The sequence below is a fragment of the Streptomyces spororaveus genome (assembly GCF_016755875.1).
Taxonomy (GTDB): Bacteria; Actinomycetota; Actinomycetes; order Streptomycetales; family Streptomycetaceae; genus Streptomyces; species Streptomyces spororaveus.
Window position 1 is genome coordinate 3610820 of record NZ_BNED01000005.1, and the last position, 225111, is coordinate 3835930.

The 225111-nt window shown below is 70.1% G+C and carries 226 protein-coding genes, 4 tRNA genes and 2 pseudogenes (2 of these 232 only partly in view); 75 read left to right on the forward strand and 157 right to left on the reverse strand.

Annotation, left to right across the window (positions count from 1 at the left end; all coding sequences use genetic code 11):
• On the reverse strand, positions 1-505 hold the beginning of the coding sequence (groL, locus tag Sspor_RS18380) for a chaperonin GroEL (RefSeq protein WP_202200126.1). Its footprint begins 1127 nt before the window's first position; 505 of the gene's 1632 nt are visible here — the first part of the coding sequence; its start codon is at positions 503-505; its stop codon lies beyond the left edge, outside the window.
• A 112-nt stretch (positions 506-617) separates the two neighbouring features.
• Complete coding sequence (gene groES, locus Sspor_RS18385; RefSeq protein ID WP_030011064.1) at positions 618-926, reverse strand: co-chaperone GroES; 309 nt, start codon at positions 924-926, stop codon at positions 618-620.
• A 483-nt stretch (positions 927-1409) separates the two neighbouring features.
• On the opposite strand from groES, the gene Sspor_RS18390 reads away from it, so the two are divergent.
• Complete coding sequence (locus tag Sspor_RS18390; protein ID WP_202200127.1) at positions 1410-1916, forward strand: hypothetical protein; 507 nt, start codon at positions 1410-1412, stop codon at positions 1914-1916.
• 261 nt (positions 1917-2177) lie between these two features.
• Positions 2178-3572: an FtsW/RodA/SpoVE family cell cycle protein gene (locus Sspor_RS18395; RefSeq protein WP_202200128.1), complete on the forward strand. Its 1395-nt coding sequence runs from the start codon at positions 2178-2180 to the stop codon at positions 3570-3572.
• Between the two features lie 92 nt (positions 3573-3664).
• On the opposite strand, the gene Sspor_RS18400 is transcribed toward Sspor_RS18395, so the two are convergent.
• The 3 genes from Sspor_RS18400 to Sspor_RS18410 form a co-directional block, all read right to left on the reverse strand.
• On the reverse strand, positions 3665-3949 hold the full coding sequence (locus Sspor_RS18400) for a hypothetical protein (protein WP_202200129.1): 285 nt from the start codon (positions 3947-3949) through the stop codon (positions 3665-3667).
• Positions 3950-4084: 135 nt separating this feature from the next.
• Entirely contained in the window at positions 4085-4954 is an 870-nt protein-coding gene (locus Sspor_RS18405) for a polysaccharide deacetylase family protein (RefSeq protein ID WP_237403919.1), read from the reverse strand.
• A complete protein-coding gene (locus Sspor_RS18410; RefSeq protein WP_237403920.1) occupies positions 4951-5811 on the reverse strand; it encodes a polysaccharide deacetylase family protein in 861 nt (286 codons plus the stop codon). The genes Sspor_RS18405 and Sspor_RS18410 overlap by 4 nt, the downstream gene beginning before the upstream one ends.
• A gap of 224 nt (positions 5812-6035) precedes the next feature.
• Between Sspor_RS18410 and Sspor_RS18415 the strand changes: the two genes are divergently transcribed.
• The gene (locus Sspor_RS18415) at positions 6036-7226 is read left to right on the forward strand and encodes a class I SAM-dependent methyltransferase (RefSeq protein ID WP_202200131.1); all 1191 of its coding nucleotides are present in this window, start codon (positions 6036-6038) and stop codon (positions 7224-7226) included.
• A 6-nt stretch (positions 7227-7232) separates the two neighbouring features.
• On the opposite strand, the gene Sspor_RS18420 is transcribed toward Sspor_RS18415, so the two are convergent.
• Genes Sspor_RS18420 through tsaB form a run of 4 tightly spaced genes read right to left on the reverse strand, consistent with a single transcriptional unit; the run spans position 7233 to position 9775 of the window.
• The gene (locus Sspor_RS18420) at positions 7233-7505 is read right to left on the reverse strand and encodes a hypothetical protein (RefSeq protein ID WP_202200132.1); all 273 of its coding nucleotides are present in this window, start codon (positions 7503-7505) and stop codon (positions 7233-7235) included.
• A complete protein-coding gene (gene tsaD / locus Sspor_RS18425; protein ID WP_202200133.1) occupies positions 7502-8611 on the reverse strand; it encodes a tRNA (adenosine(37)-N6)-threonylcarbamoyltransferase complex transferase subunit TsaD in 1110 nt (369 codons plus the stop codon). Before tsaD ends, Sspor_RS18420 begins: the two co-directional genes overlap by 4 nt.
• Positions 8604-9083, reverse strand: a complete 480-nt coding sequence (gene rimI / locus Sspor_RS18430; RefSeq protein ID WP_202203724.1) for a ribosomal protein S18-alanine N-acetyltransferase — start codon at positions 9081-9083, stop codon at positions 8604-8606. Before rimI ends, tsaD begins: the two co-directional genes overlap by 8 nt.
• 29 nt (positions 9084-9112) lie before the next feature.
• Positions 9113-9775, reverse strand: coding sequence for a tRNA (adenosine(37)-N6)-threonylcarbamoyltransferase complex dimerization subunit type 1 TsaB (gene tsaB, locus Sspor_RS18435; protein ID WP_202200134.1), 663 nt, complete (start codon positions 9773-9775; stop codon positions 9113-9115).
• A 119-nt stretch (positions 9776-9894) separates the two neighbouring features.
• On the opposite strand from tsaB, the gene Sspor_RS18440 reads away from it, so the two are divergent.
• A complete protein-coding gene (locus tag Sspor_RS18440) occupies positions 9895-10449 on the forward strand; it encodes a hypothetical protein (RefSeq protein ID WP_202200135.1) in 555 nt (184 codons plus the stop codon).
• A gap of 64 nt (positions 10450-10513) precedes the next feature.
• Here Sspor_RS18440 and Sspor_RS18445 read toward each other — a convergent pair whose 3' ends face one another.
• The 8 genes from Sspor_RS18445 to Sspor_RS18480 form a co-directional block, all read right to left on the reverse strand.
• On the reverse strand, positions 10514-10699 hold the full coding sequence (locus Sspor_RS18445) for a hypothetical protein (RefSeq protein WP_202200136.1): 186 nt from the start codon (positions 10697-10699) through the stop codon (positions 10514-10516).
• Positions 10700-10814: 115 nt separating this feature from the next.
• A complete protein-coding gene (gene tsaE, locus Sspor_RS18450) occupies positions 10815-11381 on the reverse strand; it encodes a tRNA (adenosine(37)-N6)-threonylcarbamoyltransferase complex ATPase subunit type 1 TsaE (RefSeq protein ID WP_266817151.1) in 567 nt (188 codons plus the stop codon).
• Complete coding sequence (locus tag Sspor_RS18455) at positions 11332-12591, reverse strand: alpha/beta fold hydrolase (protein WP_202200137.1); 1260 nt, start codon at positions 12589-12591, stop codon at positions 11332-11334. Before Sspor_RS18455 ends, tsaE begins: the two co-directional genes overlap by 50 nt.
• A complete protein-coding gene (alr, locus tag Sspor_RS18460; protein WP_202200138.1) occupies positions 12536-13672 on the reverse strand; it encodes an alanine racemase in 1137 nt (378 codons plus the stop codon). The genes Sspor_RS18455 and alr overlap by 56 nt, the downstream gene beginning before the upstream one ends.
• 97 nt (positions 13673-13769) lie before the next feature.
• Positions 13770-15170 (reverse strand): NAD(P)H-hydrate dehydratase, encoded by a 1401-nt coding sequence (locus tag Sspor_RS18465; RefSeq protein ID WP_202200139.1) that lies wholly within the window; start codon positions 15168-15170, stop codon positions 13770-13772.
• Between the two features lie 10 nt (positions 15171-15180).
• Positions 15181-15549 carry a holo-ACP synthase gene (locus Sspor_RS18470; protein ID WP_202200140.1) on the reverse strand — a complete coding sequence of 123 codons (369 nt, stop codon included), beginning with the start codon at positions 15547-15549 and terminating at the stop codon, positions 15181-15183.
• A gap of 24 nt (positions 15550-15573) precedes the next feature.
• Positions 15574-17421 (reverse strand): glutamine--fructose-6-phosphate transaminase (isomerizing), encoded by a 1848-nt coding sequence (glmS, locus tag Sspor_RS18475; RefSeq protein ID WP_202200141.1) that lies wholly within the window; start codon positions 17419-17421, stop codon positions 15574-15576.
• A 107-nt stretch (positions 17422-17528) separates the two neighbouring features.
• Entirely contained in the window at positions 17529-18302 is a 774-nt protein-coding gene (locus Sspor_RS18480) for a hypothetical protein (RefSeq protein ID WP_202200142.1), read from the reverse strand.
• A gap of 316 nt (positions 18303-18618) precedes the next feature.
• On the opposite strand from Sspor_RS18480, the gene coaA reads away from it, so the two are divergent.
• Positions 18619-19668: a type I pantothenate kinase gene (gene coaA / locus Sspor_RS18485; RefSeq protein WP_202200143.1), complete on the forward strand. Its 1050-nt coding sequence runs from the start codon at positions 18619-18621 to the stop codon at positions 19666-19668.
• Positions 19669-19691: 23 nt separating this feature from the next.
• The gene (locus Sspor_RS18490; RefSeq protein ID WP_202200144.1) at positions 19692-20684 is read left to right on the forward strand and encodes a DUF389 domain-containing protein; all 993 of its coding nucleotides are present in this window, start codon (positions 19692-19694) and stop codon (positions 20682-20684) included.
• On the opposite strand, the gene glmM is transcribed toward Sspor_RS18490, so the two are convergent.
• From glmM to Sspor_RS18675, 37 genes are all read right to left on the reverse strand, one after another.
• Complete coding sequence (gene glmM / locus Sspor_RS18495) at positions 20681-22039, reverse strand: phosphoglucosamine mutase (RefSeq protein ID WP_202200145.1); 1359 nt, start codon at positions 22037-22039, stop codon at positions 20681-20683. The genes Sspor_RS18490 and glmM overlap by 4 nt on opposite strands.
• 135 nt (positions 22040-22174) lie before the next feature.
• Entirely contained in the window at positions 22175-22696 is a 522-nt protein-coding gene (gene rpsI, locus Sspor_RS18500; protein WP_150258789.1) for a 30S ribosomal protein S9, read from the reverse strand.
• A gap of 42 nt (positions 22697-22738) precedes the next feature.
• Positions 22739-23182, reverse strand: a complete 444-nt coding sequence (gene rplM / locus Sspor_RS18505; protein WP_008739660.1) for a 50S ribosomal protein L13 — start codon at positions 23180-23182, stop codon at positions 22739-22741.
• 232 nt (positions 23183-23414) lie between these two features.
• Complete coding sequence (locus Sspor_RS18510; protein WP_202200146.1) at positions 23415-24725, reverse strand: glycosyltransferase family 87 protein; 1311 nt, start codon at positions 24723-24725, stop codon at positions 23415-23417.
• A 69-nt stretch (positions 24726-24794) separates the two neighbouring features.
• Entirely contained in the window at positions 24795-26423 is a 1629-nt protein-coding gene (locus tag Sspor_RS18515) for an ABC-F family ATP-binding cassette domain-containing protein (protein ID WP_202200147.1), read from the reverse strand.
• A gap of 67 nt (positions 26424-26490) precedes the next feature.
• Positions 26491-27342, reverse strand: a complete 852-nt coding sequence (truA, locus tag Sspor_RS18520) for a tRNA pseudouridine(38-40) synthase TruA (protein ID WP_202200148.1) — start codon at positions 27340-27342, stop codon at positions 26491-26493.
• A gap of 99 nt (positions 27343-27441) precedes the next feature.
• A complete protein-coding gene (rplQ, locus tag Sspor_RS18525; protein ID WP_030154710.1) occupies positions 27442-27903 on the reverse strand; it encodes a 50S ribosomal protein L17 in 462 nt (153 codons plus the stop codon).
• Positions 27904-28044: 141 nt separating this feature from the next.
• Entirely contained in the window at positions 28045-29067 is a 1023-nt protein-coding gene (locus Sspor_RS18530) for a DNA-directed RNA polymerase subunit alpha (protein ID WP_007265920.1), read from the reverse strand.
• A 151-nt stretch (positions 29068-29218) separates the two neighbouring features.
• Positions 29219-29623: a 30S ribosomal protein S11 gene (rpsK, locus tag Sspor_RS18535; RefSeq protein ID WP_003956432.1), complete on the reverse strand. Its 405-nt coding sequence runs from the start codon at positions 29621-29623 to the stop codon at positions 29219-29221.
• A 54-nt stretch (positions 29624-29677) separates the two neighbouring features.
• Positions 29678-30058, reverse strand: a complete 381-nt coding sequence (gene rpsM, locus Sspor_RS18540; RefSeq protein ID WP_007265919.1) for a 30S ribosomal protein S13 — start codon at positions 30056-30058, stop codon at positions 29678-29680.
• A 200-nt stretch (positions 30059-30258) separates the two neighbouring features.
• Positions 30259-30372 (reverse strand): 50S ribosomal protein L36, encoded by a 114-nt coding sequence (gene rpmJ / locus Sspor_RS18545; RefSeq protein WP_003956441.1) that lies wholly within the window; start codon positions 30370-30372, stop codon positions 30259-30261.
• A gap of 73 nt (positions 30373-30445) precedes the next feature.
• Positions 30446-30667, reverse strand: coding sequence for a translation initiation factor IF-1 (gene infA / locus Sspor_RS18550; RefSeq protein ID WP_003956442.1), 222 nt, complete (start codon positions 30665-30667; stop codon positions 30446-30448).
• 138 nt (positions 30668-30805) lie between these two features.
• On the reverse strand, positions 30806-31657 hold the full coding sequence (gene map / locus Sspor_RS18555; RefSeq protein WP_202200149.1) for a type I methionyl aminopeptidase: 852 nt from the start codon (positions 31655-31657) through the stop codon (positions 30806-30808).
• Between the two features lie 121 nt (positions 31658-31778).
• On the reverse strand, positions 31779-32426 hold the full coding sequence (locus Sspor_RS18560; RefSeq protein WP_202200150.1) for an adenylate kinase: 648 nt from the start codon (positions 32424-32426) through the stop codon (positions 31779-31781).
• Positions 32426-33739 carry a preprotein translocase subunit SecY gene (gene secY / locus Sspor_RS18565; RefSeq protein ID WP_202200151.1) on the reverse strand — a complete coding sequence of 438 codons (1314 nt, stop codon included), beginning with the start codon at positions 33737-33739 and terminating at the stop codon, positions 32426-32428. The genes Sspor_RS18560 and secY overlap by 1 nt, the downstream gene beginning before the upstream one ends.
• A 187-nt stretch (positions 33740-33926) precedes the next feature.
• Complete coding sequence (rplO, locus tag Sspor_RS18570; RefSeq protein ID WP_030008473.1) at positions 33927-34382, reverse strand: 50S ribosomal protein L15; 456 nt, start codon at positions 34380-34382, stop codon at positions 33927-33929.
• 2 nt (positions 34383-34384) lie between these two features.
• Positions 34385-34567: a 50S ribosomal protein L30 gene (gene rpmD / locus Sspor_RS18575; RefSeq protein ID WP_005313525.1), complete on the reverse strand. Its 183-nt coding sequence runs from the start codon at positions 34565-34567 to the stop codon at positions 34385-34387.
• Positions 34567-35169, reverse strand: coding sequence for a 30S ribosomal protein S5 (rpsE, locus tag Sspor_RS18580; protein ID WP_030388857.1), 603 nt, complete (start codon positions 35167-35169; stop codon positions 34567-34569). The genes rpmD and rpsE overlap by 1 nt, the downstream gene beginning before the upstream one ends.
• A 45-nt stretch (positions 35170-35214) precedes the next feature.
• Complete coding sequence (rplR, locus tag Sspor_RS18585) at positions 35215-35598, reverse strand: 50S ribosomal protein L18 (RefSeq protein WP_030008471.1); 384 nt, start codon at positions 35596-35598, stop codon at positions 35215-35217.
• A gap of 2 nt (positions 35599-35600) precedes the next feature.
• Positions 35601-36140, reverse strand: coding sequence for a 50S ribosomal protein L6 (rplF, locus tag Sspor_RS18590; RefSeq protein WP_202200152.1), 540 nt, complete (start codon positions 36138-36140; stop codon positions 35601-35603).
• 20 nt (positions 36141-36160) lie between these two features.
• On the reverse strand, positions 36161-36559 hold the full coding sequence (gene rpsH, locus Sspor_RS18595; protein WP_007265911.1) for a 30S ribosomal protein S8: 399 nt from the start codon (positions 36557-36559) through the stop codon (positions 36161-36163).
• 222 nt (positions 36560-36781) lie between these two features.
• Positions 36782-36967: a type Z 30S ribosomal protein S14 gene (locus Sspor_RS18600; RefSeq protein ID WP_003956452.1), complete on the reverse strand. Its 186-nt coding sequence runs from the start codon at positions 36965-36967 to the stop codon at positions 36782-36784.
• A 5-nt stretch (positions 36968-36972) separates the two neighbouring features.
• Positions 36973-37524, reverse strand: a complete 552-nt coding sequence (gene rplE / locus Sspor_RS18605) for a 50S ribosomal protein L5 (RefSeq protein ID WP_030154702.1) — start codon at positions 37522-37524, stop codon at positions 36973-36975.
• Positions 37524-37835, reverse strand: coding sequence for a 50S ribosomal protein L24 (rplX, locus tag Sspor_RS18610; RefSeq protein WP_030008468.1), 312 nt, complete (start codon positions 37833-37835; stop codon positions 37524-37526). The genes rplE and rplX overlap by 1 nt, the downstream gene beginning before the upstream one ends.
• A gap of 2 nt (positions 37836-37837) precedes the next feature.
• The gene (gene rplN / locus Sspor_RS18615) at positions 37838-38206 is read right to left on the reverse strand and encodes a 50S ribosomal protein L14 (RefSeq protein ID WP_008739701.1); all 369 of its coding nucleotides are present in this window, start codon (positions 38204-38206) and stop codon (positions 37838-37840) included.
• A 106-nt stretch (positions 38207-38312) separates the two neighbouring features.
• Positions 38313-38594 carry a 30S ribosomal protein S17 gene (rpsQ, locus tag Sspor_RS18620; protein ID WP_030008467.1) on the reverse strand — a complete coding sequence of 94 codons (282 nt, stop codon included), beginning with the start codon at positions 38592-38594 and terminating at the stop codon, positions 38313-38315.
• Positions 38594-38818 (reverse strand): 50S ribosomal protein L29, encoded by a 225-nt coding sequence (gene rpmC / locus Sspor_RS18625; protein WP_008739703.1) that lies wholly within the window; start codon positions 38816-38818, stop codon positions 38594-38596. Before rpmC ends, rpsQ begins: the two co-directional genes overlap by 1 nt.
• A complete protein-coding gene (gene rplP / locus Sspor_RS18630) occupies positions 38818-39237 on the reverse strand; it encodes a 50S ribosomal protein L16 (protein ID WP_008739704.1) in 420 nt (139 codons plus the stop codon). The genes rpmC and rplP overlap by 1 nt, the downstream gene beginning before the upstream one ends.
• Positions 39238-39242: 5 nt before the next feature.
• The gene (gene rpsC, locus Sspor_RS18635; RefSeq protein WP_030230639.1) at positions 39243-40085 is read right to left on the reverse strand and encodes a 30S ribosomal protein S3; all 843 of its coding nucleotides are present in this window, start codon (positions 40083-40085) and stop codon (positions 39243-39245) included.
• Entirely contained in the window at positions 40085-40432 is a 348-nt protein-coding gene (gene rplV / locus Sspor_RS18640) for a 50S ribosomal protein L22 (RefSeq protein WP_007265904.1), read from the reverse strand. The genes rpsC and rplV overlap by 1 nt, the downstream gene beginning before the upstream one ends.
• A gap of 43 nt (positions 40433-40475) precedes the next feature.
• On the reverse strand, positions 40476-40757 hold the full coding sequence (gene rpsS / locus Sspor_RS18645; protein ID WP_008739713.1) for a 30S ribosomal protein S19: 282 nt from the start codon (positions 40755-40757) through the stop codon (positions 40476-40478).
• 12 nt (positions 40758-40769) lie between these two features.
• Complete coding sequence (gene rplB / locus Sspor_RS18650; RefSeq protein WP_008739715.1) at positions 40770-41606, reverse strand: 50S ribosomal protein L2; 837 nt, start codon at positions 41604-41606, stop codon at positions 40770-40772.
• A 39-nt stretch (positions 41607-41645) separates the two neighbouring features.
• On the reverse strand, positions 41646-41969 hold the full coding sequence (rplW, locus tag Sspor_RS18655; protein ID WP_030154694.1) for a 50S ribosomal protein L23: 324 nt from the start codon (positions 41967-41969) through the stop codon (positions 41646-41648).
• A complete protein-coding gene (gene rplD / locus Sspor_RS18660; RefSeq protein WP_031146574.1) occupies positions 41969-42619 on the reverse strand; it encodes a 50S ribosomal protein L4 in 651 nt (216 codons plus the stop codon). The genes rplW and rplD overlap by 1 nt, the downstream gene beginning before the upstream one ends.
• A 4-nt stretch (positions 42620-42623) precedes the next feature.
• Entirely contained in the window at positions 42624-43268 is a 645-nt protein-coding gene (gene rplC / locus Sspor_RS18665; RefSeq protein WP_007265899.1) for a 50S ribosomal protein L3, read from the reverse strand.
• Between the two features lie 14 nt (positions 43269-43282).
• Positions 43283-43591 (reverse strand): 30S ribosomal protein S10, encoded by a 309-nt coding sequence (rpsJ, locus tag Sspor_RS18670; protein WP_003948644.1) that lies wholly within the window; start codon positions 43589-43591, stop codon positions 43283-43285.
• Between the two features lie 491 nt (positions 43592-44082).
• Positions 44083-45903 (reverse strand): hypothetical protein, encoded by a 1821-nt coding sequence (locus tag Sspor_RS18675; RefSeq protein ID WP_202200153.1) that lies wholly within the window; start codon positions 45901-45903, stop codon positions 44083-44085.
• Positions 45904-46093: 190 nt separating this feature from the next.
• On the opposite strand from Sspor_RS18675, the gene Sspor_RS18680 reads away from it, so the two are divergent.
• On the forward strand, positions 46094-47767 hold the full coding sequence (locus Sspor_RS18680; protein ID WP_202200154.1) for a hypothetical protein: 1674 nt from the start codon (positions 46094-46096) through the stop codon (positions 47765-47767).
• 99 nt (positions 47768-47866) lie between these two features.
• Here Sspor_RS18680 and Sspor_RS18685 read toward each other — a convergent pair whose 3' ends face one another.
• The 6 genes from Sspor_RS18685 to rfbB all read right to left on the reverse strand — a co-directional run bounded on the left by Sspor_RS18685 (position 47867) and on the right by rfbB (position 53148).
• Positions 47867-48766, reverse strand: a complete 900-nt coding sequence (locus Sspor_RS18685) for a glycosyltransferase family 2 protein (RefSeq protein ID WP_202200155.1) — start codon at positions 48764-48766, stop codon at positions 47867-47869.
• Between the two features lie 6 nt (positions 48767-48772).
• Positions 48773-49165 carry a DUF2304 domain-containing protein gene (locus Sspor_RS18690; protein ID WP_202200156.1) on the reverse strand — a complete coding sequence of 131 codons (393 nt, stop codon included), beginning with the start codon at positions 49163-49165 and terminating at the stop codon, positions 48773-48775.
• Positions 49162-49851: a glycosyltransferase family 2 protein gene (locus tag Sspor_RS18695; protein WP_202200157.1), complete on the reverse strand. Its 690-nt coding sequence runs from the start codon at positions 49849-49851 to the stop codon at positions 49162-49164. Before Sspor_RS18695 ends, Sspor_RS18690 begins: the two co-directional genes overlap by 4 nt.
• 68 nt (positions 49852-49919) lie before the next feature.
• The gene (locus Sspor_RS18700; protein WP_202200158.1) at positions 49920-51254 is read right to left on the reverse strand and encodes a lipopolysaccharide biosynthesis protein; all 1335 of its coding nucleotides are present in this window, start codon (positions 51252-51254) and stop codon (positions 49920-49922) included.
• On the reverse strand, positions 51251-52123 hold the full coding sequence (gene rfbD / locus Sspor_RS18705) for a dTDP-4-dehydrorhamnose reductase (RefSeq protein WP_202203726.1): 873 nt from the start codon (positions 52121-52123) through the stop codon (positions 51251-51253). The genes Sspor_RS18700 and rfbD overlap by 4 nt, the downstream gene beginning before the upstream one ends.
• A 47-nt stretch (positions 52124-52170) precedes the next feature.
• A complete protein-coding gene (gene rfbB, locus Sspor_RS18710) occupies positions 52171-53148 on the reverse strand; it encodes a dTDP-glucose 4,6-dehydratase (protein ID WP_202200159.1) in 978 nt (325 codons plus the stop codon).
• Between the two features lie 81 nt (positions 53149-53229).
• Between rfbB and rfbA the strand changes: the two genes are divergently transcribed.
• Both rfbA and rfbC read left to right on the forward strand, forming a co-directional pair.
• Positions 53230-54105, forward strand: a complete 876-nt coding sequence (gene rfbA, locus Sspor_RS18715; protein ID WP_202200160.1) for a glucose-1-phosphate thymidylyltransferase RfbA — start codon at positions 53230-53232, stop codon at positions 54103-54105.
• Positions 54102-54701, forward strand: coding sequence for a dTDP-4-dehydrorhamnose 3,5-epimerase (gene rfbC / locus Sspor_RS18720; protein ID WP_202200161.1), 600 nt, complete (start codon positions 54102-54104; stop codon positions 54699-54701). Before rfbA ends, rfbC begins: the two co-directional genes overlap by 4 nt.
• A gap of 203 nt (positions 54702-54904) precedes the next feature.
• Here the strand turns inward: rfbC and tuf are convergent, their stop codons facing one another.
• From tuf to rpsL, 4 genes are all read right to left on the reverse strand, one after another.
• Complete coding sequence (gene tuf, locus Sspor_RS18725) at positions 54905-56098, reverse strand: elongation factor Tu (RefSeq protein ID WP_030008455.1); 1194 nt, start codon at positions 56096-56098, stop codon at positions 54905-54907.
• 147 nt (positions 56099-56245) lie between these two features.
• Positions 56246-58378, reverse strand: a complete 2133-nt coding sequence (fusA, locus tag Sspor_RS18730; RefSeq protein WP_202200162.1) for an elongation factor G — start codon at positions 58376-58378, stop codon at positions 56246-56248.
• Between the two features lie 39 nt (positions 58379-58417).
• Complete coding sequence (gene rpsG, locus Sspor_RS18735; protein ID WP_007265894.1) at positions 58418-58888, reverse strand: 30S ribosomal protein S7; 471 nt, start codon at positions 58886-58888, stop codon at positions 58418-58420.
• A 2-nt stretch (positions 58889-58890) separates the two neighbouring features.
• On the reverse strand, positions 58891-59262 hold the full coding sequence (rpsL, locus tag Sspor_RS18740) for a 30S ribosomal protein S12 (protein ID WP_007265893.1): 372 nt from the start codon (positions 59260-59262) through the stop codon (positions 58891-58893).
• A gap of 368 nt (positions 59263-59630) precedes the next feature.
• Between rpsL and Sspor_RS18745 the strand changes: the two genes are divergently transcribed.
• Positions 59631-62102 (forward strand): YfhO family protein, encoded by a 2472-nt coding sequence (locus tag Sspor_RS18745; protein ID WP_237403922.1) that lies wholly within the window; start codon positions 59631-59633, stop codon positions 62100-62102.
• A gap of 112 nt (positions 62103-62214) precedes the next feature.
• Here the strand turns inward: Sspor_RS18745 and Sspor_RS18750 are convergent, their stop codons facing one another.
• The 11 genes from Sspor_RS18750 to Sspor_RS18800 all read right to left on the reverse strand — a co-directional run bounded on the left by Sspor_RS18750 (position 62215) and on the right by Sspor_RS18800 (position 76507).
• Complete coding sequence (locus Sspor_RS18750; RefSeq protein WP_030725970.1) at positions 62215-66114, reverse strand: DNA-directed RNA polymerase subunit beta'; 3900 nt, start codon at positions 66112-66114, stop codon at positions 62215-62217.
• 97 nt (positions 66115-66211) lie between these two features.
• Positions 66212-69694 (reverse strand): DNA-directed RNA polymerase subunit beta, encoded by a 3483-nt coding sequence (rpoB, locus tag Sspor_RS18755; RefSeq protein WP_030008451.1) that lies wholly within the window; start codon positions 69692-69694, stop codon positions 66212-66214.
• 575 nt (positions 69695-70269) lie between these two features.
• Positions 70270-70653 carry a 50S ribosomal protein L7/L12 gene (gene rplL / locus Sspor_RS18760; protein ID WP_202200164.1) on the reverse strand — a complete coding sequence of 128 codons (384 nt, stop codon included), beginning with the start codon at positions 70651-70653 and terminating at the stop codon, positions 70270-70272.
• Positions 70654-70763: 110 nt separating this feature from the next.
• Positions 70764-71294, reverse strand: a complete 531-nt coding sequence (gene rplJ, locus Sspor_RS18765) for a 50S ribosomal protein L10 (RefSeq protein WP_030008449.1) — start codon at positions 71292-71294, stop codon at positions 70764-70766.
• A 246-nt stretch (positions 71295-71540) separates the two neighbouring features.
• Entirely contained in the window at positions 71541-72443 is a 903-nt protein-coding gene (locus Sspor_RS18770; RefSeq protein WP_202200165.1) for an SCO4651 family lipoprotein, read from the reverse strand.
• Between the two features lie 68 nt (positions 72444-72511).
• Complete coding sequence (locus Sspor_RS18775) at positions 72512-73465, reverse strand: SCO4651 family lipoprotein (RefSeq protein WP_202200166.1); 954 nt, start codon at positions 73463-73465, stop codon at positions 72512-72514.
• A gap of 174 nt (positions 73466-73639) precedes the next feature.
• Positions 73640-74368, reverse strand: a complete 729-nt coding sequence (gene rplA / locus Sspor_RS18780; RefSeq protein WP_030388881.1) for a 50S ribosomal protein L1 — start codon at positions 74366-74368, stop codon at positions 73640-73642.
• 89 nt (positions 74369-74457) lie between these two features.
• On the reverse strand, positions 74458-74892 hold the full coding sequence (rplK, locus tag Sspor_RS18785) for a 50S ribosomal protein L11 (RefSeq protein WP_030008445.1): 435 nt from the start codon (positions 74890-74892) through the stop codon (positions 74458-74460).
• Between the two features lie 165 nt (positions 74893-75057).
• Complete coding sequence (nusG, locus tag Sspor_RS18790; RefSeq protein WP_202200167.1) at positions 75058-75963, reverse strand: transcription termination/antitermination protein NusG; 906 nt, start codon at positions 75961-75963, stop codon at positions 75058-75060.
• An 83-nt stretch (positions 75964-76046) separates the two neighbouring features.
• Positions 76047-76328 (reverse strand): preprotein translocase subunit SecE, encoded by a 282-nt coding sequence (gene secE, locus Sspor_RS18795; RefSeq protein WP_030008443.1) that lies wholly within the window; start codon positions 76326-76328, stop codon positions 76047-76049.
• Between the two features lie 106 nt (positions 76329-76434).
• Positions 76435-76507 (reverse strand) — tRNA-Trp (locus Sspor_RS18800).
• 193 nt (positions 76508-76700) lie between these two features.
• Here Sspor_RS18800 and Sspor_RS18805 point away from each other — a divergent pair.
• A complete protein-coding gene (locus tag Sspor_RS18805; RefSeq protein WP_202200168.1) occupies positions 76701-77927 on the forward strand; it encodes a pyridoxal phosphate-dependent aminotransferase in 1227 nt (408 codons plus the stop codon).
• A 217-nt stretch (positions 77928-78144) separates the two neighbouring features.
• Positions 78145-79164, forward strand: a complete 1020-nt coding sequence (locus Sspor_RS18810; RefSeq protein WP_202200169.1) for an adenosine deaminase — start codon at positions 78145-78147, stop codon at positions 79162-79164.
• Here Sspor_RS18810 and Sspor_RS18815 read toward each other — a convergent pair.
• The 10 genes from Sspor_RS18815 to Sspor_RS18860 all read right to left on the reverse strand — a co-directional run bounded on the left by Sspor_RS18815 (position 79154) and on the right by Sspor_RS18860 (position 85549).
• Positions 79154-79570, reverse strand: a complete 417-nt coding sequence (locus tag Sspor_RS18815) for a hypothetical protein (protein ID WP_202200170.1) — start codon at positions 79568-79570, stop codon at positions 79154-79156. The two genes, Sspor_RS18810 and Sspor_RS18815, sit on opposite strands and share 11 nt — an antisense overlap.
• A 16-nt stretch (positions 79571-79586) precedes the next feature.
• Positions 79587-80726 carry a UDP-N-acetylmuramate dehydrogenase gene (locus Sspor_RS18820; protein ID WP_266818834.1) on the reverse strand — a complete coding sequence of 380 codons (1140 nt, stop codon included), beginning with the start codon at positions 80724-80726 and terminating at the stop codon, positions 79587-79589.
• Positions 80723-81121: a DUF3291 domain-containing protein gene (locus Sspor_RS18825; protein ID WP_202200172.1), complete on the reverse strand. Its 399-nt coding sequence runs from the start codon at positions 81119-81121 to the stop codon at positions 80723-80725. Before Sspor_RS18825 ends, Sspor_RS18820 begins: the two co-directional genes overlap by 4 nt.
• Positions 81122-81185: 64 nt before the next feature.
• Entirely contained in the window at positions 81186-82637 is a 1452-nt protein-coding gene (locus Sspor_RS18830) for an MFS transporter (protein ID WP_202200173.1), read from the reverse strand.
• 80 nt (positions 82638-82717) lie between these two features.
• On the reverse strand, positions 82718-83287 hold the full coding sequence (locus tag Sspor_RS18835; protein ID WP_202200174.1) for a TetR/AcrR family transcriptional regulator: 570 nt from the start codon (positions 83285-83287) through the stop codon (positions 82718-82720).
• Between the two features lie 745 nt (positions 83288-84032).
• Positions 84033-84461 (reverse strand): MaoC family dehydratase, encoded by a 429-nt coding sequence (locus tag Sspor_RS18840; RefSeq protein WP_202200175.1) that lies wholly within the window; start codon positions 84459-84461, stop codon positions 84033-84035.
• A 1-nt stretch (position 84462) separates the two neighbouring features.
• The gene (locus tag Sspor_RS18845; protein ID WP_202200176.1) at positions 84463-84915 is read right to left on the reverse strand and encodes a MaoC family dehydratase N-terminal domain-containing protein; all 453 of its coding nucleotides are present in this window, start codon (positions 84913-84915) and stop codon (positions 84463-84465) included.
• A gap of 187 nt (positions 84916-85102) precedes the next feature.
• Positions 85103-85267, reverse strand: coding sequence for a 50S ribosomal protein L33 (gene rpmG, locus Sspor_RS18850; protein WP_003956487.1), 165 nt, complete (start codon positions 85265-85267; stop codon positions 85103-85105).
• Positions 85268-85355: 88 nt separating this feature from the next.
• Positions 85356-85428 (reverse strand) — tRNA-Met (locus Sspor_RS18855).
• A 48-nt stretch (positions 85429-85476) separates the two neighbouring features.
• Positions 85477-85549: transfer RNA gene (locus tag Sspor_RS18860), tRNA-Thr, on the reverse strand.
• Between the two features lie 344 nt (positions 85550-85893).
• On the opposite strand from Sspor_RS18860, the gene Sspor_RS18865 reads away from it, so the two are divergent.
• Positions 85894-87174, forward strand: a complete 1281-nt coding sequence (locus Sspor_RS18865; RefSeq protein ID WP_202200177.1) for an amidohydrolase family protein — start codon at positions 85894-85896, stop codon at positions 87172-87174.
• A 53-nt stretch (positions 87175-87227) separates the two neighbouring features.
• The gene (locus Sspor_RS18870) at positions 87228-87884 is read left to right on the forward strand and encodes an SDR family oxidoreductase (RefSeq protein WP_202200178.1); all 657 of its coding nucleotides are present in this window, start codon (positions 87228-87230) and stop codon (positions 87882-87884) included.
• A gap of 135 nt (positions 87885-88019) precedes the next feature.
• Here the strand turns inward: Sspor_RS18870 and Sspor_RS18875 are convergent, their stop codons facing one another.
• Together Sspor_RS18875 and Sspor_RS18880 are read right to left on the reverse strand one after the other, a co-directional pair.
• On the reverse strand, positions 88020-88460 hold the full coding sequence (locus Sspor_RS18875; protein WP_237403923.1) for a DUF3574 domain-containing protein: 441 nt from the start codon (positions 88458-88460) through the stop codon (positions 88020-88022).
• Between the two features lie 134 nt (positions 88461-88594).
• Positions 88595-89548 carry a hypothetical protein gene (locus tag Sspor_RS18880; protein WP_202200179.1) on the reverse strand — a complete coding sequence of 318 codons (954 nt, stop codon included), beginning with the start codon at positions 89546-89548 and terminating at the stop codon, positions 88595-88597.
• 1064 nt (positions 89549-90612) lie between these two features.
• On the opposite strand from Sspor_RS18880, the gene Sspor_RS18885 reads away from it, so the two are divergent.
• A complete protein-coding gene (locus tag Sspor_RS18885; protein WP_202200180.1) occupies positions 90613-90858 on the forward strand; it encodes a hypothetical protein in 246 nt (81 codons plus the stop codon).
• Positions 90859-90959: 101 nt separating this feature from the next.
• Here Sspor_RS18885 and Sspor_RS18890 read toward each other — a convergent pair whose 3' ends face one another.
• Positions 90960-91607, reverse strand: coding sequence for a hypothetical protein (locus tag Sspor_RS18890; protein ID WP_202200181.1), 648 nt, complete (start codon positions 91605-91607; stop codon positions 90960-90962).
• Positions 91608-92093: 486 nt separating this feature from the next.
• Between Sspor_RS18890 and Sspor_RS18895 the strand changes: the two genes are divergently transcribed.
• The 3 genes from Sspor_RS18895 to Sspor_RS18905 all read left to right on the forward strand — a co-directional run bounded on the left by Sspor_RS18895 (position 92094) and on the right by Sspor_RS18905 (position 94750).
• Positions 92094-92633, forward strand: a complete 540-nt coding sequence (locus Sspor_RS18895; RefSeq protein ID WP_373318793.1) for a DUF6932 family protein — start codon at positions 92094-92096, stop codon at positions 92631-92633.
• Positions 92630-93625, forward strand: a complete 996-nt coding sequence (locus Sspor_RS18900; RefSeq protein WP_202200183.1) for a hypothetical protein — start codon at positions 92630-92632, stop codon at positions 93623-93625. The genes Sspor_RS18895 and Sspor_RS18900 overlap by 4 nt, the downstream gene beginning before the upstream one ends.
• Before the next feature lie 348 nt (positions 93626-93973).
• Positions 93974-94750 (forward strand): NUDIX domain-containing protein, encoded by a 777-nt coding sequence (locus tag Sspor_RS18905; protein ID WP_202203728.1) that lies wholly within the window; start codon positions 93974-93976, stop codon positions 94748-94750.
• Here Sspor_RS18905 and Sspor_RS18910 read toward each other — a convergent pair.
• Positions 94734-95864, reverse strand: coding sequence for an NsdA family TPR-like regulatory protein (locus tag Sspor_RS18910; protein WP_202200184.1), 1131 nt, complete (start codon positions 95862-95864; stop codon positions 94734-94736). The two genes, Sspor_RS18905 and Sspor_RS18910, sit on opposite strands and share 17 nt — an antisense overlap.
• An 886-nt stretch (positions 95865-96750) precedes the next feature.
• On the opposite strand from Sspor_RS18910, the gene Sspor_RS18915 reads away from it, so the two are divergent.
• From Sspor_RS18915 to Sspor_RS18950, 8 genes are all read left to right on the forward strand, one after another.
• Positions 96751-97023: a DUF6284 family protein gene (locus Sspor_RS18915; protein WP_202200185.1), complete on the forward strand. Its 273-nt coding sequence runs from the start codon at positions 96751-96753 to the stop codon at positions 97021-97023.
• A gap of 8 nt (positions 97024-97031) precedes the next feature.
• Complete coding sequence (locus Sspor_RS18920) at positions 97032-97361, forward strand: hypothetical protein (protein ID WP_202200186.1); 330 nt, start codon at positions 97032-97034, stop codon at positions 97359-97361.
• Entirely contained in the window at positions 97358-98359 is a 1002-nt protein-coding gene (locus Sspor_RS18925) for a DUF2637 domain-containing protein (protein WP_202200187.1), read from the forward strand. Before Sspor_RS18920 ends, Sspor_RS18925 begins: the two co-directional genes overlap by 4 nt.
• Positions 98356-98712, forward strand: a complete 357-nt coding sequence (locus tag Sspor_RS18930) for an RRQRL motif-containing zinc-binding protein (protein WP_202200188.1) — start codon at positions 98356-98358, stop codon at positions 98710-98712. Before Sspor_RS18925 ends, Sspor_RS18930 begins: the two co-directional genes overlap by 4 nt.
• 12 nt (positions 98713-98724) lie before the next feature.
• Positions 98725-99252, forward strand: a complete 528-nt coding sequence (locus Sspor_RS18935; RefSeq protein ID WP_202200189.1) for a hypothetical protein — start codon at positions 98725-98727, stop codon at positions 99250-99252.
• On the forward strand, positions 99252-99863 hold the full coding sequence (gene traA, locus Sspor_RS18940; RefSeq protein ID WP_202200190.1) for a plasmid transfer protein TraA: 612 nt from the start codon (positions 99252-99254) through the stop codon (positions 99861-99863). Before Sspor_RS18935 ends, traA begins: the two co-directional genes overlap by 1 nt.
• Positions 99864-99891: 28 nt before the next feature.
• The gene (gene traB / locus Sspor_RS18945; protein ID WP_237404456.1) at positions 99892-101958 is read left to right on the forward strand and encodes a plasmid transfer protein TraB; all 2067 of its coding nucleotides are present in this window, start codon (positions 99892-99894) and stop codon (positions 101956-101958) included.
• 189 nt (positions 101959-102147) lie between these two features.
• Positions 102148-102612, forward strand: a complete 465-nt coding sequence (locus Sspor_RS18950; protein WP_373318794.1) for a hypothetical protein — start codon at positions 102148-102150, stop codon at positions 102610-102612.
• 30 nt (positions 102613-102642) lie between these two features.
• Here Sspor_RS18950 and Sspor_RS18955 read toward each other — a convergent pair whose 3' ends face one another.
• The gene (locus tag Sspor_RS18955) at positions 102643-103686 is read right to left on the reverse strand and encodes an HNH endonuclease (RefSeq protein WP_202200191.1); all 1044 of its coding nucleotides are present in this window, start codon (positions 103684-103686) and stop codon (positions 102643-102645) included.
• Here Sspor_RS18955 and Sspor_RS18960 point away from each other — a divergent pair.
• The 7 genes and pseudogenes from Sspor_RS18960 to Sspor_RS18990 all read left to right on the forward strand — a co-directional run bounded on the left by Sspor_RS18960 (position 103685) and on the right by Sspor_RS18990 (position 109384).
• Entirely contained in the window at positions 103685-104377 is a 693-nt protein-coding gene (locus Sspor_RS18960; RefSeq protein WP_202200192.1) for a class I SAM-dependent methyltransferase, read from the forward strand. The two genes, Sspor_RS18955 and Sspor_RS18960, sit on opposite strands and share 2 nt — an antisense overlap.
• Positions 104378-104456: 79 nt before the next feature.
• Positions 104457-105140 carry a DNA cytosine methyltransferase gene (locus Sspor_RS18965; RefSeq protein ID WP_202200193.1) on the forward strand — a complete coding sequence of 228 codons (684 nt, stop codon included), beginning with the start codon at positions 104457-104459 and terminating at the stop codon, positions 105138-105140.
• On the forward strand, positions 105137-106024 hold the full coding sequence (locus tag Sspor_RS18970) for a bifunctional DNA primase/polymerase (RefSeq protein ID WP_202200194.1): 888 nt from the start codon (positions 105137-105139) through the stop codon (positions 106022-106024). Before Sspor_RS18965 ends, Sspor_RS18970 begins: the two co-directional genes overlap by 4 nt.
• Positions 106021-106374: a hypothetical protein gene (locus Sspor_RS18975; protein WP_202200195.1), complete on the forward strand. Its 354-nt coding sequence runs from the start codon at positions 106021-106023 to the stop codon at positions 106372-106374. Before Sspor_RS18970 ends, Sspor_RS18975 begins: the two co-directional genes overlap by 4 nt.
• Positions 106371-107528 (forward strand): annotated as a pseudogene (locus tag Sspor_RS18980) (DUF3631 domain-containing protein); the annotation flags it as partial. The gene Sspor_RS18975 and the pseudogene Sspor_RS18980, both read left to right, overlap by 4 nt.
• Before the next feature lie 321 nt (positions 107529-107849).
• Positions 107850-108026: a helix-turn-helix transcriptional regulator gene (locus tag Sspor_RS18985; RefSeq protein WP_373318795.1), complete on the forward strand. Its 177-nt coding sequence runs from the start codon at positions 107850-107852 to the stop codon at positions 108024-108026.
• Positions 108023-109384, forward strand: coding sequence for a tyrosine-type recombinase/integrase (locus Sspor_RS18990; RefSeq protein ID WP_417837725.1), 1362 nt, complete (start codon positions 108023-108025; stop codon positions 109382-109384). Before Sspor_RS18985 ends, Sspor_RS18990 begins: the two co-directional genes overlap by 4 nt.
• Before the next feature lie 204 nt (positions 109385-109588).
• Here the strand turns inward: Sspor_RS18990 and Sspor_RS18995 are convergent, their stop codons facing one another.
• The 3 genes from Sspor_RS18995 to Sspor_RS19005 form a co-directional block, all read right to left on the reverse strand.
• Positions 109589-112567, reverse strand: coding sequence for a Z1 domain-containing protein (locus Sspor_RS18995; RefSeq protein WP_202200198.1), 2979 nt, complete (start codon positions 112565-112567; stop codon positions 109589-109591).
• A 32-nt stretch (positions 112568-112599) separates the two neighbouring features.
• Positions 112600-114144, reverse strand: coding sequence for an ATP-binding protein (locus Sspor_RS19000; protein ID WP_202200199.1), 1545 nt, complete (start codon positions 114142-114144; stop codon positions 112600-112602).
• A 460-nt stretch (positions 114145-114604) separates the two neighbouring features.
• Positions 114605-114686 (reverse strand) — tRNA-Tyr (locus Sspor_RS19005).
• A gap of 200 nt (positions 114687-114886) precedes the next feature.
• On the opposite strand from Sspor_RS19005, the gene Sspor_RS19010 reads away from it, so the two are divergent.
• The 3 genes and pseudogenes from Sspor_RS19010 to Sspor_RS19020 all read left to right on the forward strand — a co-directional run bounded on the left by Sspor_RS19010 (position 114887) and on the right by Sspor_RS19020 (position 118250).
• Entirely contained in the window at positions 114887-115375 is a 489-nt protein-coding gene (locus tag Sspor_RS19010; RefSeq protein ID WP_030009008.1) for a YajQ family cyclic di-GMP-binding protein, read from the forward strand.
• Positions 115376-115569: 194 nt separating this feature from the next.
• Complete coding sequence (locus tag Sspor_RS19015; protein WP_202200200.1) at positions 115570-116997, forward strand: SulP family inorganic anion transporter; 1428 nt, start codon at positions 115570-115572, stop codon at positions 116995-116997.
• 81 nt (positions 116998-117078) lie between these two features.
• Positions 117079-118250 (forward strand): annotated as a pseudogene (locus Sspor_RS19020) (APC family permease).
• Here the strand turns inward: Sspor_RS19020 and Sspor_RS19025 are convergent.
• The 13 genes from Sspor_RS19025 to Sspor_RS19085 form a co-directional block, all read right to left on the reverse strand.
• The gene (locus Sspor_RS19025; RefSeq protein ID WP_202200201.1) at positions 118234-118758 is read right to left on the reverse strand and encodes an SMI1/KNR4 family protein; all 525 of its coding nucleotides are present in this window, start codon (positions 118756-118758) and stop codon (positions 118234-118236) included. The pseudogene Sspor_RS19020 and the gene Sspor_RS19025 sit on opposite strands and share 17 nt — an antisense overlap.
• A 121-nt stretch (positions 118759-118879) precedes the next feature.
• Entirely contained in the window at positions 118880-119272 is a 393-nt protein-coding gene (locus Sspor_RS19030; RefSeq protein ID WP_202200202.1) for a YccF domain-containing protein, read from the reverse strand.
• Positions 119269-120132 carry a zinc metalloprotease HtpX gene (gene htpX / locus Sspor_RS19035; protein WP_202203732.1) on the reverse strand — a complete coding sequence of 288 codons (864 nt, stop codon included), beginning with the start codon at positions 120130-120132 and terminating at the stop codon, positions 119269-119271. The genes Sspor_RS19030 and htpX overlap by 4 nt, the downstream gene beginning before the upstream one ends.
• A gap of 201 nt (positions 120133-120333) precedes the next feature.
• Positions 120334-121866 (reverse strand): NADH-quinone oxidoreductase subunit N, encoded by a 1533-nt coding sequence (locus Sspor_RS19040; protein ID WP_202200203.1) that lies wholly within the window; start codon positions 121864-121866, stop codon positions 120334-120336.
• Positions 121863-123416: a complex I subunit 4 family protein gene (locus tag Sspor_RS19045; protein WP_202200204.1), complete on the reverse strand. Its 1554-nt coding sequence runs from the start codon at positions 123414-123416 to the stop codon at positions 121863-121865. Before Sspor_RS19045 ends, Sspor_RS19040 begins: the two co-directional genes overlap by 4 nt.
• A gap of 38 nt (positions 123417-123454) precedes the next feature.
• The gene (locus Sspor_RS19050) at positions 123455-125488 is read right to left on the reverse strand and encodes an NADH-quinone oxidoreductase subunit 5 family protein (RefSeq protein WP_202200205.1); all 2034 of its coding nucleotides are present in this window, start codon (positions 125486-125488) and stop codon (positions 123455-123457) included.
• A complete protein-coding gene (gene nuoK, locus Sspor_RS19055) occupies positions 125485-125832 on the reverse strand; it encodes an NADH-quinone oxidoreductase subunit NuoK (protein WP_030726044.1) in 348 nt (115 codons plus the stop codon). Before nuoK (Sspor_RS19055) ends, Sspor_RS19050 begins: the two co-directional genes overlap by 4 nt.
• Positions 125832-126458, reverse strand: coding sequence for an NADH-quinone oxidoreductase subunit J family protein (locus Sspor_RS19060; RefSeq protein WP_202200206.1), 627 nt, complete (start codon positions 126456-126458; stop codon positions 125832-125834). The genes nuoK (Sspor_RS19055) and Sspor_RS19060 overlap by 1 nt, the downstream gene beginning before the upstream one ends.
• Positions 126455-127096 carry a NuoI/complex I 23 kDa subunit family protein gene (locus Sspor_RS19065; protein ID WP_237403924.1) on the reverse strand — a complete coding sequence of 214 codons (642 nt, stop codon included), beginning with the start codon at positions 127094-127096 and terminating at the stop codon, positions 126455-126457. Before Sspor_RS19065 ends, Sspor_RS19060 begins: the two co-directional genes overlap by 4 nt.
• Entirely contained in the window at positions 127096-128061 is a 966-nt protein-coding gene (locus Sspor_RS19070) for a complex I subunit 1/NuoH family protein (RefSeq protein ID WP_202200207.1), read from the reverse strand. The genes Sspor_RS19065 and Sspor_RS19070 overlap by 1 nt, the downstream gene beginning before the upstream one ends.
• Complete coding sequence (locus Sspor_RS19075) at positions 128058-129242, reverse strand: NADH-quinone oxidoreductase subunit C (RefSeq protein WP_202200208.1); 1185 nt, start codon at positions 129240-129242, stop codon at positions 128058-128060. Before Sspor_RS19075 ends, Sspor_RS19070 begins: the two co-directional genes overlap by 4 nt.
• Positions 129239-129847 (reverse strand): NADH-quinone oxidoreductase subunit B, encoded by a 609-nt coding sequence (locus Sspor_RS19080; protein ID WP_202200209.1) that lies wholly within the window; start codon positions 129845-129847, stop codon positions 129239-129241. The genes Sspor_RS19075 and Sspor_RS19080 overlap by 4 nt, the downstream gene beginning before the upstream one ends.
• Positions 129838-130245, reverse strand: a complete 408-nt coding sequence (locus Sspor_RS19085; protein ID WP_030012240.1) for an NADH-quinone oxidoreductase subunit A — start codon at positions 130243-130245, stop codon at positions 129838-129840. Before Sspor_RS19085 ends, Sspor_RS19080 begins: the two co-directional genes overlap by 10 nt.
• 147 nt (positions 130246-130392) lie before the next feature.
• Here Sspor_RS19085 and Sspor_RS19090 point away from each other — a divergent pair, with 147 nt between their 5' ends.
• The 7 genes from Sspor_RS19090 (at position 130393) to Sspor_RS19120 (ending at position 140194) form a co-directional block, all read left to right on the forward strand.
• Entirely contained in the window at positions 130393-131607 is a 1215-nt protein-coding gene (locus Sspor_RS19090) for a sensor histidine kinase (RefSeq protein ID WP_202200210.1), read from the forward strand.
• A gap of 474 nt (positions 131608-132081) precedes the next feature.
• Positions 132082-133383 (forward strand): sensor histidine kinase, encoded by a 1302-nt coding sequence (locus Sspor_RS19095; RefSeq protein WP_202200211.1) that lies wholly within the window; start codon positions 132082-132084, stop codon positions 133381-133383.
• A gap of 235 nt (positions 133384-133618) precedes the next feature.
• Positions 133619-134278 (forward strand): response regulator transcription factor, encoded by a 660-nt coding sequence (locus tag Sspor_RS19100; RefSeq protein WP_030653505.1) that lies wholly within the window; start codon positions 133619-133621, stop codon positions 134276-134278.
• A 151-nt stretch (positions 134279-134429) separates the two neighbouring features.
• Positions 134430-136373 carry a 2-oxoacid:acceptor oxidoreductase subunit alpha gene (locus tag Sspor_RS19105; RefSeq protein ID WP_202200212.1) on the forward strand — a complete coding sequence of 648 codons (1944 nt, stop codon included), beginning with the start codon at positions 134430-134432 and terminating at the stop codon, positions 136371-136373.
• Positions 136366-137451 (forward strand): 2-oxoacid:ferredoxin oxidoreductase subunit beta, encoded by a 1086-nt coding sequence (locus tag Sspor_RS19110; protein WP_202200213.1) that lies wholly within the window; start codon positions 136366-136368, stop codon positions 137449-137451. Before Sspor_RS19105 ends, Sspor_RS19110 begins: the two co-directional genes overlap by 8 nt.
• A gap of 197 nt (positions 137452-137648) precedes the next feature.
• The gene (rarD, locus tag Sspor_RS19115) at positions 137649-138593 is read left to right on the forward strand and encodes an EamA family transporter RarD (RefSeq protein ID WP_202200214.1); all 945 of its coding nucleotides are present in this window, start codon (positions 137649-137651) and stop codon (positions 138591-138593) included.
• Between the two features lie 284 nt (positions 138594-138877).
• On the forward strand, positions 138878-140194 hold the full coding sequence (locus Sspor_RS19120) for a M28 family metallopeptidase (RefSeq protein ID WP_202200215.1): 1317 nt from the start codon (positions 138878-138880) through the stop codon (positions 140192-140194).
• Positions 140195-140281: 87 nt separating this feature from the next.
• On the opposite strand, the gene Sspor_RS19125 is transcribed toward Sspor_RS19120, so the two are convergent.
• From Sspor_RS19125 to Sspor_RS19140, 4 genes are all read right to left on the reverse strand, one after another.
• A complete protein-coding gene (locus tag Sspor_RS19125; protein WP_237403925.1) occupies positions 140282-140698 on the reverse strand; it encodes a hypothetical protein in 417 nt (138 codons plus the stop codon).
• Complete coding sequence (locus tag Sspor_RS19130) at positions 140695-140898, reverse strand: YlcI/YnfO family protein (protein WP_237403926.1); 204 nt, start codon at positions 140896-140898, stop codon at positions 140695-140697. Before Sspor_RS19130 ends, Sspor_RS19125 begins: the two co-directional genes overlap by 4 nt.
• A gap of 107 nt (positions 140899-141005) precedes the next feature.
• The gene (locus tag Sspor_RS19135; RefSeq protein WP_202200217.1) at positions 141006-142226 is read right to left on the reverse strand and encodes a LolA family protein; all 1221 of its coding nucleotides are present in this window, start codon (positions 142224-142226) and stop codon (positions 141006-141008) included.
• Between the two features lie 233 nt (positions 142227-142459).
• Positions 142460-143470, reverse strand: coding sequence for a polyprenyl synthetase family protein (locus Sspor_RS19140; protein ID WP_202200218.1), 1011 nt, complete (start codon positions 143468-143470; stop codon positions 142460-142462).
• A gap of 393 nt (positions 143471-143863) precedes the next feature.
• Between Sspor_RS19140 and Sspor_RS19145 the strand changes: the two genes are divergently transcribed.
• Positions 143864-145867 (forward strand): CocE/NonD family hydrolase, encoded by a 2004-nt coding sequence (locus tag Sspor_RS19145; RefSeq protein ID WP_202203734.1) that lies wholly within the window; start codon positions 143864-143866, stop codon positions 145865-145867.
• Between the two features lie 127 nt (positions 145868-145994).
• Here Sspor_RS19145 and Sspor_RS19150 read toward each other — a convergent pair whose 3' ends face one another.
• Positions 145995-146813 carry an HAD family hydrolase gene (locus tag Sspor_RS19150; RefSeq protein ID WP_202200219.1) on the reverse strand — a complete coding sequence of 273 codons (819 nt, stop codon included), beginning with the start codon at positions 146811-146813 and terminating at the stop codon, positions 145995-145997.
• A 339-nt stretch (positions 146814-147152) separates the two neighbouring features.
• Here Sspor_RS19150 and fahA point away from each other — a divergent pair, with 339 nt between their 5' ends.
• The 9 genes from fahA to Sspor_RS19195 all read left to right on the forward strand — a co-directional run bounded on the left by fahA (position 147153) and on the right by Sspor_RS19195 (position 157060).
• Positions 147153-148376 carry a fumarylacetoacetase gene (fahA, locus tag Sspor_RS19155; protein ID WP_202200220.1) on the forward strand — a complete coding sequence of 408 codons (1224 nt, stop codon included), beginning with the start codon at positions 147153-147155 and terminating at the stop codon, positions 148374-148376.
• Positions 148377-148515: 139 nt separating this feature from the next.
• On the forward strand, positions 148516-149286 hold the full coding sequence (locus Sspor_RS19160) for a GntR family transcriptional regulator (RefSeq protein WP_202200221.1): 771 nt from the start codon (positions 148516-148518) through the stop codon (positions 149284-149286).
• Positions 149287-149351: 65 nt separating this feature from the next.
• Positions 149352-149579: a 4Fe-4S dicluster domain-containing protein gene (locus Sspor_RS19165; protein WP_030011381.1), complete on the forward strand. Its 228-nt coding sequence runs from the start codon at positions 149352-149354 to the stop codon at positions 149577-149579.
• Between the two features lie 14 nt (positions 149580-149593).
• On the forward strand, positions 149594-150940 hold the full coding sequence (locus tag Sspor_RS19170) for an ABC transporter substrate-binding protein (protein ID WP_202200222.1): 1347 nt from the start codon (positions 149594-149596) through the stop codon (positions 150938-150940).
• Entirely contained in the window at positions 150937-151866 is a 930-nt protein-coding gene (locus Sspor_RS19175) for an ABC transporter permease (protein WP_202200223.1), read from the forward strand. The genes Sspor_RS19170 and Sspor_RS19175 overlap by 4 nt, the downstream gene beginning before the upstream one ends.
• The gene (locus Sspor_RS19180; RefSeq protein ID WP_202200224.1) at positions 151863-152810 is read left to right on the forward strand and encodes an ABC transporter ATP-binding protein; all 948 of its coding nucleotides are present in this window, start codon (positions 151863-151865) and stop codon (positions 152808-152810) included. The genes Sspor_RS19175 and Sspor_RS19180 overlap by 4 nt, the downstream gene beginning before the upstream one ends.
• A gap of 41 nt (positions 152811-152851) precedes the next feature.
• Positions 152852-155596 carry a fumarate reductase/succinate dehydrogenase flavoprotein subunit gene (locus tag Sspor_RS19185; protein ID WP_202203735.1) on the forward strand — a complete coding sequence of 915 codons (2745 nt, stop codon included), beginning with the start codon at positions 152852-152854 and terminating at the stop codon, positions 155594-155596.
• A gap of 113 nt (positions 155597-155709) precedes the next feature.
• Entirely contained in the window at positions 155710-156321 is a 612-nt protein-coding gene (locus Sspor_RS19190) for a hypothetical protein (protein ID WP_202200225.1), read from the forward strand.
• A 124-nt stretch (positions 156322-156445) separates the two neighbouring features.
• Complete coding sequence (locus Sspor_RS19195; protein WP_202200226.1) at positions 156446-157060, forward strand: Uma2 family endonuclease; 615 nt, start codon at positions 156446-156448, stop codon at positions 157058-157060.
• A 66-nt stretch (positions 157061-157126) separates the two neighbouring features.
• On the opposite strand, the gene nuoN is transcribed toward Sspor_RS19195, so the two are convergent.
• The 14 genes from nuoN to Sspor_RS19265 are packed head-to-tail and all read right to left on the reverse strand — an operon-like array spanning position 157127 to position 173027.
• Positions 157127-158782 (reverse strand): NADH-quinone oxidoreductase subunit NuoN, encoded by a 1656-nt coding sequence (gene nuoN / locus Sspor_RS19200; RefSeq protein ID WP_202200227.1) that lies wholly within the window; start codon positions 158780-158782, stop codon positions 157127-157129.
• Positions 158779-160371, reverse strand: a complete 1593-nt coding sequence (locus tag Sspor_RS19205) for an NADH-quinone oxidoreductase subunit M (protein ID WP_202200228.1) — start codon at positions 160369-160371, stop codon at positions 158779-158781. The genes nuoN and Sspor_RS19205 overlap by 4 nt, the downstream gene beginning before the upstream one ends.
• Position 160372: 1 nt before the next feature.
• A complete protein-coding gene (gene nuoL, locus Sspor_RS19210; RefSeq protein WP_202200229.1) occupies positions 160373-162268 on the reverse strand; it encodes an NADH-quinone oxidoreductase subunit L in 1896 nt (631 codons plus the stop codon).
• Positions 162269-162277: 9 nt separating this feature from the next.
• Positions 162278-162577, reverse strand: a complete 300-nt coding sequence (gene nuoK, locus Sspor_RS19215) for an NADH-quinone oxidoreductase subunit NuoK (protein ID WP_030653455.1) — start codon at positions 162575-162577, stop codon at positions 162278-162280.
• Complete coding sequence (locus Sspor_RS19220; RefSeq protein ID WP_202203736.1) at positions 162574-163389, reverse strand: NADH-quinone oxidoreductase subunit J; 816 nt, start codon at positions 163387-163389, stop codon at positions 162574-162576. The genes nuoK (Sspor_RS19215) and Sspor_RS19220 overlap by 4 nt, the downstream gene beginning before the upstream one ends.
• 8 nt (positions 163390-163397) lie before the next feature.
• Positions 163398-163994 carry an NADH-quinone oxidoreductase subunit NuoI gene (gene nuoI / locus Sspor_RS19225; protein WP_202200230.1) on the reverse strand — a complete coding sequence of 199 codons (597 nt, stop codon included), beginning with the start codon at positions 163992-163994 and terminating at the stop codon, positions 163398-163400.
• A 3-nt stretch (positions 163995-163997) separates the two neighbouring features.
• Entirely contained in the window at positions 163998-165365 is a 1368-nt protein-coding gene (gene nuoH / locus Sspor_RS19230; protein ID WP_237403927.1) for an NADH-quinone oxidoreductase subunit NuoH, read from the reverse strand.
• A complete protein-coding gene (locus Sspor_RS19235) occupies positions 165362-167866 on the reverse strand; it encodes an NADH-quinone oxidoreductase subunit G (RefSeq protein ID WP_202200231.1) in 2505 nt (834 codons plus the stop codon). The genes nuoH and Sspor_RS19235 overlap by 4 nt, the downstream gene beginning before the upstream one ends.
• On the reverse strand, positions 167863-169248 hold the full coding sequence (gene nuoF, locus Sspor_RS19240) for an NADH-quinone oxidoreductase subunit NuoF (protein WP_202200232.1): 1386 nt from the start codon (positions 169246-169248) through the stop codon (positions 167863-167865). Before nuoF ends, Sspor_RS19235 begins: the two co-directional genes overlap by 4 nt.
• The gene (nuoE, locus tag Sspor_RS19245; protein ID WP_202200233.1) at positions 169248-170003 is read right to left on the reverse strand and encodes an NADH-quinone oxidoreductase subunit NuoE; all 756 of its coding nucleotides are present in this window, start codon (positions 170001-170003) and stop codon (positions 169248-169250) included. The genes nuoF and nuoE overlap by 1 nt, the downstream gene beginning before the upstream one ends.
• On the reverse strand, positions 170000-171355 hold the full coding sequence (locus Sspor_RS19250; protein ID WP_202200234.1) for an NADH-quinone oxidoreductase subunit D: 1356 nt from the start codon (positions 171353-171355) through the stop codon (positions 170000-170002). Before Sspor_RS19250 ends, nuoE begins: the two co-directional genes overlap by 4 nt.
• Positions 171355-172101 carry an NADH-quinone oxidoreductase subunit C gene (locus Sspor_RS19255; RefSeq protein ID WP_202200235.1) on the reverse strand — a complete coding sequence of 249 codons (747 nt, stop codon included), beginning with the start codon at positions 172099-172101 and terminating at the stop codon, positions 171355-171357. Before Sspor_RS19255 ends, Sspor_RS19250 begins: the two co-directional genes overlap by 1 nt.
• On the reverse strand, positions 172098-172652 hold the full coding sequence (locus Sspor_RS19260; protein WP_007265818.1) for a NuoB/complex I 20 kDa subunit family protein: 555 nt from the start codon (positions 172650-172652) through the stop codon (positions 172098-172100). The genes Sspor_RS19255 and Sspor_RS19260 overlap by 4 nt, the downstream gene beginning before the upstream one ends.
• A 15-nt stretch (positions 172653-172667) precedes the next feature.
• Entirely contained in the window at positions 172668-173027 is a 360-nt protein-coding gene (locus Sspor_RS19265; RefSeq protein ID WP_030010013.1) for an NADH-quinone oxidoreductase subunit A, read from the reverse strand.
• Between the two features lie 838 nt (positions 173028-173865).
• Between Sspor_RS19265 and Sspor_RS19270 the strand changes: the two genes are divergently transcribed.
• Complete coding sequence (locus tag Sspor_RS19270) at positions 173866-174711, forward strand: C40 family peptidase (RefSeq protein ID WP_202200236.1); 846 nt, start codon at positions 173866-173868, stop codon at positions 174709-174711.
• A gap of 114 nt (positions 174712-174825) precedes the next feature.
• On the opposite strand, the gene Sspor_RS19275 is transcribed toward Sspor_RS19270, so the two are convergent.
• Positions 174826-175791, reverse strand: coding sequence for a hypothetical protein (locus Sspor_RS19275; RefSeq protein WP_202200237.1), 966 nt, complete (start codon positions 175789-175791; stop codon positions 174826-174828).
• A gap of 29 nt (positions 175792-175820) precedes the next feature.
• Positions 175821-176231, reverse strand: coding sequence for a hypothetical protein (locus tag Sspor_RS19280; protein WP_202200238.1), 411 nt, complete (start codon positions 176229-176231; stop codon positions 175821-175823).
• Positions 176232-176566: 335 nt separating this feature from the next.
• Here Sspor_RS19280 and Sspor_RS19285 point away from each other — a divergent pair, with 335 nt between their 5' ends.
• From Sspor_RS19285 to Sspor_RS19305, 5 genes are all read left to right on the forward strand, one after another.
• A complete protein-coding gene (locus tag Sspor_RS19285; RefSeq protein ID WP_202200239.1) occupies positions 176567-176941 on the forward strand; it encodes a hypothetical protein in 375 nt (124 codons plus the stop codon).
• The gene (locus Sspor_RS19290; RefSeq protein WP_202200240.1) at positions 176938-178581 is read left to right on the forward strand and encodes a peptidoglycan-binding domain-containing protein; all 1644 of its coding nucleotides are present in this window, start codon (positions 176938-176940) and stop codon (positions 178579-178581) included. Before Sspor_RS19285 ends, Sspor_RS19290 begins: the two co-directional genes overlap by 4 nt.
• Positions 178582-178709: 128 nt before the next feature.
• Positions 178710-179369: an ABC transporter ATP-binding protein gene (locus Sspor_RS19295; protein ID WP_202203738.1), complete on the forward strand. Its 660-nt coding sequence runs from the start codon at positions 178710-178712 to the stop codon at positions 179367-179369.
• Positions 179366-180586 carry an ABC transporter permease gene (locus Sspor_RS19300; protein WP_237403928.1) on the forward strand — a complete coding sequence of 407 codons (1221 nt, stop codon included), beginning with the start codon at positions 179366-179368 and terminating at the stop codon, positions 180584-180586. Before Sspor_RS19295 ends, Sspor_RS19300 begins: the two co-directional genes overlap by 4 nt.
• A 59-nt stretch (positions 180587-180645) precedes the next feature.
• Entirely contained in the window at positions 180646-180927 is a 282-nt protein-coding gene (locus Sspor_RS19305; protein WP_202200241.1) for a hypothetical protein, read from the forward strand.
• 13 nt (positions 180928-180940) lie between these two features.
• Here the strand turns inward: Sspor_RS19305 and Sspor_RS19310 are convergent, their stop codons facing one another.
• On the reverse strand, positions 180941-182224 hold the full coding sequence (locus tag Sspor_RS19310; RefSeq protein ID WP_030722345.1) for a geranylgeranyl reductase family protein: 1284 nt from the start codon (positions 182222-182224) through the stop codon (positions 180941-180943).
• Positions 182225-182321: 97 nt separating this feature from the next.
• Here Sspor_RS19310 and Sspor_RS19315 point away from each other — a divergent pair, with 97 nt between their 5' ends.
• Positions 182322-182840 (forward strand): GNAT family N-acetyltransferase, encoded by a 519-nt coding sequence (locus Sspor_RS19315; protein ID WP_202200242.1) that lies wholly within the window; start codon positions 182322-182324, stop codon positions 182838-182840.
• Positions 182841-182917: 77 nt separating this feature from the next.
• On the opposite strand, the gene Sspor_RS19320 is transcribed toward Sspor_RS19315, so the two are convergent.
• Together Sspor_RS19320 and Sspor_RS19325 are read right to left on the reverse strand one after the other, a co-directional pair.
• Positions 182918-183814 (reverse strand): glutaminase, encoded by an 897-nt coding sequence (locus Sspor_RS19320; RefSeq protein ID WP_254723409.1) that lies wholly within the window; start codon positions 183812-183814, stop codon positions 182918-182920.
• A gap of 38 nt (positions 183815-183852) precedes the next feature.
• Complete coding sequence (locus Sspor_RS19325) at positions 183853-184545, reverse strand: demethylmenaquinone methyltransferase (protein WP_202200244.1); 693 nt, start codon at positions 184543-184545, stop codon at positions 183853-183855.
• Positions 184546-184811: 266 nt separating this feature from the next.
• Between Sspor_RS19325 and Sspor_RS19330 the strand changes: the two genes are divergently transcribed.
• On the forward strand, positions 184812-185714 hold the full coding sequence (locus tag Sspor_RS19330; RefSeq protein WP_202200245.1) for a DUF3152 domain-containing protein: 903 nt from the start codon (positions 184812-184814) through the stop codon (positions 185712-185714).
• A 48-nt stretch (positions 185715-185762) separates the two neighbouring features.
• On the forward strand, positions 185763-186206 hold the full coding sequence (locus Sspor_RS19335) for a response regulator transcription factor (protein ID WP_202200246.1): 444 nt from the start codon (positions 185763-185765) through the stop codon (positions 186204-186206).
• Here the strand turns inward: Sspor_RS19335 and Sspor_RS19340 are convergent.
• The 4 genes from Sspor_RS19340 to Sspor_RS19355 all read right to left on the reverse strand — a co-directional run bounded on the left by Sspor_RS19340 (position 186172) and on the right by Sspor_RS19355 (position 191043).
• Positions 186172-186816, reverse strand: a complete 645-nt coding sequence (locus tag Sspor_RS19340; protein WP_202200247.1) for an imidazolonepropionase-like domain-containing protein — start codon at positions 186814-186816, stop codon at positions 186172-186174. The genes Sspor_RS19335 and Sspor_RS19340 overlap by 35 nt on opposite strands.
• A gap of 16 nt (positions 186817-186832) precedes the next feature.
• A complete protein-coding gene (gene mqnC, locus Sspor_RS19345; protein ID WP_033224154.1) occupies positions 186833-188032 on the reverse strand; it encodes a cyclic dehypoxanthinyl futalosine synthase in 1200 nt (399 codons plus the stop codon).
• 78 nt (positions 188033-188110) lie between these two features.
• Positions 188111-189973, reverse strand: a complete 1863-nt coding sequence (locus Sspor_RS19350) for a serine/threonine-protein kinase (protein WP_202200248.1) — start codon at positions 189971-189973, stop codon at positions 188111-188113.
• Positions 189974-190179: 206 nt separating this feature from the next.
• A complete protein-coding gene (locus Sspor_RS19355; protein WP_202200249.1) occupies positions 190180-191043 on the reverse strand; it encodes a menaquinone biosynthetic enzyme MqnA/MqnD family protein in 864 nt (287 codons plus the stop codon).
• A 237-nt stretch (positions 191044-191280) separates the two neighbouring features.
• Between Sspor_RS19355 and Sspor_RS19360 the strand changes: the two genes are divergently transcribed.
• Positions 191281-191484, forward strand: coding sequence for a cold-shock protein (locus tag Sspor_RS19360; protein WP_007265804.1), 204 nt, complete (start codon positions 191281-191283; stop codon positions 191482-191484).
• A 268-nt stretch (positions 191485-191752) separates the two neighbouring features.
• Here Sspor_RS19360 and Sspor_RS19365 read toward each other — a convergent pair whose 3' ends face one another.
• Positions 191753-193483, reverse strand: a complete 1731-nt coding sequence (locus Sspor_RS19365) for a lytic transglycosylase domain-containing protein (RefSeq protein WP_202200250.1) — start codon at positions 193481-193483, stop codon at positions 191753-191755.
• Between the two features lie 356 nt (positions 193484-193839).
• On the opposite strand from Sspor_RS19365, the gene Sspor_RS19370 reads away from it, so the two are divergent.
• Entirely contained in the window at positions 193840-194430 is a 591-nt protein-coding gene (locus Sspor_RS19370; RefSeq protein WP_202200251.1) for a dihydrofolate reductase family protein, read from the forward strand.
• A 6-nt stretch (positions 194431-194436) separates the two neighbouring features.
• Here the strand turns inward: Sspor_RS19370 and Sspor_RS19375 are convergent, their stop codons facing one another.
• From Sspor_RS19375 to Sspor_RS19390, 4 genes are all read right to left on the reverse strand, one after another.
• Positions 194437-194934, reverse strand: coding sequence for a hypothetical protein (locus Sspor_RS19375; protein ID WP_202200252.1), 498 nt, complete (start codon positions 194932-194934; stop codon positions 194437-194439).
• 1660 nt (positions 194935-196594) lie between these two features.
• Positions 196595-198241, reverse strand: a complete 1647-nt coding sequence (locus tag Sspor_RS19380; protein ID WP_237403929.1) for an alpha/beta hydrolase — start codon at positions 198239-198241, stop codon at positions 196595-196597.
• 97 nt (positions 198242-198338) lie between these two features.
• Entirely contained in the window at positions 198339-200210 is a 1872-nt protein-coding gene (locus Sspor_RS19385) for an AMP-dependent synthetase/ligase (RefSeq protein ID WP_237404343.1), read from the reverse strand.
• A 99-nt stretch (positions 200211-200309) separates the two neighbouring features.
• Positions 200310-201197 (reverse strand): NmrA family NAD(P)-binding protein, encoded by an 888-nt coding sequence (locus tag Sspor_RS19390; RefSeq protein ID WP_202200254.1) that lies wholly within the window; start codon positions 201195-201197, stop codon positions 200310-200312.
• A gap of 369 nt (positions 201198-201566) precedes the next feature.
• On the opposite strand from Sspor_RS19390, the gene Sspor_RS19395 reads away from it, so the two are divergent.
• From Sspor_RS19395 to Sspor_RS19415, 5 genes are all read left to right on the forward strand, one after another.
• Positions 201567-202355: a DUF4190 domain-containing protein gene (locus tag Sspor_RS19395; RefSeq protein WP_202200255.1), complete on the forward strand. Its 789-nt coding sequence runs from the start codon at positions 201567-201569 to the stop codon at positions 202353-202355.
• A gap of 295 nt (positions 202356-202650) precedes the next feature.
• Positions 202651-203094, forward strand: a complete 444-nt coding sequence (locus Sspor_RS19400; RefSeq protein ID WP_237403930.1) for a hypothetical protein — start codon at positions 202651-202653, stop codon at positions 203092-203094.
• Positions 203091-204488 (forward strand): hypothetical protein, encoded by a 1398-nt coding sequence (locus Sspor_RS19405; protein ID WP_202200256.1) that lies wholly within the window; start codon positions 203091-203093, stop codon positions 204486-204488. Before Sspor_RS19400 ends, Sspor_RS19405 begins: the two co-directional genes overlap by 4 nt.
• Positions 204485-204805 (forward strand): hypothetical protein, encoded by a 321-nt coding sequence (locus Sspor_RS19410; protein WP_202200257.1) that lies wholly within the window; start codon positions 204485-204487, stop codon positions 204803-204805. Before Sspor_RS19405 ends, Sspor_RS19410 begins: the two co-directional genes overlap by 4 nt.
• Before the next feature lie 18 nt (positions 204806-204823).
• Positions 204824-205138, forward strand: a complete 315-nt coding sequence (locus Sspor_RS19415; RefSeq protein ID WP_202200258.1) for a hypothetical protein — start codon at positions 204824-204826, stop codon at positions 205136-205138.
• Between the two features lie 94 nt (positions 205139-205232).
• On the opposite strand, the gene Sspor_RS19420 is transcribed toward Sspor_RS19415, so the two are convergent.
• The 5 genes from Sspor_RS19420 to Sspor_RS19440 all read right to left on the reverse strand — a co-directional run bounded on the left by Sspor_RS19420 (position 205233) and on the right by Sspor_RS19440 (position 209653).
• Positions 205233-206552: a dicarboxylate/amino acid:cation symporter gene (locus Sspor_RS19420; RefSeq protein WP_202200259.1), complete on the reverse strand. Its 1320-nt coding sequence runs from the start codon at positions 206550-206552 to the stop codon at positions 205233-205235.
• A 371-nt stretch (positions 206553-206923) separates the two neighbouring features.
• Positions 206924-207196, reverse strand: coding sequence for a DUF4229 domain-containing protein (locus Sspor_RS19425; protein ID WP_202203742.1), 273 nt, complete (start codon positions 207194-207196; stop codon positions 206924-206926).
• A 149-nt stretch (positions 207197-207345) separates the two neighbouring features.
• Positions 207346-207870, reverse strand: coding sequence for a GNAT family N-acetyltransferase (locus Sspor_RS19430; RefSeq protein ID WP_202200260.1), 525 nt, complete (start codon positions 207868-207870; stop codon positions 207346-207348).
• Positions 207871-207969: 99 nt separating this feature from the next.
• Positions 207970-209133 (reverse strand): aminofutalosine synthase MqnE, encoded by a 1164-nt coding sequence (mqnE, locus tag Sspor_RS19435; RefSeq protein WP_150258694.1) that lies wholly within the window; start codon positions 209131-209133, stop codon positions 207970-207972.
• A gap of 64 nt (positions 209134-209197) precedes the next feature.
• Positions 209198-209653: an Lrp/AsnC family transcriptional regulator gene (locus Sspor_RS19440; RefSeq protein WP_030710106.1), complete on the reverse strand. Its 456-nt coding sequence runs from the start codon at positions 209651-209653 to the stop codon at positions 209198-209200.
• A gap of 123 nt (positions 209654-209776) precedes the next feature.
• On the opposite strand from Sspor_RS19440, the gene Sspor_RS19445 reads away from it, so the two are divergent.
• Positions 209777-209914, forward strand: a complete 138-nt coding sequence (locus Sspor_RS19445; RefSeq protein WP_189733807.1) for a hypothetical protein — start codon at positions 209777-209779, stop codon at positions 209912-209914.
• On the opposite strand, the gene Sspor_RS19450 is transcribed toward Sspor_RS19445, so the two are convergent.
• A complete protein-coding gene (locus Sspor_RS19450; RefSeq protein ID WP_202200261.1) occupies positions 209911-210600 on the reverse strand; it encodes a UbiX family flavin prenyltransferase in 690 nt (229 codons plus the stop codon). The two genes, Sspor_RS19445 and Sspor_RS19450, sit on opposite strands and share 4 nt — an antisense overlap.
• A gap of 86 nt (positions 210601-210686) precedes the next feature.
• On the opposite strand from Sspor_RS19450, the gene Sspor_RS19455 reads away from it, so the two are divergent.
• Positions 210687-211295 carry a rhomboid family intramembrane serine protease gene (locus tag Sspor_RS19455; protein WP_202200262.1) on the forward strand — a complete coding sequence of 203 codons (609 nt, stop codon included), beginning with the start codon at positions 210687-210689 and terminating at the stop codon, positions 211293-211295.
• A gap of 170 nt (positions 211296-211465) precedes the next feature.
• Here the strand turns inward: Sspor_RS19455 and mqnP are convergent, their stop codons facing one another.
• From mqnP to Sspor_RS19470, 3 genes are read right to left on the reverse strand one after another with little or no spacing between them, the layout of a single operon-like run.
• Positions 211466-212389: a menaquinone biosynthesis prenyltransferase MqnP gene (gene mqnP, locus Sspor_RS19460; RefSeq protein WP_202200263.1), complete on the reverse strand. Its 924-nt coding sequence runs from the start codon at positions 212387-212389 to the stop codon at positions 211466-211468.
• Positions 212386-212868, reverse strand: coding sequence for a hypothetical protein (locus Sspor_RS19465; protein WP_237404344.1), 483 nt, complete (start codon positions 212866-212868; stop codon positions 212386-212388). The genes mqnP and Sspor_RS19465 overlap by 4 nt, the downstream gene beginning before the upstream one ends.
• Before the next feature lie 5 nt (positions 212869-212873).
• Positions 212874-214331: a menaquinone biosynthesis decarboxylase gene (locus Sspor_RS19470; protein WP_202200264.1), complete on the reverse strand. Its 1458-nt coding sequence runs from the start codon at positions 214329-214331 to the stop codon at positions 212874-212876.
• A 91-nt stretch (positions 214332-214422) separates the two neighbouring features.
• Between Sspor_RS19470 and Sspor_RS19475 the strand changes: the two genes are divergently transcribed.
• Complete coding sequence (locus Sspor_RS19475; RefSeq protein WP_202200265.1) at positions 214423-214737, forward strand: PLD nuclease N-terminal domain-containing protein; 315 nt, start codon at positions 214423-214425, stop codon at positions 214735-214737.
• A 34-nt stretch (positions 214738-214771) separates the two neighbouring features.
• Here Sspor_RS19475 and Sspor_RS19480 read toward each other — a convergent pair whose 3' ends face one another.
• Complete coding sequence (locus tag Sspor_RS19480; RefSeq protein WP_237403932.1) at positions 214772-215137, reverse strand: cupin domain-containing protein; 366 nt, start codon at positions 215135-215137, stop codon at positions 214772-214774.
• A gap of 97 nt (positions 215138-215234) precedes the next feature.
• On the opposite strand from Sspor_RS19480, the gene Sspor_RS19485 reads away from it, so the two are divergent.
• Positions 215235-215699: a MarR family winged helix-turn-helix transcriptional regulator gene (locus Sspor_RS19485; protein ID WP_202200267.1), complete on the forward strand. Its 465-nt coding sequence runs from the start codon at positions 215235-215237 to the stop codon at positions 215697-215699.
• Between the two features lie 13 nt (positions 215700-215712).
• Here Sspor_RS19485 and Sspor_RS19490 read toward each other — a convergent pair whose 3' ends face one another.
• The 8 genes from Sspor_RS19490 to hemL form a co-directional block, all read right to left on the reverse strand.
• On the reverse strand, positions 215713-216216 hold the full coding sequence (locus Sspor_RS19490; RefSeq protein ID WP_202200268.1) for an SRPBCC domain-containing protein: 504 nt from the start codon (positions 216214-216216) through the stop codon (positions 215713-215715).
• A gap of 25 nt (positions 216217-216241) precedes the next feature.
• Entirely contained in the window at positions 216242-217345 is a 1104-nt protein-coding gene (gene ccsB / locus Sspor_RS19495; protein WP_202200269.1) for a c-type cytochrome biogenesis protein CcsB, read from the reverse strand.
• Positions 217342-219075 carry a cytochrome c biogenesis protein ResB gene (gene resB, locus Sspor_RS19500; RefSeq protein WP_202200270.1) on the reverse strand — a complete coding sequence of 578 codons (1734 nt, stop codon included), beginning with the start codon at positions 219073-219075 and terminating at the stop codon, positions 217342-217344. Before resB ends, ccsB begins: the two co-directional genes overlap by 4 nt.
• 13 nt (positions 219076-219088) lie before the next feature.
• Complete coding sequence (locus tag Sspor_RS19505; RefSeq protein ID WP_202203744.1) at positions 219089-219796, reverse strand: cytochrome c biogenesis CcdA family protein; 708 nt, start codon at positions 219794-219796, stop codon at positions 219089-219091.
• Between the two features lie 70 nt (positions 219797-219866).
• Positions 219867-220508, reverse strand: a complete 642-nt coding sequence (locus Sspor_RS19510) for a TlpA family protein disulfide reductase (protein WP_202200271.1) — start codon at positions 220506-220508, stop codon at positions 219867-219869.
• An 89-nt stretch (positions 220509-220597) separates the two neighbouring features.
• Positions 220598-221824, reverse strand: a complete 1227-nt coding sequence (locus Sspor_RS19515) for a polysaccharide deacetylase family protein (RefSeq protein WP_202203745.1) — start codon at positions 221822-221824, stop codon at positions 220598-220600.
• Positions 221825-221990: 166 nt separating this feature from the next.
• Positions 221991-222695: a histidine phosphatase family protein gene (locus Sspor_RS19520; protein WP_202200272.1), complete on the reverse strand. Its 705-nt coding sequence runs from the start codon at positions 222693-222695 to the stop codon at positions 221991-221993.
• The gene (hemL, locus tag Sspor_RS19525) at positions 222692-224014 is read right to left on the reverse strand and encodes a glutamate-1-semialdehyde 2,1-aminomutase (RefSeq protein ID WP_202200273.1); all 1323 of its coding nucleotides are present in this window, start codon (positions 224012-224014) and stop codon (positions 222692-222694) included. The genes Sspor_RS19520 and hemL overlap by 4 nt, the downstream gene beginning before the upstream one ends.
• 133 nt (positions 224015-224147) lie before the next feature.
• Between hemL and Sspor_RS19530 the strand changes: the two genes are divergently transcribed.
• Complete coding sequence (locus tag Sspor_RS19530) at positions 224148-224744, forward strand: hypothetical protein (protein WP_202200274.1); 597 nt, start codon at positions 224148-224150, stop codon at positions 224742-224744.
• 118 nt (positions 224745-224862) lie between these two features.
• Positions 224863-225111 carry the beginning of an eCIS core domain-containing protein gene (locus Sspor_RS19535; RefSeq protein ID WP_202200275.1) on the forward strand. 1872 nt of this gene lie beyond the right edge of the window, so 249 of the gene's 2121 nt are visible here — the first part of the coding sequence; it begins with the start codon at positions 224863-224865; its stop codon lies beyond the right edge, outside the window.

Sequence of the window (225111 nt, forward strand, 5' to 3'; positions counted from 1 at the left end):
TGCCGACCTTGTCCATCGCCTCGGCGATGAGCTCGCCGACCTGCTGGTCCTGCGCGGAGAGCGCGGCCACGGCGGCGATGTCGGACTTGTCCTCGATCGGACGGGCGGTCGCGAGGAGCTCCTCGGACACGGCCTTGACCGCGGCGTCGATGCCCTTCTTCAGGGCGGCCGGGGAGGCACCCGCGGCGACGTTGCGCAGACCCTCGCGGACCAGCGCCTGGGCCAGCACGGTGGCGGTGGTGGTGCCGTCACCCGCGATGTCGTTGGTCTTGGTCGCCACCTCCTTCACGAGCTGCGCGCCCAGGTTCTCGTACGGGTCGTCCAGCTCGACCTCGCGGGCGATGGTGACACCGTCGTTGGTGATGGTGGGGGCGCCGAACTTCTTGTCGATGACGACGTTGCGGCCCTTGGGGCCGATCGTCACCTTGACCGTGTCGGCAAGCTTGTTGACGCCGCGCTCGAGGGCGCGACGGGCGTCCTCGTCGAACTTCAGGATCTTCGCCATGGGAGCGGTTCAGCCCTCTCGAAAACTCGGGTTTAACGAGCTGCGCCCCTCGCCGCCCGGCAATCAGCGGGGTGACCAGGGGCGCAACTCAAAGCAGTACTGATGAAGAGAATTACTTCTCGACGATCGCGAGCACGTCGCGAGCCGAGAGGACGAGGTACTCCTCGCCGCTGTACTTCACTTCGGTGCCGCCGTACTTGCTGTAGAGCACGATGTCGCCGACGGTGACGTCCAGCGGGAGACGCTGGCCGTCCTCGAAGCGACCCGGGCCCACCGCGAGGACGACGCCCTCCTGGGGCTTCTCCTTCGCGGTGTCCGGGATGACCAGGCCGGAGGCCGTGGTCTGCTCGGCGTCGAGCGGCTGGACCACAATGCGGTCCTCAAGCGGCTTGATGGCAACCTTGGAGCTGGCGGTCGTCACGATCCGACCTCCCCCTTCGGAGATCCGGGGTTAACTGTCTGAGGTGGCGACCAGGTCGATCCGTCGTCGCGGGTGCCGGATCTGCCTGTCGCTGTGTTGGCACTCACCAGGGGTGAGTGCCAGGTGCGAGACTATTCCGGCGATTAGCACTCGGTCAAGCGGAGTGCCAATTCCCGCCGATCGCGCGTTGCGCGGACCGATACCGGAACGCCGCCCTCCGGGGGCTCGCGGACGCGCCGGCCCGCCGCTCTCCACCGCATGGCGCCGCACGGCACCGCATGACCAGGCGAAACGCGGAGCCGGCGGCCCCGTCGGCCGACGGGGCCCCTTTGACCCCTCGGGCCGTCGGACCCGATTGGCCGTTGAGCCATTGGGGCGTTGAGCCCGTTGACCGCCCATGCCGTCGGCCGTCCCGGCCGTACGACCGGGCCGCCTGCCGGAAAACCGCACACACGTCCGTTCGGGATCACTACTGTCCGCGCTATGACCAGGACGAACTCCGGCGTGCGGTGGATCCACACCATCCCGATCGCCATCGGCATCATCTGCGGGATCCTCATGTGGCACATGGCGGTGCCGCGGCTGATCACCCAACTGACGGGAGTGGACGGCACCTTCCTCGCGGAGCGCTGCACCTGGGGCGACCTCGACTCCGACGGGGAGCGGACCATGACGTGCGCGGGGGACTTCACCGCCACCGACGGATCGCTCGCCCTCCCCGGGATCGAGATCGACGGAGTGTTCGACGAATGGCCGGAGGAGCCGGTGAGCGCCCGCGTCAGCGGGCCGTCGGCCGACCACGCCGTGCAGATGGAGTTCGGCGCCTCGCTCGCGGCCATAGGCATGGGGCTGACCGCCTTCGCGTTCCCGGCCTGGGCGCTGACCGCGGCCACCCGCGACGCCCTCGACCGCCGCAGGCGGCGCCGGAACAGCCCGCCGCAGAGCATCGGCCACGACGCCGATTCGTGGGGCCCCCTCCCGTCCGCGTGACCCACCGGGGCGCCCGTCCTGCGGGAAGCGCACTCACCGCACCACACGCACGGCACTTCCCGTCGAACGCTCCGGAAGGAACCATGGGGAGGGCATCAACGTCGTAGATGATATGAAGATAAAGCGCCTCATTGCCGAACAGATCGGACCGAAAGCTTCCGTCGACCCCGGCGCACGGGGCGCCACGTCCTCGCCCTCACCCTGGCCCTCACCTTCACCCGCGCCCTCCCTGTCCGCCCCCAAGGAGGGTGGCGGCATCCCGTGCGTGGACTGAAACCCCTGACGTCGGCGGTCGCCCGCCGCCGCACCGAGGCGCTGCTCCTGGTCTTCGTCATCGCCATCGCCGTTTTCGGCCACGCCGCCGCGGGCCTCGCCATGAACGGCGAGCTGCCGCCCAAATTCGTCGACTTCACCGTCAGCATGACCTTGCTGTCCCTGGTGGGACACCTGGGCGTGCGCCGCTTCGCGGCCTACGCGGACCCGCTGGTCTTCCCGCTCGCCATGCTGCTGACCGGCCTCGGGCTGGTCCTGCTGCACCGCCTCGACCAGGGCTACATCGAGCGCTGGAACTCGGACGCGAACGCCCCCGGCCAGCTGATGTGGACGGTGGTCGGGGTCGCCGCCTGCCTGCTGGTGCTGGCGCTGCTGCGCGACCACCGGCTGCTCCAGCGGTTCATCTACATCACCATGGCCGTCGCGCTGGTGCTGCTGATCGCGCCCGCCTTCTTCGGCGCGGACACCTACGGCGCGAAGCGCTGGATCAAACTCTTCGGCCTCTCGCTCCAGCCGGGTGAGTTCGTGAAGATCATGATCGCGATCTTCTTCGCCGGGTACCTGGTCATCCACCGGGACTCGCTGGCCCTGACGGGCCGCAGGTTCCTGGGCATGCGACTGCCTCCGATGCGCCAGCTCGGCCCGATCGTGACGGTGTGGATCGTCTCGATGCTGGTCCTGGTCTTCGAACGCGACCTCGGCACCTCGCTGATCTTCTTCGGGGTGTTCGTGGTGATGCTGTACGTCGCCACCGAACGCACCAGCTGGATCGTCTGCGGCCTGCTCATGGCCTCGGCGGGCGCCTTCGTGGTCGGCTCGACGGAGCCGCACGTCAAGGCGCGCGTGGCCGCGTGGCTCAACCCGCTGTCGTACTACTGGGAGAACCCGCCGGCCGGAGTCACCTCGGACCAGTCGGCGCAGGCGCTGTTCAGCTTCGGCACAGGCGGCGTCTCCGGGACGGGCCTCGGCGTGGGCCACCCCGAGCTGATCGCGTTCGCCGGGCGCAGCGACTTCATCCTGACCACGGTGGGCGAGGAGCTGGGCCTGGCCGGGGTCATGGCCGTACTGATCCTCTACGCGCTCCTCGTGCAGCGGGGACTGCGGATGGCACTCGGCGCCCGAGACCCCTTCGGCAAACTGCTCGCGGTGGGGCTGGCGGCGGCGCTGGCCCTCCAGGTCTTCGTGGTCGCGGGCGGCGTGACGGGCCTCATCCCCCTGACGGGCAAGGCCCTGCCCTTCCTGGCCAAGGGCGGCTCGTCCCTCCTGGCCAACTGGATCATGATCGCGCTGCTCCTGCGCATCAGCGACAGCGCGGAACGCCAACGCGAGGCGGACACCCACGGCCCGGTGGAAACGATCATCACGCCGGTGGTGCGGGTGTAGGGCCGGGGCACGGGCGGGCAAGCGCGCGGCGCCGCCACGCGCTCCCCGCCTCTCCTCGGCGTCTGCACCCCGTCCCGTCCGTCGGACACCCCCTAGGCGGAGGCGACGACCTCGCCGGAGGTGACCTGCGGCGGGTTGGGCAGGAACCGGGCCAGGTGGTCGCGTACGAAGTGCGCCGCCCTCTCGATCGACTCGTCGGCGCCCGCCCGGTCCCGGAAGACGCTGGTGGACACCATCACCCCGGCTCCCGCATCGACCCAGAAGTACGCCACGAACCCGGGGACCTGACGCATGATCGGCACGAACCCCTCGTCGACGATGCGCCCGGCCTCGGCCGGGTCGGTCACTCCTTCGTACCGCCGGACTGCTGCGTACATGGTTGATCTCCTCAACGGTGCTCGGCGTCGTCGCGAGGAGGACGTACCCGGCCCGGCACCCACGCGTCCGCGCGGCGCCCGGCAATCACCGGAAGGGACGACCTCGGGCGCGTGGTACGGCCCACGGGGCGTCCGCTAGAGGTAGTCCTCCAGGCGGCCGATCCGGTAGCCCTGCTCCTGGATCCGCTGGAGCATGCGGGTCGCCATCTGGGTCTCCGTCGTGCCCTTGAGCTCACCGGGGCCGCGGAAGTGGGCGAGGATGATGTCGCCCGGCTTGAGGGCGGAGCCCTCGGCGTACTGGAAGTTGTTGATCTGCATCGAGGCCCGCCAGAGCACCAGGGACGAGACTCCGCACTCCGAGGCGGCCCGGAGGGTGTCGTCGTTGTAGTTGCCGAAGGGCGGGCGGAAAAGCGGCGGACGCTTGCCGAAGCGCTTCTCCAGGCGTTCCTGCTGGCCGCATATCTCCTTCTTCTGTCCCTCGAAGGACAGGGTCCGCAGATTCGGGTGCGTCAGCGTGTGGTTGTTTATCGTGCTCGCCGAGCCGTTGTCACGGATCTTCTCGAAGTACCCGTAGTCCGACGAGGCCACGCTGTCCGTGAGGAACATGCTGATCGGCAGCTTGAGGTCGGCCGCCATCTTCAGGAACTCGGGGTCCTTCTCCGCGCCGTCGTCGAAGGTCAGGAAGACGACCTTGTCGTCCGCCGGGACGGGTATTCGGTCTATCACCGGGACCTTGCCCGGCCCCGGCTTCGGGATCTGCGGTTTCTGGGCCGGCCTGGGCGCGTACTGGAGGGGGGCCGTCAGGCCCCACTTCTTGTACGCCTCGTCGGAGGCGCCCGCCGACGGCGACGCCGTCGGCGTGGCGCTGCCCGTCGCCGGTGTCGGCTGCGCCGTCTTGGCGGCCAGTCGTTCGGTGGGGGCCGCGCTGTCCCCGCATCCCGTCAGGGACAGCGCCAGCGCGCCGGCCGCCAGCGTTCCGACTACCAACCGGCGCGCGTGCTTCACAGATAGTCCTCCAGGCGAGCCACGGCGTACCCCTTGTCCGTGACGGTCTTCATGACATGACGGATCATGTCAGGCATCGTGCCCTTCCAGTCTTCCTTGCCCCGGAAGTGGGTGAGGATGATGTCGCCGGGGTGGAGATCGCGGTCCCATTCACGGTAGTCCATCCGGTTCGTGAACGCCTCCGCGTTCCACAGCGGGACCGCCTTGATGCCGCAGGACTTCGCCGCGCGCAGCGTGTCCTGGTTGTAGTTGCCGTACGGCGGCCGGAAGAGGGTCGGCCGCTTGCCGAACTGCTTCTGGATGGTGTCCTGCTGGCCGCAGATCTCCTCGCGCTGCTGCTCGTAGGACAGACCGGGCATGTAGCGGTGGTTGAGCGTGTGGTTGTTCAGGGTGACGCCCGCGTCCTGCATCTTCTTGAAGTACGGGTAGTTGTCCCGTACGACGTAGTCGCTGAGGAAGGCCGTGTACGGGATCTTCAGCTCCTGCATCATCTTCAGGAACTCGGGGTCCTTCTCGGAGCCGTCGTCGATGGTCAGGAAGACGACCTTGTCCTCGGTGGGGACGGTGGTGAAGACGTTGGGGTACTCCTCCTGGTCCTCCACCTCGAAGCCGTCGCGCGTGTGGATCTCGGGCTTCTCCTTCGGCGCCGGCGGGGCGGTGAGCGGGGTCTTGCGCAGCCCCCACTTCTTCGCCGCGACGATGCGTGCCTGCTGGGCCGCCTTGGCCTTCTCGGCGGCGCTGAGCGCGCCCGCGGCGCCCGCCTCCGCGGCCTTCTCCTTCGCGGGCCTGTCCGGCCCGGACTGCCCGGATCCGCAGGCCGTTCCGAGGGCGGCGACGAGCAGGGCTGCGACGGCCACCCCGAACCGGCCGCGCGGACCTGCCGCGTACCGGTGACCCTGTTGCGACTTATTTCCCTTTTGTCGTACTAGCTGCATAGCTGCGCATCCTGGCACCCGACACACGGGCTCTCCGGAAGACACCGCGAACGCGGTCCGACCTTCCTTCGACTGGCCCACACCGGGCCGCCCGGGGGCACCCTCCCGCGCCGCCCCGGGGCCGGCCCGTCGCCGACAATGGACCCGTGACCCCCGAAGACTTCGCCGCCCTCCTCGCCCCCGAGGGCCGCGCCCTCCTCGACTCGCTCCGCGACTACGACCCCTCCCAGGAGCTGGCCGTCGCCACGCGGCTGCGCCGCGAGCACCCCGCCGCCCTGGTCTCCGCCGCGCTCGGGCAGGCCCGGCTGCGGCAGCGCGCGGTGGCGAAGTTCGGGGCCGAGGACGCCTTCCGGATGTACTTCACGTCCGGCGGCGGCGAGATGGCCACCCGCGCGTCCGTGGCCTCGTACCGGGCCGAGCGGCTCGCGGCCCTCGGCGTACGCAGCCTCGCGGACCTGTGCTGCGGCATCGGCGGGGACGCCCTCGCGCTGGCCCGGCTCGGGATCCGGGTGCTCGCGGTGGACCACGACCCGCTCACGGTCGCCGTCGCGCGGGCCAACGCCGAGGCGCTGGGTCTGGCGGACCTGATCGAGGTCCGGGAGGCGGACGTGACGGAGGTGGACACCTCCGGCTACGACGCGGTCTTCATCGACCCGGCCCGGCGCGGTGGGCGCGGCCGGATCTTCGACCCGGAGTCGTACTCGCCCCCGCTGTCATGGGCGGTGGAGACGGCCCGCGCGGCGAAGTACGCCGCCATCAAGATCGCCCCCGGAATCCCGCACGAGGCCGTGCCCGCGGAGGCCGAGGCGGAGTGGATCTCCGACCAGGGGGACGTCAAAGAGGCCGTGCTCTGGTTCGGGACCGCGCCCGGGACCGTGCGCGCCACCCTGCTCCCCGGGCCGCGCGCGCTGCACACCGCCGATCCGCTGCCGGATCCGGAGGCCGGGCCGGTGGGCCGCTGGCTCTACGAGCCCGACGGCGCCGTCATCCGCGCCCATCTGGTCGCCGAGGTCGCCGGGCAGCTGGACGGACGGCTGATCGACCCGACGATCGCCTACATCACGGCGGACGAGCTGCGCGCGACGCCGTACGCGACGGCGTACGAGATCACCGACGTGCTGCCGTTCGGGCTGAAGAAGCTGAAGGCGTTGCTGCGCGAGCGCGGGGTGGGGATCCTGACCGTGAAGAAGCGCGGCTCGGCGATCGAGCCCGAGGAACTGCGCAAGAAGGTCAGGCCGCAGGGGCCGAACTCCGCGACCGTCTTCCTGACCCGGGTGGCGGGGGCCCCCTCGATGCTGATCGGCGCCCCGGCCCCGGCCCGCACCGACACCCCCTAGAGGGCCTCAGCCCCCGTCGACGTCCACCGACTCGAACCGCCAGCGGTGCACCGCCCGCGTGATCAGGTCGGCCGCGGGTTCGGGCAGCTCGGGGAGGTCGGCCGCCACGCCCTCGGCGGCCTCCCACCAGGTGATCACGAGGACCCGGTCCTGCGGGGCCCGGAACACCTCGCGGCGCACCGGCTCCCGGGCGAGGACCTGGGCCCGGGCCCACTCCAGCAGTTCCCTGCCCCGGCCGTCGGCGGCCCGGGCCTCCCACATCAGCGCGACGGTGCTCACGAGTACAGGTTGTCCTTGCTCAGTTCGTGCACGTGGTCGTGATCGTGGCCGTGCGTGTGCGCCGTGCCCGGCACGTGCGGGTCCGTCACCGGCAGCGAGGAGTCGGCCGACAGGTCCCAGTCCGATGCGGGCCGGTTCCGCTTGACCATCTCCGCGCCGAGCGCCGCGACCATCGCGCCGTTGTCCGTGCACAGCTTCGGCCGCGGCACGCGCAGGATGATCCCCGCGGCGTCGCACCGCTCCTGCGCCAGCGAGCGCAGGCGGGAATTGGCCGCCACACCGCCGCCGATCATCAGGTGGTCGACGCCCTCGTCCTTGCACGCGCGGATCGCCTTGCGGGTCAGCACGTCCACCACGGCCTCCTGGAAGGACGCCGCCACATCGCGCACCGGGACCTCCTCACCCGCGTTCCGCTTCGCCTCGATCCAGCGGGCGACGGCCGTCTTGAGGCCGGAGAAGGAGAAGTCGTACGCGGCGTCGCGCGGCCCCGTCAGCCCGCGCGGGAAGTTGATCGCCTTCGGGTCGCCCTCGCGTGCGAGCCGGTCGATGACCGGGCCGCCGGGGAAGCCCAGCTGCAGCACCCGCGCGATCTTGTCGAAGGCCTCGCCCGCCGCGTCGTCGATGGTCGCGCCGAGCGGCCGTACGTCGGAGGTGATGTCCGGGGCCAGAAGCAGCGAGGAGTGCCCGCCGGACACCAGCAGCGCCATCGTCGGCTCCGGCAGCGGCCCGTGCTCCAGCTGGTCCACGCAGATGTGGGAGGCCAGGTGGTTCACCCCGTACAGCGGCTTGCCGAGCGCGTACGCGTAGGCCTTGGCCGCCGAGACGCCCACGAGCAGCGCCCCGGCGAGGCCGGGACCCGCGGTGACGGCGATGCCGTCGAGGTCGCGGGCGCTGACGCCGGCCTCCTTCAGGGCCCGTTCGATGGTGGGGACCATCGCTTCCAGGTGGGCCCGCGAGGCCACCTCGGGCACGACGCCGCCGAAGCGCGCGTGCTCGTCGACGCTCGACGCGATCGCGTCCGCGAGCAGGGTCGTGCCGCGGACGACGCCGACGCCGGTCTCGTCGCAGGACGTCTCGATGCCGAGGACGAGCGGTTCGTCAGCCATTGCTCTCACTGCTCTCAGTTCGTGCTTGTGCGGGGTCGGTCAGTCGCATGACGAGCGCGTCGACGTTGCCGGGCTGGTAGTAGCCGCGCCGGAAGCCGATGGGCTCGAAACCGAAGCGCTCGTAGAGCTTCTGGGCGCGGGTGTTGTCCACCCGTACCTCCAGCAGCACCTCGGCGCACTCGAACGCGGTGGCGGCGCGCAGCAGGTCGGTCAGGAGCCGGGCGCCGAGCCCGGTCCCCCACTGGTCGCGGGCGGCCGCGATGGTCTGTACGTCGGCCAGGTCGCCGGCGGCGGCCAGCCCGGCGTAGCCCACCAGCCGGCCCGCCGCGTCCTCGGCGACGACGTAGCGGCGCGTGGCCTGGGGGCCGCGGGCGTGGGCGAGTTCGGACCAGAACATCCCGGCGGACCAGGCGTCCTCGGGGAACAGCTCGTGCTCCAGTTCCAGTACGGGGCCGATGTCCCACCAGCGCATCTCGCGCAGGGTGTGGGGGGTCGCCGGGGTCACTGCGGGGTGACCACCTTGTAGTTCTTCGGCACCTGGGCGTCGGGGCGGCGCAGGTAGAGCGGCGTCGGAGGCAGGAACTCCAGGCCGGCCGCCAGCCGTTCCGCGGCCAGCGAGGCCAGCGCGGCGGCCGACTGGTGCTCGGGGTTCCGGGCGTCCGTGAACACCTCGGGGTACAGGAATGCGCCCTGGCCGACCGCGGGCAGGCCCGCGACCTGCTCGGCGATGTCGGCCGGGCGGTCCACGGCGGGCTCGCCGACGCGCGTGCGCGGGTCCTCGTACCGGGCCCAGTAGACCTCCTTGCGCCGCGCGTCGGTGGCGACGGTGAAGGGGCCCTCGACGCCGGCGGCCCCGGCGGCGTACGCCAGGCCGTCGAGCGTGCACAGGCCGTGCACGGGCACGCCCAGCACGGCGGCGAACGTGGAGGCGGTGACGAGGCCGACGCGCAGCCCGGTGTACGGGCCGGGGCCGACGCCGACGACGACACCGGTGACGGCTTCGAGCGTGACCCCGGCCTCGGCGAGGACCTTGTCCACGGAGGGCAGCAGGAGCTCCCCGTGGCGGCGGGCGTCGACCTGGTTCGACTCGGCGACGACGGACTCACCGTCGTGCAGGGCGACGGTGACGGCGGGCGTGGCGGTATCTACGGCGAGCAAGAGCACGCGAACAGCCTACGACTCCGGCGACGGCACCCCTCGCGGCCGGTCTCGGAGCAGGGTGACTGCTACCTTTCGACGGGGTACCGGACGTGGTATCGGTCGGCGCGGAGAGGTGGAGCAAGGTGGCACGCAGCAGCTCGGGAATCGTGGCCGGGCTCACCGCCGCGGCAGTGGCGGTCGTCGGCTTCCTCGGCTACCAGGCTTCCGCCACGGCGCCCGCGCGTCCCCCGAAGGCGGCGGTGCAGGAACCGGCCCCCGCCGCGAGTCCGGCCGCCAGGCAGGACCCCGCGAAGCCGGCGCCCGTGCCCGAGGGTTCCGGCACCGGGGTGCGCGTCGTGTACTCGGTGGGCCAGAAGCGGGTGTGGCTGGTGGGTGACCCCGCGCAGCCGCCGAAGACGTTCCCGGTGATGCCGAGCACGGTCCACCCGAAGCCGGGCAGCTACATGGTCGGTTCGCGCTCCGGTTCGGTCACGGGCTCGGACGGCGTGCCGATCGAGCACGTCGTGCGGTTCGCCACCGCGGAGGGTGTGGCGGTCGGTTTCAGCGCCCGCACGGACGGCGCGCTGCCGGAGCCGGACCCGAACAAGAAGACCGGCGGCATCCGCATGGCCCGCGCCGACGGCGACGCGATGTGGGCGTTCGCGACGATCGCCGCGAAGGTCGTCGTCGTTCCCTGACGGATCGCCCCCGCTTCACCCGACCGGGTGATGCCGCGGCAGGACGCCGCCCGGCCTGGGCCGTCTAGGCCGCTTCGGATTCCGGAGCGGCCTCTTCGCGTGCGGGGTCCGCGGGCCCGCCCGTGCCCGTGGCGTACTCCCGTGCGGGGGGCGTCGAGACGGCGGTGGCGGCCACGCCGGCGGCGAGGAGCGTCCACATGGAGACGGCGGACGGGCGGGTTTCGCGATGTGCTCCTGCTGGTGCCGACATGGCTGCCTCCTGGACCCGGGACACCGTACTTAGGCATACCTAAGAAACTCTCGGTACCATGTCACCACGAGGGCTGCCGACAGCGCAATATCTTGCCGACGAGTTGTCGGTACGTTTACTCCGAGAGGGCGCCCGCCAGGGCGTCCAGCCCGGCCCCTGCGCTCCAGCGCGCCCCGACACCGCGCACGAGGACCTCCCGAACGTCGTCCAGGACCTCCTCGTGCCCGACCGCGCGCGCGATCACCACGTGCAGCCGGTCGTCGGAGAGCTCCTCCACCTTGCCGTCGCCCCACTCCACGACGACCACGGACTCGGGCAGCGAGACGTCGAGGTCCAGGTCCTCCATCTCGTCCAGCCCGCCGCCCAGGCGGTACGCGTCCACGTGCACCAGCGCGGGTCCCCCGGTCAGCGAGGGGTGCACACGGGCGATCACGAAGGTCGGCGAGGTCACGGCCCCGCGCACGCCCAGCCCCTCGCCGAGGCCCCGGGTGAGCGTGGTCTTGCCCGCGCCCAGCTCGCCGGTCAGCAGGACGAGGTCGCCGGGGCGCAGCAGGGCGGCGATCCTGCGGCCCAATTCCTGCATCGCGTCCGGGGAGTCGATGGTGATCCGGGTCTCCGAGCCGGCCGCGGCCTCAGGTGCCGGCGCCTGGCTGCGCTGTGCTTCCAGCGGTACTTCTTCCATGCCCGCCAACGTTAGTCGCTGCGGGGGCGGCCACCGCCCCGGTGCGCGCCAGCAGCTCGGTGAGCAGCCGCGTCACGGTCTCCGGGCGTTCCAGCATCATCAGGTGCCCGGTGGACTCCAGGACCACGAGGTCGGCGCCGGGGAGCGCCTCCTTGATGGCGACGCTGTGCGCGGGCGGGGTGATCATGTCCCGGTCCCCGGCTATGACCGTGACCGGCAGGTCCGCGAACAGCTGGAGCGCGGAGGTCTTGTCGTGGGTCTGGAAGGCCGGGTAGAACTCGGCGACCACGTCGATGGGAGTGGCCTCGATCAGGCGCTCCGCGAACCGCGCGACGCCCGGATCCACGTCCCGGGAGCCGAACGAGTACATCTTGATCATTCCGGCGAAGAGGTCCGCGGTGGCCCGGCGGCCCTTCTCCACCAGCTCCACCTGGGAGCCGAGCGCCTTGAGCACGCCCGGCAGGAGTCGGCGTACGGCTCCCATGCCGGCGGCCGGCAGCCCGTACGTCACCTCGTCGAGGCGACCGCTGGAGGTTCCGACCAGGGCGACGCCGACGACGCGGTCGCGGACGATCTCGGGGTACTGCTCGGCGAATCCCATGATGGTCATTCCGCCCATCGAGTGACCCACCAGGATCAGCGGCCCCTCGGGGGCGGCCGCGTCGATGACGGCCTTCAGGTCCCGGCCCAGCTGGTCGATGCTCACCGGCTCGCCGTCCGCGTGGCCCAGGCCGCGGGCGCTGCGCCCGTGGCTGCGCTGGTCCCAGTAGACCGCGCGGACCACGCCGCGCAGGGCGGCCCGCTGGAAGTGCCAGGAGTCCTGGCCGAGGCAGTAGCCGTGGCAGAAGACGACGGTGGCCGGGGGCTCGGCCTTGCGCCGCAGGCGCCGGCGCTTGCCGTCCTCGGGGAGCTCGTCGACCTCGTAGTAGAGCTCGGTGGCGTCCTCGGCCCGGCAGATTCCCTCCGCGCCGCGCAGGGACCCGTAGTCCCCGGCCGCGTCGAGGGCGAGGCGCGCCTTCATCCGCATGCCGCGCCCGACGGTGATCCGTTCGACCGCGACACCGGCCGCCGCACCCGCGGCTATCACGCCGATGGCGGCGCCGGCCCAGCCGGCCTTGCGCCAGTTCTCGCTCACGCCGCCGCCCTCACTCCGCTCAGCCGCCCAGGTAGACCCGGGGCACACGTGCACCGATACGGGTGACGATCTCATACGCGATCGTGTGTGCCGCTCGTGCCCAGTCCTCGGCGGTAGGTTCACCGCGCTCCGCGTCCCCGAAGATGACGGCTTCGTCGCCTGCGCGGGCGTGGTCTCCCTCCAAGTCGACCACGAACTGGTCCATCGCGACGCGTCCGGCGACGTGGCGGATCTTGCCGCCGACGAGCACGGGGCCGAGGCCCGAGGCCTGCCGCGGGATGCCGTCGGCGTAGCCCGCCGGGACCAGCGCGAGGTTCGTCTCGGTGTCGGTGACGTAGTGGTGGCCGTAGCTCACCCCGTGCCCGGCGGGGACCGTCTTGACCAGGGCGAGGGAGGCCTTCAGGGTCATCGCGGGCCGCAGGCCCAGCTCGGCCGGGGTGCCGAGCTCGGGCGCGGGCGAGACGCCGTAGACGGCCAGCCCGCAGCGCACCAGGTCGAAGTGGGACTCGGGCAGGGTGAGGGTGGCCGGCGAGTTGGCGATGTGCCGGACCTCGGGCTCGACGCCCTCCTTCTCGGCGTACGCGAGCATGTCGCGGAAGGCGGCCAGCTGGAGCTGGATCGAGGGGTGACCGGGCTCGTCGGCGCAGGCGAAGTGCGACCAGAGGCCCGTGACCTGGACGGTCCCCTCGGCCTGGGCGGCGACGGCCGCGCCGACCAGCTCCTCCCAGTCGGCGGGCTGGCAGCCGTTGCGGCCGAGGCCGGTGTCGGCCTTGAGCTGGATGCGCGCGGTGCGGCCCGCCGCGCGGGCGGCCTCCCGCACCTCGTCGAGGGCCCACATTCCGCTGACGGAGACGTCGATGTCGGCCTCGACGGCCTCTCGCCAGGGCCCGCCCGGGGTCCACAGCCAGCACATGAGGCGCCCCCGGATCCCCGCGGCGCGGAGCGCGAGGGCCTCGTCGGGGGTGGCCGTGCCGAGCCAGGCGGCACCGGCCTGCTGGGCGGCCTCGGCGCACTCCAGGGCCCCGTGCCCGTAGGCATTCGCCTTGACCACGGCCATCAGCTCGGCCCGGGGCGCTCGCTCGCGCAGTGCGCGCACGTTCTCCCGTACGGCGTCAAGATCGATCTCGGCGTACACGCGCGTCGCTGTCTCGTTCATCGCCCCCAGTCTCTCAGAACCCCCGCCCGGCCTTGCGGGGGCTGGGCGAACCGGGGGCGCATGTCGTCCGGCGGCCGGCGCGCCGGGGTCGCCGGCGTCAGGGGTGGCGAGTGTCCCGCCAGGCGTCCGGGAGGGCCTCGGCCACCTGCTGGGCCAGGAGGGGGCCGCCGACGCGGCGGGCCGCCAGGCCGTGGAGGTACGCGCCGACCGCCCCCGCGTCCGCCCCGGACAGCCCGCCCGCCAGCAGGGAGCCCACCAGCCCGGACAGCACGTCCCCGCTGCCCGCGGTGGCCAGCCACGGGGTGCCCGTCGGGTTCACCCGGACGGCTCCGCCGCCGGAGGCGACCAGCGTCGTCGAGCCCTTCAGCAGCACCGCCGCCCCGTACCGCTGCGCCAGCCGCCGTACGGCGTCCAGCCGGCCCGCCTCCACCGACTCCCGCGACACCCCCAGCAGCGCCGCCGCCTCCCCCGCGTGCGGGGTCAGCAGGGTCGGGGCCGTCCGGGCCCGCAGCGCCGCCGCGTCCAGCCCCCGCAGCCCGTCCGCGTCGACCAGCACCGCCGTGTCCTGCGCCAGCAGCTCCGCGACCTCACCGGCGCGCCCCTCGCCCAGGCCCGGGCCGACCACCCATGCCTGCACCCGGCCGGGGCCGATCAGCGTCTCGGGGTAGCGGGCGAGCACCGCCTGCGCCGCCGGCCCGACGTACCGCACCGCGCCCGCGCCGCCCCGCAGCGCTCCCGCCACGGCCAGCACCGCCGCGCCCGGGTACTGCGCCGACCCGGCGACGATCCCGACCACACCCCGCCGGTACTTGTCGCTCGACGCCGTCGGCTCCGGCAGCAGCCCCGCCACATCGGCGTGCTGCAGGGCCTCCACCTCCGGCGACGGCAGTTCCAGCCCGATGTCGACGAGGTGCACCGCGCCCGTCCGTGAGGCCCCGGGGTCGATCAGCAGGCCGGGCTTGTACGCCCCGAAGGTCACCGTCACATCGGCCGTCACGGCCGGACCCGCCACCTCGCCGGTGTCCGCGTCCACCCCGCTCGGCAGGTCCACCGCGACCACGGGGACCCCCGGCGGGATCCGTTCCACCAGGGCCGCGGCCGCCGGGCGCAGTCCGCCCCGCCCGCCGATGCCGAGGAGCCCGTCCAGTACGAGGTCCGCGCGCGGGGGGACCGATCCGGCGAGCCGTCCCCCGGCGGCCCGCAGCGCGGCCAGCCCGCCCGGGTGCATCCGCCCGGGGTCCATCGGCACGGCCGTCACCCCGGCCCCGCGCCGGGCCAGCCGGGCGCCCGCGTACAGCGCGTCGCCGCCGTTGTCCCCGGGGCCGACGAGCAGCACCACCCGGGCCCCGTACACGCCGCCGCGGGCCCGGCGCAGCAGCCCGGCGCACGCGGCGGCCAGTCCGGCCGCCGCCCGCTGCATCAGGGCGCCCTCGGGCAGCCGGGCCATCAGCGCCCGCTCGGCGGCCCGTACGGTCTCCACGCTGTAAGCAGTACGCACGGACTGCCCCCTAACCTTCTGCGATCACCACGGCGGAGGCGACGCCCGCGTCGTGGCTGAGCGAGATGTGCCAGGACTTCACACCCAGCGCCCGAGCCCGCGCCTCGACCGTCCCGGACACCCGCAGCCGCGGCTGCCCGGTGGGCTCGACGTACACCTCGGCGTCGGTCCAGAGCATGCCGGCGGGCGCGCCCAGCGCCTTGGCGAGGGCCTCCTTGGCGGCGAACCGCGCGGCGAGCGAGGCGATCCCGCGCCGCTCGCCGCTCGGCAGTGTCAACTCGGCGTCGACGAACAGCCGTCCGGCCAGGTTCGGCGTGCGCTCCAGCGCCGCTCCGAACCGCTCGATCTCCGCTACGTCGATCCCGACGCCGATAATCACAACGACAACTCCACTGGCCGACTGCTACTCCACGGTCACCGACTTGGCGAGGTTACGCGGCTGGTCCACCTCGTTGCCGCGCGCCGTGGCCAGCTCGCACGCGAACACCTGCAGCGGCACCGTCGCCACCAGCGGCTGGAGGAGCGTCGGCGTCACCGGGATGCGGATCAGGTGGTCGGCGTACGGGACGACCGCCTCGTCGCCCTCCTCCGCGATCACGATGGTCCGCGCACCGCGCGCCCGGATCTCCTGGATGTTCGACACGATCTTGTCGTGGAGCACCGACCGGCCGCGCGGCGACGGGACGACCACCACCACCGGCAGGTCCTTCTCGATCAGCGCGATCGGCCCGTGCTTGAGCTCGCCCGCCGCGAAGCCCTCGGCGTGCATGTACGCCAGCTCCTTCAGCTTGAGCGCGCCCTCCAGCGCCACCGGGTAGCCGACGTGCCGTCCCAGGAACAGCACGGTGTCCTTGTCGGCGAGCGAGCGCGCGAGCTCCCGTACCGGCTCCATGGTCTCCAGTACGGTGTCCACCGCGGCGGCGATGTCCGACAGCTCCCGGATCACCGCCTCGATCTCGTCGCCCCACTTCGTCCCGCGGACCTGGCCGAGGTAGAGCGCGACCAGGTAGCAGGCCACCAGCTGCGTCAGGAAGGCCTTGGTCGAGGCGACCGCCACCTCGGGACCGGCGTGCGTGTAGAGGACCGCGTCCGATTCCCGCGGGATCGTCGACCCGTTGGTGTTGCAGATGGCCAGCACCCTGGCACCCTGCTCGCGCGCGTGCCGCAGCGCCATGAGGGTGTCCATGGTCTCGCCGGACTGCGAGATCGCGACCACCAGCGTCCGCTGGTCCAGGATCGGGTCCCGGTAGCGGAACTCGCTCGCCAGCTCGGTCTCGCAGGGGATGCGGGTCCAGTGCTCGATGGCCAGCTTCGCGATCATGCCCGCGTGGTACGCCGTACCGCACGCCACGATCACGACCTTGTCGACCTCCCTGAGCACGGAGACGGGGATGCGCACCTCGTCCAGGGTCAGCGAGCCGCTCGCGTCGATCCTGCCCAGGAGGGTGTCGGCGACGGCCTTCGGCTGCTCGGCGATCTCCTTGAGCATGAAGTAGTCGTACCCCCCCTTCTCGGCCGCCGAGGCGTCCCAGTCGACGTGGTACGCCCGCACGGTCGCGGGCGAACCGTCGAAGTCGGTCACCGTGACACCCGCGCGGCGGAGCTCGACGACCTGGTCCTGGCCCAGCTCGATCGCGGACCGCGTGTGGGCGATGAACGCGGCCACGTCCGAGGCGAGGAAGTTCTCGCCCTCTCCGACGCCCACCACCAGGGGCGAGTTCCGGCGCGCGCCGACCACCACGTCCGGTTCGTCGGCGTGCACGGCGACCAGGGTGAAGGCGCCTTCCAGCCGCCGGCACACCTGCCGCATGGCCTCCGCGAGATCGCCGGTCGCCGAGAACCGCTCCGCCAGCAGGTGTGCCACGACCTCGGTGTCCGTCTCGGACTCCAGCCGGTGTCCGCGCTCGGCCAGCTCGGCGCGGAGCGCGGCGAAGTTCTCGATGATGCCGTTGTGCACGACGGCCACGCGCCCCGAGTTGTCGAGGTGCGGGTGGGCGTTGGCGTCGGTGGGCCCGCCGTGGGTCGCCCACCGGGTGTGCCCGAGCCCCGTGGAACCGGCCGGCAGCGGATGCCCGACCAGCTCCTTCTCCAGATTGACGAGCTTCCCGGCCTTCTTGACGGCCGCCAGGCCGCCGTCCGCGAGCACGGCGACCCCGGCCGAGTCGTAGCCGCGGTACTCCAGCCGCTTGAGTCCGGCGATGACCACATCGAGCGCCGACTGCGCTCCCACGTAACCCACAATTCCGCACATAGGCCGCAGCGTACGCCGTAGTTGGCCGTCTGCCCCGTAGCCGAACAAGACGAAAAACCCGCCCCGGCGCATCGGCCGGAGCGGGTTGACGTGGTGTCGGGCAGGCGTCAGCCGAGCTTCTTCACCTGGGCGTCGACGAGGGCCTTCGGCTGCTCGGCGATGCCGGCCAGGCTCAGCGACGAGAAGGTCGCGACGGTGTTGCCCTTGCGCACGAGGACCAGCTGGGTCGTCAGCTTCTCGCCGTCGGCGTCGAGCTCGATGGTCAGGGGCAGGGCCTCGTCACCACCGGTGACGGCGGCACCGGGCGCAGCCTTGGTGATCTTGGTGGTCTCGCCGTCCTGGGTGGCCGAGTAGCCGCCGGAGCACTTCTCGCTCGCGGTCTTCACTGCGGCGAACGCCTCCTCGGCGCCCTTGCCCTCGTACGAGGCGAGGGTCACGGTCGTGGCCGTGGAGCCGAGGGCGCCCGTGATCGCCTTCGCCATGTCGTCCGGCGAGGTGCCCGCGGCGGGCTTCGGGGTGGCGATCGCCTTGGTGCGGGCCGTCCCGGAGGGGGTGCCGGCCGGGACGAACGCCTGCGCCTGGACCAGGACCTTGCACTCGGGCTTGTCGCTGGTGGCGGTGGCGCCGGCGGCGGCCTCGGCGGGCGTGGCCTCCTTGAAGGTGTGGTCCGCGAGGTCGGCCTGGGCCACGAGGAGCTTGGCCAGTTCCGCATCCGTCTTGCCCTTGGCGGCCGGGGCAGCCGAGGTCGCGGGGGCCGAGGCCTTGGTGTCCGTCTTGCCGTCGGCCTTGTCGGCCTTCTCGCCGCCGCAGGCGGTGGCCAGCAGGGCCAGGGACACCGCGGACGCGGTCAGGACGGTACGACGGACAAGAGCGGTACGCACGAGAAATCTCCCCCATGGAGTAAGGCGGCTGCAGCGCAGCCCGAACCGCGCCCCTCGAAGCGGGACGTGGGCACGACTGCGGTGATCAACAATGTACGGGGCAATCGATCACCCCGTGACTCCTTATGGGTTCCGCGGCCGATCGTGACCCGGACGAGACCCCAAGAATTTCCAATCGAAACCACCCTGCGTACAACCACACCCGTACCGGCCAGGCCCTGTCCGGCACCGGCCGCCCCCGCCGGGCAGCCGCCCCCGCCGGGCACGTGACCGACCACACCACCCACAACCGCCCCGGAGCCCCGACAATGGCGGTGTGATCACTTCGCCGCCACGAAGCAACACGCCGGACAACGCAACGGAGCGCACCGGCCGGGAGGGGCACCCCACACGCCCCGGACACCGCCGGGGCCCCGAGGCCTCGCCCTACGTCGACCTCACCCGCGCCGAGTGGAGCGCCCTGCGGGAGCGGACCCCGCTGCCGCTGACCGCCGACGAGGTGGAGCGGCTGCGCGGTCTCGGTGACGTCATCGACCTCGACGAGGTCCGCGACGTCTACCTGCCGCTGTCCCGGCTCCTCAACCTCTACGTGGGCGCCACCAGCAACCTCCGCGGCACCCTCAACACCTTCCTCGGCGACGCGGGCAACGGGCACGGCGCCCAGCAGGGCACCCCCTTCGTCATAGGCGTGGCCGGTTCGGTCGCCGTCGGCAAGTCCACCGTGGCCCGCCTGCTCCAGGCCCTGCTGGCCCGCTGGCCCGAGCACCCGCGCGTGGAGCTGGTGACCACCGACGGCTTCCTGTACCCGATGAAGGAGCTCCAGCGGCGTGGGCTGACCTCCCGCAAGGGGTTCCCGGAGTCCTACGACCGCCGCGCGCTCACCCGCTTCGTCGCCGACATCAAGGCCGGCAAGGACGAGGTGCGGGCCCCGGTCTACTCGCACCTGATCTACGACATCGTCCCTGGTGAGGAGCTCGTCGTCCGCCGCCCGGACATCCTCATCGTCGAGGGCCTCAACGTGCTCCAGCCGGCCCTCCCGGGCACGGACGGCCGTACCCGCGTCGCCCTCGCCGACTACTTCGACTTCAGCGTGTACGTGGACGCGCGTCCCGAGGACATCGAGCGCTGGTACCTCAACCGGTTCCGGAAGCTGCGCGCGACCGCGTTCCAGAACCCCTTCTCCTACTTCCGCAAGTACACCCAGGTCTCCGAGGAGGAGGCCATGGAGTACGCGCAGACGATGTGGCGGACGATCAACCGGCCCAACCTGCTGGAGAACGTGGCGCCCACCCGCGGCCGGGCCACGCTCGTCGTCCGCAAGGGACCCGACCACAAGGTGCAGAAGCTGAGCCTCCGCAAGCTCTAGCCGGCAGTCGCTAGGGTGCGGGCATGCTGCATCTGCGGATGATCACCCCGCACCACCTCACCGAGCAGCTGGTGGGGCTGATCGACGAGACGGTCGGCACCACCCATCTGGTCGTGCTGACCGGCGCCGCGCGCGACCCCGAGGGCGATGTCGTCCTGTGCGACGTCGCCCGCGAGGCGGCCGACGAACTCCTCCAGGCGATGCGCCGGCTCGGGGTCGACGAGAGCGGTTCGATCGCCGTGGAGAACATCGACCTGTCGATCTCCAGGCGCGCCGAGGAGGCCGAGGAGGAGGCGCCGGGCGAGGCCGCCGACGCGGTGGTCTGGGAGCAGCTCGCCGAGTCGACGCACGAGGAGTCCACCCTCACGATCACCTACGCCGCCTTCATGATCGTGGCGACGATGATCGCGGCGTGCGGGGTGGTCCTGGACAACGCGATCCTGATCGTGGGCGCCATGGCGGTCGGCCCGGAATTCGGCCCGCTCGCCGGTATCTGCACCGGCCTGGTGCAGCGCCGCCCCAGGCTCGCCGGCCGCTCGCTCTTCGCTCTGTTCGTCGGCTTCACGGCCGCGATCGTGGCGACGACCGTCTTCAGCCTGGGCATGACCGCGCTCGGCCTGTTCCACGAGGCGATGCTGGAGAACCCCCGGCCGAACACCAGCTTCATCTGGCAGCCCGACCCGTTCTCCTTCGTCGTCGCACTGCTCGCCGGTGTCGCCGGCATGCTGTCGCTGACCTCGGCGAAGGCCGGTGCGCTGGTCGGGGTGGCGATCTCCGTCACCACCGTGCCGGCGGGCGCGAACGCGGCGGTGGCCCTCAGCTACGGCGATTTCTCGCAGATGTGGGGCTCGGCGGTGCAGCTGGCGGTGAACCTGGGCGGCATCATCCTGTCCGGGACGCTGACGCTCGTCTGCTGGAAACTGCTGTGGCGCACCCAGGAGAGCCGGATGATCCGGAAACCGGGTGCGCCACGCGGGCCTGGCGGTGGTGCCTGGAAGGGCCCGGGCCGTTTCTAGCCGAGCGCGGACTTCACGACGTCCGCGAGGCGCCCGGCGACCGAGCGGGCCTGCTCGATGTCGGCGGCCTCCACCATCACCCGTACCAGCGGCTCCGTACCGGAGGAGCGCAGCAGCACCCGACCGGTGGTGCCCAGCTCGCGCTCGGCGTCGGCGACGGCCGCGGCCAGCTCGGCGGAGGTGGTGACGCGGGACTTGTCCACGTCGGGAACGTTGATCAGCACCTGCGGCAGCCGCTGCATGACGCCCGCCAGCTCGGCGAGGGACTTGCCGGTGGCCGCGACGCGCGCCGCGAGCAGCAGGCCGGTGAGCGTGCCGTCGCCGGTCGTCGCGTGGTCGAGGATGATCACGTGGCCGGACTGCTCGCCGCCGAGCGCGTAGCCGTGCTCCTTCATCGACTCCAGCACGTAGCGGTCGCCGACCCCGGTCTGCACGACCTGGATGCCCTCGGCCTCCATGGCCAGCTTGAAGCCCAGGTTGGACATCACGGTGCCGACCACGGTGTTCTCGCGCAGCTGGCCGGCCTCGCGCATGGCCAGGGCCAGCACGGCGAGGATCTGGTCGCCGTCGATCTCCTCGCCGGAGCCGTCCACGGCCAGGCAGCGGTCGGCGTCGCCGTCGTGCGCGATGCCGAAGTCGGCGCCGTGCTCGACCACGGCCGCCTTGAGCAGGCCGAGGTGGGTGGAGCCGCAGCCGTCGTTGATGTTGAGGCCGTTGGGCTCGGCGCCGATCGTGACGATCTCCGCGCCGGCCCGGGTGAAGGCCTCGGGCGAGACGTACGCGGCCGCGCCGTGGGCCTCGTCCAGGACGACCTTCAGGCCGTCGAGGCGGTTCGGGAGGACCCCGATGAGGTGGGCGACGTACCGGTCGAAGCCCTCGGTGTAGTCGGAGACGCGGCCGACGCCGGAGCCGGTGGGCCGGTCCCAGGGGGCGCCGGTGCGGTGCTGCTCGTAGGTCGACTCGATGCGGTCCTCCAGCTCGTCGGCGAGCTTGTGGCCGCCGCGCGCGAAGAACTTGATGCCGTTGTCGGGCATGGCGTTGTGGCTGGCGGAGAGCATCACGCCGAGGTCGGCGCCCAGCGCACCGGTGAGATACGCCACCGCCGGGGTGGGCAGCACACCGACGCGCAGGACGTCCACGCCCGCGCTCGCGAGGCCCGCCACGACAGCGGCCTCCAGGAATTCACCCGAGGCGCGGGGGTCCCGGCCGACCACCGCGGTCGCCCGATGGCCTTCGAAGGTGCCTGCCTCGGCCAGTACGTGGGCAGCTGCCACGGAGAGGCCGAGCGCGAGCTCCGCCGTCAGATCCGCGTTGGCAACGCCGCGTACACCGTCCGTCCCGAAGAGTCGTCCCACTGTTGTCCTCCCGAGTTTCCGCTTCGCGTATGACCGCTTGTGACAGATATTTGCCGCTTGTGGCGGTAAACGAACCGCCCCGACAGCACGGAGAGTGCTGCCGGGGCGGTTTCGTTGCAGAACAGCAGGCGCAGATTAACGCTTGCTGTACTGCGGAGCCTTACGGGCCTTCTTGAGACCGGCCTTCTTGCGCTCGACCGCACGGTCGTCGCGGGAAAGGAAGCCGGCCTTCTTCAGCGCCGGGCGGTTGTTGTCCACGTCCGCCTCGTTCAGCGCACGGGCCACGCCGAGGCGCAGGGCGCCGGCCTGGCCGGACACGCCGCCACCCGAGATGCGGGCGATGACGTCGTAGCGGCCGTCAAGCTCCAGGAGCTTGAAGGGCTCGTTGACTTCCTGCTGGTGCACCTTGTTGGGGAAGTAGTCCTCAAGGGTGCGACCGTTGATCTTCCACTTGCCGGTGCCCGGAACGATCCGGACGCGGGCGATGGCGTTCTTGCGACGGCCCAGGCCGGCGGCCGGCTGGGGGTCGCCGAAGCGGCCGGCAAGGGACTCGGAGGTGTAGTCGCCCTCGACGACGACCTCAGACTCGCTGGTGTACTCCTCGACGTTGCCCTCGAACTCGTCGACGGGGGTCGTCTCGGCGGTGGTCTCGGCCACGATGCTCCTCAGAATTTTCTACGTCTTAGGGGGTGGCCGGAACTACTGCGCGACCTGGGTGATCTCGAACGGCACCGGCTGCTGGGCAGCGTGGGGGTGCTGGTCGCCCGAGTAGACCTTCAGCTTCGAGAGCATCTGACGGCCCAGGGTGTTCTTGGGGAGCATGCCCTTGATGGCCTTCTCGACGGCCTTCTCCGGGTTGTTCGCCAGGAGGTCGTCGTAGCGCACGGAGCGGAGACCGCCCGGGTAGCCGGAGTGGCGGTACGCCATCTTCTGCGACGCCTTGTTGCCGGACAGGTGAACCTTGTCGGCGTTGACGATGATGACGAAGTCGCCCATGTCCATGTGGGGGGCGTAAGTCGGCTTGTGCTTGCCGCGCAGGAGGGCTGCGGCCTGGGTCGCCAGACGGCCGAGGACAACGTCCTGGGCGTCGATGACGAGCCACTGGCGCGAGATGTCGCCGGGCTTGGGGCTGAACGTACGCACGCGTATGCCTTCGCTTCTTCGGTGGTGGTATCCCAAGGGCGCAAGCCCCAACGGGAAGGTCCTGACAGGGTCACCACGGACGATCACGACAGCCCTCATTCACAGCGGGGACGCAACCCGTGTGAACTGCTGGTCATCGGTCCGGTGGACCGGCGCAAGGCCCTTTCACGTGAGAATGAGAAAGCCAATACGCATAACAAACCAGCAGGATACCCAAGCAGACCCGTACGGGTCAAAACGCGGTCCGCGATGCCGATTCTGCTGGCGTCGCGGCGCACTCCGGTTCGGTCCTGGATGGGGACCCCGCAGTTGTTACGGGCTCCAGAGTAACCCGACCGGAGCGCAGACAGCGACGCGCCAGCAGACCGGCGAGCACGCACAGGGTGAAACAGTCCTTGAACGCGCGCCGCTTCGCCTCCAGCTCGGACGGCCACGGAACACCCGCCAGCTGAGGCCCCAACGCCGCCCAGAACCAGGGCGAACGGGCCGCCGAGTCCGGCCGCACGAGCGAGGCCAGCAGCAGCGGCAGCACCACCAGCAGGTAGTGGTCGAAGGACGGCCGGGACACCAGGAATGCGGCGAGCATCACCATGCAGGCCGTCTCCACCAGGCGCAGCTCACCCCCGTCGGCGTCCTCCCGCCGCCACCGCACCCAGGCCGCCCACAGGCCCGCCCCGGCCCCCGCGAAGGCCACCAGCACCGCCAGCGGCGCCGGCACGCCCAGCCGCGGCAGCACGGCGATCGGCGAGGCGTCCCACGGGAGCGCGTACGCGTCCTGCCCCTGGAGCAGGAAGGGCAGGGTCTTGGTGAAGAACAGCGACGGGTTCGGCATCACCAGCGCACCGGCCAGCGAGAACCCCAGCGGCACCAGCACGGCCGCGGCCAGCCCCCTCCACCGCCGGGCGACCAGGAAGAGCAGCCCGAGGGGCACCAGCATCGGCTTGCACGCAATCGCGAGCCCCACCACCAGCCCGGCCGACCCCCACCTGTGCCGCTGCGCGAGCAGCAGCGCCACCGGCAGCGCGGCCGCCGAGATGGCGGTCCAGTTGCCGATCAGCACGAGGTTCACGTACGGCTTGAAGGCCAGGGCGAACACCGCGAAACCGCCGACCGCGAAGCGCGAGCGCAGCGGCACCGCGAACATCCGCAGCGAGGCCAGCCAGCCGACACCCAGCAGCCCCGACATCCCGAGCGGCAGCAGCCACCGCAGCACCTCGCGCGGCAGCAGCGCCTCCGGAACCGCCATGATCACGGCACTGGGCAGGTAGAGGAAGCGCTTGTCCTCGTACGGGGAGCCGCCCGCCAGCAGTGTCTCGGCGGCCTTGACCACGAACGCGTTGTCGGAGCCCCAGTTCGCCCGCAGGCTCGTCGAGACGGCGATCCCGAGGAGTACCGCGAGGGAGAGGACCTGCCAGGACCGGGCGGCGGGCTGCAGCAGCCAGTCGATGAGCCTGTTGCCGGAGGTCCCGCCCCCGGCTCCCCCGTGCCCGGAGCCCCCGTCCCCGGCCCCCCGGATCCCGACGCTCTGGTTCTCCCACTTCATCAGCCAGATGCTAGGCCGCAGCCCCACGACGCCTGCCCCTCACTCCACCGAGGGGGTGACGGTCGCCCCCTAGCGCTTGCGTTCGACTCTACGTTCGTCCCAGACGGGCTCCTGAGTCTCCCGCACAACACCGTCCGAACCGAAGACCAGGTAACGGTCAAATGTGCGCGCGAACCACCGGTCGTGCGTGACGCACAGCACAGTGCCGTCGTACGCCTCCAGCCCGTCCTGCAGGGCCTCCGCCGATTCCAGGTCCAGGTTGTCCGTCGGCTCGTCCAGCAGCAGCGCCGTGGTGCCCGCCAGCTCCAGGAGCAGGATCTGGAAACGCGCCTGCTGCCCGCCCGAGAGCTTCTCGAACGGCTGCTCGCCCTGGCGCTCCAGCTCGTACCGCCGCAGGGCCCCCATCGCCTGGCCCAGGGGCTTGGCCGCCTCCGTCCACAGGATGTCGACGAGGGTCCGCCCGAAGAGCTCCGGGTGGGCGTGGGTCTGCGCGAAGTGGCCGGGAACCACCCGTGCGCCCAGCTTCCACGTACCCGTGTGCTTGACGTCCTCGCCCGCCATCAGGCGCAGGAAGTGCGACTTGCCCGAGCCGTTCGAGCCGAGGACCGCGACCCGCTCCCCGTAGAAGACCTCCAGGGAGAAGGGCTTCATCAGGCCGGTCAGCTCCAGGTTCTCGACGGTCAGGGCGCGCACGCCGGTCCGCCCGCCCTTGAGCCGCATCTTGATGTCCTGCTCGCGCGGCGGCTCCGGCGGCGGGCCGGCCTCCTCGAACTTCTGGAAGCGGGTCTGCATCGCCCGGTACCGCGAGGCCATGTCCGGGCTGCTCGCGGCCTGGTTGCGCAGCCGCAGCACCAGCGCCTTCAGCCGCGCGTGCTCCTCGTCCCAGCGCCGCTTGAGCTCCTCGAAGCGCGCGAAGCGCTCCTTGCGGGCGTCGTGGTACGTGGCGAAGCCCGCGCCGTGCACCCAGACGTCGGAGCCCGTCGGGCTCGCCTCCAGGCTGATGATCTTCTCGGCGGCCTGGGTCAGCAGCTCCCGGTCGTGCGAGACGAAGAGCACCGTCTTGCGGGTGGCCTTCAGCTGCTCCTCCAGCCAGCGCTTGCCCGGGACGTCCAGGTAGTTGTCCGGCTCGTCGAGCAGCAGCACCTCGTCCGGCCCGCGCAGCAGCGCCTCCAGCACGAGCCGCTTCTGCTCACCGCCCGAGAGCGTGCGCACCTCGCGGAACTGCGCCGAGTCGTACGGGATCGCCAGCGCGGCCATGGTGCAGACGTCCCAGAGCGTCTCCGCCTCGTACCCCTGGACGTCCGCCCAGTCGCTCAGCGCCTGCGCGTAGGCCATCTGGGCGGCCTCGTCGTCCACCGTCAGGATCAGCTGCTCGGCGCGGTCCACCGCCTTCGCGGCCTCCCGGATGCGCGGCTGGGCCACCGAGACCAGGAGGTCCCGTACGGTCGTCTCGTCCCGCACCGAGCCCACGAACTGCGACATCACGCCGAGGCCGCCGGAGACGGTGATCCCGCCGCCGTGCGGCTGGAGCTCGCCGGAGATCATCTTCAGCAGGGTGGTCTTGCCGGCCCCGTTCGCCCCGACGAGCGCGACGACCGACCCCTCCCCCACGCGGAAGGAGACGTCAGGGAGCAGGACCCGCCCGTCGGGAAGGTAGTACTCCAGGTGGCTGGCTTCGAGATGTCCCATGCCGGGCATTGTCCAGGTCCGGCGCCGATCCGCCCAAACGGATTAGCCGGACGCCCGTGGACGCACCGCGGGGGCGTCAGCAGCAGCCGGCGCCCGGCAGGGTCCGCACGTTGCGCGCTTCCCTGCTGCGGGCGGCCAGCAGCTCGTCCGCCGGGTAGCCGACCTCCTCCAGGGTCAGGCCGTGCGGCTTGACCACGTGCACCGAGGAGTCCCGTACGGCGGCCGCCAGCACCTTGCCGGGCCAGTCGGTCGGCCGGTGGCCGTCGCCCACGTGCAGCAGCGCTCCCACCAGCGAGCGGACCATGTTGTGGCAGAAGGCGTCGGCCCGGACGGTCGCGGTGACGATCCCGTCCTCGGCACGCTCCCAGCTCAGCTGCTGGAGCGTGCGGATGGTCGTGGCGCCCTCGCGCTTCTTGCAGTACGCCGCGAAATCGTGCTCGCCGAGCAGCGGGGCCGCGGCCTCGTTCATGGCGTCCACGTCGAGCGGCCACTGGTGCCACAGCACGTGCCCGCGGCGCAGCGGGTCGACACCGCCCTGGTGGTCGCCGACGCGGTAGGCGTAGCGGCGCCAGATGGCCGAGAAACGCGCGTTGAAGCCCTGGGGGGCCTCGGCGGCCTTCCACACCCGTACGTCGTGCGGCAGCCGGCCCGCGAGGCGGCGCAGCAGCTTGTCGTGGTGCTCGGCCCACACCTCCTCGGCGAGGTCGAACTGGGCGACCTGACCGCGGGCGTGCACCCCCGCGTCGGTCCGCCCGGCCACGGTCAGCTCGACCGGGTCCGGCAGCCGCATCACGGTCTGCAGGGCCGACTCCAGCTCACCCTGGACCGTCCGCAGCACGCGCTGCTTCGCCCAGCCGGAGAAGTCCTTGCCGTCGTAGCTCAGGTCCAGCCGCACCCGGACGTGCCCGGGCTCCACCTCGTCACTCACGTGACCGATCCTCTCAGAATCACCCATATGCAGAACGGGCCCGCCCCGGAAGGGGGCGGGCCCGTTCAGAGCCGTTCAAGCAAGCGTGATCCCGGGGGATCAGGCCTCCTTGGTCTCCTCGGCGGGGGTCTCGACAGCCTCCGCCTCCTTGACCGCGCGCTTGGTGGCGGCCTCGGCCTCACCGGTGGCCTGCTGGGCGACCGTAAGGGCCTCGACCAGCTCGATCACGGCCATCGGGGCGTTGTCGCCACGACGGTTGCCGATCTTGGTGATGCGCGTGTAACCACCGGGGCGGTTCTCGTAGCGCGGGGCGATCTCGGTGAACAGCGTGTGCACGATGCTCTTGTCCGTGATCGTCTGCAGCACCAGGCGACGGTTGTGGATGTCGCCCTTCTTGGCCTTGGTGACCAGACGCTCGGCGTAGGGACGCAGGCGGCGGGCCTTGGCCTCGGTGGTGGTGATGCGGCCGTGCTCGAAGAGCGCCTTCGCGAGGTTCGCGAGGAGGTGCTTCTCGTGCGCGGCGCTGCCGCCCAGACGGGCACCCTTTGCGGGACGCGGCATGGTGTTACTCCTTCATATCTGCACCGGCCGTGTCAGGTACCGGTGTCAGTTCCCCCGAGGCGGATGCCGCGGGAAAGTCTTGGTTCCAGGCCCGGCCGGCGACCACGGTCCGAGGACCTCGGCCGCCGGCGGCGGGATGGATCAGTACTGCTCGGTCTCGACGAAACCGGCGTCCGCGTCGTCGTCGGCGCCGAAGGCGTCGGCGGCGGCGGTCGGGTCGAATCCGGGCGGGCTGTCCTTGAGGGCCAGGCCCATGCCGGCCAGCTTCGCCTTGACCTCGTCGATCGACTTCGCACCGAAGTTGCGGATGTCGAGCAGGTCGGCCTCGGAGCGGGCGACGAGCTCACCCACGGAGTGGATGCCCTCGCGCTTGAGGCAGTTGTACGAGCGGACCGTGAGCTCGAGCTCCTCGATCGGCAGCGCCAGGTCGGCGGCCAGGGCGGCGTCCGTCGGGGACGGGCCCATGTCGATGCCCTCGGCGTCGATGTTGAGCTCGCGCGCCAGACCGAACAGCTCGACCAGGGTCTTGCCGGCGGACGCCATGGCGTCACGCGGGCGCATGGCCTGCTTGGTCTCGACGTCGACGATCAGCTTGTCGAAGTCGGTGCGCTGCTCGACTCGGGTCGCCTCGACCTTGTAGGTGACCTTGAGGACCGGGCTGTAGATGGAGTCGACCGGGATACGGCCGATCTCCTGGCCCAGCTGCTTGTTCTGGACGGCGGAGACGTAGCCGCGACCGCGCTCGACGGTCAGCTCCATCTCCAGCTTGCCCTTGCCGTTGAGCGTGGCGAGGACCAGGTCCGGGTTGTGCACCTCGACACCGGCCGGGGGCGCGATGTCAGCAGCGGTGACCAGGCCGGGACCCTGCTTGCGCAGGTACATCACGACCGGCTCGTCGTGCTCCGAGGAGACGACCAGCTGCTTGATGTTGAGGATGATGTCGGTGACGTCTTCCTTGACGCCCGGCACGGTGGTGAACTCGTGCAGGACGCCGTCCACGCGGATGCTGGTGACAGCGGCACCCGGGATGGAGGACAGGAGGGTACGGCGCAGGGAGTTGCCGAGGGTGTAGCCGAAGCCCGGCTCCAGCGGCTCGATCACGAACCGCGAGCGGTACTCGTCGACGACCTCTTCGGTCAGCGAAGGACGCTGAGCGATAAGCATGTCTGTGTTCCTTCATTCGTGGACGCCCACTATTTGACGCCCGACGGGATGCCGTACCGGGGGTACGGCTACTGCAAGGGTACGGGCGGTACGTCCCCCGAAGGGGTCGTACCGCCCGGACACTCAAGAACGCACAGGTGCGTCCGCTGCGTCAGACGCGGCGGCGCTTCGGCGGGCGGCAGCCGTTGTGCGGGGTGGGGGTGACGTCCTGGATCGAGCCGACCTCGAGGCCGGTGGCCTGGAGGGAGCGGATCGCGGTCTCGCGGCCGGAGCCCGGACCCTTCACGAAGACGTCAACCTTGCGCATGCCGTGCTCCTGCGCGCGACGGGCGGCCGACTCGGCGGCCATCTGCGCGGCGAAGGGGGTGGACTTGCGCGAGCCCTTGAAGCCGACGTGGCCGGCGGAGGCCCAGGAGATCACGTTGCCCGAGGGGTCGGTGATCGAAACGATGGTGTTGTTGAACGTGCTCTTGATGTGGGCGTGCCCGTGAGCGACGTTCTTCTTTTCCTTGCGGCGCACCTTCTTGGCAGCGCCCTGACGACCCTTGGGGGGCATCTAAATCTCCTACGGGAGGTGGTCGGTCCTACAGCGCAAGACCGCTGAACAGGACTACTTCTTGCCCGGCTTCTTCTTACCGGCGATCGCGCGACGCGGGCCCTTGCGGGTACGCGCGTTGGTGCTGGTGCGCTGACCGTGCACCGGGAGGCCGCGACGGTGGCGGATACCCTGGTAGCACTGGATCTCGATCTTGCGGCGGATGTCGCCCTGGATCTCGCGGCGGAGGTCACCCTCGGTACGGAGGTTGGCGTCCACGTACTCGCGGATCTTGACGAGGTCCTCTTCGGCCAGGTCACGAACGCGGGTGTTCGGGTTCACGCCGGTGGAGGCGAGGATCTCCTTGGACCGGGTGCGCCCGATACCGAAGACGTAGGTGAGTGCGATCTCCACGCGCTTTTCGCGCGGGATGTCAACACCGGAAACGCGTGCCATTCAATGGCTCCTGTGTGTTCGGGGGTCTTCAGCAGAACCGACCCCGACCGCCGACCACCCCGAAGTGGGTGATGGTACGCCCGGGTCCCCGGCCCCCGCCGGAGGTACCGCCGGCCCCGTACAGGGCTGGGCGGGTTCTGCGTATGTACGTTTTCTTACGTCGCGCGAAGAACTGCGGAAGGCAGGTCGGTCGGCGTGCGTCAGCCCTGGCGCTGCTTGTGGCGCAGGTTGTCGCAGATGACCATGACCCGGCCGTGACGGCGGATCACCTTGCACTTGTCGCAGATCTTCTTGACGCTCGGCTTGACCTTCATGTTGGTGAGGTTCTCCGGGTCAGTGCCACCACCCGCACCGGGACGGATGCCCAGGCAGGAGTGAGAGCAAGATCTACTTGTATCGGTAGACGATCCGGCCACGCGTCAGGTCGTACGGAGACAGCTCCACAACGACCCGGTCATCCGGGAGGATGCGGATGTAGTGCATACGCATCTTGCCGCTGATGTGCGCGAGGACCTTGTGACCGTTCTGGAGTTCCACCTTGAACATCGCGTTCGGGAGGGACTCGATCACGGTGCCCTCGATTTCGATGGCACCTTGCTTCTTGGCCACGCTTCGCCTTTCGAATCGGCTACCTTGATCGGCTCAGTGCGCCATGCAGGCATGGAAGTGCACGAGAGCCGACGAGTCAGTCTACGTCAGGGCACCCAGAAAGACGAATCCGGAAAGTTTGCCCCAGAGTCTAGATCATTAACCGAGGGGGTCCGGAGCCGTGGTGACTCCGTACTCCGCCAGCTTCGCCTTACCGCAGTCCGGGCTGGTCAGGACGATCGGACCGGCCTCCGTCAGCGCGATGGAGTGCTCCCAGTGCGAGGACCAGGTGCCGTCGGTGGTGATGACCGTCCAGTCGTCCGAAAGGACCTCCGTCTGGGCGGTGCCCAGGGAGACCATCGGCTCGATCGCCAGGCAGACGCCCGGGACCAGCTTGATCCCCTTGCCCCGCTTGCGCGAGACGTAGTTCAGCAGGTGGGGGTCCATGTGCATCTCGGTCCCGATGCCGTGGCCGCCGTAGTCCTCGATGATCCCGAACTTGCCGAGGCTGTGCTCACCGGTGGAGGGGCGGGGCTGGCGCTTGATGTACGTCTCGATCGCCTTGGAGATGTCCACGAGGCGGTTGCCGAGCTTCATGGCGGCGATGCCGGCCCACATGGACTCCTCGGTCACCCGGGACAGCTCCACGAGCTCAGGAGCGTGCCCTGTGCCCACGAAGGCGGTGTACGCGGCGTCGCCGTGCCAGCCGTCCACGATCGCGCCCGCGTCGATCGAGATGATGTCGCCGTCCTTGAGGACCGTCTTGTCGTCCGGGATGCCGTGGACGACGACCTCGTTCACCGAGGTGCAGATGGTCGCGGGGAAGCCGCCGTAGCCCAGGAAGTTCGACTTGGCCCCGGCGTCGGCGATGACCTTGCGGGCCACCATGTCCAGATCCCGCGTCGTGGCACCCGGTACGGCCGCCTCACGGGTCGCAGCGTGGATCGCCGCGACGACCAGCCCTGCCTCGCGCATCTTCGCGATCTGCTCGGGGGTCTTGATCTGGACCATGGGAAATGCCTTCCACCTTCGGATCTGCGTGATCTGCGTGATCTGCGTTGTTCAGGTCTTCTCAACAGTACGGCCGCGATGTCCTGGGGACACCGCGGCCGTACCTGCGCACAGAGGGTTACTACTTCTTGAGGGCGTCCATCGCGCGCTTCGTGACGTCCGCGACCTCACCGAGGGCCGGGATGGTCACCAGCAGGCCCTGGGCCTTGTAGTAGTCGATGATCGGCTCGGTCTGCGTGTGGTAGACCTCCAGCCGGTTGCGGACCGTGGCCTCGGAGTCGTCGCCCCGCTGGTACAGCTCGCCACCGCAGGTGTCGCAGACACCCTCGGCCTTCGGCGGGGCGTACGTGACGTGGAAGACGTGCGAGGAGTCGTTGCGGCAGATCCGCCGACCGGCGATCCGCTTCACGACCTCGTCCTCCTCGACCTCCAGGTCGAGGACGGCGTCGAGCTTCATGCCCTCCGCCTGGAGCATCACGTCGAGCGCCTCGGCCTGCGAGACGTTGCGGGGGAAGCCGTCGAGCAGGAAGCCGTTCACGGCGTCCGGCTGCTCCATACGGTCCTTGGCCATGCCGATGGTCACCTCGTCGGGCACCAGGTCGCCGGCGTCCATGTACGCCTTCGCCTGCTTGCCGAGCTCGGTGCCCTGGCTGATGTTGGCCCGGAACAGATCACCCGTGGAGATGTGCGGAATCGACAGGTTCTTGGCAAGGAACGCAGCCTGCGTTCCCTTGCCCGCACCGGGCGGTCCAACGAGGACGATTCGCATCAGCGGAGGAACCCTTCGTAATTACGCTGCTGGAGCTGGCTCTCGATCTGCTTCACGGTTTCCAGACCCACACCCACGATGATCAGGATGCTCGTCCCGCCGAACGGGAAGTTCTGGTTCGCTCCGAAGCCGGCCAACGCCATCGTCGGCACAAGAGCGATGAGACCCAGGTACAGCGACCCCGGCCAGGTGATCCGGTTGAGTACGTAGCTGAGGTACTCGGCGGTGGGCCGACCGGCGCGGATGCCCGGGATGAACCCACCATACTTCTTCATGTTGTCTGCAACTTCCTCGGGGTTGAACGAGATCGCCACGTAGAAGAACGCGAAGAAGACGATCAGGAGGAAGTACGCGGCGATGTAGTACGGGTGGTCGCCCTTGACGAAGTGCTTCTGGATCCAGGTGGCCCAGCCGGCCTGGGATCCGCTGAACTGCACGACCAGCGCCGGGATGTAGAGCAGCGACGAGGCGAAGATGACGGGGATGATGCCCGCCTGGTTCACCTTGAGCGGGATGTAGGTCGACGTACCGCCGTACGCACGGCGGCCGATCATGCGCTTCGCGTACTGGACCGGGATCCGGCGCTGCGCCTGCTCGACGAAGACCACCAGGCCCACCATCGCGAGGCCCACGAGCATCACGACACCGAACTCGACCCAGCCGTCCGCGATCTTGCCCTGGAGCTTGATCTGCCAGAGGGCTCCGATGAAGCCGGCGGCGATCGAGATGAACATGAGGATCGACATGCCGTTGCCGATGCCGCGGTCGGTGATCAGCTCACCGAGCCACATGACGACGCAGGTACCGGCGGTCATGGTGATCACCATGACGACCGTGGTGAAGATCGAACGGTCGGGGACGATATCGCGGGCGGCCGAGCAGCCCTGGAACAGGGCGCCCGTGCGGGCCGTGGCGACGAGGCCCGTGCCCTGCAGGATCGCCAGCGCGACCGTCAGATAGCGCGTGTACTGAGTGATCTTCGCCGTACCGGACTGGCCCTCTTTCTTGAGGGTCTCCAGCTTCGGGATGACCACGGTCAGCAGCTGCAGAATGATGCTCGCCGTGATGTAGGGCATGATGCCGAGCGCGAAGATCGTGATCTGCAGCAGCGCACCGCCGCTGAACATGTTGACCAGGCCGAACAGCCCATTGCTGCTGCCTGCCTGCTCCACACAGATCTGAACGTTCTTGTAGCTCACGCCGGGTACCGGAATGTGGGACCCGAGCCGGAACAGCACGATGATGCCGAGCGTGAAGAGCAGCTTCTTGCGCAGGTCGGGCGTCTTGAACGCCCGGGCGAACGCGGTGAGCACGGTGCCTCCTGCGACCCCCGCGCTACTGCGTCAGAGGTGACGGTCTGAGGGATCGACGAATACGACAAAGCAAAGGTGCACGCCACCTTACCGGCGAGTGTGCCTTCCGTGGAACGACCGACCGGGGATGCCCCATATGTGAGGCATCCCCGGTCGGGTTTCGAGCTATTCAGCCACTGAAATCGTCTTAGACGAGCTCGGTGACGGTGCCGCCGGCAGCGGCAATCTTCTCCTTGGCGGAGGCGGAGACGGCGTCAACCGAAACCTGCAGCGCCACGGAGATCTCGCCCTGGCCCAGGACCTTGACGAGGCTGTTCTTGCGAACCGCGCCCTTGGCGACCAGGTCGGCCACCGTGACTTCTCCACCCTCGGGGTAGAGAGCGCCGAGCTTGTCCAGGTTCACGACCTGGAACTCGGTGCGGAACGGGTTCTTGAAGCCCTTGAGCTTCGGCAGGCGCATGTGGAGGGGCATCTGCCCACCCTCGAAGCGCTGCGGGATCTGGTAACGGGCCTTCTGGCCCTTCGTACCACGACCGGCCGTCTTACCCTTCGACGCCTCACCACGACCGACACGGGTCTTCGCGGTCTTGGCGCCGGGGGCGGGACGGAGGTTGTGGGCCTTCAGCGGGCTGTTCTCAGCCATGATTAGTCAACCTCCTCAACCGTCACGAGGTGGCGGACGGTGTGAACCATTCCGCGGAACTCGGGGCGGTCCTCCTTGACGACGACGTCGTTCAGGCGCTTGAGCCCGAGCGAACGCAGCGTGTCGCGGTGGTTCTGCTTGCTGCCGATGTACGACTTCGTCTGCGTGATCTTGAGGCGAGCCATTACGCACCCGCCCCAGCACGTGCACGAAGCAGAGCCGCGGGGGCGACGTCCTCGAGGGGCAGACCACGGCGAGCCGCGATCTCCTCGGGACGCTGCAGGCCCTGGAGGGCCGCCACGGTCGCGTGCACGATGTTGATCGCGTTGTCGGAGCCCAGGGACTTCGACAGGATGTCGTGAACGCCGGCGCACTCCAGAACGGCGCGCACCGGGCCACCGGCGATAACACCGGTACCGGGGGAAGCAGGCTTCAGCAGAACGACGCCCGCAGCCTTCTCGCCCTGGATCGGGTGAGGGATGGTGCCCTGGATGCGCGGAACCTTGAAGAAGTTCTTCTTGGCTTCCTCGACACCCTTGGCGATGGCCGCGGGAACTTCCTTGGCCTTGCCGTAACCGACACCTACAGTGCCGTCACCGTCGCCCACCACGACCAGCGCGGTGAAGCTGAAGCGGCGACCACCCTTGACAACCTTGGCGACGCGGTTGATCGCGACAACGCGCTCAACGTAAGCGGTCTTCTCGGCGGCAGGGCCACCGTCGCGACCCTTCCGGTCCCGCCGCTCGCCGCCACCGGCACCGCTTCCGCGGCGCTGGGGTCCAGCCATTGGATTACCTCTCTCTGTTACGTCCGTGAGTCCCGGAACCGGGGCTTAGAACTTCAGCCCGGCTTCGCGGGCGGCGTCAGCCAGAGCGGCAATGCGCCCGGCGTATCGGTTGCCACCGCGGTCGAACACGACGGTCTCGACACCCGCAGCCTTGGCACGCTCGGCGACGAGCGCGCCGACAGCCTGGGCCTGCGAGCTCTTGTCGCCTTCGCCACCGCGGATCGAAGCGTCCAGGGTCGACGCCGACGCCAGGGTGTGGCCCTGGAGGTCGTCGATGACCTGAGCAACGATGTTGCGGTTCGAACGCGTCACGACGAGGCGCGGACGCTCCGCCGTACCCGAGACGTTCTTGCGGATGCGGATGTGGCGGCGAGCCTTGGCAGCGCGCTTGTACGCGTCGCCCTTGGCGATCTTCACACCGTATGCCATGGCTACTTACCAGCCTTTCCGACCTTGCGGCGGATGACCTCGCCGGCGTACTTGACACCCTTGGCCTTGTACGGGTCGGGCTTCCGCAGCTTGCGGATGTTGGCGGCGACCTCGCCGACCTTCTGCTTGTCGATGCCCTCGACCGTGAACTTGGTCGGCGACTCGACCTTGAAGGAGATGCCCTCGGGCGCCTCCACCAGGATCGGGTGGCTGTAGCCCAGCTGGAACTCCAGGTTGGAGCCCTTCGCCAGGACACGGTAACCGACACCGCTGATCTCGAGAGCCTTGACGTATCCCGTGGTCACACCGGTGATCATGTTCGCCACCAGCGTGCGGGACAGGCCGTGCAGGGCCTTGTTCTGACGCTCGTCGTTCGGACGGGTGACGTTCAGAACGCCGTCCTCGCCCTTAACGACGGTGATGGGAGCCTTGACGGTGTGGGAGAGGGAACCCTTGGGGCCCTTCACCGCGACCGTGCTGCCATCGATGGTGACGTCCACACCGGCGGGAACCTGGATGGGGAGCTTGCCGATTCGCGACATTGCTTTTCCTCCGTTCCCGACTACCAGACGTAGGCGAGGACTTCCCCACCTACGCCCTTCTTGCCTGCCTGCTGGCCGGTGAGCAGACCGTGCGACGTGGAGATGATCGCCACGCCCAGGCCGCCGAGCACCTTCGGCAGGTTGGTGGACTTCGCGTACACGCGCAGACCGGGCTTCGAGATCCGCTTGATGCCCGCGATGGAGCGCTCACGGTTCGGCCCGAACTTCAGCTCGAGGACGAGGTTCTTGCCGACCTCGGCGTCCTCGACCTTCCAGCCGGTGATGAAACCCTCCTGCTTGAGGATCTCTGCGATGTGCGACTTGATCTTGCTGTGCGGCATCACGACGGTGTCGTGGTACGCCGAGTTAGCGTTACGCAGACGGGTCAGCATGTCTGCGATCGGGTCAGTCATGGTCATGAAGTGGCCTTCGGCCTCTCTCGCCGGGGTTTCCTGTATGCGCCATCCCTCTCCCCACTCAGTGGCGGGACGGGTGCGGTGCGGGGACCTACGGCGTAGTAAGTCGATAGGGCGGCGGACGCCCAACCCCACAAGCCTACGGCATGCGGAGCTGGGCACCCACCGACCAGATGCTTACCGAGAGTCTCTGGAACTTCCCAAGTCCTTACGGACGGAAGGGAATTACCAGGAGCTCTTGGTCACGCCCGGCAGCTCGCCACGGTGAGCCATCTCACGAAGGCAGACGCGGCACAGGCCGAACTTGCGGTACACGGAGTGGGGACGACCGCAGCGCTGGCAGCGGGTGTACGCACGCACACCGAACTTGGGCTTGCGGGCAGCCTTCGCGATGAGAGCCTTCTTCGCCATCTCGCTTACGCCTCCTTGAAGGGGAAGCCGAGGTGACGAAGGAGCGCGCGGCCCTCAGCGTCGTTGGTCGCCGTGGTGACCACGGTGATGTCCATACCCCGGGTACGGTCGATCTTGTCCTGGTCGATCTCGTGGAACATGACCTGCTCCGTGAGACCGAAGGTGTAGTTGCCACGGCCGTCGAACTGCTTCGGCGACAGACCACGGAAGTCACGGATACGCGGCAGCGCGAGCGACAGCGTACGGTCCAGGAACTCCCACATGCGGTCACCACGGAGGGTGACGTGGCAGCCGATCGGCTGACCCTCGCGCAGCTTGAACTGCGCGATGGACTTGCGGGCCTTCGTGACGGCCGGCTTCTGACCGGTGATCGTCGTCAGGTCGCGGATGGCGCCGTCGATCAGCTTGGAGTCGCGGGCGGCGTCGCCCACACCCATGTTGACCACGATCTTCACGAGGCCGGGGATCTGCATGACGTTCTCGTAGGAGAACTCCTCACGCAGCTTGCCCGCGATGTCCTCGCGGTACTTCGTCTTGAGACGCGGAGTGGTAGCCATCAGATGTCCTCACCCGTCCGCTTGGCAACGCGGATCTTGTTGCCCTCGTCGTCGAAGCGGTAGCCGACGCGGGTGACGACCTTCTTGCCGTCCTTCTCCACAACCAGCTGAACGTTGCTGACGTGGACCGGGGCCTCGGTGATCACAATGCCACCGGCCTGGTTCTGCGCAGCCTTGGTGTGCTTCTTGACCCGGTTGACACCCTCGACGAGGACGCGGTTGTCGGCGGGGAAGGCGACGATGACCTTGCCCTGCTTGCCCTTGTCCTTACCGGTGATGACCTGAACCAGGTCGCCCTTCTTGATCTTCATGCTTACAGCACCTCCGGCGCGAGCGAGATGATCTTCATGAACTTCTTCTCGCGCAGCTCACGGCCCACCGGGCCGAAGATACGGGTGCCGCGAGGGTCGCCGTCGTTCTTCAGAATGACGGCGGCGTTCTCGTCAAAGCGGATGTACGAGCCGTCCTGGCGGCGACGCTCCTTGACGGTGCGAACGATGACCGCCTTGACGACGTCACCCTTCTTCACGTTGCCACCGGGGATCGCGTCCTTGACGGTGGCGACGATGACGTCACCGATGCCCGCGTAGCGGCGACCGGAACCACCGAGAACACGGATGCAAAGGATTTCCTTGGCACCAGTGTTGTCGGCGATACGCAGTCGCGACTCCTGCTGGATCACGTGTATCTCCTGTTTGTCTGCCGGTTCCCGGCGGGGGCTTCACTCCGGAGAGCGTCGCCCCCACCGAGCCTGGCGGAACGAATCCGGGGGAAACCCCCCGGACGAATTACTTGGCCTTCTCGAGGATCTCGACGATGCGCCAGCGCTTGCTCGCCGACAGCGGACGCGTCTCCATGATGAGGACGCGGTCGCCGACGCCGGCAGCGTTCTGCTCGTCGTGAGCCTTGAGCTTGTTCGTACGGCGGATGACCTTGCCGTACAGGGCGTGCTTCACGCGGTCCTCGACGGCGACGACGACGGTCTTGTCCATCTTGTCGCTGACGACCAGACCCTCACGGGTCTTGCGGAAACCGCGCTCGGTCTTTTCAGTCACGTTGTTCTCGCTCATCAGGCGCTCTCCACCGTCTCGATACCGAGCTCACGCTCGTGCATCAGGGTGTAGATGCGAGCGATGTCCTTACGGACGGACTTGAGCCGGCCGTTGTTCTCCAGCTGACCCGTGGCCGCCTGGAAGCGGAGCTTGAACAGCTCCTCCTTGGCCTCGCGCAGCTTGCCAACGAGCTCCTCGTTGCCGAGCTCACGCAGCTCGGACGCCTTGGTTCCCGTCGCCATCACGACTCACCTGCCTCGCGCCGAACAATCCGGCACTTCATCGGAAGCTTGTGAGCAGCGCGGGTGAGCGCCTCACGAGCAATCTTCTCGTTCGGGTAGGACAGCTCGAACATGACCCGGCCCGGGTGCACGTTGGCGATCCACCACTCAGGAGAACCCTTACCGGAACCCATGCGGGTCTCGGCAGGCTTCTTCGTCAGCGGGCGGTCCGGGTAGATGTTGATCCAGACCTTGCCGCCACGCTTGATGTGGCGGGTCATCGCAATACGAGCCGCCTCGATCTGGCGGTTCGTCACGTACGCCGGGGTCAGCGCCTGGATGCCGTACTCGCCGAACGTGACCTCAGTACCGCCCTTGGCCATACCGCTGCGCTTCGGGTGGTGCTGCTTGCGGTGCTTGACCCTACGAGGGATCAGCATGTCGGTCAGGCCTCCGTTCCGGTGCTCTCGGCCGGAGCGGCGGCGGGAGCGTCGGCCTTGGGGGCCTCCACACCAGCAGCCTGCTGCGGCTTGCGGCCACCACGGCCGCCGCGCTCGCCACCACGGCCACCACGGCCGGCGGGACGGTCGCCAGCGCCCTGCGCGCCACGGGCCGGGCGGTTACCCGCACGGGCCGCAGCGTTCTCGGCGCGAACCTCGGCGATGTTCTTGACGTCGCCCTTGTAGATCCAGACCTTCACACCGATACGGCCGAAGGTGGTCTTGGCCTCGAAGAAGCCGTAGTCCACGTTCGCGCGCAGCGTGTGCAGCGGCACACGACCCTCGCGGTAGAACTCGGAGCGGGACATCTCGGCGCCGCCGAGACGACCGCCACACTGGATCTTGATGCCCTTGGCGCCGGCCTTCATCGTGCCCTGCATGCTCTTACGCATGGCGCGACGGAAGGAGACGCGGGAGGAGAGCTGCTCGGCAACGGCCTGGGCAACCAGCTGAGCGTCGAGCTCGGGGTTCTTGACCTCGAGGATGTTCAGCTGAACCTGCTTGCCCGTGAGCTTCTCGAGGTCACCGCGGATGCGGTCGGCCTCGGCGCCACGGCGGCCGATGACGATGCCCGGACGAGCGGTGTGGATGTCCACACGCACGCGGTCACGGGTGCGCTCAATCTCAACCTTCGAGATGCCGGCGCGCTCCATGCCGGACGTCATCATCCGACGGATGGCGACGTCTTCCTTGACGTAGTCCTTGTACAGCTTGTCGGCGTACCAACGCGACTTGAAGTCGGTGGTGATGCCGAGCCGGAACCCGTGCGGGTTTACCTTCTGGCCCATTACCGGGAACCTTCCTTGCTGCTGACGACCACGGTGATGTGGCTGGTCCGCTTGCGGATCCGGTAGGCACGGCCCTGGGCACGCGGACGGAACCGCTTCAGGGTCGGGCCCTCGTCCACGTACGCCTCGCTGATGACCAGCGTGGAGGCGTCGGGGTGGTTGTAGTTGTGTGCGGCGTTGGCAATGGCGCTGTCCAGCACCTTGCCGACCGGCACGCTCGCGGCCTGCGGGGCGAAACGCAGGACCGCCTGAGCCTCCGTGGCATCCATGCCACGGATAAGGTCCACCACTCGGCGGGCCTTCATGGGCGTGACGCGGATGTACCGCGCCTGGGCCCTGGCTTCCATGGTTGTCCCTTCGGTGTAAGTCATAGTCGTAACCACCCCGCCTTTAGCGGCGCTTCGACTTCCGGTCGTCCTTGACGTGGCCGCGGAAGGTGCGAGTCGGCGAGAACTCGCCGAGCTTGTGGCCGACCATCGACTCGGTGACGAACACCGGGACGTGGGTCTTGCCGTTGTGCACCGCGATGGTGTGACCCAGCATGCTGGGGATGATCATCGAGCGACGGGACCAGGTCTTGATGACGTTCTTGGTGCCGGCTTCGTTCTGGACGTCCACCTTCTTTACGAGGTGGTCGTCGACGAAGGGCCCCTTCTTGAGACTGCGCGGCATCTAAACCCGCTCCTAGCGCTTCTTGTTCGTCTTGCGGCGGCGGACGATGTACTTGCTCGAAGCCTTCTTCGGCGAGCGAGTACGACCCTCCTTCTGACCCCACGGGGAGACCGGGTGGCGACCACCACTGGTCTTGCCCTCACCACCACCGTGCGGGTGGTCAACCGGGTTCATCGCGACACCGCGGACGGACGGGCGAACGCCCTTCCAGCGCATACGGCCGGCCTTGCCCCAGTTGATGTTCGACTGCTCGGCGTTGCCGACCTCGCCGACCGTGGCGCGGCAGCGGGCGTCGACGAGACGGATCTCGCCCGACGGCATACGAAGGTGGGCCATCGTGCCCTCCTTCGCCAGCAGCTGCACGGAGGCACCCGCGGAGCGGGCGAACTTGGCGCCACCACCGGGACGGAGCTCGATCGCGTGGATCGTGGTACCGACCGGGATGTTGCGGAGCGCGAGGTTGTTACCGGGCTTGATGTCGGCCGTGGGGCCGTTCTCAATCCGGTCGCCCTGCTTCAGAGCCTTCGGCGCGATGATGTAGCGCTTCTCGCCGTCCGCGTAGTGCAGGAGCGCGATGCGCGCGGTGCGGTTGGGGTCGTACTCGATGTGCGCGACCTTGGCCGGCACGCCGTCCTTGTCGTGACGACGGAAGTCGATCACGCGGTAGGCGCGCTTGTGTCCACCACCCTGGTGGCGAACGGTGATCCGACCGGTGTTGTTACGGCCGCCCTTGCTGTGCAGGGGGCGAACCAGCGACTTCTCCGGCGTGGACCGCGTGATCTCGACAAAGTCGGCGACGCTGGAGCCACGACGGCCCGGGGTCGTCGGCTTGTACTTGCGGATACCCATTTCTCAGTCCTCGTCCGATTCCGGACGACTAGACCTCCGTTAGGAGGCCTGGCCGCCGAAGATGTCGATTCGGTCGCCCTCAGCGAGGGTCACGATGGCGCGCTTGGTGTCAGCGCGCTTGCCGAAACCGGTCTTGGTGCGCTTGCGCTTACCCTGACGGTTGATCGTGTTGACCCCGGTGACCTTGACCCCGAAGACCGCTTCCACGGCCTGCTTGATCTGGGTCTTGTTGGAGCCAGGCGCGACGATGAACGTGTACTTGTTCTCGTCCAGCAGCGCGTAGCTCTTCTCCGAGACGACCGGCTTGATCAGCAGGTCGCGCGGGTCAGTGAAGGTCTTGCTGGTAACGGTCGCCTCAGACATCAGGCGTCGCTCCCTTCGGTCTCATCGGCCTTGGGGCCAGACACGAAGGACTCGAAAGCGGCCTGAGTGAAGACCACGTCGTCAGAGACGATCACGTCGTACGTGTTCAGCTGGCCCGGCTCCAGGATGTGAACCTGGGGCAGGTTGCGGGCGGACAGCCACGCGGCCTCGTCGGCGCGGTCGACGACCAGGAGCAGGTTCTTGCGCTCCGAGATCTTGCCGAACAGCGTCTTGGCGGCCTTCGTGGAGGCGGCACCCTCGACCACGCCGGTGACGACGTGGATGCGGGAGTGACGCGCACGGTCCGAGAGGGCACCGCGGAGGGCGGCGGCCTTCATCTTCTTCGGGGTCCGCTGGGAGTAGTCACGCGGCTGCGGGCCGTGGACAACGCCACCGCCGACGAACTGCGGCGCACGGGTCGAACCCTGGCGCGCACGGCCGGTGCCCTTCTGGCGGTACGGCTTGCGGCCACCACCACGGACTTCGCCGCGACGCTTGGTCTTGTGCGTGCCCTGACGGGCAGCAGCCAGCTGAGCGACAACGACCTGGTGGATCAGCGGAACGCTGGTCTTCGCGTCGAAGATCTCCGCGGGGAGCTCGACGGTACCGGCCTTGTCGCCTGCCGGCGAAAGGATGTCAATGGTGCTCATTACCTCAAGCCCCCTTGGCCGCGGTACGGACCAGGACGAGGCCGCCGTTCGGACCGGGGACTGCGCCCTTGATGAGGAGCAGACCCTTCTCCGCGTCAACCGCGTGGATGGTCAGGTTCTGGGTGGTGACGCGCTCGTTACCCATACGACCGGCCATGCGCATGCCCTTGAAGACACGCCCAGGGGTGGCGCAGCCACCGATCGAACCGGGGGAGCGGTGCTTGCGCTGCACACCGTGACCGGCGCCGAGGCCCCGGAAGTTGTGCCGCTTCATGACACCGGCGAAGCCCTTGCCCTTGCTGTTGCCCGTGACGTCAACCTTGACGCCGGACTCGAACACCTCAGCAGTGATCTCCTGGCCGAGCGTGTACTCGCTGGCGTCGGAGGTGCGGAGCTCCACCAGGTGGCGGCGGGGGGTCACGTCGGCCTTGGCGAAGTGGCCCTTGAGGGGCTTGTTCACCTTGCGCGGGTCGATCTCGCCGAAGGCGATCTGGACCGACTCGTAGCCGTCGATGTCGTTCGTACGGACCTGGGTAACGACGCAGGGTCCGGCCTTGACCACGGTCACCGGGACGACACGGTTGTTCTCGTCCCAGACCTGGGTCATGCCGAGCTTCTCGCCCAGGACGCCCTTGATCTGCTTTGCCATCTTCTCGACGCCTCTCAGAGCTTGATCTCGATGTCAACGCCGGCCGGAAGGTCCAGGCGCATCAGCGAGTCAACGGTCTTGGGGGTCGGGTCGAGGATGTCGATCAGGCGCTTGTGCGTGCGCATCTCGAAGTGCTCGCGCGAGTCCTTGTACTTGTGCGGCGACTTGATGACGCAGTACACGTTCTTCTCAGTGGGCAGCGGCACCGGGCCCGCGACCGACGCACCAGTGCGCGTCACCGTCTCGACGATCTTCTTCGCCGAGGAATCGATGACCTCGTGGTCGTAGGCCTTGAGCCGGATGCGGATCTTCTGTCCCGCCATGGCTACTCCGTAGTCCTGTCTCTATGTGGAAACGCTCTGGCTCCCGGTCGGCTGCGGGACGGATCCCGCGGCCTCTCCTCCGACCCACGCGGTCGGGCGTGTCGCACTCCCTCTACAGAAAATTCCCATACGGAAATTCCCTCGTCCAAGGGGGTGCGGTCCCTGAGACCGCGATTCGGGGGAGAAACACCCACCGAGTGCCTGGTGGGCACCGTGCTGACACTTCCCAGAAGATTCCCGTACGTCCGTCCCCATTGCTGCCCCGAGAGGCAGATTAAGGACGACGAGTACTGTGGGACTCGCTTCCGGTCCTCCCGGCGGGAGGCGCGCAGCATCGGCACTCAGCCGAGCAACTTGAGTAGTCTGCCATACGAGGCACGTACCTGGCCAATCGGGCCGAAGAGAATACCCCGCCACGCTGCGTGGTCAAACCGCACCACGCCCGTCGCGGCGGGGCCCTCCAGGGGATGCCCGCGCTCCGGATCCGGCCGTCAGTCCTTCGGGGCCCGGCGCCCGCAGACGGCCGGCCACTCCTCGGGATCGAGGCCGCCGCACCACAGGTAGCCGCGGTCGGCGGTCGGCTTCCAGTTCTGGATCTTCACGTCCGCGCAGTCCTTGACCGGGGCGAAACGCGGGCAGGTGCCGTTCGGCTTCTTCAGGGTGTGGGCGCGCCAGGCGTCGACCCCCATGGACTTCTCGTCCTTGTCGGGCATGTACCGGTTGACCGACCAGGAGGCGCCCATCGTCGCGAACAGCGCCAGGACGCACACCATGCCGGCGGAGAGCTGCTGCACCGCGCGGCGGGGCAGCACCGGGCCCCGGGGCGCCCCGTCACCGTCTCCGTCCGCGGAACGCGGCCGCACGGTGCGCTCCAGCCAGCCGGAGCCCCGGTCGACGGCGACCATCAGGCCGAGCACGGCCAGGATCATCAGGCAGTACATGATGATCCACGTGGTACGGGGGTAGAGCTGGACCGCCTTGGCCTGGACCATGTGGGAGGCGAACCAGAACCGTGCCAGCCAGGCGCCCGCCAGGACGGCGGCGGCCGTGCGCACCATGATGTTGCGCAGGCCCAGGCCGATGCCCAGTCCCGCCCCGAAGAGCAGCAGCAGGGTGAAGCCGGTCTGGCCCGCCATCTCGCCGGAGACCGGCCAGGTCCGGTAGGTCAGCCCCCCGGAGCGGTCGGAGACCCAGCCGAGGACGTACGCCGGGTCCGCGTAGACGGAGAGGAAGGCGTACCGGTCCGGGTTGTCGGCGCCCAGGCGGACCATCTGGTAGAGCAGCGGGGCGCCGACGACCGCGGCGGTGGCCACCGTGGCCCCTATGTAGACGAGGGTGGCCTTCACCTTCCGCGCTCCCCCGCGCCACGGGAAGAGGAAGAGGGCGAGCAGGCCCACACCGGGCGCGGCCCACACGTACCAGCCGGAGTACCAGAGGAACAGGGCGCCGAAGACGAGGCCGAGCAGGATGCCGCTGACCAGGTTGCGGCGCGTCGTACGGTGCTCCGCGCGGCGCATCTCGCGCAGCCAGTAGCCCAGCAGCGGCAGCAGGACGATCATCGTGCCGTGGCTGTACGGGCGGATCGGGTCGATGAAGAGCACGGCCGAGGGGACCGCGATGAGCAGCGCCCAGAACGGCCGCAGCAGCAGCCGCCAGGCGGCGTACGCCATGGGGCCGGCGATGGCGGTGAAGAAGATCTGGAGGTCCTGCAGGGCCATGCCGCTGCCCAGGGTGCCGCCGTGGCGGAGCTTGGCCCAGACGGCGATCAGCGCGGGGAAGGCCGGCGGGTAGATGCCGGACATGCCCTCGCCGCGCAGGAAGGAGGTGCCCATGTCGATCAGGACGCTCGGGTCGCCCTCCTGGCCGCCGAGGGCCCAGGGGGTGCCGTTCAGGGCGACGACGACACCGCCCGCGACGACGCCGGTGGACAGGCCGGCCAGGGCGGCGCAGACCAGCCGCTTGACCAGCTGATGGCGCATCAGGGAGCCCCGGTGGGCGGTGTACAGGAGCAGCGCCAGGATCGGGATGCCGAGGAGGGCCGCGTACTGCTGCATCTTGGCGAGGCCGCTGACCTGGGCGACGCGGATCATCGGGTTCACGTCGATGCGTCCGCAGAGGAGCGTGTAGCCGAGGGCCGCCGCGAGGCTCACCAGGATCTCGGCGCAGAAGAGCACTCGGCGCCGGGTGGCCCACTCGGGTATGCCCCCGCGTCCTGTGCGCGCCGTCCGCCCCTCGCGTTCCTCGCGCCCGGCGGCCGTCCGCCCGGTCCCCGTACCCGACTCTTCGACCACGTCGGGGGCCACCTTCGTCATGTCGTCCATTTCCATCGCGTGCGCGTGTCACCGCGGTGGGGGCCTTGCTCCGGGAACAGCCGTCCCCGTCCGCCGCGTCCCCCTCAGCGGCAACCGTACCAACTGACGTGATTGGGGAGTCGGGGCGCGGGGTAGGGTACTTGACCCTCGGCGGCCGACGTGGGATGCGGGGCCGGTAGAGTGAACAGATATGACTGTCACCGCTCCCACACCCGTCCCGGTAGCTGATGGCCGGGCCCAGCGTGGCCACAGTGGCCGCCTCCGGAGCGCCTTCCTGTTCACCCTGGCCGAGGCCGGGGTCTCGGTCTTCGCGGCGCTCCTCCTGACATGGATGAGCAGGCGCCTCCACGTCAACCCGATGAACCGGATCGGGCAGGTCAGCGGCCTGGCCGGCGTCCAGCTGCGGCTGTTGGTGCTGTTGACGGCGACCGTGGCCCTGTACCTGGTGCTGTCCCGGCTGCTGCCGCGGGCTGCGGTGCGGATCGGCGCGGCGGCGGTGGCCGGCCTGGCCACGGGTGTGACCGCGAGCGGCAGCGTCATCTCCCTGCGCGGCACGATCTGGCCGATCAACGGGTTCGGCGGTGACATCGGCAACCTGCAGACCTGGGCGTACAACGTCATCGACGGCGTGCCGCTGCCCGAGGAGTACCCGCCGGGCTTCCCCCACGTGCTGGCCTGGATCGCGCAGTTGGTCTTCGACGGTGACCCGACGAAGGCCGTCAAGTGGGTCATGGCCGGCTTCCTCGCGATCACGGGCCCCGTGGCCTACCTGGCCTGGCGGATGCTGCTGCCGCCGCTGTGGGCGCTCGGCGTCGGGGTGACCGCGACGCTGCCGCTGGTCGACCCGTACAAGCCGTACTCGGCGCTCGTCCTCGTCGTGGTGATCCCGGTCTTCGCCAAGCTGGTGCAGGTGGTGCAGGACGCGTACAAGCTGGGGCGCGGCCGGGCCTCACTGATCGGCGCGGGTCTCGGTCTGCTGCTCGCGGGGCTGTTCCTGCTGTACGCGGGCTGGTTCGTGTGGTCCGCGGTCGGTGTGGTGGTGCTGTTCCTGTTCGTCCTCGGCTCGATCGCCCGCAAGCGCGGGCTGCGGGCGCTGGGCGAGGCGGTGTTGCCGCTGGCGGCCTCGGTGGCGGTGTTCCTGGCGCTCGCGGGTCCGTACATGGTGCGGCTGCTGGGTGCGAGCGGCTCCACCAAGGACACGTACTTCTACTTCGACACCTGGATCGACCCGGCGTACTGGGCGATGTGGTCCGCCTCCATGCCCACCAAGCTCCAGGAGAGCGGCTGGCCGCTGCCCGGTGAGCTCGGCGGTGTGGGCATCGTCCCGATCCTGCTGATCACCGGCATGGCGGTGGCGTTCGGGCTGGCGCTGCGCAAGCCGGTGGTGCTCACGCTCGCGGCGTGCACGGGCAGCGCGTTCCTGCTGCGCTACTGGTACGCCTCGCACATGTACCAGGACCAGGTCGTCCAGCTCTACCCGCGCACCAGCATGCAGATCATGTACTGCATGATCGCGCTGACCGGGCTGGCCCTGTACTACTCGGTGGACCGCATCAGGTCCTGGGTCCGCACCACCGAGGTCCTCAGCGGCATCACGGGCCGGATCGACGCTCCCGCCGGCCGCCGGACCGTCGTCATCGGCGCGCTGTGCGGGCTGGCCCTGCTGTTCGGCTCGGCCGGCTCGGCCACCTCCGACGCCTTCATGCCGAAGAACCCCGAGAAGCACCGCGGGCTCGGGGAGCTGACCTGGTACTCGCACACCGTCCAGCAGCCCGACGGGAGTTGCCCCAAGTACGCCCCGGGCGGCGTCTGCACCCCGTTCGAGATGCCGAAGCGGCCCATGCCGCAGCGCCCGGGCGGCTGACGGCCCCGGGGCCACGGCTCCACGTAGAGCAGAACGGCCCTGCCGCCGGTCCGAGGACCGGCGGCAGGGCCGTTCTGCTGTGCCGTGACGGCCGGGGCGTCAGCGCTGCCCGGCGGTGAAGGCGTGCCTGGCGAGCGTACGGGCGCCCTCGCGCTGCCCGCGGCGCAGCGCGCCCGGGAGCATCGTGAGCGCGTGCAGGCGGGACGCGCTGTGGAAGCGGGCCGCCCGGGCCGCCTTCGGCCAGCCGCGGGCGTCCATGCGCGCGGCCACCGCGGCGAAGTACCGCTCGGCCTCGGTGAACCGGGTACCGGAGAAGGCCTGCACCGACGACTCGCTGACGGCGTGCCGGCGGTACTGGAACACCGTGGTGGAGTTGTCGATGACCATCTGCTCGCCGCCTTCGAGCTGGTCGACGACGAGCGCGAGGTCCTGGATGACCGAGTAGTCGTCCCGGAAGTTCACCGCGCGCAGAGCCTCGCCGCGCCAGGCGATCGACGGGAAGTAGAGCCAGTTGCCGCGCAGCACGCTGGCCGCCAGCTCCTCACCGGCCATCAGACGGCGGCCCTTCACCTGCGGCGAGTACAGCCGCTTCTTGGTGTTGTCCGCCAGGCCCTGCGTCACCCGGCCGTCGCCGTCGATGACCTCGACACCGGGCTGGACCATGCCGATGCCCGGGTGGTCCGCGACGATCGCGCGCACGGTCTCCAGGTAGTGCGGGTGCAGGAGGTCGTCGCAGCCCATGATGACCACGTAGTCGGCCTCGGAGAGCCGCACGCACTTCTGGAAGTTCTTGGTGATGCCGAGGTTCTGCTCGTTGCGCGTGTAGTGCACCCGCTCGTCACCGAGCTGCTCGAACCAGCCGGGCACCTCCGGCTCCTTGCCGTCGTCGATGACGACGAGCCGGAAGTCACCGTCGGTCTGGGCCAGCACGCTGCGGACGGCGTCCTGCATCAGCCGCACGTCCCCGTAGTAGGGGAGCATGAAGTCGAAAGTCACCATGGAGCGTCAGGCCTTCACGGAGTCGGTGCCGGTGTCCGTGGTCGTGCTGAGGCGCTCGTCGTTGTGGCGCACGCCCTCGTTGATCGCCACCGTCCTGGCCAGGTCGGTGATCTTCTTCTCCAGCGAGCGGAAACGCAGGAAGGTGTTGAGGGTCAGGAAGCCCATGGCGAGCACCATGACGTACAGCACCAGGTCGGTGCCGCGGCCGACGCCGAGCTGGTGGGCCACCCAGGTCACGTCGGTCGGGCGGAGCACCGCGTAGACGTTGACGATGACGAAGAGCGAGAAGGCTATGCGCTTCCAAGCCCGGTTCTTCGCCTGGCTCCACGTCCGGATGAACATCAGTGCCATGGACACCGAGCCGACGATCAGCAGCAGCTGAATCCAGAAGTACTTCATCGACGCCCACGCTCCCGAAGCGAAATGTCAAAAAGGATGTTGACGCCGTTGATCAGGGACTGGCCCTTGGCGCGCGAGTAGTCGGTGTAGAGGATGTCCACCGGTACCTCGGTGACACGCAGCGTGGAGCCGGCGAGGAAGCCGACGAGCTCGGATGCGTGGGCCATGCCGTTCATGGTGATGTTCAGCTGCTCGGCGGCCTCCCGGCCCAGCACGCGCAGACCGTTGTGCGCGTCCGTGAGCTTGAGCTTGCGCGCGGTCGGGCTGACGGCGGCGGCCGTGCGCAGCACGACCTGCTTGATCCACGGCACCTGGCCGTTCTGCTCGATGAAGCGGGAGCCGAGCACGACGTCGGCCTCGTCGCGGCGGAGCACCGCGACCATCGTCTCGACGTCCTTGGTCTGGTGCTGGCCGTCGGCGTCGAAGGTGGCGAAGTAGCGGGCGCCGGGCTGGGCCAGCGCGTAGGTCAGGCCGGTCTGCAGGGCCGCGCCCTGACCGAGGTTGACCGGGTGGCGCACCAGGTGGGCACCGGTCGTCGCTATGTGCTTGGCCGAGTCGTCGGTGCTGCCGTCGTCGACGACGACGATGTTGGGGAACGTCTTGCGGGCCCCCTCGACCACCTCGGCGATCACCTGGCCCTCGTTATAGGCCGGTATGACCAGCCAGACATCGTCGTATTGGGACACGGTAGCTCCAGCGGAATGTGGCACAAACGAGTGCTCGGTGATCGGTGTGACGTCGTGGGGAGGCTTGGTCATTTCCCGACCGCTCCCACTCCCGGGATGCCTGCGTCGGCCGGCTGCGCGGTCCCCTCACCGGCTGCGGCGGCGGCTCCGGGGAAGCTCAGCCTGAGGGCTGTCAGCATAGCGAGGACGGTGGCGGTCGAACCGAGGGCGTAGGCGACGATCACGCGCACGGCAACGTCGCCCGGTATCAGGGTGATGCCCACCAGGACCGCCGTGCCCAGGGCCCAGGAGAGCAGCTGCAGGTTGTGCCGCTTGAATACCATCAGCGCCTGTCCGAGGACCATCGCGAACATGTACGCCGCGGTGCCCGCGGACAGCAGGAAGAAGTCGAAGCTGCCCAGCACCGGGTCCTCGGTACCGAAGAGCACCTCGATGAGCCAGGGGCCGAGGACCGTGGCCGGTACGCCGCCGAGCAGTCCGAGCGCCGCGACGACCATCGCGATCCGGCGCAGCATCGCCCAGAAGGCCACCCGGTCGCCGGCCGTGAAGGCGGCGGTGAGCCCGCTGAGCAGCGAGGCCTGCAGGGAACCGAAGACGAAGAGCGGTACCCGCGCGAGGACGGTCGCGCTCATCAGCGCCGAGATCAGCGCACTGTCGGAGGGCGCCAGCAGTTTGGTGCTCATGACGGCCGCGTTGACGACGACCTGGGACAGCAGGGTCGCGCAGACGAGCAGTCCGAGGCCGTTGCACAGCTCGCGCCAGGCGATCGGCTCGCCGGGCCCGACCGCGCGCAGCAGCGTGGGCAGGGTGACCAGCGTCGCGATCACCGGCGCGAAGGCCAGGATGAGGCTGAAGGCCAGCGCCGAGTGCAGCCCGAACAGCAGGCAGCCGAAGGCGAGCACGATGCGCAGGCCGCCGTCGACGGCGAGCTGGGTGCCGTACGCGCCGAACCGGCCGAGGCCCGCCAGGACACCGCGGGTGAGGTAGCACAGGGCCATACCGGCGAAGGCGCTGCCGAGCGCCGCCACCAGGGCGCGGTCCCCGTGGAACAGCAGGTCGGCGAGGGGGCCGGCGCCGAGGGCGAGGACGAGCAGGGTCGCGCCGAGGATCCCGGCGGTGAGCAGCCCGGCCCGGCGCAGCACCGGGGCCGCGCCCTGGCCGAGGACCACGCGCGCGGAGACGATCCGGGTGAGCTCCTGCTCCATCGGGAAGAAGATGCCGATGCCGATGGACATCACGATCGTCCAGAGCACGGAGACGTTCGCATAGCCCGCGTCGGACAGGCTGTGGCCGGCCACGCCCAGGTGTGCGTAGGAGGCCGCGCCGAGCACGACGGTGCCGCCGGCCACCGCGACGGTGCCCGGCGGCAGCGCCGCGCTCAACTTGTTCAGCAGGGTTTTCATCCCGCGCGGCCGTCCCGGGCCGCCTTCGCGAGTGCGGTGAAGCCGGGGGTGGCGAGCGCCTCGGCGAGCTGTTCGCGCCAGTCGGCGAGCGGGGCCAGTCCGGCCTCCTCCTCCCAGGCGTCGTGCGCGAGCACGCTGAAGGCGGGGCGCACGGCGGGGCGGACGAACGCCTCGGAGGTGGTCGGCCTGATCCGCTCGGGGTCCAGACCGCTCAGCCGGTAGGTCTCGCGGGCCAGTCCCATCCAGGTGGTCCGGCCGCTCGCGGTGCCGTGGTAGATCCCGCCCATGGCATGGCCCCGGAGGGCGGCCAGGCCGAGCTCGACCAGGTGGCGGGCGAGCGCCTTGGACCAGGTGGGCTGGCCGTGCTGGTCGTCGACCACGTCGAGGGTGTCCCGCTGGGCGGCCAGCTTCAGCATGGTGGCGACGAAGTTCGCCCCGTGCTCCCCGTACAGCCAGGCGGTCCGCACGATGTAGCCGTCCTGCGGGAGCAGTTCGGCGACGGCCTGCTCGCCGGCCAGCTTGGAACGGCCGTAGGCGTTGACCGGGCCGGTCTCGGCGTCCTCGCGGTACGGCTCCACGGCATCGCCGGGGAGCACGTAGTCGGTGGAGACGTGGATCAGGCGCACGTGGGCGTCCGCGCACGCCTCGGCGAGGAGGCGCACGGCGGTGCCGTTGACGGCGGTCGCCGCTTCCTCGGCGGTCTCGGCACCGTCGACGTCCGTCCAGGCAGCGCAGTTCACGACCACGGTGACGTCCTCGACCGCGGCGCGGACCGCGTCCCGGTCGGTGATGTCGAGGTCGGCACGGCGCAGGCCCACGGCCTCGATCCCGGCGCGCTTCAGGACGGACAGCACGTCCTGGCCGAGCATCCCGGCGGCGCCGGTGACCAGCCAGCGGCCGGCGAACGAGTCGGTGCTCACTTCTGCAGGGCCGCCTTCGCCTTCAGCGGCTCCCACCAGGCACGGTTCTCGCGGTACCAGTCGATGGTGGCCTTGATGCCGTCCTCGAAGGTGACCTGCGGGGCGTAGCCCAGCTCGGCGCCGATCTTGCTGATGTCGATGGAGTAGCGGAGGTCGTGGCCCTTGCGGTCCTCGACCTGCTCGACCATGTCCCAGCCGAGGCCGGCGGCCTCCAGCAGGACACCGGTGAGCTCCTTGTTGGTGAGCTCGGTGCCGCCGCCGATGTTGTAGACCTCGCCGGCCCGGCCCTTGCGCATGGCCAGGTCGATGCCGCGGCAGTGGTCGGAGACGTGCAGCCAGTCGCGGACGTTGCCGCCGTTGCCGTACAGCGGGACCTTCTTGCCGTCCATCAGGTTCGAGACGAACAGCGGGATGACCTTCTCCGGGAACTGGTAGTGCCCGTAGTTGTTGGAGCAGCGGGTGACCACCACGTCCATGCCGTGGGTGCGGTGGTAGGCCAGCGCCAGCAGGTCGGACGACGCCTTCGAGGCGGAGTACGGGGAGTTGGGCACCAGCGGCCACTCCTCCGTCCAGGAGCCCTCGCTGATCGAGCCGTAGACCTCGTCGGTGGAGATGTGGACGAAGCGGCCGACGCCGTGCTTGCGGGCGGAGTCGAGCAGCACCTGGGTGCCCACGACGTTGGTCATCACGAACGGGCCCGCGCCGGCGATCGATCGGTCCACGTGGGACTCGGCCGCGAAGTGCACGACGACATCGTGACCGGGCATGACCTGGTCGACGGCATCCGCGTCGCAGATGTCGCCCTTGACGAAGGTGTAGCCGGGGTGGTCCGCGACCGGGGCGAGGTTGGCCTCGACGCCCGAGTAGGTCAGCTTGTCGAAGACAGTGATCTGCGCCGTTGCATCTGCGGTGAGCTGCTGGCGGACGAATTCTGAACCGATGAAGCCGGCGCCGCCGGTCACGAGGATGCGCATAATACGAAGAGTCTAGCGGCCTGCCGAACGTCACATTCCCTTGGCTCGGCTCCCCTGCGCGCTCTCGCATAGGGTTCACCCATGCGTGGAATCCTTTTGGCCGGTGGCACCGGATCGCGACTCTGGCCGCTGACCCGGGCAGTCTCGAAGCAGCTGCTGCCCGTCTTCGACAAGCCGATGATCTATTACCCCCTCTCCACCCTGGTGATGGCGGGGATCAGTGAAATTCTGATCATCACCACCCCGGACGACCGCGACCAGTTCGAGCGACTGCTCGGCGACGGCTCGCAGTTCGGCCTCCGGCTGGAGTACGCCGTTCAGGAGCGCCCGGAGGGCATCGCCCAGGCCTTCGTCCTCGGCGCCGACTTCATCGGCGACGAGTCCGTCGCGCTGATCCTCGGCGACAACATCTTCCACGGCAGTGGCCTCGGCACCCGCCTCGCCCAGCACACGGACGCCAAGGGCGGCCGCGTGTTCGCGTACCCGGTGGCCGACCCCACCGCCTACGGCGTGGTCGAGTTCGACGAGAACGGCCAGGCCATCTCCATCGAGGAGAAGCCGGAGAAGCCCAAGTCCCGCTACGCGGTGCCGGGTCTGTACTTCTACGACAACCAGGTCGTCGAGATAGCCCGCGGCCTGAAGCCCAGCGCCCGCGGCGAGCTGGAGATCACCGCCGTCAACGACGCGTACCTCCAGGCCGGCGAGCTCAACGTCACCATCCTCGACCGCGGTACCGCATGGCTGGACACCGGCACCTTCGTCTCGATGGTGCAGGCCTCCGAGTTCGTCCGCGTGATAGAGGAGCGCCAGGGCTTCAAGATCGGCTGCATCGAGGAGGCGGCCTGGCGGGCCGGCCTGATCGACTCCGCGCAGCTGCGCGCGCTCGCCGAACCGCTGACCAAGAGCGGCTACGGCGACTACCTGCTGATGCTGCTCGACGAGGAGAACGCCCGATGAAGTTCCGCGAACTCTCCATCGAGGGCGCCTTCGAGATCACCCCTCAGGTGCACGGCGACCCGCGCGGCATGTTCACCGAGTGGTACCGCTTCGACCGGCTGGCCGAGGTCGTCGGCCACCCGCTGAACCTGGCGCAGGCGAACCTCTCGGTCTCCTCCGCCGGCGTGGTCCGCGGCATCCACTTCGCCGACGTCCCGCGCGGCCAGGCCAAGTACGTGACCTGCGTACGCGGCGCCGTGCTCGACGTCATGGTCGACCTGCGGGTCGGCTCCCCCACCTTCGGCCGGTGGGAGGGTGTCCGCCTCGACGACGTGGACCGCCGCGCGGTCTACATCCCCGAGGGCCTCGGCCACGGCTTCTGCGCGCTGAGCGACGACGCGACGCTGTCGTACCTGTGCTCGGAGACGTACAACCCGACCGCCGAGCACGCGGTGCACCCGCTCGACCCCGACCTGGGCATCGAGTGGCCGGCCGACATCCCGCTGCTGTCCGCCCGCGACGAGGCCGCTCCCTCGCTGGCCGACGCCATCGCGACCGGCCTGCTGCCCGACTACGCCACCTGCGTGGAGTTCACCGAGTCCCTGCGCGTGAACTGACCCGCCGCCGTACGCGGCTGAGGGCCGCACCCCGTCCGGGGTGCGGCCCTCACTCGTACCCGCCCCGGCCCGCCCGCCCCGTCCCGCGCGTCCCGCGGGCCCGGACATGCCGAAGGGCCCCGCCCCACCGCCGAGGCGATGGGCCGGGGCCCTTCAGTGCAACTTGGTGCCCGGTGAACGGGCTACCAGGTCAGAGCACGAAATTACTTCGTGATCTTGGTGACCTGGCCGGCGCCCACGGTACGACCACCCTCACGGATGGCGAACTTCAGGCCCTCCTCCATGGCGACCGGCTGGATCAGCGCGACCGTCATCTCGGTGTTGTCGCCCGGCATGACCATCTCCGTGCCGGCCGGCAGGGTGACGACACCCGTGACGTCCGTGGTACGGAAGTAGAACTGCGGACGGTAGTTGTTGAAGAACGGGGTGTGACGGCCACCCTCGTCCTTCGACAGGATGTAGGCCTGGGCCTCGAACTCGGTGTGCGGGGTGACCGAACCGGGCTTGATGATGACCTGGCCGCGCTCGACGTCCTCGCGCTTGATGCCACGGAGGAGCAGACCGACGTTCTCGCCCGCCTGGCCCTCGTCGAGGAGCTTGCGGAACATCTCGATACCGGTGACCGTGGTGGTGGTCTTGGTCTCCTTGATACCGATGATGTCGACGGTCTCGTTGACCTTCAGGACACCACGCTCGATACGGCCGGTGACGACGGTACCGCGACCGGTGATCGTGAAGACGTCCTCGACGGGCATGAGGAACGGCTTCTCGGTGTCACGCGGCGGGGTCGGGATGGCCTCGTCGACGGCGGACATGAGGCCGAGGAGCTTCTCGCCCCACTCCTTGTCGCCCTCGAGCGCCTTCAGCGCGGAGACGCGGACGACCGGCAGGTCGTCGCCCGGGAACTCGTACTCGGAGAGGAGCTCGCGGACCTCGAGCTCGACGAGCTCCAGGATCTCCTCGTCGTCCACCATGTCGGCCTTGTTCAGGGCGACGACGATGTAGGGGACGCCGACCTGGCGGGCCAGGAGCACGTGCTCCTTGGTCTGCGGCATCGGGCCGTCGGTGGCGGCGACCACGAGGATCGCGCCGTCCATCTGCGCGGCACCGGTGATCATGTTCTTGATGTAGTCGGCGTGACCCGGGCAGTCGACGTGGGCGTAGTGACGCGCCTCGGTCTGGTACTCGACGTGCGCGATCGAGATGGTGATACCGCGCTGGCGCTCCTCAGGAGCCTTGTCGATCTGGTCGAAGGCCGAGGCCTCGTTCAGGTCCGGGTACGCGTCGTGCAGCACCTTGGTAATGGCGGCCGTGAGGGTCGTCTTACCGTGGTCAATGTGACCGATGGTGCCGATGTTGACGTGCGGCTTAGTCCGCTCGAACTTCGCCTTCGCCACGGGGTCCTCCTGGAGAGTGGTTCTGTACGCCTTACAGATCGGCGCCAGGTGATCTTTGCTGGAAAGCCGGCCCCCCGGGGCAACGGATGATTACTCCTGTTGCCCCAGAGGCTCCGGTGACAAGCCTAAAGCGTGTACTCGGAAGAGTTACTCGCCCTTGGCCTTCGCGATGATCTCCTCGGCGACGTTCCGGGGAACCTCGGCGTAGGAGTCGAACTGCATCGAGTAGCTGGCGCGACCCGAGGTCTTGCTGCGGAGGTCTCCGACGTAGCCGAACATCTCCGAAAGGGGCACGAGGCCCTTCACGACGCGAGCACCGTGACGCTCCTCCATGGCCTGGATCTGGCCACGGCGGGAGTTGATGTCACCGATGACGTCACCCATGTAGTCCTCGGGCGTGGTGACCTCTACGGCCATCATCGGCTCAAGGAGCACGGGAGAAGCCTTGCGCGCGGCCTCCTTGAAGGCCTGCGAACCGGCGATCTTGAAGGCGAGCTCGGAGGAGTCGACCTCGTGGTAGCCACCGTCGAGAAGCGTGACGCGAACGCCAGTCATCTCGTATCCGGCCAGGATGCCGAACTGCATGGCTTCCTGCGCACCGGCGTCGACCGAAGGGATGTACTCCTTCGGGACGCGTCCACCGGTGACCTTGTTCACGAACTCGTACGCCGGACCGTCGGTCTCGGTGATGGGCTCGATCGCGATCTGCACCTTGGCGAACTGACCGGTACCACCGGTCTGCTTCTTGTGCGTGTAGTCGTGACGCTCGACGGCCTTGCGGATCGTCTCGCGGTACGCGACCTGCGGCTTGCCGACGTTGGCCTCGACCTTGAACTCGCGCTTCATACGGTCGACCAGCACCTCAAGGTGCAGCTCGCCCATACCGCCGAGGATGGTCTGGCCCGTCTCCTCGTCCGAGTGAACGTGGAAGGAGGGGTCCTCCTCCGCGAGACGCTGGATGGCGACACCCAGCTTCTCCTGGTCACCCTTGGACTTGGGCTCGATGGCGACCTGGATGACCGGCGCCGGGAAGTCCATGGACTCCAGGATCACCTGGTTCTTGTCGTCACACAGCGTCTCACCGGTGGTGGTCTGCTTCAGGCCCATCACGGCGACGATGTCGCCGGCGCCCACCGAGTCGATCTCCTCACGCTTGTTCGCGTGCATGCGGTAGATCTTGCCGATGCGCTCCTTCTTGCCCTTGACGGAGTTCAGCACCGCAGTGCCGGCCTCCAGGCGGCCCGAGTAAACCCGGACGAAGGTGAGCTTGCCGAGGTGCGGGTCGCTCATGATCTTGAACGCGAGCGCGGCGAGGGGCTCCTCGTCGGACGGCTTGCGCTTCACGACGACCTCGGGGTCGCGGACGTCGTGGCCCTCGATGGCCTCGATGTCCAGCGGCGACGGCAGGTAGCGGACGACGGCGTCGAGCAGGGGCTGAACGCCCTTGTTCTTGAACGCCGTGCCACAGAACACCGCGGTGATCGTGGGCTCGCCCTTGCCCTTGCCGGAGTTCAGGATGATCCGACGGACGGCGGCGTGCAGCTGCTCGACGGAGGGCTCGTTGCCCTCCAGGAACAGCTCCATGATCTCGTCGTCGTTCTCGGCGACGGTCTCGACCAGCTTGCCGCGCCACTCTTCAGCAGCCTCGGTGTGCGTGGCCGGGATGTCGACGATGTCGTACATCTCGCCCTTGGTCGCCTCGGCGGACCAGACGAACGCCTTCATCGTGACGAGGTCGACGACACCCTGGAAGTCGGCCTCGGCACCGATGGGGAGCTGCATGACGATCGGAACCGCACCGAGGCGGTCCTTGATCATGTCGACACAGCGGTGGAACTCGGCGCCGGTGCGGTCGAGCTTGTTGACGAAGCAGATGCGCGGGACGCCGTAGCGGTCCGCCTGACGCCAAACGGTCTCGGACTGCGGCTCGACGCCGGCCACACCGTCGAAGACGGTGACGGCGCCGTCGAGGACGCGGAGCGAACGCTCCACCTCGACGGTGAAGTCGACGTGACCCGGGGTGTCGATGATGTTGATCGTGTGGTCAACGTCTTCGAGGGGCCAGTGGCAGGTCGTCGCGGCAGACGTGATGGTGATACCACGCTCCTGCTCCTGCTCCATCCAGTCCATCGTGGCGGCGCCGTCGTGGACCTCACCGATCTTGTACGACACACCGGTGTAGAACAGGATGCGCTCGGTGGTGGTCGTCTTGCCCGCGTCGATGTGGGCCATGATCCCGATGTTGCGGACCTTGGCCAGGTCAAGCGAAGTGGTAGCCATAAGGCTTCGGTCTTCTCTCGGTCTCGATGTGGGGTGGGACTACCAGCGGTAGTGCGCGAAGGCCTTGTTGGACTCGGCCATCTTGTGCGTGTCCTCGCGCTTCTTGACGGCAGCGCCAAGACCGTTGGAGGCGTCGAGCAGCTCGTTCATGAGGCGCTCGGTCATGGTCTTCTCACGACGGGCGCGGGAGTAACCCACGAGCCAGCGGAGGGCCAGGGTCGACTGGCGACCCGGCTTGACCTCGACGGGGACCTGGTAGGTCGCGCCACCGACACGGCGGGACTTGACCTCAAGCGACGGCTTGACGTTCTCCAGCGCGCGCTTCAGCGTGATGACCGGGTCGTTGCCGGTCTTCTCGCGGAGGCCTTCCATGGCGCCGTAGACGATGCGCTCGGCGGTGGAGCGCTTGCCGTTCAGGAGGATCTTGTTGATGAGCGACGTCACCAGAGGAGATGCGTAGACCGGGTCGATGATGACCGGGCGCTTCGGGGCGGGGCCCTTACGAGGCATTCTTACTTCTCCTTCTTGGCGCCGTAGCGGCTGCGGGCCTGCTTGCGGTTCTTGACAGCCTGGGTGTCAAGCGCACCGCGGATGATCTTGTAACGAACACCCGGCAGGTCCTTCACACGGCCACCACGCACGAGCACGATCGAGTGCTCCTGCAGGTTGTGTCCCTCACCCGGAATGTAAGCGGTGACCTCGATGCCGGAGGTCAGACGCACACGCGCGACCTTACGGAGCGCCGAGTTCGGCTTCTTCGGGGTGGTCGTGAACACACGCGTGCAGACGCCGCGACGCTGGGGCGAAGCCTCAAGCGCGGGGGTCTTTGTCTTCTCGACCTTGTCCTGCCGGCCCTTACGGACCAGCTGCTGGATCGTAGGCACTACTTCTCCGGTTTCTGTGTGCCGTGTAGTGAAACTAACCTGGAACTTCCCCGACCCACGCGGTCGGGTGTGTCGAATACTGCACGCTCTCACCGAAGTGAGGCAGGCGCAGATTGCGGTGTGGTCTTCTCGGCTCACCGCGGGGTCTTAAGCACACGCGGGAGCCCAGGGCACACCCCAGGCACAAGGTCAGAGCGTACCTACCTCAAAGAGGTAGGTCAAAACAAATGCCCAGCACGAAAACCCGCCGCGCGCAAGCGGGGAGCGGTCCGATCCGCCATATGCCCCGCCCCGCACCCTAAACTGGCGGCTTGACCGGGCGCGGGACGCCCGCGAGTCGATCAGCAGGGAGCAGGACATTGGGGACCGTGGCACCCGAGCCGACCACTGTCGACGCCCGTCCCTCCGCCCCGCGCGGACCCGCCCCCCGCAGACCCGCCGTCCGCCGGATCACCCGTTCCCGCGGCCCCCTGCTTGCCTTATGGATCACCATGGGGGCCTTCTGCGCCGCCTGGGCGGCACGCGGCACCTTCCCCTTCGGCAACACCGGCCGGGCCCTGAACGACCAGGCCAACCAGTACGTGCCCTTCCACCGGGCGCTGTGGGACCTGGTCCACGGGCAGGCCGCCGGGGACGTGCTCTTCACCTGGCGCGGCGGCTTCGGACAACAGTTCCTGTCCGACTACCACACCTATCTCGGCAACCCCTTCTCCTGGCTGGCCGTGCTCGTCCCCCGCGCCCACGTCGACCTCGCCGTCTTCGCGGTCACCCCGGTCACCATGGGCGCCGCCGCGGCCGTGATGACGGTGTACCTCGGCAAGCTGCACCCCGGCCCGTGGTGGCAGCGGGGCGTGCTCGGAGCGACGTACGGCCTGTGCGGCTGGGCGCTCAGCGACGCCTCGTACATCCCGATGTGGCTCTGGGGCCTGGTCGCGCTCCCGCTGCTCGGCATCGCCGTCGAGTGGTGCCTGGAGGAGCGCCGCTGGCCGGGCGTGGCCCTGCTGGTCGCGCTCGCCTGGTTCGGGAACTTCTACACCGCGATGATGGCCACGATGGCCGCCTGCGTCCTGCTGGCCATCCGCATGGCCACCCGCGACATGACGGGCCGGCAGCGGCTGCGCGCGCTGTGGCGGGCCGCCACGGCCACCGGGACCGGAATCCTGCTGACCCTTCCGCTGCTCCTGCCGTCGTTCCTGTCCAGCGGGGCGGCGCAGCCCACCAAGGCCGCCGCCTTCGACCCCGTACGGATCGAGGTCTTCCTCGCGGGCATGCTCCCGGCCACGCACCTGTGGGGCGGCCGCCCCCGGCTCTACGTGGCCTCGCTCGGGCTGATCCTGGCCGGCGCCTTCGTCCTCAACAGCGCCGTCGCCCGGCGGACCCGGCTGGTGTGGGCGGCGGCACTGCTGCTCGTGGCCGCCTCCTTCCAGTTCCCGCCCACGCAGTACGTGTGGCACGGGCTGGCGGTGCCGAACGGCAACCCGTACCGCGAGACCTTCGTCTTCAGCGGGATGGTCGTGATCGTGGCCTGGCTGGCCCTGGCCAACCGGCCGCGCCCGCTGCACCTGTCCCTGGCCGCGGCCCTCCTGGTGGCCGCCACTTACGTACTGCGGCGCACCGACGACTTCGGAGGCTGGACCTGGCCGGCCGTGCTCGGCGGCGGCGCGGTCTCCCTGCTGGCCCTGGTCCTGCTGCGGCTCGGCGAGAAGCGCCGGTTCCTGATCCCGGTGGCCGCCGCCCTGATGATCGGCGTCGTGTTCGCCGAGTCCACCGTGGCCGCCGCCAACGCGGACGCCCGCCGCGCCCGCGAGCGCTGGGCCAAGCCGGTCGCCACCTCGAACCGGTCGATCGGCAACCACTTCGACGCCGTGCGCGGTGTGGCGGGCTGGCCCGCGTACCGGACCGACTCGGGCGCGCCCCAGAGCGCGTACAACGACGCCCTGGCGCTGCGGGCGGAGGGCCCCCAGTACTACAGCAGCTACCTCCCCGAGGCCACGTACCAGGCCCTGGAGCCCCTGGGGTACGGCTTCAAGAACGACGGCCGGACCTTCTTCGGCGCCGACAACCCGGTACTCGACGCGATCTTCTCGATCGGCGCGCGGGTCCGCCCGGGGGCGGCACCGGACACCTGGACGGCCTCGAAGTTCCCCGCGCCGCCGCTGGTCACCGTCCGCACCGCGCCGTACACCTCCCCCAACCCGGCGGACAGCGTCTACGCCCGCCAGGAGAACGTCCTGGGCGCCACCGTCTACCAGGTCCCGCCGGTCACCCGCGGCGGCCCCGCCACCGAGCAGACCTACGCCGCCCGGTGCACCCCCGGCTCCGAGGCCTACTGGTACTCCCCCGCCCTGTACGGCACGGTCCGCGCGGACGGCGGCCCCCGGCGGCTCCTGGAGGACCGGATGGCCGGCGTGACCCCGCTGGGCACCGTCCCCGCCTCGGGCCGGGTCGACGTCACTGTGGAGACCCGTACGAAGGACGCGGACGCGGGCACGCACCCGCTCGGGTGCCTGGACCGCGAGGCCCTCGGCACGGCCGTCCGGCACCTCACCGCCACCGGCGCCACCGCGGTCCGCCCGGGCGGCCACACCATCGAGGCCACCCTCCCCGCATCCGCGGGCGGCACGGCGGTCATCGCCACGACCGCCGTCCCGGGCTGGCAGTGCTCGGCCCCCCTGAAGCCCTTCCACGGCCTCCTGGCCGTGGACCTCCCCCCGGGCACCACCCGGCTCTCCTGCACCTTCACCCCGAAGGGCCTGCACCCGGGCCTGGCCGGCGCGGCCCTGGCGCTCCTGACCCTGGCCGCCGTCCAGACCTCGACCCGCCTGCGCCGCCGCCGCTGACGCTTGGTGCGCCCCCGGCTGCCGCGAGCACACCCGACGGCCACCCCCGTGGGAACGAAAAAGCCCCCCGCCGCTCCTCTCGGAGTGGCGGGGGGCTTCTTCTTACGAGCTCTTAGCCGTTGTACGGGCCGTAGTCGTAGTCCTCCAGCGGGACGGCCTGGCCGGAGCCGGAGCCGAAGGGCGAGTAGTCGATGTCGTCGTAACCGACGGCCGAGTACATCGCTGCCTTGGCCTCTTCGGTCGGCTCCACCCGGATGTTGCGGTAGCGGGCGAGGCCCGTACCGGCCGGGATGAGCTTACCGATGATGACGTTCTCCTTGAGGCCGATGAGGCTGTCGGACTTGGCGTTGATCGCCGCATCCGTCAGGACTCGGGTCGTCTCCTGGAAGGAGGCGGCCGACAGCCAGGATTCCGTCGCCAGCGAGGCCTTGGTGATACCCATCAGCTGCGGACGGCCGGAGGCGGGGTGACCGCCCTCGGTGACCACACGACGGTTCTCGGTCTCGAACTTCGACCGCTCGACCAGCTCGCCCGGCAGGAGCTCCGCGTCGCCGGACTCGATGATCGTCACACGGCGCAGCATCTGCCGGATGATGATCTCGATGTGCTTGTCGTGGATCGACACGCCCTGCGAGTTGTAGACCTTCTGGACTTCGCCGACCAGGTGGACCTGGACGGCACGCTGGCCGAGGATGCGCAGCACGTCGTGCGGGTTGGTGGCACCCATGGTGAGCTTCTGGCCCACCTCGACGTGGTCGCCCTCGTGCACGATGACCTTGGCGCGCTTCGAGATCGGGAAGGCCGTCTCGTCGCTGCCGTCGTCGGGCGTGATGACGATCTTCTTCGTCTTCTCGGTCTCCTCGATCCGCACGCGGCCGGCGGCCTCGGAGATCGGGGCGACACCCTTCGGGGTACGGGCCTCGAAGAGCTCGACGACACGCGGCAGACCCTGCGTGATGTCGTCACCGGCCACACCACCGGTGTGGAAGGTACGCATCGTCAGCTGGGTACCGGGCTCACCGATGGACTGGGCGGCGATGATGCCGACCGCCTCACCGATGTCGACCAGCTTGCCGGTGGCGAGCGAGCGTCCGTAGCAGAAGGCACAGGTGCCGACCGCGGACTCACAGGTCAGGACCGAGCGGGTCTTGACCTCCTCGACGCCGTTGGCGACCAGGGCGTCGATGAGCACGTCACCGAGGTCGACGTTGGCCGGCGCGATGACCTTGCCGTCGATGACGACGTCCTCGGCCAGCATGCGGGCGTAGATCGAGGTCTCGACGTCGTCGGCCTTGCGCAGCACGCCGTCCTCGCCGCGAACGGCGATCTTCAGCTTCAGACCGCGCTCGGTGCCGCAGTCCTCCTCGCGGATGATGACGTCCTGCGAGACGTCCACCAGACGACGGGTCAGGTAACCCGAGTCGGCGGTACGCAGGGCGGTGTCCGCCAGACCCTTACGGGCACCGTGCGTGGAGATGAAGTACTCCAGAACGGTGAGGCCCTCACGGAAGGACGCCTTGATCGGACGCGGGATGGTCTCGTTCTTCGCGTTCGACACCAGACCACGCATACCGGCGATCTGTCGCATCTGCATCATGTTTCCTCGGGCACCCGAGTCAACCATCATGAAGATGGGGTTCGTCTTGGGGAAGTTCGCGTTCATCGCCTCGGCAACCTCGTTGGTCGCCTTGGTCCAGATCGCGATGAGCTCCTGCGTGCGCTCGTCCTTGGTGATCAGACCGCGCTCGTACTGCTTCTGGACCTTCTCGTCCATCGCCTCGTAGCCCGCGACGATGGCCTTCTTGGCCTCGGGCACGACGACGTCGGAGATGGCCACGGTGACGCCCGAACGGGTCGCCCAGTGGAAGCCGGCCGCCTTCAGGTTGTCGAGCGTCGCCGCCACGATGACCTTGGGGTAGCGCTCCGCCAGGTCGTTGACGATCTCGGAGAGCTGCTTCTTGCCCACCGAGTAGTCGACGAACGGGTAGTCCTCGGGCAGCAGCTCGTTGAAGAGCGCGCGACCCAGGGTCGTCTTCAGACGGAAGCTGTCGCCCGGCTGGAACTCCTGCTCGCCCTCTTCGGCGACCGGCGCCACCCAGCCGCGCGGCGGGATGGTGCCCACCGGGAAGCGGATGTCGACGGACGACTGCAGCGCGAGCTCGCCGTTGTCGAACGCCATGGTCGCCTCGGCCGTGGAGCCGAACGCGCGGCCCTCGCCCTTGGTGTCACGGAGCTCACCGTCGGTGGTCAGGAAGAACAGACCGAGGACCATGTCCTGGGTCGGCATCGTGACCGGACGGCCGTCGGCCGGCTTGAGGATGTTGTTCGAGGACAGCATCAGGATGCGGGCCTCGGCCTGCGCCTCCGCGGAGAGCGGCAGGTGCACGGCCATCTGGTCACCGTCGAAGTCCGCGTTGAACGCGGTGCAGACGAGCGGGTGGATCTGGATGGCCTTGCCTTCGACCAGCTGGGGCTCGAAGGCCTGGATGCCGAGGCGGTGCAGCGTGGGCGCACGGTTCAGGAGAACCGGGTGCTCGGCGATGACCTCTTCGAGCACGTCGTAGACGACCGTGCGGCCGCGCTCGACCATCCGCTTGGCGCTCTTGATGTTCTGCGCGTGGTTCAGGTCGACCAGGCGCTTCATCACGAACGGCTTGAAGAGCTCCAGCGCCATGGCCTTGGGCAGACCGCACTGGTGCAGCTTCAGCTGCGGACCGACGACGATCACGGAACGCGCGGAGTAGTCCACACGCTTACCGAGAAGGTTCTGACGGAATCGACCCTGCTTGCCCTTCAGCATGTCGCTGAGGGACTTCAGGGGACGGTTGCCGGGACCGGTCACCGGACGACCACGACGACCGTTGTCGAAGAGGGCGTCCACGGCCTCCTGAAGCATGCGCTTCTCGTTGTTCACGATGATCTCGGGGGCACCGAGGTCGAGGAGACGCTTCAGACGGTTGTTGCGGTTGATCACGCGGCGGTACAGGTCGTTCAGGTCGGAGGTCGCGAAGCGGCCACCGTCCAGCTGCACCATCGGACGCAGGTCCGGCGGGATCACCGGCACGCAGTCCAGAACCATGCCCTTGGGCTTGTTGCTGGTCTGCAGGAACGCGGAGACGACCTTGAGGCGCTTGAGCGCACGGGTCTTCTTCTGGCCCTTGCCGGTACGGATGATCTCGCGGAGGCGCTCGGCCTCCTCCTCGAGGTCGAAGGACTCCAGGCGCTTCTGCAGCGCGGCGGCGCCCATGCAGCCGTCGAAGTACGTGCCGAAGCGGTCACGCAGCTCGCGGTACAGGAGCTCGTCGCCCTCCAGGTCCTGGACCTTGAGGTTCTTGAAGCGGGCCCACACCTCGTCGAGGCGGTCGATCTCGCGCTGGGCGCGGTCACGGAGCTGCTTCATCTCGCGCTCGGCGCCTTCGCGCACCTTGCGGCGCACGTCGGCCTTCGCGCCCTCGGCCTCCAGCTCGCCCAGGTCGGTCTCAAGCTTCTTGGCCCGGCCTTCGAGGTCCGCGTCACGGCGGTTCTCGATCTGCTGGCGCTCGACGGAGACGTGAGCCTCCAGCGACGGGAGGTCGCGGGTGCGACGCTCGTCGTCGACGAACGTGATCATGTACGCGGCGAAGTAGATGACCTTCTCGAGGTCCTTCGGCGCGAGGTCCAGCAGGTATCCGAGGCGCGACGGGACGCCCTTGAAGTACCAGATGTGGGTGACGGGAGCGGCAAGCTCGATGTGGCCCATCCGCTCACGGCGCACCTTGGCGCGCGTGACCTCGACGCCACAACGCTCACAGATGATGCCCTTGAAGCGGACACGCTTGTACTTGCCGCAGTAGCACTCCCAGTCCCGGGTAGGACCGAAGATCTTCTCGCAGAAGAGTCCGTCCTTCTCGGGCTTGAGGGTGCGGTAGTTGATGGTCTCCGGCTTCTTGACCTCGCCGTGCGACCAGGTTCGGATGTCGTCCGCGGTGGCAAGGCCGATCCGCAGCTCGTCGAAGAAGTTGACGTCGAGCACTGTGCGTCAATCCCTCTTTCGGGGTCGAGTCTCAATCATGGTCTGAACGGTCCCGGGGATGACGGGGGGCTCTTGAGCGAGCCCCCCGTCAGGCCCGTCAGACCTCTTCGACGCTGCTCGGCTCGCGCCGGGACAGGTCGATACCGAGCTCCTCCGCCGCGCGGAAGACGTCCTCGTCGGTGTCGCGCATCTCGATGGACATGCCGTCCGAGGACAGCACCTCCACGTTGAGGCAGAGCGACTGCATTTCCTTGATGAGCACCTTGAAGGACTCGGGAATGCCCGGCTCGGGGATGTTCTCGCCCTTGACGATGGCCTCGTAGACCTTCACGCGGCCGGTGACGTCGTCGGACTTGATGGTCAGCAGCTCCTGGAGGGCGTAAGCGGCGCCATAAGCCTCAAGCGCCCACACCTCCATCTCACCGAAGCGCTGGCCACCGAACTGCGCCTTACCACCCAGCGGCTGCTGCGTGATCATCGAGTACGGACCGGTCGACCGAGCGTGGAGCTTGTCGTCGACCAGGTGGTGGAGCTTGAGGATGTACATGTACCCGATCGAGATCGGGTCCGGGAACGGCTCGCCGGAGCGGCCGTCGAACAGGCGCGCCTTGCCGGACGGGAGGACCAGGCGGTCACCGTCGCGGTTCGGGATGGTGTGCTCGAAGAGGCCGGCGAGCTCATCCTCGCGGGCACCGTCGAACACGGGGGTGGCGACGTTGGTACCGGGCTCGACACGGTCGGCCCCGATGACCTTCAGACGCTCGGCCCATTCCTCGCCGAGCCCGGAGACGTCCCAGCCGCGGCTGGCGAGCCAGCCGAGGTGGATCTCCAGGACCTGTCCCGGGTTCATTCGGGACGGGACACCCAGCGGGTTCAGGATGATGTCGACCGGCGTGCCGTCCTCAAGGAAGGGCATGTCCTCGATCGGAAGGATCTTGGAGATGACACCCTTGTTGCCGTGGCGGCCGGCGAGCTTGTCACCGTCGGTGATCTTGCGCTTCTGGGCGACGTAGACGCGGACCAGCTGGTTCACGCCCGGAGGAAGCTCGTCGCCCTCCTCGCGGTCGAAGACGCGGACACCGATGACCTTGCCGATCTCACCGTGAGGAACCTTGAGCGAGGTGTCACGCACCTCGCGGGCCTTCTCACCGAAGATCGCGCGGAGCAGACGCTCCTCCGGGGTCAGCTCGGTCTCACCCTTGGGCGTGACCTTGCCGACCAGGATGTCGCCGGCGACGACGTCCGCACCGATGCGGATGATGCCGCGCTCGTCGAGGTCGGCGAGGACCTCCTCGGAGACGTTCGGGATGTCCCGGGTGATCTCCTCGGGGCCCAGCTTGGTGTCACGGGCGTCGACCTCGTGCTCCTCGATGTGGATCGAGGAGAGGACGTCGTCCTGCACGAGGCGCTGCGACAGGATGATCGCGTCCTCGTAGTTGTGACCTTCCCAGGGCATGAACGCGACGAGCAGGTTCTTACCGAGGGCCATTTCGCCCTCTTCGGTCGCGGGACCGTCGGCGAGGACCTGGGACTCGATGATCCGGTCACCCTCGTTGACGATGACCTTCTGGTTGACCGAGGTGCCCTGGTTCGAGCGGGAGAACTTGGCGACGCGGTACGTGGTGTACGTGCCGTCGTCGTTGGCGACGGTGATGTAGTCGGCCGAGACCTCCTGGACGACACCGTCCTTCTCCGCACGGATCGAGTCACCGGCGTCGACCGCACAGCGGTACTCCATGCCGGTGCCGACGAGCGGGGCCTCCGCCTTGATGAGCGGAACGGCCTGGCGCATCATGTTCGCGCCCATGAGGGCACGGTTGGCGTCGTCGTGCTCCAGGAAGGGGATCATCGCGGTCGCGACGGACACCATCTGGCGCGGGGAGACGTCCATGTAGTCGACGTCGTCGCCGGCGATGTAGTCGATCTCGCCGCCACGACGGCGCACCAGCACGCGGTTCTCGGTGAAGCGCATGTCCTCGGACAGGCCGGCGTTGGCCTGGGCGATGACGAAGCGGTCTTCCTCGTCGGCCGTGAGGTAGTCGACCTCGTCGGTGACGACACCGTCGATGACCTTGCGGTACGGGGTCTCGACGAAACCGAACGCGTTGACGCGACCGTAGGACGCGAGCGAGCCGATCAGACCGATGTTCGGGCCTTCAGGGGTCTCGATCGGGCACATGCGGCCGTAGTGCGACGGGTGGACGTCACGGACCTCGAAGCCGGCCCGCTCACGGGACAGACCGCCGGGGCCCAGCGCCGACAGGCGGCGCTTGTGGGTCAGGCCCGAGAGCGGGTTGTTCTGGTCCATGAACTGCGACAGCTGGCTGGTGCCGAAGAACTCCTTGATGGAGGCGACGACCGGCCGGATGTTGATCAGGGTCTGCGGCGTGATCGCCTCGACGTCCTGCGTGGTCATGCGCTCGCGGACGACGCGCTCCATACGAGCCAGACCCGTGCGGACCTGGTTCTGGATGAGCTCGCCGACGTTGCGCAGACGACGGTTGCCGAAGTGGTCGATGTCATCGGTCTCGACCACGATCGAACGGCCGGACTCGCCGGTCGTCTCGGTCTCGCCGGCGTGCAGCTTGACCAGGTACTTGATCGTCGCGATGACGTCGTCGGTGGTGAGCACACCGGCGTCGAGCGGCTCGTCGGCGCCGAGCTTCTTGTTCACCTTGTAGCGGCCGACCTTCGCGAGGTCGTAGCGCTTCGGGTTGAAGTAGAGGTTCTCGAGCAGCGTCTGAGCGGCCTCACGGGTCGGCGGTTCGCCCGGACGCAGCTTGCGGTAGATGTCGAGCAGCGCGTCGTCCTGGCCCTGGGTGTGGTCCTTCTCCAGGGTGGCGCGCATGGACTCGTACTCGCCGAACTCCTCCAGGATCTGCTCGGTGGTCCAGCCGAGAGCCTTGAGGAGGACGGTGACGGACTGCTTGCGCTTGCGGTCGATGCGGACACCGACCATGTCGCGCTTGTCGATCTCCATCTCCAGCCAGGCACCCCGGGACGGGATGATCTTGGCGGAGAAGATGTCCTTGTCGGACGTCTTGTCGATGGAGGAGTCGAAGTAGACACCGGGGGAGCGGACAAGCTGCGACACGACGACACGCTCGGTGCCGTTGATGACGAAGGTGCCCTTGTTGGTCATGAGCGGGAAGTCGCCCATGAAGACCGTCTGAGACTTGATCTCTCCGGTCTCGTTGTTCGTGAACTCGGCCGTGACGAACAGCGGAGCCGCGTACGTGAAGTCGCGCTCCTTGCACTCGTCGACAGAGTTCTTCGCCGGCTCGAAACGGTGGTCGCGGAAGGTCAGCGACATCGACCCGGAGAAGTCCTCGATCGGCGAGATCTCCTCGAAGATCTCTTCCAGACCGGACTTGGTGGGGACGTCCTGTCCACTCTCAAGCGCCGACTCGACGCGAGACTTCCAGGCGGCGTTGCCGAGAAGCCAGTCAAAGCTCTCGGTCTGCAGCGCCAGGAGGTTCGGAACCTCGAGGGGCTCCTTGATCTTTGCAAAGGAGATGCGCAGCGGGGCGGTGCTGGCACCGTTGTTCGTATTGGTCGAGGCGTTGCGCGAGGCGGCCAAGAGGGGGTCCTTCCGAGGGCTCGGACTCACTACGCGCGTACCGGTCCCAGCAGACACAGAAGACAAGCCCCCCAAATCCAACCGAAAGGCCAGGTCAGGGTGGATCAATCAAGTGTGCTCAAGCGTGGGCATGTCCCTGGCGACGGGCAGGGGACAGCTAACAGGCAGCGCAAAGGGTCAGTGTAGCCACTCGGCTCACTGATGTCCAGACCAGGTTTCCGGAAACCGGCAACAGGCCTTCCCCATGTCGTTCAACCAACACTGTGTCCAACGCTGCGGCGCCCGTACTCGTACACAGAGCGCGTATCAGTACTGCCCTCTTCGTAGTCGATCCATGCCTCGGATCTCGGATCCAGGCGGTCGACCTCTCGACGGGACTGAGAATTGCGCGCCGCGTCCCGTTCGTCAAGGCCCCCTGCTCCGAGCGGATCATCTTCGGACCCTGCTCCGGAGCAACGATGATCACCCTACTCCCCAACGAGACCAGGGCAAGTCAGGCACTGCGGGTACGCCGAAGGGCGACCACCCTTACGGGTGATCGCCCTTGGATGAGGCCCTGGAGGGCCTCAGAGGTGTTACTTGACCTCGACAGCCGCGCCGGCAGCCTTGAGGGACTCGGCGGCCTTGTCAGCGGCCTCCTTGGCGACCTTCTCGAGGACCGGCTTCGGAGCGCCGTCCACGAGGTCCTTGGCCTCCTTCAGACCCAGGGAGGTCAGCTCACGCACGACCTTGATGACCTGGATCTTCTTGTCGCCGGCACCGGTGAGGATGACGTCGAACTCGTCCTGCTCCTCAACGGCGTCGGCAACGGCGCCCGGGCCGGCCGGACCGGCAACGGCGACGGCCGCGGCGGCGGTGACGTCGAACTTCTCCTCGAAGGCCTTCACGAACTCGGAGAGCTCGATGAGGGTCATCTCCTCGAACTGGGCGAGGAGGTCGTCCTGAGAGAGCTTCGCCATGATGGGCGATCCTTCCACTAATTCGGCAGGTGCCGGATGTATATAGAGGCGGGCGTAACGGCCCGCTACGACCCACGCACTAGGCGGCGTGGATCAGTGCGCGAGCCGAATTACTCGGCACCGCCCTGCTCGGCGAGCTTGACGCGAAGCGCTTCCGCGGTGCGGACGAACTTCGACGGCAGCGCCTGGAAGAGCGAGGCAGCCTGAGACTGCTTGCCCTTGAACGCGCCGGCCAGCTTGCTGAGCAGAACCTCGCGGGACTCGAGGTCCGCAAGCTTCTTGATCTCATCGGCGGTGAGCGCCTTACCATCAAGGACACCCGCCTTGATGATGAGGTTCGGGTTGTCCTTGGCGAAGTCACGCAGGCTCTTCGCCGACTCCACCGGGTCACCGGTGATGAAGGCGACCGCGGTCGGACCAGCGAAGTGCTCGTCCAGCGCGGTGATCCCGGCCTGGTTGGCCGCAATCTTGGTCAGCGTGTTCTTCACCACGGCGTACTGGGCGTTCTCACCAAGGGAGCGACGCAGCGTCTTGAGCTGCGCGACGGTGAGACCCCGGTACTCGGTCAGCACGGCGGCGTTCGAGCTCTGGAACGCGTCCTTGAGCTCGGCTACCGATGCAGCCTTGTTGGGCGTCGGCATGGTGCGTTCGCCTCCTTCCGGGTGATGAGGACCGCTCAGAAGGGGCTGAACAAGAAACGCCCCGGCGCAGGCGCCAGGGCGTGGCTCGACCGGAACGAATTCCGGGAACCTTCCACAGTCACCTACGCGGGTCGTCCGCATTCAACGGATCCTTCGGCCACCGAACCCTTGCGGGCACGGCAACGACCAGCGGTCTTTGGCTTCCGGGGAAGACTACGTGAAGGGGTGCAGCCGAGGCAAATCGCCTCAGGAGCCGAGGTCCAGACCGCCCAGTCCGGCGTCCCGGAGGGTCTTGTCGGCCTCCTTCAGCTTGCGGTCGGTCTCCTTGTTCATGTCGTCGAGGGAGACGACCTGCCCGGCCGGCGGGGCCTGGACCGGGGCGGCCGCGGCGAAGTCGGAGAACTTCGCCGTGGTCTTCGTCATGCCCTCGGCGTCCGTGCTCACGGTGTCCGCGCGGACCGGGTAGCCGTCCTTGCCGATCCACAGGTCCACCTCGAAGGTGGTGATGTGCTTCACGGCCTCGTGGAGGTACCGGCGGTTCGCCTCCTCCATGACCTTGGTGGACTCGTCCGCCCTGAGCAGGTCGGCGGTGGCGAGGCTGCCCCTGTAGTGCTCGGCGTCGACGCCGTCGGCCGTCTTCTCCGCACCGACGTGCGTGAGCTTCTCCTGGCCCAGCAGCATGGCGAGGTACTCGGCCGGGTCGTCGTTGAGCCGCACCCCCGGCTTGCCGTCCTTGGCCAGGTCCATGCTCATCCAGGACTTGCCGTCCCGGGGCTGGGCCAGACCGGTGTAGGTCATGTCGCCGATCATGATCGAGCGGGTGGCGGGCTTCTCGCTCTTGAGGATCACGTCGTGGCTGGACGGGTACCAGCCCTTGGTGCCGGACTGGCCGGTGGTCTTGCCGTCGGCCCCGACGATCGACAGCTCGGCCTTGGCGAACTTGGCGGCCGCCGTCTTCACGTAGGCCGCCTTCACCGCCTCCACGGGCGAGTGCGCCGTCTCGGCGGCCGCCTTGCCCCCGTCGGCCTTGCCGGTGCCCCCGTCGGTGCCCGCGTCGGCCTTGTCGCCTCCGCAGGCCGTGAGACCGCCTACGAGCAGTGCGGTGCCCGCCACCGCGATACCGGCCCGGATCCGGACAGCCTTGTTCATCTGGTGGTGCTCCCCCGTGAATGGATCTTTGTTCCGAAGATGCGTACGGCGCTCGGCGCGCGGGAGGGTCAGGCCCCCGAGCCGAGGTCGCCCATTTCCTTGAGCATCGCGAAGAGGTCGAGGGTCTCGTTCTCCGGCGGGGTCTGGACGGTGGCCGCGGAGCCGTAGTCCGAGTAGTGGGCGTCCATGTTCAAGGCGCCCTGCGGCGTCGCGATGGAAGCCTTCATGCGGACCGGGTAGCCGTCCTTGTTCACCCAGACGTCCATGTCGTAGCCCTTGATGCCCGACTTCTTCGTGGCCTCGACGAGCTGCGCGCGCTCGGCGTCGGACAGCACCGTGGCGGACCCGTTCGCCGCCAGCATCTCCTCGAAGGTCAGGGTGCCCTGGTAGTGCTCGGCGTCCACGCCCGAGCCGTCGACCTTCTCGGCTCCGATGTGCTTCACGTTCGGCGAGGTGAGCAGCAGGGCGAGCTGCTTGGCCGGGTCCTGGCTCTGGTCCATGCTGTTCATGCCGCTGAGCTTCTTGAGCGCCTCGGTGTCGCCGGTGGCCTCCGCGGCGGCCTTGACGTCCAGCTTCATCCAGCTCTTGCCCTCCAGCCCCGCGGACATCGGGGAGCCCTTCGGGAGCTGCATGTACATGATGTCGTTGGTCATGATCATGCGCATGGAGCCGGAGCCCGCACCCGAGGCGGGCCCGCCCGTCACGGTGAAGTCCATGACCTGCGGATCCCAGCCCTGGACACCGGACATGTCCACGGTGCCGCCGGCGCCCAGCGACGCGGGCATCGACATGGTCATGCGGACCTTGGCGGACTTGGCCGCGGAGGTCTTCTTGTACGCGGCCGTGAGCGCCTCGGTGGCGGAACCGCCCGCCGCGGGCTTGCCCGGCTGTGCGGACGACCCCGTGGGGGCCTTGCCGGCATCGTCCTTCTTGCCGCTCTCGCACGCCGTGGCACCGCCGACGAGCAGTACGGCGGCCAGTGCGGCGCCGATGGTCTTCTTCCGGTACGCGGACACGCGCATCCCCACCCCTTGGTCAATCGCTTGTTCGAGCCGACCCTACGTCTTCCCCCGGCCGGATCGCGCCCTCATTACGCCCCCGTCGGGGGATATGTGTCCCGGAACACGGAAGCGGGCCCCCCGCCACCCTGTGAAGGGGGCGAGGGGCCCGCTGTGCCACTCGGTGAGCCGTCAGGCTCAGACAGCAGCCGGGTCTTCCTCGACGAGGAGGTTCCGGGTGCGGTTCGGGTCCAGCTGGATGCCGGGGCCCATGGTGGTGCTGAGGGCGGCCTTCTTGATGTAGCGGCCCTTCGCGGCGGACGGCTTCAGACGAAGGATCTCGTCCAGGGCCGCGCCGTAGTTCTCGACCAGCTTGTCATCGGAGAAGGAGACCTTGCCGATGATGAAGTGCAGGTTCGAGTGCTTGTCGACGCGGAACTCGATCTTGCCACCCTTGATCTCGGTGACAGCCTTCGCGACGTCCATCGTGACGGTGCCGGTCTTCGGGTTCGGCATCAGGCCACGGGGACCGAGCACGCGGCCGAGGCGGCCGACCTTGCCCATGAGGTCCGGGGTGGCCACAACGGCGTCGAACTCGTTCAGGCGGTTGCCCTTGGCGATCTCGTTGATCAGCTCGTCGTCGCCGACAATGTCGGCGCCGGCGGCTTCCGCGGCCGCAGCACGGTCACCGGTCGCGAAGACCAGGACCCGGGCGGTCTTGCCGGTGCCGTGCGGGAGGTTCACGGTGCCACGGACCATCTGGTCGGCCTTGCGCGGGTCGACACCCAGGCGGAAGGCGACCTCGACGGTGCCGTCGAACTTGGTCGTGGAGGTCTCCTTGGCGAGACGGACGGCCTCGAGCGGGGCGTACAGCTTCTCCCGGTCGACCTTGGCGTCCGCAGCGCGGAGAGTCTTGCTGCGCTTCACTTCTGCTCCTGTATTTCGGCTTCAGGCATGGAGTCGTGGTGCGGACCAGCGCTTGGTCCTACCACTGATGGTGCTGGGGGGTGGCTGGATCAGCCTTCGACGGTGACGCCCATCGAACGCGCGGTGCCGGCAATGATCTTGACGGCGGCGTCGATGTCGTTGGCGTTCAGGTCGGGCATCTTCAGCTCGGCGATCTCCTTGACCTGGGCAGCCGTGAGCTTGGCGACCTTGGTCTTGTGGGGCTCGCCGGAGCCCTTCTCGATGCCCGCGTGCTTCAGGATGAGGCGCGCGGCCGGCGGAGTCTTGGTGATGAAGGTGAAGGAACGGTCGTCGTAGACCGTGATCTCCACCGGCACGACCATGCCACGCTGCGACTCGGTCGCGGCGTTGTAGGCCTTGCAGAACTCCATGATGTTGACGCCGTGCTGACCGAGCGCGGGGCCGACCGGCGGAGCCGGGTTGGCCGCACCGGCCTTGATCTGGAGCTTGATAAGCCCCGTGACCTTCTTCTTCTTGGGAGGCATTGCTCTCTCCGGGTCCTAGTGAGAGTTTTCAGCCGCCCATCCGGTCATCCGGATGGAGGCATACCGCACCACGATAACGGGTATCGGTGCGGGGCTAAAAACCGAGCAGGTCAGACCGCCCTCAACGGGGCGATCTGACCTGTCCGGAAGCTGTCGCTCAGAAGATCAGTTCTTCTGGATCTGGTCGAAGCTGAGCTCGACCGGGGTCTCGCGGCCGAAGATCTCGACGAGGCCCTTGACCTTCTTCGAGTCGGGGTTGATCTCGTTGATCGTCGCCTGCAGCGTCGCGAACGGGCCGTCGGTGACGGTGACCGAGTCGCCGACCTCGAAGTCCAGGACCTCGATGGTGCGCTTGACGGCGGGCGCGGGCAGACCGGCCTCTTCCGCGGCGGCCTTGGCGGCCTTCTCCTGCGCCTCCGGGGCGAGCATCTTGACGATCTCGTCCAGGGTCAGCGGGTACGGGTCGTACGCGTTGCCGACGAAGCCGGTGACGCCAGGCGTGTTGCGGACGACACCCCAGGACTCGTTCGTCAGATCCATGCGGACGAGAACGTAGCCGGGCAGCTTGTTCTGCCGGACGTTCTTGCGCTCGCCGTTCTTGATCTGGACGATCTCTTCCTCGGGCACCTCGGCCTGGTAGATGAACTCCTCGACGTTCAGCGAGACGGCGCGCTGCTCCAGGTTGGCCTTCACGCGCTTCTCGTAGCCGGCGTAGGTGTGGATCACGTACCACTCGCCGGGGAGCAGGCGGAGCTCCTCGCGGAGGGCCTGGATGGGGTCGACGGGCTCGGCGGGCTCGACCGGAGCGGCCTCTTCGGCCTCTTCCTCGTCGGCCTCGGCGTCGTCAGCAGCCTCGTCGACCTCGGCGTCGGCCTCGGCGTCAACCTCGGTGTCAGCCTCGTCCTCGTCGGACTCGACGTGCAGCGCGGCCTCTTCGGCGGCGACACCCGCCTCGACGTCGGCGAGCTCGGCCTCGTCGGGGTCCACAGCGTCTGCCGCCTCGACGATGTCGAGCTCGTCCTCGACGGACTCGACGGAGTCGTGGCTCGCGTTCAGGTTCGGGTCAGACACGGTGGCTGCTTCTTCCTGGATACAAAAGGTGGTGGAACATGCGAAAACGGGCGACACCATCAAGGCGCCGCCCCCCGCGGGGATCAGCCGAAGACGAACTTGATGGCTTTTTCAAACCCGAAGTCAATCACGGTCACCAGACCGATCATGATGACCACGAAGACAATCACTACGGTGGTGTACGTCGTGAGCTGGTTGCGAGTCGGCCAAACAACCTTGCGCAGTTCCGCGATGATCTGGCGGTAGAAAAGCGCGAGACGGCCCAGGGGGCCCTTCTTGCCGCGCTTGCCGCCCTTGCGGGCCTTCTTCTCGCGCGTCTCGTCCTCGGCGTCAGGCATGTCGATGGAGCCCAGGGCGTCCGTCACGTCTCTCACCTGAATCCGGGTCATGGCCGTACCGCGCCCGGTTGCGCCGCACGGCGTTGCATCTAAGTACGTACCTGCGCACACACGTCCGAGATGGAGTGTGGAGCAGGGCCGGAGGGACTCGAACCCCCAACCGCTGGTTTTGGAGACCAGTGCTCTACCAATTGAGCTACGACCCTTTGCGTCCCCCAACCTACCGCATCCGAGCGAGTGCACGGAGTGCTCACGCTCTGCAGCGGCTGGCGAGGTCCAACGACAGGTGAGTGTACGTGAACCGGGCCGTGACGTCGAACAGCACCCGAGCTGACATGCGTCGGTCCGTTGACTGAAACGGTGTGCGGCGCTTCTTTGCCGTCTGGGACGATTGCTCGTATGACCTCTGCAACGCCTTCCTCCGAGCGCCGGGTGTCCGCCCGTATCGGCGCCATTTCCGAGTCCGCCACCCTCGCCGTGGACGCCAAGGCCAAGGCCCTCAAGGCCGCCGGACGCCCGGTGATCGGCTTCGGCGCCGGCGAGCCCGACTTCCCGACCCCGGACTACATCGTCGAGGCGGCGGTCGAGGCCTGCCGCAACCCGAAGTACCACCGCTACACGCCGGCCGGCGGCCTGCCCGAGCTGAAGGCCGCGATCGCCGCCAAGACGCTGCGCGACTCCGGCTACGAGGTCGAGGCCTCGCAGGTCCTGGTGACCAACGGCGGCAAGCAGGCGATCTACGAGGCCTTCGCGGCCGTCCTGGACCCGGGTGACGAGGTCATCGTCCCGGCTCCGTACTGGACCACCTACCCGGAGTCCATCCGTCTCGCCGGCGGTGTCCCGGTCGAGGTCGTCGCCGACGAGACCACGAACTACCGCGTCTCCGTCGAGCAGCTGGAGGCCGCGCGCACCGAGCGCACCAAGGTCGTCCTGTTCGTCTCCCCGTCCAACCCGACGGGCGCCGTCTACAGCGAGGCCGACGCGAAGGCGATCGGCGAGTGGGCCGCCGAGCACGGCCTGTGGGTCCTGACGGACGAGATCTACGAGCACCTGGTCTACGGCGAGGCGAAGTTCACCTCGCTGCCGGTCCTGGTCCCGGCCCTGCGCGACAAGTGCATCATCGTCAACGGCGTCGCCAAGACGTACGCGATGACCGGCTGGCGCGTGGGCTGGGTCATCGCCCCGCAGGACGTCATCAAGGCGGCGACCAACCTGCAGTCGCACGCCACCTCCAACGTGTCCAACGTGGCCCAGGTCGCCGCGCTGGCCGCCGTCTCGGGCAACCTGGACGCGGTCGCGGAGATGCGCAAGGCCTTCGACCGCCGCCGCCAGACGATGGTGAAGATGCTGAACGAGATCGACGGCGTCTTCTGCCCGACCCCCGAGGGCGCGTTCTACGCGTACCCGTCGGTCAAGGACCTGATCGGCAAGGAGATCCGCGGCAAGCGCCCGCAGAGCTCCGTCGAGCTCGCCGCGCTGATCCTGGACGAGGTCGAGGTCGCGGTCGTCCCGGGCGAGGCCTTCGGCACCCCCGGCTACCTGCGCCTGTCCTACGCCCTGGGCGACGAGGACCTGGTGGAGGGCGTGTCCCGCATCCAGAAGCTCCTGGCCGAGGCCAAGGCCTAGGCCTGACGCGGCCCGCAGCCCGAACCTGAGCGGCGTCTCCCCTGTACGGGGCGGCGCCGCTCAGGCATATCCCCCCGCCGGCGATTGAGGCGCGGGGTCCGGGGCGGCGCCCGGAAGGCCCCCGCGCAGCGGATCCGCCCCCGCTCACGCGTTCGCGCAAGCCCCCGATCGGTAAAACCCCCTCCCGCCGAGCGCAGCGGTACGGCAGGATCACCAGATGGAGCACGCACGCGATCTCACGCTTCTGCCCAAGGCCCACCTCCACCTGCACTTCACCGGGTCGATGCGACCATCGACCCTCCTGGAGCTCGCCGACAAGTACGGCGTCCGGCTCCCGGACGCCCTCACCGCCGGCGAACCCCCCAAGCTCCGCGCCACCGACGAGCGCGGCTGGTTCCGCTTCCAGCGGCTCTACGACGCCGCCCGCTCCTGCCTGCGCGAGCCCGACGACATCCGGCGCCTGGTCCGCGAGGCCGCCGAGGAGGACGTCAAGGACGGCAGCGGCTGGCTGGAGATCCAGGTGGATCCCACCTCCTACGCCCCGCTGCTCGGCGGGATGATCCCGGCCGTCGAGATCATCCTCGACGCCGTCGACGCGGCCTCCCGCGAGACCGGCCTCGGCATGCGGGTCCTCATCGCCGCCAACCGCATGAAGCACCCCCTCGACGCCCGCACCCTCGCCCGCCTCGCCGTCCGCTACGCCGACCGCGGCATCGTCGGCTTCGGGCTCTCCAACGACGAGCGCCGCGGCATGGCCCGTGACTTCGACCGGGCCTTCGCCATCGCCCGCGAGGGCGGCCTCCTCGCCGCCCCGCACGGCGGCGAGCTCACCGGCCCGGCCTCCGTCCGCGACTGCCTCGACGACCTGCACGCCTCCCGCATCGGGCACGGGGTGCGGGCGGCCGAGGATCCCAGGCTGCTCAAGCGGCTCGCGGACCGGCAGATCACCTGCGAGGTCTGCCCGGCCTCCAACGTCGCCCTCGGGGTCTACGAGCGGCCCGAGGACGTCCCGCTGCGCACCCTCTTCGAGGCGGGGGTCCCCATGGCGCTGGGCGCCGACGACCCGCTGCTCTTCGGGTCCCGGCTCGCGGCCCAGTACGAGATCGCCCGCCGCCACCACGCCTTCACGGACGCAGAGCTCGCCGAGCTGGCCCGTCAGTCGGTACGCGGCAGCGCGGCGCCGGACGAGGTGCAGGCCAAGCTGCTCGCGGGGATCGACCACTGGCTCACCGGGTGAGCCGCAGGTCCCCCTCGTAGCAGTCGGCGCGGACCCGTCCGCCGTCCAGGAAGCCGATCTCCAGGTGGGTACGGCCCTGTTCGGGCAGGGCGAACTCGGCGACCGAGGCGACGGTCTCGCCGAGGTGCCGCAGGAAGGGGTGGTCGCCGAGGTCCTCCCCGACCTCGATGCGGCCCCACTCCCCCATGTCGTACGCCTCGTGCGGGGTGGCGGACTCGACGATGAGGCACTGGTCCGATCCTGTGGTGATCCGGATGGTGTCGCCGATGCTGTCGATCAGCCAGACGTCGAGGGGCGCCTCGGAACGTTCGCCGTCACTGATGTGCCAGGACGCGACGACTCGGCTGAGCGTGCGCCCCACGAGACGGGTGGGGTCCGTACCGGCCCCGTGCAGGGGACAGAGCATGGGCGGCCGGGGCTCCTCAGATGCTGACGCCGACCGTCACCGGCTCGTTGACCAGGGTGACGCCGAAGGCCGCGTGGACGCCCGCGACGACCTCGCGGGCCAGGACGAGGAGGTCCTCGGTGGTGGCCTCGCCGCGGTTGGTGAGGGCGAGGGTGTGCTTGGTGGAGATGCGCGCGGGGCCGGTGCCGTAGCCCTTGGTGAAACCGGCCTTGTCGATCAGCCAGGCCGCGCTGGTCTTCGTACGGCCTTCGCCGGCGGGGTACGCGGGCGGGGCGGTGTCGGGGCCGAGCCGGTCCTGGGCACGGGCGAGGAAGGCGGCGTAGGCCTCGTCGGTCAGGATCGGGTTGTGGAAGAAGGAGCCGGCCGACCAGGTGTCGTGGTCGGCGGGGTCGAGGACCATGCCCTTGCCGGCGCGCAGGCGCAGCACGGTCTCGCGGGCGGTGGCGGCGGGGACCCGGTCACCGGCCCCGACGCCGAGGGCGCGGGCGGTCTCGGGGTACTTGATCGGCGCGGACAGGCCGCCGGCGTCCTCCAGGGCGAAGCGCACGCGCAGCACGACGTAGCGGTCGGGCTGGTCCTTGAAGGTGCTGTTGCGGTACCGGAAGGCGCACTCGGCGGCGCTCAGGGTGACCGTTTCGCCAGTGGTGCGGTCGTAGGCGACGACCTCGGTGATGGTGTCGCAGACCTCCTGGCCGTACGCCCCGACGTTCTGGATCGGGGTGGCGCCGGCCGAGCCGGGGATCCCGGCGAGGCACTCGATGCCGGCGAGACCGGCCTCGACGGTACGGGCGACGGCGTCGCTCCAGTTCTCGCCCGCGGCGAGCTCCAGCGTGGTGCCGTCGAGGGTGAAGCCGGTGGTCGCGATACGCAGGGCGGTGCCGTCGAAGCCCCGGTCGCCGATGACCAGGTTGCTGCCGCCACCGATGATCAGGAGCGGGGTTCCGCTCTCGTCCGCGGCGCGCACGGTGGCGACGACCTCGGCGTCGGTGGTCGCGGTGACCAGACGGGCGGCGGGGCCACCGAGACGGAAGGTGGTCAGCGGGGCGAGGGGGGCATCGTGGAGTTCCTGCACGTGGACAAGAGTACGGTCCGCGCCCCTCGCATCCCTGCGGGGCCACGGACCGTACTCACTCGTCCCCCGTACCGGCCGGGTCAGCGGGGCGTCTCCTGCTCGGCGAGGCGGCGTTCGGCCTCGGCCCAGGTGAGCGGGAGCTCGCTGGCCGGACCGGTCCAGTAGGTGAAGGCCGACTCCTTCATGTACGTGCTCGCGGCACGGGAACTGGAACGGTGGGGCTCGCTGCGGGCGAAGCGGTAGAGCGCGTCCCGGTCCTCCCATGCGGAGAGGGTGAGGAAGGTGCGGCGCGGGACGCGGGCCCGCAGGGCGACGCCGTGGGCACCGGGTGCCTTGCGGATCTGGCGGATGATGCCGGGCGCCTTGAGGAAGAACCTGACGGCGCCGGTGAGGGTGGCGGTCTCGAAACGGGAGGCCATGACGTAGACCTCTGCGTCGGGGGCGGCCGGGGTGGGCGTGGACCAGGGAATGTCGGGCACGGCGGGCGCTCCTTGGCTGCGGGGCGGGGCGTACGGGGTGTGTACCGGGCTGTGTGCGGGCGGGTCAGCTCGCGGCCGGGACCTTCTCCGGGACGGGGGTGATCCGGCTGTCGGCGGCGGCTCGGGCGGCCTTGCCCCTGCCGGGCACCAGCAGGGCCAGGGCGGCGGCGAGGGCGACCGCGCCGGCGCCGATCCACAGGGCGGGGACGGTGCCGTCGGTGAAGGCGGTCGGCGATTCGTAGCCGCCCTGTGCGGAGAAGACGGAGGCCAGGACCGCGACGCCGAGCGCTCCGCCGAGCTCGCGCAGAGCGTTGTTGGCGCCGGAGGCCCTGCCCTGGTCGGCGGGCCGCACGGTGGACATCAGGACGTTGGCGGCGGGGGCGAAGTAGAGGGCCATGCCGATCCCGCTGAGGATCAGCGGCGGGAGCTGGGCAGCGTACGAGACGTCCGCGCTCAGGATGGCGGCGAACCAGCCGAGGCCGAGGGCCTGGAAGGCGAGCCCGGCGGCGACGACGGGGCGGCCGCCGATGCGGTCGGAGAGGATGCCGGCCAGCGGGGCGACGATCATCGGCATTCCGGTCCAGGGGAGCATGCGCAGGCCCGCTTCGGTGGGCGAGTAGCCGGCGACGCCCTGGAGGAACTGGCTGAGCAGGAAGATCGAGCCGAACATGCCGAGGAACATCAGCAGGCTGGCCAGGTTGATGCCGAGGAAGCCCCGGTCCCGGAAGAGCCGCATGGGGAGCATGGGGTTGGCGCTGTTGAGGCCGTGGTGGACGAAGCCGCCGACGAGCGCGCCGCCGACGATCAGGCCGGTCAGGACGGGGGCGCTGGTCCAGCCCTCGGAGTTGGCGTTGACCAGGGCGTAGACGATGCCGAAGAGGCCGCCGCTGATGAGCAGGGTGCCCGGGATGTCGAGGCGCGCGCCGGGGGCGGTGGACTCGGTGAGGCGCAGGCGGGCGAGCGGGATCAGGGCGAGGCCTGTCGGCACGTTGAGCCAGAAGATCCACTGCCAGGAGATGTGCTCGGTGAGGCTGCCGCCGATCAGGGGGCCGCTGGCGACGGCGAGGCCGGTGACGGCGCCGTAGATCCCGAGGGCCATACCGCGGCGGGCGGCCGGAACGGCGGCGGTGAGCAGGGTGAGCGTGAGCGGCATCATGATCGCCGCGCCGACGCCCTGCACGGCGCGGGCGGCGATGAGCGCGTCGATGCCGGGCGAGAGGGCGGCCGCGGCGGAGGCGCCGGTGAAGACCGAGAGGCCCACGACGAACAGTCGGCGGCGGCCGAAGCGGTCCCCGAGGGCGGCGCCGAACATGAGGAGGACGGCGAAGGTGAGCGTGTAGGCGTTCACCGTCCATTCCAGATCCTCCAGCTTGCCGCCGAGGTCCTCACGGATGGCGGGGAGGGCGGTGGTGACGACCAGGTTGTCGAGTGCGGCCATGAAGCTGGCCACCCCGGTGAGGATCAGGGCCCAGACGGCGGGCCCGCGGAGCTTGGTGTCCGGCTGTTGCGTGTGCACGGTTCCCCCTGCGGTTTGTTAGTTATTGCTGACTAACTTTCATGGCCAGGAAAATGCGCGCGGACAGACCGCGCGCGCTCTCACTTCTCCAGGTGGCCCGTGGTGCCTGCCGACGGGTAGAGCCCTCCCCAGACCCGGTGCCCGGGCGGGAACCCCATGGCGGCGAGGGTGTTGATGAGCATTCCGTACGCCATGAAGGTCGTGGTCTCGCCGGCGTCCCCACCGAAGGGCACGTTGACGGTGTCCCAGAGTTTCATCCAGCCCTCGCGCACGACCTCGCCGAGCTCGTGGTCCCCGGCCGCCTCGGCGGCGGCGACGGTGACGTACATCTGGAGCTGCATCTGGAGCTTGTCGGGATCCTCGGAGATCAGCCGGGTGTAGGCGTTCGCCATGGCCTGGGTGGCCTCCTCACCGTGCAGCCCTTCGGCCGCCTCGGCGAAGACCTCCCGCGTATCCCTCATGCAGCGCTCGGCCGCGGCGAGGAAGATGGCGGGCTTGTTCGGGAAGAGCCGGAAGAGATACGGCTGCGAAACCCCCACCCGCTTGGCGATCGCCTCGGTGGAGGTCCCGTAGTAACCCCCACGCGCGAACTCGTGCATCGCCGCCCGAATGACGCTCTCACGCCGCTCGTCTGCGCTCATCCTGACCATGAGGCAAAGTTAGTACGCAATCACTAACCAGTCAAGGGGACGCCGGACGGCCGAAGGCGGAAAGGCGCGGCGGAACCCACGAAGGCAGGGCGCGAGGGGAGGGACAGCAGCCGACGACCGGCGCGCCCAGGCGCACCGAGGGCCCTCTTTGCCTGCGCCTGACCGTCGCCCCGGGGTGAAAACACGCGAGACTCCGGCTATTTCGTCGTGGATACGCACGTCGAGCGTGGGACCGGGAGCGTGGGCGGCCTATGTCCAGCCCAGGACGGCCGTCGGACGCCGAGAGATGGGGAGCGCGTAGCGATGTGGTGCGCTTCCCCCGACCCGGGCCCGGGTCCGGATGGGCCCCGCCTCGGGAGCGCGCCCACCCGGGACCGGGCAGGGGGTCTCTGGCCGCCCCGTCCCTGTCTTGAGTGCCCGGCTCGTTCTTTTGGGGGCTTCCCGTCAGTCTTCGGATTTCCGGGGCGGGACGGTCGGTCAAGGGTGGCCGAAGGCCATCGCGAAGCGACGCGAGGAACGAGCGCCCTTGAGGGACCGGCCCGACACGGAGAAACGATGAGACTGACGGGAAACCCCCATACACATCACTGACCACCGCCCGAGCAGCTCCCGCCCAGCACACCGCACGCGGAAGGCGAAAGGCGGGCGCAAGGCGGGGCGCCATTCCGCGCCCCGCCTCACCCCCGCCCTGCCCTGCCCTGCTTCGCCCCACCCCTGCCCCGCCCCGCCTGGTTCGCCTGTCGGCTCAGGCCAGTTCGACCACCGCGCGGGACATGCCCAGTACCTTCTGGCCCGCGCTCGTGGCCGTCAGGTCGACGCGGACGCGGTTGTCGTCCAGCTTCGCGGCGACCTTCGCGGTGACCTCGATCAGGCCGCCCTGGTCGTCGTTGGGGACCACGACCGGCCTGGTGAAGCGCACGCCGTACTCGACCACCGCGCCCGGGTCGCCGACCCAGTCGGTGACCACGCGGATCGCCTCGGCCATGGTGAACATGCCGTGCGCGATCACGTCCGGCAGTCCGACCTCCTTGGCGAACTTCTCATTCCAGTGGATCGGGTTGAAGTCACCCGAGGCGCCCGCGTACTGGACGAGCGTGGCGCGCGTCACGGGGAAGGACGCCGCCGGCAGCTCGGTGCCGACCTCGACGTCGGCGTACTGGATCTGCGCTGCCATGTCAGGCCTCCTCGGGGGCGCGGGAGACGAGCTTCGTCCACGCCGTCACCACGTGCTCGCCGGTCTCGTCGTGGACCTCGCCGCGGATGTCGATGACGTCGTTGCCCGCGAGCGACTTCACGGACTCGATGGTGGAGACCACTGACAGACGGTCACCGGCACGCACCGGGCGGGAGTACGCGAACTTCTGGTCGCCGTGCACGACGCGGCTGTAGTCCAGACCCAGCTGGGGGTCCTCGACGACATGGCCGGCGGCCTTGAAAGTGATCGCGAACACAAAAGTCGGAGGAGCGATCACATCGGGGTAGCCGTGCGACTTCGCGGCTTCGGGATCGCTGTAGACGGGATTGGTGTCACCCACCGCAGCCGCGAATTCGCGGATCTTCTCCCGGCCGACCTCGTACGGATCGGTGGGCGGGTAGCTCCGCCCCACGAAGGACTGGTCGAGAGCCATGACTCACTACCTCCTGATGAAGGGACACGAATGCCGCAAGAACAAAGACGGGAAGACGACAAGACAGGAAGACGGGAAGACGGGAAGACAGGAACACGAAGACGGGCGGTACGGAAACGACACGAGGCCGCCCCCAATGAAGGGGACGACCTCATGACGGTGCCTGTTATTCGAGACTTCGCTGGGGTCAGCGGGTCTCGCGGTGCGCGGTGTGCGAGTTGCAGCGCGGGCAGTGCTTCTTCATCTCAAGACGGTCCGGGTTGTTACGCCGGTTCTTCTTGGTGATGTAGTTCCGCTCCTTGCACTCCACGCAGGCCAGCGTGATCTTCGGGCGGACGTCGGTGGCAGCCACGTGAGTGCTCCTTGACGGAAATTGGGACGGATGAACGCATACAAGAGTAGCCGACCGGGAGACCGACCCCGCAATCGGCTACTGTGTGTAGCGGCGACCGGACTTGAACCGGTGACACAGCGATTATGAGCCGCTTGCTCTACCGACTGAGCTACGCCGCTTTGATGTGATCAGCTCCCCACCCGAGGGTGGGGAACCTCTCTCACCAGAGCCCCAATGCGGAATCGAACCGCAGACCTTCTCCTTACCATGGAGACGCTCTACCGACTGAGCTATTGGGGCGAGCGATGAAGACATTACACGGTTGCCTGCCGATCGCCCAAATCCTTTGCGGGGACCGGGCTCCGACGGGGTTCGCGAGCCGTTCCCGATCAACCCGTGGATCACTTCCGCCCCACTTCTCGGGCAGATTGTGGCCGGGCTCACAGTCGCGCGACCGCCGGTCGGGGCACCGGAGCCCGTCGGGGCGCACGCGCGGGCGCTCCGGCGCGTGGCACCACACCGGTACGACTATTGCGCTCTTCCGCGAAGCGGGGCGCGCCGCGCCCTAGGCTCTGGAGCACGCTGCGTGATCTTGGGCCGCGGGCCACGGCTCCAGGAACCGCCCGAGCCACCGCAGGAGCGCGATGTCCGACAGCCAGCCGCAGCAGCCGTTCCATTCGCCTCGCAGCGGAAACGGCAATGGCAACGGCAACGCGTCCGCGGCCGAGGCCACCACCCTGCTGCTCGCCGGGGCCCGCCTCACCGACGGCCGTACCGTCGACGTCCGCCTCGGCGGCGGCCGGATCCAGGCCGTCGGCACCACCGGCAGCCTCCCCTCCCCCGCGCTGTCCCGGGTGGACCTGACCGGCTACCTGCTGCTCCCCGCCCCCGCCGAGCCGCACGCCCACGGGGACACCGCGCTGACCGCGGACGCCGAGGGGCCCGTCTCCTACACCCCCGACGAGGTGCAGCGCCGGGCCACCGAGGCCGCCCTGCTCCAGCTCGGCCACGGCGCCACCGCCGTCCGCTCCCACGTCCGCATCGGCGACGTGCACGGCCTCGGGCCCATGGAAGCCGTGCTCCAGGCCCGCCGCTCCCTGCGGGGGCTCGCCGACCTCACCGCCGTGGCCGTCCCCCGGCTGCTGACCGGGGTGGCCGGCGCGGACGGGCTGGCCATGCTGCGGGACGCGGTCAAGATGGGCGCCTCGGTGATCGGCGGCTGCCCGGACCTGGACCCGGACCCGACGGGCTTCCTCGAAGCCGTACTGGAACTCGCGGCCGAGCACGGCTGCCCCGTCGATCTGCACACGGACGGTGACGATCCGGGCCGCCTGGCCCGGCTCGCGGCGATGGCCGGCGGACTGCGCCCCGGAGTGACCATCGGCCCCTGCGGCGGCCTTTCCCGGCTCCCGATGGACGCCGCCGCCCGCGCCGCCGACCAACTGGCCGCGGCCGGCGTACGGGTCACCTGCCTGCCCCAGGGCGACTGCGCGGCCCTGGAACGCCGCGGCCTGCGCACGGCACCCGTCCGGCTGCTGCGGGCCGCCGGTGTGCGCGTCGCGGCCGGCAGCGGGGCGCTGCGCGACGCCGGGAACCCCGTGGGCCGCGGGGACCCGCTGGAGGCCGCGTACCTGCTGGCCTCCCAGGGAGGGCTCCGGGCGGCCGAGGCCTACGAGTCCGTCAGCGGCTGCGTCCGTGAGGCCATGGGCCTGCCGGAGGTGCGGGTGGAGGCCGGTTTCCCGGCGGAGCTGCTCGCCGTACGCGGCGACCGGATCGCGGGCGTGCTGTCCCTCGCGTACAGCCGGATCGTGATCCACCGCGGGCGCGTGGTAGCCCGTACGAGTGCCGTACGGGAGTACTGCGACTCCGCCGTCGCGGTGGCCCTGGACCTGCCCCGGCAGGGCCGTACGGAGCCGGGGCCCTGAAGTTCGCCGTCCGCTCGCGGGCGTCGGCGCCCGGCTCGTCGTACGGTCGGGTCATGCGCATCGTCATCGCGGGTGGACACGGTCAGATCGCGCTGCGGCTGGAGCGCCTGCTCGCCGCGCGCGGGTACGAGGTCGCGGGCATCGTCCGCGATCCGGGACAGGGCGACGACCTGAGGCAGGCCGGCGCCGAGCCGGTGCTCTGCGATCTGGAGTCGGCCTCGGTGGAGCATGTGGCGGGGATCCTGCAGGGCGCGGACGTGGCGGTGTTCGCGGCCGGTGCGGGCCCCGGCAGCGGGATCGGGCGCAAGGACACCGTGGACCGGGGCGCGGCGGTGCTGTTCGCCGACGCCGCCGAACGGGCCCGTGTACGGCGCTTCCTGATGGTCTCCTCGATGGGTGCCGACTCGCACCATGGAGGCGACGAGGTCTTCGACGCGTACCTGCGGGCCAAGGGCGAGGCCGATGACCACGTACGGACCCGGCTGGGCCTGGAGTGGACCGTTCTGCGGCCCGGTTCGCTGATCGACGACGCCGGGACGGGCCTGGTCCGTCTGGAGGCGCGGACGGGCCGTGGGGCCGTCCCGCGCGACGACGTGGCGGCGGTGCTGGCCGAGCTGGTCGAGACTCCGGCGACGGCGGGCCTGACCCTGGAGCTGGTCTCGGGCTCGACGCCGGTGCAGGTGGCCGTGAAGGACGTGGCGGGCAACTGAGGCCGACGCCCTGGCAGTCCGGCGTATCGGCAGTCGGGCCGTCCGGTGGCCCGCCGTCGGTGACCCGATGACCCGGTGGCCCGGTGGCCCGGTGGCCCGGCGGCCCGGTGGTCCGGTGGTCCGGTGGCCCGGTGGTCAGAACCCGGCGCTGATCTTGTCGTCGGACCGGCCGACGGAGTCCTGCTGGTACCGGTCCTCGTACGCCTGGCGGATCCGCTCGATGCGCGTGCTGCGCTCGTCGGCCTCCTTCTCCGGGTAGAGCAGGACCACTTCGTACGAGGTCTCGCGGACGATCTTGCCGTCCTGGCCGCGCCACTGGCCGTACCCGTCGTGGAGGGTCAGTCCCTCGGGGAAGGCGGGGGTGATCTCCAGGTCCAGGAAGCGCATGAACTCGCGTTCCTCGACCGGGTCGCGGCCGTCGGCCCGCTGGGTGCCGAAGTAGAGCCGGGTCTCCTGGTAGGGCTGCCCGACGTCCGGGTGGAGGGCCGCTCCCACCAGAGCCGGGATCCCTGCGCCGAGCAGGGCCATGAGCACCCCGCCGCCGACCTTCCCGCGCGTGTCAGATGTCCATTTCACCCCTGGAGAACGAGACGGAGCCGCCGACGTTGCGGCCGTGATCAGCGCCTCGTCGGGTGACGGCGGGAAGCCCGCCCGCCCGTGACGGGCGGGCGGGCTTCCGGTCGGTGCTGTGCTGCGGTGTGGCGGTACGGCTACCAGTAGATGACGACGTAGCCGTCGCCGCCGTCCTTGCCGCGGGAGCCGGAGTTGCCGATGGCGCGGTTGGTGCCGCCACCGCGGCCGCCGTCGCCGCCGACGGCCGCGCCTGCCGGGAGCTCGACGATGCCGTCGGCGGTGCCGCCGCCGGTCCCGTCGGCGTTGCCCGGGTCACCGGAGTGGTTGACACCGCCCGAGGAGCACGATCCGCTGCCGCCCAGGCCGGGCGTGCCGGGGTCGCCGGGACCGCGGTCCGCGGCGCCGCCGCCACCGCCGCCGGTGCCACCGGTGGCGGTGAGGAGAACGGTGTTGGTCGAAGCCACGGTCAGCGACGTGGTGGTGCCGGTGGTTCCGGCGGTGCCGTTGGCGCCCGGTGCGCCGCCCAGGCCGTTGGCGCCTCCGGTGCCGACGTCCACCCCGTAGTCCGTCAGGGGGGTGACGGGGATGACGCACCAGGTGAAGCCGCCGCCACCGCCGCCGCCACCGTGGCCGCCGGTGTTGTTGCGGGCGGCGGCGCTGTCCGCTTCCACGGTGCCGTCGGCCGAGGCGTTCGGGTTCTGGTTGTTCGGGTTGTTCGGGTTGCCGCCGCCGTTGTTGCGCGCGGACCCGCCGCCACCGCCGCCGCCACCGCCGGCGCCCCAGGCCTGGACGAACACCGACGTGACGCCCGGCGGCGGCGTGAAGGTGTTGTCCGAGGTGAACTGCCTCAGGCCGTGGACGGCCGGTGGGCCGTGCTTCTTGCCCTTGTCGTGCTCCGAGTGGCCGTGCTTCCCGCCGTCGACGGGCTTCACGTTCTGGTGGCCCGCCGGCTTGGGGCCGTCCGCCGATGCGGCGGGAGCCAGGACGATCAACTGGCCGGTGAGGGCCGCCGCAGCGGCGATGGAGGCGAGCAGAACCCGGGAATGCCCCCGGGGCCGTCGAATCGTCGCCGACTGATGCTTCAGGTTCATGGCTTCCTTACCCGCCGGCGCCGAGGGCTGCCGCGGGATGCGATGGGAGGGGTGCGTGCGTCACGCGCCGCCCATCCGACCTGGCCCCGGTCTCACCGTGACGCTGGCAGGGCCGGGGCTGTGGCCCAGGCAGGTGAGTAGTTCATCTGCCCGGAGCAATGTTCGAGGTTCAGCCTCGCGTCCGGGCCGGGGTCGCGACCGCGGCCGGCCGGGAACGACAGAACCCCCGCTCACTGTGATTCCACAGATGAACGGGGGTTCCACTCGCGTGGCGGCGCCAGGGTTCGAACCTGGGTAGGCTGAGCCGGCAGATTTACAGACTTCCGCTTTGGCTACGCACGCACGCCCTCTGACCTGCGGTGAAAGCAGCCATCCGGCTCGGCGACCGCCTTGCCGTCCACACCTCGTCCTGATCTTGCACGAGGCGCAAGCGCTACCGCTGCCGGAGCTTCTTCAGCTTCTCTTCAGCAGCCTTCTTACGACGCCGCTCCGCCTCATGGGCAGACCACTTGCCCTGATGCTGCCAACAACGGGAAGTGCGACCCATCACGTCCCGGGTGCACGGTCGGTTCTTTTCTGTGCGCCACCCGCATTTGGGGCCGGCCATCGCGTCACCGCCGATCATGTGTGCTGGTCATGTAGACCTCGGCATAGTCCCGCTCCGCCCGGCTACGCGGGAGGCGCAGACGAGGCGGACAGAGGCACACCCCGGGGGCGAGGACTTCGTGAACTTCTGGCCGATCTACACGGGCCAGACCATCCCGATGGGCTCCTGGCACAACCGCATGTGGCTGGATACCTGGGTCTAAAGCAGCCGAAAGGATGGCATCGGCGCTCGCGAGCGCCGGGGCCGTCGTGGTTGTTGCGGTCGTTGTTCGGGCATCGCCAGCCCATCCCTGGACGGCCCACAGAATAGGCCCAGGCCTGCTCTCTCCGACCCGCTCTGGCCCCGGCTCCGGTTGCACGCCAAACGGCTAGGGGATTGGTGGAGTGAACCCCGCGGTGGCCTGGGCAGTCGCCCGAGCAAGGGCTGAAGACAACTATTCGCGCCCTTCGCATTCCGGTTGGTCAACTCCGCGTCCGAATTCGCCAGTGTCGACGTAGCCAATTTTGGTCAAGTCAACACGCTGGACATCAACCATCTGAATGCCACCATCGGGCATGATCACGGCCATGCGCTCGCCCGGCTGCGCTACTCGCGGCTTGCCTCTGGTGACACCTTGCTGCGGCTCAACTGTCAATTCCTGGAGGCCCCGCCCTTGCCCTGGAGCTGCCCGTCGAGATCGGATCTGCGTCTCTACCGGCCTTGATCGCGCCGGGCGAACGTACGCCGTAACAGGGCTCGGCTTGCCGCCTCCCTTCACCGCCCCATCCTCGGCCTTCCCCCTTGAGGTGGTTCTGGGCCGACTGGTCATCCGCCGCCTGACAGACTCCAGCGAACCGTGAACGGCGGCGAGTACGTGATAGTAAAGATCGGCCATGATCCCACCAAGTCAGAGATGGCGCTTGTCCCACCGACGGCAGTTAGGATCGCGCCCACTCCTAGCAGCACGAAAGCAACACCGAAGAGACCTACCGCTGCATGAAGCATATGCCGTCGGCGCTTCAGGAGGAGGTTGTGATTCTCCTCGATCATCTTCCCGGAGCGCTGGAGGAGTCTAACGACCGCCTCTGCAGGAGGCAATGCCTCCACGTCCTCCCTCATTGAGGATGGATCATTGGCTGCTAGTGCCCGCTTGCTGCGCTTGCGCCATTCCTTAGGCCCACGGCCAGGCATATCAAGGAGACAGTCCAGGAGCAGGACGATGCTCACACTGAGCGCAATCATTGCGGCAGTGCGCAGACCAACGTGCACATCGAGATCTGGAAGGCGAGTGACGAGCACGCCTTCGAACCCTAGCAAGGCTGTTGCGACCACACTGATGGAAGCATTGCGCGAGTACTGGTTTGCCCGTTCGGCCCGCAACTCCTCCCACTCCATCTTCAATGTGTCGTAGTGGGCAGCAGGAGGAGGTTCCTCGGTTGGGGGCTCGCCTGGGGGCATGGCCATGAGAGTCATGCTCACGCCGTGACGCCACGATGGCACTCGCAAGCTTGCGAACGAGTGAACGCGGGCCACATCGGGCTGTGGGAGGAAACAGCAGCCGTTGAGGGTCTGACATGCACTTCTGGCCGATTTGCACGAGCCAGATCTCCCGCTGGGGACTCCTGGCGCAGCATGTGGCTGGACACCCGGGCCTAGCAGCTGAAACGACGGTCCCGGCACTCATGAGCGTCGGGACCGTCCAGGTTGTTGTGCTTGGTGGGCATGGCCGGCTGTCCCGGGACGGCCCAAGATCCCCCTCCCACGCAACAGGTGTTGGTCGCAGGTTCCTCTGGCTCACCAGGCGGCCTGCTCTGCTCGCCGCGAGCGGCCCTGACTACGTCGCGCGGAGCACACCAAGCACACGTCAGTAGCCTGCGCTGCAGAGATCCCCCGATCGGCCTATCTCGTAGCCCGCAGGCACGTAATGTTGCGCCATCAATCAGACCGACCGGGAGCTGTATGTCAGCGCTGCCGCCGTTCAACCCGGACACCCAGTGCCCACCGCCTGGCCGCTACCCCATGACCTTGAGTGACATAGAAGCGTCGTTGGTGCTGGCGGGTGCCTTCAAGGACTCGACTACAAGGCGTGACCTGTGGGGCGAGTTCGGTACGCACCGGGCGATGGTCGAGTGCCTGGTCGGGTCCATAAGCCGCATTTGGCTTGCTGGCAGCTTCGTTAGCGGCGAGCCCGACCCTGCCGACGTCGATGTCACCTACTTGCTTGACGCAGCTGTTCATGGGGCAGTCTCGGATGAGAACGACGTTGCATACCTGGGCAACCTTGCGGATCGTGAGTGGTGCATCCGGCAAGGGCTACGAGTCGATGCCTACATCCTGAGCCTTCCAGCGACTCAAGATTTTCGAGACCTTGGTTTGACCGGTGCCATGGCAACGGAGGACGCTGAAGTCTTCCAACAGCTTGGACTGTACGACGAGATCTGGCAGCGTTGCAGAGTAGGCAACGGTCGACGAAGGGGCTACGTGGAGGTATCGCTATGAGCACTCCTAAAGCGTGGCCCGATCTTGCGGACAAGGCTGCATTGCGCGAATGGATGGTGGCTCGGCGTGACGACGGCGTGAGGCCGCCGGCTCGCACGATGGCTGAGCTCCGTGCGCGCCAGTTGCAGAAAATTTCCCGCACTCTGCGTGACGGTGTAGACCCAGAGCCCTCAGAGCAGCCCAGGCGTCCGATCCTGCAGTTTGCGCTGGACGGCGAATCCGTCCCGGGGCACAAAGTGGAAGCGGGGGTCCTCGGTACCTGGCTTGAGGCGCTACAGACCGCCGTCCATTCCGTTGCGTACGCGCTCGACGAGATGCGGCCTACGCATCAGGCGGGCCCAGTACCGAAGGGCATTCAAGCGGCTACTAAGTTGCTCGCCGGACCGGTGTTCGCCTCCTCGTACGGCATGGTTCTGGAAGGCTCCGCAACACCGGGGCAGCGTGAGCTCCCCGGCACCGGAAATGACCAACTGCTGGACCGGGCGATCAATCGAATTCTGGATGTCGCCGACGAGGCTGACTCAGCTTCGGGAGCGGAAGAAGCCGTTCTGGATGCGGCTCTACCGCTCGGCAGGCGGGCAATCAGCCACCTCGCTGAGCTCTCAGAGATCCTTGCGTCCACGGGTACCAACGTCACTTTTACGTGGCAATCCGAGGCGACAGAGCGAAGGGTTTCTCGCCTGACGACGTCGAGTGCTGATCACTGCCGTAAGGCACTTAGATCTGCTCAGGTCGAGGACAGCACTGATCGGCTCACGGGAACCGTCGTTGGTGGCAGCAAGATCCGCGGCGTTATTGAGCTTGAGACAAGCGGTCGCGTGGTTCTGATCCGCACGCAGAAAGACGCTGTCACGCAGTTGCTGGCTACTTACGCCGAGCGGCAGGTCAGTGCTGATGTGCACGTACTTACTGCCAGGTCGCCCGGCGGCCGCGAGCATCACAGTTACACGCTCCTCAATCTAGATCTCAACGAGCCTGAATCAGAACGCTGAGGGACCCCCAACGCCGGACTGGCGAGGCAAGGTGAAGTAAGTGGGCGGACCCCGCACGACAGGGGCCCGCCCACTCGCTTTCCGGCGGCGGACGGACTACCAGGCTTGCGTCACAACGGTCTTCGAAAGCACTCCGCTTGCAGCACTGCCTCCGACCCCGCCCTCCTCGCAAGGCGATCGCTACCCGACCCAAGCATCGACGCGAGTCGTTCGGGGCAGCCTCCGGGCGCCCTGGGTACATCGCTCCACCATCAGACGGGAAGAGAGACAGGTATGACCGAGTCCCCCGAGCTGACCCCCGACTACGCTGGCTGTTACCAGCTGACGAACGGGGAGAGTGCTCTGAGGATGGGACCGAAGTCGACGAGGGTCTACCAGACGATCCGGTCTTGGATCGAGTCGGGCAAGTACGGCCCCGGCGAAAAACTTCCCTCCGAGCGGACCATGAGCGCTGAGCTGGAGATCGGCCGTACCGCCCTCCGCCAGGTGCTAGCCCGACTGGCGAGCGAACACCTCATCAAGGCGTACGACCGCAGCTCGTACCGAGTCGTGGGTGGCGAGACCGTACCCACGCCGGCAGAGCTGGAACCCTGGACGATCCACGCCAGCAGGACGGTCTACGAGAACCGGTGGGTAAGCCTCGACCTCGTCGACGTTGAGCCGCCCGGGGTCGAGCGGTTCGAGCACCATGTAGTGCGCCTGCACCACGTTGCGATCACGGCTGTGATCGATGAGCAGCAGCGCGTCCTGATGATGTGGCGCTACCGCTTCGTCCCGCAGCAGTGGGGATGGGAGCTCCCCGGCGGGATCGTGGACGACGGCGAGGATGCGGCGACCACGGCGGCGCGGGAGACCGAGGAAGAGACCGGTTGGCGTCCGACGAACGTCGAGCACGTTGTGACGTATCAGCCCATGATCGGCATGGTCGATTCGCCTCACGAGATCTTCGTGGCACGGGGTGCGGTGAAGGTGGGCGAACCCACGGACATCGAGGAAGCCGGACAGATCGCCTGGGTGCCTCTGGCGGACATCCCCCGACTCATGGCCGAGGGGAAGCTCATGGGGTCAGGAACCCTGGTCGCCCTGCTGCACGTCCTCGCGTCGCGGGCTACAGCCGCCCCGTAAGTAGCTCCACACGCCGGCGGTGCCGCACGGACCCCGTGCGGTTCGCCAGCAGGCGCGCCTGTTGGAGGTTCGAGCGGGCCTCGTCGAACTCGCCGCGGGCAAGGTGGGCCTGCGTCAGGTCGCTGTGCAGTCCTGCCTTGGCGCGGACGAACGTGGGGTCCGTCGCCTGGAGAGACGCGTAGAGGTCACCCATGGCCGAGCTGTCGCCCAAGAGCGCCAGTACGTTTCCCCGCCAGCGCGCCAGGTGGTCCGCGTTCAGGAAGATGCTCAGCATGTCGGAATCACGAGCGTGCGCACCTTCCGGCAGCGCGGCCGCCGCCCGGTCCAGCGCATGCCGAGCGTCGTCGTGCATGCCAGCCGCGGCACACAGTTCAGCTTCGGCCGCACTCAGCCAAGCTCGAAGGCGAGACGACTGCCGCTCCGCATGAGTGCGCTGCGCGTCGCGAATGAGCTCCACTGCCATCTCGGGTCGGCCGGCATCACCCAGGACGTACGCCTGCTCCCCCATGGCGTGCGCCAAGTACTGCGGCGCATCAGCGTCTTGCGCGGCGCGCTTCGCCAGCTCGTAGTGCCGCCATGCGCGCTCCACAGAACCTGCGTCCAACGCTTGCCAGGCTGCCAGGGTCGCCGCCCCTGCCAGAGCCGTCGCGATGGGACGGCGCGTCCCTGGCAGGACCGCGAAGGTGAGCGCGTCCTCCATCGCCGTCAGGTGGCCGTTCATCTGATCCACCAGGCCCGATGCACCCATCTGCCGGTCCATGGTCCGCAGTAGCTCGGTCTGGTCCATGAACGCGCTCACCATGGAATCGCTGACGCTCCGCGCCGAGTCGATCCGGCTCAACAGATCCTCGTAGCCATCAGCTTGCTGGGGGATTGAACGAGCAGGCTCCCCGCCCAACTCGGCGTCCGTCACCCCGAGCAGCGGCCGGAGGATTGCGGCGTACCGCTCCGTGATGGCCCGTCGCCCGTTCTCCCACTCCGACACGTAGGTCTTCAGGCTCGCGCTGGATGCGACGTTCAACATGTGCTGCCGCGCATAGCGCTCAAGCTCGAAGATCAGCCGCTCCTGCGACCATCCCCGCGCGGTACGAACACCTCGTAATCCCTTGCCCACGTGCATCGCCTCCGATGGCCGTGCCACCTGGGGAGGGCTTAACCAAATCGCCGCAGGTGGGAGCGGGTTAACACCCTTGAGGTTAACCCCTGTTGGCTACCGAGACCCCCTGCCTGGGCCGTTTCCTGAAGTCACACCGGAACACACCGGCAAGCCCCGAACGAACCAGGAGCTTGCATCTGGTGCGCACCAGATGCCATGCTTCTGGTGCGCACCAAATGGCCCGAAAGGGCTCGGCTTCGGTGTGTACGCACGACCGAGAGCCCGCTTTACAGCCCGGAGGAAAGCCCGAGGGGGCGAGTACGAAGGCAGCGTCCGTTCCTTAAGAACTCAACAGCGTGTCAAGCGATACGAGACGGGGCGTGATCCCCCTCCCCATGGCGACGGGTTGTCGCCGGCGGCAACACCTTCTCTTGCGTGCTGGCTCTGGAGAACACCTTCGGGTGCCATCCGGTACGCGCCGCCCTGCTGGCGTCAGAGCAGCGACGATGACGCACCCGACTCCCAGGCTCGGGACCGGAACGCCGTGGCAACGGTGCTCCGGCGAAGCCTCGCCCTCCGGCTAAGAGGCTGCTGTGTTCCACCGACATCTATGGGCGCTCGCCGTACTGGACCGGTACGGCTGGCCGCGCCCTCCGCGTCACCGCTCAACCGCCGTGCGACGCAGCTGTGGGCTCACGGCCCGCAGTCGCTCGCCGGGCAACACCTTCCGAGTCGCCTGGCCGTCTCGGTCGGCTGCCTCCTCCACCCGTCCGGTCCCCGGGCCGTACGGGCGGGGTTGCAGGGAGCCGAGTGCTTCCGCTCCCCCCAACTCAGTGCAGCCCCCGACGTGTCCGCGCCGGGGGCTGCTGTTGGGTCCCGTTCCTCTCTCGAAGGAGCAAGACCCGTGAAGTCCATCGCTGCACTTCAGAACCTCGTTACCCCGTGGTCCGACGGCTTGGAGCCGTCGGCTGCGGAGCTGGACGCGACCGAGCGCGAGATGCCCCTCATCGAGGCGAGGGTCGAGCTCCTCGACGCGCAGATCGCCGTGCTGGACCGGACGCCGTCCGTGCTGGACGAGCGGCGGATCCGCCGGGCCCGCAACCGAGTCCTCGCCGCCCGGCGGGACCTGACCAACCAGGCCGCGGCCGAAGTGGGCATGGCGGGCGGTGCCGCATGAACACTCCGATGCCCCTCTCGTCCATGGCCGCGCCGTTGATGGCGCTGCGGATCTTCGATGACGAGTACCGGCACCTGCCGGCGCCGTGCGTGACGATCTCCACGGTCTACCCCGACCTGCTGGAGCTGTCGTTCCACGACGATGCCGACGGGTTCGAGACCTGGTGCCAGGCACTCGGGATCCGCCCCCGAGCGGTGCAGCACAGCGTTCACAGCGACGGCCGCACCAGCGTCATGAAGGCAGTGACCAACTACTCCGGCGGCCCCGTGAAGCTGATCTGCTTCACCACGATCCCCGCCCCGGAGGGGACGCGTTCACGGGCGGAGGTCGGCCCGTGAACCGTGTTCAGATCCGTTCATCCGAGCGGGCCCTGTCGGTCGGGACATGGCTGATCGTCGGCGGAGCGATGCTCTACTCCGTCCTCACCGTCACGCCGCTCATGGCCGCGCACACGCCGGCCGAGTGGCGGTGGACCGCCCCGATCCTGCCCCTAGTGGTCGACGCCGCGGTGGTCATCGTGGTACGCCTCGACTCCGTCCTCGCCCGCCTCGGCGGGCACGGCGGTGCCTGGCCGGTAGCCCTGCGGTGGATGACCGGCACCATGACCCTCGCCCTGAACATCGGCGTATCCGCGCTGGCAGGGGACCTGGTCGGGGTCGCCGTGCACTCCGTCGCACCCCTCCTCCTCATCGTCACGGCAGAAGCTGGGCTCGCATACCGGCGGGCCCTGACCGCTGCCGTCCTGGCCATGGAGGCCCGCAAGCGCGCCGAGCAGGACGCCCGGGAGCGGGCGGCGGCGGAGCGAGAGGAGAACCGGCTCCGGGCCGCTCGTGAACAGCGCGAGCATGAGGCAGCCATCGCCCGTGAAGAGCGTGAACACGAGGAGCGTCTGGCCCGCGAGGAAGCCGACCGGCAGGACCGGATCCGGCGAGAGGAAGCCGAGCGGACCGCAGCGGCGGAGTGGGCGGAGCTGGAGGCCCGTGAACGCCGTGAACGTGAGCGTGAACAGGCCGAGGCCGAGCGTGAACGCCTTGAACGCCAGGCCGCCCAGCAGTGCGAACTGCAGGCGCAGGAACAGGCGGAGCGTGAGCGCCGTGAACGGGTCCGTGAACAGGAGCGGATGGAGCGTGAACGCGCCGCCCTCCTCGCCGCCGGGCCGCCGCCGGTGAAGCTGCCGGAGGAGCAGGCCCGCGCCACCGTGGCCGCCGCGTTCGCGGCCGGGGTGCCGGTGCGGGTCGCTGCGGAGCTGTCCGGCTGGTCGGTCGGTTGGGCCTCCGCCCGCTACCAGGAACACCGCGACGGCAACGCCGCCGCCGCTCCGGCCCTCGGCCGATGAACACCCTGCCCGTCTACCGGTGGCGCCTCGCACCTGAGGGGTTGGCCACCCGCCGTCAGCTCCGCGCCGCCGGGCTCCGGCCCGGCGGCCAGGACGTCGTCGCCCAGCTGGAGCGGCCCCGCCGCCGGCGGGGCCCGCTGGTCGCCTACCTCTACCGGGTCGACCTCGCAAAGCCGGTCCGGCCGATGACCCCCAACCGGTGGGCTGCCCTGGCAAAGGCGGACGCCGCCCGCCGCCGCTGCCCCGTCTGCCGCGACCACCTCCCGTACGTGATCCCGACCTCGCTCGGCATGTGCGTGGCCTGCCACGACTTCCCTGAACAGCGCGCCGCCCGAACCCTCTCCGCTGCCTGAAGGAGTTCTGCTGTGTCTCGCCGTACCCGCACACACACCGCGAAGGGCTCCGCGCCCACCGTTCACATCCCCCGCCAGCGCGGACGACGCCAGGGGCCGCAGGTGATCGTGGTCGTTTCCGAGGAGCCGACCCTGACAGCTCGCGCCACCGCTGCGACGGGCCGCTGGGTGTGGAAGCACCGCCGCACCTGGGCTCCGACCAGCCTCGCGATCCTGCTGCTGCCCGTAACGGGCGTCGTTCACCTGATCACGCCGTGGGCCGCGCTCGCCGCGGCCCCGGCCGCCGCCGTCCCGTTGGCGGTCCTGGGGTGGAAGGCCAAGGGCCGCCCCGTCCGGACCCGCGCCGAGGCCGCATGGCTGACCACCCTGGCCGCCCTCGCCACGGCCGGACTCACCTGGTTCTCGCTGGCCCTGTGGGCCGGACCGTTCGTGCCCGTGCTGATGGGTCTGTGGTCGCTGACCACACTCGCCGCCCAGGTCATCTGGTTGATCAGCCGCCGCTCCACCCAGTCTGCCACCGCTCCTGAGGGGACCCGCTGATGTCGAACAACACCTGGATGCCCAACAACGGCAGCACTCCCGGCCCCCGCCGTCCGCAGAACGGCACCGGCCAGCAGGCCGGCCCGCAGCAGGGTCCGTGGCAGCAGCCGGGCCCGGCCGGCGCCCCCGGCGGGCAGGGTGGTGCGTCGCGTTCGCGGACGTCGAACCGCACGCGGGAGTACCACTTCCACATCAACGACTCCGGCCCCCGCAACGGCGGGGCCGGTGGCCAGCAGAACGGCTTCCAGCAGGGCGCGGGCGGGCGGATGCACTCGCCGTTGGGTGACCCGGAGTTCTTCTCCAACGTGGACATCCGCAACTACTGCGAGGGCGGCCGCGGGCTGTTCCTGCAGATGTCGTTCGAGCTGGCCAACGCCGCCGAGATGCTCAACGCCGTCCTCAAAGAGATCCCCGACCCCGAGGGCCGCCCCTTCGGCTCCCGGGCTCGGGCCCGCAGGGTGTCTCGGCGGATGAAGAAGGCCGCCGAGGACGCCCTCGGCACCGCGAAGAACCTCGCCGCCACCTACGCCGCGTTCCAGCGGGAGTTCGACCCCCAGCTCGCCCCGCACGCCCGCCCGCGCCAGGGCCGCCGCTTCGACTTCAACGGCTAACGACACCTGATCGCAGGGAGGTCAGACCATGCCCCGAACCATCTCACCCGAAGAGACCCGGCAGCAGTACGACGTCCACGGCGAGGGCGGCGGGATCGGCGAGTACCTGCTCCACCGCGCCAAGCCCCACCTGCCGCCGTGGCTCGCCGGAGCCGGTACGGGCCTGGCCTCCCTGCCCGCCCACTACTTCTGGTCCGGCGAGCCCGGCGTCACCGCCGGCCTCACCCTCGCCTCCGTCGCCCTGACCGGCCTCACCTGGTGGGCGGGCAAGTCGACCACCCAACAGCGCCGCCTTCACTCCGCCGTCACCGTCGCCGCCGCATCCACCTGGTTCACCGCGGCCGCGATCGCCGGACCCGGGGCGGGGCCGCTGGGGGAGCTGTACTTCATCGGCGCCCCCGCCCTCGCCCTGTCGTGGAACATCCGCCAGATCCTCCGCAAGAACGTCGAAGGCCCCGCCGCCGGCGCGGACGGCGGGTTCCTGGAGAAGGTCGGCCTGGCCAAGACCCAGGTCCTCCGCACGGAGGTCGGCCCTAACAAAGCCTCCTTCGACCTCCAACTCCCCCGCGGCGAACTCACCCCCGACGACGTGTCGAAGAACCTGACCCGCATCGCCGGCGCCCTGGACGTGCCGAAGACAGCGATCCGGATCCAGGAGAACCCGGACTCCGCGTCCAGGGTGATGCTGACCGTGGTCCCGCTGGACCTGCTGAAGAACACCGTCCCCTGCCCCGGCCCCAGCGCCCCCGGCGAGTCGATCAGCTTCCCCGTCGTGGTCGGGATCTACGAGGACGGAACCCCGGCGGTCATGTGGTTCCCCGGAGACCCGGACGAAGCCCGCAACGCCATGATGCTCCTGCTCATGGGCATGACCGGCTCGGGGAAGTCCGAAGGCGGCCTGACCGCGCTCGCCGAGATCCTCACGCGCCGCGACGTGATCGTGTGGGCGTCGGACCCGGCGAAGAAGGAGCAGACCCTCGGCCCGCTCCTGCCCGCGATCGACTGGGCCGCCCTCGACATGCCCTCCACCAAAGCCATGATCAAAGCCCTCACCGCCGTCATCCCCGCCCGGACCGCGTGGCTGGCGAAATACGGCTACAAGCAGTGGGTCGCCGCCTGCGCCGAGACCCAGTCCGACGGCGCCCCCGGCATGCCCTACCTGGTCGCCTGGTTCGAAGAGGCCGCGAAGACGATCCGTGAGATCGACGACGACGTGTTCACCGGCCTCGCCCAGGAAGCGCGCTCCGCCGGCGTCTCCCTCGTCCTGTCGATGCAGCGGGCCTCCGGCAACCAGGTCTCCACCGACACCCGCGCCTCCCTGGGTTCCTCCTGGTGCCACGGTGTCCGCACCGAGCAGGACGCCCGGTTCGCCCTCGACGACGAGGTACTCGACGCCGGGGCGGCCCCGCACGTGTGGAAGGACAAGAAGCCCGGCTACTCCTACCTCGTCGCCAACGGGGTGCCCGACGGCCAGTGGGCCACCCCGATGCGGGACTACCTGTGCAGCGTCGACTACCTGAACTGGGTCGTCGTCACCTTCTCCGACATCCGGGCCGCGATCGACCCCGTCACCGCCGGAGCGGCCGCACGCTCCGCCGACCGGGCGTTCACCGGCCGCACCCGCTACCCGATGCCCGGCACCACCGACCAGCCGGAGACCACCATGTCCAACGGCTACGGCCAGGACGAGGACGAAGAGCACGACTACTACCCCGAGGACGAGTACGACCGGCGCCCTCCGAACGGGGCCGACGAGGAGGACGACTACGCGGAGGGGGAGTTCATCGACGCGGAGCAGGAACTCCCCGAAGTCGACCAGGTCGTCCAGCTCGCCGCCCGGCCGCCGGCCGACGAACCCCGTCCGAAGATCAGCACCGCCGAAGCGCGGGCCGCGATGGAGGAAGTCCTCGAAGAGTTCGAGGACGAGGGACGGGACGTGGTCGGCCCGGCGGACTTCATGGAGTACTGCGACCGCTACGGCCGAGGCCGTTCCTGGGTCTCCGGACAGGTCGCCCAGTTCGTCCTCGCGGGCCGTCTCGCTGAGACCTGCGAGGTCGGCCGCTACCGGATCGTCCCGTACCAGGCAGCGGCCTGACGCGTCAGACACCCCCAACAGGGAACAGCCCCAATCCACAGGTCATACGTGCGCGCGAGGGGTGTCAGACGGGTGTCTGACGCGTCAGACACCCCCACCAGACACCCGCCCTGACACCCCAGACACCCCGCCCAGATAGGGCCCAAGCCACCCCGGCTCGGGCCCCGTCGCTCTTCCCCGGAGTCCGCCATGGCCTACGAACCCGCCCACCCGACCACCCCGGCGCCGCTCCTGTACGGGGAAGCGGTCCTGTACCCGCCGGCCGTCCCCGAGCCACGGATGCTGCCCGCCGAGATAGCGCCCGGCGTCCAGTACGTCACCCTCCCCGACGGCACACGCACCCTGGCCTACACCGCCCAGCCGGAGGCACCGGTCGTGCGGCCTGTCCCCACATGGGCCAAGACAACCGCACTCCTCGCCCCGACCGTCGGCGGAGGTATCGCGGCCGCCTCCGCCGGGCTGGCCTACGCAGCACCGGGACTGATCGCCATGGCCGAAGCCCTTTGGGCCGCCATAGCCCTCGTCGCCGCCGGAGCTGTCGTCACGATCGCCCGGCCTCGCCGCAGCGCCGCCCGGCCGACCACCCACATCACCCAGCACGTCACCGCCACCGGCCTCTTCGGCCGGGCTAGAGGCACTATCAACCACCGCTGAACGCACTCGGTTCAGACATCGGAGTGCATCTCAACTGGTGCTGGAGGTCTTCCGGTGCATGTCCCAGTGGGCCGCCAGCCACATCCGGTGCTCCCGCCGCAGTCGCGTGGTGAGCGGCTGGCCATGGAGCTGCCTGTACGGGACATAACCGTGCAGAGACGGGCTGACGTCGAGAACGAACCGTCCGGGATCGACCGCGATGAGCCCGAGGTCGAACAAGCGGTGTACATCGCGGCGCAGGAGGAGACCTCCGTCGCTGTGGTGCTGACCGCTTCCGGCGTAGCTGTAGAGGTGGGCGGCTTCGAGAGCGGCGGCGGGCGTGGGGCCTGTGAACGCGCAGTGTTCCCCGTGGGCCTCCAGGAGCGTCCGGCGGAAGGAAGCCTGCCCGATCCGGGCCCGGACCGTGACCTGCCGGTGCCCGCCCGCGAGCACTCGCTGTGCCTGCTCAGCGATGGCGATCGTCGTCGTCGCCCCGCTGGCGGTGATCGCGGCGCGCAGCTTCTCCCATCGCATCGAACGCAGGCTGTGCTGTGTCTTGGGCTTATCGCACAGGGGGCGGAGTTCGGCGCCGCTGAGTACGCCCGGCATGTCGACCCAGTACCGGCCGTGGCGTGAACGGTAGGTCGTCACCGGCTTGCTGCCGGCGACTCGGTCTTGGTCATCGAACTCGGCCTTGCACTTGAGGCACCTGTACTTGGGGCTCTTCGTCTTGCGGGGCTGGAACTCCGATGTGGAGCACGACGGGCAGAAGAAGACGTCCTTCACCGCCTGTCCCGTGTCGATGGCCTCGATCACCGAGATCCCCAGAAGTGACGTCGTGTCCCACAGCGCGATGACGTCCCCGACGGTCAGCTCCGCGTGGTGGGGCACCGCGCTGTCCCAGCTGTAGTGCTCCGACGGGAGATCGTCGTACCCGCTGTTCCCCCCGTGCTTTCGGCCATCCCCCACAGCCAGCACAAGCCAGGCAGTCGCCACACTCTCCCCCTCATCCGCGAACCCCCAGGGACAGGGCGCCAGTTCATCTGGATCCGCAGCCGCCCCGCGCTCCTCCACCCGCAAGGAGATCACAAGCATGATCCACCCCAGTGCCGCCAGGCGGTACCCTCCCCGACCCCGCCTGCTGGACGCGTTCTGCTGCGCGGGCGGTATGGCCATGGGCTACCACCTCGCCGGATTCGACGTGGTCGGAGTCGACATCGAGCCCCAGCCCGAATACCCCTTCACCTTCATCCAGGGCGACGCCGTCGCGTTCATCCGCGAGCACGGTGCGGAGTTCGACCTCATCCACGCCTCCCCGCCCTGCCAGGCCTGGACCCCCTTGAACGCCTACAACCACAAGTCGTATCCCGAACTGATCGCCCCCACCCGGGAAGCCATTGACGCGGCAGGGCGGCCCTACGTCATCGAGAACGTCGAAGCCGCCCACACCGAACTGCGAAACCCCGTCAGGCTGTGCGGCCCGATGTTCGGCCTACGGATGTACCGCCACCGGCTCTTCGAGACCAGCTTCCAGCTCACCGGACCCCGGCACCCCGCGCACACGGCGATCTGCACCCGAAACGGCTACCTCCCCACACCCGAGAAGCCGTTCATGACCATCACCGGCGGCCGCCACTCCAAGGCATGGCAGCGCGCTGCGGCGCGCGCGATGGGCACCCCATGGATCACCACCATCCGGGGCGTATGCGAAGCCATACCTCCCGCCTACGCCCACTGGATCGGCGGCCAGTACCTCAGCGCTCAGGAGGAGAAGGCCGCCGCGTGAATCAGCGAGGGCGGCCCGCTCTCGGCAAAGCCCGGGCCGCCCCCTCTTCCAGCACTCTCAAGAACTGGAGACCACCAGCATGACCCAGACCACCGACATCAGGCGAGAGCACCAGCCGCGCTTACTGGACGCGTTCTGCTGCCAGGGCGGCGCCGGCATGGGCTACCACCGCGCCGGGTTCGAAGTGACCGGCGTCGACAAGGACGCCCAGATCCGCTACCCGCTCGGCTTCGACCAGGGCGACGCCATCGACTTCATCCGCACCTTCGGCTCTGGCTTCGACTTCATCCACGCCTCCCCGCCCTGCCAGCACGACACCGACTGCCAGCGCATCCAGGGCCGCGCCCACCCCGACCTGATCGGGCCCACCCGCGACGCGCTGGAATCGACCGGCCGCCCGTGGGTCATGGAGAACGTCCGGGGCGCCGCCCCCAAGCTGCACCAGCCGGTGATGCTGTGCGGGGCGATGTTCGGGCTTCAGACGTACCGGCACCGGTACTTCGAGACCGGCGGCGGGTTCGCCCTCCCCCAGCTCCCGCACCCCACCCACACTGCCCCGCAGGCCAAGATGGGCCGCCCCGTACCCGACGGCTGGTTCGGGCAGTTCGTCGGGAACTTCTCCGGCGTCGCCCTGGCCCGCCAGGTCATGGGCGTGCCCTGGATGAACCGGGACGGCATCCGCGAATGCATCCCGCCCGCCTACGCCCAATGGATCGGCCAGCACGCCCTCATCCACCTCCCTGCGCCGGCGGTGGCCGCATGAACGACATGCTCCGCGCAGCCCTCGCTATGGCCGCCCGGGGCTGGCCCGTCTTCCCCCTCCGGCCCGGCTCCAAGACTCCCGCCCTGCACCGCCAGGACCGCTGCCCCCGGACCGGCGTATGCGGCGGCGGGCACGTGAAGTGGGAGCAGCGCGCCACCACCGATCAGGCGGCCATCGTCCGGTGCTGGAGCCACAAGCCGTACAACATCGGCCTGGCCACCGGCCCCGCCGGGCTGATCGTGGTCGACCTGGACATGCCCAAGGCGAACACCGGTCAGGACGCGCCTGGCGGCGCGGGCAACTTCCTGGCGCTCTGCGAGCGCGCCGGGCAGCCCGTCTCGGCCACCCTCACCGTGCGGACTCCCTCCGGCGGGATCCACCTGTACTTCACCGCTGCGGACGGAATCCGGCTCGGGAACACCGCGGGCAAGCTCGCCCCGCTCATCGACACCCGCGCGCACGGCGGATACGTCGTCGCCCCCGGCAGCGCCACAGCTGCCGGTACCTACGAGGTCACAGACCCGTCCCCGGTCGCCGGACTTCCCGCGTGGCTGCTGGCGCTGCTCCAGCCTCCGGCACCTCGCCCGCTCTGCCTGCGGATGCCCGGGGCGTTCCGCAGCGGCAGTGCGGCCCGCGCAGCGCTGGAAGCCGAGTGCAGCGTCGTCCGCCGGGCGCCCGCGAAGCAGGCGAACAACACGCTCAACCGCAGCGCCTTCAAGGTGGGGCGCTTCGTCGCGTGGGGCGACCTCCCCCGCGAGGAGGTTGAGGAGGCCTTCCAAGCGGCGGGGGAGGAACGCGGACTCACCGTGGCCGAGTGCCGCGCCACGATCCGCAGCGCCCTCGACAGCTCCGCCCGCACGGTCCGCGCCCGGGAGACGGCATGACCACCCAATCCCACTCCCCCTTGGAAGGCCCCACCCCCACCCCTGCCGGGACCAGCCCCGCCGAACCGGCCCCCGCCCCCGACGGCCCTAGCGCGCCGAAAGTCGTCGCCGAAGGCGTCCCTTCATCTGTTCGCCCTGACCCGCACGCCGACGACGGACGCCGCCCCGTGGCCTGGCTCCACATCGTCGCCCCCGGCCGCGGCGTCGCCCCGTCCGTCCGGTCCTGGTGCCGGTGCGGGCGGGACCTGTTCGCTGCGGGCCAGCGACGCGCCCTCGCCCTAATCAACGACCACAACGTCCACCGCACCATCTGCCCTCTGCGGGCCGACGACAGGAGTGCAGCCGCATGACTCTCACCACCGTCCTTCCCGCCCCCGCTGACACCACCGAGGCCCAGGAGCAGGCGCCGGAGGGAGCGGCCGTCCTCGACGCGGTGGAGGCCTTCCACCGCCGCTTCAACGTCTTCCCAAGCGAGTCCGCATACGTCGCCGTCGTGCTGTGGGACGCGCACGCACACCTCCTCGACACGTTCGATGCCACGCCCCGGATCGCGTTCCTCTCCCCGGAACCCGGGTCCGGGAAGTCCCGGGCGCTGGAGATCGTGGAGACCCTCGTGCCCGCGCCGATGGTCGCGGTCAACGCCTCCCCGGCCGCACTCTTCCGCGCTGTCTCGGGAGGAGAGGGACGTCCGACGATCCTCTTCGACGAGATCGACACCGTCTTCGGCCCCAAGGCCGGTGAGAACGAGGAACTGCGCGGGTTCATCAACGCAGGCCACCGCCGCTCCGGTGTCACCTACCGCTGCGTCAGCGACGGACAGGGCAACCAGTCCGTCGTCGCCTTCCCGTCGTACTGCGCCCTCGCTGTCGCCGGACTGGGGAACCTGCCGGACACGATCCTGACCCGCTCCGTGGTCATCCGCATGCGCCGTCGGGCCCGCAACGAGCGCGTCGAACCGTTCCGTGCCCGCCTCCACACCTCCGAAGGCCATGCTCTGCGCGACAGGCTCGCAGACTGGGCCGACACCGTCCGCGACCGCGTCATGGGCGCCTTCCCCGTCATGCCCGACGGGGTCACCGACCGGCCCGCCGACGTATGGGAGCCGCTCCTCGCCGTGGCGGATGCGGCCGGTGGGGACTGGCCGGAGCGAGCCCGTGTCGCGTGCCTGGAACTGGTCAACGCCTCCCAGAGTGATGACAAGGCCAGCATCGGGATCCGTCTTCTCACCGACCTGCGCGACCACGTCTTTGGCGACATCCCCCGCCTGCCCACCGCCGCCGTCCTCGAACAGCTCCGCTCTCTCGACGAAGCGCCTTGGGGGGACATGGCGAACGGCCGGCCGCTCGACGCCCGAGGCCTCGGGCAGATGCTCCGGGAGTACATGACCGTGGACAACAAGCCCATCGTCGCCAGGAACATCAAGAGCGCGGGCGCGGTCCTCAAGGGCTACTACGCCGCCGACCTCGCCGATGCCTGGATTCGGTACTGCCCACCCCCCACCCCCTGAAAGAGCGCTACCGCCGCTACCTCCGCTACCTCGCAGGTCAGAGCACCTGCGAGAAGTAGCGGCACCACCTGAGGTAGCGGCAAAACACCGCTACCGGCGTGGCCCCGGCAACGGGCCGGGGCCACTCACTCATCCGCTACCGCTACACCTTCCGCTACCAAAACACCGCCCCTGACCTGCGCGGTAGCGGAGTAGCGGCGGTAGCGGACATCTGAGAGGGGAGGCCGACGCGCCCTCCGCTCCTCAGCGCTCATTGGGCCTCACCGACTGACTCACGAGGAGACGACGATGGCAACGTCCCGACGGCAGCGAACGCCAGTGGACGAATGGCTGCCTCTCACCGAGGTACTTGAGGAACTCGGCATCACCCGCGCCACCTGGTACCGCTGGCGAAACCGTGGCTATGGCCCGGCGGCGCGCCGCCTTCCGAACGGTCACCTTCGGGTGCGCCGAAGTGTTCTGGACGAGTTCAACAACGGCCTGGAGGCTGCGTGACCGACTGGAGCTACACGGTCAAGATGTGGGCCATCCGCAAGCGGCCCTACCGGAAGCCCTACCAACTCCGTTGGCAGGTGGGGATCCGACCTCACTCCGAGTCGTTCCTGACGCTCGGGCTTGCCGAGAGCCGGCGCGCGCAGCTGATCACCGCCGCACGGGCCGGAGAGCCCTTCGACGTCGACAGTGGGCTCCCCCGGTCGCTGATCCAGCGCGAGAAGGACATCCCCTGGTACCAGCACGCCCGGAACTACATCGAGATGAAGTGGGACCACTCCCCCGCCAGCACGCGGAAGACGCTGGCCGAGGCCATGGCCACGGTCACCATGGCTCTGGTGAAGGACACGAAGGGCATGGCCGAGCCGAGGATCGCCCGGCGGGTGCTCTACAGCTGGGCGTTCAACGTGCACCAGTGGGACAAGGAGCAGCCGGACGAAGTGAAGGCGGTGCTGGCATGGTTCGAGCGGAAGTCAGTTCCGGTGTCAGCCCTTTCCGAGCGGATGCTCGCGCGGAAGGCCCTGAACGCCTGCACCAAGCGGCTGGACGGGAGGACGTCCGCAGGGTCCGTCATCACTCGGAAACGGGCCATTTTCCACCAGGCTCTCGGGTACGCGGTGGACGCGGAGCTGCTGGCGGAGAACCCGCTCCATTCCCTCCAGTGGTCGGCTCCTGAGAAGGTCGGCGAAGAACTGGACCGCGCGTGCGTGCCCGGTCCAGAGCTCGCCGAGCGGCTACTGGCCGGGGTTCGATCGCAGGGGGCGCGGGGGCGGCATCTGGAGGCCTTCTTCGCCTGCATCCTCTATGCCGCCGCCCGCCCCGGGGAGACGGTCGGGCTGCGGGCCGCGGACTTCCACCTGCCCCAGCGAGGGTGGGGGACGGTGTGGCTGCGGGAAAGCCGACCGCGTGCCGGCCGGTCCTGGACGGACTCTGGCGAGGCCCACGATCGGAAGGGGCTCAAGCACCGGCCGCGCAGCGCCGTACGGCAGGTCCCGATCCCGCCGCAGCTCGTGTCACTGCTCCGGTGGCACGTCACGGCACACGGCGTCGCGGCGGACGGCCGGCTCTTCCGAACGGCTCGCGGCGGCATGGTGCAGGAGAGCGGGTACGGGGAGGTGTGGGCGGAGGCCAGGGCCAAAGTGCTCAGCCCGCAGGATCAGGCCTCCAAGCTGGCGAAACGGCCCTATGACCTTCGCCACACCGCGGTGTCGACCTGGCTGAGCGCGGGGGTGGAGCCGCAGATCGTTGCCGAGCGGGCGGGCCACAGCCTGGCGGTGCTCTTCCGGGTGTATGCGAAGTTCCTGAAGGACGGGGAGGAGGCAGCGAACGCCAAGATCTCTGCGCGTTTGGACCGTAAGTAGGACGAGGGCCGCAGGACGGGTCAGGCGCTCAACCCGCCACTGCAATGCCGTGCTGCCGCCAGGCTCGTGCTGGCGGCAGCTACAGCAGCAGCTGATGGGCCCTAGGCAGACGGAGGCACCCGCACGCATGCCGTCCTGAACGAGCCGCGCTACAAGGGCAGTCCTCGCCCTACAGATACACAGGCTCGTCGGACGGAGTGTGACTTACTCCACGCTAGTCGCCGAAACGATCGCGTCATCCTCGTTACGGGAGTCCTTTGCTTGAAAGCGGACCAGACGGCGCGAAGAATCGATCGCTGACTTCGGCGGAATCAAGGTGAATGCCATCACGACCTTCGCTGGATCCGCGTTGCCACGTGAGACAGCCGCCCTTACATCCGCTTCCTCCGTGCCTTCGACGACCGGATAGATCAGTGCAACGCCCGTTCTTGCTCCAACTACCGGGCTCCGGTCCGACTCAAGTGCCGCAACCTCGATCATCTGCAGGGCCGCCTTCTTGTGCTCCACACCCGCGATACGGCTGAACGAGGACTTGCCTTCCTGCCGACTGCGGCGGGCCAATGAAAGTGGGACTGAACCCAGGACGGATGCCTCGACCCGGTCGTCCTGGACAGCTTGCGGGGCGATCAGCAGCCAGTCATCAACGGTGGCCAGACGGCCGTCGAGCTGAGCCAGGTAACGAAGATGGGGTCGGAAAATGCCCTCACGCGCCCACTCCAGCCCGCTAAGCACTGAGAGCAGCTCAGCGTGGCTGACGCTCGCGGTAAGCGCGGGGAAAGTCCGGCTTGCACCTGTTGGGCCCGCCGGGTAGGCAACAGGGGTCCGCTGTGAAGAGAAGGCCTCGAGCAGGGGACGCCAGCGCTCCGTGTTACGCCGCAAGGAGGCGGAGTCCGTCGGGTACGCGGCCGGCTCGATTGGCTTTCCTGGCGAACGCACCTCCACGAGCTCAGCATTAAACATCTTATTGCGGGCCGATGGCTTGATCCATGGGAGATGCTGCCCGACCAGAGGGGGTACCTGAGAAGGAGTGACTTGGGGTTTTCCGTCGACGAGTTCGGCGTACTGGGCGAGCTGCTGGCGGAAGAGTTCCTCATCCTGGCAGATAGCTTCGAAGGCTTCGTAAAGATCGACGGTGGTTTTTTTCGTCAGCTGCTCCTCTCGGCCGATGTAGAGGCGAACGAGATCTCGATATCCCGGACGGAACCCAAACCATCGACCCATTTGCATGAGCGTGTCAGCCTGGCGGGCAGTGCGACGGTAGTACGTGACGGTGAGACCTTCGACCGTGAAGCCACGCGACAGCTTTGTTCCACCTACGAGGATTTTCCAGACGTGAGGCGTGCGGTCGAAGTCGAGATCAAGCTGCTCGAAGTATTTGTCTGTATCGCCGTTGACTATTACTACTGCATTGCCCCCAGCGCCGATGAGCTGGCGCGCTCGACTGACATAGGGGCGGAGTTCGTCGTATGAGACGGGGTTGGGGAGATCAGCTGCGCGGGCGGAGGAAACGGGAGCAAAGTCGGCTGCCCACAGGGCGGCCAGGCGCGCATGGCCTTCTGTAGATGTGTAGCCGGCCTGGTGCCACATTGAATTGATACGCAAGGCCAATTCGGCGTGGTCGTTCGTGCGCACGGACTGATGAACCAGCATGGTGTGATGGCGGAACGGACCATCGGGGATGCCGCGATCGGCCCGGAAGAGTTTCAGGGCTCCGGTGACCACAAAACTGTCCATTGCTTCTTGGAGGCGGTCGCCGGTTCCGCTGCGGATTCCTCGTACATGCGCCTTCTGTTGCGAGTTGGCGACTGTGCGTTCGGCGCCCTTCAAGGTGGAGTCGAGGTCATGGAAGTCCTGGACACCCATATACCCCTCAGGGCGTGGCAGGGAAATCAGGAAGTCGCTAGGGAAGATGTCTTGGGCATCTCCGGGATCGACAAAGACGTTTGCGAAGGGCGTCGCCGTGTACCCGATGTACTGCGCCCGCGGGAGCAGCTGCAGCAGCTGCGATATGAGTTTATTAATAGCCGTGCGTTCAGTGGCGCCCTTCTGCCACTTCTCGGGATTAGAAGTATTGACAGAAGCCTGGTCGGATTCGTCATCGATGATCAGCGCCGGCAGCTCGCCGAGGACGCCGTGGACCTGCTTAAGATCCTTTACCAATTTTTCCAGAACCAGTTTATTCTTCTTGACAACCATTACCCGTGCTGCGGCATGGTGAAGGTTGGCGGGGTCGTGCAGGGGCAGCGTGGGCTCACGCTTTTCAAACTCCAAGGTTCTGATCCCCTGGTCAAGACTCTTGTAGTCTTTTTCCCGAGTAGTCAGGCGCTCGATGTCAAATGCCCGCTGCGCCGAGGGGCGTCCACCATGCTGCACGAACTGGGGCCAGTCTGTGTCGTCACCCACGTAGTCGATACCCACGAGGGAGTCGAGGTCTGTAGGGTCCGCCCCGCGGAGGATATTTTCCTGGCCGATCAGTTCCATGTCCAAGCGGCGCTGTGTCTGGGCGCGCAGCAGATTGAGGGTGCCGCCAAGGACGATCACCAAGCGGTAGCCCGCATCAAGTGCCTTTGCGATGACGCCGGTGAAGTTGGCTGTCTTGCCGGACTGCACATATCCCACGACGAGGCCTTTGGCCTGCCGAACCGCCCTCTGCTCGGGGTCGCAGAGACGCTCGACGACCGCCCTACTGGCCTCGTCCAGACCTGCGATCGAAGCCTCAGACCAGCCCTTGTCCCTGAGTTTGCTCTCGTACGCCCGCCAGTAGAAGGAACGCGCTGAAGCGCGCTCGGCCGTGTACCACGGGGTGTGCTCTTTAGCGATGACGGTGGCGCCTGCCGTGTGAGCCACTGGTATCGCCGCGTCGAGCACCTTGCGCAGGTCAGCGCCGAAGCGAAGCCGGTCATACGCGGCGGTACGGCGCTCATCAGTACGCGGTGCTGTCGCCAGTGCCCAGGGAGACTCCTCCGCAAAGTCCCACGCTGTTAGAGATCGGGACCAGAGGGTGAAAAGCGGTCCGCCAGTCAGGGCCTCTTCAACCAGGCGCGCACGGAAGGTCTCCTCACCCAGATCAGTTCCCGGGAAATCTTCTTCGGCAGTCAGAACGGCAAACTTCTCAAAATGGCGCGGACTCGCCTTCATCCCATTCAGGACTTCAGCATGGACTGCTAGAAGCGCGTCGGTCATGTCAGCTTTCCCCATTCACAAACGACGGCAGGTCAATAGTCGATCCGGTTCCGGCGTTCACGCTGAGCTTGGACCGCTGCGAATAGAATGTTGTTCCAGTATTCGATTCGGTCAGCACGCCTCTTCTCCCAGCGGCCGAGACCGAAGCAGTCCTGGAGCAGCAGGTAAAGCAATGCCTTGGTGACCGGCGCATCATTCGCCCCGCCCCGCCGCCCATCGTTGAAGTCCTCACGGAAATCCCTATTGAGAAGGATGATGTGGTTCTCTCGGTCGAGCTGAAAGAACTGCCCTTCGGGCAAGGCTACCCAGTCAACACGGATAGGTTCCTCACCATTCTTTAGCGGCAGTTCCTCGCGGACAGCCCGCTTAACCTTCGGGTCGAGCCCTTTTCCGGGCTCGATGACAGAAGGCCTTTCAATGTTCGACCGGGAAGTTCCTTCACGGTAGGCGACCTGCGCATCGAGGATGTAGGAGCCCCATTCAGCGCCTGCTGCATCGACGGCCTCGTGCACTCCTAGAGTAAAGGCGGGCGTAACCTCGACTCCATCCTTCTTTACCGTAAGACTGAAAACGTCGTTGACTTCGTCGGGTAGATCCACGGCTACACGGGCAAGCGCCAGATGCCCCTCGGGACTGCGGAGATTACTCCATCCGCCAGCCTGCACGAGTCGATCATTTCGATAGAAATAGAAACCCTGACGATCATGCACTGCACCAATTTGTCGGAACCCGGCAAGATTGGACCTGGGGGGCCAGATGTGCGCCTCAAGGCCTACCTGCCCCACTCCCTCTACTGAGGCACTGAATTTTTTCGGATAGCCGGCCCTTCCGGGCAGCTTGTAGCCGAATGGGTCGAGCGCGTCCACGCTTATGTGATCAGTTTCCTCGCCAGTTGCCACGTCCCAGACGGCTATGTCGAGCTTCAGCCCTCGACTCAGAAACCGATGCAGGTAGAGTCCGAGATGCGTCTCAAGCCGCGAAATAGCCTTTGAGAGAAACTGCTCGCTTTGGCCCGGCGCCACGGTCTCAAAGGCCCGTACGCGGTCCCAGCGCACGATCGTCCCCTGCCACTCGATCAGGCCGTCATAGACATCGATCTGCTGCTGGGCAAACGCCGGCTCGACTGTGTCGCATCGGAAGCCGTCTTCGATGCCTTCTGCGGTCAACTTGCGGCCTGCTGCGCGACTGCGCCGGGTCCGGCTGATGACTGTGAGCGATCGAGCATGAGACAGGGAGGCGGCTTTGAGGCCAGTGCCGTACATGCCGAGTGCATGGCCTCCGTAGTCGCGGCGACGGCCGACAGTCATGGCTCGGTCGAGGCCCGCATCGTCCATACCCCGCCCGTTGTCCAGAACCAGCAAGGACACGATGCGGGCATCGGCGCGGAGAAAGTGCACCACGATGGCGTCAGCTTCGGCATCGATCGCGTTGTCGACGAGGTCTGCGACGGCCGCCTCGAAGCTATACCCCTGGTTGGTTAGCGCCTTGGCGTACCCGGCATCCGGGGGCAGTCGCGTGCTTCCGCTGGTCGGGACGTCGTACTGCCAGCTGGAGGGCAGCGAGGTGGAGGAGGGCATGCGTTCCTGTTCCTTTGCGCAGATGGGCCCCGTGTGGGGGGAACAGCGGCCCGTCACCGATGCGGCATTCTACGTAGACGCGGGGTCTACGGGAGGTGTTCGTCACATGATCGACGCGCACGCCTTCCAATCCCGTATCGGCACGACCTCCGGCAGGCTGCCTGCCCACAGCTCAGCACCGGTGCCTCAGATCTTTGCGGCACGCACCGCAGGGGTCCGACGGCGCCGCTCCAACGGATGTACGCGGTATGCCCCAAGGCGTTGGCCCGTCTTGACCTGAAGCAGCGGAGGACGGCGGAGCGTCCGGCCAGGGATGGAAATCCCGTCCACGCGCCGTCCACAGAGGCTGGTAGAGAGCGTGAAGGGGGGAGACAGAGCGAGACAGTCGACTCTCCGTGTTCGAAAACGAAGAAACCCCCGTTCGCTGCGTTTCCGCAGATGAACGGGGGTTCCACTCGCGTGGCGGCGCCAGGGTTCGAACCTGGGTAGGCTGAGCCGGCAGATTTACAGTCTGCTCCCTTTGGCCACTCGGGCACACCGCCAAGATTTGCTGCCATTTTTTCCGCCTTGCGGCGGCGCTCCCTGGCAACGACGTAAACGATACCTGATGACCGGGGGTGCTTCACCACCGGATTGATCAGCGCTGGGGGTGGGCACGGTGGCTAGGCTTTGCCGAGCGGTCCGGGCATGTCCGGCCGCGCCCTCCGGGGTGATCACAACCGACTTCAAGGAGCCACAGCACATGGCCGACTCCAGTTTCGACATCGTCTCGAAGGTCGAGCGGCAGGAGGTCGACAACGCCCTCAACCAGGCCGCCAAGGAGCTCTCGCAGCGCTACGACTTCAAGGGCACCGGCGCCACGATCGCCTGGTCCGGCGAGAAGATCCTGATGGAGGCGAACTCCGAGGAGCGCGTGAAGGCCGTCCTCGACGTCTTCGAGACCAAGCTGGTCAAGCGCGGGATCTCGCTGAAGGCGCTCGACGCCGGCGAGCCGCAGCTGTCCGGCAAGGAGTACAAGATCTTCGCCACGATCGAGGAGGGCATCTCCCAGGAGAACGCCAAGAAGGTCGCGAAGATCATCCGGGACGAGGGTCCCAAGGGCGTCAAGGCCCAGGTCCAGGGCGAGGAGCTGCGTGTCAGCTCCAAGAGCCGTGACGACCTCCAGGAGGTCCAGGCGCTGCTCAAGGGCAAGGACCTGGACTTCGCGATCCAGTTCGTGAACTACCGCTGACCCTGTTCCGCGATCTGCCCCACGCCGGCCCGGCGGTCTTCACCGACCGCCGGGCCGCGGCGGTCGCGAAGGGGGTGTGTGCGGGGCGTGTGCGGCGCACGCGCCACCTTGGACTCCTGTGGGCACTTGGGGCGCGATGAGTGCGCCCACCACGCTGGTTGGCATCACATCACCGCGTGGCAGGGGGTTCTCGCATGCCTGGGGCCGGCACGTTCCGTGATGACTTCGGGGCATCCGTGGTCGTCGCGCTGGTCGCTCTACCCCTGTGCGTCGGGGTGGCGGTCGCCTCCGGGGTACCGGCCGAGCTGGGGATCGTCACCGGGGTGGTCGGCGGGCTGGTCACCGGATGGTTCCGCGGGAGCGCCCTCCAGGTGAGCGGGCCCGCGGCCGGGCTCACCGTCCTCGTCTACGAGGCGGTGCAGGCCTACGGTCTTCCCGCTCTCGGGGTGCTGGTGCTGGCCGCCGGGGTGGTGCAGCTGGGCATGGGGATGCTGCGGCTCGGGCGGTGGTTCCGGGCGATCTCCGTCGCCGTCGTGCACGGGATGCTGGCCGGGATCGGGCTGGTGCTGATCTCCGGGCAGTTGTACGCCCTGGGCGGGGTCGAGGCGCCGGGGCAGACCCTGGCGAAGCTGCGCGGGGTGCACGAGCTCGGCACTCAGGCCGACTTGGCGGCCGTGCTGCTGGGGGTCGGGACGATCGCCGCCATGGTCGCCTGGCGCAGGATGCCGGCAAGGCTTCGGATCGTGCCCGGGGCGCTGATCGGGGTGGCCGCCGCCACCGCCGCGGCCGTCCTGCTGCGGCTGCCCGTCGAGAAGGTGCGGGTGACGGGCGTACTGGCGGCCGTGTCCCCGCCCGGCTGGGGCGACTTCGAGGTGCTGGCCTCGGTCGGCGCGGCCGGGACCGTGGTCGCGCTGGCACTGATCGCCTCCGCGGAGACGCTGTTCAGTGCCGCGGCCGTGGACCGCATGCACGACGGTCCGAGGACGGAGTACGACAAGGAACTCATCGCCCAGGGCGTGGGCAACAGCATGTGCGGGCTGCTCGGCGCGCTGCCGATGACCGCCGTCATCGTGCGCAGCGCCGCCAATGTGGAGGCCGGGGCGCGCACCCGTGCGGCCCGGGTGCTGCACGGTGGCTGGCTGTTGCTCTTCGCCGTGGCCTTTCCCCAGCTCCTGGAGAGCGTTCCGCTGGCGGCGCTGGCCGGGGTGCTGCTGCACGCGGGCTGGAAGCTGCTGCCGGCGCGGGCGGTGGCCGCGTTGTGGCGGACGCACCGGGGTGAGGCGGTGGTGCTCGTGGTCACGGCCTCGGCGATCGTGGTCACCAACCTCTTCGAGGGGGTGCTGATCGGGCTGGGGCTCGCCGTCGCCAAGGCGGCCTGGGAGACCTCCCATGTGCACATCGAGGAGGTGTGGGAGGACGAGGAGCTGTGCGTGCAGGTCTTGGGGAACGCCAGCTTCCTGCGGCTTCCCAAGCTGCTCGACGCCCTGGAGGCGCTGCCGCACGGGCAGCCGGTGCGGCTGGATCTGAGCGGGCTGCGCCACCTGGACCACGCCTGTCTGACGGCCCTGGAGGGCTGGGAGCGTACGCGGGCGCCGCTGCCCGGCCGGGAGGGCGTCATCTAGGGGGGTTACCCTCCGCCCGTGGAAGACCAGTTGAAGCGCACCCTGGGGGTGTCCGACGCCGTCGTCGTCGGACTCGGCGCGATGGTGGGCGCCGGTATCTTCGCCGCCCTGGCTCCCGCGGCGCGGGCGGCGGGTGGCTCCCTGCTTGCCGCTCTGGGCGTGGCGGGTCTCGTGGCCTACTGCAACGCGCACTCCTCGGCGCGGCTGGCCGCCCGCTACCCGGCGTCCGGCGGCACGTACGTCTACGGGCGCGAGAGGCTCGGGCCCTTCTGGGGGTATCTGGCGGGCTGGGGTTTCGTGATCGGCAAGACCGCTTCCTGTGCGGCGATGGCCCTCACGGTGGGGGCGTACCTGTGGCCCGGGCGGCAGCACGCCGTGGCCGTCGCGGCGGTGGTGGCGCTGACCGCCGCGAGCTACGGGGGCGTGCAGAGGTCGGCCCGCGTCGCCCGGCTGATCGTGGCGGTGGTGCTGGCGGTCCTGGCCGGGGTGGTCGTGGTGTGCCTGTCCTCCGAGGCGGCCGACCCGGGGCGGCTGAGCGGGTCCGACCGGGGCGTCCTCGGGCTGTTGCAGGGCGCGGGTCTGCTGTTCTTCGCCTTCGCGGGCTACGCCCGGATCACCACCCTGGGCGAGGAGGTGCGCGATCCGGAACGGACGATCCCACGGGCGGTGCCGATCGCGCTGGGGATCGCGCTGCTGGTGTACGCCGCGGTGGCGGTGGCGGCGCTGTCGGTGCTGGGTGCGGAGGGGCTGGCGCAGTCGTCGGCCCCGCTCGCCGACGCGGTGCGGGCGGCCGGCGGCCCGGACTGGCCCCGGTGGTCCGGGTGGGCGCGGCCCTGGCCGCGCTGGGGTCGCTGCTGGCGCTCGTGCTCGGGGTTTCACGGACCGTTCTTGCGATGGCCCGGGACGGCCGTCTGCCGCGTGCGCTGGCGGCCGTACATCCCCGGCATCAGGTTCCGCACCATGCGGAGTTGGCAGTGGGTGTGGTCGTGGCGGTGCTGGCGGCCACCGCCGATCTGCGGGGCGCGATCGGTTTCTCCTCCTTCGGAGTGCTCGTCTACTACGCGATCGCGAACGCCTCCGCGTGGACTCTCGATTCAGCTGTCAAGGGTCGGGCCGTGGCAGTGGTCGGACTGGCCGGCTGTGTGGTGCTGGCGTGTGCGCTGCCCCTCGCGTCGGCGGCCTGGGGGGCGGCGGTGCTGGCGGTGGGCGTAGTGGTCCACGGGGTGCGGGGGCGTCTCAGATCCGGGATCTGAATCCGTCCCAGGGCGTCAGCTCCAGGTCGAACTCCTCCCCCGCTCCAGACCCGTCGCAGTACCAGGCGGTGCCGTCGAGCCAGCCGTGCAGCCAGGCCGCGAGGCTGGGGGTGTCGATGGACCAGGCGAGCTCCGGCTCCCCGAGGCCGGGGTCGAAGAGCAGGACCTGGGCGGTGTCGGAGCGGCAGTCGACGCAGACGGACATGGAGCAGCCGAAGTCGGCTATCGGCAGCACGCCCTCGGGCCAGCGCCAGGCCGACGAGCGGCCCGCCCCGTAGGCACGGACGGCGTCGCGCAGTGGCAGCAGTCCGCACTCCGGGCCGAATCCGCCGTCGCCGACACGGGTGTAGAGCGCGGCGAGCAGGGGCGGCAGGGCGAAGCCGAGTATGCCCTCGGCCCGGGCGATCTCCTCCGCGCCCAGAGCGGCGGGCAGGGGCTTTCCGTGCCCCTGTGAGGAGTGGTGCGCACGCGCGGCGACTTGCTCCAGCAACTGCTCGGTCTCGTTCATGCATTCCTGGTGACGCACCCCACCGACAGCCGCCGGGGCCTGTGGACAACTCCGCCCGCAGGCCGATCCGGTCGGCGTGCGGGCGGGGTGTGCGGCGGCGTCCACGACGCCGGCGGCCGTGTCAGCGCGAGGCGAACGGCGCGTCCGTCGGGACGATCTCGCGGCCGAGCGGGAGCAGGGAGAGCGGGACCATCTTGAAGTTGGCGATGCCGAAGGGGATGCCGATGATCGTGATGCAGAGGGCGATGCCCGTGACGATGTGGCCGAGGGCCAGCCACCAGCCGGCCAGCACCAGCCACAGGACGTTGCCGATGCAGGACCCTGCGCCCGCGTCGTGGCGCTCGACCGTGGTGTAGCCGAACGGCCAGAGGGCGTAGACGGCGATCCGGAAGGCGGCGATGCCGAACGGGATGCCGATGATCGTGATGCAGAGCAGCACACCCGCGAGCAGGTATCCCAGGAACAGCCAGATGCCGCTGAGGATGAGCCAAATGATGTTGAGGATTGTCTTCACTGGCGGCGGCCTGCCATCTGTTCGAGCCGGGCGATGCGCTCGGCCATCGGAGGGTGGGTGGAGAACATCTTAGAGAGGCCCTGACCTGGGCGGAACGGGTTGGCGATCATCATGTGGCTCGCCGCCTCCAACCGGGGCTCGGGGGGCAGTGGGAGCTGCTTGGTACCGGCGTCGAGCTTGCGCAGGGCGCTGGCCAGGGCGAGTGGGTCGCCGGTGAGCTGGGCGCCGGAGGCGTCGGCCTCGTACTCGCGCGAGCGGCTGATGGCCAGCTGGATCACGGAGGCGGCCAGCGGGCCCAGGATCATGATCAGCAGCATGCCGAGGAGGCCGGGGCCGTCGTCGTCGTTCGACCGGCCGATCGGGATCAGCCAGGCGAAGTTCACCAGGAACATGATCACCGAGGCGAGGGCGCCGGCGACCGAGGAGATCAGGATGTCGCGGTTGTAGACGTGGCTGAGCTCGTGGCCGATGACCCCGCGCAGCTCGCGCTCGTCGAGGATCCGCAGGATCCCCTCGGTGCAGCAGACCGCGGCGTTGCGCGGGTTGCGGCCGGTGGCGAAGGCGTTGGGTGCCTCGGTGGGTGAGATGTACAGGCGTGGCATGGGCTGGCGCGCGGACGTGGAGAGCTCGCGCACCATGCGGTAGAGCTGAGGAGCCTCGAACTCGCTCACGGGGCGGGCGCGCATCGCGCGTAGAGCCAGCTTGTCGCTGTTCCAGTACGCGTAGGCGTTCGTCCCGAGGGCGACGAGGACGGCGATGATCAGGCCGCCCCGCCCGAAGAAGCTTCCGATGAGGATGATGAGTGCGGACAGCCCGCCGAGGAGTACGGCGGTCTTCAGCCCGTTGTGCCGGCGGTGCACGGTACGCCCTCCAAGTGGTGCGGCAGGGGAGCCCGTCATGGATGTGAGGGTCTACGGTCCAGTGGACCCTCCCTTCCTGGTCAACGCGAGGTGAGGGCGTCTGGTTCCCAGGGCGCGGCGGGGCGGCCGCCCGCCGCCGCCCCTTCCCGGGGGGCGGCGGCGCCGCGGCGGGCCTTACTCCGTACGGGTTACACGCGCCGGCTACTGCGCGAAGAGGCTGCCCGACGTGACGCGCAGGATGATCTCCGGGGCGCCCGAGAGGACGACCGCCGTGATCGCGGTGACGATGACGGCCGCCGCCACCGGCCAGGGGGCGCGCGTACGGGTCTGCGCGCCCTCGGGGGTGCGGAAGAGCAGGGCCGTCCAGCGCAGGTAGTAGTACAGGGCGATGACGACGTTGATCGCCATGACCACGGCCAGCCAGCCCAGGCCCGCATCGACCGCGGACCGGAAGACGGTGACCTTGGCGAAGAGCCCGATGATGCCCGGCGGCAGGCCCGCCAGGCAGAGCAGGAAGAAGCCCAGCGAGAGGGCGGCCAGCGGGCGCTCGGCGTACAGGCCCCGGTAGTCGCTGATCCGGTGGAGCGGCTTGGTACGGGCGACCAGGGCGGCCACGGCGAAGGCACCGAGGTTCACGGCGGCGTACATGAGGGCGTAGGCGACGGTGGAGCCGATCTGGTCGCGCCCGGAGTACGCGGCCGCGGCGATCGGGACCAGCAGGTAGCCGGCCTGGCCGACCGAGGACCAGGCGAGCAGCCGTACGGCGCTGTTCGGACGGTCCGGGGACTGGCGCAGGGCGGCGGCGTTGCCCAGGGTCATGGTGAGCGCGGCGAGGACGGCCAGGGCCGGGCCCCAGATGTCGGAGTACGCCGGGAAGGCGATCACCGTGACGAGGATGAGGCCGGTGAAACCGACGGCCTTGCCGACCACCGAGAGGTAGCCGGCGATGGGCAGGGGGGCGCCGACGTAGGTGTCGGGGACCCAGAAGTGGAAGGGGACGGCCGCGGTCTTGAAGGCGAAGCCGACGAGGGTGAGCGCGACGCCGGCCATGGCGAGGGTGTCGAGCTGCCCGGGGACGTCTTCGAGGCGGTCGGCGACCTGGGTGAGGTGCAGGGAGCCGGTGGCGGCGTAGACGAAGCTGACGCCCATCAGCGACACGGCGGTGGCGGTGACGGAGGACAGGAAGAACTTCAGGGCGGCCTCGGAGGAGAGCCGGTCTCCGCGGCGCATGCCGACGAGGGCGAAGGCGGGCAGCGAGGCGACTTCGAGCGCGACGATCAGGGTGGCGAGGTCGCGGGAGGCGGGCAGCAGGGCCGCGCCGGCGGCGGAGGAGAGCAGCAGGAACCAGTACTCGCCGGCCGGCATGCGGGTGTCGCGGACGGCGGTGACCGACACCAGGGCGGTCACCAGGGCCCCGGCGAGCACCAGGAACTGGATGACGAGCGTGAAGCGGTCGGCGACGTAGCTGCAGGCCGCCGGGTCGCCGGTGAGGCAGAAGGTGGCGCGGTCGCCGGCGCGCAGGGGCAGCAGGGTGGCGGTCGCGGCGGCGAGGCCGGCGACCGAGATCCAGCCGAGGACCGGCTTGTGGCGCTCGGCGGCGAACAGGTCGGCGACCAGGACGACCAGGCCGACGGCGGCGGTGATCACCACGGGTGCGATGGCGAGCCAGTCGACGGACTGGACCAGGCTCGGGGCCTCGGCGGAGAGGACCGTCAGGGCCGTCATGGCCGTCATGAATTGCCTCCTGCGAGGAGCTTCTGGACGGCCGGGTCGGTGAGGCCGAGGAGGACCGCGGGCCACAGGCCGGCGAGGACGGTGAGGGCGACGAGCGGGGTCCAGGCGGCGAACTCGTAGCGCTGGACGTCCGCGACGGCGAGCTCGGGACCGGCTTCGGGGTCTCCCATGCAGACGCGCCGCACGACGATCAGGAGGTAGGCGGCGGTGAGCAGGGTGCCGAACGCGCCGACGGCCGTGTAGGTGAGGAAGGCGGGGCGGGAGAGGCCCTCGGCGGGGTCGAAGGCGCCGAAGAGGGCCAGCATCTCGCCCCAGAATCCGGCCAGGCCCGGCAGGCCCAGGGAGGCGACGGCGGCGAAGGCGAGGAGGCCGCCGAGGCGGGGGGCGCGGCCGTAGAGGGCGGCGCCGGTGGCTCCGGCGAGGGTGTCGAGGTCGGCGGTGCCGTAGCGGTCCTTGAGGGCGCCGACCAGGAAGAAGAGGAGGCCGGTGATCAGGCCGTGGGCGATGTTGGCGAAGAGCGCGCCGTTGACACCGGTGGGGGTCATGGACGCGATGCCGAGGAGGACGAAGCCCATGTGGCCGACGGAGGAGTAGGCGATGAGGCGCTTGAGGTCGCCCTTGCTCCCCTTGCGGGCCAGCGCGAGGCAGGCGAGCGATCCGTAGACGATGCCGACGACGGCGAAGGCGCCGAGGTAGGGCGCGAAGGTCGCCATCCCGTCGGGGGTGATGGGGAGCAGGATGCGGACGAACCCGTACGTGCCCATCTTCAGCAGGACGCCGGCCAGCAGGACGGATCCGACGGTGGGCGCGGCGGTGTGGGCGTCTGGCAGCCAGCTGTGCAGGGGCCACATCGGGGTCTTCACGGCGAGGCCGATTCCGATGGCGAGAACGGCCAGGAGCTGGGTGGTGTGCGACAGTTCGCGGCCGTTGTCAGAGGCCAGTGTCACCATGTCGAATGTGCCCGCCGTCACACCGATGAGGAGGAGGCCGAGCAGCATGACGACGGAGCCGAGGAGGGTGTAGAGGATGAACTTCCAGGCGGCGGCCTGCCGCTGAGCACCACCCCAGCGGGCGATGAGGAAGTACATCGGGATGAGGACCGTCTCGAAGGCGAGGAAGAAGAGCAGCAGGTCGAGGACGGCGAAGGTCGCGAGGGTGCCGGACTCCAGGACGAGGAGCAGTGCGACGAAGGCCTTCGGAGAGGGGCCTGCGGGGAGCTTGAAGTAGCTGTAGAGCGCGCAGAGGAAGAACAGCAGCGCGGTCATCAGGAGGAGGGGGAGCGAGATGCCGTCGACGCCGAGGTGGATCCGGACGTTCAGCGCCTGGATCCAGCTGATGTCCGTCGTCGCCTGGATGCGGGACGGGGCGTCGTGGTCGAAGCCCAGGGTGAGGGCGATGGCCGCGGCGAGGATCACACCGGTCACGGTCACGCCGTGGCGGAGCACGGCCTGTTCGGGGCTCTTGCCCTTGAGTCCGGGCGGGGCAGGCAGGAGCGCCGCGGCAGCGCCGAGGAGCGGTGCGGCCACGATGAACGCCAGAAGGAACTGCATCACGGACGGGCTGATATCAATCACGGCTGACTCACGGCTCACGATCCGGCGTTGACGTTGGCGAGGACGGCGGTGGCGATCGCCAGGACCACGGCGCCGGCGAGCAGGGCGCTCAGGTAGCTCTGCACGTTGCCGGTCTGGGCACGGCGTACCAGGCTGCCGAGCAGCTGGGTGCCGGTGCCCGCGCCGCGGACGTACGTGTCCACCACCTCGCGGTCGAGGAAGCGGACGAGGCTCGCGGCGGCCCGGACGGGCCGCACGAACAGCCGGTCGTAGAGGGCGTCGAGGTGGAAGCCGTCGGCCGCGTGGCGGTGCAGCGGACCGAGGAGCGCCTTGCCGGGGTCGGCGGCGGGGCCGGCCGGGACGGCGGGGTGATCGTGGGTCACCTCGGACACCTCGGGGGTCTCCGCGGCGGATTCGGCGGCGGCAGCGGCGACGGATGCGGAAGCGGGCACTGCGGCTGCGGCTCCCGCTCCGGTGCCGACGGCGGTCGCGAGGGCGGCCTTCGCCGAGGCGCGCTGCCAGAGCGCGTAGGTGAGCATCGCGCCGATGGCGGCGGCGCCCGTGCCGAGGAGCGAGGTGACCAGCGTCGGGGTGAGTTCCCCGCTGTCGAACCAGTCGGAGAGGGGCCCGGCGGCCAGGCCGAAGCCGACCGACGGGATCGCCAGCACCCACAGCACGCCGGTCATGGCGAGGGGTTCCTTGCCGTGGTCGGGGGCGGCGGCGCCCCGGCCGCGGAAGGCCATCAGCCACAGCCGGGTGGCGTAGGCGGCGGTGAGCAGGGCGGTCAGCAGGCCGGCGACGAGCACGAGCCAGCCGGCGGCGCCGGGAGCGAGGTCCGAGTGGCCGGTGGCGGTGTGCTCGGCGGCGACGAGGACGGCTTCCTTGGAGAAGAAGCCGGCGAAGGGCGGGATCGCGGCGAGCGCGAGCAGCGCGATCGTCATCGTCCAGAAGGCGTCGGGGATGCGCTTGGCGAGGCCGTCCATCCGGGACATGACGCCCAGGGAGTTCGTACCGGCGGCGTGGATGATCACGCCGGCGCCGAGGAAGAGGAGCGCCTTGAAGGCGCCGTGGGACAGGAGGTGGAAGACGGCGGCGCCGCGGTCGCCGACGGCCAGGGCACCGACCATGTAGCCGAGCTGGCCGATCGTGGAGTAGGCGAGCACCCGCTTGATGTCGTCCTGGGCGATGGCGGCCAGGCCGGAGCCGACCATCGTGACGGCCGCCATCACGGCCATGACCACCAGTGCGGCCTGGGAGGCCGCGAAGACGGGCAGGAGGCGGGCGATGAAGTAGACACCGGCGGCGACCATGGTCGCGGCGTGGATCAGGGCCGAGACCGGGGTGGGGCCCGCCATGGCGTCGGGGAGCCAGGTGTGCAGGGGGAACTGCGCGGACTTGCCCGCGACTCCGGCGAGCAGGAGCAGCGCGATCAGTGTCGGGTGGTCGAGTCCGCCGTCGGCGACGGTGCGCAGGATCTTCGGGATCTCGAAGGAGCCGGCGTCGGTGGCGAGCGCGAACAGGCCGATCAGGAAGGGGACGTCGCCGAGCTTGGTGACGAGGAAGGCCTTCAGGGAGGCGGAGCGGGCCGCTTCGGTCTCCCAGTAGTGGCCGACCAGGAAGTACGAGCAGATGCCCATGACTTCCCAGCCGACCAGCAGCACCATCAGGTCGCCGGAGTAGACGACGAGCAGCATGGCGGAGGTGAACAGTGAGACGAGAGCGGCATACGACGGGTAGCGCGGGTCCTCGCGCAGGTACGCCGTCGAGTAGAGCTGTACGCAGGTGGCGACGACCCCGACCAGGACGGCGACCAGGGCGGCGAAGCCGTCCAGGTACAGCGAGAGCTCGATCGGCACCGAGCCGGTCGGGGTCAGCTCGGTCGCGGCGCTGATCGGCGGGCCGCCGCCCTGGCGGACGGCGACGAGTACAGCCAGTACGGCGGCGCCGAGCGTCGGCAGGATCGCGAGCGGCCGGACGAACCCGGGGGCTCTGCGGCCGAGCAGGAGTCCCGCCACCGCGCCCAGGAAGGGGAGCAGCGGGACGAGGACGGCGAGGGTCGTGGTGCTCACGCGGTGACCTCGCTCTGGTTGTTCGCGGCGGGCTCGTGGCCCTCGGCGGTGTCGCGCAGCCGGTCGACGTCGGAGGTGCCCCGGTTGCGGTACACCATCAGCACGATCGCGAGGCCGATGCCGATCTCGGCGGCGGCGATCGCGATGGTGAAGAGGGTGAGGGCCTGGCCGGCGTGCAGGGCGTCGCGCAGCCAGACGTCGAAGGCCACCAGGTTGAGGTTGACGGCGTTGAGCATCAGCTCGACGGACATCAGGACCAGGATGGCGTTGCGACGGGCGAGTACTCCGTACAGGCCCGTGCAGAAGAGGAGCGCCGCGAGTACGGCGGGGTAGGCGAGGTGCATCAGCGCCGGCCCTTCTTCGCGCCGGGACCGGCCGGGGTGGCGGCGTCGGCGGGGTCGGCGGGGTCGTTCCTGCGGGACAGCACGATGGCCCCGATCAGGGCTGCGAGGAGGAGGACGGAGAGCGCCTCGAACGGCAGCACCCAGTGCTGGAAGAGGATCTCGCCGGAGACCTTGGTGGAACCCTGGACCGGTCCGTCGAGGTCGATCCAGGTGGTGCGGAAGGCGTCGACGACCACCCAGACCAGTGACACGGCGGCGACGGCGGCGACGCCGAGGGCGATCCAGCGGTTGCCGGAGTCCGCGTCCGGGGAGCGGCCGATGGGGGCCTTGGTGAGCATCAGCCCGAAGAGGAGGAGGACGACCACGGAACCGAGGTAGATGAGGACCTGGACCCAGGCGATGAACTCGGCGGTCAGCAGCAGGTACTCGACGGCGATGCCGCCGAGCGCGACGACCAGCCACAGGGCAGCGTGCACCAGCTGCTTGGTGGTGACCGTGACGAGGGCCGCGCCGAGGGTGGCGAGTCCGACGAGGACGAAGGCGATCTCGACGCCGGTCGGGGAGAGGAAGCCGGGCCCGTCGGTGGCGGCGGCAGCCGCTGCGGCCAGAGTGGTGGCGGGGCTCACGCGTCTCCCTCCGGGGTCGCGGTGGTCGGCGGTTCGGTGCCGGGGTCGGTGCCTGCTTCGGTGCCGGGGCCGGTGTCGGCGGCCCGGGCGGCGGCTTCGGCGGCGGCCGCCGCCGCGGCTGCGGCCTCGGCCTTCTCCACTGCCTTGCGTGCGGCGGCGATCTCCTTGGGCTCCTCGGCGGCCGGGTCCAGCGCGGGCGGCGCCGGGACGGTCCACATCCACTCGCGGAGCTTGTCGCGCTCGTGGGTCAGCTCGTGGATGTCGGTCTCCGCGTACTCGAACTCCGGCGACCAGAAGAGGGCGTCGAAGGGGCACACCTCGATGCAGATACCGCAGTACATGCAGAGGGAGAAGTCGATGGCGAAGCGGTCGAGGACGTTGCGGCTGCGCTCGCGGCCACCGGGGGTGGACGCCGGGACCGTCTCCTTGTGGGAGTCGATGTAGATGCACCAGTCGGGGCACTCACGGGCGCAGAGCATGCAGACGGTGCAGTTCTCCTCGAACAGACCGATGACCCCGCGGGAGCGGGGCGGCAGTTCGGGCTGTACCTCGGGGTACTGGGCCGTGTGCGAGCGCTTCGTCATCGTGCGCAGGGTGACGGCCAGGCCCTTGGCCAGGCCGGATCCGGGGATGGGCATTACTGGATCGCCACCTTCACGATGCCGGTGAGCGCGATCTGGGCGAGCGCGAGCGGGATGAGTGTGGTCCAGGCGAGCTTCTGGAGCTGGTCCTCGCGCAGGCGCGGGTAGCTCACGCGGAGCCAGATCACGACGAAGGCCAGGATCGCGATCTTGAGCAGGGTCCAGACCCAGCCGAGGTCGTCGCCGAAGGGCCCGTGCCAGCCGCCGAGGAACAGGACGGTGGTCAGGGCGCAGAGGACGACGATGCCGGCGTACTCGGCGAGGAGGAAGAGCGCGAAGCGCAGGCCGGTGTACTCGGTGTACGCGCCGAAGATGATCTCGGAGTCGGCGACGGGCATGTCGAAGGGGGGCCGCTGCAGTTCGGCGAGGCCGGCGGTGAAGAAGACGAGCGCGCCGACGATCTGCCAGGGCAGCCACCACCACTCGAAGGCCTCGACGATCCCGGGGATGGAGACCGTACCGGCCGCCATGGCGACGGAGGCGGCGGCCAGCAGCATGGGCAGCTCGTAGGCGAGCAGCTGGGCGGCGGTGCGCAGGCCGCCGAGCAGGGAGAACTTGTTCGCGGAGGCCCAGCCGGCCATCAGGGAGCCGAGGACTCCGACGCCCATGACGGCGAGCGCGAAGAACAGGCCCGCGTCGATGACCTGGCCGACGGCGCCCTCGCCCGGGCCGATCGGGATGGCCAGGAGGACGAGGAGGTACGGCAGCAGGGCGACGGCGGGGGCGAGCTGGAAGATCCGTCGGTCGGCGCCCGCCGGGACGATGTCTTCCTTCTGCGCGAACTTCACGCCGTCGGCGACGAGCTGGGCCCAGCCGTGGAAGCCGCCGGCGTACATGGGGCCGAGGCGGCCCTGCATGTGGGCCATCACCTTGTGCTCGGTCTGCCCGACGACGAGCGGGAGCACGAGGAAGACGGCGAAGACGACGATCAGCCGCAGGGCGACGTCGAGGACGTCGTTCACGCGTCGCCTCCGTTGTCGGGGTCGGTGGTGGGGTCGTTGGCGGGGCGGGACCCGTCGCCCGCGGCGGGCCCGGTTTTCGGGTCGGCCTTGGGGTCCGGCCCGGTTCCGGTCTCCGGCGCCGCCTTCGGAGCCGGCCCGGGAGCCGGTTCTTCGAAGGCGGGCTTCGGGTCGTGCCAGGGGGCGTCCGAGCTGCGCGGTGCCGGGCGGCGGGGCGCGGCCTCCCCTGCCTCCGGAGCGGCGCCCGCGGCGGCTCCGTCCGGGGACGGTGCCGGAGCGGGGGCCGGCGTCTGGCTCGCCGAGCCGTCGGCCACCGAGCGGGTGCGGCGGGGCGGACGCGGCGCGGTTTCCGCCGATTCCTCCGGAGCCGCCACGGCCGGGGTCGACTGGCTCGCCGAGCCTTCCGACACCGAGCGGGTACGGCGCGGCGGGCGAGGCGGAGCCTCCTCCGCCCCGGTGGCCGCGTCGGCCGGGGGCTGGGTCGCCGAGCCTTCGGTGACCGAGCGGGTACGGCGGACGGGGGCGCCCTCGCGCGGGGTGCGCGCGGCGGCGCCCGCCGCGCCGGCGGCACGCGGGGTGCGGGCGGGACGGGCCGGGGCCGGCGGAAGCTGGCCCTTCATCGGGCCCCAGTCGTTGGGGTCGGGTACGCCCGGCGGGAGCATCTGGCGGCGCTTGGGCGCGTCCGGGTCGTGTGCCTCGCCCGGCTCCTTGGCGCCGGGCCAGGCCTTGGCGACGCGCGCGGCCAGGACGAAGTCCTTGCGCAGCGGGTGGCCCTCGAAGTTCTCCGGCAGGAGGAGGGGGACGAGGTTCGGGTGGTCGGTGAAGGTCACCCCGAACATCTCGAACGTCTCGCGCTCGTGCCATTCCGCGCCCGCGTAGACGGCGATCGCGGACGGCAGCGAGGGAGCGCTGTGCGGGACGGTCGTGCGCAGCAGCAGCCGGCGCACCCGGTGGTTCTCCAGCGACGCGACGTGCGCACAGATCCGGAAGCCGGTGCCGGGCTCGTCCACCGCGCTCAGCCAGTCGAAGTACGTGCAGCCCAGCTTGTCCCGGGCGATTTCGAGAGCGGGGATCCAGCTGCCGACGGGCACGTCCACCGTGAGGACGTCGTACGCGAACTCGCCGACGGCCTCGGCGCCGAAGACCGTCGGGGCCGCGTCGGGAAGGGAGTCGTAGAGGTTCACGCGCCTGCCCCCTGCCCGGGTGCCGGCGGGGGCGTGACCAGTCCGCTCGTCAGCTGGGACACGGAGGGTCCGTTCGCGTAGCGCTCGGCCAGCGACTCGCGGGCGATCTTCTCCTGGAGCTTGAGGATGCCCTGGAGGAGCGCTTCGGGACGCGGCGGGCAGCCCGGCACGTAGACGTCGACCGGGATGATCTGGTCGACGCCCTTCGTCACCGAGTACGAGTCCCAGTAGGGGCCGCCGCAGTTGGAGCAGGCGCCGAAGGAGATGACGTACTTCGGCTCCGGCATCTGCTCGTAGAGCCGCTTCACCGCCGGGGCCATCTTGTCCGTGACGGTGCCGGAGACGATCATGAGGTCTGCCTGGCGGGGCCCGGGCGCGAAGGGGATCACGCCGAGCCGGATGAAGTCGTGCCGGGCCATGGACGCGGCGATGAACTCGATCGCGCAGCAGGCCAGGCCGAAGTTGAACACCCACAGGCTGTACCGGCGGCCCCAGTTCAGGACCACCTTCATCGGTTCCGGGGCCAGGCGGGAGAGGACTCCGAGGCGCTTGGGCTCCGGGAGCAGCACGCCCTCGGTCGGCGTCACAGCCGGTGTCACGTCCATTCGAGGACGCCCTTCTTGTACGCATAGAGCAGGCCGACGGCCAGGAAGCCCAGGAAGATGAACATCTCCACCAGGGTCGTGGCGCCGTAACCGGCGGCGGCGAACACCGTCGCCCACGGGAACAGGAAGATCGAGTCGACGGCGAAGATGACGTAGAGGAACGCGTAGACGTAGTAGCGGACCTGGGTGTGCGCCCAGCCCTCGCCGACCGGGTCCACACCGCATTCGTACGTCAGCAGCTTCTCGGGGGTCGGGACGACGGGCCGCAGCAGCCGGCCCGCGCCGAAGGCGACGGCCACGAAGAGCACACCGAGGGCGGCCAGTAGACCGACGACCGAATAACTCCGGAAGTAGTCCGCCGCGAGCACGGTTACGGTCGATACCGTTGGTTCAGGCACGTCCGTTCCTCGCTCCTCGGTCACTGTCGACGATCTGGTACGGACGGGAGTCTAGGGCCTGCCTCACACGGGGTGGGGTTATCCCCCGTTCACAGCACCCCGGCCACCCCATGGCATCAGCGGGTCGTACTTGACAGGGTGTGGCGCATGACCATGAGCCATGCCGTACCCGACAACGACCGACCTCCTCCCGTACGCGCCGTCTTCAGCGCCGTGACGTGGAAGGAGATCGCCTATCTGGTGAGCAACCTGCCGCTGGCGATCGTCGGTTTTGTTTACGCGGTTGTCATGGTTTCCACCGCCGGCGGCCTTTCGGTGACCGCGGTCGGAATTCCGCTGCTCGCGTGCGGTCTGTATCTGTCTCGGCAGTTGGGACGGCTGGACCGGGCACGCGCCCGCGGGCTGCTGGGCGTACGGGTGGACGAGCCGACCCCGATCCCCGGTCCGAAGCGGTCCGGAGGATTCTTCCCCTGGCTGTGGACGAGCATCAAGGACCCGGTCGGCTGGCGGACGGTGCTGTACCAGCTGATCCGGTTGCCGTGGGGAGTACTCACCTTCACGGTAGCGCTGACGGGCCTGTTCGTGCTGTGGCCGGTGCTGCCGTATCTGGTGCGGCTGATGGCGAACGTGGACCGGGCGATGGTACGGGGGCTGCTGTCGCCCTCCGAGGACCTGGAGCGGCGGATCGCGGAGCTGGAATCCGACCGGGGAGTCGTGGTCGACACGGCGGCGGCGGACCTGCGGCGCATCGAGCGGGATCTGCACGACGGCGCGCAGGCCCGGCTGGTGGCGCTGGCGATGGGGCTGGGCCTGGCGAAGGAGAAGCTGCTGGAGGACCCGGAGGGGGCGGCGGCGATGGTCGACGAGGCGCACGGTGAGGTGAAGCTGGCCCTTCAGGAGCTGCGGGACCTCGCACGGGGGATCCACCCGGCGGTGCTGACGGACCGGGGGCTGGACGCGGCGCTGTCGTCGGTGGCGGCGCGGTGCGTGGTGCCGGTGAAGGTGGCGGTGGATCTTCCGGGGGACCCCTCGGGGGCGCAGACCGGAGCGCAGACCGGAGCGCGGCCGGCGGAGGCGATCGAGGGGATCGCGTACTTCGTGGTGTCCGAGCTGCTGCAGAACGTGAGCAAGCACGCGGGGCCGGGCGCGCGGGGCGCGTCGGTGGAGGTCTGGCGGGCGGGGGCACGGCTGATGATCCGGGTGTCGGACGACGGGCAGGGCGGAGCGAGTCCCTCCGGGGGGAGCGGGCTGGCGGGGCTCGCGGAGCGGTTGGGCGCGGTGGACGGGGTGCTGGTGGTGGACTCGCCCGTGGGGGTGGGGACCGTGGTCACGGCCGAGCTGCCGTGGCGGGACCGGGGGTAGGCCCAGGCCCCCGGGCCCCTGTTGTTGCTGGTGAGCGGGACTCCCGTCCGGGGTGGGCGGGGGTCCCGTACGAATTTCCGCTGCACCGCCGTTTCCCGGGGCTCCGCCGTGCGCCTCGCCGGCGGGGCTGCGGGGATGGGCCGGGTCCCCGTAGGGATTCCGCTGCACCGCCGTTTCCCAGGGCTCCGCCCCGGACCCCGCGCCTCAAACGCCGGCGGGGCTGGATGTGGCGGCGGCCGTCTCGCAGACACCTGCCGGGTGGGGGTGGGTTTGGCGGCGCCGGCCCGAAGACACCTGCGGGGTGGGCGGGGCGCCTCAAACGCCGGCGGGGCTGGATGTGGCGGCGCCGGCCCGAAGACACCCGCGGGGTGGGGTTAACCCCCCGGTGGAGATGCCGACCCGCCGCATGGTTGGGCCGGGCGGGGGGCGGCAGGGTGGGGAGGTAACGGAGGACCGGAAGGGCGGGTCGGGATCATGGACAACGGCAGAGGCGCGGGCGGCGGGATCGGCGCGGTGCTGCGGGCCCCGGTCGAGGGGCGGACCTGGCGGGAGTTCGGGTACCTGCTGATCGGGCTACCGCTGAGCACGCTGTACTTCTCGCTCGCCATCACCGGCGTGAGCCTCGGCGCCGGGCTGCTCGTCACCTTCCTCGGCGTTCCGGTCCTGGCGGGCGTGCTCGCCATGTGCCGCGGCTTCGGACATCTGGAGCGGGCCCGGGTGCGGGTGCTGCTCGGGGCGGACATCGCCGCCCCCGCGCCGATCCGGGCGAAGAAGGCCGGGCCGCTCGCCGCCATGGGTGCGCTGCTCAAGAGCGGGAGCGCCTGGCGGCACGTGCTGTACTCGGTCATCCACTTCCCGTGGGCGGTGTTCTCCTTCTGCCTGTCCCTGGTGCTGTGGGCGTGCGGGTGGGCGTACCTGCTGTACCCGCTGTGGTTCTGGGTCTTCCCGGCCTACACGAACCAGCCCGGTCTGCAGCTCTTCCAGAACGACGACTACACCTTCTACCTCGACTCGCCCGTCACGATCGCCCTGGCCAGCCTGGTCGGGCTGGTCATCACCCTCGCCACCCCCTGGGTGATCCGGGCCCTGACCACCGTCGACCGGGTCATCGTCGGCGGGCTGCTCGGGGCGTCCAGCCTGGCCACCCGCGTCAGCGAGCTGGAGTCCGACCGCGGAGTGGTCGTGGACACCGCAGCGGCCGACCTGCGGCGCATCGAGCGGGATCTGCACGACGGGGCGCAGGCCCGGCTGGTGGCGCTGGCGATGGATCTGGGGCTGGCGAAGGAGAAGCTGACCGAGGATCCGCAGGGGGCGGCCCGGATGGTGGACGAGGCGCACGGGGAGGTGAAGATCGCCCTCCAGGAGCTGCGGGACCTGGCCCGCGGGATCCACCCGGCGGTGCTGACCGACCGGGGGCTGGACGCGGCGCTGTCGTCGGTGGCGGCGCGGTGCGCGGTGCCGGTACGGGTGGCCGTGGATCTGCCGGCCCGTCCCGCGGCGGCGATCGAGGGGATCGCGTACTTCACGGTCTCGGAGCTGCTGCAGAACGTCAGCAAGCACGCGCTCGCCCGTTCGGCCTCGGTGGACGTGTGGAAGTCCGGGGAGCGGCTGCTGATCCAGGTCGCCGACGACGGCCGGGGCGGTGCCGGACCGCGGCAGGGGACGGGTCTGGCGGGGCTGACCGAGCGGCTGGACGCGGTGGACGGGGTGCTGGTCGTCGACTCCCCCGCCGGGGGTGGGACGACGGTCACGGCCGAGCTGCCCTGGCGTCCGTAGGGGGTGGAAGAGGCGTCGAGGGAAGGGCCGGGCCGGATGGCCCGGCCCTTCGCAACTCCCGGCGCGCGCGGCGGCCGTTTGCGGTATTCGACCGTCCGGTACGCGAAAACTCCCCTCGTACGGCGACCTGTTGTCGTGGCTCCGCCTTCACCAGGACTCAAGGCTGGGATGCTTGGCTGAGTCAGGTAGTGGATGAACGAGTGGACGCGGGAGCTGCTGAGTCGTGGAAGACAGGGTGCGTGTGGTCATCGCCGAGGATTCAGTGCTGCTGCGTGAGGGCCTGACCCGGTTGCTGACCGACCGGGGGCATGACGTCGTGGCGGGCGTCGGGGACGCGGAGGCCCTGATCAAGACAGTGGCGGACCTGGCGGCCGAGGACGCGCTGCCGGATGTGGTGGTGGCGGACGTGCGGATGCCGCCGACCCACACCGACGAGGGCGTACGGGCGGCCGTACGGCTGCGCCGCGACCACCCCGGGATAGGTGTCCTCGTGCTGTCCCAGTACGTGGAGGAGCAGTACGCCACCGAACTGCTGGCCGGTTCCAGCACCGGGGTGGGGTATCTCCTCAAGGACCGGGTGGCCGAGGTGCGGGAGTTCCTGGACGCGGTGGTGCGGGTGGCCCGGGGTGGTACGGCGCTGGACCCCGAGGTCGTGGCCCAGCTGCTCGGCCGCAGCCGGAAGCAGGACGTACTGGCCGGCCTGACCCCGCGCGAGCGCGAGGTGCTGGGGCTGATGGCCGAGGGCCGGACGAATTCCGCCGTGGCGAAGCAGCTGGTCGTGAGCGACGGAGCGGTGGAAAAGCACGTCAGCAACATCTTCATGAAGCTGGGCCTTTCGCCGAGTGACGGGGATCACCGGCGAGTACTGGCCGTTCTCACCTATCTGAAATCTTGATCGACTGACACTCTGTCAGATATGGCATACCGGCAGGGCCGTCTCAAGGGGCGGTCCTACGGTCCAGAATGTGGCCGCTCCTGGGGGCCTGATCCCTGCCGACGTAGGGTGGGTTCCGGGGGTGCCCACGCCTCGAAGGAGGTCCAGTTCAGTGACCAGCCAGGTCAGCAGCCCGGCCGAGCAGGCCGACGGGGCCGGGGGTGCGGTTGTCGGCGGACAGCGCACCCCGGAGAGTCCGGGCGGCAAGGAAGTGCGCCGCCTCGATCGTGTGATCATCCGATTCGCGGGTGACTCCGGTGACGGTATGCAGCTCACCGGTGACCGCTTCACCTCGGAAACGGCGTCCTTCGGGAACGACCTGTCGACGCTGCCGAACTTCCCCGCCGAGATCCGCGCCCCTGCCGGAACCCTCCCGGGCGTCTCCTCCTTCCAGCTCCACTTCGCCGACCACGACATCCTCACTCCGGGTGACGCCCCGAACGTGCTGGTGGCGATGAATCCGGCAGCCCTGAAGGCGAACATCGCGGACCTGCCGCGCGGCGCCGAGATCATCATCAATACGGATGAGTTCACCAAGCGCCCCATGGCCAAGGTCGGCTACGCCACGTCGCCGCTGGAGGACGGCTCCCTCGACGCGTACAGCCTGCACCCGGTACCGCTGACCACCCTGACGGTCGAGGCGCTGAAGGACTTCGGGCTCTCCCGCAAGGAGGCCGAGCGCAGCAAGAACATGTTCGCGCTGGGCCTGCTGTCGTGGATGTACCACCGGCCCACCGCGGGCACGGAGAACTTCCTGCGGCAGAAGTTCGCGAAGAAGCCCGAGATCGCCGAGGCGAACGTCGTCGCCTTCCGGGCCGGCTGGAACTTCGGGGAGACCACCGAGGACTTCGCGGTCTCCTACGAGGTCGCCCCCGCCACCCGCGCCTTCCCCACGGGCACCTACCGCAACATCTCGGGGAACCTGGCGCTCTCCTACGGTCTGGTCGCCGCGAGCCAGCAGGCCGATCTGCCCCTCTACCTGGGCTCCTACCCGATCACCCCGGCCTCGGACATCCTGCACGAGCTGTCGAAGCACAAGAACTTCGGCGTGCGGACCTTCCAGGCCGAGGACGAGATCGCCGGCATCGGCGCGGCGCTCGGCGCGGCCTTCGGCGGCGCCCTCGGGGTGACCACCACCTCCGGACCCGGCGTGGCGCTCAAGTCGGAGGCGATCGGCCTCGCGGTGTCACTGGAGCTTCCGCTGCTCATCGTGGACATCCAGCGCGGCGGCCCCTCCACCGGACTGCCGACCAAGACGGAGCAGGCGGACCTCCTCCAGGCCATGTACGGCCGCAACGGCGAGGCCCCCGTACCGATCGTGGCGCCGCGGACCCCTGCGGACTGCTTCGACGCCGCCCTCGACGCGGCCCGGATCGCGCTCACCTATCGGACCCCGGTCTTCCTGCTGTCCGACGGCTACCTCGCCAACGGATCCGAGCCCTGGCGGATCCCCGAGGTCGCCGACCTGCCCGACCTGAAGGTCAAGTTCGCCACCGGCGCGAACCACACCCTCGCCGACGGCACCGAGGTGTTCTGGCCCTACAAACGGGACCCGGAGACCCTCGCCCGGCCCTGGGCCATCCCCGGCACCCCCGGCCTCGAACACCGCATCGGCGGTATCGAGAAGCAGGACGGCACCGGCAACATCTCCTACGACCCGGCCAACCACGACCTCATGGTCCGCACCCGCCAGGCCAAGATCGACGGCATCCGGGTCCCCGACCTCGACGTCGACGACCCGGACGGCGCCACCACCCTGGTCCTGGGCTGGGGGTCCACCTACGGCCCCATCACCGCGGCCGTCCGCCGGCTGCGGAACGCCGGACTGCCCATCGCCCAGGCCCATCTGCGCCACGTCAACCCCTTCCCCGGGAATCTCGGCGCGGTCCTGGAGCGTTATCGCAAGGTAGTGGTGCCGGAGATGAACCTCGGGCAGCTCGCCACCCTGATCCGGGCGAAATACCTGGTCGACGCCCAGTCGTACAACCAGGTCAACGGAATGCCGTTCAAGGCGGAGCAGCTCGCCACGGTCCTCAAGGAGGCCATCGATGACTGAGGTGACGGAGGCGGAGGCGGCCGACGGGGCGCGGACCCTGCTCTCGCTGGTACCCAAGGCCGAGAGCAAGCAGTCGATGAAGGACTTCAAGTCGGACCAGGAGGTCCGCTGGTGCCCCGGTTGCGGTGACTACGCCGTGCTGGCCGCGGTTCAGGGCTTCATGCCCGAACTGGGCCTCGCGAAGGAGAACATCGTCTTCGTCTCGGGCATCGGCTGCTCCTCCCGCTTCCCGTACTACATGAACACCTACGGGATGCACTCCATCCACGGCCGCGCCCCGGCCATCGCCACCGGCCTCGCCACCTCCCGCCGCGACCTGTCCGTCTGGGTGGTCACGGGCGACGGTGATGCGCTGTCCATCGGCGGCAACCACCTCATCCACGCGCTGCGCCGCAACGTCAACCTGAAGATCCTGCTCTTCAACAACCGGATCTACGGCCTGACCAAGGGCCAGTACTCCCCCACGTCCGAGGTCGGCAAGATCACCAAGTCGACGCCGATGGGCTCGCTGGACGCGCCCTTCAACCCGGTGTCGCTGGCGATCGGAGCCGAGGCCTCCTTCGTCGCACGGACCGTCGACTCCGACCGCAAGCACCTCACCGAGGTACTGCGCCAGGCGGCCGACCACCAGGGCACGGCGCTCGTGGAGATCTACCAGAACTGCAACATCTTCAACGACGGCGCCTTCGAGGTCCTCAAGGACAAGGACCAGGCCCAGGAAGCCGTGATCCGGCTGGAGGACGGGCAGCCGATCCGCTTCGGCACGGACGGCGCGAAGGGTGTCGTACGCAATCCGGCCACCGGCGACCTGGAGGTCGTCGAGGTCACCGCGGCCAACGAGGGACGGATCCTGGTCCACGACGCCCGGAACGCCAGCGCCACCACCGCGTTCGCGCTCTCCCGTCTCGCCGACCCCGACACGCTGCACCGGACCCCGATCGGGGTGTTCCGCAGCGTGGAGCGGCCGGTCTACGACACCCTCATGGCCGACCAGCTCGACGCGGCCATCGACCGCAGCGGCAAGGGCGACCTCGGGGCGCTGCTGACCGGCAACGACACCTGGACCGTCGTCGGGTAGCGCGCGCGTCCGCACACGACGGAGCCCGGATCCTGTGCCAGGGTCCGGGCTCCGTCGCGTCCGGCGCTCCCCGCGACGGGCCCCGGACCTCCCGGACGCCGAAAGATGTCATGAGTATCTCGCGATGACGGGCATGACATCCGGGCCGTACGGCGATACCGTCGTGAAAGTTGGCTGGAAGTCGTACAGGAGGCCCCGTGAAGGCAGAGAACGAGCAGCGCACGGGTTTGCTCTACGGATTCGGCGCCTACGGGATGTGGGGGCTGGTCCCCCTCTTCTGGCCGCTCCTCAAGCCCTCCGGGGCGATCGAGATCCTTGCCCACCGCATGGTGTGGTCCCTGGCCGTGGTCGGCCTGGCGCTCCTCGCGCTGCGCCGCTGGGGCTGGATACGGGAGCTGCTGCGCCAGCCCCGCAAGCTCGGCCTGACGGCGCTGGCCGCCACGGTGATCAGCGTGAACTGGGGCCTGTACATCTGGGCCGTCAACAACGAGCACGTGGTCGAGGCCAGCCTCGGCTACTTCATCAATCCCCTGGTCAGCATTGCCATCGGCGTGCTGGTGCTCGGCGAGCGGCTGCGCCGCGCGCAGTGGGTGGCCGTCGGCCTCAGCTTCCTCGCCGTCCTGGTGCTCGCCATCGGCTACGGGCGGCCGCCGTGGATCTCGCTGATCCTGGCCTTCTCCTTCGCCACGTACGGGCTGATCAAGAAGAAGCTCAACATGGGCGGCCTGGAGTCGCTGGCCGCCGAGACGGCCGTCCTGTTCCTGCCCGCCTTCGGATACGTCCTGTGGCTCGGCGCGCAGGGCCGGTCCACCTTCGCCTCGCACGGCGTCACCCACTCGCTCCTGCTGGCCGCGACCGGGCTGGTCACGGCGATCCCGCTGGTGTTCTTCGGGATGGCCGCGATCCGGGTCCCGCTGTCCACCCTCGGGCTGCTCCAGTACATGGCCCCGGTCTTCCAGTTCGGGCTCGGCGTCCTGTACTTCCACGAGGCCATGCCGCCCGAGCGCTGGGCGGGCTTCTCCCTGGTGTGGGCCGCGCTGGTGATCCTCACCTGGGACGCGCTCCGTACGGCGCGGCGGTCGCGGGTCAGGCTGGAGGTGGCGTCGGCCGTCCTGGGGACACCGGCCCGCGAGCCCGCGTAACGCCGCCCGCGAAGCCCGCGTCGTCGCCGCCCGCGAGCCGCGCGGCAGGGCGCCCCGCCGGGCTCGCACCGGCAAACCCCCCACACCCCCACACACACCCTCGATCCCCGGTACGGGCCACCCGTACCGGGGATCGTCCGTTTTCCGAACCGGCCTGACCGGATTGTGGTCTTGACGGACAGTCATACTCTCGCTGAACATCAGGCTCGCACTGACGCACTAACGCTCACCTGCTCTATCCCCACCCGTTCCGTCATATCCCCGCGGAATCCCGGAGCCCCCACATGAGCCTGTCCGTCTCCCGGCGCCTCGCTGCCGTGACCGCGTTCGCGGTCGCCGGCCTGTTCGCCTCCACCGCCCCCGCCGCACTCGCCGCCCCCACGGCGGTCGCCGCGGCGCCGACACCGCCCGACATACCGCTGGCCAACGTCAAGGCCCACCTGTCGCAGCTCTCGACCATCGCCGCCAACAACGGCGGCAACCGTGCCCACGGCAGGGCCGGGTACAAGGCCTCGATCGACTACGTGAAGGCCAAGCTCGACGCCGCCGGCTACACGACCACCCTGCAGACCTTCACCTCCAGCGGCGCCACCGGCTACAACCTGATCGCCGACTGGCCGGGCGGCGACCCGAACTCGGTCCTGATGGCGGGTTCGCACCTGGACTCGGTGACCGCGGGCGCGGGCATCAACGACAACGGCTCCGGCAGCGCGGCCGTCCTGGAGACGGCGCTCGCCGTCTCCAGGGCCGGGCTGCAGCCCACCAAGCACCTGCGCTTCGGCTGGTGGGGCGCGGAGGAGCTGGGCCTGATCGGCTCGAAGTACTACGTCAACAACCTGCCGGCGGCTGAGAAGGCGAAGCTCTCCGGCTACCTGAACTTCGACATGATCGGCTCGCCGAACCCGGGCTACTTCGTCTACGACGACGACCCGACGATCGAGCAGACCTTCAAGAACTACTACGCCGGCCTCGGCGTCCCGACCGAGATCGAGACCGAGGGCGACGGCCGCTCCGACCACGCCCCCTTCAAGAACGCGGGCATCCCGGTCGGCGGTCTGTTCTCCGGCGCCGACTACACCAAGACGGCGGCGCAGGCACAGAAGTGGGGCGGCACCTCCGGTCAGGCCTTCGACCGCTGCTACCACTCCTCCTGCGACAGCCTGGCGAACATCAACGACACCGCCCTGGACCGCAACTCCGACGCCATCGCGTACGCGATCTGGACGCTCGGGGCGGCCACTCCGGTCCCGCCGGGCCAGTCCTTCGAGAACACGGCGGACGTGAACATCCCGGACTCCCCCGCGGCGGCGGTCTCCTCGCCGATCACGGTGACCGGCGTGACGGGCAACGCGCCCGCGACCACCAAGGTCGACGTGAACATCGTCCACACCTACCGCGGTGACCTGGTGGTCGACCTGGTCGCCCCCGACGGCACCGTCTACAACCTGCACAACCGCAGTGGCGGCAGCGCCGACAACCTCGTCCAGACGTACACCGTCAACGCCTCCAGCGAGGTCGCCAACGGTGTCTGGAACCTCCGGGTCAAGGACTCGGCGGCGCAGGACGTCGGCTACATCAACAGCTGGAAGATCACCTTCTAGGCCTTCCGCCCCGCCGGTCCGCTTCCCTCGGGCTCCGGCATGATCCGAGCCCCGGCATGATCCGGTCCGGTCCGGTCGTGCCGGGGCTCAGGCGTCCTCGGCGCGCCCCTGCGACGACGCGTGCAGCGGTCCCTGGATACGGGCGCGCAGCTCCTCGGCCACGGCCGCGATGTCCGCGCGGCCCAGCTTCGCCGCCTCCACCAGGTCGCCGAGCTCCTCCGGCGAGGGCAGCTGCTCCGCCCCGGCCACCCTCAGGTACGAGCGGGTGGCGGCGGCCGCGTAGAACTCGTTCATCGGGGATTCCAGCGCGGGGCACACCGCGAGGGTGTGCAAAAACGCCGCGGCCCGCCACGCGGTGTCCGGGGCGGGCTGTTCGGGCACGAGGACGAGGTCGTTCTGGTGCCGGGCGACCGCGGCGGCCACCCCGGAGGGATCCCACACGGCGGGATCGGACGGGAGATGGTGGGCCAGAGCCGTCCAGGCCCACTCCATGGTGATCTTCAATTGCCGAACCGCTGCTGGAAGTAGCCCCAGTGGTCGGCGAACTCCTCTATGCCGGTGAGGAAGTTCTTCCGGTCCTCGTCGAGTTCGCGCTCCGTGACCTCGGTGATCAGCGCGGTGACCGTCGTCCCCAGGGCCGCCGCGCGCGCCTTCAGGCGTTCGTGGAACTCTTCGTCCAGGCGGATGGTGACGTGTCTCGACATGTCCAACACCGTACAGCGGGTGTGCTGTACGGGGGAGCCGGAATGCCGCAAGGGTGGGCAGGGACACAGTCCCGGCCCACCCTCGCGCCGCTTGGTACCGCCGTCGGTTACTTGTTGGCGTCGGCCGCCTTCACCAGCGCGTCCTTGGTGACCGCGCCGACGTAGACCTTGCCGTCGTCCGTGATCAGGGCGTTAACCACGCGGGTCGACAGGACCCGGCCCTCGCCGAACTTCCCGGTGACCTTGTCCCCGAGGGCGCCGAGGAACTGCTTGGCCTCCTTCGGGGCGTTCTTGTCGTTCTCCAGGTCCTTCAGGCTCCGGTTCACGCCCGAGTCGATCCGGGCGATGGTCGACCAGCCCTCGCCGAGCACCTTCACGTCGCCCTTGCCGCCCGGGCCGCCGGTCAGGCCGCCGAGGCCCGGGATGGACTCCAGCGCCTTCCAGTGCTCGTCGCCGCCGGCCTTGCCCTTGCCCGCCTCGTCCACGCCCTCGGTCACCTTGGCGCCCTTGGGCGCGGTGAAGGAGAAGGTGTCCGCGGCCGGCTTGGCGAAGTCCACCTTGGTGAAGCCGGCGTCGACGATCGGCTTGCCGCCCTGGGCGGAGAGCAGCTGCACGCGCAGCGGCACGCCGTTCTTGGCGTCCACGGCGATCTGGACCGACCCGATCGTGGAGCCGCTCTGCTTGGGCTTGAGCACCAGCTGGTAGGCGTCGCGCCCGGCCACCTGCGCGGTGTCGCCGACGCTGACGTCCGTGGTGGGGCCGGCGGCCTTCAGGATCTCCTCGGCCATCTTCTGCGGCGAGGCGGCCAGCCGGTCGCCGGTCTTGTGCTCCTTGCCGCCGAGCTTGCCCTTGCCCTGACCGGCCTCGGCGTTCTTCTCGTGGAAGGCCTCGTTCGACTTGGAGTCGTAGCCCCAGACGTCGTCGCCGTTGTGGATGAGGCTGTACTCGTCCTTGCCGTCGAGGAAGGTCAGCCGCTGGCGGTCCGGGCCGTCGGCCGCGACGCGCAGGGTGTGGCTGCCGTTCGCCAGCTGGGCGACCTTGTCCTCCGGGTTGGCCGAACCGCCCGCCATGCCGGCGCCGCCGAGCAGCCCGCTCGCGATCTTCGGCAGCCCCAGGTCGGTGGTGATCCGGGCGGTGCCGGACAGCTGCTGCACGTCCGAGGCCGCGACCTTCTCGATGAGCTGCTGCGCCGTCACCTTCGGCAGGTCGGGCCCGCCGGCGTTGGCGAAGGCCGGGACCATCGCAACGGTCGCCGCGGCCACGCCCGCCACCGCTACCGGTACGGCGTACCGGGCGGCCTTGCGGGAAGTCTTGGTGTTCGGTGCCATGTCAGTGCCCTGCCCTCTGTGTCGACTGCGGTGACCACCCGTGCCGCCGCGCTCACCCGATCTGGTGGGGTTTGATGACTCCATCTGACCAAATCGGCGGCCCTGGGGCGTCAGTCCCCGGACGCAACTCGGCGTACGCCCGTGGGATGACATGAAAAGGGCCCTCCTCCCCCGACCCGTAGGGGTCGCCGGGATGGAAGGGCCCGTTCCGCAGGCGTGCCGCCGGACACCGGCTAGCCGGCGCGGTGCACCACCGCGTCGCAGAGCTCTTCGAGCGCCGACTTGGCGAAGCACTCCGGCAGCGGGGCCAGCATGGCCCGCGCGTCCTCGGCGTACTGGATGGTGTCGCGGCGGGCCCGCTCCAGGGCGGGGTGGGCCCGCAGCCGGGTGAGCACCTCGGCGTGGCGGGCGTCGTCCGTGAGGTCCCCGTCCAGGAGTTCCACGAGCTCCAGGTCGGCCGGGTCGCCGCCCTGGGCCGCCATCTCGCGCAGCCGCAGCACGGGCAGCGTCGGGATGCCCTCGCGCAGGTCGGTGCCGGGGGTCTTGCCGGACTCGTGCGCGTCGGAGGCGATGTCGAGGACGTCGTCGGCGAGCTGGAAGGCGGTGCCGAGCCGCTCGCCGTACTGGGTCAGGATGTCGACGACCGACTCGTCGGCGCCGGACATGAGCGCGCCGAAGCGGCCGGAGACCGCGATCAGCGAGCCGGTCTTGCCGGCGATGACGTCGAGGTAGTGGGCGACGGGGTCGCGGCCGTCGCGCGGGCCGGCCGTCTCCAGGATCTGGCCCGTCACCAGCCGCTCGAAGGCCTCCGCCTGGATGCGTACGGCCTCCGGCCCGAGGTCGGCCAGGATGTGCGAGGCACGGGCGAACAGGAAGTCACCCGTGAGGACCGCCACGGAGTTGCCCCAGCGGGCGTTGGCGCTCTCCACCCCGCGGCGGACGTCCGCCTCGTCCATGACGTCGTCGTGGTAGAGCGTCGCGAGGTGCGTCAGCTCGACCACGACGGCGGACGGCACGATGCCGGGCGCGTAGGGATCACCGAAACGGGACGCGAGCATCACCAGCAGCGGCCGGAACCGCTTGCCTCCGGCCCGGACCAGGTGCTGTGCGGCCTCGGTGATGAAGGGGACTTCGCTCTTGGTGGCTTCCAGCAGACCCGCCTCGACGGCGGCCAGTCCGGCCTGGACATCGGTCTCAAGAGCCTGGTCCCGCACGCTCAGTCCGAACGGCCCGACGACGGTCACGAGGGGTACTCCTGTCTGCTGACGATCACGCTGACGATCACATGGATTGTCGATGTGTCGCTGCCATCACTCAAGCCAGCGTATCGGGTCTGTTTTCGATCACCGAGAGCGCCTTCCCGGCCACCACCCGCGCACTGTCCGATACACCCCGGTATGTTCTGGAAGAGACGAAACAACCGGAGAATGCGTCTTGCCCAGAACTATGACCGATATGGACGAGCCCGCGGATGCGCCGGCCGGCCGGCGGCCCGGGGACGGGCCCGGGCACCGCCGCCTCCGTCCCGGCGGTCCACGGGACCATGCTCCACCCCGGCTCCGTCCCCGGCGGATGGCTCGCCGACCGCATCCTCGGCGATGCACCCCGTCCACCAGGCGATTGGCGGCCGCGACCAGATGATCATCCGTACCGACTTCCCGTACGGGACCACCCACGAGGATGTCCGGATCCCCCTGCCCGACGGCGTCGAGCTGTACGCCCGCATCTGGCGCCCGGTGACGGACGAGCCGGTTCCGGCACTGCTGGAGTACCTCCCGTACCGGCTCACCGACCGGACCGCGCCGCGCGACCGGCAGCGCCACCCCTGGTACGCGGGGCACGGCTACGCCTCCGTACGGGTGGACGTGCGCGGGCACGGCTGCAGCGGGGGCCGGCCGGGCGACGTGTACGACGCCCGCGAGCTGGCCGACGGGGTCGCGGTGGTGGAGTGGCTGGCGGCGCAGCCGTGGTGCACGGGGTCGGTGGGGATGTTCGGGATCGCGTGGGGCGGCCTCAACTCCCTCCAGATCGCGGCACTGGCCCCGGAGCCGCTGAAGGCCGTCGTCACCGTCTGCTCGACGGACGACCGGTACGACAACGACGCGCACTACATGGGCGGCTCGGTGCTCGCCGTGGACATGCACGCGTGGGCGGCGGCCATGCTGGCCCTGTCCTCCCGGCCGCCGGACCCGCAGTACACCGGGGACGGCTGGCGCGAGCGCTGGCTGGAGCGGCTGGAGGCGGTGGAACCGCTCGTCCACACCTGGCTCTCCCACCAGACGCGCGACGCCTACTGGCGCCGCGGCAGCGTCTGCGAGGACTACACGGCCGTCCGCGCGGCGGTACTCGCGGTCGGCGGCTGGCACGACCCGTACCGGGACGCCGTGCTGCGGCTGGTCGAGCACCTGCCGTCCGCGCGGGTGCGCGGCCTGATCGGCCCCTGGGCGCACCAGTACCCGGACCGCGGCCTGCCGCCGGGACCGGCCGTCGGCTTCCTCCAGGAGACCCTGCGCTGGTGGGACCACTGGCTGAAAGGGGCGGACAACGGGGTGATGGAGGAGCCGCTGCTGCGCACCTGGATCAGCGACTCGCACCCGCCCGCGACGGTGTACGAGGAGCTCCCCGGCCGCTGGGTCGGCGAGAAGGCGTGGCCCTCGGCGTCCGTCATCCCGGTCCCGTACGTGTTCCAGGGTGCGCCCGTGGTGGTGGCCTCCCCGCAGCACACCGGGCTGGACGCGGGCCGGTTCGCCCCCTTCGGCAATGACGCCGACCTGCCGCCGGACCAGCGGGAGGAGGACGCGAAGTCGGCCTGCTTCGAGTTCCCGGTGGGGCGCGAAGAGCCGGTGGAGATCCTGGGACGGCCGTCGGTGACCCTGCGGCTGCGGCTCGACGTGCCGTACGGGCAGGTGATCGCCCGGCTGTGCGACGTCGCCCCGGACGGCTCCTCGACGCTGGTCACGCGGGGCGCGCTGAACCTCTCCGCGCGCCGGGGCCGGGAGCGGGCGCTGCCCTGGCCGGTGGGCTCGTACGAGGACGTCGCCTTCGAGCTGAACGGCATCGGCCACGCCTTCGCGCCGGGGCACCGAATCCGGCTCGCCGTGTCCTCCGCGTACTGGCCGTGGATCTGGCCGCGGGCCGGTTCCGAGGCCGGCTGGACGCTGGACCCGGCGGGCAGCGCGCTGACCCTGCCGGTGCGGGCCGGCTCCGCGGCGGACGGCGGGATCGTCTTCGAGGCCCCGGAGCAGGCGGAGCCGCTGGGTGTGGCCGTCCCGGCGACGCTGGACGAACCGCGCCCGGAACGGGTGGTCGTACGGGACGTCGCGCGCGGGACGTGGCGGCTGGAGGTGGACCCGCGGTACGGGGGCACCCGGGTGTACCCGGACGGTCTGGAGTACGACGAGGACGCGGAGGACGTGTACGAGATCCAGGACGCGGACGCGCTGTCGGCGCGGGCGCGGTCGCGGTGGCGGATCCGGCTCCACCGGCCGGAACTGGGCTGGGACGCGCGGGTGGAGACCCGCTCGGAGATCCGCTGCGACGAGGGCGGTTTCCTGACGTCGAACGAGGTGGTGTGCCGGGAGGGGGACGAGGTGGTCTTCCACCGCACGTGGGAGCGGCGGCTGCCGCGCGCGGCGGGCTGAGCGGGTCGAACCGCCCCGGCGGGCGGCCCCGGTGCTCCGCCCCGGACCCCGCGCCCCATACGCCCCCCGGCGGGGCCGGGATCGCCCTGCGGGCAGCCCGGCCGCGCCAGGAGGACGGCGCCGGCGGTCAGCCGAACAGTCGCTCCAGGACCACCGCGATGCCGTCGTCCTCGTTGGACAGCGTCAGCTCGTCGGCCACCGCCATCAGCTCGTGGTGGGAGTTGGCCATCGCCACCCCGTGCGCGGCCCACGCGAACATCGGGATGTCGTTCGGCATGTCCCCGAAGGCGATCGTCCCGGACGGGTCGACGCCGAGGACGGCGGCCGCCCGCGCGAGCCCGCTGGCCTTGTCGATGCCGGGCGGCTGGAGTTCCACCGTGTGCTCGCCCGCCATCGTGACGTTCACCAGGTGGCCGACCACCGAGCGCGCCACCCGGGTCAGCTCGTCGTCGTCCAGTTCGGGGTGCTGCAGCAGCACCTTGTTGATCGGCGCCGACCACAGGTCGCAGCGCCGCGGGACGCGGACCGTCGGCAGGTGGGGGTGCCACATCCGGTAGCCCGGCCCTATCAGCATCTCCGCGTCCACCCCCTCCTGGTTGACCGCCGCGTAGACCTCGCCGATCTCCGCCTCGATCTTGCCGAGGGCCACATCGGCCAGCTCGCGGTCCATGGACACGGAGTGCAGCAGGCGCCCGCGCGCCGCGTCGTACACCTGCGCGCCCTGCCCGCACACCGCGAGCCCCGTGTATCCGAGCCGGTCCAGGACGTGTCGTACCTGGGGGACGGGGCGTCCGGTGACGATGATGTGCTGGGCGCCGGCCGCGCGGGCCCGCGCGAGCGCCTCGTACGAGCGGGCGGAGACGGTGTCCCCGGCTTGCAGCAGAGTCCCGTCCAGATCGGTGGCGATCAGGGCATAGGGAAGGGCAGGAGGCGGGGCGGAAGTCACGGCGCCTAGGATACGGACCCCTTTGGACAAGTCCTACAAATAGAGCCCGAATCCGGCCTCCCGCACGTCCCATCCGTCACTTTGACGCGCTCCTGTGTCGAACGGGACGGAGGTGGGGCAGGGAAGTGCACAACCCCGACCGTAGAGCCCTCGATCGACCGCACGTACCAAAAGATCAGATATGACCGGAACTGTGGATACCTGACCACGGGCGTCGTCCCGGGGTGTGTTTCATCTCCGACCGGGTACCCGCGCGTTCCCGCAGGATCCTGAGTAGCGTGTCCCGCACCGTGTCTACCGGGACACCCCCGGACCGCGTCGAAAGCGAGGCAGTACCCCATGCCCCAGCAGAGCCCCCTCGATGTCCCCGAGGGCGACCCGTTCGGGCCGCACAACCTCCCCTACGGCGTCTTCTCGACCGCCGAGGACGACCGGCGGCGGGTCGGCGTACGCATCGGCGGATTCGTCCTCGACGCGGGGGCGGCCGCGACCGCGCTCGGCTCCCCCTTCGCGGACCTGCTCGGACGGTCCTCCCTCAACCCGCTGCTGGGTGCCGGCCACACCGCCTGGCGCGACGTGCGCCGCGCGCTGACCGCCTGGGTGACCGACCCCGGCCACCGCCCCACCGTCGAGCCGCACCTGGTACCGCTCGACGAGGTCACCCTGCACCTGCCGTACGAGGTCGCCGACTACGTCGACTTCTACGCGAGCGAGCACCACGCCACCAACGTCGGCAGGATGTTCCGCCCGGACGGCGACGCGCTGACCCCCAACTGGAAGCACCTGCCGATCGGTTACCACGGCCGCTCCGGCACCATCGTGGTCTCCGGCACCGATGTCGTACGCCCCTCCGGCCAGCGCAAGGCGCCCACCGACCCGGCGCCCGTCTTCGGCCCCTCCGTCAAGCTCGACATCGAGGCCGAGGTCGGCTTCGTCGTCGGCACCCCCTCCGAGCTGGGCCGGCCGGTGGCGCTGGGCGACTTCGAGGAGCACGTCTTCGGGCTGTTCCTGCTCAACGACTGGTCGGCGCGCGACATCCAGGCCTGGGAGTACGTGCCGCTCGGCCCCTTCCTCGGCAAGTCCTTCGCCACCTCGGTCTCCGCCTGGGTCACCCCGCTGGAGGCCCTGGACGCGGCCCGCGTCGCCCCGCCCGCCCGGGACTTCCCGCTCCAGCCCTACCTGGACGACTCCGGTCTCGACCGCCCCGGCGGCTTCGACCTGCACATCAGCGTCTCCATCAACGGCCAGGAGGTGGCGCAGCCGCCCTTCGCCACCATGTACTGGACGGCCGCCCAGCAGCTCGCCCACATGACCGTCAACGGCGCCTCCCTGCGCACCGGCGACGTCTTCGGCTCCGGCACCGTCAGCGGTCCCGAGGTCGGCCAGCGCGGCTCGCTGCTGGAGCTCACCTGGAACGGCCGCGACGCCATCGAGCTCACCGACGGCAAGCGCACCTTCCTGGAGGACGGGGACACCGTCACCCTCACCGCCTGGGCCCCCGGCCCGGACGGCACGCGCGTCGGCCTCGGCGAGGTCACCGGCCGCATCGTGGGATCGCGCTAGTCCAGCCCTTGGTCGGCGGGGTGGCGGATCTTTCCACCACCCTGCCGAAACCGCAGCTCAGAGCCTTGTGGAAGCGCCGTCAGGTGGCGCAACACTGCGGCAACACCACCGGCCCCGGGCCGCCGGTACGTTCCCTGCCATGCCAGCCGAACGAACCGTCACGCACACCGTCCCGGTCGCCGCGGCGCGCCGGCGGCGACTGCGTGCCGACCAGGCTCGCCAGCTCGCCGACCTGCTGCGCCACCAGATCCTGGCGGGCGGCTACCCCGACGGGGTCCTCCCCCTGGAGAGCCGGCTCGCCGACGACTACGGCGCCGGCCGCAACACCGTCCGCCAGGCCCTCGACCTGCTGCGCGGCGAGCAGCTCGTGGAGCGCCGCCCGGGCGTGGGCACCGTCGTGGTCTGCGAGAAGTACCCGCACGGCCTGGACCGCCTGCAAGGCCTGGCCGAGACCCTGAACGAGCACGGCCGGGTGACCAACGAGGTCCGCACCGTCGGCCCCGTACGCGCCCCCGCCCCGGTCGCCGGGCGGCTCGGCCTGCCGGAGCACGCCGACGTGCTCTACATCGAACGGCTGCGGCGCCTGAACGGGCTGCCGCTCTCCCTCGACCTCACCTACGTCCCCATGGACATCGGCGCCGGACTCCTGGGCTGCGACCTGGAGAACACCGACGTCTTCCGGCTCCTGGAGCAGCTGACCGGGCAGCCGCTCGGCCACGCCGAGATCACCCTGGAGGCCGTCAACGCCGACGCGCACTCCGCCGCCGTCCTCCAGGCCCCGCGCGGGGCCGCCGTCCTGATGCTGGAGCGGCTCACCCACCTGGGCGACGGCCGGCCCGTCGACCTGGAGTTCATCCGCTTCCGCGGCGACCGGATCACCATGAGCGGCCTGCTGCGCCGCTCCCTCTGAACACCCCCGGCACCGCCCTCACCGCCCTCACCGCCTTCTGCGTACCCACCTTCCTGGAGACAGCCATGCCTGTGGTCCCCCAGCGCGGCGACGTGCCCGTGACCATCGACGAGTCCCTGTGCATCGACGGCTGCACGCTCTGCGTCGACATGTGTCCGCTCGACTCGCTCGCGATCCGCGAGGACAACGGCAAGGCCTACATGCACGTCGACGAGTGCTGGTACTGCGGCCCGTGCGCCGCCCGCTGTCCCACCGGTGCGGTCACCGTCAACATGCCCTACCTGCTCCGGTGAAAGGTCCCCTCCCCATGCGTACGAAGGCACTCGCGCCCGCCGCGCTGGCCCTGCTCCTCGCGCCCCTGGCCACGGCCTGCTCGGGCTCCGCCGGGGCGGCCGGCTCCAGCACGGTCACCGTGACCGTCGGCTACCAGTCCAAGACCATCAACACCGTCACCGCCGGCACTCTGCTGCGCTCCCTCGGCTACTTCGAGGAGGAGCTGGCCGCGCGCGGCCAGAAGGAGGGCGTCACCTACAAGGTGGACTGGCAGGACTACGCCACCGGCGCCCCCATCACCGCCCAGATGACCGCCGGGAAGATCGACATCGGCTCGATGGGCGACTTCCCGCTCCTCATCAACGCGATGCGCGGCAAGGAGCTGAAGCAGCCCACCCACCTCGTCTCCGTGACCGGCTACAACCTGCGCGGCGGCCTCAACACCGTGGTCACCGCACCGGACTCGAAGCTGGAGTCCCTGGCCGACCTGCGCGGGAAGAAGGTGTCGACGAGCGTCGGCTCGGCGGCCGACGGGACGCTGGTACGGGCGCTGCAGCGCGCCGGGATCGACCCGTCGGGCGGCATCGAGAAGCTCAACCAGCAGCCCAGCGTCGGCGCTTCGGCGCTCCAGGCGGGCAGCGTCGACGCGCTCTCGCAGTTCGTGGCGTGGCCGGGGCAGCTGGCGTACGAGGGCCGCGCCAAGGCCCTGTACGACGGCGCCGAGCTGAACCTGCCGACCTTCCACGGGGTCACCGTGCGGGAGAAGTTCGCCAAGGAACGGCCGGGCGTCCTGGACGACTTCCTGCGGGCGCAGCGCAAGGCCACCGACCACCTGCGCACCGAGCCGGTCGCGGCCGCCGAGTCGGTGGCGAAGGAGACCGGGCTGCCGGCGGAGGTGGTGTACCTCTACAACGGGGCGAACGGCATCGCCACCTTCGACCCGGCCCTGCGCCCGGAGCTGATCGACGCGCTGAAGCAGGACGTGCCGGTGCTCAAGGACGCCAAGCTGGTCGGCGACGTGGACGTGGACGCCTTCGTGGACCCGGAGCCGCTGGCGCGGGTGGCGGCCGGGTCGGCGCAGTACCCCGCGGCGGTGGCCGCCCGCCCCGAGCTGTGGCTGAAGGGCGAGGCCCGCACCCGGTCCTTCGACTCCCCGCGCGAGCTGCTGAAGGCGGCGCGCGGCGCGGACGTCCGGGCGGCGTACGTGCCGGACGCGGTGACGGGCACGCTCTGGTTCGCGGACCGGGCGGTGTGGGTCGCCGAGGGGCCGGAGCTGCGCGCCTTCGTCACACCGGCGGGCGCGAAGGCGTACGTGGCGGCGCACCAGGGATCCGGGGCGCGGGTCGTGAGCTTCGCCGAGGCCGGAGCCCTGGCCTCGTGACGGGCGGCCGCTGGCTGCTGCGGGCGGCCTCGCTCGGCGTGGCCCTGCTCCTGTGGCAGGGGCTGACCTCGCTGGACGTGAACCTGTGGCTGCGCTTCGAGCAGTTCCCGACGGTGGGCGAGGTCGCGTCGACCTTCGCGGAGCGGGCCGGGACCGGCCCGTACTGGCAGGACCTGGGCTCCAGTCTGCGCCGGATCGTGACGGGCTTCGCGCTCGCCGCGGTCCTGGGCGTGGCGGTGGGCACGGCGATCGCCCGTTCGCGGATCGCGGCCGATGTGCTGGGCCCGCTGCTGGAGGTGCTGCGTCCGGTCCCGGCCATCGCGCTGGTCCCGGTGGCGATCCTGCTGTTCCCCTCCAACGAGCAGGGGATCGTGTTCATCACCTGCACGGCCGCCTTCTTCCCGGTGCTGGTCTCGACGCGGCACGCCGTGGGGGCACTGGCCCCCGTGTGGGAGGAGGCGGTCCTGACCATGGGCGGCGGACGGGCGCGGATCCTGTTCTCCGTCGTGCTGCCGGGTGCCCTGCCGGGCATCTTCGGGGGCCTGTCGGTCGGGATCGGGGTCGCCTGGATCTGTGTGATCTCCGCCGAGATGATCTCCGGCGAGTACGGGGTCGGCTACCGGACCTGGCAGGACTACACGGTCATCGACTACCCCGGGGTCTTCGTCGGCATGCTCACCATCGGCGCGCTGGGCTGGCTGACCTCCACGGCGGTGGAACGCGCGGGCCGCCGGCTGACGCGGTGGCTCCCGGCGCGCGACTCCTCGGGCCCCGTGCCGTCCGCCGGCGCCGCCCGCACCCGTACGGGGCGGGGCCCCCGCCGATCGCCCCGGGCCCCGCGCCCGGTGGCGACCCGGGCCGGCGCGGCCGGCCCGCGTTCCGGACCGGGGAGCTTCCCCGAGCAGACCCGAGAGGTGACCCCATGAGCCTGACCCAGGCAGATGCCCGGACCAGTCCCGGCGCCGCGGCGCACCCCGCGCGGCACGGGGCGCGGCTCGCGCTGCGCGGCGTACGGCTCGGGCACCGCGGGAACGCGGTCCTCGACGGGGTCGATCTGACGGTCGAGCCCGGGGAGGTGCTCGCCGTCGTGGGCCCGTCCGGCTGCGGCAAGTCCACCCTCCTGCGCACCCTCGCGGGGCTGCTGCCGCCGCTCGACGGCGTGGTGGAGCAGGACGGCGCCCCGGTCCGCGGCCCGGGTGCCGACCGGGCCCTGGTCTTCCAGGACGACGCCCTGCTCCCCTGGCGCACGGTCCGGGCCAACGTCGAACTCCCGCTCGCCGTCGGACGCTCGCGGGGCCCGTCCGGGGAGGAGCGCGCGCCACGGCCGTCCCGCGCGTCCGGCCCGGACGGGGACGGGCAGGGCGGGGACGGGCAGGGCGGGGACGGGCAGGGCGGGGACGGGCAGAGCGGGGACGGGCAGAGCGGGGTGCCCGGCCGCACCGGCCGCTCCCCCGTGTTCGATCTGTCGCGTGCCGCCCGGCGGGCCCGGCGGCGGACCGCCGCGCAGTGGCTGGAGCAGGTCGGCCTGGACGGGCACGCGCACAAGTTCCCGCACCAGCTCTCGGGCGGCCAGCGCCAGCGCGTGCAGCTGGCCCGCGCCCTCGCCGCGCGCCCGCGCGCCGTCCTCATGGACGAACCCTTCGGGGCGCTCGACGCCCAGACCCGCGCCGAGATGCAGGACCTCCTCGTGGACGTCCTCGCGGGCACCGGCGCGACCGTCGTCTTCGTCACCCACGACGTGGACGAGGCGCTGTTCCTCGGCGACCGCGTCGCCCTGCTCGGCACCGCGCAGGTGGTGCCCGTACCGAACCCGCGCGACCGCGGGGCCTCGTACGCCGGACTCCGGCAGCAGATCATCAACTCACTCTGAAGGGCCGCACCATGGACATCCAGGCGACGGACACTCCCGCCATGGGCATCCCCGCGATCGGCGACGCCGAGGAACTCTCCTGCGACGTCCTCGTCATCGGCGGCGGCACGGCCGGCACGATGGCGGCGCTGACCGCCGCCGGGCGCGGCGCGCGGGTCCTGCTCCTGGAGAAGGCGCACGTACGCCACTCCGGCGCCCTCGCCATGGGCATGGACGGGGTCAACAACGCGGTCGTCCCCGGCCGCGCCGAGCCCGACGACTACGTCGCCGAGATCACCCGTGCCAACGACGGCATCGTCGACCAGTCCACGGTCCGCCAGACCGCCACCCGCGGGTTCGCGATGGTGCAGCGCCTGGAGTCGTACGGGGTGAAGTTCGAGAAGGACGAGCACGGCGAGTACGCGGTGCGCCAGGTCCACCGTTCCGGCTCGTACGTGCTGCCCATGCCCGAGGGCAAGGACGTCAAGAAGGTCCTCTACCGGCAGCTGCGGCGCCGCGAGATGCGCGAGCGGATCCGGATCGAGAACCGGGTGATGCCGGTGCGCGTCCTCACCTCGCCCGAGGACGGCCGGGCGATCGGCGCGGCCGCCTTCAACACGCGCACCGGGGCCTTCGTGACCGTGCGCGCGGGGGCGGTGATCCTGGCGACCGGCCCGTGCGGACGGCTCGGACTGCCGGCCTCCGGTTACCTGTACGGCACGTACGAGAACCCGACCAACGCGGGCGACGGCTACGCCATGGCCTACCACGCGGGCGCCGCGCTGACCGGGATCGAGTGCTTCCAGATCAACCCGCTGATCAAGGACTACAACGGCCCGGCGTGCGCGTACGTCGCGAACCCCTTCGGCGGCTACCAGGTCAACCGGCACGGCGAGCGGTTCGTGGACTCCGACTACTGGTCGGGGCAGATGATGGCCGAGTTCGCGGCCGAACTCGCCTCCGACCGGGGCCCGGTGTACCTCAAGCTCAGCCACCTCCCGGAGGAGTCGGTGGCCTCCCTGGAGGCCGTCCTGCACACCACCGAGCGGCCGACGCGCGGCACCTTCCACGCGGGCCGCGGCCACGACTACCGCACCCACGACATCGAGATGCACATCTCCGAGATCGGCCTGTGCGGCGGCCACTCGGCGTCCGGCGTCCGCGTCGACGACCACGCCCGCACGACGGTGCCGCGGCTGTACGCGGCCGGGGACCTGGCGTCCGTACCGCACAACTACATGATCGGGGCGTTCGTCTTCGGCGACCTGGCGGGCGAGGACGCGGCCCGGTACACGGCGTACGAGGGCACGCTGCCGGCCGATCAGCTGGCGGCGGCCCACGAGTTGATCTACCGCCCCCTGCGCCATCCGGACGGGCCGCCGCAGCCGCAGGTGGAGTACAAGCTGCGGCGGTTCGTGAACGACTACGTGGCCCCGCCGAAGACGGGCGCGAAGCTCTCGCTCGCCGTGGCGGCCTTCGACCGGATGACCGGCGAGATCGCCGAGATGGGCGCGACCACCGCGCACGAGCTGATGCGGTGCGCGGAGGTGTCCTTCATCCGGGACTGCGCGGAGATGGCGGCCCGCTCCTCGCTGGCCCGTACCGAGTCCCGCTGGGGCCTCTACCACGAGCGGCTCGACCATCCGCAGCGCGACGACACGGGCTGGCTGCACCACCTGGACCTGCGCAAGTCGGCCTCGGGGGCGATGGAGTTCACCGCCCGGCCGGTGGAGCCGTACCTGGTGCCGGTGGACGGGTTCGCCCCGGCCGGCGGCCCCTCGCGCCACCTGGGCGAGGTCGACCTGGTCCCGGTGGCCACGGCGGGCCCCCGTGAGGCGGCCCCGGCGGCCCGGGCGCAGGCCGCGCCGATTCCGGTGGCCACGGTGGAAGCCCCGGCCCAGGCCCCGGCCCCCGGCGGCTCCGGGTCCTCGCCCCGGATCCTCGAACTGCTCGCCCTGGCCGAGGAGTCCCCCGACCTGGCCGCCCTCACGCCCTACCTGGCCGACCCCGATCCGGCGGTACGGGCCGCCGCCGTGGCCGCGCTCGGCGAGACCGTACCGGCCGGCGCCGGGCCCGCGCTGGCCGCCCGCCTGGCCGACGCCGCTCCCGTCGTACGAGCGGCCGCCGCGGCCGCGCTGCGCGAGCTCGTGGAGGTCCTGCCGGGCGGACCGGAGCTGGGGGCGGGCCTGCGCGCCGCCCTCGCCGTGCCCGACCCCGCGGTGCGCTCGGCCGCGCTCGAAGCGCTGCGGGCGCTGCGGCTCGGCGACGCGGAGCTGTACGCCGCCTCGCTGGCCGACACCGACCCGGAGGTCCGTATCCACGCGGTGCGGGCGCTGGTCTCGGTGGACGCCGTCCCGGACCTGGCCGTGGCCGCCGCGGATCCGGCCCGCGAGGTCCGGGTGGCGGTGGCCAAGGGCCTGGCCTCGGTGCACGCACCGGCCCCGGCCCCGCTGGACCCGCTGCTGGCCGACCCGGACCCGCTGGTGCGGGGCGCGGCGCTGGCGTCCCTGGCCCGGGCCGGCTGCCCGGCGGGGTACGCCGGGACGGCGGTGGCGGCCCTGGCCGACACCGCCTGGCAGGTGCGGTCCGGTGCGGCCGCCGCGCTGGCGGCGGCCGAGGCGGGGGTGGCCGTACCGGCCCTGGCCAAGGCGCTGGCCGACCGCAACGCCGATGTCCGCAAGGCCGCCGTCCTCGCCCTGCTGGCCCACCGGGCCGAGGCGGAGGCCCGGGCGGCCCTGGCCACGGCGGTCGCGGACCCGGACGCGGACGTCCGCGCGTACGCCGCCCGGGCGGCCCGACCCGCTTGACCCTCACACGGTGTCAGGCGGCGCTGCCGGACCCCCGTTCGGGGGTCCGCGACGTGCAGGGCCCGCCGGGCGCCGGGATGGTGGACGAAAGCCCGTCGACGGCAGGAGCCCCCATGTCCCCCGATGTCCGCAAGACCGCCCTCGTGATCGCCGCCGCCGTGTCGCTGGGTCTGGCAGCCGTGGTCCCTGCGCACGGGGTGGAGGGGCCCGCGCCCGACCCGCGCGACGCGAAGGCCATGCGGGACATGGCGACGGCGATCGCGGTGACGGCCAAGTACGCGGACGAGCGGGCGGCGCTCAAGGACGGGTACGTCCCGCACGGCGAGGAGTGCATGAGCAACCCGTTCGGGGTGGGCGCGATGAACTACCACTACGTCAAGCAGGCGAACTGGGGTTCCAAGGACCCGGCCAGGCCGACCGCGCTCCTCTACAGCAAGGAGAAGGACCGCAACGGCCGCCGCAGGCTCGAAACGGTGGAGTGGATGTCCACCGACCGGGACCAGGACCTGAAGACCAGCGACGACCGGCCGAGCATGTTCGGGCTGCCCTTCGACGGGCCGATGCCGGGCCACTGGGCGGGCATGCCCAAGCACTACGACCTGCACATGTGGGCGTACAAGGAGAACCCGGCGGGCCGCTTCCACAACTGGAACCCGGCCCTGACCTGCCCGAAGAAGGCCCCCGCCCCGGGCAAGCCGGCCGCCGCCCACCCGCACGGCCATTAGTCCGCGCGGCCCGTGTGGTCAAGTGACCCGGGCATATGACTCACCCGAAAGGGCGGCTTCTCCGGGAACCCCGGGCGATACGCTGGTCGGACTCGCGAGACTCCGTCGCATGGGAGCACTACCGATGAGCGTCGATCCCGAGACCCCCGAGCAGGAGCCCGCCCCGCGCTGGCCCGTCCCGCCCGCGGGCGGGTGGACGGCGGACGACCTTGACCGGCTTCCCAACCTGCCTCCGCACACGGAGCTGATCGACGGGAGCCTGATCTTCGTGAGTCCGCAAACCCGTTTCCACATGCGAGCCCTGCGATTCTTCGAATGGCAACTCGAATCACTGGTTCCGGACGGACTCGAAGTGATGAGAGAGTTCACCATCGACATCGACCGACTGAACCGGCCCGAGCCGGACGTCCTCGTCGTCGACGAGGAACTGGCCCGGGGCCCCCTGCAGCAGACACGGATCCCCGCCGAGTCCGTCCGGCTGGCCATCGAGGTCGTCTCTCCCGATTCGATCGGCCGGGACCGCGAAACCAAGCCGGCCAAGTACGCCCGGGCAGGAATCCCCCACTACTGGCGGGTCGAGAACAAGAACGACCGGGCAGTCGTCTACGTGTTCGAACTCGAACCGGCCACGCGTGTCTACGTCGCGACGGGCATCTTCCACGACCGGCTGAAGGTCACGGTCCCCTTCCCCATCGACCTGGACCTCACCACGATCAAACCGAAGGGGCTACCGGAATAGACCCGCACACGGCCAAGGGCCCGGCTCCCCGCAGGGGGCCGGGCCCTTGGCCGTTGCGCCAACCGGTCAGCGGACGAACGTGCTCGCCTGACCCGCCAGGTCCAGGAAGTACTGCGGGGCCAGGCCCAGCACCAGCGTGACCGCGACGCCCACCGCGATGGTGGTCATCGTCAGCGGCGAGGGGACCGCCACCGTCGGACCGTCGGCCTTCGGCTCGCTGAAGAACATCAGGACGATCACCCGGATGTAGAAGAACGCGGCGATCGCGGACGAGATCACACCGATCACGACCAGCACCCCGGCACCGCTCTCCGCCGCCGCCTTGAACACGGCGAACTTGCCCGTGAACCCGGAGGTGAGCGGGATGCCCGCGAAGGCGAGCAGGAACACCGCGAACACGGCCGCCGTCAGCGGCGAACGCCTGCCGAGCCCCGCCCACTTGGACAGGTGCGTGGCCTCGCCGCCCGCGTCGCGCACCAGCGTGACCACCGCGAAGGCGCCGATCGTCACGAAGGAGTAGGCGCCCAGGTAGAAGAGGACGGACTGGATGCCCTGCGCCGAGGTGGCGATCACGCCGGCCAGGATGAAGCCCGCGTGTGCGATCGAGGAGTAGGCCAGCAGCCGCTTGACGTCCGTCTGGGTCACGGCGATCACCGCGCCCGCCAGCATGGTGACGATGGCCACCGCCCACATCACCGGACGCCAGTCCCAGCGCAGCCCCGGCAGGACCACGTAGAGGAGGCGCAGCAGGGCGCCGAAGGCGGCCACCTTGGTCGCCGCCGCCATGAAACCGGTGACCGGGGTCGGGGCGCCCTGGTAGACGTCCGGGGTCCACATGTGGAAGGGGACCGCGCCGACCTTGAAGAGCAGGCCCATCAGGATCAGCGCGCCGCCGATCAGCAGCAGCGCGTCGTTGCCCATGGTGGAGGCCAGCGCCGGGTCGATGTTCGCCACCGTGCCGTCGACCACGTCGGCGATCACGGCGTACGAGACCGAGCCCGCGTAGCCGTAGATCAGCGCGATGCCGAAGAGGAGGAAGGCGGAGGAGAAGGCACCCAGGAGGAAGTACTTCACCGCCGCCTCCTGCGACATCAGCCGCTGGCGGCGGGCGAGGGCGCAGAGCAGGTACAGCGGGAGGGAGAACACCTCAAGGGCGATGAACAGCGTCAGCAGGTCGTCGGCCGCCGGGAAGATCAGCATGCCGGCGATCGCGAACAGGGCCAGCGGGAAGACCTCGGTGGTGGTGAAGCCCGCCTTGACGGCGGCCTTCTCGCTGTCGCTGCCCGGTACGGACGCCGCCTGGGCGGCGAAGGAGTCCACCCGCTTGCCGTGCGCCGCGGGGTCCAGCCGCCGTTCGGCGAAGGTGAAGACCGCCACGACCGAGGCCAGCAGGATGGTGCCCTGCAGGAAGAGCGCCGGGCCGTCGACGGCGATGGCGCCCATCGCGGCGATGTGGGCCTTGCCGGACCCGTACCCGCCGGCCGCAAGGCCGACGACCGCGGCGAAGGCCGAGGCCAGCGCGGCGACGGTGAGGAACACCTGCACGTAGTACCGGGACTTGCGGGGCACGAAGGCCTCGACCAGGATCCCGAGCACCGCCGCGCCGACCACGATCAGCGTGGGCGCGAGCTGTGCGTACTCGATGGTCGGTGCCGGAATCCGGTCGGCCGGTGCCTCGGCCGCCAGTGTCCACAGGCTGTGGGCGGAAGTCAGTGTGCTCACTTCGCCGCCTCCCCGTTCTTGGCTTCGACGGCGACCTCGGGCTTCGGGTCCGTCTGCTTCACGTCCGACAGGGTGTGCTCCACCGCCGGGTTGACGATGTCGGTGAGGACCTTCGGGTACACGCCCAGCCCGATCAGCAGGGCGATCAGCGGGGCGACGACCAGTACCTCCCGCAGCCGCAGGTCCGGCATGGTGCGGACCTCCTCCTTCACGGGGCCGGTCATCGTGCGCTGGTAGAGCACCAGCGTGTAGAGCGCGGCGAGCACGATGCCGGTGGTGGCGATGATGCCGACGACCGGGTACCGGGCGAACGTGCCGACCAGCACCAGGAATTCACTCACGAAGGGCGCGAGGCCCGGCAGCGAGAGGGTGGCGAGACCGCCGATCAGGAAGGTGCCGGCGAGGACCGGGGCCACCTTCTGGACACCGCCGTAGTCGGCGATGAGCCGCGAGCCGCGCCGCGAGATCAGGAAGCCGGCCACCAGCATCAGCGCCGCCGTCGACAGGCCGTGGTTGACCATGTAGAGGGTGGCGCCGGACTGGCCCTGGGAGGTCATCGCGAAGATGCCCAGGATGATGAAGCCGAAGTGCGAGATCGAGGCGTAGGCGACCAGCCGCTTGATGTCCCGCTGGCCGACCGCGACCAGCGCGCCGTAGACGATGCTGATCAGGGCCAGGACGAGGATCACCGGCGTGGCCCACTTGCTGGCGTCGGGGAAGAGTCCGAGGCAGAAGCGGAGCATCGCGAAGGTGCCGACCTTGTCGACGACCGCCGTGATCAGCACGGCGACCGGGGCGGTGGACTCACCCATCGCGTTCGGCAGCCAGGTGTGCAGCGGCCACAGCGGGGCCTTCACCGCGAAGGCGAAGAAGAAGCCGAGGAACAGCAGCCGTTCGGTGTTGGTCGCCATGTCGAGCGTGCCCGCGGCGCGGGCGGCGGTGATCTCCTGGAGGGAGAAGTTCCCGGCGACCACGTACAGGCCGATGACCGCGGCCAGCATGATCAGGCCGCCGACCAGGTTGTAGAGGAGGAACTTGACCGCCGCGTACGAGCGCTGCGCGGCCGCGTTCTCGTCGGAGCCGGTGTGCGCCCGGTCCCCGAAGCCGCCGATGAGGAAGTACATCGGGATGAGCATGGCTTCGAAGAAGATGTAGAAGAGGAAGACGTCGGTGGCCTCGAAGGAGATGATCACCATCGCCTCGACCAGCAGGATCAGGGCGAAGAAGCCCTGGGTCGGCCGCCAGCGCGTGGACTGCGTCTCCAGGGGGTCGGCGTCGTGCCAGCCGGCCGCGATCACGAAGGGGATCAGCAGCGCGGTGAGCCCGATGAGCACCACCCCGATCCCGTCCACGCCCAGCTCGTAGCGGACGCCGAAGTCGGCGATCCAGGGCCGGGATTCGGTGAGCTGGTAGCGGTCGCCGCCCGGGTCGAAGCGGACCGCGACGAGCACGGCCAGGGCCAGTGTCGCCAGCGAGAAGAGCAGCGCGAGCCACTTGGCGGCGGTCCTGCGGGCGGCCGGGACGGCCGCCGTCAGGATCGCGCCGACCGCGGGAACCGCGGCCGTCACCGTCAGAAGCGGGAAACTCATTTCACACCGCCCTCATCAGCAGGGTCGCGGCGATCAGAACCACCGTGCCCCCGAACATCGAGACCGCGTAGCTGCGGGCGTAGCCGTTCTGCAGCTTGCGCAGGCGGCCCGAGAGCCCGCCGACCGAGGCGGCCGTCCCGTTGACCACCCCGTCGACCACGCTGTGGTCGAGGTATACGAGCGAGCGGGTCAGGTGCTCTCCGCCGCGCACCAGCACGACGTGGTTGAAGTCGTCCTGGTAGAGGTCCTTGCGGGCCGCCCGGGTGAGGACCGAGCCGCGCGGTGCGACGACCGGGACGGGCCTGCGTCCGTACATGGCCCAGGCGATGCCGACGCCGACGAGGAGCATCACCATGGTGGCGGCGGTCACGGTCATGGCGCTGACCGGCGAGTCGCCGTGGGAGTAACCGGTGACGGGCTCCAGCCACTTCAGGAAGCGTTCGCCGATCTCGAAGAAGGCGCCGGCGAAGACCGACCCGAAGGCGAGGATGACCATCGGGACGGTCATGGACTTCGGGGACTCGTGCGGGTGCGGCTCGTGGCCGGCGTCGTCGGGCTGCCAGCGCTTCTCGCCGAAGAAGGTGAGGAGCATGACGCGGGTCATGTAGAAGGCGGTGATGCCGGCGCCCAGCAGGGTCACACCGCCGAGGATCCAGCCCTCGGTGCCGCCCTTCGCGAAGGCCGCCTCGATGATCATGTCCTTGGAGAAGAAGCCCGACAGGCCCGGGAAGCCGATGATGGCCAGGTACCCGAGTCCGAACGTGACGAAGGTGACCGGCATGTACTTCCGCAGGCCCCCGTACTTGCGCATGTCGACCTCGTCGTTCATCCCGTGCATCACGGAACCGGCGCCGAGGAAGAGGCCCGCCTTGAAGAAGCCGTGCGTCACCAGGTGCATGATCGCGAAGACGTAGCCGATCGGACCGAGGCCGGCGGCGAGGATCATGTAGCCGATCTGCGACATCGTCGAGCCCGCCAGGGCCTTCTTGATGTCGTCCTTCGCGCAACCGACGATCGCACCGAAGAGCAGCGTGACCGCGCCCACGACGGTGACCACCAGCTGGGCGTCCGGCGCCCCGTTGAAGATCGCGGCGGAGCGGACGATCAGGTACACGCCCGCCGTCACCATGGTGGCCGCGTGGATCAGGGCCGAGACCGGCGTCGGGCCCTCCATCGCGTCCCCGAGCCAGGACTGCAGCGGGACCTGCGCGGACTTGCCGCAGGCGGCCAGCAGGAGCATCAGCCCGATGGCGGTGAGCTTGCCTTCCGAGGCCTCCCCCACCGCGCCGAACACCGGCTCGAAGGCGAAGGTGCCGAAGGTGGTGAACATCAGCATGATCGCGATCGACAGGCCGATGTCGCCGACGCGGTTGACCAGGAAGGCCTTCTTCGCGGCGGTGGCCGCGCTGGGCTTGTGCTGCCAGAAGCCGATCAGGAGGTAGGAGGCGAGGCCCACGCCCTCCCAGCCGAAGTACAGCAGCAGGTAGTTGTCGGCGAGGACCAGGAGCAGCATCGCCGCGACGAACAGGTTGAGGTAGCCGAAGAAGCGGCGGCGGCGCTCGTCGTGCTCCATGTACCCGATCGAATACACGTGGATGAGCGTGCCCACCCCGGAGATCAGCAGGACGAAGGTCATCGACAGCTGGTCCAGCTGGAAGGCCATGTCCGCCTGGAAGCCCTCGACGGGGATCCAGGTGTACAGGTTCTGGGTGAGGGTCCGGTCCTCGGCCGTGCGCCCCAGCATGTCGGCGAACAGTGCGGCGCCGATCCCGAAGGAGGCGGCCGCGAGCAGGGTGCCGATCCAGTGGCCGACCCTGTCGAGGCGCCGGCCGCCGCACAGCAGCACCACCGCTCCGAGCAGGGGCGCTGCCACCAGCAGCACAATCAGGTTCTCCACAGCGACCCCTTACAGCTTCATCAGGCTGGCGTCGTCGACCGAGGCCGAGTGGCGGGTACGGAACAGCGACACGATGATCGCCAGGCCGACCACGACCTCCGCGGCGGCGACGACCATCGTGAAGAACGCGATGATCTGGCCGTCGAGGTTGCCGTGCATCCGGGAGAACGCGACGAAGGCGAGGTTGCAGGCGTTGAGCATCAGCTCGACGCACATGAACAGCACGATCGCGTTCTTGCGGATCAGGACCCCGGTGGCACCGATGGTGAACAGCAGGGCCGCCAGGTACAGGTAGTTGACCGGATTCACTTCGAGGCCTCCTCACGGCCGAGGCGCTCCGCGGAGGCCTGCTCCAGTGCCTTGAGGTCGTCGAGGGCCTGGCTGGAGACGTCCCGGATCTGGCCCCGGGCGCGCAGCGTGCGGTTGACGGTCAGCTCGGACGGGGTGCCGTCCGGCAGCAGACCGGCGACGTCCACCGCGTTGTGCCGGGCGTAGACGCCGGGCGCGGGCAGCGGCGGGAGCTGGACGCCGTCGCGGACCCGCTTCTCGGCGAGTTCGCGCTGGGTGGCGGCCCGTTCGGTGCGCTCGCGGTGGGTGAGCACCATCGCGCCGACGGACGCGGTGATCAGCAGCGCGCCGGTGATCTCGAAGGCGAAGACGTACTTGGTGAAGATCAGCTGTGCCAGGCCCTCGATGTGCCCGCCGGAGTTGACCCGGCCGAGCCCGTTGAAGTGGGTGAGCCCGGCGTTGGCGATGCCGCCGATCAGCAGGGTGCCGAAGCCGAGCCCGCACAGGGCGGCCATCCAGCGCTGTCCCTTGATGGTCTCCTTCAGGGAGTCGGCGGCGGTGACGCCGACGAGCATGACCACGAAGAGGAACAGCATCATGATCGCGCCGGTGTAGACGATGACCTGGACGACGCCCAGGAAGTACGCCCCGTTGGCGAGGTAGAAGACCGCCAGGATGATCATCGTCCCGGCCAGGCTGAGGGCGCTGTGCACGGCCTTCTTCATCAGGATCGTGGCCAGGGCGCCGATGACGGCGACCGTGCCGAGGACCCAGAACTGGACCGCCTCGCCCGTGGACGTCAGGGACGTCGCGGAGGCGGCGAGGGCGCTCATGCCGGCGCTCATGCGTCCGCCTCCTCGGACTGCCCGTTCTCCGGGGCGACCTCGCCCTTGGAGACGGCGACCTGCCGGACGGTGCCCGGGGCGGCCCCGGTGACCAGTCCGCGGTAGTAGTCCGTGTCGTCCGCGCCGGGGAAGATCGAGTGCGGTGCCTCGACCATGCCCTCGGTCAGACCGGACAGCAGCTGCTCCTTGGTGTAGATGAGCGATTCGCGGCTGGAGTCGGCCAGTTCGAACTCGTTCGTCATGGTCAGCGCCCGCGTCGGGCACGCCTCCACGCACAGCCCGCACAGGATGCAGCGGGCGTAGTTGATCTGGTAGACGCGGCCGTACCGCTCACCCGGGGAGTAGCGCTCCTCCTCGGTGTTGTCCGCGCCCTCCACATAGATCGCGTCGGCGGGACAGGCCCAGGCACACAGCTCGCACCCGATGCACTTCTCCAGACCGTCGGGGTGCCGGTTGAGCTGATGCCGTCCGTGGAAGCGCGGTGCGGTCGTCTTCTGCTGCTCCGGGTACTGCTCGGTGAGGCGCTTCTTGAACATGGCCTTGAAGGTCACGCCGAAGCCCGCCACCGGGTTCTGCCACTTCTCGTCGGACATCTCTCAAGCCTCCTCTCGGTCACTTTCAGTATTCGTACCGCCACTGACAATCAGCTCCCGCTCGCTGCGGGACCGCCTGCGCGGTACGGGCTCCAGGTGCTGGCCGGGCTTCGGCGGTACGGGGAATCCGCCCGCCAGCGGGTCGAAGGGCTCGGCATCCTCGACCGCCTCGGCGGCCGCCGTCTTCTCCCGCTTGTCGCGGAAGACGTCCGCGACGAAGGAGAGCAGCAGGACCGCCACGACGGCGCCGCCGACGTAGAGGACGATCTCGCTGAAGTCGTACGCCTCGTTGCGCAGCGCCCGGACGGTGGCCACCAGCATCAGCCAGACCACGGAGACCGGGATGAGGACCTTCCAGCCGAGCTTCATCAGCTGGTCGTAGCGCACGCGGGGCAGCGTGCCGCGCAGCCAGATGAAGAAGAACAGCAGCAGCTGCACCTTGAGGACGAACCAGAGCATCGGCCACCAGCCGTGGTTCGCGCCCTCCCAGAAGGAGCTGATCGGGTAAGGGGCCCGCCAGCCGCCGAGGAAGAGGGTGACCGAGACCGCCGAGACGGTGACCATGTTGACGTACTCCGCCAGCATGAACAGCGCGAACTTGATGGACGAGTACTCGGTGTTGAAACCGCCGACCAGGTCGCCCTCGGACTCCGGCATGTCGAAGGGGGCGCGGTTCGTCTCGCCGACCATCGTGACGACGTAGATGATGAAGGACACCGGCAGCAGGACGATGAACCAGCGGTCCGCCTGGGCCTCGACGATCGCCGAGGTCGACATCGACCCGGAGTAGAGGAAGACCGAGGCGAAGGCCGCGCCCATCGCGATCTCGTAGGAGATCATCTGCGCGCAGGAGCGCAGGCCGCCGAGGAGCGGATAGGTGGAGCCGGAGGACCAGCCCGCCAGCACGATGCCGTAGATGCCGACCGAGGCCACCGCGAGGATGTAGAGCATCGCGATGGGCAGGTCGGTCAGCTGCATCGTGGTGCGCTGGCCGAAGATGGAGACCTCGTCACCGGGCGGACCGAAGGGGATCACCGCGATGGCCATGAAGGCCGGGATCGCCGCGATGATCGGGGCCAGGACGTAGATGACCTTGTCGGCCCGCTTGACGATCAGGTCTTCCTTGAGCATCAGCTTCACGCCGTCGGCGAGCGACTGGAGCATGCCCCAGGGGCCGTGCCGGTTCGGGCCGATGCGCAGCTGCATCCAGGCGACGACCTTGCGCTCCCACACGATGGAGAAGAGCACCGTCACCATCAGGAAGGCGAAGCAGAAGACCGCCTTGACGACGACGAGCCACCAGACGTCGCGGCCGAACAGGGACAGGTCCTCGGCGGCCACTTGCACGAAGTCACTGTGTACCGCGTTCACGCGTCCACCTCCGCAGTGGTGTCGCCTGCGCCGGCCGGGGTCGCCGGGCCGATGCGCACGAGGGTGCCCGGGCGGGCTCCGGCGTCGGCGAGGACGCCGGAGCCGGTGGAGTTCAGCGGGAGCCAGACCACGCGGTCGGGCATCTCGGTGATCCGGAGCGGGAGTTCCACCGAGCCGGCCGGGCCGGTGACCGCGAGGACGTCACCGTCCTTGACGCCGGTCTCGGCGGCCGTGGCGGCCGACAGCCGGGCGCTCGCCTCGTGGCGGGTGCCGGCCAGGGCGTCGTCGCCCTCCTGCAGCCGGCCGAGGTCGAGCAGGAGCCGGTGGCCCGCGAGGACCGCCTCGCCGCTGCCCGGACGGGGCAGGGGCACGGTGTCCGCGCTCTGCTCGGCGGCCCGCTCCCCGGCCCACGGGCCGAGCCGGTCGATCTCCCGGCGTACGGCGTGTACGTCGGGCAGGGCGATCGGCCGGTCGGCGGCGTCGGCCAGCATGTGCAGCACGCGGGCGTCGGCCGGGGCGAGCCGGCGGGTCATCTGGTCGGGCTTGAGCGCGGCCTCGAACGGCCGGACCCGACCCTCCCAGTTGATGAACGCGCCCGCCTTCTCGGCCACCGCTGCGACCGGGAGGACCACGTCCGCGTGGTCGGTGACCTCGCTGGGCCGCAGTTCCAGGGAGACCACGAAGGCCTCCTGGAGGGCGGTCCGCGCGCGGGCCGGGTCGGGCAGGTCGGCGACCTCGACACCCGCGACCAGCAGCGCCGAGAGCTCCCGGGTCGCGGCGGCCTCGACGATCTGGCCGGTGTCACGGCCGTAGCGGTGCGGGAGCTCGTCCAGCCCCCAGGCGGCGGCGACCTCGCCCCGGGCCCGCGGGTCGGTGGCGGGGCGGCCGCCCGGCAGCAGGGACGGCAGCGCGCCCGCCTCGACGGCGGCCCGCTCACCGGCCCGGCGCGGGATCCACACCAGGGTGGCCCCGGTGACCCCGGCCGCCCGTACGGCGGCGGTCAGCGCACCCGGCACCCCGGCGAGGCGCTCCCCGACGAGGATGACCGCGCCGGGCAGCCGCAGCGCCTCGGCGGCTTCGGCACCGCCGGTCTCCAGGCCGGTCCGGGAGGCCAGCGCGTCGAGCCACTCGGGCTCGGTGCCGGGTGCGGCGGCCAGCAGGGTGCCACCGGCCTTGTCCAGGCCGCGGGTGGCGAAGGGGGCGACGGAGTAGGTCCGCTGCTTGCGCTTGCGGTGCGCCTTGCGCAGCCGCAGGAAGACGCCGGGGGCCTCCTCCTCGGCCTCGATGCCGACGAGCAGCACCGCGGGAGCCGCCTCCAGGGCGGTGTAGGAGAGCCACTGACCGCCGAGGTCCACCCCGTACCCGGCGACCTCCGAGGCCAGGAACTCGGCCTCCTCCGCGCTGTGCACGCGGGCCCGGAAGTCGATGTCGTTGGTGTCGAGGACGACGCGCGCGAACTTGGCGTACGCGTAGGCGTCCTCGACGGTGAGCCGGCCGCCGGTCAGCACGCCGGCCCGGCCGCGCGCGGCGGCGAGTCCGTTCGCCGCGGCTTCCAGGGCCTCGGGCCAGCTCGCCGGGGCGAGCACCCCGTCGGAGCCGCGTACCAGCGGGGTGGTCAGCCGGTCCGGGCGCTGCGCGTAGCGGAACCCGAAGCGGCCCTTGTCGCAGATCCACTCCTCGTTGACCTCGGGGTCCTCGGCGGCGAGCCGGCGCAGCACCTTGCCGCGGCGGTGGTCGGTGCGGGTCGCGCAGCCGCCCGCGCAGTGCTCGCACACGCTCGGGGAGGAGACGAGGTCGAAGGGGCGGGAGCGGAACCGGTAGGCGGCCGAGGTGAGGGCGCCGACCGGGCAGATCTGGATGGTGTTGCCGGAGAAGTACGACTCGAAGGGGTCGCCCTCGCCGGTGCCGACCTGCTGGAGCGCGCCGCGTTCCAGCAGCTCGATCATCGGGTCGCCGGCGATCTCGTTGGAGAAGCGGGTGCAGCGCGCGCACAGCACGCACCGCTCGCGGTCCAGCAGCACCTGGGTGGAGATCGGGACCGGCTTCTCGTAGGTGCGCTTCTTGCCCTCGAACCGCGATTCGGCGTTGCCGTGCGACATCGCCTGGTTCTGCAGCGGGCACTCGCCGCCCTTGTCGCAGACCGGGCAGTCCAGCGGGTGGTTGATGAGCAGCAGCTCCATCACCCCGCGCTGGGACTTGTCGGCGACCTCGGAGGTCAGCTGGGTCTTGACGACCATGCCGTCGGTGCAGGTGATGGTGCAGGAGGCCATCGGCTTGCGCTGGCCCTCGACCTCGACGATGCACTGGCGGCAGGCGCCGGCCGGGGAGAGGAGGGGGTGGTCGCAGAACCGGGGGATCTCGATGCCGAGCTGTTCGGCGGCCCGGATGACGAGGGTGCCCTTGGGCACGGACAGTTCGACCCCGTCGATGGTCAGCGAGACGGTGTTCTCCGGTGGAACCGCCGCTCCGCCACCGGAGGCCGCTGGAGTGGTGACGGTCATGCGTTCACCTCCGTGTCGGCCCAGAGGGTCGACTTCCTGGGGTCGAAGGGGCAGCCCTTGCCCGTGATGTGCTGCTCGTACTCCTCGCGGAAGTACTTGAGCGAGGAGAAGATCGGGCTGGCCGCGCCGTCGCCGAGCGCGCAGAAGGACTTGCCGTTGATGTTGTCGGCGATGTCGTTCAGCTTGTCGAGGTCGGACATGACGCCGTTGCCGGCCTCGATGTCGCGGAGCAGCTGGACCAGCCAGTAGGTGCCTTCGCGGCACGGGGTGCACTTGCCGCAGGACTCGTGGGCGTAGAACTCGGTCCACCGGGTCACGGCCCGCACCACGCAGGTCGTCTCGTCGAAGCACTGGAGGGCCTTGGTGCCGAGCATGGAGCCGGCGGCGCCCACGCCCTCGTAGTCGAGCGGGACGTCGAGGTGCTCGTCCGTGAACATCGGGGTGGAGGAGCCGCCGGGGGTCCAGAACTTCAGCCGGTGCCCGGGGCGCATGCCGCCGCTCATGTCGAGGAGCTGGCGCAGGGTGATGCCGAGCGGGGCCTCGTACTGGCCGGGGCCGACGACGTGTCCGGAGAGCGAGTACAGGGTGAAGCCGGGGGACTTCTCGGTCCCCATCGACTTGAACCAGTCCTTGCCCTTGTTCAGGATCGCGGGAACCGAGGCGATCGACTCGACGTTGTTGACGACAGTGGGGCACGCGTAGAGCCCCTCGACGGCAGGGAAGGGGGGACGCAGCCGGGGCTGGCCGCGCCGGCCTTCGAGGGAGTCGAGCAGCGCCGTCTCCTCGCCGCAGATGTACGCGCCCGCGCCCGCGTGCACCGTGATGTCGAGGTTGCGCCCGGTGCCGTCGATGTCCTTGCCGAGGTATCCCGCCGCGTACGCCTCGCGCACGGCCTCGTGCAGGCGCCGCAGCACGGGCACCGTCTCCCCGCGCAGGTAGATGAAGGCGTGCTCCGAGCGGATCGCGTAGCAGGCGATGATCATTCCCTCGATGAGGGAGTGCGGGTTGGCGAAGAGGAGGGGGATGTCCTTGCAGGTTCCCGGCTCCGACTCGTCCGCGTTGACCACGAGGTAGTGCGGCTTGCCGTCGCCCTGCGGGATGAACTGCCACTTCATGCCGGTGGGGAAGCCCGCGCCGCCGCGTCCGCGCAGACCCGAGTCCTTCACGTAGGCGATGAGGTCGTCCGGGGTCATCGCGAGCGCCTTGCGCAGGCCCTCGTACCCCTCGTGGCGCCGGTAGGTCTCCAGCGTCCACGACCGCGGCTCGTCCCAGAAGGAGGACAGCACGGGGGCGAGGAGCTTCTCCGGGCTGGTCCCTCCCCCGGTCTCCGGGTGGGAGCTGCTCCCGTTTCCCCCGTTGCTCAGTTCGGAAGACACCGACATCACTCCCCTCCCTCGGTGGTGGCCTCGCCGCGCGGGTGGACGATCGGGGTGTGCGCGGACTCGCCGCGCGCGATGCGCAGCCCGATCAGGGAGGCGGGGCCGGCGCCGCCGGTCGCCTCGACCGCGCCCTCGCGCTCGTCCGGGAAGCCGGCCAGGATCCGGGCGGTCTCCTTGTACGTGCACAGCGGCGCGCCCCGGGTCGGCGAGACCTCGCGGCCGGCCAGCAGGTCGTCGACCATGGCCTTGGCGGACTGGGGGGTCTGGTTGTCGAAGAACTCCCAGTTGACCATCACCACGGGTGCGTAGTCGCAGGCCGCGTTGCACTCGATGTGTTCGAGGGTGACCTTGCCGTCGGGGGTGGTCTCGTTGTTGCCGACCCCGAGGTGCTCCTTGAGCTCCTCGAAGATGGCGTCGCCGCCCATCACCGCGCACAGGGTGTTCGTGCAGACGCCGACCTGGTAGTCCCCGGAGGGCTTGCGGCGGTACATCGTGTAGAAGGTCGCCACGGCCGTGACCTCGGCGGTGGTCAGGCCCAGCACCTCGGCGCAGAAGCGGATGCCGGTGCGCGAGACGTGGCCCTCCTCGGACTGCGTCAGGTGCAGCAGCGGCAGCAGCGCGGAGCGGCTGTCGGGGTAGCGGGCGATGACTTCCCTGGCGTCGGCTTCGAGGCGCTCGCGTACCTCCGCCGGGAAGTCGGGGGCCGGCAGCTGGGGCATGCCCAGCGAGACGCCCTGGTTCGAAGGACTGGCGGTCATCGGTCGACGCCTCCCATCACGGGGTCGATGGAGGCGACGGCGACGATGACGTCGGCGACCTGGCCGCCCTCGCACATCGCGGCCATGGCCTGCAGGTTGGTGAAGGACGGGTCGCGGAAGTGGACCCGGTAGGGGCGGGTCCCGCCGTCGGAGACGACGTGGACGCCGAGCTCGCCCTTGGGGGACTCGACGGCCGCGTACGTCTGGCCGGCCGGTACCCGGAAGCCCTCGGTCACCAGCTTGAAGTGGTGGATGAGGGCCTCCATGGAGGTGCCCATGATGTTCCGGATGTGGTCGAGCGAGTTGCCGAGGCCGTCGGGGCCCATCGCGAGCTGCGCCGGCCAGGCGATCTTCTTGTCGGCGACCATGACCGGGCCCGGCTCCAGGCGCTCCAGGCACTGCTCGACGATCCGCAGGGACTGGCGCATCTCCTCCAGGCGGATCAGGAACCGCCCGTAGGAGTCGCAGCTCTCGGTGGTCGGTACGTCGAACTCGTAGTTCTCGTAGCCGCAGTACGGGTCCGACTTGCGCAGGTCGTGCGGCAGGCCGGCGGAGCGCAGGATCGGGCCGGTGGCGCCGAGCGCCATGCAGCCGGTGAGGTCGAGGTAGCCGACGTCCTGCATGCGGGCCTTGAAGATGGGGTTGCCGGTGGCGAGCTTGTCGTACTCCGGCAGGTTCTTCTTCATGGTCTTCACGAACTCGCGCAGCTGGTCGACGGCGCCCGGGGGAAGGTCCTGGGCGAGGCCGCCGGGGCGGACGAACGCGTGGTTCATGCGCAGCCCGGTGATCAGCTCGAAGATGTCGAGGATCAGCTCGCGGTCGCGGAAGCCGTAGATCATGATCGTGGTCGCGCCCAGCTCCATGCCGCCGGTAGCGATGCACACCAGGTGGGAGGAGAGCCGGTTGAGCTCCATCAGCAGGACGCGGATGACGGTGGCGCGGTCCGGGATCTGGTCGGTGATGCCGAGCAGCTTCTCGACGCCGAGGCAGTACGCCGTCTCGTTGAAGAACGGCGTCAGGTAGTCCATGCGCGTCACGAAGGTGGTGCCCTGCGTCCAGTTCCGGAATTCGAGGTTCTTCTCGATGCCGGTGTGCAGGTACCCGATGCCGCAGCGGGCCTCGGTCACCGTCTCGCCGTCGATCTCCAGGATCAGGCGCAGCACTCCGTGGGTGGACGGGTGCTGCGGACCCATGTTGACGACGATCCGCTCGTCGTCGGCCCTGGCCGCGGACTGGACGATCTCGTCCCAGTCGCCGCCGGTGACGGTGTAGACGGTGCCTTCGGTCGTCTCGCGCGCAGATGCATGATCGGCGGAGGCGTGGTTCTCTGCGTCGTTCGAGGTGGGGGACATCAGCTGTACGACCTCCGCTGGTCGGGAGCCGGGATCTGGGCACCCTTGTACTCGACGGGGATGCCGCCGAGCGGGTAGTCCTTGCGCTGCGGGAAGCCCTGCCAGTCGTCCGGCATCATGATCCGGGTGAGGGCCGGGTGCCCGTCGAAGATCAGGCCGAAGAAGTCGTACGTCTCGCGCTCGTGCCAGTCGTTGGTCGGGTAGACGGCGACGAGCGAGGGGACGTGCGGGTCGCTGTCCGGGACGGACACCTCCAGCCGCAGGATCCGGCCGTGCGTGAGCGAGCGCAGGTGGTAGACGGCGTGCAGCTCGCGGCCCTTGTCCCCGGGGAAGTGCACGCCGGAGACGCCGGTGCAGAGCTCGAAGCGCAGGGCCGGGTCGTCGCGCAGGGTCCGCGCGACCCGGACGAGGTGCTCGCGGGCGATGTGGAAGGTGAGCTCGCCCCGGTCGACCACGGTCTTCTCGATGGCATTGCCGGGGACCAGGTCCTGCTCCTCCAGGGCGCCTTCGAGTTCGTCGGCCACCTCGTCGAAGTAGGAGCCGTACGGTCGGCTCGTGGCGCCGGGCATGGCCACGGTCCGCACCAGGCCGCCGTAGCCGCTGGTGTCCCCGCCGCCCGCGGCGCCGAACATGCCCTTGCGGACGCCGATGACCTCGGGGCCCTGGGCGCGGGGCGCGGGGACGTTGCCGCCGTTGCCGTCGTCGGCGCCGTTGCCGCCGTTCTCCGGCTTCTGGGTCTCGCTCACCGGAGCAGCCCCTTCATCTCGATGGTGGGGAGGGCCTTGAGGGCCGCCTCCTCCGCCTCACGGGCGGCTTCCTCCCGGTTCACGCCGAGCTTGGAGCCCTGGATCTTCTGGTGGAGCTTGAGGATCGCGTCCATCAGCATCTCGGGGCGCGGCGGGCAGCCGGGCAGATAGATGTCCACCGGGACGATGTGGTCGACGCCCTGGACGATCGCGTAGTTGTTGAACATTCCGCCCGAGGATGCACAGACCCCCATGGAGATGACCCATTTGGGAGCGGGCATCTGGTCGTACACCTGCCGCAGCACCGGCGCCATCTTCTGGCTGACCCGTCCGGCCACGATCATCAGATCGGCCTGGCGCGGGGAGCCGCGGAAGACCTCCATGCCGAAGCGGGCCAGGTCGTACCGGCCCGCTCCGGTGGTCATCATCTCGATGGCACAGCAGGCCAGACCGAAGGTCGCCGGGAAGACGGACGACTTGCGCACCCATCCCGCGGCCTGTTCGACGGTGGTCAGCAGAAAGCCGCTCGGCAGCTTCTCTTCCAGTCCCATGGAAAATTCAGCCCCTCAGTCCCATTCCAGACCGCCGCGGCGCCACACGTAGGCGTAGGCGACGAAGACGGTGAGCACGAAGAGCAGCATCTCGACGAGCCCGAAGATCCCCAGGGAGTCGAAGGTGACGGCCCAGGGGTAGAGGAAGACAACCTCGATGTCGAAGACGATGAAGAGCATCGCCGTCAGGTAGTACTTGATCGGGAAGCGGCCACCGCCGGCCGGCATCGGCGTCGGTTCGATGCCGCACTCGTAGGCTTCAAGCTTTGCCCGGTTGTACCGTTTTGGACCGATCAGCGTGGCCATGACCACGGAGAAGATCGCAAACCCTGCGCCGAGGGCGCCGAGCACGAGGATGGGCGCGTACGCATTCACGCTCCTCGCTCCTTCCAGTCGTCCTTGACCGTTGGACCGCTGCCGGCGCCGCGTGGGCCGCCTCGCGAAGATCACGCTTTCGATCAAGCGCTTGCATGTGAGGCAGTTCACAAGCCGGACTGGTGCGCATCTTATGCCTGCTCGTCTGTGATCTGCGACACGGGTTGCAACACCGAGTTTGTGATCTCCACCACCTGACGAACGATCATGAAGTCCGATGAGTGGTGATCTACATACGCGAAGCATCCACAGGATCACCAAAGGTGACATCCAGGCCCGTTACCGCAGGTAGGAGGCGGATCGCTCTATCAAACGATTCCCCGTGCAGGCAAATTGGCAACGAGGGTGTGGGGATGATAAAGGGATCGCCGTCGCCCGGTCGGGGGACGGCGCGCGTACGGAGGTGGACGCGAGGGGGGCCGGGGTGAATGAGGGGGCCGGCGAGGGGGCAGACGCCGGACGAACGGAAGTGTCCGACGACCACGCACGGGACGACGTGAGTGCGTGCATCCGTTCACGAACCTCTCGGCCCGTTCACAGGAAGGTCACGGGAGGGGCACAGCGTCCGCATGGCGTGACATTGCTGTGACCTGCGCCACTCTGAATCGAGCCTTCCGAAAGAGGGCTTGGCCATCAGTGCGGAGTGATGGTAGGTCAGGGATCAATTAGGACTTAATTCCGAAACCCCATGATCACAGCCTTGTGAGGGCCTGTCCGTTTCGCCCGTTACGGCGTCAATAAGAAGCGAGCGGCGTCCGGTTCGCGCCTTTCTCGCGCAACTGTGGCGCACCCCACGTTTCTTGAAGGGAACCCTGGCGCCCTGATAGCGGTTGTCCTCATGTCCCACACCGCTCACATACCCAGCCACCGGAAGCCCCGCCGCAGCGCCTCGAAGCTCGCGGTCCGCGCCGGAGTTGCCGGTGGCGTCCTCAGCACCCTGGCCATGGCCGGCACCGCGAGCGCGTCCCCGTCCGCCGAGCCCCTGGCCGAGACGACGCTCGAAATGCCGGTCCTCGACATGGACCTTGGCGCCGAGGTCTCCTCCGCCGTCACCAAGGCCGCCGAGAACACCCGCCTCGCGGCCGTCGAGGGCGAACTGACCGCCCAGGAGGAGAGCGCCCGTACCGGCGCCGCCGCCGAGGCAAAGCAGGCCAAGGAAGAGGCCCAGAAGAAGGCCGACGCCGAGAAGCAGGCCGAGGCCGAGAAGAAGGCGAAGGCCGAGGCCGACCGCAAGGCCGAGGCCGAGCGTTCCGCCCGCGGCTCCGAGCGCACCTCGCTCAAGAGCGCCTCCGCCCCGCAGGGCACCGGCACCGTCTCCGCCCCGGCCACCGGCTCCGCCGCGGCCATCGTCAACTTCGCCCGCGCGCAGGTCGGCAAGGCGTACGTCATGGGCGGCACCGGCCCGTCCTCGTTCGACTGCTCCGGCCTCGTCCAGGCCGCCTACCGCCAGGCCGGCATCAGCCTGCCGCGCATGTCCCAGGCGCAGTCCTCGGCCGGCACCTCGGTGTCGCTGAACGCCCTGCAGCCGGGCGACATCCTGTACTGGGGCTCCAAGGGCAGCGCCTACCACGTCGCCATCTACGTCGGCGGCGGCAAGTTCGTCGGCGCGCAGAACCCCAGCACGGGCATCGTCGAGCGCAACCTCAGCTACGACAAGCCGACGGGCGCCGTCCGCGTCCTCTGAGCACCGCTCAGACCACGGCCGAGGGCCGGTACTCCCCCGCTCGGGGGTGGAGTACCGGCCCTGGGGCCGTTCTTCGTGTCTCCCTGGCCGCCGGAGCGCCTCGGCGGCCCCTTGTCAGCCCAGTGAGGCCGCCAGCTTGAAACGGGCCTCCCGCTGCTTCCTGTAGAGCGTGAGCGTCTCGGCATGCTCCTCGACGAGCCGCTCCTGGTACGCCTTCTCGACCGCTCCCCAGATGCCCACGAGGTTCACCTCGCGCTTGCACGCGACGTCGGCCTTGGCGGCCGTCACGGCCTTCGGGCCGCCCCTGTCGTCGGCCAGGCCCAGCTTCTCCACGACGTCGTACGGTGATTCGATCCCGGCGTATCCCGACTTGTCCATGCATGACGACCACTTCCTGAGGACGTCGACGACCCGGGAGTCCTGCCGGGAGCGGTCGTGCGCCTCCGAGGACAGCCCGAACGTGAAGAGCAGGTCCACGCTGTCCTTGGTCGGGGCGTACAGCTTGCGGTACCCCTCCCGCCCGCACCCGCCGGCCGGCACCTTCTGCCCGGCCGCCGTCAGGCCGCTGTCCACCTGGGCGGCCTCCTCCTCGGAGTTCGCGTCGGGGGCGGTGCCGCTCCGGGCTCCGGGCTGCTCGCCGGTCATCACGACGTACGCGCTGTCGCTCAGCGGCGGCGGAGCCGGCTTCGCCGGGCTGCCCTCCCCCGCGGACTTGTCGTACCCGTGGGCCGCCGCGTACGCCGGATCGGCCAGGCCGAAGAGGTAGGCGTGGCGGTCCTCGGCCCCGGCGCCGGCGGCCTCGGCCGGTCGCACGCCCTCGTAGGTGAACCCGTACCGGGCCATGCACCGGGAGACCAGGGCCTGCTGGACCTGGCCCATGCGGATCCGTTCGGCCTCGGTGTCCGTGTAGGCGTCCATCGGGAGGGACAGCGTGGCCGTCGCCGGGTTCACCTCGACGGGACCGAGCTCGGGTTCACCGCCCCCGGAGCCGCCGGTCCCGGCGCAGCCGGCCAGGAGGACGGCCGCCAGCAGGACGGTGGCCGGGGCGGCTGCGGGCCGGCGGCGCCGGGAGGTGTACATCGCGCGGAACTCCTTCTGCCGGATCGGGATTACGGGTGGAGGGTGTACTTGGCCGAGCTGATCTTGTTCTTGAAGTTCGCCGAGGCGTTGCCCGCGTAGTTCGACGGGATCTCCCCGACGTTGCCGCCCATGTCCTTGTCGGTGCCGACCTTCCAGGCGTAGACGTCCCGGTTCCGGTAGGACTCGGTGGTGTCGTTGATCCAGTCCCCGCTGGCCGAGCAGGAGCCCTGGTACTTGTCGTCGCTGAAGTTCAGGTCATTCGTCACCAGGTCGAAGACACAACCCGACTGGTTCTGCCAGTAGAAAAGCCCGAACTCCTGGTTCTCCAGATTTCCGTCGCGCCCCCAGGCGCCCGCCGGACCCGCGGTTCCCAGCAGAATGGCGCCGATCGAAACGGCGGCGACGCAGCCGGCCGACAGCTTGCGCATTGCGTTGTCCATCACGCTTACCTCACTCTTCAGGCGACAATCGGGGTGTTCGGGGCGGACCGGGATGACGCGTTTCCGCCCGGCGGGGATTCAACAGCGAAGCCCGTGCCTGTTCAAGCCTTTTCTCAGCTGATGGACCATCATTTCTGTTGTCTGATAGGTAACTTGTCGGAACCGGCCACCGGTATCTACTATCTGGCGGCGCGCCCTCCCCTACCGTAGAAACGGATGCGCATAATCCACTCCTACCTCCGCAAGGGAAACCCGTCGTGCACGCAAGATATTTGACCCCTCTACTTCTTCTGTGCATTTCTCTGACGGGATGCGGCGGCAGCGACAAAGAACCTGTGGCAAGCGACAGTCCGCCCCCCACCGCGGAGGAAATCGCCTACTACGACTGCCTGAAGAAGCAGGGTGTGGCCATCGTGTACACGGATTACGGGGCTCCGCGCGTGGACAAGTCGAAGCCCGCGAACGACGAGGCGCACAAGACCTGCGCGCCGATGCTGCCGCCCCCGCCGAAGCCCCAGCCGGCCACGCCCGCCCAGATCGCCGCCGCGCAGAAGGAGTCCGCGTGTCTGCGGGCCGAGGGCATCTCCTGGTACCCCGACCCGGACCCGGTCACCGCGCAGATCGACGACCGCCGGGGCACTCCCGAACAGTGGAACGCGCTCAAGCGCGACCACCTCGACGCGTTGAAGAAGTGCCGGCCGGAGAGATGAGCGAAGCGGAGCAGGTCGTGGAGCGCACCGAGGCCCTGGCGGCCCCCCAGGACGACCGCGGCGGACTCACGCGCGGGCGGCGCGTGGTGCTCGCCGTCGTCGGCGGGGCCGCGCTGATGGCGGTCGGCGGCCTGCTGGCGACCACGCTGGTGAAGTCCCCCGCGCAGGTGGCCGCGGAGACCGGCCCGCCCGTACAGGGGGCCCTGACCGCGGAGGTCGAGCGACGGGTGCTCGCGCAGACCGTGGTCATGCGCGGGACGGTGGTCGCCGACCAGAGCGTCGTCGTGTCCCCGCAGGGGATGCGCTCCGGCGACGGGACGGGCGGCGCGGCCCTGGTGACCAAACTGCCGCTGAAGGCGGGGGACCCGGTCACGGCGGGGCAGCTGATCGCCGAGGTGTCCGGGCGGCCGGTGTTCACCCTGCACGGCGCGCAGCCGATGTACCGCGACCTCAAGCCGGGAGCCACCGGCGACGACGTCGCGCAGCTGCAGCAGGCGCTGCGCGAGCTCGGGCACGGCACCGGCGGCGACGCGAGGGGTGTCTTCGGGGCCGGTACGAAGGCCGCGCTCACCGCCCGCTACCGGGCCGTCGGGTACGAGCCGCTGCCCGCGGTCGCCGACGGGGGCGCGGCGCTCAGGTCGGCGCGGGAGGCCGTGCGGTCCGCGACGTGGGCCGTGGAGGACGCGAGCGGCCCGGCCAGCACCGGCACCGGCGTCGGCACCGGCAAGGGCGGGGCCACGGAGACCGGATCCGGCACCGGCGTCGGCACCGGCAAGGGCGGGGGCGGGGGCGGGGCCACCCCGAGCGCGGCCACCCCGCCCGGCCCGGGCTCCGGCCCCAGCTCCGGCACCGGGACCGGTACCGGTACCGGCGCCGGTAGCGCTCCCGGTTCGGGCCGGGAGCTCGCGCGGGCGCGGCAGGCGCTCGGAGAGGCCCGGTCCGCGCTCGCGGCCGCCGAGGCCGCCGACGGGCCGATGCTGCCGACCGCCGAGAGCGTGTTCCTGGGCTCCTTCCCGGCCCGTGTCAGCTCCGTCGGGGCCCGCGCGGGCTCCCCCGTGTCCGGGCCGGTGCTCACGCTCTCCGGCGGGGAACTCGTCGTCGAGGCCTACCTCAAGGACGACAAGAGGCAGCTGCTGCGCGCCGGGATGGCCGTGGTGATCTCCTCCGAGGTCGCCGGTACCGATGTCCGCGGCAAGGTGGCGGTCGTCGCCACCGAGCGGTCCGCCGCTCAGCCCGCCGGGCCGCTCCCGCAGCAGGACGCCGGGCAGAACCCCAAGGGCGGCGGGAGCGGCGGAACGGGCGGCGGCGGCGCCGACTCCGGCTACCGGATGGTGGTCCGCGCCGACCAGCCCCTGCCCGCCGGCTTCGCCGGGCAGGACGTCCGGCTGACCATCGAGTCCGCCGCCACCGACGGCGAGGCGCTCGTGGTCCCGGTCACCGCGGTTTCCGCGGGCGCGGACGGGCGTACGGTCGTCACCGCCGTGTCCGCCGAAGGCACCCAGCGGCGCATCGAGGTACGGGCCGGCACCAGCGGCGACGGCTTCGTGGCCGTCACCCCCGCCCAGGCGGGCGCCCTCGCCGCCGGGACCAAGGTGGTGATCGGGGTCGCCCCCCGGGAGACCCGGGGGAAGACCAGGTGAGGCTCCTGCCCCGGCGGCCCCCGCAGGCCCGGCAGTCCCAGCAGGCCCCGCTGGCCCCGCAGTCCCCGCAGTCCCCGCACCGCCCGCGGTCCTCCGGCGACGGCGAAGGCCCGGCGGCCGAGCCCCCCGTGATCGAGCTCCGCGGGGTCGGCCTCACCTACCCCGGGCCGCCGCCCGTCGAAGCCCTGCACCCCTGCGACCTGACCGTCCGGCGCGGCGAGTTCATCACCGTCGTCGGCCCCTCCGGCTCCGGGAAGTCCACCTTCCTCAACGTCACCGGGCTGCTCGACTCCCCCACCAGCGGCCGGTACCTGCTCGACGGGATCGACACCGCCGCGCTCCCCGACCGGGAGCGCACCGCCCTGCGCGGCCGCCGGATCGGCTTCGTCTTCCAGTCCTTCCACCTCCTCCCCCACCGGTCCGCCCTGGAGAACGTCACCCTCGCCATGCTCTACACCGGAATCCCGCGCGCGCAGCGCCTCGTACGGGCCCGCGAGGCCCTGGACCGGGTCGGTCTCGGGCACCGCGCCGGCGCCGTGCCCGGCCGGCTGTCGGGCGGCGAGCGCCAGCGGGTGGCGATCGCCCGCGCCCTGGTCGGACGCCCCTCGCTCCTGCTGTGCGACGAGCCGACCGGCAATCTCGACTCCGTGAACGCCGCGTCCGTCCTCGGGCTGCTCGACGAACTGCACGGAGCCGGGATGACCGTCCTCGTCATCACGCACGACCCCGAGGTGGCCCGCCGCGGTGTCCGGACCGTCACCATCCGCGACGGGCGGCTGGATTCTTGAGCGCCGTCGTGCCCACCCGGCTCTCCGTACGCGACGCCCTGGCCGAGGCGGTCGCCGGGATGCTGCGCCGCCCCGGCCGGGCCGTGCTCACCGCCCTCGGCACCGTCCTCGGCGTGGGCAGCTTCGTGGCCGTGCTGGGCCTCACCGCCACCATCTCCTCGCAGATCGACGGCAGGTTCAACGTCCTGACCGCCACCGAGGTCGGCATCGAGGACGTCGCCGCCCAGCAGAACGAGTTCGCCGGTTCCGGCTTCCCGGCCGATGCCGAGGAGCGGCTGCGCGCCGTCGCGGGCATCGAGCACGCCGGGGTGCTGTGGACGGTGCGCCTCGACTCACGGACCACCGTGGGCCCCCTGCCCTCCGGCGCCGGCGACCCCACCACCGGAGCGGCCGTCGTCGCCGCCTCCCCCGGCGCCGTCGCCGCCCTCGTACCGACCCTCCAGGAGGGGCGGCTCTACGACGACTTCGCCGAGCGCGGCCGCGAACGCGTCGTCGTCATCGGCAGCGGGCTCGCCGCCCGCCTCGGCATCACCACCCTGGCCACCCGGCCCGCCCTCTACATCGGCCAGGAACCCTTCACCGTGGCGGGCATCGTCGCGGACCTGCGGCGCCGGCCCGAGCACCTGATGTCGGTCCTCGTGCCGCGCACCACCGCCGAGCAGCTCTGGGGGCCGCCCCCGCCCGGCGGCGCGACCATGCTGATCTCCACCGAACTCGGTGCCGCCCGCCAGGTCGCCGGCCTCGCCCCGCTCGCGCTGCGCCCCGACCACCCCGAGTACCTCAAGGCCGTCCCGCCGCCCGACCCCCGGACGCTGCGCTCGGGCGTCACCGCCGACCTGAGCGCGCTCTTCCTGCTGCTCGCCGGGATCTGCCTGGTCATCGGCGCGGTCGGGATCGCCAACACCACGCTGGTCGCCGTACTGGAGCGGACCGGCGAGATCGGGCTGCGCCGGGCGCTCGGGGCCCGGGGCCGGCACGTCTCGGCCCAGTTCCTCACCGAGTCCGCGGCCCTGGGGGCGCTCGGCGGCCTGGTCGGGACCTCGCTGGGCGAGCTGACCGTGGTCGCCGTCGCCCTCGCCCGGGACTGGACCCCGGTGATCCATCCGGCCACCGTCGCCGCTGCCCCGCTCGTTGGCCTGGTCACCGGGCTGCTGGCCGGGCTGTATCCCGCCTGGCGGGCGGCCCGTGTCGAACCGGCCGAAGCCCTGCGAAGATAGCGGCGGCGCGCGCCTGACCGTCAGGGCCGACCCGACCCGCCCCTGGAGGTGGTGGTCCCGTGAACCCGAAGTCGTACGAATCCCACGGCGCCGGCGACCCCACCGCGGTCCCGGCCGCGCTCGGGCTCGGCCTGCTCGCGGTGGGCGGCTGGCTGCTGACGACCGCCCGCCCCTGGCACAAGCCCGGCCATCCGCTCACGCTGGGCCTCGGCTGGACCGCCTCGGGGGCGCTCCTGGTGTGCGGGCTGGTCCTGCTGGCCAGGTGCGTCCGTACCGTCCACGGCCGCCCGGACGCGGACGTGCCCGCCCCCACCGAGGCGGGCACGGGCACGGACGACTGACCAGGCGGGCGCCTCAGGCCTTCGGGGCCACCTTCGAGAGGCCGTTGATGATGCGGTCCATCGCGTCGCCGCCCGTCGGGTCGGTCAGGTTGGCCAGCATCTTCAGGGTGAAGCGCATCAGCACCGGGTGGGTCAGACCGCGCTGGGCGGCGATCTTCATGACCTTCGGGTTGCCGATCAGCTTCACGAAGGCGCGGCCCAGGGTGTAGTAGCCGCCGTAGGTCTCCTTGAGCACCTTCGGGTAGTTGTGCAGGGCCAGCTCGCGCTGGGCCGGGGTGGCCCGCGCCTGGGCCTGCACGATGACGTCGGCCGCGATCTGGCCCGACTCCATGGCGTACGCGATGCCCTCGCCGTTGAACGGGTTGACGAGCCCGCCCGCGTCGCCGACCAGCAGCAGGCCCTTCGTGTAGTGCGGCTGCCGGTTGAAGGCCATCGGCAGGGCCGCGCCGCGGATCGGCTGCGTCATGTTCTCGGGGGTGTAGCCCCAGTCCTCCGGCATGGAGGCGCACCAGGCCTTGAGGACCTCGCGCCAGTCCAGCTCCTTGAAGGCGGAGGAGGAGTTGAGGATGCCGAGGCCGACGTTGGAGGTGCCGTCGCCCATGCCGAAGATCCAGCCGTAGCCGGGCAGCAGCCGGTCCTGCGCGCCGCGCCGGTCCCACAGCTCCAGCCAGGACTCCAGGTAGTCGTCGTCGTGCCGCGGCGAGGTGAAGTACGTCCGTACGGCCACGCCCATCGGGCGGTCCTCGCGCCGGTGCAGGCCCATCGCCAGGGACAGCCGGGAGGAGTTGCCGTCGGCCGCGACGACCAGCGGGGCGTGGAAGGTGACCGGGGTCTTCTCCTCGCCCAGCTTCGCGTGGACGCCCGTGATGTGGCCGGTGCGCGCGTCGCGCACCGGCTCGCCGACGGTGCAGCGCTCGTACAGCCGGGCGCCGGCCTTCTGCGCCTGACGGGCCAGGGTCTCGTCGAAGTCGTCACGCTTGCGGACGAGTCCGTAGTCCGGGTAGGAGGCGAGTTCCGGCCAGTCCAGCTGGAGCCGCTGGCCGCCGCCGATGATCCGCAGACCCTTGTTCCGCAGCCAGCCGGCCTCTTCGGAGATGTCGATGCCCATCGCCACCAGCTGCTTGGTGGCGCGCGGGGTCAGGCCGTCGCCGCAGACCTTCTCGCGCGGGAACGCCGTCTTCTCCAGCAGCAGGACGTCCAATCCGGCCTTGGCGAGGTAGTAGGCGGTGGTCGAGCCGGCGGGCCCGGCCCCGACGACGATCACGTCCGCGGAGTGTTCGGAGAGGAGCTCGGTCACTGCGGGGTCTCCCGAAGGCTCGATAAAGGGTGCCCAACGGCACCGGACATGTGCAGTCTATGCAGCGAGAGAGATCACGATCCGAAGGGTGCCTCCGATGACCACCTCACCGAGCCGGCCGCTCCCCGCCGTACAGCTCCGCGTGCCCACGGACGAGGACGCGCACGCCTGGCATGCGGCCTTCGCCGACCCCGACGTCATGGAGTTCCTGGGAGGGCCCGCGGAACTGTCCGCGTACGAGGAGATCACCGCGCGCCAGCGCATGCACGACGCCCAGCTGGGCTACTGCCTGTGGACCCTGACGGACGCGCAGGGCGGGGTGCTCGGCTTCACCGGCGCCCAGCCGTGGCCCCGGGAGAAGGGCTGGGGGCCGGTCGGCGAGATCGAGATCGGCTGGCGGCTGAGCCGCGCCGCGTGGGGCCGGGGCTACGCGTACGCCGCCGCGCTGGCCACGCTGGAACGGGTCCGCGCGGCCGGTGTCCCGCACGTGGTGGCGATGATCGACGCCCGGAACGCGCGTTCGGTGGCGGTGGCGGAGCGTCTGGGCATGGACCTGGCCGAGGAGTTCGCCACACCGGCCGGGAATCCGGCGCGCCGCTACGTGCTGGCCCTCTAGGGGGTGTCCGGCGGCCGGAAAGGTCTGCCGTGCCGGGCGTCGCCGGGCGTCGCGACCCGGCGAACCCTGCCGGTCGCCTAGAACACGGAGAGCCCGGTCAGCGTGGTGAAGCGGTCGAGGGCCGCCACGCCCGCCACGGAGTTCCCCCGGGCGTCCAGGCCCGGGCTCCACACCGCGAGGGTGCACTGGCCCGGGACGACGGCGACGATGCCGCCGCCCACGCCGCTCTTGCCGGGCAGCCCGACGCGGTAGGCGAACTCGCCCGCCGCGTCGTACGTCCCGCAGGTCAGCATCACCGCGTTGATCTGCTTGGCCTCGCTGCGCGTCAGCAGCCGCGTGCCGTCCGCGCGGAGCCCGTGCCGGGCCAGGAAGCGCCCGGCGCGGGCCAGATCGGCGCAGCTCATCTCGATGGAGCACTGCCAGAAGTAGTGCTCCAGCAGCGCGGGCACCGGGTTGTCGATGTTCCCGTACGAGGCCATGAAGTGGGCGACGGCCGCGTTGCGGTCGCCGTGCTCCTGCTCGGAGGCGGCGACCTCGGCGTCGAAGCCGATGTCCGGGTTCTGGCTCTCCTGCCGCAGGAACTCCAGCAGCTCGCTGCTCGCGTCACCCGTCAGCGTCTGGAGCCGGTCGGTGACCACGAGGGCGCCCGCGTTGATGAATGGATTGCGCGGAATGCCGTTTTCGTACTCCAGCTGCACGAGCGAGTTGAACGGGTTGCCGGAGGGCTCCCGCCCGACCCGCTCCCACAGGCTGTCGCCGCCCTCGGCCAGGGCCAGGGCGAGCGCGAAGACCTTGGTGATGGACTGGGCGGAGAAGGGCACCCGCCAGTCCCCGACCCCGAAGACGTTGCCGTCGAGGTCGGCGACGGCCATCCCGAACTGCCGCCGGTCCACGGAGGCCAGCGCCGGAATGTACTCGGCCGGGGTGCCGCTGCCGATCAGCGGGGCGATGTCGGCCGCGATCCGCTCCAGCAGCGGCCCGTAGTCCGTGCGCGCGACGTCAGGCACCGCGGTCAGTCCTTGAATCCCCGGTGCAGCGCGACGATGCCGCCGCTGAGGTTGCGCCAGGCGACCCCGGACCAGCCGGCCTTCTGCAGCAGGGCGGCCAGCGCCGGCTGGTCGGGCCATTCGCGGATGGACTCGGCGAGGTACACGTACGGCTCCGGGTCGGACACCACCGTGCGGGCCACCGGCGGCAGCGCCCGCATCAGGTACTCCATGTAGACCGTGCGGAACGGCCCCCAGGTGGGCTGCGAGAACTCGCAGATGACGACCTGCCCGCCGGGCTTCGTCACCCGGTACAGCTCGCGCAGCGCGGCGTCGGTGTCCTGGACGTTGCGCAGCCCGAAGGAGATCGTGACGGTGTCGAAGACGTCGTCCCCGAACGGCAGCTTCGTCGCGTCACCGGCGGTCAGCGGCAGCCAGGAGTGCTTCTTCTTGCCCTCCATGAGCATGCCCAGGGAGAAGTCGCAGGGGACGACATACGCGCCGGTGGCGGCGAAGGGCAGCGAGGAGGTGGCGGTTCCGGCGGCCAGGTCGAGGACCACGTGCCCGGGGCGCGCGCCGACCGCCTTCGCGACCTCCTTGCGCCACAGCCGGGCCTGGCCCAGCGAGATGACGTCGTTGGTGAGGTCGTATTTCGCCGCGATGCCGTCGAACATGGAGGCGACTTCGTGCGGCTGCTTGTCCAGGGAAGCCCTTGTCACTGGCGTTCGCCCCTCGGTGTGCGATGCGGATCGGCGGGTACGCACCCATCCTCTCAGGCCGCGCCCCGCCCGAGCCGCGCGGGCTCCGACACCCCCGCCCTCCTTTCCCACCGGACGGGTGTCGGAAACTGTTCCGAAGGACAGTTACGCGACGCCCCGGCGGACACGTTGACTGACACGGTGCGGCCCGGTGAGGGTCACCCACCGGATCGGTGACCGAATCGGGGCCGGTCCGGCAGGGGCCGCCACGAACAGGAAGCTTCACGATGCCGGCAGGCCAATCCAACGGTCGCTCCCGCCGCAGCAGCCCGCGCGCCCAGCGCCGGGCCGAGCGGCGCAAGCGGCTGCGGCGCACGATCCTCCTCGGCTCGGCGGCGGTGGTCGTGCTCTCGGCGACCGCGTACACGCTGCTGCCCGAGGCCGACGACGCGAAAGCCGTCGCGGGCCGGGCGGCGGCCCAGCCGGACCCGACGGCCGGGGAATCGGCGGACACGTCCGGGAACGCGGTCCCGCAGGGCGGCCAGCAAACCCCCTCCCCGCAGCCTTCCAGCCCGCCCGCGGCGTCCCCTCCCGGCTCGCCCACGCCGTCGCCCGCTGCCCCGACACCCGCCCGGCCGGGTACCTTCAAGACCTCCGCCGCCGCCGGAAAAGCGCAGGGGAAGGGGCCCGCGCGCCGCTGGCGGATCGAGGTCGAGGAGGGCAGCGGGGTCGACCCGGAGTCGGCCGCCCGCTCGGTCGAGGCGATCCTCGGCGATCCGCGCGGCTGGACCAAGGACCCGAAGTACGGCTTCCAGCTCGTCGCGGCGGGCCAGCCGGTGGACTTCACCATCAAGATCGCGACGCCGAAGACCACCGACCTCCTGTGCGACGTGGTCACGCCCGAGCTCATCGGCGAGACCAACTGCAGCACCGGGCACACCGTCGTGGTCAACCTCAAGCGCTGGCAGGAGGGTTCGCCGCAGTTCAACGGCTCACCCGAGGAGTACCGGGCGCTGATCATCAACCACGAGGTCGGGCACGAGCTCGGCCGCGGGCACGAGTCGTGCCCGGCCCCCGGCAAGCCCGCTCCGGCGATGATGCAGCAGATCAAGGGGCTTCTCGGCTGCAAGTCCAACGCCTGGCCGTACGACTCCGATGGAACCTACCTGTCCGGTCCGCCCGTCCTATAGGGGGAGAGCCGGCCACAGAACGGGGCCGCCGGGGGGCTAGGAGAAAACGTGCGCGTTGTCAGCTTCAGCGTCCCGGCGTGGTTCCCCTCGTACGAGGAGCCGGGCGGGGAAGCGCAGGCACCGTGCGAGGACGTGCAGGGCGACTCCGTGCCGAACGGCTCCGTGCCGAACGGGGACGGCCCCGCCGACCGGCCCGCCGAGCAGCCCGCCGACGCCCAGCTGACCGAGCAGGAGTCGGCCGTGTTCCTGTGCCTGGCCACCGGCGCCTCCAACCGGGAACTGGCCGTCGAGCTGCAACTCTCCGTCAGCACGGTCAAGTTCCACGTGGTGAACATACGGGCCAAGCTGGGCGGCATCAGCCGCCTGCAGGCCTGCCTGCTGGCCGCCCTCGCCCGCGAGGACACCCGGCGCGCCGCGGACGCCGCGGACGCCGCCGGACGCGGCGGCCGGATCGGGCTCAGCGACGACGGTGGAGCAGCCGTCCCCCGATGACCGTGGCCACGCACGTGGTCGCGCCCTGCTCCAGCAGCTCGGCCTCGTCCGCCACCGCGAAGACCGCGAAACGCGCCGGAACCCCCGCCTCCAGGATGCCGTGGAAGGCCTCCGCCGCGGCGGTCCGCCCGGCGAAGGGGTCCAGGTCCGGCGGCCCTTCGCAGCCGGCCGGCGGCAGGATCGTGAGCCCGGACCGGGACACCGCCGTGCGCACGGCCGGGATCGTGAAGCGTCCGCAGACCGCCACCACCCCGCGGGCCAGCAGCTTCTGCGTGCCCCGGCGGGCGCTGTGACCCCACCGCGGCTCGGTCATCTTCAGCGCGTCCAGCGCGGCCTCACCCGTGATCGGGCCGGCGCCGAGCTCGGTGACCTCGTACGGGTCGTCCGGGTAGTACGTGCGCTCCAGCAACGCGTCCGCCCCGCGCACCACCAGCCCCGGGGTGATCACCCCGGGCCAGCGGCGCGCCCGGGCGTGCGGGTGGGCCGCGGCGACCTCCTGGTACGGACCCACGCGGGCGATCCGGTCGCCGTCGACGAGGACCGCACCGCCCGGCAGCGGCGCGGATCCCGGCCCGGGGACCAGGAGTTCGGCGGTGTGCAGCGTCAGCATCGGTAGGCCGGCGTCGTCAGTTCGTGGAGATGAGCTTCAGCTCGGGGTGCGCCGTGCCGCCTTCGATGGCCGTGGAGGAGATGTGCGAGACCACGCGCTCGTCGACCGGGTCGTTCGCCGGGTCGTCGTGCACGAGCAGGTGCTCGTAGGTCGTCGCGCGCTGCGCCGGGGTACGGCCCGCCTTGCGGATCAGGTCGATGATCTCCTGGCGGTTGGAGCGGTGCTTGGCACCGGCCGAGGAGACGACGTTCTCCTCCAGCATGATCGACCCGAGGTCGTCGGCGCCGTAGTGCAGCGAGAGCTGGCCCGCCTCCTTGCCGACGGTCAGCCAGGAGCCCTGGATGTGGGCGATGTTGTCGAGGAAGAGCCGCGCGATCGCGATCATGCGCAGGTACTCGAAGATCGTCGCCTGGGTGCGGCCCTTGAGGCGGTTGTTCTCGGGCTGGTAGGTGTACGGGATGAAGGCGCGGAAGCCGCCCGTACGGTCCTGCGTGTCCCGGATCATCGCGATGTGCTCGATGCGCTCGGCGTTGGTCTCGCCGGTGCCCATCAGCATGGTGGAGGTGGACTCCACGCCCAGCTTGTGGGCGATCTCCATGATCTCCAGCCAGCGCTCGCCGGACTCCTTGAGCGGGGCGATCGCCGTGCGCGGCCGCTCCGGCAGCAGCTCGGCGCCGGCGCCCGCGAAGGAGTCGAGGCCGGCCGCGTGGATGCGCTGGATGGCCTCCTCCGCCGAGACGCCCGAGATACGGGCCATGTGCTCGACCTCGGACGCGCCGAGGGAGTGGATGACCAGCTGCGGGAAGTCCTTCTTGATGGCGGAGAAGTGGTGCTCGTAGTACTCGACGCCGTAGTCCGGGTGGTGCCCGCCCTGGAACATGATCTGCGTGCCGCCGAGCTCGACGGTCTCCGCGCAGCGGCGCAGGATGTCGTCGAGGTCGCGGGACCAGCCCTTCTTCGCGTCCTTGGGGGCCGCGTAGAAGGCGCAGAACTTGCACGCCGTGACGCACACGTTGGTGTAGTTGATGTTCCGCTCGATGATGTACGTCGCGATGTGCTCGGTACCGGCGTAGCGGCGGCGGCGCACGGCGTCGGCCGCCTGGCCCAGCGCGTGCAGCGGGGCGTGGCGGTAGAGGTCGAGCGCCTCTTCCTTGGTGATCCGGCCCCCCGCGGCGGCGCGGTCGAGGACAGACTGGAGAACGGCCTGGTCGGTCACCGGTGAGTCACCTTTCGGCGGTGTGTCTGTGTCAAGGTCCGGACCGATCCAGCCTACGCCAGGGCCTGGCGAGGGTTTTCAGGGGCTGCGGGTCAGGTCGCCCTCGGGGTTTCCGGCCGGGCTGTCGCCCGACTTGTAGTGGAGCGTCCCGTTGGCGTTGAGGGTGAAGCGTTCGTCGGCGGAGCCGTCGGAGCACATGCCGGGGGCCGGGTTCGGGCCGCCCGAGCTGTCCAGGACGAGGGAGCGGTCGGTGGCGGAGGCCAGCCTCCAGTCACCGCTGCAGTCGGTGCCGAACAGCGGGAGGACCGACTTGTCCCGGGCGACGACCTCACCGACCTTGCCGGCCTTGATGGTGATCTCGAACTCGGTGGAGAGCCTGGCGCGGGCGGTGGTGACCGTGCCCTTCCAGGTGCCGACCAGCTCCTGCGGCACGTCCTGGCGGGACCCCTTGGGCGCGGCCGGGCTGCCGCTCGGGCTCCCGCTCCCGCTCGGGGTCGCGGCCGGGTCCGGAGCCGAGCCCGCCGGGGCCGGGGAGGACGCGGAGGGCCGGGCTCCGGCGTCGGCCAGGTCATGGCCCTTGCCGCCCTGGCCCGGCAGCACGTCCATCCAGTACAGCCCGCCGGACAGCACCGCCAGTACGGCCGCGGCCGCCAGCACCACCGTGCAGCTGAACCGGCGCCCGGCCGCCCTCACGGTGACCTGCCGCCCCGGATCCTGCGCGGCGGTCCGCTGCCCGGGCAGCCCCGCGCCGCCGGTTCCCGGGCCGGGCGTCCCGTACGGACCGGACCGGCCGGGTGGCTCCGCGGGCGCGGTCGGCGCCCCGGCCACCCCGCCGCCCGTACCGGCGGAGCCGGTGCGGGCGCCCGCGGCGCCGTACGCGGGGTCGGGCGGCCCGAAGCCCCCCGCCCCGGCGGCGCCTCCGTACGAGGCGGCCGTGAACGGCACCGGCCCGGACGGGGCGTCCGCGTACGGCGAGTGCGACGGCTGCGGGGGGTGCGACGGGTGCGGCACTCCGAAGCCCTGGCCCGCCGAGGCGTCGGACCCCCCGGAGGTGTCCGCGTCCAGGTCCAGCAGGGCCACCGCGGCCCGGCTGGCCGCCTCGACCAGCGGCCCGGGCAGCCACCCGGGGGCACCCAGCGCCCCGCCGAGGGCCGCCGCGACCGCCTCGGGGGCGGGCCGCTCCGCGGGCGTCTTGGCCAGGCAGGCCTCGATCAGCTCGCGCAGCCCGCCGGCCGGGAGCGCGCCCAGCTCGGGCGGCTCGTGCACCACCTTGTAGAGCAGGGTGGCCGAGTTGTCCCCGCTGAAGGGCGGCCGCCCGGTCGCCGCGAAGGCCATGACCGCGCCGAGCGAGAACACGTCGGCCGCGCCGGTGATCCCCTTGCCGAGGATCTGCTCGGGCGACATGTAGCCGGGTGAGCCGACGGAGACGCCGGTGGAGGTGAGCGAGGCGGTGCCGTCCGTGGCCCGCGCGATCCCGAAGTCGATCAGCCGCGGTCCGTCGAGGGTGAGCATCACGTTCGACGGCTTCACGTCCCGGTGTACGAGGCCCAGGCCGTGGACGGCCACCAGGGCGCGGGCCAGCCCCGCGCCGACGGCCCGTACCGAGGCCTCGGGCAGCGGGCCGTGCGCGGCCAGCGCGCGGTCCAGGGAGGGCCCGGCCACGTACCCGGTGGCCACCCACGGCACCGGGGCCTCGGGGTCGGCGTCCAGCACCGGCGCGGTCCACTCGCCGCCCACCCGGCGGGCCGCCTCGACCTCACGGCGGAACCGGGCCCGGAACTCCTCGTCGGTCGCGAAGTGGGGGTGCACGATCTTGACGGCGACGGTCCGGCCGCCGGCGCTGCGCCCCAGGTAGACCCGGCCCATGCCACCCGCACCGAGCCGGCCGAGCAGCCGGTAGGCGCCGATGACGCGCGGCTCACCCGCTTCGAGCGGCTGCATCGCGTCCCCCAATTCCCCGTGATCCCGGGCGCCTTGTGCCGCCCGGCCGAGCAGCAGCCTAGGCGGTGCCGGGGCGGGGCGGGGGAAGGAGTACGGTCACCCTTTTGCATTTCCATCCCAAGGCGAGAAATGCAAAAAGGGCGAGAATTCCCGGTAAACCGCACATTCGCCCGTACGGCCTCTGGACTACCGCCGGGTAAACCCGGTCAGCACTCCTGGACCACCGTGCTCAGCAGCTCCACGGCGACATCTGCGGGATACCCGGTCGTCGCTCCCGTACGGCGTGCGAATTCCTGTACGCCGGCCAGCTGCTCGGGACCGAAGCGGAAGTCGAGCGTCGTGAAGTACCGCTCCAGCAGCTCCGCGTCGAAGGCCTCCCAGCGGGCGGCCTGCTCGGCCACCTTGGTGACCTCCTCCAGGGAGACGTCCCGGGAGGAGAGGAAGGCCTCGTGGACCTCGCGCACGACGGCGGGCTCGCGGGCGAGGTAGTCCTTGCGGGCGGCCCAGACGGCGAAGACGAACGGCAGCCCGGTCCACTCCTTCCACATGTGCCCCAGGTCGTGCACGGTCAGCCCGAGCCGGGGCGCGTCGTGCAGGGAGGCGCGCAGGGCGGCGTCCCCGATCAGTACGGCCGCGTCCGCCTCCTGCATCATCACGCTCAGGTCGGGCGGGCAGGTGTAGTAGTCGGGCCGCACCCCGTACTGCTCGGAAAGCAGCAGCTGAGCGAGGCGTACAGACGTACGAGAGGTGGAACCGAGCGCGACGCGGGCTCCGTCGAGCTGCTCCAGGGGGACCTGCGAGACGATCACGCAGGACATCACCGGACCGTCGCAGCCGACGGCGATGTCGGGGAAGGCGACGAGCTGGTCGGCGTTGCGGAGGAACTCCACGAGGGTGATCGGGGCGATGTCCAGGTCCCCCTGGACGAGGCGCTCACTGAGTTTCTCGGGGGAGTCCTTGGTCAGCTCCAGGTCCAGCAGAGTGCCGGTTCTGGCCAGCCCCCAGTAGAGGGGCAGGCAGTTCAGGAACTGAATGTGGCCGACGCGGGGCCGGCTGCGATAGACGTCCACATCGCGAGACTAGCCCCCGGGTCCGCGTCAGCCTTGCGGCGGGTCTCAAACGTCCGGGTGACGTGATCTTTCCCTCTGGTCTCGGCCGCATGGTGCGTGCTAGGCTCGCCGCAAGTTGCAGTTTGGTTTCCCTTGCAGTACGAGGCCTGCGGAGAATGTGACCCGCAGGCTTTTGTAGTTTTCAGACTTCTTAGCAGGTTCTGGAGCAGGGCGACCCTTTGGCCCATAGGAGGGCTCATGGCTACCGGAACCGTGAAGTGGTTCAACGCTGAAAAGGGCTTCGGCTTCATCGCCCAGGACGGCGGCGGCCCGGATGTCTTCGTCCACTACTCCGCGATCAACGCCTCTGGCTTCCGCTCCCTCGAGGAGAACCAGCAGGTCAACTTCGACGTCACGCAGGGTCCGAAGGGCCCGCAGGCGGAGAACGTCACCCCGGCCTAGTCGCCTGGGCCAACTCCCATCGCGGGTTGGAAAAGCAGTACCCAAGGAGCCCTGTCCCCTCTGCGCGAGCAGATCAGGCAGGGCTCCTGCCTTTCCCCTCCCGAACGGGGGGGACGGGTACGCCCTGGGGGCCGCACCGTGCACACGGTGCGGCCCCCAGGGCGTACGCGGGCGGGAGGGGCCGGGACCGGGACCGGTCGGCTCCACCGGGCCCGACGCAGTGGTCCCCGGCACCGGGGACGGTGCCGGGGACCACGGGCGTACGGGATCAGGGGCGGGTCGCCGCCTTGGCGGGAGCCGGGTCGGTGGTGGGCGCGGTCGGGGTCGCCGGCGTGGTCGGGGTCGTGGCCGGAGCGGTGACCTTGAGCTCCAGGACCAGGGTCACCTTCTCCTTGGTGGTCAGACGCACGAAGTAGGAGCCCGGGGGCACGTCCGTGGTGAACAGCTCCGGCAGCACGATCTTGCCGTCGGCGCCCGACTTGGCCAGCAGCCGGCCGAAGACCGGCTTCCCGGCCTCGTCCTTGAAGTACGGGGCCTTCGCGGTCGCCGGGTCCACCGGGACCCACGTGCCGTCCGCGTCCTTCACGACCAGGTCGGCCACGGCCTCCGTACCCGCGACGGGCTTCCCGGCCGCGGTGGCGAAGACCTCCACGCCGGTGAAGCTCTTGCCCGCGACCGCCTCCAGCGGCTTCGCGTCACCCGCACGGGCCAGCCGGTCCGCGACCGTCACCGTGACCTTGCCCTCGAACTTCTCGGTGAACCTGCCCTGCGGGTCGTAGGCCGAGGCCCGCAGCGTGAAGGTGCCGGCCTTGGGGCCCGCCTTGAGCCCGGGCGCGGCGGCGATGCCGTCGGCGCCCGCCTTGACCACCAGGGAGTCCGCCGTCCCGAAGAGGGTCCCGCCAGTGGTGTCCCCCTCGACCGCGAAGACGACCTCCTGGTTGACGGCGGGCTTGCCGTCGCTGAGGAGCACCTTGACGCGAGGGACCTCCGCGAAGGCCGCACCGGCCTCGGCCGTGAGGCCGGTGCCGCCGATGACCGTCAGCCCCGCCAGGCGCGGAGTGGCCGGCTTCGGCTGCTCCGGCGTGGGAGTCGGGGTCGGAGTCGGAGTCGGAGTCGGCTTGGGGGTCGGCTTCGGGGTCGGTGTCGGCGTGGGCGTCACCGGATTCGACGGCGTGACGGGCACCTGCGGGGTGGGCAGGGTGCCCGGCGGCAGCGTCGGGTAGTTCCCGACGGGCGGGTTCTCCACCGCGCCGGCGCCGCCGGCCTGGTACTGGCGCATGTAGCCGAGCACGGTGTTCACGTACTCGCGGGAGTTGTTGTAGCTGAGGATCGCCTGGTCGAGCTTGGCCTCGTTCGACAGGTCCCGGTCGCCCGCGCACAGGTAGAGACCCGCGCCGAGGGCCGCGTCGTAGATGTTGTTCGGGTCGCGCTTGGAGTCGCCGTTGCCGTCGGCGCCCCACTTGGCCCACGTGGACGGGATGAACTGCATCGGGCCGACGGCCCGGTCGTACACCGCGTCCGCGTCCCACTCGCCCTTGTCCGTGTCCCGGACCTCGGCGAAGCCGTTGCCGTCGAGGCGCGGGCCGCGGATGGGCTTCTCGGTGTAGCCGTCGGCCTTGAGCCCGTAGCCCGAGGCGTGGACGGACTCCACCCGGCCGATGCCGGCGAGCAGCTGCCAGGGCAGCTTGCAGCCGGGGAGCGCCGCGGCCACCGAGACCTCGGCGCGGTTGTACGCGTCGAGGGCGGTCGCGGGTATCCCGCTGGCCGCCTCCGGCGCGCCCACCCCGGTGGGCGGCGGGTCGGCGACGATGTCGGGCAGATCCAGCCGGGCGTCACCACGGTCGGTCGCCTGCGGACTGTCCGGAGTGGGCTCGGACTCTCCCGCGTCAGCGGTCGACGGGCTGGTCACGACCGCGGCGGTGGTCAGGCTGGCCGCGAGCGCGGCCGTGCACAGGACCTTGCGCGAGGTGTTGACGAGGTGGCGGTGAAGCGGCTTCACAGTGCGGCGATCCCCCCAAGGAGCCGTCAAATGAATACGGCTGGTCTTGCCGTGAATATCCACTGTCTATCAGGTATTCGTCCCCGACTCGCCGTGTCCCCGGCAGATGGGACACACCATTCGTCTCGGCTTCACCCGGGTCTCATGGCCGAATGGACAGACTCCCCGACCAGCCGCCCGAATCGCCCCGATGACACCGCATTCCTACCACCTCCCACCCGATCAAGTACGGCATCGCGGGAACCATCTACGATGTGACCCAAGTCACTTCATGAATTCCGATCGCGCGCGATGAATTCCGCGGGGCGGAGCGGTCTCCCTCACGTACGCACCGGACCGAGGAAGAGGAACGACCCATGCGCATCGTCATCACCGAGTTCATCAGCCTGGACGGCGTCGTACAGGCCCCGGGCGGTCAGGGCGAGGACAACGACGGCGACTTCGCCCACGGCGGCTGGTCGCACCCGTTCTTCGACCCGGAGGTGGTCGGCGGCTCCTTCACCGAGGCGCTGGAGAACGCCGAGGCCCTGCTGTTCGGGCGCCGCACATGGCAGACCATGGCCGCGGCGTGGCCCGGGCGCACGGGCGACCCGTTCGCCGACCGGATGAACTCCGTCCCGAAGTACGTCGTTTCCCAGACCCTGGGCGAGGGCGATCTGACCTGGCACAACACCACGCGCATCGACGGCGGCAAGGCGGTCGCCCGCATCCGGGAGCTGCACGAGGCCGAGGGTGGCGACCTGGTGGTCATGGGCAGCCCCACCCTCGTACGCACCCTGCTGAGCGAGGGGCTGGTCGACGAACTCCGGCTCATGGTCATGCCGGTGCTGCTCGGCGGCGGCAAGTCGATCTTCCCTGCCGACGGCGGGCTGCGCCCGCTCGAACTGGTCTCCACGGCGATCAGCCCGGCCGGTGTGCACGTGTGCACCTACCGCCCGGCCGCCTAGGCCGGGTCAGAAGACCAGCATGCCGATCTCGACCAGGATTCCGGCGACGGCGGCCGCCACGATGGCGAGGACCAGGCCGGCCAGGGCCGCGAAGACGTAGCCGTCTCCGTCCGCCACCCGGCCGCGGCGCGCGCATGCGAACAGCCAGGCCGCCAGGACCAGGAACGGCAGGAGCAGCAGACCGATGACGGTGCCGAAGCGGAACACGGCGCTTCCCGACCGTTCGTACGCCCGCCCCCGCGCCGTCCTGACCTCCACCTCGGTACCGGGCCGGTAGTCGTGGGCGGCCGTGTCCAGGACGATGTCGCGGGGCGGCCCGTCCGGCCGCCGGGGGGTGTACCGGCCGGTGCAGTCGGTACCGGTCGCATAGCCCTCGGCGTCACTCGCCTCGTAGCACTCGTGGATGGCGACGACACCGTCGACGGGCCCGAAGCCGAGCACGGCGACCATCTGCGGCCCCGGCAGCAGCCACGTCAGCCACCCGGCGAAGACCAGGGTCACCACGACCCCGACTCCGGCAACCCCCCGCCCCAACCCCCGCACCACGCCCGCCCCCTCGCTCCCCGGGTCCTCCTGGGGAGCGAATACCCAAGGCGGAGCGCAGCGACGCGGGCTCGGGGGGCGGGGTCGGGACGGGGGCGGTGACGGTGGAGGGGCCGATCCACTCACTCCGTGGTCAGTGACGCGTATGGGGGTTTCCCGTCAGTCTCATCGTCTCTCCGTGTCGTGCCGGTCCCTCAAGGGCGCTCGTTCCTCGCGTCGCTTCGCGATGGCCTTCGGCCACCCTTGACCGACCGTCCCGCCCCGGAAATCCGAAGACTGCCGAGAAGCCCCCAAAAGAACGAGCCGGTCCAGGGTCGAAGGGACGGGGTAGCCAGAGACCCCCTGCCCGGTCGGGGGTAGGGACGCTCCCGAGGCGGGGCCCATCCAGACCCCGGCCTGGGTCGGGGGAAGCGCGCCAAATCGCTACGCGCTCCTCACGTCTCAGCGTCTCCACCCCGTCCTGGGCTGGACATAGGCCGCCCACGACCTCGATCCGACGCTCGACCTGCGTCCGACGACCGGCCGGGCCCGGGCACAAGCCGCCCACCCCCCATTCGCTTCTCCCAGACTGCGACCGTCGGCCGGTTTCGTGCTGAAGAGAGCCGCTGAGAGAGACTGACGGCCGGTACCTCGCCTATTCCGTCGTGGAACCGGGTCAGTGAGACCACGACACCACAAACCCACCCTCAAACAGGGGTAATTGGGGCAAACTGGCGGCCTTCTGGGCCACCCACATGCGCTGACCTGCATCCACGACGAAATAGCCGCAGTCCCACGTCTTTTCACCCCGGACGACGACCAGACGCAGTCAAAGAGGCCCCTCAATGGGCCTGGGCGGCTCATGACCAGCCGCAGACGGTCGTCGGACGCCGTCATCGAGAGACCCGTGAGTGGTGGGCGGCCCATGCCCAGCCCAACTCGGTCGTCGGACGCCGAGACCGGGGAGTCAGTGGGGATGGTGGGCGGCCTATGCCCAGCCCAAGACGGTCGTCGGACGCTGAGACGTGGGGAGTCGGTGGGGGTGGTGGGCGGCCTATGTCCGGCCCAGGACGGGCTGGAGACGCTGAGACGTGAGGAGCGCGTAGCGATTGGACGCGCTTCCCCCGATCCGGGTCCCGGTCTGGATGGGCCCCGCCTCGGGAACGTGCCCACCCGGGACCGGGCAGGGCTTCTCTGGCCGCCCCGTCCCTGTCTTGAGTGCCCGGCTCGTTCTTTTGGGGGCTTCTCGGCAGTCTTCGGATTTCCGGGGCGGGACGGTCGGTCAAGGGTGGCCGTCAGGCCATCGCGAAGCGACGCGACGACGAAGGAGGAGCGCCCTTGAGGGACCGGCCCGACACGGAGAGACGATGAGACTGACGGGAAACCCCCATACACATCCCTGACCACCGCCCCAGCGGAACAGCCCCTCCGCAGCCCCCGCCCCACCACCCGACCCCGCCCACCTCGCTCCCGCACACCGAAGCCCCCCCACCACCACCCGACTCCGCCCGAGCGGCTCCCGCCCTCCAGCGCCGCCGCCCCGCTTCCCGGTTCCGGCCGCCTGAAGCTCCCGCACACCGAAGCCCCCCCCCACCACCCAACTCCCCAAGCCGGAGCCACCGCCGCGCCTTCCGCCTCCCCCTCAGTCCCCGGCGATGCAGGTCCGGGTTCCCGACGGCAGTCGGCCGTCGAGGAGGAAGCCGTTGACGTACTCCCCTACGCAGCGCGAGCTGCCGTAGCCGGTGTGCCCCTCGCCCTTGTAGTCCACGATCACCGCCGAGCCCAGCCGCTCGGCCGTCTCCTCCGTCCACTCGTACGGTGTCGCCGGGTCACCGCGGGTGCCGACCAGCAGCATCGGCGGGGCCCCCGGGTGGTCGATCTTCCGGATGAAGTCGGTGCCGGCGGGCCACCCGTAGCAACTGAGCAGGGTCCCCAGCTGCCCCGGCCCGAATATCTTCGAGGCCTTGAGGAACTCCTCCCACAGTTCGACGATCTCCTTGTCGAGGGCCGCCAGGCCGGCCTTGTCGATCGACCGGTCCGGGTCGTCGGCGCAGGTCACGGCGACGAGGGCGGCGTTCAGGTTGTCGGCGGGCACCGCATCGAAAGCGCCGTCGTGCGCCGGGTCCGGCGCGCCGGGCGGGTCGGTCGCGCCGGGCGGGTCGGTCGGGACCGCGGGGTCCGTCGGCGCGCCCACACCGACCAGGGCCAGCAGCCCGGCCGGGTCGTGCTCGCGCTCCGCCAGCGCCAGCGACTTGGCGAGCACGGGCCACAGGAGCGGCGAGTACAGGGCCTGGCCGATCGCGAGGACGGCGACCGTGCCGTTCAGGTTCACTCCGTCGCGGCCGACCAGCGGCTTCTTGTCGAGCCGCTCCACCAGGGCGGCCACCTTCTCCCTGGCGGTACGGGTGTTCGTCCCGTAGACGCAGTCGCTCTGGTGGGCGCACCAGGTCAGGAAGTTGTCCAGGGCCCGCTGCTGGCCGCGCGCCGACACGAGCGCCTGCTCGGTCATCGGTTCGGTGAGGGTGTCGACGCCGTCGAGGACCATGCGGCCGGTGGCCTCGGGGAACAGGGCGGCGTACACGGCGCCGAGCCGGGCGCCGTAGGAGAAGCCGAGGAAGTTGAGCTTCTCGTCCCCGAGCAGGCGGCGCAGCACGTCCATGTCGCGGGCGACGTCGACGGTTCCCATGTGCGCGAGGACCGGGCCGGAGGCGAGCTCGCAGCGCTTGACGACGTTCCGCAGGCCGGCCAGCCACGCCGCGGTGTCGATGTTCGGGTCGACTACGGCCTCCTGGGCGCCGCCGCAGGAGATGGGGTCGCTGTGGCCCACCCCGCGGGGGTCGAAGCCTATGAGGTCGTAGCGTTCGCCGAGGTCGGCCAGCAACTTGGGATCGGCGGCGAGGCCGGCGATGCCCGAGGCGCCGGGGCCGCCGAAGTTGACCAGGAGCGAGCCGATGCGCCGGTCCGGCTCGGTGGCCGGGATCCGGCCCAGGGCCACCTCGACCGTGCCCTTGCCCGGGGCCGCGTAGTCGAGCGGTACCTCCACGACGGCGCACCGCATCTCGGCGGGGGCCGGTCTGTCGGGGCAGGCTCCCCAGCGGACGCGCTGGGTGTGGAACCGCGCGAGGGGGTCCCCGGGCGCACGGGTGGTGAGGGGGGTGGGGGTGGGGGTGGGGGTGGGCGCAGAGGCAGGGGTGGGCGTGGGCGCCGGGGCGGCCCCGAGCGAGCCCAGGAGCATCGCGCCGGCGGCTGTGCCCGCGGCCATGACCGTACGGAATCGGGAACGGTGCACTGCGCCCTCCTCGGGCGGCCCCCCGGACCCTCTGCCCACCATAGACCGCCTCCGCGGTCCCCGCCGCCCGGTGCGGTCAGGGCCGTGCCCCCGCCGCTCAGGCCTCCCGCGGCCCCCGGTACAGCTCCTGGATCCGGTCCGCGTAGTCCCGGGCGATCGCGCCCCGCCTGAGCTTCAGCGACGGGGTCAGGTGGCCGCGCGCCTCGGTGAAATCGCCCGGCAGGACGGCGAAGCGGCGGATCGACTCGGCCCGTGAGACCAGCCGGTTCGCCTCGTCCACGGCCCGCTGGAGGTCCGCCCGCAGTTCCTCGTCCCGCACCAGCTCGCGCATCGGCATGTTCTGCTTCTTGTGCATCTGGCGCCAGTGCTGGAGCCCGTCGCGTTCCAGGGTGATCAGCGCGGTGATGTAGGGCCGGTTGTCGCCGACCACCATGCACTGGCCGACCAGCGGGTGGGCCCGCAGCCAGTCCTCCAGCGGTGCGGGGGCCACGTTCTTGCCGCCGGAGGTGATGATCAGGTCCTTCTTGCGGCCGGTGATGGTGAGGTACCCGTCGGCGTCGAGCTCGCCGATGTCACCGGTGGCCAGCCAGCTCCCGTACGGGAGGGCGTGCCCGCTGTTCCAGTAGCCGGCGAAGACGTGGCCGCCGCCCAGCAGCACCTCCCCGTCGTCCGCGATCCGTACGGCCGTGCCCGGCAGCGGCCAGCCGACCGTGCCGAGGCGGGGCCGCAGCGGCGGGGTCACGGTGCTCGCGCCGGTGGTCTCCGTCAGGCCGTAGCCCTCGAACACCTCGACGCCGGCGCCGGTGTAGAAGGCGGCGAGCCGACGGCCCAGTGGTGAGCCGCCGCTCAGGACGTAGCGGACGCGGCCGCCGAGCGCGGCCCGGATGCGCCGGTAGACGAGCGGGTCGTACACGGACCGGGCGAGGCGCAGTACGAGCCCGGGGGTCTTGCCCTCGGCGATCTCGGCGAAGCGCTGCGCGATGCGGGCGGCCCGGTCGAAGGAGGAGGCCCGGCCCATCTTCTCGGCGGTGGCCCGGGCGGTGTTGTAGACCTTCTCCAGTACGTACGGGATGGCCAGGAGGAAGGTCGGCCGGAATCCGGCGAGGTCGGCGAGGAGGTCCTCGGTACGGATGCTGGGCGCGTGCCCGAGCTTGACGCGGGCCCGCATGCAGCCGATGGCCACCATCCGTCCGAAGACGTGGCTGAGCGGCAGGAACAGCAGGGTGGAGGCGGGGTCCTTGCTGACGGACCGGAAGACGGGGTGCAGGAGCTCCACCGCGTTGTCCACCTGGGCGTAGAAGTTGGCGTGGGTGATCACGCATCCCTTGGGCTGTCCGGTGGTGCCGGAGGTGTAGATGAGGGTCGCCACCGATTCCGGGGTGCGGGCGGCCCGCCGCTCGTGGACGGCCCGGTCGGGTACGTGCTGCCCTGCCGTGACCAGCCGGGCCACCGCGCCGGTGTCGAGTTCCCACAGGTGCGTCAGCCAGGGCAGGTTGCCGCGCTCGGAGCTGATGAGCCGGGCCTGCGCGGTGTCCTCGACGGCACAGGCCACGGCTCCGGAGTCCTGGATGATCCAGCGGGCCTGGAGGGCCGAGGAGGTGGGGTAGATCGGTACGGTGACCAGGCCGGCGGCCCAGCCGGCGAAGTCGAGCAGGGTCCACTCGTAGGTCGTACGGGCCATGATGGCGAGCCGGTCGCCCTCCCGGAGCCCTTCGGCGATCAGGCCCTTGGCCACGGCGAGCACCTCGGCCGCGAACTGCGCGGCGGAGACGTCGTGCCAGACGCCGTCCCGGTCCTTGCGGGCGAGCACCGCCTCTCCGGGGGCCTCCCAGGCGTTGTGGAAGGGGAGGTCCCCGAGGGATCCCCGGTCCGGGGGGCCCGCCAGGGCGGGCACCCGTACCTCGCGGACCACTCCGTCGATCACGGTCTTGACGGGTTCGACCGGTTCTACGGCCCCGACCGGCCTCAGCTCGGCTCCCACGGCGCACTCTCCTTGGCTCGGTGCGAGTGTTACCGCCGGTAATTTACGTAGCGGTAACCCACTCCGACCAGCCCCTGGAGCCGTTCTTCACCGACGCTCCACGCCACCGCCACCGCCCCACACGCCGGACGCGGCGACGGTCCGCGCGTAGTCACCGAAGTCCCGGGGTTCGCGGCCGAGCACCCGCTGCACGCCGTCGGCGACGGTGGCGAAGCGGTTCTCGGCGATCCAGCCGTAGAGCATGTTCAGCAGGCCGGCGAACTCCTCCGGCACACCCTGGCGGACGGCGTGGGCGGTGAACTCGTCCGGCGGGAGCGGGCGGTAGGCGATCGCTCGGCCGGTGGCCCGGGCGATCTCGTCGGCCACGTCGTCCAGGCTCAGCAGCCGCGGGCCGGACAGCTCGTACGACTGCCCGCCGTGCCCCTCCTCGGTGAGCGCGGCCACGGCGACCTCGGCGATGTCGTCGGCGTCGATGAACGGCTCGACACCGCCCCCGGCCGACATCACGATCTCGCCGCCCTGGACCTGCCCCGCGATGAACGGGTCCTCGCTGAAGTTCTGGAAGAACCAGGACGGCTTGAGGATGGTCCACCGCGCGCCCGACTCGCGGACCGCGCGCTCGCAGGGGAGCTTCTCCTCGCCCTGCGGCACCACCCAGTCGCGGGCGGACAGCAGCACCAGCCGCTCGACACCGCAGGCCACGGCCAGCTTGCCGAAGGAGCGCATCGACTCGGCGGCGCCGGGGAGCTGCGAGTCGACCAGATAGGCCGCGCCGGCCCCCTCCAGCACCTGCTCCCAGGTGTTCTCGTCGTTCCAGTCGAAGGTGACCGGCCCCTTCCGGGAGGCCCCCCGGACCTCGTGGCCGCGCTGCCGCAGCTGCGCGGCCACGCGGCTCCCCGTCTTGCCGGTGCTGCCCAGGACCAGGACCGGCTTCGTCGTCGTGTTCTTCGTTGTCGTGTTCTTCGTTGTCGTCATGTGACAAGTCAATCCGGCGGCGCCCGGACGCGAAATGCTCGTCCCGCTCACATACATGTCCGAGCGTCCAGACCTCGCCCAGGCGCTGGTCGCATGGATGCGCCGGCGGGCCTGCTGTACGAAGTGCGTTCCGGCGGCGCCCTGTTCAGCCGCGACGTCCAAGGGATCCGCCCCGGCCGGTACCGCGCGACGGCCACCGCCTGACGGGCCGGGCGGCAGAGCGGGATCACGGGGGCGGGCAGCCCGTGGGTGTCGGCGGCGGAAGGTAGCGTAGGGGCGGCGTAAAGACCACGGGCAGGCATGCGTCGGTGCGTTGCGACTGCCGGGCCGTTGTTGCGTCCCACCCTCTGAGCAAGGAGCTCCACACGCATGTCCATACCCCCGCAGCCCCCGTCGTCCCCCGGGCCGTACGGTCAGCCCGGACCGTACGGACAGCCGGGTCAGCCCGTGCCGCCGTTCGGCGGCGGACCGCAGGGCTGGTACCCCCCGCAGCCGCAGAAGACGAACACGCTGGCCATCGTCGGCTTCGTCATGTCGATCGTCTGCGCGCTGCCGCTGGTCCCGATCGTGCTCGGCATCATCGCCCTCTCCCAGATCAAGTCCCGGGGTGAGAAGGGCAAGGGCCTCGCCATCGCGGCGATCGTCATCCACGCCCTGACCATCGCCTTCTACGGGACCTTCGTGGTCCTCGGCCTCACCGGGGCCCTGGACGACGTCGCCCCGAAGCAGCGCGACACCACCAGCGGCCAGGTCACCGGCCCGGTCTCCAGCGGGGTGACCGAGATCCGCAAGGGCGACTGCTTCAACACGAACGACGACCTGGCCCAGTACAACGACGAGGACGGCAGCCAGGCCGCCCGCTCGGTGCGCATCGTGCCCTGCGACCAGCCCCACAAGGGCGAGGCGTACGCGGTCTTCGACCTGGAGGGCGGCACGTACCCGGGCACGGAGAAGGTGACCTCGTCCGCCGAGGAGAAGTGCAGCGGCACCGCGCTCAGCACGTACGTGGGCGACAACCCGAAGCTCTCGGACAAGCTGGAGGTCTACTACTACTACCCGCAGGCCGCCACCTGGATCCTCGGCGACCGCGAGGTCACCTGCTTCGTGGGCGACCCCGGCGGCCCGACCACCGGCTCGGTGCGCGCCGCCGGCTCCTGACCCGCGGGCGTCTGCCCGCCGCGCCCTGCTCCGGCGGGCAGACCCGGCTGCGCCCCGGCCGCGCCCCGGGTGCGGGGCGCGGAACGCGGTCGCAGCCGCCGCGGTTCTGCGGGCTGCCGCGACGCGGAACCCGAGTCGCGGCGGCCCGACCACCCCTCGCGGAACCGGACGATCGCCCACCGCGTCTCCGATCCATATCTGCACCGCGAGGTTCCGCATGCGGAAATCCCCGTATTAGCATGGACATGACCAGCTGATTCTGGCCATGTCCAGTTATCAACTATCCAGGGGATACATGTCGTTCGACGCGGAATGGGCCCAGCACAAGGCCGCCGTCCTCGCGCAGCAGTCACCCGCCATGCGCCTCAACCACGCGCCGTCGGACGGCAGTGTTCCGGGGAGCCCCGCAGGGAGCCTGGTCGCCGGGGCCACCTCCATCAACGGCAACGCCAACCTGCTGATCGAGATCGCCGCCCTCCTCCACGAGGGCCGGCCCGACGGCGACGCCGGCACGATGGCCCGCGCCCCGCGCGCCCACGGCGACGTCTCGGCTCAGGTCCTGCGCTTCGCCCAGTTCGCCGACGACCAGTTCAAGGACACCATCGGCCTGTTCGCCGCCCTGGCCACCCGCCTGAAAACGACCGGCACCGACTTCGCCGGCGTCGACGACGACACCGCCCGGTCCTTCCTCGGCAGCCTCCTCGCATCGGGGCAGTACGTGAAGCCGGAGGCCAAGTGAGCGGGCTCAGCCACCGCAAGGACGTCCAGTTCCTGGAAGAGTGCAATCCGGCCCTGGTGGAACGCAATGCCGCCGAGTTCAAGCGCCTGCGCGATCTGCTCGTCGAGGTCGAGGATCCGGCCCGGCGCGCCGAGGGTGCCGAGTGGCACAGCGACGGCAGCCACACCTACACCGCGCGCCTGTCCGAGGCGCGACAGCTCGTGCAGCACATCGCCGAGGGGTACGACAAGGCCGCCGGCGCCCTGCACGCGTACGCGGCGGCGCTGACGACCGCCAAGTCCCACTACGCGAACGGCAAGGGCTCCGAGCGCAAACTCGCGGCCCTGATCGCCACGAAGGGCACCGCGATCACGCGCACGGCCCAGGAGGCGGAGCCGATGTGCCAGTGGGAGGACATGCGGGCGACGACCGGATTCCTCGACGGCCTCGCCGAACTCACCATGGACGTGGACGACATCCGCGACGAGGCCGACCGCCTCCACGACGACGCGGGCGGCAACTTCCAGCTGGCGAAGACCACCGAGCAGGAGGCGCGCGGCGTCTGCGTCCACGCGCTGAAGCAGGCCTACGAGCTGCTGCCCGAGTTCAGGCTGAAGGGCGGTGCGGGCGGCGTCGACCTCTACGCGGCCATGGCCGACATGCGCCGCGAGGCGGCGGAGGCCCGCGCCAACCCCCTGACCCATCTCCCGGGCAGCGGCCCGAAGAAGGACACGACCGGCCCGGTGGGGCCGGACACCCCCATCTCCCCGCAGCTGCGCGACATCCGGATGCGGGTCGCCGGACTGCCGGACGCCGCCGACAACTACTGGGTCCCCCTGGTCACGGACGGCATGCACGCGGACTGGATCTCCCAGAACAAGGAGGTCCTGCGCGCCGCCGCCAAGAACGCGGGGCTGCCGGAGGAGCTGGTCGCGGGCGTGGCCTGGCAGGAGATCGGCGGCTACCAGCCCGGTCTGCTGGACGACGTGACCGGCACGATCCGCGAACAGGCCGCGGCCCCGTGGGGCCTGAGCCCGGTGACCCCCGAGAACCTTCCGTGGCGGCTCGGCGGAAAGCTGGACGAGACCTCGTACGGGCCGATCGCCATCCAGCTCCGGCGCGGCGCCGAGGTGCTCGGCTACGACCCGGCGCATCTCACCGACCATCAGCGGACCCTGGTGGAGGAGGCCCTCCAGGACCCCAAGCAGAATGCCTTCATAGCGGCCGGCTTCCTGGCCCAGATCAAGGCGGAGAGCGGTCTCGCCGACGTCCCGGCCGATCAGATGACGGAGGCCCAGATGCGGGAGATCGCCGCCCGCTACAACGGGGGGCCCTACTGGGATCTCCCCAAGGCCCAGGGGTACGGTGACCGGTTCGTCGGGAACCTCGCCCAAGCGAAGGACGCAATGCGATGACGTACCCCCGCGAGAGCATCGACCTGCCCGAGGACCGGGGCTGCCTGCGGTGGGTCCTGGGCGTTCCGCTCGGGATCATCCACCTGCTGAACGCCCTCGCCGTGTCCGGCGCCCTGTTCGCCGGCCCCCGGGGCGAGTGGGACGACCAGGGCTACGAGAACGTCGGCGCACTGTGCCTGGTATCCGTGTCCCTGAGCGTCCTGGGCCTGCTCATCACCGTGGTGCCGAGCGTGCGCCGGGCCATGGGGCCGTGGTGGCTCGCCCCGCCCCTCCTGCTCGGGCTGACCGCGTTCCTCCGCGGCGCGACGCTCGGCTGAGGCACGGATGAGGCACGGATGAGACGGCCCCGCGAGAACATCGACCTGCCCGAGGACCGCGGCTGCCTGCAGTGGGTCCTCGGAATACCGCTCGCCCTCTCCTACGTCCCCGCGGTGTTCACCTGCTACGTCGCCCTGACGCTGCGGCCGGAGTCCCACGACGACGTGCTGCGGGAGGACGTCCGGTTCCTGGCCGGCTGCTGCCTGGTGCTGTGCCTCGCAGGACTGCTGATCACCATCACCCCGCTGTTCCGGCGGACCATGGGCCGGTGGTGGTTCGCCGTACCGTTCCTGCTGGCGACGGTCGCCTACGTCCGCGCGCAGACGGTCTGAAACCGGGGGCCGGAAGCCTGAACGCCGAACGCCGAACGCCGCAGCCCCCGCCCTGTCGGGGGCGGGGGCTGCGGCGAGCGGTGTGCGGTACGGGTCAGGCCGCGATCGCGACCGACTCGGGGGCCGGGACGGGCTCGTCCAGCGGGGAGCCCGAGGCGGAGGCGTAGGCCTCCTTGTCCAGGATTCCCTCGCGGGCCGCGACGATGACCGGGACCACGGCCTGGCCGGCCACGTTGGTGGCGGTGCGCATCATGTCCAGGATCGGGTCGATCGCCAGCAGCAGGCCGACGCCCGCGAGCGGCAGCCCCAGCGTGGACAGGGTCAGCGTCAGCATGACGGTGGCGCCCGTCAGACCGGCCGTGGCGGCCGAGCCGATGACGGAGACGAAGACGATGAGCAGGTACTCCTTGATGCCCAGCTGCACGTCGAAGATCTGCGCGATGAAGATCGCGGCGAGGGCCGGGTAGATCGCGGCGCAGCCGTCCATCTTGGTGGTGGCGCCGAACGGGACGGCGAAGGAGGCGTACTCCTTCGGGACGCCGAGGCGCTCGGTGACCTTCTGGGTGACGGGCATGGTGCCGACGGAGGAGCGGGAGACGAAGGCCAGCTGGATGGCGGGCCAGGCGCCCTTGAAGAACTGGAGCGGGCTGACCTTGGCGACGGTCGCCAGCAGCAGCGGGTAGACGCCGAACATCACGAGGGCGCAGCCGATGTAGATGTCGGCGGTGAAGGTCGCGTACTTGCCGATCAGGTCCCAGCCGTACGTGGCGATCGCGGTGCCGATGAGGCCGACGGTGCCGATCGGGGCGAGGCGGATGACCCACCACAGGGCCTTCTGGAGCAGCTCCAGGGCGGACTCGGCGAGGTCGAGGACCGGCTTGGCCTTGGCGCCGAGCTGGAGGGCGGCGATACCGGCGACGACGGCCAGGAAGACGATCTGGAGGACCTTCAGCTCGGTGAAGGGCGTCACGATGTCCGTCGGGACGATTCCGGTGAGGAAGTCGATCCAGGAGCCGGTGCGCTTGGGGTCCTTGCCGTCGGCCGCGGTGAGGCCGGTGCCGGAACCGGGGTCGGTCAGCAGGCCGAGGGCGATGCCGATGCCGACCGCGATCAGCGAGGTGATCATGAACCAGAGGAGGGTGCGCGAGGCGAGGCGCGCCGCGTTGTTCACCTTCCGCAGGTTGGTGATCGACACGAGGATCGCGAAGAAGACGAGCGGGGCGATGGCCAGCTTCAGCAGCTGGATGAAGAGGTCGCCGGTCTTCTCCAGCGTGGTGCCCAGCCAGCTGACGTCATAGCTGCGCGCTATCCAGCCGAAGAGGACACCGAGGGCGAGACCGGCGACGATCTGGGCCCAGAAGGGGAACTTGAACGAGGCCTTGGCAGGGGCCTGGGGGGTCGCGGACACGGACACTCTCCGGAGGTGGCGCACGAAGACAGGGGGGAAGTACTGCGGTGGTGAAGCGGTGCGGCAGCAGCCAGAAGGGCCGGCCGGGACGGCTGCTGTATCGATTCAGCTCAACAGCAACAGGCCGCGGACGCGCGGCGGCAGAGGTCGACGTGCAGGCGCGTCACGAGCGGAACGCTCGCGATCAGGGGGTGCGCAACTGTGGTCAACATGTTGAACACGCTAACACTTCTCCTTTGGGAATCTCAAAGGGGCCCTTTGAGACAACGGCGCACGAGGCCCTCTTGCGCAGCCCCGGAAAACACCAACGCCCCAGCGTTACGGGCGGTATACCCGGTGCTGGGGCGGTTCGGTGTGTGATGAAGCCAACGGGGACCTCAGGGGGCCACGCGCGCCGCGTCGTCGGCCTGGTCCTCCTGGCTGCGGTTCGCGGCGAGCTTCTCCTTCGCACCCGCGACGCGCCCGGAGATCTGCGTGGACATCTCGTCGCGCTGCTTGCGCAGGAGGACGAAGGAGAGCGGGGCGGAGATCACGATGGCGAGCAGCACGACCCAGGCGGCGTTGGCGTCCCCGAGCCCGGCGGGCACCCAGCCGAGCCGGACGAGACCCGCGACGGCGACGAGGCATCCGACGAAGATGCCCAGGCGCATCGCGGTGTAGCGGATCGTTGCGCTCGGCTTGAGGGACACGGTGACCCCTTCTCTCTCGTCGTGGTCTGCGGCGGCTGGTGCCCGTCCAGTGAAGCACGCCGCGGCCCCGCCGCGGCCCGCCGGGGTCCGGCCGCGGACACAGCGACCGGTCAGTACAGCGGCAGCAGCATCGTGACGTCGTCGCGGTCGTCACCGGGGGCCACCCGGATGCCGCCGGGGACGCGGCCGACCTCCTTGTAGCCGCAGGAGGCGTAGAAGCGCTCCAGGCCGTGACCGCCCCGGCAGGTGAGGCGGATGGCGTCGATGTTCCCGATGGAGCGGGCCGCGGCCTCGGTGGCGGCCATCAGCTCGCGCCCGTACCCCTTGCCCTGAAGGCGCGGATGGACCATCACCGTGTAGGCCCACACCCAGTGGAGCTGGAGCCGGTGCGTGTTGTGGGTGAGGAAGGCGGTCGCGGCGACCTCGCCGCCCTCGTCGTGCGCGACCAGCAGCCGGCAGCCCCCACGGGCGACGCCGGCGAGGTGCTCGTCGAGCGCGGGCCGGATGTCGTCGAGGCCGACCGGGGGGACGAAGCCCACCGCACCGCCCGCGTTGGAGACGTCGGCCCACAACGCCAGGATTCCGTCACGCAGGGAAGGGTCGACGACCGGATCCAGGGTGAAAGTAAGGGTCATCACGCGAGTTTATCTGTTACCTGATCGACCCGTCCAGAAACGCCGAACCCCGGCCCACGGGCCGGGGTTCAGCTCACGACAGGAGGTCGGGACCGGAGGTCAGACGCGCATGGCCTGCGGGGTCTCGCGCAGGTTCGCGTCCGGACCGGGGTACTCACGGATGATCTCGTAGCGCGTGTTGCGCTCGACCGGGCGGAAGCCCGCTTCCCGAATCAGCTCCAGGAGGTCGTCCCGGCCCAGCTTGTTCGGGGTGCCGTAGTTGTCCGCGTCGTGCGTGATCTTGTACTCGACGACCGATCCGTCCATGTCGTCCGCGCCGTGCTGCAGCGCCAGCTGGGCGGTCTGCACACCGTGCATCACCCAGAAGACCTTGACGTGGGGCACGTTGTCGAAGAGCAGTCGCGAGACGGCGAAGGTCTTCAGCGCCTCGGCGCCGGTCGCCATCGTCGTACGCGCCTGGAGCTTGTTGCGTACCTTGCCGTCCTGCATGTCCACGAAGTCGTGCTGGTACCGCAGCGGGATGAAGACCTGGAAACCGCCGGTCTCGTCCTGGAGCTCGCGCAGCCGCAGCACATGGTCCACGCGGTGGCGCGGCTCCTCGATGTGCCCGTACAGCATGGTCGAGGGGGTCTTGAGACCCTTCTCGTGCGCGAGCCGGTGGATGCGCGACCAGTCCTCCCAGTGGGTGCGGTGGTCGACGATGTGCTGGCGGACCTCCCAGTCGAAGATCTCCGCGCCGCCGCCGGTGAGCGACTCCAGGCCGGCCTCGATCAGCTCGTCGAGGATGTCGGAGGCCGACATCCCCGAGATCGTCTCGAAGTGGTGGATCTCGGTCGCCGTGAACGCCTTCAGCGAGACGTTCGGCAGCGCCTTCTTCAGCTCGGAGAGCGAGCGCGGGTAGTAGCGCCACGGCAGGTTCGGGTGCAGGCCGTTGACGATGTGCAGCTCGGTGAGGTTGTCGTTCTCCATGGCCTTGGCCAGGCGCACGGCCTCCTCGATGCGCATCGTGTACGCGTCCTTCTCGCCCGGCTTGCGCTGGAACGAGCAGTACGCGCACGACGCGGTGCACACGTTCGTCATGTTGAGGTGCCGGTTGACGTTGAAGTGGACGACGTCACCGTTCTTGCGCGTGCGCACCTCGTGGGCGAGGCCACCGAGCCAGGCCAGGTCGTCCGACTCGTAGAGGGCGATACCGTCCTCACGGGTCAGCCGCTCGCCGGAGCGGACCTTCTCCTCCAGCTCACGCTTGAGCCCAGCGTCCATGTGCCGGTCGCCTCCTCTAGATGCCTCGGTCTGCCTGTCCTGCAAACCCTGCCCAACCGTACTCTCAGGCTTCCTCGGGCAGCTCCCCGACCCGGTTCTCCCACTTGGTGGAGAGCACGATGGTGGTGCGGGTGCGCGAGACGCCCTTGGTGCCGGAGAGCCTGCGGATGATCTTCTCCAGGCCGTCCACGTCGTTGGCGCGCACCTTCAGCATGAAGGAGTCGTCGCCCGCGATGAACCAGCAGTCCTCGATCTCGTTGAGGTCGCGCAGCCTCCGGGCCACGTCCTCGTGGTCCGCGGCGTCGGACATGGAGAGCCCGATCAGCGCCGTGACGCCGAGGCCGAGGGAACGCGAGTCCACCGTCGCGCGGTAGCCGGTGATGACCCCGGCGGTCTCCAGCCGGTTGATGCGGTCGGTGACGCTGGGGCCGGAGAGGCCCACGAGACGGCCCAGCTCCGCGTACGAGGCACGGCCGTTTTCCCGGAGTGCCTGGATGAGCTGCCTGTCCACCGTGTCCATTTACGTGGAGCCTTCCATTATTCGGCGATCCTGCAAGTCTAGGTATAGAATCTAAGGCACACAGGGTCAACACCCTGTGAAATCTTTCAGCTGATCAATGACGATCTTCAGGAGTGGTTCACCGTGTTCACGATCGAGATGGCCTACGCACACATGCGGGAGCTCCAGGAGCTGGCCAACCGATCCCGTGCCCACCAGCCCGCCGCGGCCCACCGCGTCGACAAGGCCCGCAAGCCGCTCGGCCGCAAGAAGAAGGCCTAGTCACCGGCGCTTGCCTCCCGGGGAGTACGGGAGCTTCCCAGCTCCCCCTCCCAGCGGCGGTACAGCTGGTGCGGCACCCCTGCCGCGTCCAGCACCCGCCCCGCGACGAAGTCCACCAGATCCTGGATGTGCGTCGCACCCGTATAGAACGCCGGTGAGGCGGGCAGCACGATCGCGCCCGCCTCGTCCAGCGCCACCAGATGCTTCAGCGTCTGACCGTTCAGCGGGGTCTCCCGCACCGCGACCACCAGCCGGCGCCGCTCCTTGAGCGTCACGCTCGCCACACGCTGGAGCAGGTCCTTCGACAGTCCGAGCGCCACCCCGGCCACACAGGCCGTGGACGCGGGGACGATGAGCATCCCCCTGACCGGATACGAGCCCGAACTCGGGCCCGCCGCCAGGTCCCCCGCGGCCCAGTACCGGACGTCGTCCAGCTCCGGCCGCGCGAAGGTCCCCGGCTTGCCGTCGGCGCCCCGGGCCAGCCACTCCCCCAGGTCCTCGCGCCAGTGCGCGTCACGGAAGGCGATCCCCGTCTCGTCCAGCAGGGTGAGGCGCGAGGCGCGGCTCACCACCAGGTCGACACTCTCCCCCGCGGCCAGCAGCCCGCGGAGCACCGCCGCCGCGTACGGCGTCCCGGACGCCCCGGAAACCCCGACCACCCACGGGGTGCGCTTGCGCTCAGTCATACCTCCGAGACTATCCGGCCACCACCGGTGGGCACTCAGTAAGGTGGCCGGACGTTCCCGGGACGGGACGTGGCGAGGGGGCGAAGATGAGCACGACGGTGGATCCGGGCTGGACACAGCTCGACCGGGCCAAGGCGGCCGGGAAGCTGATGGCCGGCTGGGTGGCCCTGCTGTGGCTGATCGAGCTGGTGGATCTGGCCACCGGCCACGCGCTGGACGGGTACGGGATCACCCCGCGCGACCCCGATCACCTGATAGGCGTCGTGGCCCACCCGTTCCTGCACTTCGGCTTCGGCCACGTGGCCTCCAACAGCCTGCCGCTGCTGGTCCTCGGTTTCATCGCCGCGCTCGGCGGCATCCGCCGCTTCCTGGCGGTGAGCACCCTGATCATCCTCGCCGTCGGCGTCGGATCCTGGCTCACCGCCCCGCCGAACACCCTCGGGGCCGGCGCCTCCGGACTGGTCTTCGGCCTCTTCGGCTACGTGGTGGTCCGCGGCTTCGTCGAGCGCAAACCGCTGAACGCGGTGGTCGGCGTGGGCGTCGCCGCCGTCTGGGGATCCTCGATCTTCCTGGGCGTCCTGCCCACCGACTCCGGCGTGGGCTGGTACGCCCACCTCATCGGACTCGCGGCGGGCGTCCTGACCGCCTTCCGCCACGGCCGCCCGGCCACCCCCGCTCCGACGCCGGTCAGATGACCGCCGAGGGGTCCACCGGCAGACCCGAGGTATCGATCACGATCTTGCCGATACCGGTCTCGACGGTGACCTCGCCGCCGTACGGAAGCGTGTCCCGGCCCCGGTACCCGTCCGGCCCCGGGTTCCACAGGGTCGTGCATTCGGCCCGGTACGGGTCGAAGATCAGGTAGCTAGAGGGTCAGACCCCGCACGGCCAGATCGGCCAGAGCGCACACGAACAGGGCAATCCCGATGAAGCCGTTGACCGTGAAGAAGGCGCGGTTCAGGCGGGACAGGTCGTGCGGCTTCACGATCGTGTGCTCGTAGAGGAAGGCGGCGACGACGATCGCCAGGCCGGTCCAGAACAGCACGCCCGCGTCCGTCGCCAGCGCGTACCAGACCAGCAGGGCCGTGGTCACGACGTGAGCGCCCCGCGCGCCCCAGAGCGCGGCCGGGACCCCGAAGCGGGCCGGGACGGACTTGACGCCCTCCGCGCGGTCGGCGGCCACGTCCTGGCAGCCGAAGATCAGGTCGAATCCGCCGATCCACACGCCCACCGCCAGGCCCAGGATCACCGCGTCCCAGGACCACTCGCCGGTGACCGCGAGCCAGGCCCCGACCGGGCCCATGGCCTGGGCCAGGCCCAGGATGGCGTGCGGGAAGTTCGTGAACCGCTTGCCGTACGGGTAGACCACCATCGGGATCACGGCGACCGGCGCGAGCGCCAGGCACAGCGGGTTCAGCAGCGCCGCCGAGCCGAGGAAGACCAGGAGGGCGATCCCGGCGCCGGTCCAGGCCGCGCGGACCGAGACCGCGCCGGTGACCAGCTCACGGCCGGCCGTGCGCGGGTTCCGGGCGTCGATCTCGCGGTCGATGATGCGGTTGGCGGCCATCGCGAAGGTCCGCAGCCCCACCATGCAGATGGTGACGAGCAGCAGGACGCCCCAGTGGACGCGCCGGTCGAGCTGGAACATGGCGGTGAACGCCGCGATGTAGGCGAAGGGCAGCGCGAAGACCGAGTGCTCGATCAGCACGAGTCTCAGGAAGGCCTTGACCTTCCCGGCCTGCGGCGCGGCGGGCCCGGGACCGAGGACCCCTTCGGCTGCCGAGGTCATACGACGCTCCGGTGGAACTCGACGACGTGGTCGCGGAGCTCCGCGACCGGGAGCGTGCCCAGTTCCACGTCCAGCGGTCCGGTCTGCGGATCCGGGGCCTGCGCACCGGCCGGCGGTACGACCCGGGCGCTCAGGGCGACGCGGTCGTCGTCGACGGGGGTGACGGACAGGACGATGACGCCGTCGGCCAGTTCGAGTTCGGCGTCACCCTTGCCGGCCAGCGCGTACAGCAGTTCGTCCGCGAAGACCGCGGCCTCGCCGTCGCCGAGGTCGGGCAGCTCGAAGGTGCGCCCCTCGCCGTCCGTCCGGTCGGCCATGACCTGCCAGATGCCGGACTCGCCGGCGAACTCCTCGGGGGTGACCCCGGCCTGTTCGGCCACGAGGCGCAGCCCCGGGTCGTTCACGTCGAGCTCGGGGCGCACCAGCGCCACGCAGGGCGTGCCGTCGCCGAGGAACAGGGCGGGGCCGCCCACAGCCATCGGGCTCACAGTCCGTACTCCTTCCAGCGGCGGTCCACCAGGGCAGCGGTGGCCGGATCGGACTCGACCATGTCGGGCCAGCCTCCGTCGCGGGTGTAGCCCTCCTCGGGCAGCTTCTTCGTCGCGTCGATGCCGGCCTTGCCGCCCCAGAACTGCTGGTACGAGGCGTGGTCCAGGTGGTCCACCGGCCCCTCCACGACGGTGAGGTCGCGGGAGTAGTCGGTGTTGCCCAGGGCCCGCCAGGAGACCTCGTGCAGGTCGTGGACGTCGCAGTCCTTGTCGACCACGATGATCAGCTTGGTCAGCGACATCATGTGCGCGCCCCAGATGGCGTGCATGACCTTCTGGGCGTGCTTGGGGTACTTCTTGTCGATCGAGACGATCGCGCAGTTGTGGAAGCCGCCCGATTCCGGGAGGTGGTAGTCCACGATGTCCGGCACGATGATCTTGAGCAGGGGCAGGAAGAACCGCTCCGTCGCGCGGCCGAGGGGGCCGTCCTCGGTCGGCGGGCGGCCGACGACGATCGACTGGATGAGCGGACGCCTGCGCATCGTCACGCAGTCGATCTTCAGGGCCGGGAAGGGCTCCTGCGGGGTGTAGAAGCCGGTGTGGTCGCCGAAGGGGCCCTCGGGGAGCATCTCGCCGGGCTCCAGCCAGCCCTCGATCACGACCTCCGCGTTGGCCGGGACCTGGAGCGGGACCGTCTTGCAGTCGACCATCTCGATCCGCTTGCCCGCGACGAAGCCGGCGAAGAGGTACTCGTCGATGTCGCCCGGCAGCGGCGCGGTGGACGCGTACGTCACCGCGGGCGGGCAGCCGAAGGCGATCGCGACCGGCAGCCGCTCGCCCTTGGCCGCGGCGACGGCGTAGTGGTTGCGGCTGTCCTTGTGGATCTGCCAGTGCATGCCGATGGTGCGCTTGTCGTGGCGCTGGAGCCGGTAGAGGCCGAGGTTGCGCACGCCCGTCTCGGGGTGCTTGGTGTGGGTCAGGCCGAGGTTGAAGAAGTCGCCGCCGTCCTTGGGCCAGGTGAAGAGGGCCGGAAGCTGGTCGAGGTCGACGTCGTCGCCGGTGAGGACGACCTCCTGGACGGGCGCGGAGTCGCCCTTCACCTTCTTCGGCGGCACGTGGACCATCGAGCCGAGCTTGCCGAAGGCCTCGCGGACCCCGATGAAGCCCTGCGGGAGTTCCGGCTTGAGCAGGCCGCCGATCTTCTCGCTGATCTCGGCGTAGGACTTCAGGCCGAGGGCCTTCAGGAGGCGGCGGTCGGTGCCGAAGACGTTCATGGCCAGCGGCATCGCCGAGCCCTTGACGTTCTCGAAGAGGAGGGCCGGGCCCCCCGCCTTGTTCACTCTGTCGACGATCTCCCCGACCTCCAGGTACGGGTCGACTTCGGCCTTGATGCGCTTGAGGTCGCCCTCCCGCTCCAGGGCCCGGAGCAGCGAGCGGAGATCGTCGTAAGCCATAGGGGTCAGTATCCGTCACCAACTACCCTGGAGGCGTCACCGGGGCCCTGACGCGGGCCCCCCGTCACTGACTGGGAGTCGGTCCCACACCGTGCTGCGCTATCTGCCGTTCCTGCTGATCCTCGCGCTGACCATCTACGCCTTCATCGACTGCCTGAACACCCCGGAGCCGGAGGTCAAGCACCTCCCCAAGGTGATCTGGGTGATCATCATCCTGCTCTTCTCCATCGTGGGACCGGTCGTGTGGCTGTTCGCGGGCAAGGACCGGGTCGCCTCGGGAGGTGGCCGGGCGCGCCGGACGCAGTGGGTGGCGCCCGACGACAACCCGGAGTTCCTGAAGTCGCTGCGTGACGAGCAGCAGCAGAAGAAGGACCAGGAGCAGGACAAGGACAAGGACCAGGGCTGAGCCCGGGCCCCCCGGCCTCAGCGGGGGCGGGTGCCTACCGCGCCCACGGCAGGACGCGGGTGCCCTCCTCCCCGGGGACCGAGACCACGCCGTCCGCGCGCATCACGACGTAGGCCTCGAAGGCCTCGGCGGCGTGGATGCGGCGCGGTACGTCCGGGGGCAGGACGAGGGTCCGGCCGGCGGCGACCTTCTCGGTGCGGCCGGCGCAGGTGACCTCCAGGGAGCCGGCGGTCAGCGTCCACACCTGCTCGCGGCTGACGGAGTGTTCGGGGCCGGCGCTGCCGGCGGACATGGCCACGTGCCAGCTGCTGAGCTCGGCGCTGCCTCGGCTGGGGGCGGCGAAGCCGGTCATGGTGGCGTTGGGGGTGGCGGTGACGTTCTCGGGTGAAGCGCTGATCACGTGCAAGGCGGGTCCTCTTCTTCTCACGGCGTGCGAGTAAAGCTCCTTTACTTCCAGTGAGTAAAGCAGCTTGACTCAGCCGTGTCACCATATTTGCGTGAAGAGAGACGAGAACGAGGGCGTCGAGCTGCTGTTCCTGCTCGGCCTGGGCTTCCAGACGCTGCTCGGGGAGTTCACCCGGCGCGTCGCCGATGCCGGATACCCCGACCTGCGGCCGGTGCACGGCATGGCCTTCCAGGCCCTCCAGGGCGCCGGAGCCACCGCGACCGAGCTCGCCGAACGGCTCGGGGTGACCAAGCAGGCTGCCGGACAGATCGTCGACGACCTGGAGAAACGGGGCTACGTCCGCCGCGAGCCGCACCCGGGGGGCGGCCGTCGCAAACTGGTGGTCCTGACCCAGGCGGCCCGGGACCACCTCGCGGTCGCGGGCCGGATCCTGCACGAGCTGGAGGCCGAACTGGGCCGCGGCACCGACCTCACCGCCCTGCGCGAAGGGCTCGGCGAGGTCGTGCGCACCTTCCACGGGGAGGGCGGCCTGCCGCCGCTGCGCCCGGTCTGGTGAGGGGTCGCCGTCGCTACGCGCGGGCGAGGGAGGCGTAGGCCTCGCGCAGGGCGGTCCAGCGGGCGTCCGTCCAGGCGGACCAGTCCGCGGGCCGCCCGTCCAGGGCGGAGTCGAGCAGCTCGAAATGCTCGTGCCAGCCCGCCAGGCAGTCCAGGCGCTCGTCCTCGGACCCGACCCGCTCGTTCACGAACCGGATCACGGTCGAATCGGTCCCGACGGGTTCCAGATGGAAGCGGATCCGCCCGTGCTCGGTGACCGTGTACTCGGCGACCCGCTCCGGGTCCCAGGCGGTGACCCGCCCGGTCGCCACGGTGGCGCTGTTCAGCCAGCGCAGCGTGACCGCCCCGCCGAGCCTGCGCTCCAGGACGTCGGCCGCCGCCAGCCAGCCGCGCAGCCCGTCCGGCGTGGTCAGGGCGGGCCACAGCGCCACGTAGGCGTGCGGCAGGTGCAGCTCGAAACGGAGCAGCCAGCGGTTCTCGCCGCGCTGCTCGCTGGTGGCATGGCTCACGAGAGACATGCCACCAGCGTCCCACTCCCGCCGGTCAGACGCCCGCGTACGAGTGCTTGCCGCTGAGCAGGATGTTCACGCCGTAGTAGTTCCAGATCCAGCACGCGAAGGCGAAGAGCGCCAGGTACGCGGCCTTGCGGCCCTTCCAGCCGGCGGTGGCGCGGGCGTGCAGGTAGCAGGCGTAGGCCACCCAGGTGACGAAGGACCAGACCTCCTTGGGGTCCCAGTTCCAGTAGCGGCCCCAGGCGTCGCCGGCCCAGATCGCGCCCGCGATGATCGTGAAGGTCCACAGCGGGAAGACGGCCGCGTTGATCCGGTACGAGAACTTGTCGAGGGAGGCCGCCGAAGGCAGCCGCTCCAGCACCGAGCTGCGGAACTTCCCCGGCGTGCGGCCCGCCTCCAGCTGGCTCTCGTAGGAGTCCCGGAAGAGGTAGAGGACCGCGCCCGCGGCGCCGATGTAGAAGACCGCGCCGCAGAAGATCGCCGTGGAGACGTGGATCCACAGCCAGTACGAGTGCAGGGCCGGCACCAGCTGGTCGCTGTCGGTGTAGAGCCAGGTGACCGCGATGCCGAGGTCCAGCAGGACGGTGGTGACCAGGATCAGGCCGAGCCAGCCGATGTTCTTCTTCAGGGCCAGCAGCACCAGGTACACGCCGACGGCCACCGTGGAGAAGGTGATCGAGAACTCGTACATGTTGCCCCAGGGGGCCCGCTCCACCGACATCGCGCGGGCCACGACCCCGGCCGCCTCGATGAGGAAGGCGAGCGCGGTCAGCGAGACCGCGATCCGCCCGTACAGGTCGCCCTGCACGGTGCCGCCGGCGGCGCCGGGGCCGTCCGGGACGTCGCGGGTACCGGCGGCGGAGCGGGTGGTGACCTTGGGCTGGTCGAGCACGGCGGTGGCGCCGGCCTTGCCGCGGACCTGCACGGCGGGGGCTCCCGCGGCCGCTCCGGCGGCTCCGGCCGCCTTGGCGCCGGTCAGCGCGGCGGCCGTACGGCCCACCTTGCTGCGGCTGCCGAAGGTCCACTCGGCGATGTGCGCGAAGAAGGCGAACATGTAGACCGCCATCGACGAATAGATCAGGTAGTTGCTGATCTCAGCCAGGTTCTCGTTGGCTGCGGCTGCGAGCGGCGTCATCCGCGCTCTCCTTCAGGGGTTTCTTCAACACGTGGTTCGGCCATTGCGGCGGGCGCGGTGGGCGCCTGCCGGTGCAGCTGGGCGGCGAGCTCCGCCAGCTCCTGCGGGAGCCTGGTGGACTCGCTGCGGCCCAGGCCCGCCATCTCGACGACGGTCACGCCGTCCTCACCGGTCACCGCGCGGACCCAGATCCGGCGGCGCTGGATGAACAGCGATCCGGCCAGGCCCGCGATGGCGGCGATCGCACCCGTGAGGGCGAGGCCGCTGCCGGGCTGGTGGGTGACGGAGAAGGTGGCCCAGCGCTCGATGCCCTCGAACTTCACGGTGCCCGCCCCGTTCGGCAGGGTCATCGTGTCGCCGGGCGCCAGCTTCTGCTTGAACTGCTGGCCCGACTCGTCCTTGAAGGGCTCCATCTTGGTGGTGGTGAGCCGGTAGACGTTCTGCGGCAGACCCGAGTCCACGCCGAGGCTGCCGTGCCAGGCGTTGAGCATGAGCTGCGGGTTCAGCAGGGCGGGGAACTGCGAGAACATCGTGCCCTTGCCCTCGCCGGCGAAGCTCGGGACGAAGACGGCGTTGAAGCCGAGCTGCTCCTTCTTGCCGTCCTTGTCCTTGTAGCCGTCGGTGACCTTGACGGCTCCGGTGGAGGTGAGGTTGGCGTCCTGCGGGAGCACCGGCACGGCGTCCTTGAAGATCACCTTGCCGGTGGGGTCGGTCACCGAGACGATCGGCGCGTAGCCGTGGCCGAGCAGGTAGACCTTGGAGCCGTCGACCTCCAGGGGCTTGTTGACCTGGATCTCGCGCTTCTGCGGCGTGCCGTGGGCGCCGTCCGAGAAGGTGACGTACGCCTTGAAGTCGCGCGGGGTGCCCCGCTGCGGGCCGGTCATCTCGTACGTCGCGTCGAACCGGTCCAGTGTGAAGCTGAACGGCGGCAGGTCGTCCGGGTCGAAGAGGGTGCCGGACTTGAAGTCGTCGTACTGGGTGAGCGTGTTCGAGAAGCCGGTGCCGCGCAGGACCAGCTTGCCGCCCTCGGACTTGAAGTACTGGCCCCAGGCGAAGGCCACCAGCATCACGATCAGCGCGACGTGGAAGATCAGGTTCCCCGCCTCGCGGAGGTAGCCCTTCTCCGCCGCGACGTACCCCTGGCCGGCCTCGGTGCGGAAGCGGCTGCCGCGGAGCACCGTGCGCGCGTACGAGAGGACCTCGTCCGGGGTCTTCCCGGTGCGCCAGGTGGTGTGGGCGGGCAGCCGGTCCAGGCGCCGGGGGGCCGCCGGCGGGCGGCCGCGGAGCTGGCCGACGAACTGCCAGGAGCGCGGCACGATGCAGCCGATGAGCGAGATGAACAGCAGCAGGTAGATCGCCGAGAACCACACCGAGCTGTAGACGTCGAAGAGCTGGAGCTTCTCGGCGACGGTCACCCAGGAGGGGTTCTCCCGCTTCCAGTCGACGACCTTCATCGCGTCGACGTTGGACTGCGGGACGAGGGAGCCGGGGATGGCGCCCAGGGACAGCAGGAAGAGCAGGATCAGCGCCACCCGCATGGAGGTGAGCTGCCGCCAGAACCAGCGGGCCCAGCCGATCACGCCGATGCCGACGGCCGGCCCGGCGGGGCTGTCCTCCAGCGGCGCGGTGGAGAGCTGGGCACCGGCGGCGGCGTCGGTGGAGTCCGCCGCGGCGGACGTGTGCGAGGCCTCGTCGGGCGTCTCGGTGGTCGCTTTGTCTGTCGTACTCATGTGCCTTTAGTCCTCAGATCCCCACCGTGAAGCCTTGGGTCCAGCTCTGCATGTCGCTGATGATGCTGTCCCACAAACCTGTGACGAGCAGCAGACCGGTCAGGATCAGCATGCCGCCACCGATGCGCATCACCCACGCATAGTGCTTCTTCACCCAGCCGAACGCACCGAGCGCCTTGCGGAAGGCGATCGCGGCGAGCACGAAGGGCAGGCCGAGGCCCAGGCAGTAGACGACGGTCAGCAGCGCGCCCCGGCCGGCGCTCGCCTGGTCGATGGAGAGCGTGTTGACGGCGGCGAGGGTCGGTCCCATGCAGGGGGTCCAGCCGACGCCGAAGAGCACGCCGAGCACGGGCGCGCCGACCAGGCCCGCCGTCGGCTTCCGGTGGAAGCGGAACTCGCGCATCGTCAGACCCGGGATCGCCCCCATGAAGAAGAGGCCGAGCACGATCACCAGGCCGCCCAGCACCCGGGAGATGATCTCCTTGTTCTCCTGGAGCTCGGCGCCGAAGTAGCCGAAGAGAGCACCGGTGGAGACGAAGACGGCGGTGAAGCCGGCGATGAACAGGCTCGCGCCCGCCAGCATCCGGCCGCGGCGGGCCTCGGCGAGGTCGGCGCCGCTGACGCCGGTCACGTAGGAGAGGTAGCCGGGGACCAGGGGCAGCACGCAGGGCGAGAAGAAGGAGACCAGGCCGGCGAGGAGCGAGATCGGGAGCGCGAGCATCAGCGTCCCGTTCAGGACCGTCTCGTTCACACCGGTGGCCTCTGCGGCGAGGACGTACGCGAGCACGCGGTCACTTCTCCGCGAGGACCGGCTCGATCATCGAACGCAGCTGCTCGGCGTTGACCGGCGCCAGGCTGCGGGCGGCGATCTTGCCGTCCTTGTCGAGGACGATCGTGGAGGGGATGGCGTTCGGGTTGAGCGTGCCCTTGGGGAAACGGAGCATCAGCTTCCCGGCGGGGTCGAAGAGGCTCGGGTAGGTGATCCCGTAGTTCTCCTCGAAGGCGATCGCGTTCTGTTTGCTGTTGTCGCGGGTGTTGATCCCGACGAAGGCGACGTCCTTGCCGGCGTCGGCGTACTCCTTGGAGACCGTCGCGAAGTAACCGGCCTCGCCGCGGCACGGCGGGCACCAGGAACCCCACACGTTGAGGACCACGACCTTGCCCTTGAGCGTGGTGGTGTCGAGGGTCTCGTCGCGGACCGTTTCACCGTCGAGCTTGGGGGCGTCGGCGCGCTCCGCCTTGGACGCGGTGGAGATGCCGCTCGCACCCGTGACGTAGTTGCCGCCGGACCCGCTGACCGGCTTGCCGCCGTCCGAACCGGTGCACGCCGACAGCGTGAGGGCGCCGGCCAGGGTCGCCACGGCCAGCAGGGTGGCACGGCCGCCGGTCGAGCGGCGGCTACTACGACGGATACGCGCGCGGCTAAGGCTCATGTGAAAAGTTTCGCATGAGCAATTCGCGGATCTTCCGCACCCCCCGGAGCACTGTCCGAGCCCTGGTCAGGCGCTCTTTCGCCGGCCCGTCAGGCCGCCGTCAGGTACGCGCTCCAGCCGCCGGCCGGTGACTGGCCCGGGCCGAGGCCGCGGAGCCTGGCGAGCACCTTGGGGTCCTGGACCTCCAGCCAGTCGGTGAACTGACGGAAGGATACGAGCCGTACGTCCCTTTTGTCCGCCATGCCCTTGAGGGCCTCCTCGACGGCGTCCATGTAGATGCCGCCGTTCCATTCCTCGAAGTGGTTGCCGATGAACAGGGGTGCGCGGTTGGTCTCGTAGGCCCGCCGGAAGCCGCCCAGGTAGGTGGCCGTGGCCTGGGTGCGCCAGCCCGGATAGTTGGCGGGCACGCCCCTCGTCGTGCTCTTCGACTGGTTGGCGAGGATGTTGTAGTCCATCGAGAGGACTTCGAAGGAGTGCCCGGGGAACGGCAGGGACTGCAGCGGCAGGTCCCAGATGCCGGACCTGCGCACCGGCCAGACCTGGAGGCCGCCGGGCGAGCTGGAGTCGTAGCGCCAGCCCAGCCGCTCGGCCGTCGGCAGCAGGCTGTCCCGGCCGAGCAGGCAGGGGGTGCGGGCGCCCTTCAGCTCCTTGCCGTAGTCGAAGGGCAGGGGTTCGAGGTCGGTGAACCCGGTGTTCGTGCGCCAGTTGGTGACGAACGACACGGCCTGGTCGATCTCGCTCTGCCAGTCCTCCGGGGTCCACCGGCCGACCGAGCCGGAGCCGGCGCAGAAGTGGCCGTTGAAGTGGGTGCCTATCTCGTGCCCGTCGAGCCAGGCCTGGCGGACGTGCGTGAGGGTGGAGCGGACGTTCTCGTCCTTGAGGTAGCCGATGTCCGAGGCCCCTACGGGGTTGTTCGGCGGCCGGTAGAGGTGCCGCTTCGACTCGGGCAGCAGATAGATGCCGGAGAGGAAGAAGGTCATGGCCGCGCCGTGGTCCTTGGCCAGCTTGAGGAAGCGCGGGAAGAGACCGTTGCCGATCTCCCCCGCGCCGTCCCAGCTGAAGACGACGAACTGGGGCGGGGTCTCGCCCGGCTGGAGCGGCACGGGCGGGTCCGGCTGGTTCGGCTGCGGGCCGGTGTCGGCGGTGGAGCCGTCACCGATGGGCCTGGCCGCCGGCTTCTCGCCGGGCTTCGGGTTCCTGACGGGCCCGGGAGCGCCGGAACCGGACGTGTCCGGTGAGCCGCAGCCCGCGATTCCCATCGCGGCGGCCGCACCGAGTCCCAGTCCCAGCAACCCCCTCCGACTGACTCCCCTGATGTCGCGCATGTCACCGTCCCCACTGTCGACCACCCATACCGACCCGGAGTCCATATAAACGGACAATCAGATCGGACATGCGAGCTGACACGGTGATTCCCGCGCGACTTCTCTTTAGCTGGGCAGAACCGTAACGGCCTGTAACAGTCGGCCGATCAAGCCCCGATCAGGCGCCGAACGCCTTGGACGCGCCCTTCACCGGCTTGGCCCCGGCCAGCAGGTGCGCCGGGACCAGGTCCCGGGCCGGCTCGCTGTAGCCCACCGACACCAGCTTGTCGCCCTGGAAGGTGAAGGAGGTCATCGAGGCGAGCGTGCACTGACGGCGCCGCGGGTCGTGCCACAGCCGGCGCTTCTCCGCGAAGCTGCGCACGATCCAGATCGGCAGCTGATGGCTGACCGCCACCGCCTCACGGCCGCGGGCCGCGTCGCGCGCCGCCTCCAGCGCGCTCATCATCCGGACCACCTGCTCGACGTACGGCTCGCCCCAGGAGGGCTTGAACGGGTTCGTCAGGTGCTTCCAGTTGCCGGGCTTGCGCAGGGCGCCGTCACCGACGCCGAAGGTCTTGCCCTCGAAGACGTTCTCCGCCTCCAGCAGCCGCCCGTCGGTCGCCAGGTCCAGGCCGTGGACCTTGGCGATCGGCTCCGCCGTCTCCTGCGCCCGCTCCAGCGGGGAGGACACCACGTAGGCGATGTCGCGGCCCTTGAGGTGCTCGGCGACCCGGTCGGCCATCTGCCGGCCCAGCTCGGAGAGGTGATAGCCGTCACGGCGCCCGTAGAGCACGCCGTCCGGGTTGTGCACCTCGCCGTGGCGCACCAGGTGCACGACGGTCACGTCGGGGGTGGCGGGCGGGGTGGGGGTGGCGCTGCTCATGCGGTGGCCTCCGCGGCGGCTCGGGCAGCGGCCGGCAGTGCCGCCGCGACGCGCTCGATCGCCTTCTCGTCGTGGGCGGTGGAGACGAACCAGGACTCGAAGGCGGACGGCGGCAGGTAGACGCCCTGCGCCAGCATCGAGTGGAAGAACCCGTTGAAGCGGAAGCTCTCCTGCTTCTTGGCGTCGTCGTAGTTGCGCACCTCGTCCTCGGTGAAGAAGACGGAGAACATGTTGGACGCGGTCTGCAGGCGGTGCGCCACGCCCTCCTTGGTGAGCGCGCCGGTGACCAGGCCCTGGATCTCCTTCGAGACCGCGTCGACCTTCTCGTACGCGGCCGCGTCGAGCAGCCGCAGCTGCGCGAGGCCGGCGGCGGTGGCGATGGGGTTACCGGAGAGCGTGCCGGCCTGGTACACGGGACCGGCCGGGGCGAGGTGGCCCATGACGTCGGCGCGGCCGCCGAAGGCCGCGGCCGGGAAGCCGCCGCCCATGACCTTGCCGAAGGTCATCAGGTCGGGCCTGACCCCGTCGACGCCGTACCAGCCGGCGCGGGAGGTCCGGAAGCCGGTCATGACCTCGTCGGAGATGTAGAGCGCGCCGTTCTCCCGGCAGAGGTCCGCGAGCCCCTGGTTGAAGCCCTCGGCGGGGGTCACCACGCCCATGTTGCCGGGCGCGGCCTCGGTGATCACACAGGCGATCTCGCCGGGGTGCGCGGCGAAGGCCGCCCGTACCGCTTCGAGGTCGTTGTAGGGGAGGACGATCGTGTCGCCGGCCTGCGCGCCCGTCACACCGGGGGTGTCCGGGAGCGCGAAGGTCGCCAGACCGGAACCGGCGGCGGCCAGCAGCGCGTCCACGTGACCGTGGTAGCAGCCGGCGAACTTCACGACCTTGGCGCGACCGGTGAAGCCGCGGGCCAGCCGGATCGCCGACATGGTCGCCTCGGTGCCGGAGGAGACCAGGCGGACCTGCTCCACGGGCTCGATGCGCGCGACGATCTCCTCGGCCAGCGCCACCTCGCCCTCACCGGGCGTACCGAAGGACGTACCGCGGGCGACGGCCGCCTGGACGGCCTCGATCACCTCGGGGTGGGAATGGCCGAGGATCATCGGCCCCCACGAGCACACGAGGTCGACGTACTCACGGCCGTCGGCGTCGGTGAGGTACGGACCGGTCCCGGACACCATGAACCGGGGCGTACCGCCCACGGCGCGGAAGGCGCGCACGGGAGAGTTCACGCCGCCGGGGGTCACGAGGGAGGCGCGCTCGAAGAGCGTCTGCGAAACTGGGGCTTCATACGGGTACGGGTAGCTCACACCAGCCATGGTCTCAGAGGCTGCGACAGACTTGCGGACGGGCGTTTCACCGCGTCGCCGCGGGGGAGGTCACTGCCATGATGATCAGGCTGCGTGGCGGGGGCCGCGGGGCCGGGGCGAGCAAGACCAGTCGGGTGGAGATATGCAACGCGGTGGTGGACCGGGCGAGGGTACGGACGGCCTCGATCCGCAGCGCGCCCGCGAGGCCCGCCGCCGGGGCAAGCACCGCCGCGGCATGGAGGCGGCCGATGCCGTCCCCGGGCCGGCGTCCCCGGCCGAGGACCTGCCCAAGGGCCGCGGCATGGGCGTGACGTACAAGTACTTCGGCGCCCCCGACGGCGCCACGGCCGCCCGCGTCCCCGTCACGATGCGGCCGGAGGAGCTCGGCGGCGACGAGCTCGGCATGGGCGGCCTCTTCACCAAGATCAAGCCGGAGACGGTGGCCGCGATGGTCCTGACCGGCATCGAAGGCATACCCCTCCACAAGGTGCCCCCGCTGGAGCTGGTCGTCCTCCACCCCGACTACGCGGTGGTCAAGCTCCCGATGACCGTGGTCGACCCCCTGCGCGGGATCGGCGAGGAATCGGTGGGGGCGGCGGCCTTCATCTGGTCCACCGTCCCGGATCGCGGCGGCCCGAGCGACGCCTTCAACGTCTACCAGCTGCTCCACGAGTGGCAGGACTTCAGCCACCGCCTCCACGAGGCGGGCCACCAGCCGTACTGCCTCGTCTGGCCCTGACCGGGGCTCCGGCGCCGGGGAGGCGTTCCCCCGGGTGTGCCCGAAGGGGCATCCCGCACGGTGGATCACACGGGTAAGCAGGAGTGCGTCCCGCCGCATCTCCCGAGAGGTACGCCCCATGCGCATCCCCGCCCGTGACACGGCAGCAGCCGACGGAGCCAAGGACGGCTCCGGCCCCTCCCGGCAGCCGCGCCGGGACGCGGACCGGCCCTCCGCCGCACCCGCCGCTCCCTTCGCCCCCTTCGCTCCCGTCATGCAGAGTCTGACCGCGCTCCAGCGGAGCGTGGGCAACGCGGCGGTGACGCGCATGCTCACGGCGGGCCGCGACGCCGGCGGCGGCACCGGGGGCGCCGCGGTCCAGCGGGCG

Excerpts from the sequence above, each read along its gene's own strand:
- Sspor_RS19330 (WP_202200245.1), top strand. The coding sequence starts at position 184,812 with ATGCCGGCAGGCCAATCCAACGGTCGCTCCCGCCGCAGCAGCCCGCGC.
- Sspor_RS18805 (WP_202200168.1), top strand. The coding sequence starts at position 76,701 with ATGACCTCTGCAACGCCTTCCTCCGAGCGCCGGGTGTCCGCCCGTATC.
- Sspor_RS18690 (WP_202200156.1), bottom strand. The coding sequence starts at position 49,165 with ATGAAGTACTTCTGGATTCAGCTGCTGCTGATCGTCGGCTCGGTGTCC.
- Sspor_RS19190 (WP_202200225.1), top strand. The coding sequence starts at position 155,710 with ATGTCCCCCGATGTCCGCAAGACCGCCCTCGTGATCGCCGCCGCCGTG.
- Sspor_RS18955 (WP_202200191.1), bottom strand. The coding sequence starts at position 103,686 with ATGCTTGTGATCTCCTTGCGGGTGGAGGAGCGCGGGGCGGCTGCGGAT.
- ccsB (WP_202200269.1), bottom strand. The coding sequence starts at position 217,345 with ATGACGCCGCTCGCAGCCGCAGCCAACGAGAACCTGGCTGAGATCAGC.
- Sspor_RS18400 (WP_202200129.1), bottom strand. The coding sequence starts at position 3,949 with ATGTACGCAGCAGTCCGGCGGTACGAAGGAGTGACCGACCCGGCCGAG.
- Sspor_RS19360 (WP_007265804.1), top strand. The coding sequence starts at position 191,281 with ATGGCTACCGGAACCGTGAAGTGGTTCAACGCTGAAAAGGGCTTCGGC.
- rplJ (WP_030008449.1), bottom strand. The coding sequence starts at position 71,294 with ATGCCGACGCCCAACAAGGCTGCATCGGTAGCCGAGCTCAAGGACGCG.
- rpsK (WP_003956432.1), bottom strand. The coding sequence starts at position 29,623 with ATGCCCCCCAAGGGTCGTCAGGGCGCTGCCAAGAAGGTGCGCCGCAAG.
- Sspor_RS19450 (WP_202200261.1), bottom strand. The coding sequence starts at position 210,600 with ATGACTGAGCGCAAGCGCACCCCGTGGGTGGTCGGGGTTTCCGGGGCG.
- Sspor_RS18510 (WP_202200146.1), bottom strand. The coding sequence starts at position 24,725 with ATGAAGTGGGAGAACCAGAGCGTCGGGATCCGGGGGGCCGGGGACGGG.
- Sspor_RS19490 (WP_202200268.1), bottom strand. The coding sequence starts at position 216,216 with ATGTCTCTCGTGAGCCATGCCACCAGCGAGCAGCGCGGCGAGAACCGC.
- Sspor_RS19530 (WP_202200274.1), top strand. The coding sequence starts at position 224,148 with ATGCAACGCGGTGGTGGACCGGGCGAGGGTACGGACGGCCTCGATCCG.
- Sspor_RS18815 (WP_202200170.1), bottom strand. The coding sequence starts at position 79,570 with ATGCTCTGTCCCCTGCACGGGGCCGGTACGGACCCCACCCGTCTCGTG.
- rimI (WP_202203724.1), bottom strand. The coding sequence starts at position 9,083 with ATGCGCTGGTGGGACATCGGCCCCGTACTGGAACTGGAGCACGAGCTG.
- Sspor_RS19145 (WP_202203734.1), top strand. The coding sequence starts at position 143,864 with ATGATCATCCGTACCGACTTCCCGTACGGGACCACCCACGAGGATGTC.
- Sspor_RS18965 (WP_202200193.1), top strand. The coding sequence starts at position 104,457 with ATGACCCAGACCACCGACATCAGGCGAGAGCACCAGCCGCGCTTACTG.
- traA (WP_202200190.1), top strand. The coding sequence starts at position 99,252 with ATGTCGAACAACACCTGGATGCCCAACAACGGCAGCACTCCCGGCCCC.
- rpsQ (WP_030008467.1), bottom strand. The coding sequence starts at position 38,594 with ATGAGCGAGAACAACGTGACTGAAAAGACCGAGCGCGGTTTCCGCAAG.
- tsaD (WP_202200133.1), bottom strand. The coding sequence starts at position 8,611 with ATGGCTGACGAACCGCTCGTCCTCGGCATCGAGACGTCCTGCGACGAG.
- nuoF (WP_202200232.1), bottom strand. The coding sequence starts at position 169,248 with ATGTCGGTGTCTTCCGAACTGAGCAACGGGGGAAACGGGAGCAGCTCC.
- rplL (WP_202200164.1), bottom strand. The coding sequence starts at position 70,653 with ATGGCGAAGCTCTCTCAGGACGACCTCCTCGCCCAGTTCGAGGAGATG.
- rplO (WP_030008473.1), bottom strand. The coding sequence starts at position 34,382 with ATGGCTGAGAACAGCCCGCTGAAGGCCCACAACCTCCGTCCCGCCCCC.
- Sspor_RS18870 (WP_202200178.1), top strand. The coding sequence starts at position 87,228 with ATGCGCATCGTCATCGCGGGTGGACACGGTCAGATCGCGCTGCGGCTG.
- Sspor_RS18900 (WP_202200183.1), top strand. The coding sequence starts at position 92,630 with ATGAGCACTCCTAAAGCGTGGCCCGATCTTGCGGACAAGGCTGCATTG.
- Sspor_RS19390 (WP_202200254.1), bottom strand. The coding sequence starts at position 201,197 with ATGACGACAACGAAGAACACGACAACGAAGAACACGACGACGAAGCCG.
- Sspor_RS19465 (WP_237404344.1), bottom strand. The coding sequence starts at position 212,868 with ATGGCTGTGGGCGGCCCCGCCCTGTTCCTCGGCGACGGCACGCCCTGC.
- Sspor_RS18840 (WP_202200175.1), bottom strand. The coding sequence starts at position 84,461 with ATGGCAGCGCAGATCCAGTACGCCGACGTCGAGGTCGGCACCGAGCTG.
- rplV (WP_007265904.1), bottom strand. The coding sequence starts at position 40,432 with ATGGAAGCCAGGGCCCAGGCGCGGTACATCCGCGTCACGCCCATGAAG.
- Sspor_RS19180 (WP_202200224.1), top strand. The coding sequence starts at position 151,863 with ATGAGCCTGACCCAGGCAGATGCCCGGACCAGTCCCGGCGCCGCGGCG.
- Sspor_RS19220 (WP_202203736.1), bottom strand. The coding sequence starts at position 163,389 with ATGAGCGCCCTCGCCGCCTCCGCGACGTCCCTGACGTCCACGGGCGAG.
- Sspor_RS18880 (WP_202200179.1), bottom strand. The coding sequence starts at position 89,548 with ATGAACCTGAAGCATCAGTCGGCGACGATTCGACGGCCCCGGGGGCAT.
- Sspor_RS19505 (WP_202203744.1), bottom strand. The coding sequence starts at position 219,796 with ATGCTCGCGCTCCCGATCTCGCTCCTCGCCGGCCTGGTCTCCTTCTTC.
- Sspor_RS19440 (WP_030710106.1), bottom strand. The coding sequence starts at position 209,653 with ATGGACACGGTGGACAGGCAGCTCATCCAGGCACTCCGGGAAAACGGC.
- Sspor_RS19430 (WP_202200260.1), bottom strand. The coding sequence starts at position 207,870 with ATGACCCTTACTTTCACCCTGGATCCGGTCGTCGACCCTTCCCTGCGT.
- rfbC (WP_202200161.1), top strand. The coding sequence starts at position 54,102 with ATGAAGTTCCGCGAACTCTCCATCGAGGGCGCCTTCGAGATCACCCCT.
- Sspor_RS19415 (WP_202200258.1), top strand. The coding sequence starts at position 204,824 with ATGAGACGGCCCCGCGAGAACATCGACCTGCCCGAGGACCGCGGCTGC.
- Sspor_RS19160 (WP_202200221.1), top strand. The coding sequence starts at position 148,516 with ATGCCAGCCGAACGAACCGTCACGCACACCGTCCCGGTCGCCGCGGCG.
- Sspor_RS19410 (WP_202200257.1), top strand. The coding sequence starts at position 204,485 with ATGACGTACCCCCGCGAGAGCATCGACCTGCCCGAGGACCGGGGCTGC.
- Sspor_RS19080 (WP_202200209.1), bottom strand. The coding sequence starts at position 129,847 with ATGGACGTGACACCGGCTGTGACGCCGACCGAGGGCGTGCTGCTCCCG.
- Sspor_RS18890 (WP_202200181.1), bottom strand. The coding sequence starts at position 91,607 with ATGACTCTCATGGCCATGCCCCCAGGCGAGCCCCCAACCGAGGAACCT.
- rpsH (WP_007265911.1), bottom strand. The coding sequence starts at position 36,559 with ATGACCATGACTGACCCGATCGCAGACATGCTGACCCGTCTGCGTAAC.
- Sspor_RS19290 (WP_202200240.1), top strand. The coding sequence starts at position 176,938 with ATGAGCGAAGCGGAGCAGGTCGTGGAGCGCACCGAGGCCCTGGCGGCC.
- Sspor_RS19350 (WP_202200248.1), bottom strand. The coding sequence starts at position 189,973 with ATGCAGCCGCTCGAAGCGGGTGAGCCGCGCGTCATCGGCGCCTACCGG.
- Sspor_RS19400 (WP_237403930.1), top strand. The coding sequence starts at position 202,651 with ATGTCGTTCGACGCGGAATGGGCCCAGCACAAGGCCGCCGTCCTCGCG.
- Sspor_RS19520 (WP_202200272.1), bottom strand. The coding sequence starts at position 222,695 with ATGAGCAGCGCCACCCCCACCCCGCCCGCCACCCCCGACGTGACCGTC.
- resB (WP_202200270.1), bottom strand. The coding sequence starts at position 219,075 with ATGAGTACGACAGACAAAGCGACCACCGAGACGCCCGACGAGGCCTCG.
- Sspor_RS19280 (WP_202200238.1), bottom strand. The coding sequence starts at position 176,231 with ATGGACAACGCAATGCGCAAGCTGTCGGCCGGCTGCGTCGCCGCCGTT.
- Sspor_RS18390 (WP_202200127.1), top strand. The coding sequence starts at position 1,410 with ATGACCAGGACGAACTCCGGCGTGCGGTGGATCCACACCATCCCGATC.
- Sspor_RS19090 (WP_202200210.1), top strand. The coding sequence starts at position 130,393 with ATGACCATGAGCCATGCCGTACCCGACAACGACCGACCTCCTCCCGTA.
- Sspor_RS19455 (WP_202200262.1), top strand. The coding sequence starts at position 210,687 with ATGAGCACGACGGTGGATCCGGGCTGGACACAGCTCGACCGGGCCAAG.
- rplX (WP_030008468.1), bottom strand. The coding sequence starts at position 37,835 with ATGAAGATCAAGAAGGGCGACCTGGTTCAGGTCATCACCGGTAAGGAC.
- rplR (WP_030008471.1), bottom strand. The coding sequence starts at position 35,598 with ATGGCATACGGTGTGAAGATCGCCAAGGGCGACGCGTACAAGCGCGCT.
- rfbB (WP_202200159.1), bottom strand. The coding sequence starts at position 53,148 with ATGCGCATCCTCGTGACCGGCGGCGCCGGCTTCATCGGTTCAGAATTC.
- Sspor_RS19315 (WP_202200242.1), top strand. The coding sequence starts at position 182,322 with ATGACCACCTCACCGAGCCGGCCGCTCCCCGCCGTACAGCTCCGCGTG.
- rpsS (WP_008739713.1), bottom strand. The coding sequence starts at position 40,757 with ATGCCGCGCAGTCTCAAGAAGGGGCCCTTCGTCGACGACCACCTCGTA.
- Sspor_RS19135 (WP_202200217.1), bottom strand. The coding sequence starts at position 142,226 with ATGGCACCGAACACCAAGACTTCCCGCAAGGCCGCCCGGTACGCCGTA.
- rplF (WP_202200152.1), bottom strand. The coding sequence starts at position 36,140 with ATGTCGCGAATCGGCAAGCTCCCCATCCAGGTTCCCGCCGGTGTGGAC.
- Sspor_RS18975 (WP_202200195.1), top strand. The coding sequence starts at position 106,021 with ATGACCACCCAATCCCACTCCCCCTTGGAAGGCCCCACCCCCACCCCT.
- Sspor_RS18775 (WP_202200166.1), bottom strand. The coding sequence starts at position 73,465 with ATGCGCGTGTCCGCGTACCGGAAGAAGACCATCGGCGCCGCACTGGCC.
- Sspor_RS18970 (WP_202200194.1), top strand. The coding sequence starts at position 105,137 with ATGAACGACATGCTCCGCGCAGCCCTCGCTATGGCCGCCCGGGGCTGG.
- hemL (WP_202200273.1), bottom strand. The coding sequence starts at position 224,014 with ATGGCTGGTGTGAGCTACCCGTACCCGTATGAAGCCCCAGTTTCGCAG.
- Sspor_RS19010 (WP_030009008.1), top strand. The coding sequence starts at position 114,887 with ATGGCCGACTCCAGTTTCGACATCGTCTCGAAGGTCGAGCGGCAGGAG.
- Sspor_RS18600 (WP_003956452.1), bottom strand. The coding sequence starts at position 36,967 with ATGGCGAAGAAGGCTCTCATCGCGAAGGCTGCCCGCAAGCCCAAGTTC.
- Sspor_RS19040 (WP_202200203.1), bottom strand. The coding sequence starts at position 121,866 with ATGACGGCCATGACGGCCCTGACGGTCCTCTCCGCCGAGGCCCCGAGC.
- Sspor_RS19270 (WP_202200236.1), top strand. The coding sequence starts at position 173,866 with ATGTCCCACACCGCTCACATACCCAGCCACCGGAAGCCCCGCCGCAGC.
- Sspor_RS19250 (WP_202200234.1), bottom strand. The coding sequence starts at position 171,355 with ATGTCCCCCACCTCGAACGACGCAGAGAACCACGCCTCCGCCGATCAT.
- nuoK (WP_030726044.1), bottom strand. The coding sequence starts at position 125,832 with ATGCACCTCGCCTACCCCGCCGTACTCGCGGCGCTCCTCTTCTGCACG.
- Sspor_RS18950 (WP_373318794.1), top strand. The coding sequence starts at position 102,148 with ATGGCCTACGAACCCGCCCACCCGACCACCCCGGCGCCGCTCCTGTAC.
- Sspor_RS18835 (WP_202200174.1), bottom strand. The coding sequence starts at position 83,287 with ATGGTCAGGATGAGCGCAGACGAGCGGCGTGAGAGCGTCATTCGGGCG.
- Sspor_RS18530 (WP_007265920.1), bottom strand. The coding sequence starts at position 29,067 with ATGCTTATCGCTCAGCGTCCTTCGCTGACCGAAGAGGTCGTCGACGAG.
- nuoE (WP_202200233.1), bottom strand. The coding sequence starts at position 170,003 with ATGACCGCCAGTCCTTCGAACCAGGGCGTCTCGCTGGGCATGCCCCAG.
- Sspor_RS18920 (WP_202200186.1), top strand. The coding sequence starts at position 97,032 with ATGCCCCTCTCGTCCATGGCCGCGCCGTTGATGGCGCTGCGGATCTTC.
- Sspor_RS18700 (WP_202200158.1), bottom strand. The coding sequence starts at position 51,254 with ATGAAAACCCTGCTGAACAAGTTGAGCGCGGCGCTGCCGCCGGGCACC.
- rplD (WP_031146574.1), bottom strand. The coding sequence starts at position 42,619 with ATGAGCACCATTGACATCCTTTCGCCGGCAGGCGACAAGGCCGGTACC.
- fusA (WP_202200162.1), bottom strand. The coding sequence starts at position 58,378 with ATGGCTACCACTTCGCTTGACCTGGCCAAGGTCCGCAACATCGGGATC.
- rfbA (WP_202200160.1), top strand. The coding sequence starts at position 53,230 with ATGCGTGGAATCCTTTTGGCCGGTGGCACCGGATCGCGACTCTGGCCG.
- Sspor_RS18960 (WP_202200192.1), top strand. The coding sequence starts at position 103,685 with ATGATCCACCCCAGTGCCGCCAGGCGGTACCCTCCCCGACCCCGCCTG.
- rpsG (WP_007265894.1), bottom strand. The coding sequence starts at position 58,888 with ATGCCTCGTAAGGGCCCCGCCCCGAAGCGCCCGGTCATCATCGACCCG.
- rplC (WP_007265899.1), bottom strand. The coding sequence starts at position 43,268 with ATGGCAAAGCAGATCAAGGGCGTCCTGGGCGAGAAGCTCGGCATGACC.
- Sspor_RS19340 (WP_202200247.1), bottom strand. The coding sequence starts at position 186,816 with ATGCTGACGCTGCACACCGCCGAACTCCTGGTCCCCGGGCCGGGATCC.
- Sspor_RS19185 (WP_202203735.1), top strand. The coding sequence starts at position 152,852 with ATGGGCATCCCCGCGATCGGCGACGCCGAGGAACTCTCCTGCGACGTC.
- rplQ (WP_030154710.1), bottom strand. The coding sequence starts at position 27,903 with ATGCCGCGTCCCGCAAAGGGTGCCCGTCTGGGCGGCAGCGCCGCGCAC.
- traB (WP_237404456.1), top strand. The coding sequence starts at position 99,892 with ATGCCCCGAACCATCTCACCCGAAGAGACCCGGCAGCAGTACGACGTC.
- rplP (WP_008739704.1), bottom strand. The coding sequence starts at position 39,237 with ATGCTGATCCCTCGTAGGGTCAAGCACCGCAAGCAGCACCACCCGAAG.
- rpmC (WP_008739703.1), bottom strand. The coding sequence starts at position 38,818 with ATGGCGACGGGAACCAAGGCGTCCGAGCTGCGTGAGCTCGGCAACGAG.
- Sspor_RS18865 (WP_202200177.1), top strand. The coding sequence starts at position 85,894 with ATGTCCGACAGCCAGCCGCAGCAGCCGTTCCATTCGCCTCGCAGCGGA.
- Sspor_RS18445 (WP_202200136.1), bottom strand. The coding sequence starts at position 10,699 with ATGTCGGCACCAGCAGGAGCACATCGCGAAACCCGCCCGTCCGCCGTC.
- Sspor_RS19370 (WP_202200251.1), top strand. The coding sequence starts at position 193,840 with ATGCGCATCGTCATCACCGAGTTCATCAGCCTGGACGGCGTCGTACAG.
- rplE (WP_030154702.1), bottom strand. The coding sequence starts at position 37,524 with ATGGCTACCACTCCGCGTCTCAAGACGAAGTACCGCGAGGACATCGCG.
- rfbD (WP_202203726.1), bottom strand. The coding sequence starts at position 52,123 with ATGCTCGGCCAGGACGTGCTGTCCGTCCTGAAGCGCGCCGGGATCGAG.
- map (WP_202200149.1), bottom strand. The coding sequence starts at position 31,657 with ATGGTCCAGATCAAGACCCCCGAGCAGATCGCGAAGATGCGCGAGGCA.
- Sspor_RS19205 (WP_202200228.1), bottom strand. The coding sequence starts at position 160,371 with ATGAGTTTCCCGCTTCTGACGGTGACGGCCGCGGTTCCCGCGGTCGGC.
- Sspor_RS19025 (WP_202200201.1), bottom strand. The coding sequence starts at position 118,758 with ATGAACGAGACCGAGCAGTTGCTGGAGCAAGTCGCCGCGCGTGCGCAC.
- Sspor_RS19260 (WP_007265818.1), bottom strand. The coding sequence starts at position 172,652 with ATGGGACTGGAAGAGAAGCTGCCGAGCGGCTTTCTGCTGACCACCGTC.
- glmS (WP_202200141.1), bottom strand. The coding sequence starts at position 17,421 with ATGTGCGGAATTGTGGGTTACGTGGGAGCGCAGTCGGCGCTCGATGTG.
- rpsM (WP_007265919.1), bottom strand. The coding sequence starts at position 30,058 with ATGGCACGCGTTTCCGGTGTTGACATCCCGCGCGAAAAGCGCGTGGAG.
- rplB (WP_008739715.1), bottom strand. The coding sequence starts at position 41,606 with ATGGGTATCCGCAAGTACAAGCCGACGACCCCGGGCCGTCGTGGCTCC.
- Sspor_RS18770 (WP_202200165.1), bottom strand. The coding sequence starts at position 72,443 with ATGAACAAGGCTGTCCGGATCCGGGCCGGTATCGCGGTGGCGGGCACC.
- tsaE (WP_266817151.1), bottom strand. The coding sequence starts at position 11,381 with ATGGAAGAAGTACCGCTGGAAGCACAGCGCAGCCAGGCGCCGGCACCT.
- rpsE (WP_030388857.1), bottom strand. The coding sequence starts at position 35,169 with ATGGCTGGACCCCAGCGCCGCGGAAGCGGTGCCGGTGGCGGCGAGCGG.
- Sspor_RS18675 (WP_202200153.1), bottom strand. The coding sequence starts at position 45,903 with ATGACGAAGGTGGCCCCCGACGTGGTCGAAGAGTCGGGTACGGGGACC.
- Sspor_RS19130 (WP_237403926.1), bottom strand. The coding sequence starts at position 140,898 with ATGTCGAGACACGTCACCATCCGCCTGGACGAAGAGTTCCACGAACGC.
- Sspor_RS19110 (WP_202200213.1), top strand. The coding sequence starts at position 136,366 with ATGACTGAGGTGACGGAGGCGGAGGCGGCCGACGGGGCGCGGACCCTG.
- rplK (WP_030008445.1), bottom strand. The coding sequence starts at position 74,892 with ATGCCTCCCAAGAAGAAGAAGGTCACGGGGCTTATCAAGCTCCAGATC.
- Sspor_RS18680 (WP_202200154.1), top strand. The coding sequence starts at position 46,094 with ATGACTGTCACCGCTCCCACACCCGTCCCGGTAGCTGATGGCCGGGCC.
- Sspor_RS19165 (WP_030011381.1), top strand. The coding sequence starts at position 149,352 with ATGCCTGTGGTCCCCCAGCGCGGCGACGTGCCCGTGACCATCGACGAG.
- rpsJ (WP_003948644.1), bottom strand. The coding sequence starts at position 43,591 with ATGGCGGGACAGAAGATCCGCATCCGGCTCAAGGCCTACGACCACGAG.
- Sspor_RS18895 (WP_373318793.1), top strand. The coding sequence starts at position 92,094 with ATGTCAGCGCTGCCGCCGTTCAACCCGGACACCCAGTGCCCACCGCCT.
- Sspor_RS19395 (WP_202200255.1), top strand. The coding sequence starts at position 201,567 with ATGTCCATACCCCCGCAGCCCCCGTCGTCCCCCGGGCCGTACGGTCAG.
- nuoI (WP_202200230.1), bottom strand. The coding sequence starts at position 163,994 with ATGTCCGACGAGAAGTGGCAGAACCCGGTGGCGGGCTTCGGCGTGACC.
- Sspor_RS19000 (WP_202200199.1), bottom strand. The coding sequence starts at position 114,144 with ATGCCCTCCTCCACCTCGCTGCCCTCCAGCTGGCAGTACGACGTCCCG.
- mqnE (WP_150258694.1), bottom strand. The coding sequence starts at position 209,133 with ATGGACGCTGGGCTCAAGCGTGAGCTGGAGGAGAAGGTCCGCTCCGGC.
- Sspor_RS19470 (WP_202200264.1), bottom strand. The coding sequence starts at position 214,331 with ATGGCTTACGACGATCTCCGCTCGCTGCTCCGGGCCCTGGAGCGGGAG.
- rpsC (WP_030230639.1), bottom strand. The coding sequence starts at position 40,085 with ATGGGCCAGAAGGTAAACCCGCACGGGTTCCGGCTCGGCATCACCACC.
- Sspor_RS18455 (WP_202200137.1), bottom strand. The coding sequence starts at position 12,591 with ATGAGATCGTCACCCGTATCGGTGCACGTGTGCCCCGGGTCTACCTGG.
- Sspor_RS19170 (WP_202200222.1), top strand. The coding sequence starts at position 149,594 with ATGCGTACGAAGGCACTCGCGCCCGCCGCGCTGGCCCTGCTCCTCGCG.
- Sspor_RS19275 (WP_202200237.1), bottom strand. The coding sequence starts at position 175,791 with ATGTACACCTCCCGGCGCCGCCGGCCCGCAGCCGCCCCGGCCACCGTC.
- alr (WP_202200138.1), bottom strand. The coding sequence starts at position 13,672 with ATGAACGAGACAGCGACGCGCGTGTACGCCGAGATCGATCTTGACGCC.
- Sspor_RS18685 (WP_202200155.1), bottom strand. The coding sequence starts at position 48,766 with ATGGTGACTTTCGACTTCATGCTCCCCTACTACGGGGACGTGCGGCTG.
- fahA (WP_202200220.1), top strand. The coding sequence starts at position 147,153 with ATGCCCCAGCAGAGCCCCCTCGATGTCCCCGAGGGCGACCCGTTCGGG.
- Sspor_RS18845 (WP_202200176.1), bottom strand. The coding sequence starts at position 84,915 with ATGGCTCTCGACCAGTCCTTCGTGGGGCGGAGCTACCCGCCCACCGAT.
- Sspor_RS18515 (WP_202200147.1), bottom strand. The coding sequence starts at position 26,423 with ATGCCCGGCATGGGACATCTCGAAGCCAGCCACCTGGAGTACTACCTT.
- Sspor_RS19015 (WP_202200200.1), top strand. The coding sequence starts at position 115,570 with ATGCCTGGGGCCGGCACGTTCCGTGATGACTTCGGGGCATCCGTGGTC.
- Sspor_RS18560 (WP_202200150.1), bottom strand. The coding sequence starts at position 32,426 with ATGCGAATCGTCCTCGTTGGACCGCCCGGTGCGGGCAAGGGAACGCAG.
- Sspor_RS18490 (WP_202200144.1), top strand. The coding sequence starts at position 19,692 with ATGCTGCATCTGCGGATGATCACCCCGCACCACCTCACCGAGCAGCTG.
- Sspor_RS18995 (WP_202200198.1), bottom strand. The coding sequence starts at position 112,567 with ATGACCGACGCGCTTCTAGCAGTCCATGCTGAAGTCCTGAATGGGATG.
- Sspor_RS19235 (WP_202200231.1), bottom strand. The coding sequence starts at position 167,866 with ATGACCGTCACCACTCCAGCGGCCTCCGGTGGCGGAGCGGCGGTTCCA.
- rpmJ (WP_003956441.1), bottom strand. The coding sequence starts at position 30,372 with ATGAAGGTCAAGCCGAGCGTCAAGAAGATCTGCGACAAGTGCAAGGTG.
- Sspor_RS18810 (WP_202200169.1), top strand. The coding sequence starts at position 78,145 with ATGGAGCACGCACGCGATCTCACGCTTCTGCCCAAGGCCCACCTCCAC.
- Sspor_RS18905 (WP_202203728.1), top strand. The coding sequence starts at position 93,974 with ATGGGACCGAAGTCGACGAGGGTCTACCAGACGATCCGGTCTTGGATC.
- mqnP (WP_202200263.1), bottom strand. The coding sequence starts at position 212,389 with ATGACCTCGGCAGCCGAAGGGGTCCTCGGTCCCGGGCCCGCCGCGCCG.
- Sspor_RS19045 (WP_202200204.1), bottom strand. The coding sequence starts at position 123,416 with ATGCAGTTCCTTCTGGCGTTCATCGTGGCCGCACCGCTCCTCGGCGCT.
- Sspor_RS18930 (WP_202200188.1), top strand. The coding sequence starts at position 98,356 with ATGAACACCCTGCCCGTCTACCGGTGGCGCCTCGCACCTGAGGGGTTG.
- rplW (WP_030154694.1), bottom strand. The coding sequence starts at position 41,969 with ATGTCTGAGGCGACCGTTACCAGCAAGACCTTCACTGACCCGCGCGAC.
- Sspor_RS19425 (WP_202203742.1), bottom strand. The coding sequence starts at position 207,196 with ATGCGCCTGGGCATCTTCGTCGGATGCCTCGTCGCCGTCGCGGGTCTC.
- Sspor_RS19510 (WP_202200271.1), bottom strand. The coding sequence starts at position 220,508 with ATGAGCCTTAGCCGCGCGCGTATCCGTCGTAGTAGCCGCCGCTCGACC.
- rpmD (WP_005313525.1), bottom strand. The coding sequence starts at position 34,567 with ATGGCTCGCCTCAAGATCACGCAGACGAAGTCGTACATCGGCAGCAAG.
- Sspor_RS19065 (WP_237403924.1), bottom strand. The coding sequence starts at position 127,096 with ATGCCCATCCCCGGATCCGGCCTGGCCAAGGGCCTGGCCGTCACCCTG.
- Sspor_RS19195 (WP_202200226.1), top strand. The coding sequence starts at position 156,446 with ATGAGCGTCGATCCCGAGACCCCCGAGCAGGAGCCCGCCCCGCGCTGG.
- Sspor_RS19095 (WP_202200211.1), top strand. The coding sequence starts at position 132,082 with ATGGACAACGGCAGAGGCGCGGGCGGCGGGATCGGCGCGGTGCTGCGG.
- Sspor_RS19120 (WP_202200215.1), top strand. The coding sequence starts at position 138,878 with ATGAGCCTGTCCGTCTCCCGGCGCCTCGCTGCCGTGACCGCGTTCGCG.